This window comes from Pseudomonas putida, from assembly GCF_001976065.1.
GTDB classification, from domain to species: Bacteria; Pseudomonadota; Gammaproteobacteria; order Pseudomonadales; family Pseudomonadaceae; genus Aquipseudomonas; species Aquipseudomonas serbica.
Window position 1 is genome coordinate 1 of sequence record NZ_MNAH01000007.1, and the last position, 227,223, is coordinate 227,223.

Below are 227,223 nucleotides of genomic sequence, written 5' to 3' on the forward strand. Positions count from 1 at the left end.
GGATGAGGCCCGACGAAAATGCCGCCAGCCCCCAGTAAACCGGTAGCCGCTGGCTTGCCAGCCATGAGGCCGACACCGCCAACATTTCCAACGCAGTACCCCCGCCCTATGCCGGCAAGCCGGTTCCTACMGAGGATTAGGCCAGRCGCAAATTCCGGCAACCTGTAGGAGCTGGCTTGCCAGCGATGAGGYCGGCACAGCCAACATCTCCATCGCCTGACACACCGCCTTCGCCGGCAAGCCGGCTCCTACAGAGGATTAGGCCAGACGCAAATTCCGGCAACCTGTAGGAGCTGGCTTGCCAGCGAAGAGGTCGGCACCGCCAACATCTCCATCGCCTGACCCACCGCCTTCGCCGGCAAGCCGGCTCCTACAGAGGATTAGGCCAGACGCAAATTCCGGCAACCTGTAGGAGCTGGCTTGCCAGCGATGAGGCCGGCACAGCCAACATCTCCATCGCCTGACCCACCGCCTTCGCCGGCAAGCCGGCTCCTACAGAGGATTAGGCCAGACGCAAATTCCGCCAGCGCCCAGTAAACCTGTAGGAGCTGGCTTGCCAGCGAAGAGGTCGGCACCGCCAACATCTCCATCGCCTGACCCACCGCCTTCGCCGGCAAGCCGGCTCCTACAGTGGATTAGGCCAGACGCAAATTCCGCCAGCGCCCAGTAAACCTGTAGGCGCTGGCTTGCCAGCGATGAGGCCGACACAGCCAACATCTCCATCGCCTGACCCACCGCCTTTGCCGGCAAGCCGGCTCCTACAGWGGATTAGGCCAGRCGCAAATTCCGGCAACCTGTAGGAGCTGGCTTGCCAGCGATGAGGCCGGCACAGCCAACATCTCCATCGCCTGACCCACCGCCTTCGCCGGCAAGCCGGCTCCTACAGAGGATTAGGCCAGACGCAAATTCCGCCAGCGACCAGTAAACCTGTAGGCGCTGGCTTGCCAGCGATGAGGCCGGCACAGCCAACATCTCCATCGCCTGACCCACCGCCTTCGCCGGCAAGCCGGCTCCTACAGAGGATTAGGCCAGACGCAAATTCCGGCAACCTGTAGGAGCTGGCTTGCCAGCGATGAGGYCGGCACAGCCAACATCTCCATCGCCTGACMCACCKCCTTCGCCGGCAAGCCGGCTCCTACAGAGGATTAGGCCAGACGCAAATTCCGCCAGCGCCCAGTAAACCTGTAGGAGCTGGCTTGCCAGCGAAGAGGTCGGCACCGCCAACATCTCCATCGCCTGACCCACCGCCTTCGCCGGCAAGCCGGCTCCTACAGTGGATTAGGCCAGACGCAAATTCCGCCAGCGCCCAGTAAACCTGTAGGCGCTGGCTTGCCAGCGATGAGGCCGACACAGCCAACATCTCCATCGCCTGACCCACCGCCTTTGCCGGCAAGCCGGCTCCTACAGTGGATTAGGCCAGGCGCAAATTCCGGCAACCTGTAGGAGCTGGCTTGCCAGCGATGAGGCCGGCACAGCCAACATCTCCATCGCCTGACACACCGCCTTCGCCGGCAAGCCGGCTCCTACAGAGGATTAGGCCAGACGCAAATTCCGCCAGCGACCAGTAAACCTGTAGGCGCTGGCTTGCCAGCGATAAGGCCGACACAGCCAGCATCTCCCTCGCCTGACACACCGCCAAGTTCGGGGGTGGGTTAAAGCGTGGCGCGTCTGGCGGCCCACGGGTGAGCCTGCTCAAGCTGGCTGGCCAGGCGCAGCAGGACGTCTTCGCCGCCCAGGCGCGCGGTGAACATCATGCCCACCGGCAGGCCGTCGTCGCTCTGGCCCAGGGGTAGCGAGATGGCCGGCTGGCCGCTGACGTTGGCTATCACGGTGAAACCGGCGCTGCCCATGGCCTGGTGGGCGTAGCTGTCCCAGGGCTGGTCAAGCGACAACAGACCCAGCTTCGGGGTCAGGCTGCTCGTGACCGGGGACAGGATCACGTCGTAACGTTCGAAGTGCTGCTCCATCGTCGCGCCAATACTCTCGAACGCTTGACGCGCGCGGTAGAGGTCTTCGCCGCTGGTCGCTTTCGAGCGTTCGAGATTGACCAAGGTGATCTTCTCCAGATCCTCAACCGTGGCAGCCCGCCCCAGCACCTGCTCGCGGTCACGGATCTGCACACGCAACGCCATGCCGAGCGCAGTGCCATGGGCACCGAACAACTGGCGCGGATCGATGCCCAGCGTCAATTCGTCGAGTTGATGCCCTAGGCCCAACAGTTGCTGGATGGTCTGTTCCAGCGTGGCGGCAATCGCCGGGTCCAACGGGGCGCCGGTCAGCGATTGGCGTACCACGGCCACGCGCAATTTGCCCGGATCACGTTGCAACTCTTCCACATAAGGCCGAATCAACGGTGGGCACCAATAGGCACTGCCCGCCTCATGACCCTGGCCGGCATCGAGGAACAGCGCGGTATCGCGCACCGTGCGCGACACCACATTGGCTGCGCTGGCGCCAAAAGAACCTTCGAAATGCAGTGGCCCACTGGGGGTGCGATAGCGCGTCGGCTTGAGCCCGACCACGCCGCAGTACGAAGAGGGAATGCGGATCGAACCGCCGCCATCCGTGGCATGGGCCACCGGAACGATCCCCGCCGCCACCGCAGCGGCCGAGCCACCGGAAGAACCGCCTGCGCTCATGGCCAGGTTCCACGGATTACGAGTCTGGCCCCAGGCCAGGGATTCGGTGGTGGTGGTCAGGCCGAACTCGGGAGATGAGGTCTTGCCGAACGGCACCGCACCGGCCTGCTCGTAGCGGGCGATCAGGGTACTGGTGCGGGCAGCGGGCGGTGAATCCTTGAACATCCGGCTACCGTTACTGGTGATCGTACCTTGTAGCGTGGTGTTCAGGTCCTTGAACAGCAGCGGCACACCGGCCAGGGTGCCCTGGTTGTAGGTGCCGGCGGCGCGGCGCTGGGTGAGCAAGGTCCGCGCGTAGGTTTCATGCAGCATGTTCACCGCATTGACCCTGGGGTTGACCTCGTTGTAGCGGGCCAGCGCCGCCGCCAACAGGTCCTCGGCACTCAGTTCGCCGCTGCGGATCGCCTGGCTCATGGCCCAGGCGTCCATGGCCTGATAGTCGCTGGCCGACAGTCCCGCCGCGCGAGCGTCGGCAAAACGCCCCAGAAGCCCGACGCCGACCGCCACGGCACCGGCCTTGAGCACGCTGCGGCGCGGCCAGCCGGTGGTGGAGTTGAGTGGTGCGTTTTCGTGGTTATCCATGGTAGTGATCGCGCCCTGTTTGTGGGTTTTTAAAGTGTTCAGGTCTTACGCCCTGTGGGAGCGAGCCTGCTCGCGAAAGCGATGGATCAGTCAACATTGATGTTGATTGTGGTGACCTCATCGCGAGCAGGCTCGCTCCCACAGTGAATGCGGTGTCTTTTCAAGCAACATTGAAACGTGCCGACAACTGATCCAGAGCCCGCGCCAGTTGCTCCAGGTCCGCGGCGGCCACCGCGCTGCGCCCGGCATTGGCCGACAGCGCACCGGTACCGCTGGAAACGCTCTCGACCCTGATGACCATTTCCCGTGTAACCCGCACCTGTTCGGTGATCACCGTAGCGATGGTGTCCACACTGCGGATCACATCATCGGTGCCGCTGCGAATCTGCGCCATCGAATCGCCGGCCTCATGGGCCAGGTTGACGCCGTCACGCACCCGGCTGACCACCCGCCCCATGCCGTCGACCACCGCCAGCGTGCCTTCCTGGATGCGTTGCACGGTGAGGTCGATTTCGCCAATCGAGCTGGCGGTGCGCTGGGCCAACAGGCGAACCTCGTCGGCGACCACGGCGAACCCACGTCCCGCCTCCCCTGCCCGCGCAGCCTCGATGGCGGCGTTCAGCGCCAGCAGGTTGGTCTGCTCGGCAATGCTGCGGATCACCTTGAGCACATGACTGATCTCTCCGGAGAATCCTTCAAGCTGGCGGATATGCACGGCAGTGTCGCTGATCACATCGCTGATGCGGTTCATCTCCTGGGCCATGTCGCGAATAAATTCCTCGCTCTTGCCCGAGCGCCGCGCCGAATGCTGGGTGATGTCGCGGGACACGCCGACATGATTTTCCACTTCGCTGATCGACCCCGACAGGTCCTCCACCGCCCGGGAAATCCCGCGCACCGCGTCCGCCTGCTGTTGGGTGGCCGTGGAAGCCGACTCCGCCGATTCGGCCATGTGCGCCGCTTCGCGGCTGACCCGCTGCACCAGTCCGCGCATTTGCGAAATGAGCCCGTGCAAACCGTCACGCATCAACGCAATGTCACGCAGCATCAGCGCGAATTCGTCGCCGCCCTTGATCTCGATTGGCTGCGCCAGATCGCCACTGGCGATGGCCCGCACGCAGGCACCGGCCTGGGCGAAGGCACGCTTGAGCCGGCGCAGAGTGGAAAACGCAGTCAGGCTGCCCACCAGCCCGCCCACCACCGCCAGCGCCAGGTAAGCCAGCAACGTCGAGCGATAGCGATACTGCGCCGATTCGTAGGCCTGCGCTGCGCGAACCTTCTGCAGTGCCTGCAGCTTGCTCAGCTCAGCCACGGCGGCATCGCCCTGAGGCTCAGCCATGCGCAGAAAGGACAAGATGCCCGGCAGGCGAAAATCGCCGACGCGAAAGGATTCCAGAAGAATACCCAGCTCGTCCTGCCACGCCTGGTAATGCCGCTCGAACGCATCAGCCGCCTGCTGCTCTTCCCCCCTCAATGAGCGTTGACGATAGCTCGCCCAGATCTGCGCCAGTGCCACATTGTTACTTTCGATGGCACTCAGGGTGGCTTCCACCGGACGGTCGAACGCCGCCACCAGCGGGCCTTCCGGGTCTTGCTGGATCGCCAGCAAAACCTGGCGACGACTTTCACCGAGGCGATGTTCGATGTCACCAAACATCAGCAAAGTCGCCAAGTTGTCCTCGTTGATGGCCCGCAGGCTGTCGCGCGCCTGCTGCAGACCATAAGCGCCCAACAGCACCGCCAGGGCAAACAACAAAGTGGCCAACAGCGCCCAGAGCCAGAGGCGTTGGGCGATAGTAATTGCCTTGAACATGATCAATGGCCTGTCTCATGCAGCGGATGGGGCGCGAGGCACCCCACGCTGGATTTAGTCGCGAGTGACCCCGGCCAGCATCGCCGCCAGATAGTGCTCGCCATAAGGTGGCAACAGGCCCCATTCACGGCGCGGGTCGTGGGCCGAGGCCTTGAACACCGTGCGCAGGTGACTGAATTCGAGAAAGCCTTCGCGGCCATGGTAATGGCCCATGCCCGAGGCCCCGATACCACCGAACGGCGCATCGTGCAGGGCGGCATGCATCATCACATCGTTGAGGGTGACCCCGCCGGACAGCGTGTGCTCCAGTACATGACGCTGCTCCTGCGCATCCTCGCCGAAGTAGTAAAGCGCCAGCGGACGTGGCCCCGCGTTGATCTGCGCGATGACCTGATCAAGGTCGTCATAGCCCAGCACGACCATGGCCGGACCGAAGATTTCCTCGTGCATGATCAGGCTGTCCGGCGCCGGATCGACCACCACCCGCAACGGACGACGACGGTCCTGGGCATCCACGGCCTGGGGTTCGGGCAGGCACTCGATGCGCGCACCGCGCAATTGCGCGTCCTCGACCAGGCCCTCGACCCGCTCAAGATGGCGTTGGTTGACCACTGCCACCACATCCGGGTTGCCGGCCACCGTCGGGTTGAGGTCACGATAGGCACTGCGCAGCGCATCGAGGAAGGATTCGAGACGGGCCTTTGGAACATACACAAGGTCCGGGGTGATACAAATCTGCCCGCCATTGCCGGCCTTGCCTACGGCGATGCTGAAGGCGGCCTTGTTCAGGTCAGCGCTGGACGAGACGATCACTGGCGATTTGCCGCCCAGCTCCAGGGTCACCGGCACCAGGTTCTTCGCGGCATTGCCCATCACCCGCCGGCCAATCGCCGTGCTGCCGGTGAATACCAGGTGATCAAAAGGCTGGCTGCTGAACGCCTCGCCCAGCTCCGGGCCGCCATTGACCACCGCCACCACCAGCGGGTCGAGGTGTTCGGCGCACAGGCGCGCTACACATTCAGCGGTGCGCGGCACCACTTCCGACGGTTTGAGGATGGCCCGGTTGCCCGCCGCGAGCGCAGAGGCCAGGGGGCTGAACAACGTGTACAGCGGCGCGTTCCAGGTGCCCAGGATGCCTACCGTACCTTTGGGCTGGTGCATGACCCAGGCCCTGGCGCCAAGCTGGTCATAGGGGGCAAACATCTCGCGCGGTTCGTCCTGCATCCACCCTTGCAGATGGTCGCGGGCATATTTGAGCGAAGCCAGGGCGCCGAGCACGTCATTCATCAGGGAAAAGCCGGCAGGCCGTCCGCCAAAGTCCTGGTCGATCGCCGTGGTCAATGCTTCATGGTTGTCGACCAACAGGTCGATCACTTGCTGCAGGCGCTGGCGACGGGTGTCGGCGCTGACTCCGCCGGCACCGGCAAAGGCTTCTTTCTGGCGTGCCAGCAGGCTGGAAAGGTCGCGGACCGAAGACGTGGCTGAACTCATTGTTATCCCCTTTGCAGGTTGGCTCGATGGCCGGTGAGCGCCCGATGCGCCTGGCGCCACCCTAGCCTCGCGAACGCCCGTGCCGCCTCGTCCAATCGGACGAGGCCGTGCATTAGCGTTAGTCCGTTGAGACGATGTTCAAGGCCTGCAAACGCCCAATACTGGCCATACGAAAACCTCCACCCCATGAGGCCAGTCATGGCAACGCAAAATATCAGCTTCGATCCCCAGGCATTCCGCGCCGCACTCGGCACGTTCACTACCGGGGTGACGATCATCACCACCCAGACCGAAGACGGCTCGCCCGTGGGCATCACCGCCAACAGCTTCAACTCGGTGTCGCTCAACCCGCCGCTGGTGCTCTGGAGCCTGTCCAAGCAAGCGCGCAGCCTGCCGGTGTTCAGCAGTGGCAAGCACTGGAACGTGCACGTACTGTCCACGGAGCAGGAGACCCTGTCAGGGCGTTTCGCCACCCAGGGCGAGGACAAGTTCGCCGAGATCGAACTGGACAATGGCATCAGCGAGGCACCGCTGCTGCAGGATTGCACGGCGCGCTTCCAGTGCCGCACCGCGTTCCAGTACGAAGGCGGCGACCATGTGATTTTCGTCGGCGAAGTCCTCGCCTTCGATCACAGCGACCGCGCACCGCTGGCGTTCCAGAGCGGCCAATATGCCCTGGCCACGCGCAAACCCCGTAGCGAGCTGCGCCTGGCCACCACGCCGCCGCCACCCGAGTGCAGCTACACCGAGGACTTGCTCGGCTACCTGCTGGGGCGTGGCCATTACCAGGCACTCAATGCCCTGCGCCAACTGCTGAACAGCCAGCAGCTGGACGAACAGACGTTCTTCGTGTTGTCGATCCTGTGTATTCGGGACAACATGACACTCGAGGAAATCAACACCTTCGTCACCTACACCGGCCGCGAAGTGACGCTGGCCAGCATGCGTTTTCTCGAACGCCAGCGCCTGGTGGCCTTCGAGGGTCCGGCACAAGCACCACGATTTGTCCTCACGGCTCAAGGTCGCGAAGTTTCATTGCATCAACTGGCGCTGGCCAAGGCCGTGGAAGAAGACCTGTCGGCCAAGCTCGGCGCTGCCGATGCACAAGCCTTGAAGGTGTTGCTCAAGCGTCTGATTCACGTGAGCGACCCGGGCTTGCCCGACCTGTGGGCTCCGCGATGACCGCTCGCGCGGGTGCGTTGCCGGCGGCCACGGTCGGCTGGGGCAGCCATGGCCTGCTATTGCTGCTGGCCATGGTGTTTGCCGATAACTTCGTCGGGCGCCAGATACTCGCGGTCATGGTCGAACCGATCAAGGCCGAATTCGGTGTCAGCGACACGGCCATCGGCTTGATCTCGGGCCTGGCGTTCGCGGCCGTCTATGCCCTCATGGGCCTGCCCGCCGGGCGACTGGTGGATCGCATGCCGCGTATCCGCCTGCTGGCGATGTCTTGCCTGCTCTGGGCCGTGGCCACCATGGCGTGCGGGCTGGCGGGCAGTTTCCTGGCGCTGGCCATTGCACGAATGCTGGTGGCCATCAGCGAATCACCGACCACTTCGGCCTCGCTGTCGCTGATCGCTGACCTGTATCCACCCCAACGACGCTCATTCGCCATCAGTTGTTTTACCGCGGCGCCGACCTTTTCCTCAATCATCGGCTTGAGTATCGGCGCCTGGGTGGTCGAGCAGTATGGCTGGCGCAGTGCGTTCATCGCGCTGGGTTTGCCGGCCCTGGTGTTTTGCACCCTGCTGGCCTTTTTCGTGCGCGAGCCGCAACGCGGACGCTGGGACCTCACGCCCCACTCCCACACACCGCCTGCGCTGCTTGGCATGGGCGCCGAAGCCCGCAAGCTCTGGGCGCTGCCGGCCTACCGGTGCCTGATCCTCGCGGGCGGCCTGACCACGCTCAGCTCCTATGCCATTGCCATGTGGAACACCAGTTTCCTGGTGCGCTCCCACGGCTTGTCACTGCAACACGCCGGCTTGCTGGCGGGGGTGATCTGCGGGACCTCGGCCGGGATCGGTGGCTTGTTCAGTGGCTGGTTGAGTGATCGCCTGTGCCGCCGCAATCCGCATTGGCAGGTGTCCATTCCCATCGTCGGACACCTGGCGGCGACTTGCGCGCTGGTCCCCTACCTGCTGTGGTCCGACGCCCTGCTGATGCGACTCGGCGATGTGCCGATCCCGAGCGCCATGCTCTGGTGTGCGCTCTATTCCTTCTTCGCCGTATGGTGGGTCGCGCCCTCCTACAACCTCGTCACGCAACTGGTGCCTGCGGGAAGACGCGGTACCGCCATGGCGCTGCAAACTATCGTCAGCACGCTGCTCGGGATTGGTGTCGGCCCATTGTTGACCGGCTTGTGCAGTGACATGTTGCTACCGCTGTTTGGCCAGGAGTCATTGCGCTATGCATTGCTGCTGGTGAATCTGCCGGTGATTTGCGCGGTGCTGCTGCTGATGCGCACGGCGCACCATGCGCGCAGGACAGATTATCGCCACGCGGGATAGATCTATTTTTCCAGTCGACGGGACCTCCCATGCCAAGCAACAGCGCATCAGCCAATCCAGTACACAGCGCCCGCGATCGACTGCTCGACGCGGCGCTCGAACTCTTCGCCACGCATGGCTACCAGGCCATCGGCTTGCGAGACCTGGCGAGCTACCTGGGGCTGCATGCCGGATCGCTCTATCACCACATCGAAAACAAGCAGGCCCTGCTGTTTGAGCTCATCGAGTCGGCCTTGTCGGACCTGCTGCTGGACACGCAGCGACGATTGAAAGGCGCACGCAACCCACGCGGACGTCTTCGCCTGTTCATCCAGGCCTTCGTCGCTTTCAACGCCGATGAAAAATACAAACTGACCCTGGTCACCCGTGAATTCACCAATCTGAACGAAGAACAGAAGCAGCAGGTTGTCCAGCTGAAAAATCGCTACGCCGCGCTTTTGAACGCCATCATTACTGACCGCTACGGCGAGAAAGGCGCCCTCAGTGGCGACATGTGCCCGACCACCAGTGCGGTCATTGCCATGCTGTTTGGCCAGTCACAGTGGTACAGCCTCCAGACCAGCGCATCACAGCTGACAGAAACACTGACAGACATCGTGACATGCATTATCGCCAACCACCTGCAGGCCAAGGCACCTGCGACGCGGCCAATTACGCAGCGCGCTGTCAATTTTCCCCACCCACCGCCTGATTCGCTTTATCCTTGACGCAAACCGATGACAAGCCTGTAGAGGGCTACTGACTGTTCCCCCATGCGCAAACTTTTGTACCTGACGTTCTCCATGGCGCTGATCGCCGCCCTTACGACCTACGCAATGTGGGCCGCGGATCGCCCGACGGGGCTTTACCTTTCCGATCTGCGGATCGATGTCGCCGTCGATCAGGGCACGCCCGCGGACCGCGGCAATTTGCTGGGTATCCAGCCCGAGCTGTTCCCCACCGACTACCAAAGCCCCGGGCGCTTGCACCGCAAGCTCGCCGCCTACCTGCAGAAAGCCCGGGACCAAGGGCTGCTGAATGAAAAAACCATCGTCGTCTTGCCGGAGCATGTGGGCACCTGGTTGATGGTCAGCGGCGAAAAGGACGAGTTGTACCAGGCCACCACTTTCAAGGAAGCCATGAACTGGCTGGCCGTGAGCAACCCCCTGAAGTTCGTCCGCGCGCTGATTGGCGCCGAGGGCGAGAGCCGTGTCGACGACGCGCACCTGCGCATGAAAGCCAAGGCCATGGCCAAGGATTACCAGGCGTTGTTCGGGGGGCTGGCCAAGGAATTCCATGTCACCCTGGTGGCGGGCACCATCGTGCTGCCTGAACCAAGCGTCATCGACGGCACGCTGAAAATCGGCCGTGGCCCGCTGTTCAACAGCAGCGTGGTGTTCGGCCGCGATGGCCTGCCCATCGGCCAGCCCCAGCGCCAGATGTATCCAGTGTTTGAACAGCAGGAGGCGATCAAGGCCAACGGCGAGCACACCCTCAACGTCGTCGACACCCCGGCCGGGCGCCTGGGCGTGCTGATCGGCAGTGACAGTTGGTACCCGGACAACTACCGCAAACTCGATACCCAACAGGTCCAGCTGGTCGCCGTTCCGGCGTTTGTTGCCGGCCGCGGTACCTGGGACCAGCCGTGGCGCGGTTACAAGGACTCGTCGATACCCCGCTCCGCCAGCCTCAAGGCCGGGGAAGTCAGCGAAGGCCAGGCTTGGCAGCGGCTGAACCTGAGCACCCAAGTTCCCGCCAGCCGGGCCATCGCCGGCATGAGCGTATTCCTGCGCGGACAGTTCTGGGATCAGGGCAGCGCCGGGCAGAGCTTTCTCAGCAGCAACGGTCAGCATTTCGTCGATGGCAAGGCCCGCGGTGCGCGCCTGCTGAACCTTTGGCTGTAGGCCATGAAACCCACGCCCATGCGCCTGGGAGATCTGTCGGTGGGCTTCGTTCACAGCCTGGCCGACGCCGTGCGTAGCCACGGCTCAGACCCGTTGCCACTGCTCGAGCAATACGGCCTTGACGCCGCCCGACTGGGTGAAGCCGGTGCTCGTCTCTCCATCCCGCGCTACATGCGCCTGGGCCACGCAGCCATCCAGTTGACCGGCAACCCGGCGCTCGGGTTACAGATGGGCCAGCTCAGCCGCCTGAGTCAGGCCGGCCTGGCCGGCGTCACTGCCGCCCAGGCACCGACGGTGCGGGAGGCAGCGCGCTGCCTGATTCGATTCGAAGCCTTGTATGGCTCCAACTATCGCGGTCAATCGAGTTTCCACGAGGATGCTCAGGGTGCCTGGCTGCGCTTCTACTCCATCAGCCCCTACAACGGTTACAACCGTTTCGTGGTGGATTCGATCATCGGCGGCTGGTTGCACCAATTGTCCAGTCTCAGCCCCGCCCCGTTGCGCGCCGAACGCATCGACATCGAGTTCGAAGATCCCGGTTACCGCGCAGCCTACGCCGTGCTCGGCGACTGCCCGATACAATTTGGCGCCGAACACAATCAGTTGCGCCTGAGCCTGACCAGCCTTGCCCAGCGCAACCCTGAGCATTGCCCCAGCACCTGGCGTCACTTGTTGAAGTTGTGTGAGCGGGAGCTGGAGCAACTGACACGCACCCGCAGCCTGGGTGAACGCATCACCCGGTTGCTGGGGCCGTTGCTCAGTGGTGGCCGGGAACCCGACCTGGAAGAAGTGGCGGCACGCCTAAAGCTGCCCGTGTGGACCTTGCGCCGCAAGCTCGCCGAGGAAGGCACGCAATTTCGCGCGATCCTCAACGACACCCGTCGCGATCTGGCCATGACCTACATTCGCGATACGGAACTGGTGTTTGGAGAAATCGCCTATCTGTTGGGTTTTGCCTCAGCCGAAGCCTTTCAACGGGCCTTCAAGCGCTGGACCGGGCAGACACCCGGCGAGTTTCGCCGGAGTCGCAGAGAGGCAGCCATAAGCAGCAAATTGTAAGCTGCAAGCTAAAGCTCGGTCGCGTCTTCGGCCGGTTCCAGTGGGTCCAGTTCAAACGCCTGATACTCGAGCAGTTCTTCTTGATAATCGTCCATTTTCGAATCCCCCACAGCTCATTGAAAAAACGTCTGAATAAATGACCAGCGCCTTGAGCCTAAAGTGCCCGCGTGAAAGAAAAATGACGCGGACATGACAGTTCGTCGCCTACAGATAAAACGTAGCAGGCAGAAAGGAATTTATCACAGGATTTTTTTGCTGCAGACCGCAGGACGGCGGTCTGTTTGACGCGGATCAAGTTTTTCCGCGGTGACGGGGCCGGTGCGATATCGCCTGGCCCCGTGGCGCCATCACTGGCCCGAGATGGGCATCGCCGGGATCGGTTCCGAAGGTGGCGCCATGTCGCTCGGGTTGGCCGGGGGCGTGATCGCTTCTGCGAAAGGCGCTGGCTCAGTGCTTGGGGTCGAGCTAATCGGTGCGGCCTCAGGCGGCGGAGCCACTGGCTCGGAAGCGGCTGGAGCAACCTCGGCCGCCTTGGCTGCCTCTGGTGCGGGGGCAGGCTCTGCCGACGATTCCGGGGTCAACGGTGCCGGCGCCGCCTTGGGCTCGGGCACCCCCAGGTCGGTTTTCGGCTTGTCGGGGATGTGCGCCGCGGCTTTCACTTCCTTGGGCAGGAACAGTTCGACCAGGGCGAAGAAACGCTCGTAGAACTTGGCCGATGTAACGGTTTCGCTCGCGACCTTGACCATCGAGTCGTCCGAGGAGCCGATCGGCATCGATACCGAGCCCAGCACGCCAACACCGAGACTGGCCGAGTTGTTGGTTTTCTTCAGCGCGTACTTGTCCTGCAGGGCGTTGGCGAACACGGTGGCATGGTGCGCCGTAGTGCCGTCTTCGGTGCAGACCACGCTGAAACTGATTTCCATGTGGTTTTCGCCGGTCTGCTGGAAGCTCTTGTGCCCACTGACCAGCTTCGGATCGCTGCTGGTGATGATATAGCCCTGGCTCAGCAAGGCTCGACGAGCCGCTTCACAGGAAGCCGAATCGGTCACCGGATAGTTGCGGGAAAACGTTCCGGAATCATCGAAGTTCTCATGCTCGTAGATGGCGGCTTTCTTCGACGAACAACCGGCAGCAGTGGCCAGCACCAAGGCCAGCCCGACAACCCGCATGGGAATAGATTTAAACATTGAACATCCTGAGAGAAACGGTTCGGGGCGTATTGTGCAACAGATCGATGCTTAGCGGCGTACCGATTGTGTCTTAAAACAGTTACAGGGGTGTTGACCCGATGGTCGGGAGAAAATTGCCGCCATTTCGCAATGAAGACGAAAAAAAACCCCGGCCTTGCGGCCGGGGTCTTCATTTCACGCAGAAAACACGGACAGGGATCAGAATCGCTTGATCTCGGCCTGGCTTTCCAGCTGCTTGCGGTAAGCCGCGAAGTCTTGCTGGCCAACGCGCGAAGCGAGGAAGCGACGGTATTGAGCCTTCTCTTCTTCGGTCGGCGTTGCGGCCTCGTTCACGCCGTTCAGGCGCACGATCATCAGGCTGCCATCAGGCAAGGTGACGCTGCTGAAAGTCGGCTTGTCCTTGGCCGCAGGCTTGGGCATGCGGAACAGCGCCTGCAGCACAGTCGGGTCTATGCCTTCCTGAGCGCGGGTCGCGGCTTCGGTAATCTTCCAGCTCTGACCGTCGACCGGCTTGTCCAGAGGGGTCTTGCCATCGCGCAGGCCGGCAATCAGCTCGTCAGCGCGGGTCTTGGCGGCAGCACTGGCGTGCTCCTTGGCCAATTGCAGGCGGATCGGGCCTTCGACCTTTTCCAGTGGCAGTTGCGCTGGCTTGAGGTGTTCTTTGGCACGCAATACGACCACAGTATCGGGGTCGAGCTCGATGGCGGTGCTGTTGGCACTCTCATCCAGCACTTCCGGACTGAACGCTGCGGTGATCACGGCACGGTTGGCCGCGATGCCTTCGCCCCCTTCACGGCCGAATGGCGCGGAAGTATGAACGGTCAGATTCAGGTCTTGCGCCGGCTGGACCAGATCGGACGCTTCGAACGCGGCGTCTTCCAGTTGCTTGGTCGCTTCGACGAAACGCTGCTCGACCTGCTGGGCCTTCAAATCGCGGGTCAGCTTGTCTTTCAGGCTGGCCAACGTCGGCACTTCAGGCGCTTCCACGCCCAACAGCTTGATCAGGTGGAAACCGAAGTCGGTGCGAATCGGCTCGGAAACCTGATCCTGGGCCAATGCATACAGGGCTTTCTCGAACGCCGGGTCATAGACGCCAGGACCTGCGTAGCCCAGGTCGCCGCCATTGTTCGCCGAACCCGGGTCCTGGGAGAACTCCTTGGCCAGGGCATCGAACTTCTCACCCTTGTCCAGGCGGGCCTGGATCTCTTCGATCTTGGCCTTGGCCTGTGCTTCGGTGGTCTTGTCGTTCACTTCGATCAGAATGTGCGCAGCCCGGCGTTGTTCGGCCAGGTTCGCGGTTTCTTTCTGATACGCCGCTTGCAGGTCCTCGTCCTTGACGCTGACCTGATCAAAGAAGGAGGCCTTCTTCAACTCCAGATAATCGATGACCACCTGGTCCGGCGTCATGAATTCCTTGGCGTGCTCGTCGTAATAGGCCTTGACCTCTTCGTCGGTCACCTTCACGGATGACGGGTCGACCTTGATGTTCAGGGAAGCGAAATCGCGGGTCTGTTTTTCCAGACGGGCAAAAGCCAGGACCTGTGCATCGGTGACGAAACCGCTACCCGCCAAACCGGCGCGCAGTTGTCCGATCAGCATTTCCTGGGCCAGCATCTGGCGGAACTGCATGCGGCTGTAGCCGAGTTGACGAATCACCTGATCGAAGCGCTCAGGGCTGAACTTGCCATCCACCTGGAATTCGGGTGTTTGCAGGATGACCTGGTCCAGCGCCGCTTCGGAGAAAGCGAATTTGGAGTTTTCTGCGCCTTGCAGCAGCAGCTTGCGGTCGATCAGGCCTTTGAGGGCCGATTCGCGCAGCATTTTTTCGTCGAGCAAGGAGGCATCGAAATCCTTGCCCAGCTGTTGCATGAGTTGACGGCGTTGCATATCGACCGCCTGGCTCAGCTCGTTCTGGCTGATTTCTTCACCATTGACCTTCGCCGCTTCGTTCTTGCTCGTCGTGGCCTGGAAAATGGCGTCGAAACCGGTCAAGGCCATCAGTGCAACGATGACCCCGATAATGGTCTTGGCAATCCAGCCTTGTGAATTGTCCCTGATATTTTGCAGCATGCGTCCCCCATAAACGGTTGAACTTCAAATTAGGCAACCGTGGAGCGTGGGTAGAATCCGGATAGAAGAAAGGCGCATCCGAGGATGCGCCTTCTCGTAACTGGCGGAGCGGACCGATGACTCGACTGTGCGAGCCTCGGCGTCTCGGACCGGCAAACTGCCGACTGGACTACCGCTCCGCTGCCAGGTCAGGCATGACCCCGACCCGGATAGGCAAAAACCTGAATGGAACTTAGTTGACAGCTTCTTTCAGTGCTTTACCGGCTTTGAAACCTGGTTTTTTGGCAGCTGCGATTTCCAGCGTCTTGCCGGTCTGTGGGTTACGACCGATGCGAGCTGGACGATCAGTTACGGAGAAAGTACCGAAACCAACCAGAACCACGGAGTCGCCGGCCTTGAGAGCGCCAGTGACGGATTCGATTACAGCGTCCAGCGCACGGCCAGCAGCAGCTTTCGGGATATCAGCGGATGCAGCGATAGCATCAATCAGTTCCGACTTGTTCACTCTAAGTCCCCTTATATCTATTTGAGTATGATTCTAAGTTTTTTTGGTGAAAGCAAAAACGAGTGCTGAATGGCCTACAGACACTTAAGAGCCGCTTTATAACAAGGGCTCTAAAAAGCTGTCAAGGAAGCCCCCCAGGCAAATACGTACTAATGCGTGCTAATTCTTTCCTTAGAATCTGCGTCACGTTTCTCATCCTTCGCGACTATCTCCGGAGCCACATCCGGTAAGGGCTCCGGGGCGTATTGCAGCGCAATTTGCAGGACCTCGTCAATCCATTTAACTGGTTTAATCTGAAGATCTTGCTTGATATTGTCCGGAATTTCCTTCAAATCGCGAACATTCTCTTCAGGAATGATCACGGTCTTGATTCCGCCACGATGCGCAGCAAGCAGTTTTTCCTTCAAGCCACCAATCGCCAATACCTGGCCACGCAGGGTAATTTCCCCCGTCATGGCGACATCCGCACGCACAGGGATGCCGGTCAATGCCGAGACCAATGCCGTGCACATGCCCACGCCAGCGCTAGGGCCGTCCTTGGGGGTCGCCCCTTCCGGCATGTGGATGTGCGTGTCGCGCTTCTCGTGGAAGTCCAGGGGAATGCCCAGGCTCTTCGCCCGGCTGCGCACAACGGTCAGGGCCGCGGTGATCGATTCGACCATCACGTCACCCAGGGAACCGGTCTTGATCAACTGGCCTTTGCCCGGAACGACAGCGGCTTCGATGGTCAGCAATTCACCGCCCACCTGGGTCCACGCCAAGCCGGTAACCTGACCGATCTGGTCCTGTTGCTCTGCCAGGCCGTAGCGGAATTTACGCACGCCCAGGAAGTGTTCCAGATCGTCCGCAGTGACCTTGACGGAGAAGCGTTTTTCCAGCGCATGCTCTTTGACCGCCTTGCGGCAAACCTTGGCAATCTGGCGTTCCAGGCCCCGTACACCGGCTTCGCGAGTGTAATAGCGGATGATATCGCGGATCGCTTCGGCGTCGAATTCCAGCTCGCCTTTCTTCAGGCCGTTGGCCGTGATCTGCTTGGGCGAGAGGTACTTGACGGCGATGTTGATCTTCTCGTCTTCGGTGTAGCCGGGCAGACGAATCACTTCCATCCGGTCCAGCAGCGCCGGTGGAATGTTCATGGAGTTGGAGGTGCACAGGAACATCACATCTGACAGGTCGTAATCGACTTCCAGATAGTGATCGTTGAAGTTGTGGTTTTGCTCGGGATCGAGCACTTCCAGCAACGCCGACGCTGGATCGCCACGCATGTCGCTGCCCATCTTGTCGATTTCATCGAGCAGGAACAGCGGGTTGCGCACGCCCACTTTTGTCATTTTTTGAATCAATCTTCCCGGCATCGAACCGATATAAGTACGGCGATGACCACGAATTTCCGCTTCATCGCGCACGCCACCGAGGGCCATTCGCACGAATTTACGGTTGGTGGCGTGTGCAATGGACTCCGCCAGCGAGGTTTTACCCACCCCTGGAGGACCTACCAGGCACAAGACCGGACCACGAATCTTCTTCACGCGCTTCTGCACGGCGAGGTATTCGAGAATGCGTTCCTTGACCTCTTCGAGGCCATAGTGATCGGCGTCGAGAATGTCTTCTGCGCGGGCCAGATCAAGGCGTACCTTGCTCTGGGCCTTCCACGGCACCTGGACCAGCCAGTCGATGTAGGAACGAACCACTGTCGCTTCGGCAGACATCGGCGACATCTGCTTGAGCTTGTTCAGCTCGGCAGTGGCCTTGGCGAGCGCGTCTTTCGGCAGGCCGGCGGCATCGATGCGCTTTTTCAGCTCTTCGACTTCGTTATGCCCTTCGTCGCTGTCACCGAGTTCTTTCTGAATGGCCTTCATCTGCTCATTCAGGTAGTACTCGCGCTGACTGCGCTCCATTTGCTTTTTGACACGACCGCGAATGCGCTTTTCGACCTGCAGCAGATCGATCTCGGCATCCAGCAGGGCCAGGACGTGCTCAACACGGGCCGACAGGTCGATGATTTCGAGAATTTCCTGCTTCTGCTCGATTTTCAGCGCCATGTGCGCGGCCATGGTGTCGACCAGGCGACCTGGTTCGTCGATGCTGTTGAGCGACGACAGGACCTCAGCCGGGACTTTCTTGCCCAACTGCACATATTGTTCGAACTGCGACAGCAGGCTGCGAACGAACACTTCCGATTCGCGCTCCGGCGCATCGACCTCGTCGATCAACGACACTTCGGCACGGCAGTGGCCGTCCACTTCGCTGAAGCGCTCCACGGCGCCGCGCTGCTCGCCTTCGACCAGAACCTTGACCGTGCCGTCAGGCAGCTTGAGCAGCTGCAGAACGGTCGCAATCGTACCTACACGGTAAAGTGCGTCTTCGCCGGGATCGTCGTCTGCAGGGTTTCTCTGGGCCAGCAGAAGGATCTGCTTGTCGCCCGTCATCGCGGCCTCGAGGGCTTCGATGGATTTCTCGCGCCCCACGAACAGCGGGATAACCATGTGCGGATAAACCACGACATCACGCAATGGCAGGAGAGGCAATTCGATGGTTGTCTTCATGATTTCGCCTCTACGGCGGCCATAAGGCCGGAAACAGATGGATGTAAGCTTGAAACCAAGATGGGGGCTGCCTTCAAAAAAAACAAGCACTAAGACAGTGTTAAAAAGCGCAAAAAGCAAAGGGGCCCGAAGGCCCCTTCTTTGTACCGGCGGCGTGACGCTTAGGCGTCTGGCGCGGCCTTGGCAGCAGGCTCACTGTTTTCGTAGATATACAGTGGCTTGGACTTGCCTTCTATAACGCTTTCATCGATCACTACTTTACTCACCTCGGACTGCGAGGGGATTTCATACATAGTGTCGAGCAACACACCTTCAAGAATCGACCGCAGTCCACGAGCGCCGGTCTTGCGTTCCAGCGCGCGTTTTGCGACCGATTTCAGTGCGTCGGCCCGGAATTCCAGGTCCACGCCTTCCATCTCGAACAGCTTGGCGTATTGCTTGGTGAGCGCATTTTTCGGCTCGGTGAGGATCTGCATCAGCGCAGCCTCATCAAGCTCGTCCAGCGTGGCCAGGACCGGCAGACGTCCGACGAATTCCGGGATCAGACCGAACTTGACCAGATCGTCAGGCTCGACTTCACGCAGGGATTCACCGACTTTCTTGCCTTCTTCCTTGCTGCGCACTTCCGCGCCGAAACCGATGCCGCCCTTGGTGGAACGGTTTTGAATAACCTTTTCCAGACCGGAGAACGCACCACCGCAGATGAACAGGATGTTACGGGTGTCGACCTGAAGGAATTCCTGCTGCGGATGCTTGCGACCACCTTGAGGAGGAACGCTAGCGACCGTGCCTTCGATCAGTTTGAGCAAGGCCTGCTGCACGCCTTCACCGGAAACGTCCCGGGTGATCGACGGGTTGTCGGATTTACGCGAGATCTTGTCGATCTCATCGATGTAGACAATGCCCATCTGGGCCTTTTCCACGTCGTAATCGCACTTCTGCAACAGCTTCTGAATGATGTTCTCGACATCTTCACCCACGTAACCCGCCTCGGTGAGGGTGGTTGCGTCGGCAATCGTGAACGGAACGTTCAGCAAGCGCGCCAATGTTTCGGCAAGCAGGGTTTTACCCGAGCCTGTCGGGCCGATCAGCAAGATGTTGCTCTTGCCGAGTTCGACATCGTCGCTCTTTTTGTCACGCTGGTTAAGACGCTTGTAGTGGTTGTACACCGCTACGGCCAGAACCTTTTTCGCACGCTCCTGACCAATCACATACTGATCAAGGATGCCGCTGATTTCTTTGGGCGAAGGCAATTTATGCGCGCTGCTCTCGGCCTGGGCTTCCTGCACCTCCTCACGGATGATGTCATTGCACAGGTCGACGCACTCGTCGCAGATAAAGACCGAGGGGCCGGCAATCAATTTGCGTACTTCATGCTGGCTTTTGCCACAGAAGGAGCAATAGAGCAGCTTGCCGTTGTCCTCGCCGTTGCGGGTGTCAGTCATTCGTTCGATCCAAATCCGATAGGCTTGCAACACAAGATGAAGGCTATTGCGGGCTTTTTCAAGCCCGCTGGTGATCGGACCCGCCGACCACCCCTATTTTGAGCTGCTTATTTTACGCGGGGCGTTGGTTGATCACTTCGTCGATCAAGCCATATTCCTTCGCAGCTTCTGCACTCATGAAGTTGTCGCGGTTGGTATCGCGCTCGATTTCTTCAAGGGTACGGCCGCTGTGCTTGGCCATCAGCGTGTTGAGACGCTCGCGAATGAAGAGAATTTCCTTGGCATGGATTTCGATATCCGAAGCCTGGCCCTGGAAACCGCCCAGCGGCTGGTGAATCATCACGCGCGAGTTCGGCAGGCAGAAACGCTTGCCTGGGGCGCCGGCCGTCAGCAAAAACGCGCCCATGCTGCACGCCTGACCAATACAGGTGGTGGACACATTGGGTTTGATGAACTGCATGGTGTCGTAGATCGACATGCCCGCCGTCACCGAACCGCCCGGGGAGTTGATATAGAGATGGATGTCCTTGTCCGGGTTTTCCGCTTCAAGGAACAGCAGTTGCGCACAGATCAGGTTGGCCATGTAGTCCTCTACCGGACCCACCAGAAAGATCACTCGCTCCTTGAGGAGACGCGAGTAGATGTCGTAGGCGCGCTCGCCGCGAGCGGACTGCTCGACAACCATCGGGACCAGGCCGCCTGCGGCCTGGATATCAGAGTTCTGCTGAATATACGAATTACGGAACATGCTCTGCAGTCACTCCCAAATAGTTATGTCTTGAATACGCATAAGCCAGCTCGAGAGCTGGCTTATGGTGTGTGCTTCTTAGCGCAAAAATGATCAGTCGGCTTGTGGAGCTTCTACCGGCTTGACCGCTTCTTCGTAAGAGACCGATTTGTCGGTCACGCTAGCTTTCTGCAGAACAGTATCCACAACTTGCTCTTCCAGCACAACAGAACGAACTTCGTTCAGTTGCTGGTCGTTCTTGTAGTACCAGGACACAACTTGCTCAGGCTCCTGGTAGGCCGAAGCCATTTCCTGAATCATCTCGCGAACGCGGGCTTCGTCAGGCTTCAGGTCGAATTGCTTGACCACTTCAGCCACGATCAGGCCCAGGACAACACGGCGCTTGGCTTGCTCTTCGAACAGCTCGGCCGGCAGTTGGTCTGGCTTGATGTTGCCGCCAAACTGTTGAACAGCCTGCACGCGCAGACGGTCAACTTCGTTGGACAGCAGGGCCTTTGGCACTTCGATCGGGTTGGTAGCCAGCAGACCGTCCATGACCTGGTTCTTGACCTTGGATTTGATCGCCTGACGCAGTTCGCGCTCCATGTTCTTGCGAACTTCGGTGCGGAAACCGTCGATGCCGCTTTCCTTGATGCCGAATTGAGCGAAGAACTCTTCGTTCAGCTCTGGCAGTTTTGGCTCGGAAACGGTGTTGACGGTCACGGTGAACTCGGCGGTTTTGCCAGCCAGGTCCAGGTTCTGATAGTCCTCAGGGAAGGTCAGGTTCAGAACGCGCTCTTCGCCAGCTTTAGCGCCAACCAGGCCGTCTTCGAAGCCAGGGATCATGCGGCCGGAGCCCAGTACCAGCTGGGTGCCCTTGGCGGAACCGCCAGCGAACACTTCACCGTCGACCTTGCCAACGAAATCAATGTTCAGCTGGTCTTCGTTCTGGGCAGCACGTTCGGCCACTTCGAAACGGGTGTTCTGCTTGCGCAGGATGTCCAGCATCTTGTCCAGGTCGGCATCTGCCACGTCAGCGCTCAGGCGCTCTACGGTGATACCTTCGAAACCGGCAACGGTGAACTCAGGGAACACTTCGAATACGGCTACGTATTCCAGGTCCTTGCCCGCTTCCAGGGACTTTGGCTCGATCGACGGCGAACCCGCCGGGTTCAGCTTCTGCTCAACCACAGCTTCGTAGAAAGAAGACTGGATGACGTCGCCTACCGCTTCCTGGCGAGCTTCAGCGCCGAAACGACGCTTGATTTCGCTCATTGGCACTTTGCCTGGACGGAAGCCAGCAATCTTGGCCTTTTGGGCAGTCTGCTGCAGACGCTTGTTGACCTGAGTCTCGATGCGCTCAGCCGGCACGGTGATGCTCATGCGGCGCTCAAGAGCAGAAGTATTTTCAACAGAAACTTGCATGGATATTCCTCGTTGCACAGACGTTAGCCGGCCGTTTCCGACCCCAGAATCAAGGGCATGCATTCTAGTGGGTCAAACTCAAGAAGTCACCCTACTGAAAACGGGTAAAAACGCAGCAGGCAATTTATAGGTGCGAATGCACGAGTGCACCTCGCCCCGGTGGCAAATACAGCCAATCACGCCAAGGCTCTGCGCCAACCCTTCCTTATATAGAAGAGGTTGCCGATCATCTCCCTGACAGCCGATCTTGCAAGCAAGGCCGGCGGGCAGCACGGCATCATCGCGAAACATAAATACGACGAAACGCCCTGCCCCTGCGACCCAGAACCTGCAGCCGCTGAAATCGCTGAAACAAAAAAAGGCGCCAGACTATTAATCTGGCGCCTTTTCGAAATATGGGGTGGACGATGGGGATCGAACCCACGACAACGGGAGTCACAATCCCGTGCTCTACCAACTGAGCTACGCCCACCATATTGCGTAACAAAGAAGCCAAATCACTTCTTTGTCGAACTCCAACCAGGCCAGGCGGCATGGCTGAAGTCTTGTTTGGTGCGGATGAAGAGACTCGAACTCTTACGCCTCGCGGCGCTGGAACCTAAATCCAGTGTGTCTACCAATTCCACCACATCCGCGGGATGAAGCCTTTAAAGCAAAGGCGCCAGACTGTTAATCTGGCGCCCTTCGAAATATGGGGTGGACGATGGGGATCGAACCCACGACAACGGGAGTCACAATCCCGTGCTCTACCAACTGAGCTACGCCCACCATATCGCGTTACTTGTGCCAAAGCTGCCTAATGGCGCACCCGGCAGGACTCGAACCTGCGACCATCCGCTTAGAAGGCGGATGCTCTATCCAGCTGAGCTACGGGCGCCTTGTTAATCTGTACTCTTGGAGGACTACAAACTAAGTGCTTTTCAGTCTTGCAGAACCGTAATCCCGCTTAACCTTCTCAACCAGTGCTAGGCTGTGCCCGACAAGTGCGACGAATAGTATAGAGCCCCCCGCAGGTCGTCAAATCCTTTTTAAAAAAAATTCATTTAATTAAAGGGGTTAGCGGAATTTGCAGACCAAGCGCCTTTGCCCTCACCGCATGACATGCGAGAATACGCTCTCTTTTTTTCCCCTCTCGATGGTTAATCACGCGCAATGACTGCACAACTTATCGACGGCAAATCGATCGCCGCCAGCCTGCGCCAGCAGATCGCCCAACGCGTCAACGAGCGTCGCCAGCAAGGTCTGCGCACGCCGGGCCTCGCGGTGATCCTGGTCGGCAGCGATCCTGCCTCTCAGGTTTATGTCTCGCACAAGCGTAAAGACTGTGAAGAGGTCGGCTTCCTGTCCCAGGCCTATGACCTGCCTTCCGACACCACTCAACAAGCGCTGGCCGATCTGATCGATCGCCTCAATGACGATCCGGCGATTGACGGCGTCCTGCTTCAGCTTCCTCTTCCGGAACATCTGGATGCCTCGAAATTGCTGGAACGCATTCGTCCAGATAAAGACGTCGATGGCTTCCATCCTTATAACGTCGGGCGCCTGGCTCAACGCATCCCGTTGCTGCGCCCCTGCACACCGAAAGGCATCATGACCCTGCTGGAAAGCACCGGCGCCGATCTCTACGGGATGAACGCGGTGGTGGTCGGCGCTTCCAACATCGTCGGACGCCCGATGGCGATGGAACTGTTGCTGGCCGGTTGCACCGTGACCGTCACCCACCGTTTCACCAAGGACCTGGCCGGTCACGTCGGACGCGCCGACCTGGTGGTCGTCGCCGCTGGCAAGCCGGGCCTGGTAAAAGGCGAGTGGATCAAGGAAGGCGCGATCGTGATCGACGTCGGCATCAACCGCCAGGAAGACGGCAAGCTGGTGGGTGACGTGATCTACGAAACCGCCCTGCCCCGTGCCGGCTGGATCACGCCAGTGCCGGGTGGCGTTGGACCGATGACCCGTGCCTGCCTGCTGGAAAACACCCTGTACGCCGCTGAAACCCTGCACAGCTGAGGCTGAAGGCAAAGGTAGTCAGCGACACAAGGAACCCCGCCCATGGCGGGGTTCTTTTTTGCCTGTAGAACAGGATGACCATCCGCCGGAAAATGACGTTTTTTTTATCTTTCGAAGGTCTTTCGCACTGCCCTCGAACAACCATCGACAGTTATTCAGCCATACTCCAGAATGTCGCGCTTTTTGGGAAATAGCCCGTTACAAAACGGCTTATCAACACTTTATTGAGTCTGCCAGCGTGAAAATCCGTCTTTCCATCCTGAGCCTATTTTTTGCAGTTACAGGGACTTTCATCACGCCCATTGCCAACGCTGGCGAAACCACCGCAGCGCCTCGCGATACTTCGCAACTCAAGCTTGCTTCCGGCAGCTCCTTGCTACTGGATATGCAGACCAACAAAGTCATCTTTGCCAGCAATCCGGACGTCGTCGTCCCCATCGCTTCGGTCAGCAAACTGATGACCGGGCTGGTCGTGGTTGAAGCCCGGCAGAACATGGACGAATTCATCAACATCGACATCAGCGACACGCCAGAAATGAAAGGCGTGTACTCCCGGGTAAAACTCAGGAGCGAACTGCCACGCCGGGAAATGCTGCTGATTGCCCTGATGTCCTCGGAAAATCGCGCCGCCGCCAGCCTCGCCCACCACTATCCAGGCGGCTATGCCGCGTTCATTGCTGCAATGAACGCCAAGGCCAGGGCCCTGGGCATGACCAATACGCATTTCGTCGAACCGACCGGTCTGTCCGCGCGAAACGTATCGACCGCGCGTGACCTGAGCAAACTGTTGATCGCCGCGCACAAATACCCGTTGCTGACCGAGCTGAGCACCACCAAAGAGAAAACCGTCACCTTCCGCAAACCCGTCTACAGCCTGGGTTTTCGCAATACCGACCATTTGGTTCGCAAGCCGGACTGGGACATCCAGCTGACCAAGACCGGTTTCACCAACGCAGCTGGGCACTGCCTGGTACTGGTGACCCGGATGAGCAACCGTCCGGTTGCCCTGGTGCTGCTTGACGCTTATGGCAAATATACCCACTTTGCCGATGCCGCGCGTATTCGCAACTGGGTCGAAACCGGCAAGAGCGCCGCCGTGGCTTCCGCCGCCTTGCAGTACAAATCGGACAAGAACCTCAAGCAGCGCCAGAGCGGCGTGTTAGAAGCTTCGAAGTAAGCAGAACCGCTGCAACAGGCAAGAGCCCCGATTATCCGGGGCTTTTTTTTGTCAGTGGTTAATCGTTCGGCAGCGGCATCTGGTCATCATCGGGAATGCCATCGCCTTTGCTTGGGTCGTGCCAGCCCTTGGGATGCTCGGTGGGCACCACCGTGGGCCGCGCCAGTGGATCGCGCATCGGACTGTCCGGATCCATCACCGGGTCCGTGTCCTGCTCGGGCGTGGTCGGTACGGTTTCCGGACGTTTGTCGTTGAAACTCGAATCGGTAGACATGCGCACCTCCATGGGAGCTAGGGTTTGAGATCGCCCAGTGGATCGTAGGGTTTCGCCGGAGCCTTGGAATCGTCATCCGGCTTCACATCCCTGGGTGCCTTGGCCGGCCCGATAGGATCGACCGCAGGGTCAGAAAGGTCCGGGGAGTCGGGATCGAACCCCAGCTCATCGCCAGACGAATGCTCGGACGAGTGAGGGCCGTCGGGGGTATTGGAATGGGCCATGGCGCCTCCTGGGGGGCCGGGAAAATCCGCGCCCTTTCATATAAGAGGCTGGCGATGAGCACAGGTGCCGGGCGGGTGACGAACGGGCTTACTGCGCACCCAGCGCTTTCTTCGCCTTGGCGGCAGCCTGTTCCTGGCCTGACTGGGCGAGATCGTTAGCTGCCTTCAGCCAACGTTGCTGATCGACCTGAGCGGGCAACTGGGTCGGGTTCTGGATCAACACCGCCCATCCACCGGCGTCCTTGAACGCCGACTCGAACGAGCCGAAGCTCATCATCAAGCGCTGATCCATGCCCGCGCGCAGCAAAACAGTCTGCTTCTGCCGGTTGTAGCCGGTCAGGATCGCGTAACGCGGCTCGGACCACAGCGCCGAGCCTTCGGTGAAGCGCACCATAACCGGGTAGCCGGCCGCGACCTGGGTCAGCAAGGCGGGCAGATTGCTGTCGAGGGGATAGACCACCATGCCGTATTCGCGGGCGAGGTTTTGCATGTTCTGTTGCAATTGGGCTTCGGCGCCCGGCAAACGCAACGGTTTGTCGAGGAGCCCCGGGGTAATCACGATGCCCTGCTGCGATAGCATGCTCGCCAGGACCTGCGGCCCGCTTTGATTCGCTACGCCCTTGTAGAACCGACCGCTGAGTTCGACCCGTTCCGGCAGGCGCTTGATCTGCGGCGATACGCTCCCCGCGCAGCCCGCCAGACTGGCGACGCACCCCACGATCAGCGCCGCCGATAGAATTCGAGACATTACTCGTACCATCATCACTCTCATGTTCAGTTGCCAGGCAATCGCATTCCCGGCTTGGCCGTCGATAATAGGACGCCGCGCCGCGGCGGTATAGCCTTAACCGGCAGTCGTTTGCATTCGATAGAGCAAACTGGTTGATGACAGGCGACCTTTGGTCAATAGCTTGAAACACGCCAGCGGCTAGACTGTCACTTGAATAGCGTGTGTGCCCGCTGCAGGGCAAAGAGGAGGCCTCGATGAGCCTGGCTATGACAATCGTAATGCTGATTTCCGGCTGGCTGGCGGTAGCCGCCGCCATGCTGTGGGGCGTCCTGCGCATTACCCGCCGGCACCATCACCCTGCCCAGCCGGCCCCCCTGGCGAAAACCGACAAAGGCGCTGCTCAACACGCAAACGCCCACTGAACGAACGCTTTGGGTCATGCATAAAAAAACGGCCGCCTGGACTCCAGGCGGCCGTTTCGTTTCAGCGAGGATCAAGCTTCAGCAGCAACCCGCTTCTGCCTTGCCCGCCGGGACATCATGTTCAACACCTCGATCGCTGCCGAGAACGCCATCGCGGCATAAACGTAGCCCTTCGGTACGTGGGCGCCAAACCCTTCGGCGATCAGCGTCATGCCGATCATGATCAGGAAGCCCAGGGCCAACATCACGACCGTCGGGTTGTCATTGATGAACTTGGCCAGGGGATCCGCCGCCAGCAACATCACCAGCACCGACACCACCACGGCAATGATCATGATCGGCAAATGTTCGGTCATGCCGACAGCAGTAATGATGCTGTCGATGGAGAACACCATGTCCAGCATCAGGATCTGGCCGATCGCCGCGGCAAAGCCCAGGGTCACGGTCGAAGTCGCCGACTTCGGATCTTCCGGCGCCGGATCCATGCTGTGATGGATCTCGGTGGTGGCTTTCCATAACAGGAACAGGCCGCCGGCGACCAGGATCATGTCCTTCCAGGAAAACGCATGGCCAAGAATCTCGATCACCGGCGCCGTCAACTGAACGATGAACGCGATGGTGCTGAGCAAGCCCAAGCGCAGGATCAGCGCCATGCCGATACCGATGCGCCGCGCCTTCTGCCGATGCTGCTCGGGCAGTTTGTTGGTCAGGATCGAAATGAAGATGAGGTTATCGATGCCGAGCACGATTTCCATCACTACCAGGGTGGCCAGGGCGACCCAGGCGGTGGGGCTGGCGGCTAGCTGTAAAAGGTATTCCATGGGTCAGTCCTGACTCGCTGTAAGACGGTTTAGATTTCCTGGGAGGAAGATGCGGATTTTTCCGCCTCTTTTTCCGATGATTCTTTTTTGCTGATCAGTCCGCCGGTGGCATCGCTGAGCGCTTGCTCGGCGGCTTTGTGAGTGTCGTCGATTGCCTGCTTCGCGCTTTCGGCCGCCTTGCCCATCAACTGCTGGGCGCTTTTTTCGGCCTGGTCACAACCGGCCAGAATCAGTAAAGACGTGATCAGCAGTGCCGTCGCTTTAAGCTTCATGTGATTTTCCTCGATATAACAAACGCGGCCGAAACGATGGCCCGTTGATAGCGAGGGATTCTAGGGAAATGAACACTTCAGGAAAATTCGTTTTTTTAGCGGTTATACTTCGGTTTTAACGAACTGTTGATTCCCATGCTCAACTATCGACAATTGCATTACTTCTGGGTGGTGGCCAAGACAGGCAGCATCGTGCGCGCCTGCGAGCAACTGAACCTGACACCCCAAACCATCAGCGGGCAGATATCGCTGCTCGAACAAACCTATGGCATTGAGTTGTTCCGCCGGGTTGGCCGGCAGCTTGAGCTGACGGAGGCCGGGCGGCAAACACTGCCCTACGCCGAGCAAATGTTTCAGTTGGGAGGTGAACTGGAATTGATGTTGCGGGCTCAGCCCAACGAACAACAGATCCTCTTTCGCGTAGGCGTGGCCGACGTGGTGCCCAAGTCCATCGTCTATCGCCTGATCGCGCCGACCATGGAATTGAATGAGCCACTGCGCATCACCTGCCGCGAAGACAAGCTTGAGCGGTTGCTGGCCGACCTGGCCATCCAGCGTCTGGACCTGGTGATATCCGACAGCCCGATGCCCTCGCACCTGGACATCAAGGGCTATAGCCAGAAACTCGGCGAATGCGGGATCAGTTTCTTTGCCACCGCCGAACTTGCCGAGCGTTACGGCCAGGACTTTCCCCGCAGCCTGCACGGCGCACCCTTGCTGATTCCCGGACCGGAGACCGTGGTGCGTAGCCGTCTGCAACGCTGGTTCGCCGAGCAGCAGATCCAGCCGCAGATCGTCGGTGAATTCGACGACAGCGCCTTGATGCAGGCTTTCGGCCAATCCGGCAGCGGGATTTTCATCGGCCCGAGCGTGATCGCCGACGAAGTGAAACGCCAATACGGCGTGCAAGTGATTGGCCAGACCGACGCGGTGAGCGAGTCGTTCTACGCCATTTCGGTGGAGCGCAAGGTCAAGCACCCTGGCATTGTCGCCATTACCGAAGGTGCCCGACGCGAGTTGTTTACCGAACTGTGAAGCCTCAGGCGCAGATTTCCCGGGGCTTGAACGTCATCAGGGCAATCGCCAGCAGGACCGAGGCGAGGATAAGCGCGGCCGCCGCGAAGCCAAGACCCTGCAGCCCTACGCTGTCGATCACCGAACCGCCGATCATCGCACCCAGGCCAATACCCAGGTTGGCGCCGGCAATGTTCAGCGAAGCGGCGAACGCTGGCGCTTCCGGCGCGGCTTTCATCAAGCGCACGTGACTGACCAGGAACATCGCCGCCTGGGTCACGCCCCAGATGCCCATCGCCGCCGCCAGGCCGAGGGGCGAGTGGATGTTTGGCACCAGGGCCACCAGTCCGGCAATCATCAACGCACAGAACATCATTGACGCCATCAGCGGGTGACGATCCACCGCACGCCCGCCCAGCGAGTTGCCGATCAAGCCGACCGCACCGAAGCCCATCAGGCACCAGCCGACCACGGTGCCGTTGAACCCGGCCAGGCGCTCGAGGATGTCGGCCAGGTAGGTGTAGGCCGTGAACATGCCGCTGAACACCACCACCGACAGCAGCACATGCCCCAGCATCAGCGGGCTGCGCAGGATCTTGAACTGCGAAAGGAAGCTCACTTGATGCTGGTGCAGGTTGGTTTTCGGCAGGTAGATAAACAGCAGCAGCGCCTTGGCAAAGGCAATGACCGCCAGGATGGCGAACGCACTGCGCCAGCCGAACGCGTCGGAAATCAACGTACCCACGGGAATGCCGAACACCGTGGCACAGACAATGCCGAAGCCGATCTTGGCGATGGCGCGGCCGGCGTACTCCGGCCCGACGATGTCCACTGCGGTCTCGCTGGCCAGCGCCCAGAACACCGGCAACCCCAGCGCCGGGATCAACCGGGCAAACGCCATCACCCAGATGTTCGGCGCCAGCGCCGCCAGGGTATTGGCCAGGCCGAACAGGATCAGTACCGAGATAAACAGCTTGCGTCGCTCGAAGCGGGCGAAATACGCCGTGAGGAACGGCCCGAAGGCGGCAACGGTGAAGGCGAACAGGGTAACCAGCAGGCCGGCTTGCGGGATGCTGACGTCCAGATCACGGGCGATGGCCGGCAACAGGCCGACGATGACGAATTCCGTGGTCAGCACCGTGAACCCGGCGGCAGACAACAGAAGAATGGGCAACAGCATGCACAACTCCAGAAAACGACGACGCCAGCGATAGCCCGAAGGCCCACTGGCAGACATGAAAATGAGGATGACGAATATTAACAGAGTGATAACGGATGCGGTTGCACGAACCTGCATATCGGGTTGAACAGCCGGGCGGCAGTTCGTCACAGGCCTGAAGGATCCTGCCTACGCTGTGATAAAGTCCGCGCCCTGAAAAATGTACACCCAATTGCTCGACAAGACTTGCCCTCCCGGTTTCCCGACTGCAGCCTGCCTCGCTTGTTGCTGCAACCGGGAATCCATGCACTTATAAAAATCCGAGATGCCGTTTTATGACTGCTTCATCCCCTTCTCTCTTGCAACGCCTGAAACGCCTGAGCCTGGTCACGCAAATCGTGATCGGCCTGATTGCCGGTATTGCCCTGGCCTTGATCGCGCCTGAAACTGCCAAGTCCACGGCGTTTATCGGCAAAGTCTTCGTCAGCGCCCTGAAAGCAGTGGCGCCGATCCTCGTGTTCGTGCTGGTCATGGCATCGATCGCCAACCACAAGCACGGCCAGGAAACCCACATCCGGCCGATTCTGTTCCTGTACCTGCTAGGGACTTTCGCTGCTGCCGTGGTCGCTGTGGTTGCCAGCATGATGTTCCCGTCCAGCCTGGTGCTGTCGACCCAGGACGTGGCGGTGACCGCACCGGGCGGTATCGGTGAAGTGCTGCAAAGCCTGCTGCTGAGCGTGGTCGACAACCCGGTCAGCGCACTGATGAACGCCAACTTCATCGGCATCCTGGCGTGGGCCATCGGCATGGGTATCGCCATTCGCCATGCCGGCAATACCACCCGCGAAGTGCTGGGCGACCTGTCCAATGGCGTGACCGTGATCGTGCGGCTGGTGATCAGCTTCGCGCCGCTGGGGATCTTTGGCCTGGTGGCCTCGACCCTGGCCACCTCCGGCTTCGGCGCCTTGATCGGCTATGCGCATCTGCTGGCCGTGCTGCTGGGCTGCATGCTGTTCGTCGCGCTGGTGATGAACCCACTCATCGTGTTCTGGAAACTGCGCCGCAATCCGTATCCACTGGTACTGACCTGCCTGCGCGAGAGCGGCATCACCGCGTTCTTCACCCGCAGTTCGGCGGCGAACATTCCGGTCAACCTGGAACTGAGCAAGCGTCTGGGCCTGCACGAAGACACCTACTCGGTGTCGATCCCGCTGGGTGCCACCATCAACATGGCCGGTGCGGCGATCACCATCACCGTGCTGACCCTGGCGGCCGTTCACACCCTGGGCATCGCCGTGGACATTCCGACCGCCATTCTGCTGAGCGTCGTTGCTGCCATCTGCGCCTGTGGCGCTTCGGGCGTGGCCGGTGGTTCGCTGTTGCTGATCCCGCTGGCGTGCAGCCTGTTCGGCATTCCGAGCGAAATCGCCATGCAGGTGGTGGCGGTCGGTTTCATCATCGGCGTGTTGCAGGACTCGGCGGAAACCGCGCTGAATTCGTCCACCGATGTGCTGTTCACCGCGGCGGCTTGCCTGGGTGAAGAAGAAAAAGCAGCACGATTGGCCTAATCCAAATCCCCTGTGGGAGCGAGCCTGCTCGCTCCCACAGGGGGCCGCGGTGAAAATGAAAAATGCGTACATATGAAAAAGCCTCCGCAACCCAAGGCTGCGGAGGCTTTTTTGTACCTGGACGGTTTAGAACGCGCCCATGTAGTCGCGCTTGCCCACTTCCACGCCGTTGTGACGCAGCAGCGCGTAGGCGGTGGTGACGTGGAAGAAGAACTGCGGCAGGCCGTAGGTCAGCAGGTAAGCCTGGCCGGAGAAGCGCTTCTCTTTCGGCGTGCCTGGACGGGTCACGATCTCGATGCCTTCCTTGCCGTTGATCTGTTCTGGGGTGAACTCGCCGATGTAGGCCAAAACCTTGGCGATCAGCGCTTGCAACTCGGCGAAGGTGGTTTCGGTGTCGTCGTATTTCGGCAATTCAACTTCAGCCAGGCGGGAAGTAACGCCCTTGGCGAAATCAACGGCGATCTGCACCTGGCGCACCAGCGGGAACATGTCCGGGTACAGGCGCGCTTGCAGGAAAGCGTTCGGGTCGATGTTTTTCTCGGTGGCGTGGGCCTCAGCCTTTTTCAGCACACCGCTCAGGGCGTTGAGCATTTGCTGGAAAACAGGCACGGAAGCGTCGTACAGGGAAATAGTCATGGCAGTCTCGTGTGATGACAGGAGGAAAACGTCGGCCGATTATAGCCGTGCGCAGCCCTCCCGGGACCGCTCTTTTTTATCGGCTCCAACGCGGTTCCCTGGGCATGCCCAAGGCACGCTCGGCGATGATGTTGCGCTGGATTTCGTTGCTGCCGCCGTAGAGGGTGTCGGCGCGGCTGAACAGGTACAGCGACTGCAGGCGGGTCAGTTGATAAGGCGCGGCGTCGAGCAATTCCGCCTCGGCGCCGAGCACGTCCATCGCCAACTTGCCGAGGCTGGCATGCCAGGTCGACCAGAACAGCTTGTAGATGGTCGCCTCCTTGCGCAGCGAACCGTCCTGGCTCCCCGAGAGCATGCGCAGCGAGTTGTAGCGCATGATCCGCAGCCCGCTCCAGGCCTCGGCCAGGCGTTGGCGCAGGATCGGATCGCGGGCGGCGCCATTGGCCTTGGCGATGGCGATGATTTCGTTGAGTTCGTTCTGGAATTGCATCTGCTGGCCGAGGGTCGACACGCCCCGCTCGAAACCCAGCAGCGCCATGGCGATCTTCCAGCCTTCGCCTGGCGCACCGATGATGTTGGAGGCGTCGGTGCGGGCATCGTCAAAGAACACTTCGTTGAATTCCGAGGTGCCAGTGAGTTGCTCGATGGGCCGTACGGTTATTTCTGTCTGCGCCATGGGCACCAGCAGGAACGACAAACCGCGATGGCCGACGCTGCCCGGTTCGGTGCGAGCGATCACAAAGCACCAGTCCGACTCATGGGCCAGCGAGGTCCAGACTTTCTGGCCGTTGATCACCCAACTGCCGCTGGCTTCGTCCAACGTCGCGCGGGTCTTGACGTTGGCCAGGTCGGAACCGGCGCCCGGCTCGGAATAGCCCTGGCACCAGAAACTCGTGCCACTGACGATCCCCGGCAGAAAACGCTGTTGCTGCTCAAGCGTGCCAAATGCGGCGATGGTCGGCCCGGCGAGGCCTTCGCCGATATGCCCCATACGCCCAGGGCCACCGGCGCGGGCGTATTCTTCGTTGAAGATCACCTGTTGGGTGATCGACAGGCCGCGCCCGCCATGCTGCGGCGCCCAGCCGACGCAGGTCCAGCCGCCTTCGGCGAGCTTGCGCTCCCAGGCTTTGCGCTCTTCGGGAAACATGTGCTCATCGCCCGGGCCACCGCGAAAACGCAGCGGCTCGAATTCCCCGCACAGGTTGTTGCTCATCCAGTCGGCGACTTCCTGGCGAAAGCGCTCGTCCTGCTCGCTGAAACTGATTTTCATGGCTGCTCTCCGAGGATCACCGAAGCAATGCGCTCGCGATGCCAGGCCGGTAGCCCGAGGAAGCTCTCGCTGGCACGGGCGCGCTTGAAGTAGAGGTGCGGGTCGTATTCCCAGGTGAAACCGACACCGCCGTGCAACTGGATCGATTCGGATGCACAGTGGAAAAAGGTTTCCGAGCACTGCGCCTTGGCCAACGCTGCCGCCAGTGGCAGTTCGGACGCGACCTGCGGATCGCCCTGCGGATCGAGGACTTCCTGGGCCACGCACGCCGCGTAATAGCTGGCGGACCGCGCGCATTCGACTTGCAGCATCATGTCGGCGGCGCAGTGCTTGAGTGCCTGGAAACTGGCAATGGGGCGGCCGAACTGCTGACGCTCCTGCATGTAGGCCACGCTGAGGTCGAGCACCTGCTGCGCGCCGCCGGTCTGCTCGGCTGCCAGGCCGATGCAGGCCAGTTGCAGGACCCGCTCCAGGTGCCGCCAGCCGTTGCCGAGTTCTCCCAGCAGGCAGTCGGCTTCGAGGTACAGGCCCTTGAGTTCGATGCGTGCCTGGCGCCGGGTCTGGTCCATGGTCGCCAGCAGGTGCCGCTTGATACCTGCCCGCACGGCATCAACGGCGAACAGGCTGATGCCCGCTTCGCCGGCCGTTCCGGGCTGCCGTGCGGCAATGATCAACAGGTCGGCGCCGTGCCCATCGAGTACATGCTTGAGGGTGCCGTCGAGGATAAAGCCATCGCCTTCGACCACTACCGTTGCCTGTACATCGTCGGCTGACCAGCCGTTGGCGCTGCTGAAGCCCAGGGTCGCGGTCACGCTGCCGTCGGCGATCGACGGCAGCCAGCGCTGCTTCTGCTCATCATTGGCGGCCAGCAACAGTGCAGGCGTGGCCATGCAGGTGGTGGCGAAAAAAGGCGAGCACAGCAAACGCCGGCCCATCTGTTCCAGCAAGATTGCCAGCTCGACAAAGCCGAGGCCCAAGCCTCCATAGGTTTCGGGAATATGAATGGCCGGCCAGTACATTTCCTGGCACAGACGCTGCCAGAGGGCCTCATCGAACCCCCGTTCGCTGACCATTGCCGCGCGCACGGCGGCCGAATCCGATACATCGGCGAGGAAACCCTCGGCCGACTCGCGGATCATTTCCTGTTCGTCGCTGAATGCAAACTCCATCGCGGCGCCTTCTGCTCGTTTGGCGGGGCGCGCGTGGCGCAACACCCCTTTGAGCATGAAGTTTGGCGCCGCCCGGACGCGACTGAATCGTCAGCCTTGCCTAGTCCGAACGGGCGATGTCAAAGTGCACCTACGCAAGTGAAAAACATGAATCGGCTAAGGATGCAGAACCATGAGCACTGAGCAAGAGACGACTTTCGACGAGCCGCGGCTCAACAGTACGGAAATCCGCATTCTGGGTTCGTTGATCGAGAAACAGGCCACCAGCCCGGAAACCTATCCCCTGACCCTCAATGCCCTGGTGATTGCCTGCAACCAGAAAACCAGCCGCGAGCCGGTAATGAACCTCACCCAGGGCCAGGTCGGCCAAAGCCTGCGCGCCCTCGAAGGACGCGGATTCACCCGACTGGTGATGGGCAGCCGTGCCGATCGCTGGGAGCACAAGGTCGACAAGGCACTGGAACTGGTGCCCGCGCAGGTGATCCTGACCGGCCTGTTGTTTTTAAGGGGACCGCAGACGGTCAACGAACTGCTGACCCGCAGCGGGCGCATGCATGATTTCGAGGATGCCGAGCAGGTGGTGCATCAGCTCGAACGCCTGATTGCCCGCGGCCTGGCAGTGCTGATTGCGCGCCAGTCCGGCCAGCGTGAAGATCGTTATACCCACGCGCTGGGTGATCCGGCGGATATCGAAGCGATTCTCGCTGCCCGTCAGAATGCGCCGGAGCGTGGTGCTGGCGGCGCGGTGTCGGTTGAGCGAATCGAAGAGCTGGAAGCCCGGATTGCCGCGTTGGAAGAGCGCTTGGCGCGTCTCGAATAAAAGCCGGGCGGCCTTTGCATCAGTAGACAAGGCTGCTGCGAGCAAACTCCACGGCCTTTTGAAACTGCTCATCGGTCGGGCGCACGCCGGTATAGAGCACAAACTGCTCCAGTGCCTGGATCGCGATCACTTCGAGCCCGGTGATGACATGTTTGCCCTCGGCACGAGCGCGCAGGATCAGCGGGGTTTCCGAAGGAACCGCGACCACATCGAAGACGATATCCGCAGCCTCGATGGCTTTGGCGTCGAACGCCAGCTGGTCGGCTTGCGGACCGGTCATGCCGATGGGCGTGACGTTGATGAGCATTTGCGGGCGCCGGTCGCCCAGCTCGGCTTGCCAGGAGTAGCCCAGTGACTTGGCCAACGCCTGGCCGGTTCGCTCGTTGCGGGCCACGATCAGGCCGTTGTGGTATCCGCCGTCGCGCAAGGCGCTGGCCACGGCCTTGGCCATGCCGCCACTGCCAAGCAGGGCAAACGTGGTGTCACTGGACACCTGGTGGGTCTGCAGCAACTGGGCAATGGCAATGTAGTCGGTGTTGAACGCCTTGAGATGCCCGTCGGTATTGACGATGGTGTTGATCGACTGAATGGCCGCGGCGGAAGGGTCCAGCTCATCGACCAAGGCAATGCAGGCTTCCTTGAACGGCATCGATACGCCGCAACCGCGAATACCCAGGGCGCGGATGCCGCCGACGGCCCCCGGCAAATCCTGGCTGGAAAACGCCTTGTAGTAGAAATTCAGCCCCAGTTGCTCATACAGATGATTGTGAAATCGCAGGCCAAAGTTCCCGGGCCGTCCGGAGAGGGACATGCACAGCTGGGTGTCTCTGTTGGGGTTCATCTGCATGTGAATCTCCTTGTATTGCATTTTCGGATGGACGGGATTAGCCGGTCCATCGAGTTCTGATCAATCATGGTCGCATGCCTTGGTCGACGCCGCGCGAGCGTAAGTTCGCCGACACAGACCTTACACAAAATTTACCTGGTGGCTGTGCTGATTTTCAAAAAAAAGCTGTCTTAGGAGTATCCCCGCGACATTCCTTGAGTCTATTGCAGACGCAAGCGCCGGGGCGAAGAACCGAGGAGTCATCATGATCCGTAGAATCCCCACAGTGGCCTTGCTGATCGGCGCCCTGGCTGTCGCAGGGCAAGCAGAGGCACATGGCGGCGGTGGCGGCTGGGAAGGTCCGGCGGTATTTGGCGCAATCGTCGGCTCGGCCATCGTTGGCTCGGCAATCATCAACAGTAACCGTCCCGTGTATGTGACGCCGCAACCGGTCTACGCCCAGCCGGTTTACGCCCAACCGCAGCCGGTATACATGGCGCCACCGCCACCGGTTTACTACCAGCCAGCACCGGTGTATGTGGGCCAACCCATCTACTATCGCCCGGCGCCGGTCTATTACGGCCCACCCCGTGGCTACTACGGCCCGCCTCGCGGCTATTACGGCCCTCCCCACGGACACGGCCGCTGGTAATCGAAGATTCGCAGGCGCTCGTTCGCGCCTGCGAACTGCCGTTCGTCGTCGCAGGTCTGGAAAAATCCTGTCAGTGTCGCTATCGGGACAGTGTCGACTGTCGATGTTGGCAAGATTAAGTGCGGACCTGTCCAACAACAGCAGGTCGATAACAACAAGGACGAGCTTATGCCCACGCAAAACCCGCATCGCATCAATGGCCTGTGCACTTCCAGCAAGGTCTACAACGCCCTGACCGAACTCAAGCACCTGGAAGGCCATCGCAGCGCCAAGTTCCTTTCGCTGCTGGCGCAGAACCTGGTGCGCAAAGGCCTGCTCAACGAGCAGGAAGTGGTCCATATGCTCGATCAGGTGGTCGACTGAGCGCCAGCCGGCCCGCTGACCTCACTGGCATCAATGACCACTATTGAAAGCGTTGATTGTTCCTCGAAGCGCCCGGACCGTAAGGTGACTCCACAGATTGATGGAGGTCCTTATGATGTCTCAAGTACAAATCATGTCCGTTATCGGCAGCGCCGTTCCCGCACCGCTCAGGGCGCTTGGCTTGCTCGCCTGCTGGTACCTGGTCCAGGACGGCGAACAGATCAGCGGCCCGCTCACCTCGCTTCCCGACGCCCAGGCGCTGTCCCAGCGACTCGGCATGGGACAGGCTGGCAAGCTCAGCGCCTAAGGCAGCTGGACCCGCGGCTTGGTCTCGATGAAAATGGCCCAGCTCGACATGAACAGGGCCGCGATCAACGGGCCGATGACAAAACCGTTGAGCCCGAACATCGCCAGGCCACCCAGAGTCGAGATCAGGATCATGTAGTCCGGCATCTTCGTGTCCTTGCCCACCAGGATCGGTCGCAGCACGTTATCCACCAGGCCTATCACGAATATCCCGAACAACCCCAGTACCACGCCCTGCCAGATAGCGCCGGTGAGCAGGAAAAATGCCGCTACGGGCGCCCAGACAATTCCCGCCCCGACCGCCGGCAACAGCGACAGAAACGCCATCAACACCGCCCAGACCAGTGCGCTGGGAATGTCCAGGAACCAGAAGATCAAACCGCCTAATGCACCCTGGGTCATCGCCACGAGCAGATTGCCCTTCACCGTGGCCCGCACCACGCGGTTGAACTTGAGCTGCAGACGGCGCTTCTGGTGTTCCTCCAGCGGCACGGCCATGCGCACCTTGCGCGCCAGTTCGGCTCCGTCGCGCAGGAAGAAAAACAGCAGGTAGAGCATGATGAAAAAGCTGACGACGAACTCGAACGTGCCCTGGCCAAGAATGAACACCCGATTCGTCACCTCGCCACCCGCCATCGCGCTCTTGACGATCTTCTCCCGTAGCCCATTCAGCTCACCCACGCCGAACCGGTCGAGCAAATGCTGGAAATACGGCGGCAGGCTGTGCTTGAACTGCGTCACATAGCCGGCAATGTCCAGCTCACCGCTTTCGACGCTCTTGTACAGCGCCGCGCCTTCCTGAACCAGCAGCATGCTGATGATGATCACGGGCAGGATCGCGATCACCAGGCAGATGCTCAAGGTACACAGCGAAGTCAGGTTGCGCTGCCAGCCGAACTTGAGTTGCAACCGGCGCTGCATCGGCGCAAAGACAATCCCCAGGATCACCGCCCAGAACACCGCACCGTAGAACGGCAGCAGGATCCAGATGAACGCAATGCTCACCAACACCAGCAAAACCGCCAGCGATTTATCTTTCAGCGTCTCTTCGTTCATGTCCGATCCAGGTCAGTCCACCGGCACGCAACGTTGCGCCCTGATGGTTAGGCCACTACGGCGCGCGCGAGTGCCGTGCGCTTGGTGAAAAAGCATGGCAAGGGAGGTGTCGAAGAGATCAGTCGTCAAATTCCAGGCAAAAAAAAGGGGAGCACATGCCCCCCCGAGGTTTAAAGCGTTGTATCGCGGCTGTTAACTCAGCCTTCGATCTCGATCAGGATCTCGCCCGGGTTCACCCGGTCGCCCTTGGCCACGTGGATGGCGGTGACTTTGCCGGCGATGGCCGCCTGGACTTCGGTTTCCATCTTCATCGCTTCGGTGATCAACACAGCCTGGCCCGCCTTGACGGTGTCGCCCTCCTTGACCAGCACATCAACGATGTTGCCTGGCATGGTGGTGCTGACGTGGCCCGGGGCCGACGCCTGCTTGCGTTTGCTGCTGCCACCGCCGACGAATTCATTGAGCGGTTCGAACACCACTTCTTCCGGCATGCCGTCGATGGACAGGTAGAAGTGACGCTTGCCTTCGGCCTTGACGCCGACACCGGTGATGTCGACGCGGTAGGTTTCGCCGTGGACGTCGATGACGAACTCGGTTGGCACGCCTTCACCGCCGGCCGAGGCGACGCCACCGGCTTCAGGAATCGGCAACAGCACTTCAGGGGTCAAGGTGCCCGCTGCGCGCTCTTCGAGGAACTTGCGCCCGATGTCCGGGAACATGGCGTAGGTCAGCACGTCTTCTTCAGACTTGGCCAGGGCACCGATATCGGCACGCAGCTTGGCCATTTCCGGCTTGAGCAGGTCGGCTGGACGAACGTCGATCACTTCTTCGCTGCCAATGGCCTGGCGACGCAGTTGCTCGTTCACAGGCGCCGGCGCCTTGCCGTAGCCGCCTTGCAGGTACAGCTTCACTTCGTTGGTGATGGTCTTGTAGCGCTCGCCGGCCAACACGTTGAAGAACGCCTGGGTGCCGACGATCTGCGAAGTCGGGGTCACCAGTGGCGGGAAACCGAGGTCTTCGCGAACGCGCGGAATCTCTGCCAGCACTTCGCTCATGCGGTTCAGGGCGCCCTGCTCTTTCAACTGGTTGGCCAGGTTGGAAATCATCCCGCCCGGTACCTGGTTGACTTGAACACGGGTGTCGACGGCGGTGAATTCGCTTTCGAACTGGTGGTACTTCTTGCGCACGGCGTAGAAGTACAGGCCGATCTCTTGCAGCAGTTCCAGGTTCAGGCCAGTGTCGAACTCGGTGCCCTTGAGCGCAGCAACCATCGACTCGGTGCCCGGGTGGCTGGTGCCCGAGGCGAAGCTGGAGATCGCGGTGTCGATGTGGTCGGCGCCGTTTTCGATAGCCTTGAGCTGGCACATGGTGGCCAGACCGGCGGTGTCATGGGAGTGAATGAACACAGGCAGCGACTGTTCGGCTTTCAACGCCCGCACCAGTTCGCCGGTGGCGTACGGGGTCAACAGGCCGGCCATGTCCTTGATCGCCACCGAGTCGCAACCCATGGCTTCCATTTGCTTGGCTTGGGCCACGAACGCGTCGATGGTGTGCACCGGGCTGGTGGTGTAGGCGATGGTGCCCTGGGCATGCTTGCCGGCAGCTTTCACCGCTTCGATGGCCACGCGCAGGTTACGCACGTCGTTCATGGCGTCGAAGATGCGGAACACGTCGATGCCGTTGACCGCTGCCTTGGCGACAAAGGCCTTGACCACGTCGTCGCTGTAGTGGCGGTAGCCCAGCAGGTTCTGGCCGCGCAGGAGCATTTGCAGGCGTGTGTTAGGCAGTGCGGCGCGCAGTTGGCGCAGACGCTCCCACGGGTCTTCCTTGAGGAAACGTACGCAGGCGTCGAACGTCGCGCCGCCCCAGCATTCCAGCGACCAGTAGCCAACCTTGTCGAGCTTGTCGCAGATCGGCAGCATGTCTTCGGTGCGCATGCGGGTCGCGAGCAGCGATTGGTGGGCGTCGCGCAGGATGGTGTCGGTTACATGAATCTTCTTGCTCATTGTTCTATTCCTCACAGGCCTGCGTGGGCGGCGATGGCGGCGGCGATGGCCAGGGCCAGCTCTTCGGGTTTGCGCTTGATCGAGTAGTTGGTCAGTTCAGGGTGGCTTTCGACGAAGCTGGTGTTGAACTGGCCGCTACGGAATTCCGGGTTACGCAGGATTTCCTGGTAGTACGCGGCAGTGGTCTTGACGCCTTGCACACGCATGTCGTCCAGTGCGCGCAAGCCACGGTCCATCGCTTCTTCCCAGGTCAGCGCCCAGACCACCAGTTTCAGGCACATGGAGTCGTAGAACGGTGGAATGGTGTAGCCGGTGTAGATCGCCGTGTCGGTCCGCACGCCCGGACCGCCGGGTGCGTAGTAACGGGTGATCTTGCCAAAGCTGGGCAGGAAGTTGTTTTTCGGGTCTTCGGCGTTGATCCGGAATTGCAGCGCGAAACCGCGGTGCTGGATGTCTTCCTGCTTCACCGAGAGCGGCAGGCCGGACGCAATGCGGATCTGCTCGCGGACGATGTCGATGCCGGTGATTTCCTCGGTGATGGTGTGTTCCACCTGCACCCGGGTGTTCATTTCCATGAAGTACACCTCGCCCTCGGCGAGCAGGAACTCCACGGTACCGGCGTTCTCGTAACCCACGGCCTTGGCTGCACGCACCGACAGGTCGCCGATGTAGGCGCGCTGTTCCGGGGTCAGTTGCGGGCTCGGGGCGATTTCGATGAGCTTCTGGTTGCGGCGCTGGATCGAGCAATCACGCTCGAACAGGTGCACCACGTTGCCAAAGCTGTCACCGAGGATCTGCGCTTCGATGTGCTTGGGGTTGACGATGCACTTTTCCAGGAACACTTCCGCGGAACCGAACGCCTTGGTGGCTTCGGAAATGACGCGCGGGAATGCCTGTTCAAGTTCTTCACGGCTGTTGCAGCGACGGATACCGCGACCGCCACCACCGGAAGTGGCCTTGAGCATGACCGGGTAACCAATGCGGTCGCCTTCGGTCAGCGCTTCTTCGATACCGGCGACGTTGCCTTCGGTTCCCGGGGTGACCGGAACACCTGCCTTGATCATGCTGCGGCGGGCTTCGGTCTTGTCGCCCATGCGGCGAATGACTTCAGCCGATGGACCGATGAATTTGATCCCGCGTTCGGCGCAGATATCTGCCAGTTCGGCGTTTTCCGACAGGAAACCGTAGCCTGGGTGCAAGGCATCGCAACCGGTTTCCACAGCCAGGTTCACCAGCTTGCGCGGGTTCAGGTAACCGGCCAGTGGCTCGGCACCAATACTGTGGGCCTCATCCGCACGCTTGACATGCAGGGCATGGCGATCGGCGTCGGAATAGATCGCGACCGAGCGAATGCCCATTTCGGCACAAGCGCGTACGATTCGTACGGCAATCTCACCACGGTTGGCGATCAGGATCTTTTTTATCACTTGGAGTTTCCCTTGATCCGGTGGTACCCACGACCTGCTTGACAGGTCGACGCGTGACCAAATGTTTCAGTTTGGTCGCAACGCCACACTAGCGCTCACAAGGGATTAACAAAAATGAATAATTATTGGGTCGTGCATAAGTAAAGACTTATAGTTGACGCATCAGCCCGTGGCCAGAGTGTCCAGAAAATGCGTAAGTCCTTGATGCGTATGACATTGCGTCAATTGCAAATCTTCAACGAAGTCTGCGACCTGAGGTCCTACAGCCGCGCAGCCGACGAAATGTCTCTCACGCAACCGGCCGTCAGCCTACAGATTCGTCAACTTGAGGAGCTGGTGGGCCAGCCACTGTTCGATTATGTCGGCAAGAAACTCTACATGACCGAAGCGGCGGAAGCCCTGCAACGCGCGAGCCGGGACATCTTCGGACGGTTGGAAAACCTCGACATGCAGCTGTCGGACATGCAGGGCTCACTGCAGGGCCAACTGAAACTGGCGGTGGAATCCAGCGCCAAGTATTTCGTACCGCATCTATTTGCCGCCTTCAAGCGCCAGCATCCGGAAGTCAACCTGCAACTGACGGTGGTCAATCGCGCCCAGGTGATTCGGCGACTGTCGGACAACCGCGATGACCTGGTGATCATGTCCATGGTGCCCCAGGACATGGGGCTGGAGTTCCTGCCGTTCCTGAACAATCCGATCGTTGCGGTCGCACCGCCCGACCACCCGCTGTGCCATGTGGGACCATTGCGCCTGCAGGATCTTGAGCCCTACACCTTGCTGATGCGCGAGGTGGGGTCGGGAACGCGTCTGGCCTGCGAAGAGTACTTCAAGGAAAAGCGCGTGCACTTCAACCAGACCCAGGAGGTCTCTTCGGCCGAAGCCCAACGTGAATGCGTGCTGGCGGGTCTGGGCGTAGCACTGTTGACGCGCCACGCCCTGAACCTTGAATTGGCCACCGGCGGTTTGATCGAGTTGCCGATCGACGAACTGCCGCTCTACCGCAGCTGGTGTCTGGTACAGGCCAAGGCCAAACGCCTGTCACCGGTGGCTCACGCCTTCCTTGCGTTCATTCGTAGCGAAAGAATTCAGATCAGCGCGCTGGTTGAGCGCTTCGACGGGAAGCTGTCGGCGCCGCCTGCCAGTAATTGAGTTCCAGGTCGCCAGTAAAATCGGCAATCTCGGCGAGAAGCTGGCGTTGTTCGCAGCGATCTTCGATTGCACGACGAAACGCCATGCGGCGCTGGTCTTCCTGCTGACGACGGGTTTTGACGGCGCTGTTGCGTTCTTCGTAGGGCTGGGCCATTTCGAGTCTCCCAAGTCGAGTACGGGAGTTTCAAGATAAGCGCGGGGGATGACGGTTTGGCGGCGGGTCAGTTACAGACAGATGAACCCTGCAGGAGCTGGCTTGCCAGCGAGGCGCCCGAAAGACAAACGCATGCCTCAAGGACGCCTTCGCCGGCAAGCCGGGCGCCTACAAATCAGTCGTCCAGGGCTTTTACCGATTTTGGCGACAAACGCAAGCTGCGCAGGCTGCGCTTGACGCTCTTGAGGTGGTTGACCAGGCTCGGCCCGCGGGCCATGGCCACGCCCATGGCCAACACATCGATGACCACCAGGTGGGCGATACGCGAGGTCAGCGGCGTGTAGATTTCGGTGTCTTCGTGAACGTCGATGGCCAGGTTGACGGTCGACAGCTCGGCCAGAGGCGTCTGGCTCGGGCACAAGGTGATCAAGGAGGCGCCGCTCTCACGCACCAGGTTGGCGGTAATCAGCAAATCCTTGGAGCGACCGGACTGCGAGATGCAGATCGCCACGTCACTCGGCTTCAGGGTGACCGCCGACATCGCCTGCATATGCGGATCGGAATACGCCGCCGCCGTGAGCAGCAAACGGAAGAATTTGTGTTGCGCATCCGCCGCCACCGCTCCGGAAGCGCCGAAACCATAGAACTCCACGCGCTGGGCCTGGGACATGAGCGTCACCGCCCGCTGCAATTCCAGCGGATCGAGCTTTTCGCGGACCTCCATCAGCGTGTGCAGCGTGGTATCGAAAATCTTCAGGCTGTAGTCGGCGACCGAATCGTCCTCATGGATCGCGAACTGCCCAAAACTGGCCCCTGCCGCCAGGCTCTGGGCCAGCTTGAGCTTCAAGTCCTGGAAACCCGAGCAACCGATGGCGCGGCAAAAGCGCACGATGGTCGGCTCACTGATACCCACGCTGTGGGCCAGGTCGGCCATGGAACTGTGCATCACGGCCGCAGGATCAAGCAGAACGTGATCGGCAACCTTGAGTTCCGACTTGCGTAACAGGTGGCGAGACTGGGCGATGTGTTGCAGCAGATTCAAAGGGCTGGACTCTTTTTTATTTGGCAGGCGCCGGGGATGTAGCACGCTTGTAGTTATACTACATGAATCGTCTTTTTGCCTGCTGAATAAGTAACTGAATTGTCTTTGTCACACCCTGTTTTAGCGGTATGAGCCTTATGTAGCAGTAAATCCGGCCTTTGCCGCCAAGGATTTTTCGCGAAAAAAAAGCCCGCAGTGTGAGCGGGCGAAAGACCAAAGAAGCTATATGCGCAGTCGCTTCATTGATGAGCAAGCCGCTTGGGGGATCAGCTTCCTCGGTACGTTGAATAGCTGTAGGGCGAAATCAACAGCGGAACATGGTAGTGATCCTGCTCGGCAGAGATGCCAAAACGCAGCACCACTACATCCAGGAACGCAGGCGTAGGCAACTGCACGCCACGTGCGCGGTAGTAATCGCCTGCATGAAACTGCACCTGATAGACCCCGGTGCGGTAGTCATCGCCCTGCAGCAGCGGTGCATCGACACGGCCATCGCTGTTGGTTATCGCGCTGGCGACCAATTCCAGCTGCGAGCCTTCAACGCGGTACAACTCGACCTTGATCGAGCTGCCCGGGCAACCGTGTGCAGCGTCCAAAACGTGTGTAGTCAAACGTCCCATTGATTCTGCGCGCCTGCCTGCATGGAAGCAGCCAGACCTCGCGCCTCCCGAAGTCAGTTGAAAAGGAGACCGCACCGATTCGGAGCACGAAAAGCTGCGGCGAGCGACTGATTAAGACATTTTTCAAAAAAATTGTACACAATAAAAACGACATTTCGTCCGACACCGCCAACCCACAGGCTTTTGCCGTCGATTTTCCAGCGATCCTTGCGCTTGCGCTGCTTTCAAGCCGTTAGTTGACCAATCAGGCAAATTTCTTGCACGGGACGGGTAAGAGCAAGGAAACCGCAAGTCAGATGACCGCTGATGAAAAATGCAAAAAATCAGGCTTACAAAATCAATATAAAGTTGTATACAATCACTCCATCGCTGTGACGCCACCCTGCCATTGCACCCTCGGGCGCGCCACACCACCTGTCAACACGAACAAGAAGGAAGACTGCAGTGAGCGCTGACTACCCTCGCGACCTGATCGGTTACGGCAGTAACCCTCCGCACCCACACTGGCCGGGCAATGCCCGCATCGCCCTGTCTTTCGTACTCAATTACGAAGAAGGCGGCGAGCGCAACATCCTGCACGGCGACAAAGAGTCTGAAGCGTTCCTTTCGGAAATGGTCTCGGCGCAACCGCTGCAAGGCGCGCGCAACATGAGCATGGAATCGCTTTACGAGTATGGCAGCCGCGCTGGCGTCTGGCGGATCCTGAAACTGTTCAAGGAATTCGACATTCCGCTGACCGTTTTCGCCGTGGCCATGGCCGCCCAGCGTCACCCGGATGTGATCCACGCCATGGTCGAGGCCGGCCACGAGATCTGCAGCCACGGCTACCGCTGGATCGACTACCAGTACATGGACGAAGCCCAGGAACGCGAGCACATGCTCGAGGCGATCCGCATCCTCACCGAAATCACCGGCGAACGCCCGTTGGGCTGGTACACCGGCCGTACGGGTCCGAACACGCGCAAGCTGGTGATGGAAGAAGGCGGTTTCCTCTACGACAGCGACACCTACGACGACGACCTGCCCTACTGGGAACCGAACAACCCGACCGGCAAGCCGCACCTGGTGATCCCGTACACCCTGGACACCAACGACATGCGCTTCACCCAGGTCCAGGGTTTCAACAAGGGCGACGACTTCTTCGAATACCTCAAGGATGCGTTCGACGTGCTGTACGCTGAAGGCGCCGAAGCACCAAAGATGCTGTCTATCGGCCTGCACTGCCGGCTGATTGGCCGTCCGGCGCGCCTGGCTTCGCTCAAGCGCTTTATCGAATACGCTAAAAGTCATGAACAGGTGTGGTTCAGCCGTCGCGTCGACATCGCGCGCCACTGGCAGGAAACCCACCCGTACCAAGGGGCCGCGAAATGAGCGCCTTTCAAACCTTGAAACCCTCGACCTTGAGCCGCGACGCTTTCGTCAAAGCCTTCGCCGACATCTACGAACATTCGCCATGGGTGGCCGAAAAGGCCTTCGACCTGGGCCAGGACGCTTCGATCGACCAGATCGAAACCCTGCACCAGCGCATGAGCGACATCCTGTTGAGCGCCGATCACGCCAGCCAGCTGGCTTTGATCAACGCTCACCCGGACCTGGCCGGCAAAGCCGCCGTCCAGGGCCAACTCACCGAAGCCAGCACCCATGAACAGGCTGGCGCCGGTATTCACCAATGCACGGCCGAAGAGTTCCAGCGCTTCACCGAGCTGAACGACGCCTACAAGGCCAAGTTCAAGTTTCCCTTCATCATGGCGGTAAAAGGCAGCAACCGGCATCAGATCCTCGCGGCGTTCGAAACGCGCATCCACAACCCGCAAGATACCGAGTTCAAGTGCGCGCTGGCGGAGATCAACAAGATCGCCCTGTTCCGATTACTGACCCTATAAGCAAGCCTGGCCCGGGTGCTGTTAAACGCGAAAAGTACCCTGGGCCCTGCAAGCATCCCAAGCCAACTTATTAAAGGCAGACAAGAAGAATGAAAGCTTACGCCGTACCTTTCGAGAAGTTCGTCAACCTGGCCGACGCCCGCCTGGGCACCAAAATCATCTCGGTCACCGATGACTGGTTCGCAGACGCCAACCGTCTGTTCCAACCGACCCCGGCCGTGTGGAAGGAGGGCGTGTTCGATGACAACGGCAAGTGGATGGACGGCTGGGAGTCGCGCCGCAAGCGCTTCGAAGGCTACGACAGCGCGGTGATCCGCCTGGGTGTGCCTGGCTCGATCAAGGGCGTGGACATCGATACTTCATTCTTCACCGGCAACTTCCCACCGTCGGCCTCCCTGGAAGCCTGCTTCCTGGCCTCGGGCGAGCCGGATGCAAACACCCAGTGGACTGAAGTACTGTCCGCCGTCGAGCTGCAAGGCAACAGCCACCACTACCACGAAATCAGCAACGACCAGGCCTTCAGCCATCTGCGCTTCAACATCTACCCGGACGGCGGTGTAGCCCGCCTGCGCGTCTACGGCATTCCGTTCCGCGACTGGTCGGCTGTGGGCGACAACGAGCAAGTCGACCTGGCCGCAGCCCTCAACGGTGGCCGCGCCCTCGCCTGCTCCGACGAACACTTCGGCCGCATGAGCAACATCCTCAACCCGGGCCGTGGCATCAACATGGGCGACGGCTGGGAAACCGCGCGTCGTCGCACACCGGGCAATGACTGGGTGATCGTCGCCCTGGGTCACCCGGGCGAGATCGAGAAAATCATCGTCGATACCCTGCACTTCAAGGGCAACTACCCGGACAGCTGCTCGATCCAGGGCGCGTTCGTGAAAGGCGGTACCGACAGCCAGATCGAAACCCAGTCGCTGTTCTGGCGCGAACTGCTGCCAAGCCAGAAGCTGGAAATGCACGCCGAACACACCTTCGCCGAGCAGATCAAGGCCCTGGGCCCGATCACCCACATCCGCTTGAACGTGTTCCCGGACGGTGGCGTGAGCCGCCTGCGCGTTCTCGGCAAGGTTGCGAAGTAACACCCGATCGTTCCCACGCTCTGCGTGGGAATGCATACCGTGACGCTCCGCGTCACAGTGGACGCGGAGCGTCCATGGCGGCGTTCCCACGCAGAGCGTGGGAACGATCAAACACAGAATTCGGATAAGAACAGCATGCGCACACTGACGATTGAACCGCTGACCAAAGAAGCCTTCGCCCCTTTCGGTGACGTGATCGAAACCGACGGCAGCGATCACTTCATGATCAACAACGGTTCGACCATGCGCTTTCACAAACTGGCGACGGTGGAAACCGCAACGCCAGAGGACAAGGCGATCATCAGCATTTTCCGCGCCGACGCGCAGGACATGCCGCTGACCGTCTGCATGCTGGAGCGTCATCCGCTGGGCAGCCAGGCTTTCATTCCGCTGCTCGGCAACCCCTTTCTGATCGTGGTCGCGCCACTTGGCGATGAACCTGTATCAGGCTTGGTCCGCGCCTTCGTCACCAACGGCAGGCAGGGCATCAATTACCATCGCGGCGTCTGGCACCACCCGGTGCTGACGATCGAAAAGCGGGATGACTTCCTGGTGGTTGATCGCAGTGGCACAGGCAATAACTGCGATGAGCATTTTTTCAAAGAGGATGAGCGTTTGATCCTCGCCCCCCACCAATAAGAGAAGGTCTGATCACTCGACAACAAGAGTGACAGGCGAGAGGTAAAGACTGTGGAAGCACATCTGTTGGAATGGCTGAACCTGAGCGTGCGCTGGGTTCACATGATTACCGGCGTGGCCTGGATCGGCGCATCGTTCTACTTCGTCTGGCTGGAAAACAACCTCAATCGGGTCAACCCGAAAAGCGGTCTGGCCGGTGATCTGTGGGCGATCCACGGCGGCGGTATCTATCACCTGGAAAAATACAAACTGGCTCCGCCGACCATGCCGGACAACCTGCACTGGTTCAAATGGGAAGCCTACTTCACCTGGCTGTCGGGTATCGCGCTGCTGTGCGTGGTGTTCTACTCCAATCCGACGCTCTACCTGCTGGCTCCGGGCAGCACCCTGAGCGGCCCTGAAGGCGTGGCCATCGGTATCGGCTCGCTGTTCATCGGCTGGTTCGTCTACTCCTTCCTCTGCGACTCGGCCCTGGGCAAGCGCCCTGCCCTGCTCGGTTTCATCCTGTTCGTGCTGATCATCGGCGCGGCCTATGGCTTCAGCAAGGTGTTCAGCGGTCGTGGTGCGTACCTGCACGTCGGCGCGATCATCGGCACCATCATGGTCGGCAACGTGTTCCGCATCATCATGCCGGCGCAACGCGCACTGGTGGCGGCGATTGCCGAGAACCGCACGCCGGATCCGGCGCTGCCGGCCAAAGGCCTGCTGCGTTCGCGTCACAACAACTACTTCACCTTGCCGGTGCTGTTCATCATGATCAGCAACCACTTCCCGAGCACCTATGGCAGCCAGTACAACTGGTTGATCCTGGCCGGGATCGCGGTGCTGGCGGTGTTGGTGCGTCACTACTTCAACACCCGCCACGACAGCCACAAGTTTGCCTGGACCCTGCCAGTGGCAGCGGTGGGCATGATTTGCCTGGCCTACGTGTCCGGGCCGAAGCCGATGTCCAGCGCCCCTGAAGTGGCCAAGGCACCTGCTGCGATCGAGTACCAGCCACTGCCGGAAACAGCAGTGGGCGGTGGCTTGAAACCGGCCGAAGCCAAACCTGCACAAGCGCCTGCCGCCGCCCCGGCGCAAGCGTCCAATGCCGGTCCTGGTTTCGACAAGGTCCACAGCGTGATTCAGGAACGCTGCACGGTTTGCCACTCGTCCAAACCGACCAGCCCGCTGTTCAGCGCAGCCCCGGCCGGCGTGATGCTCGACACCCCCGAGCAGATCCGCCAGAACGCCGCGCGGATCCAGGCTCAAGCCGTCGCCAGCCAGATCATGCCACTGGGCAACATCACCCAGATGACCCAGCAGGAACGTGACCTGATCGGCGCCTGGATTGTTCAGGGTGCTCCGACCAATTAATCGTTGAAAAGCTTCGCTGGCAAGCCAGCTCCTACAGGGTTTCGCATGACCTGTAGGAGCTGGCTTGCCAGCGATTGGCCGCGACGCGGTCCACCTGATGCACAAAATCACAAGAATAAAAATGATCCGAGGTGTTGCATGTCCGAGCTCTCCCAAGCACGCATCCCCGACGCACCCGCCATTCAGCGTTTGCCTCTCTTGCAACTGATCCTGGTCGGTTTGCAACATGTTCTGCTGATGTACGGTGGCGCCATCGCGGTGCCGCTGATCATCGGACAGGCCGCTGGCCTGAGTCGTGAAGAAATCGCCTTCCTGATCAATGCCGACCTGCTGGTCGCCGGCATCGCCACCATCGTCCAGTCACTCGGCATCGGCCCCATGGGCATTCGCATGCCGGTGATGATGGGCGCCAGTTTCGCCGCCGTCGGCAGCATGGTCGCCATGGCCGGCATGCCCGGTATCGGCCTGCAGGGGATCTTCGGCGCGACAATCGCCGCCGGGTTCTTCGGCATGCTCATCGCGCCGTTCATGTCCAAGGTCGTGCGCTTCTTCCCCCCTCTGGTGACCGGCACGGTCATCACCTCGATCGGTCTTTCGCTGTTCCCCGTGGCCGTGAACTGGGCCGGCGGCGGCGCGGCTGCCGCTCAATTCGGTTCGCCGATCTACCTGACCATCGCCGCGCTGGTACTGGGCACCATCCTGCTGGTGCATCGCTTCATGCGCGGTTTCTGGGTCAATATTTCGGTGCTGATCGGCATGTGCCTGGGCTACGTGCTCTGCGGCGTGCTCGGCATGGTTGACCTCAGCGGCATGGCTCAGGCGCCATGGCTGCAGTTCGTCACCCCGCTGCATTTCGGCATGCCGAAATTCGAGCTCGCGCCAATCCTCTCGATGTGCCTGGTGGTGGTGATCATTTTCGTCGAATCCACCGGCATGTTCCTCGCCCTGGGCAAGATCACCGGCCAGGAAGTCTGCCCGCGAATGCTGCGCCGTGGCCTGCTGTGTGACGCCGGCGCTTCATTCTTCGCCGGTTTCTTCAACACCTTCACCCACTCCTCCTTCGCGCAGAACATCGGCCTGGTGCAGATGACCGGCGTGCGCTGCCGTTCGGTGACCATTGTCGCCGGTGGCTTGCTGATCGTCCTGAGCCTGCTGCCCAAGGCCGCATTCCTCGTGGCCTCGATTCCCCCGGCGGTGCTGGGCGGCGCGGCGATTGCGATGTTCGGCATGGTCGCCGCCACCGGGATCAAGATCCTGCAGGAAGCCGACATCGGCGACCGGCGCAATCAGTTGCTGGTGGCGGTGAGCATCGGCATGGGCCTGATCCCGGTGGTGCGTCCGGAGTTTTTCGCCCACCTGCCCCTGTGGATGAGCCCGATCACCCACAGCGGTATCGCGATGGCCACGCTCAGTGCGCTAACGCTGAACCTGCTGTTCAACATCCTTGGCGGCGCTGAACGCGCGGCCATCAACGACTGCCACGCCCACACCCACTAAGTCAGAAGCACACACCCCCTGCAGGAGCCGGTTTGCCGGCGAAAGCGGAGTATCAGGCGAGATTGATTCTGGATCTGCTGGCCTCTTCGCTGGCAAGCCAGCTCCTACAGGGGGTAGGGGTTTCCTGCGCCTTGAAAATAAGAAAAAGAGGGAGCAACAGATGATTCGTACACAGACAAACCTGTTGTTGGCAGGCGGTCTTTTGGCCGCCACTCAAGCCATGGCCGGCGATTTGCTGCTGTGGCAAACCAACAGCCTGAGCTACCTGTACGGCAAGGATTTCGCGGTCAACCCGTCGATCCAGCAGACGGTAACCTTCGAGCACGCCGATCGCTGGAAGTACGGCGACAACTTCATGTTCATCGACAGCACCTACTACAACGGCGAGAAAGACCGCAACAAGGGTGTTCACGCCTATTACGGCGAGTTCAGCCCGCGCCTCTCCCTGGGCAAGATCCTCGACCGCCGTTTCGAATTCGGCCCGATCAAGGACGTGCTGCTGGCCATGACCTACGAGAACGGCGAAGACGACACCGAGGCCTACCTGATCGGCCCCGGTTTCGACCTTGCCATACCAGGCTTCAACTATTTCACCTTGAACTTCTATAACCGCCAGACAGAAGGCTCGCGTCCCGGCGATGATGTCTGGCAGGTCAGCCCGGCCTGGTCCTACACCGTTCCACTGGGCAACTCGAGCGTGCTGATCGACGGCTACCTGGACTGGGTGGTGGACAACGACCAGAACTCCCACGGCACCTATCACGCCAACGTGCACTTCAACCCGCAGATCAAGTACGACTTGGGCAAAACCCTTGGCTGGCGGGAAAAACAGGTGTACGTCGGCGTCGAATACAGCTACTGGAAAGACAAGTACGGCATCGAAAACAACGGCAATCTCGACACCAATGAAAACACCACCAGCCTGCTGGTGAAGGTGCATTTCTAAGATGACCCGCAACCGTGCCCCACACCTGCCGTCGGTGCGCTGTTGCGGGGCACTTGAGACCTGGCCAAGGAGTCAGTATTCTCCGCGGCCGCCTGAATCCGCTTTAAAAAAAAGCCCGGATTTAATTCCTGACCAGAAAGCCAACTTATCCCGGCTCTGGACGGTACCAAGGCGTCCCCAAACCACTCTCAATCGACTGTTTTTGAGCAGCCGAGCGGGAGTTTTTTTGTTTTCTGAAAGCCTTGGCGCAGCTCTTGCTTACAGCACTAAAGCTGACCGATTGGATGACTTTTTGCAGCTACGGAAAAGACGCCACACCAGAGCGTCGACCTTAAAAAAATAACGTGAAACCACTACTTTTTGGGAGCAACCGAATGAAACGTACGTGCACTAGCCTGATGCTGGCGGGATCATTGCTGGCGGGGGGTCAGGCCATGGCCGGCGACTTGCTGCAATGGCAGAACAACAGCCTGACCTACCTGTATGGCAAGGACTTCCAGGTCAACCCGCGCATCCAGCAGACCGTGACCTTCGAACACGCCGACGGCTGGAAATACGGCGACAACTTCTTCTTCATCGACAAGATCTTCTACAACGGCAAGGAAGACTCTTTCGCGGGTGAAAACACTCACTACGGCGAATTCAGCCCGCGCCTGTCGTTCAACAAGATCTTCGATCAGAAGCTGGAGTTCGGCCCGATCAAGGACGTGCTGCTGGCCATGACCTACGAGTTCGGCGAAGACGACACCGAGTCGTACCTGATTGGTCCGGGCTTCGACCTGGCCATCCCCGGCTTCGACTACTTCCAGCTGAACTTCTACAACCGTCACACCGAAGGCGACCGCCCGGGTGACGATGTCTGGCAGATCACTCCGGCATGGTCCTACACCATCCCGGTGGGCGACTCGGACGTGCTGATCGACGGCTTCATGGACTGGGTAGTCGACAACGACGTCAACGACAAAGGCGAATACCACGCCAACCTGCACTTCAACCCGCAGGTCAAGTACGACCTGGGCAAGGCGCTGAACCTGGGTGCCAAGCAACTGTACGTCGGTGTCGAGTATGACTACTGGAAAAACAAGTACGGTATCGAAGACAGCCAGGGCTTCAAGACGGATCAGAGCGTGACCAGCTTCCTGGTCAAGGTTCACTTCTGATTTAAAACTTCGCAAGCAGGCTCGCTCCCACACGCGATCAACTGTGGGAGCGAGCCTGCTCGCGATGGCTTCACCTCCGATCTCAGGCCGGATCCACCGGCTGCGCCACCCCCAAAAACCGGCACAACTCATCGCGCTTGGCCAACGCATCCCGCCGCCCCAGATCGATCAACTCGCTGCAATACCCCGCCTCGAACAGCAGATAACTCAACACCCCTGCCCCGCTGGTCTTGGTCGCCCCCGGTCCACGCAAGAACAGGCGCAGCGCCGCCGGCAGCTCCTGACGGTGCCTTGCGGCAATCTCGTCGATCGGTTGACTCGGTGAAATCACCAGCACTTCCACCGGTGCCACGCCCAGCGTTCGGACCGGGGTGCCATCGGGCATTAGGTGACTGAACTGATTCAAGCGCTGCAACAGCTCGATATCGCTTTCGAGGCTGTCGATGAACGTACTGTTGAGCATGTGCCCGCCAATCTGCGCCAGGGTCGGTTGTTGCCCGGAATAGGCGCGCTGCAGCGGCTGCTCGGGATCGATGCCGCGCGGGTTGCCACTGACACCCACCACCAGCACTCGACTGGCGCCCAGGTGCAACGCCGGGCTGATGGGCGCCGATTGGCGCACCGCGCCATCGCCGAAATATTCCTCGCCGATTTTCACCGGAGCGAACAGCAGCGGAATGGCGGAGCTGGCGAGCAAATGGTCAACGGACAATAGCGTGGGAATGCCGATCCGGCGATGGCGCAACCAGGCGTCGATGGTGCCGCCGCTCTGATAGAAGGTGACCGCCTGGCCGGACTCATAACCGAAGGCGGTGACGGCGACCGCGTGCAACTGCCTTTGGGCGATGGCGTCGGCGATGCCGCTCATCTGTAGTTTGTCATCGAGCAACCCGCGCAACGGCGAGCTGTCGAGCAACGCCACCGGCACCTGCGCGCCGAGGCCCAGCAAGCTGTGACTGACGAACCGGGTGGCCTGGCTGATCACCCCCGGCCAGTCGCTGCGCAACACCAGGTGACTGCGAAAGCCCTGCCAGAACGCCGTCAGGCGCTCGATGGCCGCGCGAAAATCCATTGCCCCGCTGGCCAGGCTGACCGCATTGATCGCCCCGGCGGACGTGCCCACAATCACCGGAAAAGGATTGTCCGCGCCCAAGGGCAGCAACTCGGCAATCGCCGCCAGCACGCCCACCTGATACGCTGCCCGAGCCCCGCCGCCGGAAAGAATCAACCCTGTGACCGGTTCAGCAGGACTCATCGCAACGCTCCATGGTGCATGTCGGGATCGGCCGTTCAGCCGCGTTTTGCGTACAGCTTCGGCTCACCGGGCGGGCGGCTCTTGAAGCGGCGATGGGCCCAGAGGTATTGCTCTGGACAGTCACGCAACACGCCTTCGATCCACTGGTTGATGCGCAAGCAGTCGGCTTCCTCGGTTTCACCGGGAAAGCCTTCGAGCGGCGCGTGGATCACCAGGCGATAACCACTGCCGTCCGCGAGGCGCTCCTGGGTGAACGGCACCACCAGCGCCTTGCCCAGCCTGGCGAATTTGCTGGTGGCGGTGACGGTGGCGGCCTGGATGCCGAACAACGGCACGAAAATGCTTTGCTTGGCGCCATAATCCTGGTCCGGTGCATACCAGATCGCCCGGCCGGCCCGCAGCAACTTGAGCATGCCGCGCACGTCCTCGCGCTCGATCGCCAGGGAATCGAGGTTGTGCCGCTCCCGCCCGCGACGCTGTACATAGTCGAACAACGGGTTCTTGTGTTCGCGGTACATACCGTCGATGGTGTGCTGCTGGCCGAGCAGCGCGGCACCAATTTCCAGCGTGGTGAAGTGGACAGCCATCAGGATCACGCCCTTGCCGTCACGCTGGGCATTCTTCAGGTGCTCCAGACCCTCGACATGGGCCAGTTTCGCCAGCCGTTCGCGCGACCACCACCAGCTCATGGCCATTTCAAAGAAGGCGATTCCGGTGGAAGCGAAGTTTTCCTTGAGCAGTCGCTTGCGCTCGGCCGCGGATTTTTCCGGGAAGCACAGCTCGAGATTGCGCTTGGCAATGCGCCGCCGGTCGGCCGCCGCTCGATACATCACGGCACCCAGGACCCGACCGATCCACAGCAACGCCGGATACGGCAGCTGGACAATCAGCCATAACAGCCCCAGGCCGCACCAGAGCGGCCAGAAACGTGGCATCAGAAAAGTTGTTCGAAAACGCGGGCGATCCATTAATGGTTCCGAAAAGACGATGGCCGCGCATTCTACATCGTTCGACCCGGCTTGCGGCTTGCGGGCGTTCTCGTTATAAGTCTGGGCACTTTTAGTGACAAGTCGTTGTATGCCGAACATGAGCCAAACCGAACCGCTAGACCAAGATCCCGTGTTCCAGCTGAAGGGCAGCATGCTCGCCATAACGGTGCTGGAACTGGCCCGTAATGACCTTGAAAGCCTCGATCGGCAACTGGCTGCCAAGGTCGCCCAGGCGCCGAATTTCTTCAGCAACGCGCCGCTGGTACTGGCCCTGGACAAACTCCCGGCCAACGGTGGCGCAGTCGATCTGCCCGGCCTGATGCGCGTTTGCCGCCAGCACGGCCTGCGTACCCTGGCTATCCGCGCCAGCCGTATCGAAGACATCGCGGCCGCCATCGCGGTCGACCTGCCGGTGCTGCCGCCGTCCGGTGCCCGTGAGCGAGCGCTGGACCTGAACGAAGGGGTCGTTGCGAAAAAGCCGGAAAAACCAGCGGAACCGACGATCAAGCCAACGAAAATCATCACCTCGCCAGTACGTGGTGGCCAGCAGATCTATGCCCAGGGCAGCGATCTGGTTGTGATCTCCTCGGTAAGCCCGGGGGCGGAACTTCTCGCCGATGGGAACATCCATGTATACGGCCCGATGCGCGGTCGTGTGCTGGCGGGCGTCAAAGGCGATACCAAGGCACGGATTTTCTGCCAGCAAATGAGCGCTGAACTGATCTCCATCGCCGGTCATTACAAGGTTTCCGAAGATCTGCGCCGCGACCCGTTGTGGGGCTCGGGCGTCCAGGTCAGCCTGTCAGGCGACGTGTTGAACATCATTCGGCTTTAACGGATACTGCCGCATTTTCCAAGCATCTCTAAAACGTAGCGAAAACGGCTCAAACGAAGTAGGAAACAGGCTACAGACAGTGTTTACCGGGGGTAAATGCCGTCTGCGGCCACATTCCAGCCAAGGCTGTCCAACTGCTGTAGTTTTCAAGAGATGTTTTTCAGGGGCTAAAAGTCCTTTTTCCTTAGGGGTGAAACACCTTGGCCAAGATTCTCGTGGTTACATCCGGCAAGGGTGGTGTGGGTAAGACCACCACCAGCGCCGCTATCGGTACCGGCCTCGCTCTGCGCGGTCACAAAACAGTCATCGTCGACTTCGACGTCGGTTTGCGTAACCTCGACCTGATCATGGGTTGCGAGCGCCGCGTGGTATATGACTTCGTCAACGTGGTCAACGGCGAAGCCAACCTGCAGCAGGCCCTGATCAAAGACAAGCGCCTGGAAAACCTCTACGTGCTGGCGGCCAGCCAGACCCGCGACAAAGACGCGCTGACGGTCGAAGGCGTGGAAAAAGTCCTGATGCAACTCAAGGAAGACTTTGAGTTCGTGGTCTGCGACTCCCCGGCGGGTATCGAAAAAGGCGCTCACCTGGCCATGTACTTCGCTGACGAAGCGATCGTCGTGACCAACCCGGAAGTGTCCTCGGTACGTGACTCCGACCGCATGCTCGGCCTGCTGGCCAGCAAGTCGCGCCGCGCCGAACGCGGCGAAGACCCGATCAAGGAACACCTGCTGATTACCCGTTACCATCCAGAGCGCGTGAGCAAGGGCGAAATGCTCGGCGTCGAAGACGTCAAGGAAATCCTCTCGGTGACCCTGCTCGGCGTGATCCCTGAATCCCAGGCGGTGCTCAAGGCATCCAACCAGGGCGTTCCGGTGATTCTCGACGACCAGAGCGATGCCGGGCAGGCCTACAGCGACACCGTCGACCGCCTGCTGGGCAAAACCGTGGAACATCGTTTCCTCGATGTACAGAAGAAGGGATTCTTCGAGCGCCTGTTTGGAGGCAATTAAACAATGAACCTTTTTGACTTCTTTCGTGCCAACAAAAAGCAAAGCACCGCGTCGGTAGCGAAAGAGCGTCTACAGATCATCGTGGCGCACGAACGCGGCCAACGCAGTACCCCGGACTACCTGCCAGCCTTGCAGAAGGAATTGGTCGAGGTGATTCGCAAGTACGTCAATATCGGGTCCGATGATGTGCACGTCGCACTGGAAAGCCAGGGCAGCTGCTCGATTCTGGAACTCAATATCACCCTGCCAGATCGCTGAGTCGATCCGGCTGGAGCCACGGCGGCTCAGAACCCTCGCTCCTTTACTAGGGACCGAGGGTTCTGAGTCGCCGTTGGCGTTTGTTACGAGGCTGTTTTATGCCGCTGTCCAATATCCACATCATCCATGAGGACGCCGCTGTCCTGGTGGTCAACAAACCCACCCTGTTGCTCTCCGTGCCCGGTCGGGCCGACGATAACAAGGACTGCCTGATCACCCGCCTGCAGGAAAACGGTTACCCGGAAGCGCGAATCGTCCATCGCCTGGATTGGGAAACATCCGGCATCATCCTGCTGGCCCGGGATCCCGACACGCACCGCGAACTGTCCCGACAGTTTCACGACCGCGAAACGGAAAAAGCCTACACCGCCCTGTGCTGGGGCCAGCCCGAGCTCGACAGTGGCAGCATCGACCTGCCGCTGCGCTACGACCCGCCAACCAAGCCGCGCCACGTGGTGGACCATGAATTCGGCAAACACGCCCTGACCTTCTGGCGTGTACTGGAGCGCTGTGGCGACTGGTGCCGCGTCGAACTCACGCCGATCACCGGACGCTCGCACCAATTGCGCGTGCACATGCTGTCGATCGGTCACCCACTGCTGGGCGACGGACTCTACGCCCATGAGCAAGCCCTGGCCGCCTGGCCACGACTCTGCCTGCATGCCAGCATGCTCAGCTTCACGCACCCACAAAGCGGTGAGCGACTGCGCTTCGAGTGCCCTGCACCTTTTTGAGCCAGTGACCGCGCAAGCCCTAGAAAACGCCCTTGCACTCAAGGGCGCTCTTCATTTCTTGTTACAACATGTCAAACAGCCGTGCACCTGCATTGCCCCAGGCCAATACGGTAAACTTGCGCCTCTGTCGCCTGGAGCTACCTATGCGCGAAGCGCTGCCCCCCCTGGAAAAAACACCGCATCAGTTGCTCTACCTCATTTATGGCAACCAGGATGTTTACCGGCGCGAAGCCAAGTTCAGCATGCTCACCGCCCTGGCACAGCTCAAACGGGGTGAGTCGCTGTGTATCAGGGTCATGACCGATCGCCCCCAGGATTATGCTGGCTGGCCGGTCGACACCATCGCCCTGAGCGAGCAGACCCTGACCCAATGGCAGGGCGAAAACGGCTATCACCACCGACGCAAGGCCTGCGCCATCGCCCAGGGGCTGAAGCTTGCGCACAAGACCCTGTTCGTCGACACCGATACGCTGTTTCTCGAATCACCCCATCGCGTCTTCGAAAAGATCGGTCCCGGGCGCTATGTCATGGACCGCTTCGAGTACGACTGGAGCTACGTCTGTGAACGCCCGGACTACGTCAAGCTCGGGCGTTGCCTGCAAGCCCACGGCATCTCGTCCAACAACAGTTTCAAGCTGTATAACAGCGGCCTGTGCGGTGTCACCGACGGCGATACGCCCCTGCTCGAAGAGTCGATCCGCCTGATCGATGAATGGACCCAGGGCTCATTCGACATCCACACCATCGAGCAGATCGCCCTGTCGTTCGCGATGCGCAACCAGCCCGTCCAGCAAGCGAAGAAGTTCGTTTATCACTACTTCGCTGAAAAACGCTTCTTCCACGCCATGCAGAAGCATTTTTTCAGCCGTCATGGCGAGCCGTTCCGCCCCGAGCTGCCGACCCTGTGCACCGAAGTCCCACGCTGCAAACCCGTGCCTTCGCCGTGGCAGCGCCTGCGCATCAAGTGGAAACTGCGCAACAAGCACAAGAGCGTGAAAAAGGTCGGTCGCGACTTGCTGTATGGCAGCGCGGCGCCGGATCATCCGTATTACGAAGTGTGCCGCCATGAGTGGTGGGAGTCCGCCTCCCGGGAAATCCTGCGCTGGGAAGAAGACAAACAGAAAAGGTTCTTCGGCACGGACAAGGGTCGCTGGCCAAAACACCTGCCCCGGCCGGCGAAATCCTCGGACGAGCAAACCATTATCGCTTATCTGCGCGAGCGGATGGCCGATTGACCGCCTGGCAAGCCCTGCGCTGAAAGCTCTTGCCCAATGCGCCGGGCCAATACGTTAAACTGGCGCCATTGCTGTCTGGAGCTACTTATGCGCGAAGAGTTGAACCAAGGCCTGATTGATTTTCTCAAGGCCTCCCCTACCCCGTTCCACGCCACCGCCAGCCTTGTTCAGCGACTGGAAGCGGCCGGGTTCCAACGCCTGGACGAACGCGAGCCGTGGAACACCGAAGCCAACGGTCGCTACTACGTTACCCGTAACGACTCCTCGATCGTCGCGATCAAGATGGGCCGGCACTCGCCGCTGCACGGTGGCATTCGCCTGGTTGGCGCCCATACCGACAGCCCGTGCCTGCGGGTAAAGCCTCAGCCAGAATTGCAGCGCCAGGGTTTCTGGCAATTGGGCGTCGAAGTCTATGGCGGCGCCCTGCTGGCCCCCTGGTTCGACCGCGACCTGTCCCTCGCCGGCCGCGTCACCTTCCGACGTGACGGCAAGGTCGAAAGCCAGTTGATCGACTTCAAGGCGCCGATCGCGATCATTCCCAACCTGGCCATTCACCTTAATCGTGAAGCCAACATGGGCTGGGCCATCAATGCCCAGACCGAGCTGCCACCCGTACTTGCGCAATTCGCCGGTGACGAGCGCGTGGACTTCCGTGCGGTGCTCACCGACCAGTTGGCCCGCGAACACGGCCTGAACGCCGATGTCGTGCTGGATTACGAACTGAGCTTCTATGACACCCAAAGCGCCGCCGTCATTGGTCTGCATGGGGACTTCATCGCCGGTGCGCGCCTGGACAACCTGCTGTCCTGTTACGCCGGCCTGCAAGCGTTGCTGACCACCGACACCGACGAAACCTGCGTATTGGTGTGCAATGACCACGAGGAAGTCGGCTCCTGCTCGGCCTGTGGCGCCGACGGCCCGATGCTGGAACAGACGTTGCGCCGCCTGCTGCCGGAAGGTGACGAGTTCGTGCGCACCATCCAGAAATCCCTGCTGGTCTCGGCGGACAACGCCCACGGCGTGCACCCCAACTACGCCGACAAGCACGACGCCAATCACGGCCCGAAACTCAACGCCGGCCCCGTGATCAAGGTCAACAGCAACCAGCGCTACGCCACCAACAGCGAAACCGCCGGGTTCTTCCGCCACCTGTGCATGGCCGAAGAAGTACCGGTCCAGAGCTTCGTGGTGCGTAGCGACATGGGTTGCGGCTCGACCATCGGGCCGATCACCGCCAGCCACCTGGGCGTGCGCACCGTGGACATCGGCCTGCCGACCTTCGCCATGCATTCGATCCGTGAACTGTGCGGCAGCCATGACCTGGCGCACCTGGTGAAGGTACTCAGCGCGTTTTACGCCTGCCGCGAATTACCGTAATACTCTCGGTTGCCGGCAAACCAGGCGACGCGGTGTGTCAATCACACCGCTTTCGCTGGCAAGTCGGATCGCCGCACCGCAGCGCCTACAAGGTTTTACTCAAAAGCCACCTAGACTTAAATTATCCCTTTCGACAAGGCAGTCGCCATGATCACGATGTCCTCGTTCCACGCCATGCTGATCCCTATTCTTATCGGAATGATCATGCTGGCAGTCGGTTTCAACTTTCGCGACAAGAACGCTGGCGTGCTTGCCATGTGGCTCGGCATGTTGCTGATCCTGGCCACGGTGATCTACAAGATCCTCGCCAAACTCAACGAATAAATCCCCGCCTCGGCTCGCATTGGTTTTGACGGGCTCGTACACTCGGTCGATCTGCCCATTTCGAGGTTGACCGCCTAGTGTTCGCTCGTCTATTTGCCCTGCCGTGTCTTTTTCTTATCTGCCTGATGACGCTGATGCCGTCAGCGCCCGCCCAGGCCGTCGGGCTGCCGAGCCTGCTTGGCAGCCAGGCAAAACCCCAACCCGAAGCGCAGGAACCCCTCGGGCAATCCCTTGATGAAGTGATCAAGTCGCTGGAGAACGATCAGCAGCGCAGCAAGCTGCTGGCGGATCTGAAGAAGCTGCGCGACGCCACAAAAAAAGCCCAACCGGTCGCCGAGGAAGGTGTTCTGGGCCTGATTGGCGGAACACTGGCCAGTTTCGAAAAGCAGTTTTCCGGCGCCGACAGCCCGATCACTCGCTGGTCCAACGAGTTCGACCTGGCCAAGGATGAATTGACGGCGCTGGTGCTGCCGGCCAACGAGTGGCTGCCGATCATCTTCGCCTTTGCGATGATCCTGATGGTCTGGAGCCTGCTGGCGGCGGCGCTGATATGGGTCAGTCACCGGGTGCGCATGCGCTTCGGCCTGACCGAAGAACTGCCGCAACACCCCAGGGCCCTGGACATGCTGCGTTTCGCCCTGCGCAAGCTGGGCCCGTGGCTGATTGCCCTGGTCATCACGGTCTACATGAGCTACGCCCTGCCGTCGTCACTCGGCAAAAGCCTGGCCATGGTGCTGGCGTATGCGCTGGTGGTCGGCACCTGCTTCTCGGCGATTTGCGTGATTGCCTTTTCCCTGCTCGACGGCCCGCACCGCCACCGGGCCTTGTACATCCTGCGGCACCAGGCCTTCCGCCCGCTGTGGTTGATTGGCAGTTTCGCCGCTTTCGGTGAAGCCCTGAGCGACCCACGCCTGATTGAAAGCCTTGGCGTGCACCTGGCGCATACCGCGGCGACGGTGGCCAACGTGCTGGCAGCACTGTCCACAGGGTTGTTCATCCTGCGTTTCCGTCGCCCGATTGCCCACTTGATCCGCAACCAGCCACTGTCCCGGCGCCTGACCCGCCGCGCCCTCAGTGACACCATCGATATTCTCGGCACTTTCTGGTACGTACCGGCGTTGGTGCTGGTGGGGATCTCCCTGTTCGCCACCTTCGTCTCGGCCGGCGACACCAGCACCGCGCTGCGCCAGTCGCTGATCTGCACCGTGCTGCTGGTGTTGTGCATGGTCATCAATGGCCTGGTGCGCCGTCATGCCCTAAAGCCGCAACGCGGGGCAAAGCGTCACGCACTGTATTCGGAACGCCTGAAAAACTTCTTCTATACCCTGGCCCATCTGTTGGTATGGCTGGCCTTCATTGAACTGGGCCTGCGGGTCTGGGGCATGTCGCTGATCGGCTTCACGGAAGGCGAAGGCCATGAGGTCAGCGTCAAGCTGTTCAGCCTGGTCGGCACGCTGATCTTTGCCTGGCTGATCTGGATTCTCAGCGACACCGCCGTGCACCATGCCCTCACCCGCTCGCGCAAAGGCCTGGCCAACGCCCGCGCGCAGACCATGATGCCGCTGATCCGCAACGTGCTGTTCGTGGCGATTTTCATCGTCGCGCTGATTGTCGCCCTGGCGAACATGGGCATGAACGTCACGCCACTGCTGGCGGGTGCCGGTGTGATCGGCCTGGCCATCGGTTTTGGCGCACAATCGCTGGTGGCCGACCTGATCACCGGGCTGTTCATCATCATCGAAGACTCCCTGGCCATCGACGACTACGTGGACGTCGGCGGGCATCTGGGCACCGTCGAGGGCCTGACCATTCGTACCGTGCGCCTGCGGGACATCGACGGCATCGTCCACACCATTCCGTTCAGCGAAATCAAGAGCATCAAGAACTATTCCCGGGAGTTCGGCTACGCGATCTTCCGTGTCGCGGTGCCTGCCAACATGGACATCGACAACGCGATCAAGCTGATGCGCGACGTCGGCCAGAAAATGCGCACTGACCCGCTTCAACGGCGCAATATCTGGTCGCCGCTGGAGTTTCAGGGCGTGGAAAGCTTCGAGTCCGGCAATGCGATCCTTCGGGCCCGGTTCAAGACAGCCCCGATCAAGCAGTGGGAAGTTTCACGGGCATTCAACCTGTCGCTCAAACGACATCTGGACGAAGCCGGGCTGGACCTGGCAACACCGCGCATGAGCATCCAGGTGGTGACGGCGGGCGGCGGCGAAGAAAAGGGCTAAACCCCTAAACGCAGAACAAAAAAAATCCCCGAACCAGTCGGGGATTTTTTATGTTCGATCAATCAGCCCGGGGGCGGATCAATCTTCGCGGTAGCGACGCAGCTTCAACTGCTTACCGGCAACGCGAGTGTCCTTCAGCTTGGTCAGCAGCTTCTCCAGACCATCTTCCGGCAGCTCGACGAGGCTGAAGCTGTCACGCACCTGGATGCGACCGATGGCTTCACGCGCCAGGCCACCCTCATTGAGGATAGCGCCCAGCAGGTTCTTGGCAGCGATACCATCACGCGCACCCAGCGCGGTACGGCAACGAGCACGGCCTTCGCCCAGCGGCATTGGTGCGCGACGCTCGCGATCACCACGCTCTGGACGATCACCGGAACGCTCTGGACGATCGCCACGCGGTGCGTTGTTCGGCACCAGTGGACGTTCTTTCTCGATAGCGGCCAGGTTCAGCGCTTGACCGTTGGTAGCCTTGCGCAGCAGGGCTGCGGCCAGGGCACGCGGGCTGCAACCGATGTCGGCGGTCAGGCGATCGAGCAGATCACCGTGGGTCGATTCGGCTTCAGCCACCAGCGGCGACAGACTGTTGGTCAGTTTCTTGATGCGCGCATCCAGAACGGCTTGAGCGTCCGGCAGGCGAACTTCAGCAACCTTTTGACCGGTTACACGCTCGATCACTTGCAGCATGCGGCGCTCACGCGGAGTCACCAGCAACAGCGCACGACCTTCGCGACCGGCACGGCCGGTACGGCCGATACGGTGAACGTAGGACTCCGGATCGTACGGCATGTCAACGTTGAACACGTGAGTGATGCGCGGAACGTCCAGGCCACGAGCAGCAACGTCGGTCGCCACAACGATGTCCAGACGGCCATCCTTGAGGGAGTCGATCACGCGCTCACGCTGGTTCTGGGCGATGTCACCGTTCAGCGCAGCGGCTTTGTAGCCTTTGGCTTCCAGGGCACTGGCCAGGTCCAGGGTCGCTTGCTTGGTACGCACGAACATGATCAGGGCGTCGAAGTCTTCCACTTCCAGCAAGCTGAGAACGGCAGAAGTCTTCTGGTCAGCGTGAACCAGCAGGTGGGCCTGCTCGATCGCGGTAACGGTCTGGGTCTTGCTCTGGATCTTCACGTGCTTCGGATCGCGCAGGTGGCGCTCAGCGATGGCACGGATCGACTGCGGCAAGGTGGCCGAGAACAATACGGTCTGACGGGTTTCCGGCATGGCCTTGAAGATGACTTCCAGGTCGTCCATGAAGCCCAGCTTGAGCATTTCGTCGGCTTCGTCGAGAACCAGGTGGTTCACGGTCGCCAATACTTTTTCGTCGCGACGCAGGTGGTCGCACAGACGGCCCGGAGTGGCGACAACGATCTGTGCGCCATTACGGATTGCTTTCAATTGTGGGCCCATCGGCGCGCCGCCGTAGACAGCCACAACAGTTACGCCCGGCATTTGCTTGGCGTAGGTTTCGAAAGCGGTTGCAACTTGTAGCGCCAACTCACGAGTTGGGGCCAGGATCAGAGCTTGCGGCTCGCGCTTGGACGGATCAATGCGGTGCAGGATAGGCAGGGCAAAGGCAGCGGTTTTACCGGTACCGGTTTGCGCCTGGCCAATCATATCGTGACCGGCGAGAATGATCGGGATCGACTGCTGCTGAATGGCCGAAGGCTCTTCATAGCCGGTAGCGACTACTGCAGCGACAATATTAGGGTGAAGTTCAAGAGCGGCGAAGCCGCCGATTTCCTGGGTCATGGGTCTGCCTCTAAGTGCATCCGCAAAGACCCATGCTCCAAAGCTGCGCATGCCGTGTTGAGACTCAAGAGTCGCCCTGGCAGCTTTGTCGGCGGGGATTTGCGAAAACGAATGAATGAAAGAATCGTTTAGGAAGAGTTCGCTGGGCGAACGTGCAACCGAATATGACTTCGGGGAATTGCGCCACCTAAACGCGGCCCGGCTAAAGGCCGGCGCGCACTATACCGGAATTTGCTGAAAAAGGGAGCTTTTTTTATCGCAAAACTGCCGCGTACGGCGTTCTGTCACAGGCTTTGCAGAGAATCGCACGAGCGACTACTTTTCAAAGGCCCCGTCCCGCGGGCGTTAGCGCTAAAACGGTTCACCCATCCGCCACGGACCTTGGGTCTGCGCGCCCTCTCCCGCTCGAGGAAATGTTGCATGAAAGAGCTCAATACCAGCCGCGTGAGCCGTGAAAAGCACGGTCATGTCCTGATGATCGGACTGGACCGGGTCGCCAAGCGCAACGCCTTTGATCTGCACCTGCTCAATGAATTGAGCCTGGCCTACGGTGAGTTCGAGGCCGACAGCGAAGCACGGGTGGCCGTGGTCTTCGGTCATGGCGAACATTTCACCGCCGGCCTGGACCTGGTCAATGCCAGCGCGGCACTGAGCGAAGGCTGGCAAGCCCCGCCCGGCGGCTGCGACCCGTGGGGAGTGTTTGCCGGGCCCCGGGTCAGCAAGCCGGTGATCGTCGCCGCCCAGGGTTACTGCCTCACCATCGGTATCGAGTTGATGTTGGCCGCCGATATCAACCTGTGCGCCAGCAACACCCGCTTCGCGCAAATGGAAGTGCAGCGCGGCATCTTCCCCTTCGGTGGCGCCACATTGCGCCTGCATCAAGTGGCCGGCTGGGGTAACGCGATGCGCTGGATGCTCACCGGCGACGAGTTCGATGCCCATGACGCCCTGCACCTGGGGCTGGTCCAGGAAGTCATGGCCAGCGAGGATCTGATGCCGCGGGCGATTGAACTGGCCGAACGGATAGCTCGACAGGCGCCGCTGGGAGTGCAGGCAACGCTGCTATCTGCCCGGCAGGCCCGCTACGAGGGCGAAACCGCCGCTGCGCAGGGGTTGCCGGCGCTGGTGAAGAAGTTGTTGGCCAGCGAGGATGCGCAGGAAGGGGTGAGATCGCTGGTTGAGCGGCGGCCCGGGGTTTTCAAGGGGCTTTAATTTTGTGTTGTCCTTGATGGACTCTTCGCGGGCAAGCCCGCTGCCACAGTGACCGGAGTTGCCCACAAATCTTGTGTGCAAACTCAATACCTGTGGGAGCGGGCTTGCCCGCGAAGAGGCCGGGACAGTCAGCGCAGTTACGTCGCCGGACGAATGCAGTTGATCAACGACTGCAACGAATACCCCAACCGTGGCGCCAATGCTTCGGCCCGGGCGGTCAGGCCCTCCATGTCCAGTACCTGATCCAGTTCCGACGGCACGATCAGGATCACGTTGCCTTCCTTCACCGGCAGCTCCCAGTAATGCCGATGATAAAGCCCGCGCAGCAAAGCCGCGCCCAGCGGCTTGCCATCGTCGGTGGCCCATTGGTTGATCACCAGCCAGCCCCCCGGATTCAGGCGTTTCTGGCAGTTTTCCAGGAACGACCAGGCCAGGTGCCCGACACCCGGACCGACGTCGGTATACAGGTCGACGAAAATCAGGTCGGCAGGTTCAGCGGTGTCGAGCAGCTCCAGGGCATCGCCCACGCGGATATACAGGCGCGGATCATCGTCCAGCCCCAGGTATTCGATCGCCAGGCGCGGCACATCCGGGCGCAGCTCGATGGCTTCGACATCTTCCAGCGGCAGGAACTTGAGGCAGGCCTGGGTCAGCGTACCGGCACCAAGCCCCAGGAACAGCGCGCTTTCCGGTTGTTCATGGCACAGCGCGCCAATCAGCATCGCCCGGGTATAGTCATACTCGAGCCAGCTCGGATCGGCCGTGAACACGCAACTTTGCTCGATGGCATCGCCGAATTCGAGAAAACGGTAATCGGCCACTTCCAGCACGCGAATCACGCCAAACTCGTCCTGCACCTCGGCGAGCAGATGCTCGACGCGCTCCTCAGTCATTTCGTCTCCTGATCGTTGCCGGGCCTTCTTGGGCAATCCGCAACGCGATAAACCGCAGCATGAAGCGGCAAAAGCGCGATTGTCCGCGAAGCGACGGGAACAGGTCACGCACTAATTGCTGATAACATGGACGCCCGAGCGTAAAACACTAGAGATCATGATGAGCCAACCCTGGAGCCCTGACAGCTGGCGCGCCCTGCCGATCCAGCAACAACCCCAATACCCCGACGCCGCTCATCTGCAGCACGTCGAGCAAACCCTGGCCAGCTACCCGCCGCTGGTGTTTGCCGGGGAAGCCCGGGAATTGCGCCGTCAGTTTGCCGAAGTGACCCAGGGGCGCGCGTTTTTGCTGCAGGGTGGCGATTGCGCCGAAAGTTTCGCCGAGTTTTCCGCCGCGAAAATCCGCGACACCTTCAAGGTGCTACTGCAAATGGCCATTGTCATGACGTTCGCGGCCGGTTGCCCGGTGGTGAAGGTCGGACGCATGGCCGGACAATTCGCCAAACCTCGCTCGGCCAACGACGAGACCATCGATGGCGTGACACTGCCGGCCTACCGCGGCGATATCGTCAACGGTATCGGTTTCGATGAGAAAAGCCGCGTACCGGATCCGGAACGCCTCCTGCAGTCGTACCACCAGTCCACCGCGACGCTCAACCTGCTGCGCGCATTCGCCCAGGGCGGGTTTGCCGACCTGCACCAGGTGCACAAGTGGAACCTCGATTTCATCGCCAACTCGGCCCTGGCGGAAAAGTACAGCCATCTGGCCGACCGCATCGATGAAACCCTGGCATTCATGCGCGCCTGTGGCATGGACAGCTCGCCGCAACTGCGCGAAACCAGTTTTTTCACCGCCCACGAAGCGCTGCTGCTCAATTATGAGGAAGCCTTCGTTCGTCGTGACAGCCTGACCAACGACTATTACGACTGTTCGGCGCACATGCTGTGGATCGGCGACCGCACCCGGCAACTCGATGGCGCACATGTCGAATTCCTGCGCGGGGTGAACAATCCGATCGGGGTCAAGGTCGGCCCGAGCATGAACCCCGAGGACCTGATCCGCCTGATCGACGTACTCAACCCCGAAAACGATCCGGGTCGCCTGAACCTGATCGCACGGATGGGCGCGAACAAGGTCGGTGATCATTTGCCACAGCTGATCCGCGCCGTGCAGCGAGAAGGCAGGCAAGTGCTGTGGAGCTCCGATCCGATGCACGGCAACACCATCAAGGCCAGCAGTGGCTACAAGACGCGCGACTTCGCGCAGATCCTTGGCGAAGTGAAGCAGTTCTTCCAGGTCCACGAAGCCGAAGGCAGTTACGCCGGCGGCATCCATATCGAGATGACCGGGCAGAACGTCACCGAGTGCATAGGCGGTGCGCGGCCGATTACCGAAGACGGATTGTCGGATCGCTATCACACCCATTGCGACCCGCGCATGAATGCCGACCAGTCGTTGGAGCTGGCGTTCCTGATTGCCGAGACCCTCAAGCAAGTCAGGCGGTGAGCCAGTAACCTTTTTGCTGCCTGAAAGGCCGCCTTCGTCGGATCGCTTGCCCCGGGCGGCGATCCGACGAAGGCGGCCTTTCAGGCACCACCGACCTGAGCCAATGCCACACGCAACCTGTCCGCACTCGCCCGTGGACAATTCAACTGAACCTGCGCCAGTCCTAGCCAATCCGCCATACGTCGCAGATTAATAGCCAACGCCAGCATCCCCTCGTCATCCAGCCCCGTCTCTTCCTCATGCACCGCATGCACGGCCAACCGCCCGGTAGCCCGTTCGGCGCGCAGGTCGACACGCGCGGCAATCCGTTCGTTGTGCAGGAACGGCAGCACGTAGTAGCCATAAACACGCTTGTCCGGCGGCGTGTAGATCTCCAGCCGGTAGCGAAAATCGAACAGGCGCTCGGTACGGCTGCGCTCCCAGACCAGCGAATCAAAAGGTGAAAGCAGCGCGCTGGCCTCAGCCTTGCGCGGCACCCTGGGCTCGGGCAGGCAATAGGCCGGTTGCTTCCAGCCCTGGACTTCGCAGATGAGCAACTCGCCCGCCTCGACCAACTCAGCCAGCCGCGGACGACTGTCGCCAGGATTCAGACGGAAGTAGTCGCGTAAATCCTTCTCGGTACCCACGCCCAAGGCTGACGCGGCATGCAGCAGCAAACCACGCTGGGCCTCGGCTTCATTGAGCAGCGGCTGCGTCAGAACCTGCGAAGGGATGACCCGCTCCGGCAGGTCATAGAGCCGTTCGAAGCCACGCCTGGCGGCCACTGTCACTTCACCGGCGGCGAACAGCCATTCCAGTGCATGCTTTTCCGCGCTCCAGTCCCACCAGGGCCCTGCCCGTTCCTGGCGAGTCGACAGGCTGCCGGCACCCAACGCACCCCGCTCTTGAACGCAGGCCAGCACCCGGCGAACCGTGTCTTGCTGCTCTCGACCGAAATGCGCCAGTTGCTGATAGATGTCTTCGCCGCGGCTTGCCCGCCGCATCCGCCAGCGCATCAACGGGTAAAGCGACAGGGGCAGCAAGGATGCTTCATGACCCCAGTATTCGAACAGGGTACGGTGTCGCCCCTGGCTCCAGGCAGCCTGATCAAGCAAGTCGGCCGAATAATGGCCAAGCCTTGAAAAAAGCGGCAGGTAGTGTGAACGCACCAATGCATTGACCGAGTCGATCTGCAAAATGCCCAGGCGCTCGATCAATCGATTGATCCCGGCAGGCCTGACTGGCGCTGGCGAAGGGCGCCCGGTAAAACCCTGGGCGGTCAGCGCCAGACGCCTGGCTTGCTTCAAGGAAAAAGACAGGGATGCAGGCATCTGGCGGCTCATCGGCAAGGGTCTCCCCACCTTAGCGTCAGGCAGGAAAAACGCCAATGCCTATGCCTCATCGCTTGAGCGGATCATCCCAGAAGGAGCGGGTTGACTCCCGTCGGACATCGGCTCGACTCAAGCCAATATCGCGCAAGCAGTCATCGCTCAGTCGCGCCAGCTCGGTGCGATCCCTGCTCAGTTGGCGCCAGCGCTGCAGTTGCATGACCGCCGCCAAAACCGGCTGTCGAAACCTGTGCAGTGCATCGCGCACGCCATGCCTCGCGCCCCTTCCTTCAATGCCTCGTCGTTCCATGACACCACTCCTCAATGTTGGGGGAGAGGATCTTCTGTCAGTGCGCAAACGGGTTCCAGCAAAGCTCCATGACCAGCTGTTTCGGGCACACGCCTACCCCATCAGCCCGGGCTTCTGCTGGGATGACGGGGTAGTGACAGGACATTTCCATAGGACATCAAGCTACTTTCCATTGCCCATCGGGTCTTGCCAGAAGTGCAGTTCCGCTTCGTGGGCGACGTCGGCACGACTCAAGCCGATGTCCTTCAGTGCTTCGTCACTCATGCTCGCCAGCATTTCGCGCTCACGGTGCAACTCGTACCAGCGGCTGACCTTGTGCAACAGATCAGATATCAAGTGGATCGAATGTTTTTCAGCGCCATGAAACTCATGTTGACCTTTCATCTTGTTGCCCTCCGTTTGGATGGCTCAAGTCTCTGCCCGGGACTAAGATCAATCCAACGAATGTTTCTGATGGTAACCATCTCGGAGATTGATGCATGTCGGCCTACCCGAGTATCGATACCGAAGTGCTGCGCACTTTCGTCGCCATTGCCGACCAGGGTGGCTTTACCCGCGCCGGTGAGTTGGTCCATCGCACCCAGTCAGCTGTCAGCATGCAGATGAAGCGCCTGGAAGAAGACGTGCTGCAGCGCCAGTTGTTCCAGCGTGATGGACGCCAGGTACGGCTCACGGCCGAAGGCCAGGTTCTGCTGGGTTATGCACGGCGAATCCTCAAGCTGCACAGCGAGGTGTTCAACACCTTGCGAGAGCCGCACATGGTCGGCACGGTGCGCATCGGCACACCGGATGACTACGTGATGCGTTTCCTGCCGGGGATCCTGCGCCAGTTTGCACAGTCCTACCCGCTTATCCAGATCGAAGTGCATTGCGAATCGTCAAAACAACTGCTGATGCGCCAGGACCTGGACCTGTCCATTGTTACCCGTGAGCCGGGCAGTGAAATCGGCCAGTTGTTGCGCAAGGAACGTTTTGTCTGGGCCGAGGCGCAGTGCTACAGCGCCCACGAGCAGACGCCGTTGCCCCTGGCGATGTTCAACAGCGATTGTTTCTGTCGGATCTGGGCCTGCAATGCCCTTGATGCCCAAGGGCGCGATTATCGAGTGGCGTACAACAGCGACAGCCTGTCGGCAATCATGGCGGTGGTCAGTGCTGGCCTGGCGGTCACTGCGCAACTGGAAAGCCTGATCACCGCGGACATGCGCATCCTCGGTGAAGCCGAGGATCTGCCGGTACTGCCAGAGGCCAGCATCATGCTGGTGCGCAACCTGCATAATCCGTCACCGATCACCGAGTGCCTGGCCGAACATATCGTCGAAGGCTTCATGCTTTGAAGGCAAGCATGACTGCACAGAAAAGCAGAAAGCCGCAAAACAAGGCGCGCAGCAAACGTTCCGGCAGGCTGTGGGCGATCTTCACGCCCCAACTGATGCTCATCAATCCGCCGATTGCCAGTGGCACGCCGATCATCCAGTTCACCTGGTGATGCAACCCATAGGTGATCAGCGTAACGCCAGTGCTCGGCAGTGCCAATGCCAGTGACAAGCCCTGGGCAACGACCTGGGTGGTGCCGAATACGCTGGTCAATACCGGTGTCGCCACCACGGCCCCACCCACGCCAAACAAACCGCCCATGGTGCCGGAGGCGGCACCGAGCACGCCCAGCCATGGCCATGAATAGTTCATCTGCGCAGACGGCGATGTACTGGCCATGAACATCCGCGCCAGGTTGTAGGCACACAGCGCGATCAAAAACACGACAAATCCGATACGCATGGTCTGCGCATCGACCCCCACCGCCCAGATCGATCCAAGCCAGGCGAAGCAGAATCCCATCACGGCAAGCGGCAGCGCGTGGCGTAATTCGATCCTGTTGCGCTGATGGTAGCGCCACAGCGCCAGCATCACGTTCGGCACCACCATCACCAAAGCGGTGCCTTGGGCAATCTGTTGATCGAGACCGCACAGTACGCCCAGCAACGGAATGGCGATCAATCCCCCGCCGATGCCGAACAGGCCGCCAAGGGTCCCCAGGGCCGCACCGAAAACCAGGTACATCAGAAACTCGAGCACAGCGTATCTCTCCCATAACCAGGCGATTCATCCTACGCAACTGGCTCTAGCGTGGAAACGCACAGCCACGCACAATGGCTATGCCAAACTCGCACAAGCATCGAGCCTTCCATGAATCCCAATCTACTGACCGAGCAACTGGGCCTGTTTCTCGACGTATTGGAAACCGGCAGCTTCTCCGCAGCGTCCCGCCGTCATCCACTGACGCCTTCGGCGGTGGCGCGGCGCATCGACAGCCTGGAGAGCGCCGTTGGCAGCCAGTTGTTCATTCGCAGCACTCATGCGGTGCGCGCTACGCCGGCAGGGCTGGCATTCGCCGAACGCGCACGGAGAATTGTCGCCGAATTGCGCCTGGCCCGGGCAGAAGCGGTGTCCCTGAGCAGTGCGCCGGAAGGCCTGATTCGCATTGATGCTCCGGCCGCCTTCGGACGGCGCCACCTGGCACCGGTGATTGCCGATTTTCTGCTGCTCTATCCCGGCCTCGACGTGCAACTGCAACTGATCGACAGCTTCGTCGATATGCAGGGCCTGAACCTGGGCAAGGTCGATCTGGTATTGCGTGCCGGGCAGTTGGCCGATACCCGGTTGGTGGCCACGCCGCTGGCGAGCATGGTGCGCATTGCCTGCGCCAGCCCCGACTACTTGCAGCGCCGCGGCGTGCCGAATGATCCGGCGCAACTGGTCGAGCATGACGGTCTCGACTGGGCGGGCCTGGCCCCACCTTTCGCGTGGCGCTTCGAACGGGATGGCCAGATGCAATTGCATCGGCCAACGCGCGTACGCATGAGCGCCAACAATGCCGAAGCGCTGATCTGCAGCGCACTGGCCGGCCTGGGCATCGCCCACCTGCCGACCTGGCTCGTCAGTGAATACCTGTTACGTGGCGAACTGCTGCCTTTGTTCTGCGAGAACGGCCTGCCGAAACCGGAAAGCTCCGGGATCTACGCGTTGCGCCTGCAGCAGCAGCCGAACTCCCGCAGTCGCCTGCTGCTGGAATACCTGAAAACCCGGTTCAGCCCCATTCCGCCATGGGACCTGGTACTGCAAACCAAACTGGGCCGGCACTAGTCAAGAATTATCTGGCGCGTTAAAGATTTGCCCGCTAGATTCATGAAGATCACTGATCAAGGCTTCCAAATGACCACCAAGCGCGACACACCGGATAACTGCGACGCCCTGCTGCTGGACAATCAGGCCTGCTTCGCCCTGCACTCCACTTCGCTGATGATGACCAAGGTCTACAAACCCCTGCTGCAGGCGTTGGGCCTGACCTACCCGCAATACCTGGCGATGATGGTGCTGTGGGAACAGGACGGCTTGACCGTAGGTGAAATCAGCGCTCGCCTGTTGACCGACCCTGGCTCGCTAACGCCGCTGCTCAAGCGCCTGGAGGCCGAAGGTGTGCTCAGCCGCACCCGCAGCCGTGAGGACGAGCGCGTGGTGATCGTCGAACTCACGGAACAGGGCCGAGCCTTGCGTGACAAGGCCCGGAACATCCCTCAATGCATCCTCGGCGCCAGCGGGATGACCCTGGAGCGACTGCAAAAGCTTCAGGCGGAGCTGCAAGAACTGAGGCGTCATCTACAAGAAAACCTCTGATTTTCAAACCCCCGAAAGCCCCCTGCGGGAGCGAGCCTGCTCGCGATGGCAGTGTCACATTCAACAGACATGTTGACTGACGCACCGCCATCGCGAGCAGGCTCGCTCCCACAGTTGTTCTGCGCTTGGATTGAAAATTCAAATGATCCGCTTTTTTTCAGAAATTTATCTTGCGCACTAAACATTAGCGCGATACATTCATCTCGCACTTACTTAGCGCGCAAACATTTAGCGCAAAAACACACAACCCGAACGAGGCTTTCACCATGCAGACTCTCTACACCGCAATCGCAACTTCCACCGGTGGCCGTGACGGTCGTGCGATCTCCAGCGACAACATTCTCGACGTCAAGCTCGCCACCCCTAAAGAGCTCGGCGGTGCTGGCGGAGCGGCGACCAACCCGGAGCAACTGTTCGCCGCCGGCTACTCCGCCTGCTTTATCGGCGCATTGAAATTCGTCGCCAGCCAGACCAAGCGCAAGATCCCCGACGACGCGTCGATCACCGCCCACGTCGGCATCGGCCAGATCCCTGGCGGCTTTGGCCTGGATATCGACCTGCACATCAGCCTGCCAGGCCTTGAGCTTGCCGACGCGCAAACCCTGGTCGAGGCGGCCCATCAGGTCTGCCCGTACTCCAACGCCACCCGTGGCAACGTTGATGTACGGCTGCACGTCACCGTCTAACCCCGGTACGCTACAACGCCTCAACGTGCTGAGCCTGGTACTGGAAATTGTGTTCGTTCGATAATTTGCGGATGTACAGAATCCCCTGTGGGAGCTGCCGCAGGCTGCGATCTTTTGATCTTGCAGGCACAAAAAAGCCCGACTCGATGGTCGGGCTTTTTCATTCCTCAAGCAGTGCTTATTTAGCACGGCCTTTGTAGGAACCGCCTTCGCGGGTATCGATCTCGATCATGTCGCCGATTTCGATGAAGTCAGCAACCGACAGTTCGGTACCGTTCTTCAGTTTGGCAGGCTTCATCACCTTGCCGGAAGTGTCACCACGAGCGGACCCTTCGGTGTAGTCAACCTGACGCACGATGGTGGTCGGCAGCTCTACGGAAACCAGACGGCCTTCGAAGAACACGGCTTCGCAAACGTCGGTCATGCCTTCTTCGATGAACGGCAGAACGCTTTCGATGTCTTCGGCGTTCAGTTCGTACATGGTGTAGTCGGTGGTGTCCATGAACGTGTAGCTGTCACCGCTGATGAAGGACAGGGTCGCTTCTTTGCGGTCCAGGATCACGTCGTCCAGCTTGTCGTCGGCGCTGTAGACGGTTTCGGTCTTGTAACCGGTCAGCAGGTTTTTCAGCTTGGTCTTCATGATCGCGCTGTTACGGCCCGACTTGGTGAATTCAGCTTTCTGAACCAGCCAAGGATCGTTGTCGATACGGATCACGGTACCGGGTTTGAGTTCTTTACCAGTTTTCATTGCGAATATCCGAATTTGGATGGGATTTACAAAAATCTAGGCCGCGTATCATATCCAATTTACATAAAACTGTACCAGCGCTGCGGCAAGATCGGTATGCGAGGCCTGTTCCAGACACCACGACTCGGCATGTTTTTGCAGCTGTGGCCAGTGTTTGCGAGTCAATTGCCAGTGGTCGGTCATTGTCTCACCGGCATTCCAGGCCCGCCAGAGACCGCTGATCGCTTCGCCAGCCGCAGCTGGAAGGTCCTTGACGTAAAGCGCAAGGAAGGCCTCGAGCTTGTCCAGGTGAACGTCCTCCTCCTGCTGGTAGATGTGCCACAGCAAAGGTCGACCTGCCCACTGCGCTCGCACAAAGGAATCTTCGCCGCGTACGGCGTTGAAATCACAGCACCACAGCAACGGGTCGTACTGGTCCTGTCGGACGAACGGCAATACCTGCACGGTCAAGGCATCGCGCACATGCAGCGCCCCGGCCTGCAGGCCCTGTACATTCAGCCAACGTTCGACGTCTCCCAGGATCCGTCCTTGCGGCACCAGCAAATGAGTGGGTGTCGAATCGCTGGCCAAGGTGTCCAGCCAACTGGCCAGCCCGGCATTTTCATAGGCAAACAGTGAAATCAGCAGTGCACCGGGTGCGCGGTCGACTCCCAGGCCTGCCAGGAAGGTGCGCTGCGCCTCGGGACTCTGCTGGAACTGCCGACGCCGTTCGAGCAATCCGCTTTCACGCAGCAGGCCACCGGTACCTTTGTGGAACCCCGGGAAGAAAAAGTGCTTCTGTACGTGTTTGTATTTTACCGACGGCAAGCCGTGGCAGCCGATCACCCAGTCCTCGGCGCTCAGGTAGTCGAGGTTCATCCACAGCGGTGTCTTATCCCGCAGGGCCATGGCGTCCATATAGGCGCCTGGCAACTGACAGGCGAACGCGGCGATCACCACATCCGCCGCCTCTACCGGTTGCCACTCAGCAGACCAGTGACATACCTCGACACCCTGCTGCCATTGCCGGCCAGCTTGAGTGTCGATCTCTGGGCACAGGCGCTCGAAGGCACGCAGATCGTCGACCCACAAACGCACCGCTACCCCATGCTCGGCCACCAGTTGCCGCGACAATCGCCAGGTCACGCCGATGTCGCCAAAGTTGTCGACCACGGTGCAAAAAATATCCCAGCGGGTTTTCAAATCAGGCATTCCAGGCTCCCGTTGGCAAAGGCACCGATTGTCCGCATAAATCAACCCGCGCAGAAGAGCCGACGACGATAATTCTTCGTGCGACAATCGTCACTCGCCCGCGACCCCTTCGCCAGGAGGCAACCATGCCCTATCGCCCTACCCCGCGCCGATCCGTTTCGATTCAACTCAATGCCCTGCAACTGACCGGCAGTATCGCCCTTGGCATGTGGCTGGGGTTCATGGCCATTGTGTTGACCGCCTGGCTGGTGTCCCGGCTGTTCTTCAACGAACAGCTGGCACCGGTCGCGACAGCGCTGGAGCAACTGGCCAAACCACCGGCGGCGGCTCGACCGGTGCCGGACATTCCACCACAGAGCCCGTTGTTCGAGCAGTATGAAGAAAACCTGCGCAAGAACGAGCAGGCCCAACGACTCGATCAGGCACGCAGCAGCAATCGCAACCTGTCGAACCCCAAATGCCAGTTCTGGTTGCAACAGGACCAGACGGCACCGAGCGAAAAAAGCCGCGCCAATGTCCTGCAATTCTGCGATTGATCATGAATAAAAACACGGTACACCAACTGATTCTCGACAAGCTGCGGATCGATCTCGACATTGCCGAGCGTGCCGCGCAAACCGCTTACGAAACCGCGACCCACGAAGAAAACATCGCCGAAAACAAGTACGACACACTGGGTCTGGAGGCCTCCTACCTGGCCGCCGGGCAGGCCAGGCGGGTCGAAGAGATTCGCCAGTCACTGGCGCTTTGCCAGAACCTGGCATTGCGCCCGTACGACGAGCGACGGGGCATCGAGGTAGGGGCACTGCTCGGCCTGGAAGACGAAAAGGGCCGCGAGCAGTGGCTATTCCTGGCGCCGGATGCGGCGGGCCTGAAGGTTGACCTGGTGGGGCAACTGATTACCGTTATCACCCCCCGCTCACCGCTGGGCAAGAGCCTGCTGGGCAAGTTCGAAGGCGACGAGGTGGAGATTCTGGTGGCGGGCGCTCGGCAACAGTTTGCTGTCACCGAGGTGGTTTGACCGGCTGTCCTGCCTGCGAGGCAGGACGCGTTATCAGTGAACGGGCAGTTCGACGCCGTCGAACAGCTCTTCCAGCTCCTGCTTGTTGTGGCACTGGATGGCCTTGGCCATGACTTCGCGGGTCAGGTGCGGGGCGAACTTCTCGATGAAGTCGCACATGAAGCCGCGCAGGAAGGTGCCACGACGGAAACCGATCTTGGTCACGCTGGACTCGAACAATTCGCTGGCATCGAGCACCACCAGGTCGCTGTCGAGCTTGGTATCGACCGCCATCTTCGCCACGATGCCAACACCCAGGCCCAGGCGCACGTAGGTCTTGATCACATCGGCGTCAGCGGCGGTGAACACCACCTTGGGCGTCAGGCCGCGATGGCTGAAGGCTTCGTCGAGCTTGGAACGGCCGGTGAAACCGAAGACGTAGGTCACGATAGGGTATTCAGCCAGGGCTTCGAGGGTCAGCTTCGAGAGCTTGGTCAGCGGGTGCCCCTGAGGCACGACCACGCAACGGTTCCAGCGATAGCAAGGCATCATCACCAGGTCGCCGAACAGTTCGAGGGCTTCGGTGGCAATGGCGAAATCCACGGTGCCATCGGCGGCCATCTCGGCGATCTGCATCGGCGATCCCTGGTGCATGTGCAGGGCAACATCCGGGTACTGCTTGATGAAATTGCTGATCACCGGCGGCAAGGCGTAGCGCGCCTGGGTGTGGGTGGTGGCGATCGACAGGGTGCCTTTCTTCTCGTTGGAGAACTCCTGGGCGATCTGCTTGATGCTTTCGACCTTGCGCAGGATCTCGCCAGCGGTGGTGATGATGCGCTCACCGGCTGGCGTGACGCGGGTCAGGTGCTTGCCGCTGCGGGCGAACACTTCGACGCCCAATTCGTCTTCCAGCAAGCGGATCTGTTTACTGATGCCCGGCTGAGAGGTGTAGAGACTTTGGGCTGTAGCGGAAACGTTGAGGTCGTGGTGCGCCACTTCCCAGATGTAGCGCAATTGTTGAAGCTTCATATGAATCCCTCAAAGCTGGTAGACGCCACGGGCATCAGCGACGGTATATAACTATATTAATGGTTTGAAGAATAAATCTAGAACTTTTTATCAAAATGCCATTATTCGCTCGCGCTCTAGCGATCCCCTTGACGACGACGTTGCACCAGCGGCACCAGGTAGACCGGTACCTTGGCCAGTTGCAACACCCGCGCTGCGGTCCGGCCCAACGGTGTTTCAGCACCCGCACCATGGCTGTGGCTGCCTACGATCAGCAAATCCACCGAGAGTTTCTGCGCCTGGTCGAGAATCACCTGCGACGGATCTCCCTGCAGCACCCGTACCGCCTTGATCCGCTTGAGGTCCTGCTCCCCCTCGTCCCCCAGCTCTTCGCGAAAATTGTCGAGCACCCGCTGCTCGATGCTGGCAATCACTGTGTTAAGACCCTGGCTATGAAATTCGTTCAACGCCTGCTCATCGAGATAACTTTGCAGCACCGATTCGGCGAACAGCCCCATGGGTTCGACGGCGTGCACAACATACAGGTCGGCATTGAATGTTCGCGCCAATTCCAAGGCATGCTGCATCACCACAGGCGCGTACAACCCGAGGTCAGTGGCGTACAGCATCGAATGAATCATAGGACCTCCTCGCGTGCCAATATGGCGGAGATTGATTCAGCTTAGCAGTGCCTTGGCGAGTACGACGTCCGGCGTAACACGTTGAACCGCGGGCTTAAACCTTTTGCTCGTTGCTTATGCCATGTGGCACATGGCCGGTGGCGACCACTTCACGGGCCAGCTCGCAATGGCCGGCCTGATCGTCGAAAAACACGTCCGCGGCAAAGGCTTCAAGGAAGGCAGACTTGGTAAGGCCTCCGAGGAACAGCGACTCATCCAGGCGAATATCCCACTCGCGCAACGTGCGAATCACTCGCTCATGGGCCGGCGCCGAGCGCGCCGTGACCAGTGCCGTGCGAATCGGACAAGCGTCATCCGGGAACTCGCGCTGCAGCAGATTGAGGGCGGCGAGGAAGCCCTTGAACGGCCCACCACGCAAGGGCTCGCGTGCCGCTTCGCGCTCGCTGGCCTGAAACGCTTCCAGGCCTCCTGCCTGATAAACGCGCTCGGACTCGTCGGAAAACAGCACGGCATCGCCGTCAAAGGCAATGCGCAGTTCATCGCTGGCCGCACGGCTGGCGCCACCGGACAGAATGGTCGCCGCGGCGAACCCGGCATCCAGCGCACTGCGAACGTCTTCGGCGTGGGTCGAAAGAAACAGATCGCAGCCAAAGGCCTTGAGGTAGGGATACGGACTGCGCCCACCGACAAACGCCGCACGGGAAATCGCCAGGCCATAGTGGTGGATCGAGTTGAACACGCGCAGGCCGGTGTCGGCGCTGTTACGCGACACCAGGATGACCTCGACCCGGGCGCGGCCAAGGTGGGCGTTGAGGTTGAGGAGTTTCTGCACCAGCGGGAAAGCGTCACCGGGCTCGAGGATTTCGTCTTCGTGTTCGATCTGATATTGCCGGTAAGCCTCGACGCCACTCGACAGGTAGACCTTGTGGCTTTCGCTCAGGTCGAACAACGCCCGCGAAGAAATCGCCAGCACCAGCTTGTCGTCTATGGACTTCGGCATCCGCTTCCCCCTCCGATTGATCGACTCAGGTATTACGTCGATCGATGAAACTCAAACTGCGATACATCGCCTCGATGCGTGGCATTTCACAACCGCCAGCCTTCGCCGCAGCCAGTGGCCGGGCGTAGATGGCCTCCAGCTCCAGCGGCCGCTTGTGCAGAAAGTCGTGGTACATGCTGGGCCAGTAGTCGGGCATCCGCTGCGTCACCTGCAAGAGCTGCTCGGCATAGCTGGCTGGGACGTCGTGACCGCAAGCGTTCGCGCCCTCGATCACTTCAGCCATCAGTGACCTGATCAACTCGTGGCTGTCGGCATCAGCCATCAGCGGTGTAGTACTGGCTCCGAGCAAAACCGACAGGCCGTTGTACGGGATATTCCAGACCAGTTTCTGCCAGCGCGCCTGGTGAAGGTTCGCCATCGCCTGGGCGTCGATCCCGGCCTCACGGAACAGCCCGACCCCCTCCTCGACTATGGCCGCACGCGCAGGCTGATCGGACGTCGGCCCGCTGTGATAGCCGACATGCACCGCCCCCAGCGCCTGGTGGGTAATGACCCCGGGGCCCTGGCGATGGACGCAGATATAGCAGAGCCCGCCCAGCACATGCAGGGCGTCGGGAAGAACCTCACGCAGACTGTCTTCGACGTCCAGGCCATTTTGCAATAGCAAGACCCTGGCATTCGGTGCGGCCGCTTGCACGATAGCGGGCGCGAGATCGCGGTTACTGGTGGTTTTGGCGCCGACCAGCAACCAGTCGCAGGGCGGCATGTCTTCGGCTGCCGAATAGGCCTGCACCGGATTCAGCGTCAGCGCACCATGGACCGCGCTGTGGAGCTGCAAACCACGCTCGGCCACCGCGCTAAACTCGCTGCGCAACAGAAAATGCACATCGAAACCGGCCTGCGCCAGCATCATCCCGTAGAACCCGCCGATCGCGCCGGTTCCGATAATGCCGATTCTCGGCTTGGCAACTGCATCCGTCATGGCAACTCCTCTGCTGTTCTATTTAGCGCCAGCCCCAAGGCCGTGTTGAGTTCGGCGCGAGTCAGGCGCGATCTCAGTGCCCCGAAGAATTCGCCGTCGCGTACGACAAACAGCGCCGGCAAGTGAAAGACCTGATAGCGCTCGACCACCCCGCCATTGTTGCCGGCATCGATCCAGCACAATCGATCGACATCCAGATCGAGCGCAGGCAACTGCTCGCGGGCAAAACGGCAACTGGCGCAGCCGACACTGGTGAAAACAACCAGCGAAACACCGCTCATCCCCAGCAGCCGTTGGTCGGCGTCAAAATCGGTCAGTTCCAATTCGACCACTATACTGGGGGAAACAATGTCAGATGGCCGACACATGGAGTCCGTGCTCATGGGACGTTTTCTTCCTCATCCTGACGATATACCTGTCGAGTTGACGTTGCTCAAACCAGAGTGCATTTCGCGCCAACAGCTGCACACTATCAGCCTCGGGGGCATGGCTTGCAATTATCACCGCGCCTGGCGCCACGGTACGGCGCTGAAAGTGCGCATGCCGAGCCTCAACCCGGACTTGTGCTTCCTAGGTTACGTGGCGTGGTGCCTGCGACGAAAGCGAGGCTACCTGGTCGGCATTGCCTTCGTCGACGAACAGACGCTTTTCAGTGCCCGCATGGGCGAGCAGGTGTGCCAGATCGAGCGATACTGTCGCCAGCATGATGCCCACAACGACCTGCAGGGTATTCAGGCCCTGGCGCTTGAGTGGGTCCAGCAACATGCCGACGAGTTCTCCCACGACACGGTTCGCAAGGCTTTTGCACAGGCAGTGCTGGATTAAACCGGGCCAGCCCATTGTCGAGCCACGGTGTAACGCGCTAAGGTTCCGCTCCCCGACGCGCTTAATTTGCTGTGCTCCGCCGCGCGGGTTCGCTGGCGGCCGGCACCCGTGACCTGACGAGTAAACGATGGCTGATTTACCGATCAACGACCTAAACGTCGCCTCCAACGAGACGCTGATCACTCCCGACCAGCTCAAGCGTGATATTCCCCTGAGTGATGCCGCCCTGCGCACCGTCACCAAGGGCCGCGAAGTCATTCGCAACATTCTGGATGGCAACGACCATCGCCTGTTCGTGGTCATCGGGCCTTGCTCGATCCACGACATCAAGGCGGCCCACGAGTACGCCGAGCGCCTGAAGGTTCTCGCGGCGGAAGTGTCCGATACCCTGTATCTGGTCATGCGCGTGTATTTCGAGAAGCCACGCACCACCGTTGGCTGGAAAGGCTTGATCAACGACCCGTACCTGGACGACTCGTTCAAGATCCAGGATGGCTTGCACATCGGTCGCCAGCTGTTGCTGGACCTGGCTGAAATGGGCTTGCCAACCGCTACCGAGGCGCTCGACCCGATCTCCCCGCAATACCTGCAGGACCTGATCAGCTGGTCGGCCATCGGCGCGCGCACCACCGAATCCCAGACTCACCGGGAAATGGCCTCCGGCCTGTCCTCGGCCGTCGGCTTCAAGAACGGTACCGATGGCGGCCTGACCGTAGCGATCAACGCCCTGCAATCGGTTTCCAGCCCACACCGCTTCCTGGGCATCAACCAGGAAGGTGGCGTGTCGATCGTCACCACCAAGGGCAATGCCTACGGTCACGTCGTATTGCGCGGCGGTAACGGCAAGCCGAACTACGATTCGGTCAGCGTCGCTCTGTGCGAGCAGGCACTGAACAAGGCGAAGATCAAGCCAAACATCATGGTCGATTGCAGCCACGCCAACTCCAACAAGGACCCGGCCCTGCAACCGCTGGTGATGGAGAACGTCGCCAACCAGATCCTCGAAGGCAACCAGTCGATTATCGGCCTGATGGTCGAAAGCCACCTGAACTGGGGCTGCCAGGCCATCCCGAAAGACCTCGCCGACCTGCAATACGGCGTGTCGATCACCGATGCCTGCATCGACTGGACGGCGACCGAGACCACCTTGCGCAGCATGCATGCCAAGCTCAAGGACGTGCTGCCGAAACGCGAGCGCACCTGATCGGCGTTTGCCGCAGACAAAAAAACGCCGGGCTCAACCCGGCGTTTTTTTATGCATCCGTTTCGTTGCAGGTCACTGGCTCAGCTTGGCATGGCGCTGGTGACGCTCCATGTAGCGCTCGACATAGGAGCACGAGGGAATGACGGTATAGCCCATTTCCTCGGCGTACTGCAGCGCCTGTTCGGTCAGGGCCGCGGCGATGCCGCGACCGCGCAATGCGTTGGGCACAAACGTGCGATAGATATCCAGGGTCTGTTTCCCCAGATCCATATAGGTCAGGTAGGCACGATGACCGTCCACATTGGTCTCGAATTGATGACCAGCCTGGTCATGGTGGATGGACAACGCCTCGCTCATCACTACTCCTCGCGGGTCTGGATTTCTGACCCCTACCTTACCGATGTTTTTCCGGCGAAGGAACAACTACGCCACCCCGTGCCTGAATCGACACCGAGAAAAGCCACACCGATCTCGCGCAACCGAGCACGTACAAATAGTAGGCGCCATTGGCAGAAATGCTCAAGGTTCTCTCGTCATCATGCTGGGTTGGCGGGTGCCGCTGTGGATAACGCAGGAACAGCTCGACCAAGGGTCTTGCAGCGGTCGCTAGCCTGAACATTGCCGGATGTTGAGACATAAGACGAACGCCGTCCGTTAAAGTCACCTGAACATGGAGAAAGATATGAGAAAGGCCGCGCAAATCCCGAACAGAAGTGTAGACAAATCCATCTAGACGGACTTTAGCCAAGACAGCGAAAAGAGCCTTGGGCGTGGGGAACTTTTCTTTGGCGGCTCGCTCATCTCGGGCCTTCTAGCTGGATATTTTTTATACAACGCAGTTAAAAGTTGCTCGAAAAAGAATCAACGCCTACAATTTTTTTTGCTTCTTGCTTCACGTCAGTTTACTTACGACAAGTAATGGGTAGTATGTACGCCGGCTATTTCCTCAATCGGAGGAGACAGCCACTTAATAGAAAGTCCTTGAAGGGGAACACGATGAACAACGTTCTGAAATTCTCTGCTCTGGCTCTGGCCGCAGTTCTGGCTACCGGTTGCAGCAGCGCATCGAAAGAAACCGAAGCACGTCTGACCGCTACTGAAGACGCAGCAGCTCGCTCCCAGGCTCGTGCAGACGAAGCTTACCGTAAAGCTGATGAAGCTCTGGCTGCTGCTCAAAAAGCACAACAGACTGCTGACGAAGCTAACGAGCGTGCTCTGCGCATGCTGGAAAAAGCTAGCCGCAAGTAATAGTCCTTCGGGATTATTATCAAGCCGACCCATTTTTTGGGTCGGCTTTTTTATTGCCTGCTGTTTCCTGCAGCCAATAAAAAACCCGCCGATGCAGCCTGCATCGGCGGGTTTCTTCAAGCATTACTGCAGCGGGTCGATCGGTGCACTCGACACCATCGGTGCGGTCGTGTTCGGCACGCCGATTTCCACCGGCAGGCCATCTTCGGCCGCGACTACATCACGCACCACATCCCAGTTCATGCGCAGGTTGTTGGTAATGTCTTCACGCTTGAGCATCGCGTTGATCACGGCGGTGTGCTTGTCGACCACCGAAGGGTTGCCTTTGTCATCCAGAGGCGTGTGCGCTTCCAGATAAACCTTGCCACCGCTCACGCCGAACTTGTAGGAGTCGTTGATGATCCGCACGGACGTGCCGACCGGCACCATGCCCGCCATTTCCAGTACGTTATTGTTGAACATGCGGAAGCAGCCGTGGCTGGTGCGCATGCCAATGCCGAACTTCTTGTTCGAGCCGTGGATCAGGTAGCCCGGAGTTCCCAGCGTGAATTTGAACGGCCCCAGAGGGTTGTCCGGGCCGGCCGGCACCACGTTGGGCAGCGGATCACCATCGGCGGCGTGCTCGGCCTTGATCGACGCTGGAGGCGTCCAGGTCGGGTTCGGCGTCTTGGCGATGATGCTGGTGTGGGCAATCGGCGAGCCCCAGCCTTCACGACCGATACCCAGCGGGAAGGTATAGACCACGTTCCGGCCTTTCGGGAAGTAGTAGAGGCGGTATTCGGCCAGGTTGATAACGATGCCTTCACGCGGGCCAGGCGGCAGGATGAAGCGGGTTGGCAACACGATTTCAGTTCCGGCGCCAGGCAGCCATGGATCGACGCCAGGGTTGGCCGCCACCATTTCCGAATAGCCCAGATCGTAGGTCGTGCCCAAGTCGGCGAAGGTATCTTCGTACTTGGCCTTGATCACCTGTACCTGACCGACGATGTCTTCACCAGGCGGTGGCAGGGGTAGCTCCAATGCTGCGACGGGACCCGCTACGAAGAGAGCGGCAAGTGTCAGGCAGCGGGTGACGGCGGGAAAGCGCGGCAACATCCGGAAAATCCTTTGCATGATCGACAGAGGGTATAAGAACGCGATTGTACACCGCTGGCCGTTATTTCGGGGAGGTCGCGGGTCGTGCAGGCGATGCAAGGCATTTCCTGTCGGCCGCTCTTACAGCGGATCACTCTGAAGAGCGGAACGCCGCCAGGGGGCAAGAAAATCAAAAGCCAAAGCGAGGCAGCCTACGGGCCGACCTGATCGAGAGTTCGTGCACAATTCACTTTGTAGGAGCTGGCTTGCCAGCGAAGCTATTGATCTTGCCGTTGCTTTGGCTCTGGCTTTTGATCTTGCCGTTGCTTTGGCTCTGGCTTTTGATCTTGCCGTTGCTTTGGCTCTGGCTTTTGATCTTGATCTACCTGCCCCATTTCCAAAGGCCGAACGCAGGCGTTGCGCAGTGGGCATCCCGGCATGGATGCCGGGATAGCCGCCCTCGGCCATGGATGGCCGATGGCGGCGGGCCCACGGAGCAATGCCGGAGTGAGGGCATGCCGAGCCTCAGCGAGGCACCGAATGGTGGGGCAAGCCTTTTTGGTTCCTTTTGTGGTGTTTGACAAAAGGGACTCGCCGTAAGGGCGAAACCATAAGTGGCCGTTACCGCAGGAATGGATATGTACTCCATCAACAAATACTAGGTCGGCTATAAGGCCGCCTTCGCCGGCAAGCCGGCTCCTACAGTTCGATCGGAGTACATCTGTGGGAGATGGGTCGGCTATAAGGCCGCCTTCGCCGGCAAGCCGGCTCCTACAGTTCGATCGGAGTACATCTGTGGGAGATGGGTCGGTTATCAGGACGCCATCGCTGGCAAGCCAGCTCCCACAGGATTTTCACCCGACATCCAAGCCGACCGTTACCGCGGAAGGGATCAAAGCTCGAAGCGCAGCTCCGGCCAGATCGGCGACGTGCCGCGCTTCTGCGATTCAAGAATGGCCCGGCACAACGAGCACAGCCGCTGGTCCTGGAATACTCGCCGATCGACGTTCGACCAGCGTGGCTGGGCCGGCAGCAGGCTGCCGCACAGGGTCCGGTCCGCCGAGCCACCCAGCTCCAGTTGTCGGGTCACCAGGTGTACCCGCACTTCCTGGCAGGCGAACAGATCCAGCTGTTCGTCAGGCTCGATCAGTTGATAGGCATAAAGTGACCAGGCAGAACGCGGCATCGGGGGCTCCAAATCGGGGGCGCCACCTTAGCCGAAAGCCTGCTCCTAGAAAAGTGTCATAACAGCGGTTTTAGCGTAGGCCAGACATTTTCCAGCAACTTGTCCTGGGCCCCGGCTGTCGGGTGTATGCCATCGGCCTGCATCAAGTCCGGATGACCGCCCACACCGTCGAGGAAAAATGGCACCAACGGGATCTTTTTCTCGTCAGCCAGGTTGCTGTAGACCTCAGTGAAGGCCTTGGTATATCGAGCGCCGTAATTGGGCGGCAATTGCATGCCCAGCAGCAGCACCTTGGCGCCCGCCTGCTGCGACTGCTGAATCATCGACGCAAGATTTTGTTGCAATTGTGATGGAAGCAATCCGCGCAGGCCGTCATTGCCGCCCAATTCGAGGATCACCAGGTCAGGCTTATGCTCTGCAAGCAGCGCCGGCAGGCGTGCCTGGCCTCCGGCACTGGTGTCGCCGCTGATGGACGCGTTGACCACCTTATCGTCGAAACCTTCGTGCTTGAGCCGCTGTTCAAGCAGCGACACCCACCCTGACCGGGTATCCAGCCCGAAACCGGCGCTGATACTATCGCCAACGATCAGGACTGTACCCGCCGCTGCGTTCTGGGCCATGCACATCAAGGCCAGGGCAGCACTCAAAAACCACACACGCATCGGATTCTCCATGGGCGCAAGCATACTCACCGCGAAGAACCTCAGCAAAGTGGTCCCCAGCGCGGAAGGTGAACTGACTATCCTGCACGAACTCAGCCTGGAACTGAACAAGGGCGACAGCCTGGCCATCGTCGGCGCCTCCGGTTCAGGCAAATCCACCCTCCTCGGCCTGCTCGCCGGGCTTGACCTGCCGAGCAGCGGTGAAGTCACCCTGGCAGGACAAGGCCTGAGCAACCTGGACGAAGACCAGCGCGCACGCATCCGTGCCGAACACGTGGGCTTCGTCTTCCAGTCGTTCCAGCTGCTCGACAGCCTCAACGCCCTGGAAAACGTCATGCTGCCGCTGGAGCTCGATGGCCGCCAGGATGCCCGGGCCCGCGCCACCGAGCTGTTGCAGCGGGTCGGTCTTGGGCAACGCCTGACCCACTCGCCGCGCCAACTCTCCGGCGGTGAACAGCAGCGCGTGGCGATTGCCCGGGCGTTTGCTGCCGAACCCGATGTGCTGTTCGCCGACGAGCCCACCGGCAACCTCGACAGCCACACCGGCGAGCGCATCAGCGACCTGCTGTTCGAACTCAACCAGGAGCGCGGCACGACCCTGGTGCTGGTGACCCATGATGAACGCCTGGCACACCGCTGCCGGCGCCTGATCCGTCTTGAAGCCGGCCTGCTGGTCGCCCCCCTGGAGCCTTGATGGCACGTTTGCCGCTGTTGCGCCTGTTCAGTCTCGCCGTCCGCCAGTTGCTGCGCGATGCCCGCGCCGGTGAACTGCGCGTGCTGTTCTTCGCCCTGGTCGTGGCCGTGGCGGCGAGTACCGCCATCGGTTACTTCGGCGCCCGCCTCAATGGCGCGATGATGCTGCGTGCCACCGAGTTTCTCGGCGCCGATTTGCTGCTCGAAGGCAGTTCGCCGGCGCGATCCGAACAGATCAGGAGCGGCACCGAGCTGGGTCTGCAGCATGCGCAAGTGGTGGAGTTCTCCAGCGTCATCGCCACCGACAACGGCATCCAGCTCTCCAGCATCAAGGCGGCCGACGACGTCTACCCCCTGCGCGGCGAGCTGAAAAGCGCCCCCGCGCCTTTCGCCCCGGAAGAATCTGGTGGCGGGCCGAAACCCGGTGAAGCCTGGGTCGAGGCACGGCTGTTGACGGCGCTGGACCTGAAGATCGGCGACAGCATCGACGTCGGCATGAAAACCCTGAAGCTGGCGCGAGTGCTGACCTACGAGCCCGACCGCGCCGGCAACTTCTACAGCCTGACGCCGCGGGTGTTGATCAACCTCAGCGACCTGCAGGAAACGGGCGTGGTGCAACCCGGCAGTCGGGTCAGCTACCGCGAACTCTGGCGCGGCGATGCCTCGGCACTGGAAACCTATCGCCAACTGATCAAGCCCGGCCTGGCGGCCAACCAGCGTATCCAGGATGCCCGCGATGGCAACCGGCAGATTGGCGGCGCCCTGGGCAAGGCCGAGCGTTACCTGAACATGGCCAGCCTGGTGGCGGTATTGCTGGCCGGGGTGGCCGTGGCGTTGTCGGCGACTCGCTTCGCCACCCGCCGCTTCGATGCCAGTGCGCTGTTGCGATGCCTTGGCCTGTCCCGTCGGGAAACCATGATCCTGTTCAGCCTGCAACTGGCAGTGCTCGGTCTGCTTGCCAGCCTCAGTGGCGCCGTCATCGGCTGGCTGGCGCAATTGGGGCTGTTTGCCCTGCTGCATGACTTGCTACCGACCGATGTTCCACCCGGAGGCCTGTTCCCGGCCATCGCCGGAATCGGCACCGGACTGGTGGCCCTGGCCGGGTTCGCCCTGCCGCCACTGGCCGCACTGGGGCGGGTTCCACCCTTGCGCGTGCTGCGCCGGGACCTGCTGCCGATTCCCTCCAGCACCTGGATGGTCTACGGCGCCGCATTGGGCGCCCTCGGCCTGATCATGTGGCGCCTGAGCCTGGACCTGGTACTGACCTTCGCCCTGCTCGGCGGCGGCGTGGTCGCGGCACTGGTACTGGGCGGCCTGCTGTTGCTGCTGTTGAAAAGCCTGCGACGCCTGCTGGCCCGTGCCTCCCTGCCCTGGCGCCTGGGGCTGGGCCAATTGCTGCGCCATCCGCTGGCAGCCGCAGGGCAGGCCCTGGCATTTGGCCTGATCCTGCTGTCGATGGCATTGATCGCCCTGCTTCGCGGCGAGTTGCTGGACACCTGGCAGAACCAGCTGCCGAAGAACGCACCGAACTATTTTGCCCTGAACATCCTGCCCGCGGACAAACAGGCGTTCACCGATCGCCTGATCTCGTTGTCGGCGAAATCGGCGCCTCTGTATCCGGTGGTCCCGGGGCGGCTGATCAGCATCAATGGCGAACCGGTGCAGCAGATCGTCACCAAGGAATCGGCGGGTGACCGGGCGATCCAGCGTGACCTGAGCCTGACCTGGGCGGCCAACCTGCCCGAGGGCAACAAGATCACCGCCGGCAACTGGTGGCCGCAGCAACCGCCGGATGAAATCCCCGGCGTGTCGGTGGAAGGCAAGGTTGCCGAAAGCCTGAAGCTCAAGCTCGGCGACCATCTGGTGTTTACCGTGGGCGGGGCCAATCGCGAGGCGAAAGTCACCAGCCTGCGGGAGATCAACTGGGACAACTTCCAACCGAACTTCTTCATGATCTTCCAGCCCGGCACCTTGAAGGATCTGCCGGCCACCTACCTGACCAGCTTCTATCTGGCGGCGGGGCATGACCAGCAGATCGTCGACCTGTCGCGCAGTTTTCCGGCGGTGACCATCCTGCAAGTCGAGGCGTTGCTGGCGCAACTGCGCAGCATCCTCGCCCAGGTCACCCTGGCGGTGGAATACGTATTGCTGTTCGTGTTGGCGGCAGGCATGGCGGTACTGTTCTCCGGCCTGCAAGCGACCCTGGACGAACGCATCCGCCAAGGCGCATTGCTGCGGGCACTGGGGGCCGAGCGGCAATTGCTGGTGAAGGCACGACGAATCGAATTCGGCTTGCTGGGTGCGGTCAGCGGCTTGCTGGCGGCGCTGGGTTCGGAAGTCGTCAGCCTGGTGCTCTACCGTTACGCCTTTGACCTGCCCTGGCACCCGCATCCGTGGCTGCTGGTGTTGCCATTGATCGGCGCCGTGCTGATCGGCGGCGCCGGCGTGTTCGGCACCCGGCGCGCCTTGAACGCCAGCCCCCTGACAGTCCTGCGCGAGGGTTGATAGACTCAAGCGCTCCTGATTCGAAGAAAAGTTGCCATGAGCCGTTATCGCCCTCCCCGTTCTGCCGGCACCGCGCTGATCACCCCCGAAGGTGAGGCGCGGATGCGCGCCGAGTTTCATGAACTGTGGCACGTACGCCGCCCCCAAGTAACGCAGGCAGTCAGCGAAGCGGCAGCCCAGGGCGATCGCTCGGAAAACGCCGAGTACACCTACGGCAAAAAGATGCTCCGCGAGATCGACAGCCGCGTGCGCTTTCTTACCAAGCGCCTGGAGGCGCTCAAGGTCGTCAGTGAAAAGCCCAGCGACCCGAACAAGGTTTATTTCGGCGCCTGGGTCACGATCGAGGACGAGGATGGCAAGGAGTCGCGCTACCGCATTGTCGGGCCGGACGAGTTGGACCTGAAACAGGGCCTGATCAGCATCGACTCGCCATTGGCCCGCGCGCTCATTGGCAAGGCACTGGACGCCGAAGTACGGGTCCAGACACCAACGGGTGAGCAGTGTGTGTATATCGTGGCGGTCGACTATCCATAAGCCGTTGCGCCATGGGTCTCAGCGACGGGTAATCAGCCCTTGCCGGGCAACGCGGGTCAGTTGCCGGATCATTTCAGGGGCGTCTTCGACGCTTGGCGATTGAATCACCGCCAGATCGAAACTGTCCGCGGCAAAGCGCGCCAGGGACTCGCCGTCTTCGACGAACTGGATCAGGAACGCTGCGGGCCCACCGGTACGCCGCGGCCAGCCATCGAGGTAACGCAGGAGCGTCGGCTGATGTTTGCCGCCAAGCAGGATTTTTGGATTGCGCTGGGTGAGATGTGCCGTGATCGGCGCAGGACGTACAACGGGGTTTAGTGCATTCATCGAGTCGTGTCTCTGCCTCAAAAAGTCTGCATGGCAGGTGAGAGGCAACACCGAACCAGCGCTTTAGCGGTATTTCGAAGCCTGTTTCAAGCTTCTGTCGGCAACTGGATGAGTCACCTGGCGCCCCGCAAGTAGCTGTTTAAATCGGCGCATGGGCAGCATCCTAGAGAAGCTGACCGGACAGTGTCAAGAATGACGCCCAACAAAAAAGGCTCGTCCAATCCAGCGACGAGCCTCGTTCCAAACCAGCCTTGCCCCTGACAGGGCCTGCATCAGAGGCGATCGCGAGCGATCCCGCTGCGAATTCGCAGGATATCGGCGAGCACTGCCAAGGCGATTTCCGCCGGCGTCTTGCTGCCCAGGTTCAGCCCGATGGGCGCATGGATCCGCGCCAGTTCCGCCTCCCCCAATCCACCAATGCGCCGCAACCGCTCGAAGCGTTTTTGCGAGGTCTGCAGGGAACCCATCACGCCGATGTAGAACGCGTCGGTGCGCACCGCCTCCATCATCGCCAGGTCATCGATGCGCGGGTCGTGGGTCAGCGCCACCACCGCCGTGTCGCTGTGGCAGCCGCCGTCGGCGATGAACACCGACGGCAGTTGACGACGAATCTCAACGTCCTCCAGCACCACGCCTTCCAGCACTTCATCCCGCGGGTCGCAAAGAATCACCTCGAAACCCAGGCCCACGGCAAACTCCGCGCAGGCCTGGGCCACACTGGAATACCCGGCCAGCAACAGGCGCTGCGCGGCGCCGATACGCAGCCTGACGCGATCGATCTCGCGCTCGACGCGCACACCTTGCTCGCGATCATCCAGCAGACTTCGCGCGCCGCTGGCCAGGTCGACCTCTCGGATCAGCCGACGCCGACCCAACAGCGCCGATTCCAGCTCTCGCAGATGCGCCTGCACCTCACAGACGGGCTCCAGCTTCTCCACCAGCACCTCAAGCACGCCGCCGCAGGGCAGGCTGACTCGCGAGCGCGGGTCATCGCCTTCGCCGTAGCGCACGACGCTGACCGCTTGCTCGAAAGCACCTTCGGCGACGCGCTCGAGGAAGTCCTCCTCGACACAGCCTCCGGATAGCGAGCCGATCCACTGCCCTTCTGCATTCACCGCCAGCAACGAACCCGGCGCACGAGGCGCCGAGCCATAAGTGGCAAGCACGGTGCACAGCCAGACACGCCGCCCGCCCATCGACCACGCCAGCGCCCGCCGCACCACCTGCAGATCCAGATGCTGCATGTCAGTGTGCCTTGTGCTCGAGCGGCGCATCGGCACGCAGCTTCTGCACATCGCTCAAGGCCAGGTCACCCGGTTGACCGCCCCAGCCCTGGCGCAGGTAATTCAGCAGATCGGTCAGCTGCTCGTCGCCAAGTTTCTGCGCGAAACCCGGCATGGGTTGCATGTGCTCGAAGCCTGCGAACTTCTGCTCGCCGATGCCATCGTCGATCACCCGCACCAGGTTGCGCGGGTCTTCCAGGCGCAAGGTGGTGTTGCCACGCATGGCCACGGCGATGTGCGGCTTGCCTTCGCCCCCTGGCGCGTGGCAACCGGCACACACGTTCAGGTAGTCCTGACGGCCGCGCTGGGCACTGGCACTGAGCTGGTCCATTGGCACGTCGGTCAATACTTTCGCCGCCGGTGGCTGATCACCGAGCAGGAAGGTTGCCATTGCCGCCAGATCAGGGTCGTTGAGGCCTTGGGTGCTGTTATGGAACACCGGGAACATCTCGTTGAACATGGTGCCCTGGGCACTCATGCCGTGCTTGAGGAACGAACTCAGGTCCTGCTGATTCCAGCCGCGCGCTGCCAGGTCAGTGGCCAGCAGGCTCGGGGCCAGATAGCCGTTGAGAATGCCACCGGTCATGCGCTTGTCCTGCTGCATCGCGCCAGGCAAACCGCGCGGGGTGTGGCATTCGCCGCAGTGGCCGAGCACGTCGACCATGTACTGGCCACGCTTCCAGGCTTCGCTCTTGCCTTCAGCCGATTCCAGCTTCACGTCCTTGCCGTACATCATGTTCCAGCCCATCAGGCCCAGGCGCACGTTGAACGGAAAGCTGAGGCTGGTGACCGGCGCGGCACGTTCGATCGGCGCGACGGTTTTCAGGTAGGCGTGAATCGCGTCGGAATCCTCACGCGGCATCAGGTGATACGAGGTGTACGGCATCGCCGGATACAGGTTGGCGCCGTCACGCCGCTTGCCTTCGGTGAGCGCCGCGAAGAATTCGTCATCGTTGTACAGGCCGATGCCGTGCTCTTTGCTCGGGGTGATGTTGGTGCCGTAGATCGTGCCGAACGGCGAGACGATCGGCAGGCCGCCGGCATAGGGCGCGCCACCCGGTGCGGTGTGGCAGGCCATGCAGTCGGCGGCGCGGGCCAGGTAAGCCCCGCGAACCACTTGATCGTCCGCCTGCGCCAGCAACACAGGCGCGGCCAGGCCCACCGCCAGCGTCAGACGGGTCAGTAGATGCTTCATGCTCAACCCTCCTTGACCAGGCCGAGATCAGTCAGCACGTTGCGCGTGGCGCTGTAGTAGCGCACGTATCCGGTGCAACGGCAGATGTGATGACCGAGGCTGTCCTCAATGACCTTTTCCAGCTGGCTCTTGACGATCGGCTGACGCTGCAGCTTTTCCACCAGCACCGTCGCGGCATTCACGAAACCCGGTGCGCAATAGCTGCACTGGAAGGCGAATTCGTCGACGAAGCGCTGCTGGATCGGGTTCAGCTCGGTGACCTTGCCCTGCTCGTCGCGGCTTGCATGACCTTCGATGGTCCGCACTTTCTTGCCCTCGAAATAGTGAGCGCCAGTGATGCAGGTGCGCACTTCCTCGCTGGTGCCGTCGGGGTTGTCGACGATCACCACGCAGGCATGGCAGATGCCCTGGCCGCAGCCCAGGCGCGAACCGGTGAGGTTCTTGTATTCGTGCAGATAGTCGATCATCGGCAGGTCATCAGGGATGTCCACCGGGCCGACGGATTGACCGTTGAGGGTCAGTTGAAGCGGACGGTTAGCCATTGAGGGCCTCCTTGATGCGTGCAGAAGTGATAGGCAGGTCGCGAACGCGCTTGCCGATGGCGTGGGCCACGGCGTTGCCGATGGCGCCGACCACCGGGATCATCACCACCTCGGCGATGCCCTTGGACGGGTCGCTTGGCGACAGCGGCGGGAGGATTTCCGCGGTCTGTTTCCACACCGCCACGTGCCGCGCCATCGGCAGGCGGTAACGGTTGAAGTTCCAGTCGCCCTCCCCCGGCCCACCTTCGTACAGCGGCATTTCTTCCATCAAGGCATGCCCGATGCCCATGGCGATGCCGCCTTCAACCTGGCCCTTGACCAGTTCCGGCACCAGCACCCGGCCGCACTCGACCCACGAGTGGTGATTGAGCACCGACACTTCGTTGGAACCTTTGTTGACCTTCACTTCCACCAGCGTCGCCACCGGGCTGTAGTAGGTCACCGCCGCGTTGTTCAACTGGGTCGCCGGGTAGGCGATGTTCTGCCGATCCAGCAGCTGGAAACCGGCGCTGCTCATCTGCGCTTTCTTCGCCTTCGGCGCACCGTCGCCGTATTTGACCGCCAGGCCATCGAGCGGCAGGCGTTCACGCACGCCATCGATGCTGAACTCGGCCTCGGCCCAGCTCCAGCGGTTGAAGCCGTGCACCGTGGCACCGGTGACCAGGCCGCGCTCGTGGGCACGTTTGGCCAACACTTCGAAGGGCAGCGGTTCCATGCCGTTGGCGGTAAGTTTGCCGTCGACCCAATGAGCGTCTTCACGGCGCACCACGTATGGGTTGGCCTGGCCGCCGTACGGGCCTTGTCGCCAGATCTCCAGCGCCGCCGGCCACAGGCCGTGGTTGAACAGCACGCGCGCCGCTTCACGGGTGGCGTGGCTGAAGTAGTAGGCGGAGTTGGTCGCCGACGAGGCCGACGCGACCTTGCCGACCCAGCGCGGGTTGCGCAGGAAGTTATCCTGCTCGGCCTGGCTCATGATGTACGGGTTGCCACCGCTGATCAGTTGCAGCTCATTCCATTCGGTTTCGCCGGTCTTCACTTCGTGCGCCGGGCTGCCGAGGAAATCGGCCACCACCATCGCCTGGGAGGTGGACATGCCGGTACCGATTTCGATACCGATGTGGCGCAGGGTGATGCGACCGTCAACGGTGTATTCGATGCTGGCCATCGGCGCTTCGGAACCGGTGCCGAAGTCTTTCTGGCAAATGGCGAAACCGACGCCGTACCAGTTATCAGGGTCGGCAGCCTCGCGCTGTTGCTTGATCGCGTTGCGGTTTTTCCAGACTTCGTGAACCGCGGCTTTGTCGAGAATTTCGTGCAGGCGCAAGGCACCGGCCGGCACCGCGCCCTGGGTGTTTTTCATGCCCGAACGCAGGGCGTTCTTGCGGCGCAATTCGATGGCATCGACGCCCAGGCGATTGGCGATTTCATCGACCATCATCTCGGTCGACGCCATGCTCTGCAGGGTGCCGTAGCCACGCATCGACCCGGCTTCCACCGCGCGCGAATGGTAGGCGGTGACCTGCAGGTCGTTCTGCGGCATGTAGTAGATCGACTGCGCCGCCGTGGCGCCTACTGCCGCCACGGACGGGCTGTAGTTGACCCGGCCGCCACCGTCGACGCTCATCTCGGCGCGGAAGATCTTGAAGCTGTGATCGGTCTTGTCCACGGCCAGTTGATAACGGATATCGAACGGGTGACGCTTGATGCCGCTCTGGAACTGCTCGTAGCGATCGTTGGCCAGGCGCACCGGCACACCGGCGCCATACAACGCCGCCAAGGCTGCGTAGTAGACGAAAATGTTGTGGTCTTTCGAGCCGTAACCGACGGTGTAACCCGGGTGCATGTTCAAGTTGGCCAAGCCGAAACGCGACGGCGCGATCATCTTCGCAGTCTCGGTCGCGGTTTCCAGCGGGCACTGTGTCGCCACGACAAAGTGTAGGGTCTTGGTCGCCGGGTCGTACCAGCCGTTGCCGTTGTCCGGTTCCATCGCAGCCGGCTCGATCGACGGGGTCTTGTAGCGCTCGTCGAACACCAGCCAGTTGTCCGGCGGCGTATCGATTTGCTGCTTCATGCGGTCGGCATAGAACAGGCCACGCTCGGTCAGGTTGCCGTGCAGGTTCGGCTGGGAATTCCACACCGGGCGACGGTTTTTCAGCATCGGAAACAGGATCGAGTCCTTGAGGCTGGCGAATTCGTCTTCGTCCGCCGAGGTCGGCCCGCCCACGCGCACATAGCGGAAGCTGCCGTAGGGATCGCCTTCGTAGTACGGCACTTGGGCACCGTAACGAATCGCCTTGTCATTGAACTTGAGCTGGGCCTTGGCCTGGCGGAAACGCTCGAAGTCGTTCCAGATCAGGATTGCCACCGGATGACCGATGAACATCGGTACCTTGCCCTCTGGCAACAGCGGATCCGGCGCGTGCTCTTCCGGGAAGACGATGCCGTCTTTCTCCAGGTCGGCGGCGGTGACGATGCGGTCAGGCTGCAATTGGGCGCCGAGCCACGACAGGTCATAGCCTGCGTAGATGCGGTCGGCCTTGATGGTTTTCAGCAGCATGGCGTGACCTTGCTGCTGCGGCCACCCCGGCATGTCCTTGGCACGGATGTCGCGGGCAAAGACCTTGCTGCCGCAGACCTTGGACAAGGCATCGTTACGGGCGCGCGCCTTGCCGTTGTTGCCGAGCCACTGCTCGGACGGCACGGTCACACTGTTTTCCATCAAGGCTGCCAGCGCCTGGCTGCTGAGCGGTGTAAGCGTCACGCTCACACCCGCCACCAGCCCGCCCTGGAGGAACGAGCGCCGGGATATTTCACGGTTGGACATGGATCATCCTATGGGCGGTCATGGGGTCCGCCCTTCTGGTTATGTACTGGAAATCTCGAGTCTTGCAGAAGCCCTCTTTGACGAAGCAAAGGGCTGTGATGACAGTGCAAAGCTGACCGAAAGGTTAACTTTAAAGGTTTATGCGCTCGCGGAAAACAAAAAACTGACCAGAAAATCAAAAAACCGCGGCTTTTCGACGCAGCAGATTGATGAACAGGCCCAACTCCCGACTGATGTGTTCGCCCTTGCGCAACAACAATCCGAAAGGCGCCAATTGCACATCCAGCTCAACCGGCAACGCCACCACCAAACCCATTTTAAGGTAGTCACGCAATGCGGTTTCCGACAGGACCATGATCGCATCGGTCAGTTGAATCAATTGCTGCATCGAATACACCGAGCTGCATTCGATGATGTCCGCCGGCAGCGGCAAGGCCAGGCGCTGCAAGGCCTGATCCAGGCCAATGCGCGCTGGGCTGGTTTCCGGCTGCAGGATCCACGGCCAGCCATTGACCAGTTCGGCCATCTCCAGTGTCTCGCGCCGGGCCAGCGGGTGGCCGGCGTGCACCACAACCAGCAGGCGCTCGTTGCCCAGTTGTTCGAATTCGTAGTGCTCGCTGTCGGTGGCGGCATTGCGTCGGGCGATGGCCAGGTCGATGCGGCCCTGCTCCAGCAACTGGATCACCTGGTCACTGGTGTCGCCCATGATGCGAATCCGCAGCTGCGGGTTGAGCGCCTTGATCTCGGCAATAGAATCCATCACCAGGTCCGGCGCCGCGCCCATGATGGTGCCGATCGAGAGATAACCGTAACCGCCCTGTTGCCGCGCTATCAGGTCCTCGGCACAGCGGTCGAGGCCACTGATGGCCGACTCGGCAAAGCGAATCAGCTCCTGGCCCAGCGCCGTCGGTCGCATGCCCCGGGGTAAACGCTCGAACAGGTCGCAGCCAAACATGTCTTCGATTTCATGGAGCATGCGGGTGGCGGCCGGCTGCGACATGTTCAGGCTTTGCGAAGCGCGGTGCAGGTTCTGGCTCGAATTGAGCGTCACCAGCATGTGCAGATGCTTGTAGCGCAGGCGGTTGAGCAGGCTGCGGGAGATAATGGGCGTGGTCATGGCGGGCCTTGTTATCGATACCCTGAAGGTATCAGTTGTTAGCTAGATTCGATTTGTAACGCATCGATCAGCGGCCGTACAGTCTTCCCCATAAGAACAAATGCCCTACCAAAGGAAAACCGCGATGAAGACTCTACCCGCGCCCCTGCTCGCCAAGATTTCCTGGCGGCTGCTCCCGTTTCTCCTGCTGATGTACATCATGGCCTTCCTCGACCGCGCCAACGTCGGGTTCGCCAAGCAAGCCTTCCAGGCCGACACCAATATCAGCGATGCCGCCTTCGCCTTCGGCGCCGGGGTGTTCTTCGTCGGCTACGCGCTGCTCGAAGTGCCGAGCAACCTGATCCTGCACCGCGTCGGCGCGCGTCTGTGGATGTGCCGGATCATGGTCACCTGGGGCCTGGTCTCTGCGGCCATGGTGTTCGCCCACACCGAAACCAGCTTCTACATCCTGCGCTTTCTGCTGGGCGTGGCCGAAGCCGGATTTTTCCCCGGCGTGATCCTTTACCTCACCTACTGGTTCCCCAGCGCCGTGCGCGGCAAGGCGATGGGTTTCTTCTACTTCGGCGCGCCGCTGGCGTTCATCTTCGGCAGCCCGTTGTCCGGCCTGCTGCTGGAGCTGGATGGTTTTGTCGGCTTTCACGGCTGGCAGTGGCTGTTCGCCGTTGAAGGCCTGATGGCCACGGCGGTAGGCATCTGGGCTTACTTCTACCTGGACAACCGCCCGGCCGATGCCAAGTGGCTGACCGTCGAAGAGCGCCAGCAAGTGCAAAGCCTGCTCGACCAGGAAGACAGCCACAAACAGAACCACGGTCGCAGCCTGCTCAACGTGATCTGCCAGCCCTCGGTGCTGTACCTGTGCCTGATCTACCTGTTGATCCAGGCCAGCGTCTACGGCGTGGTGTTCTACCTGCCCACCCAGGTCGGCGGTTTGCTGGGCACCAAGGTCGGGCTGATGGTCGGGCTGGTCACGGCGATCCCATGGATTTGCGCGCTGGTGGCCGCTTATCTGATTCCCGGCTACAGCGACGGCACCGGCGAACGCCGCCGCACCGCCAGCCTGACCCTGCTGATGGCCGCCGCCGGTATAGCCTGCTCGGTGACCTTTAGCAGTCCGTTCCTGGGCATCGTCGCCCTGTGCTTCGCCGCATCCGGCTTCATCGCCGTGCAACCGGTGTTCTGGACCTTCCCTTCCAGCTACCTGGCCGGCAGCGCCGCGGCAGCCGGTATTGCCCTGATCAATTCGTTCGGCGCCCTCGGCGGCTTTATCGCCCCGGTACTGAAGAACTGGGCCGAAGGCGCCTTCCATTCTCCGGCAGCCGGCCTGTACCTACTGTCCGCCACCACTGTCATCGCCGCGTTGCTGATCCTGGGCGTCCGCGCTCCCGGGCAAAAAGCTTCGAACAAACCGGCTACCGTTTAAACCTGACCGCCGTTAAAAAAAGGAATCACACCATGGGCATTCCAACCATCAAGCACGTCCGCGCCTTTACCCTGCGAGGCGGCGGCGCGGATTATCACGACCAGGCGGACGGCCACTGGATCGACGATCACATTGCCACGCCGATGAGCAAATACCCGGAGTACCGCCAGAGCCGCCGCACCTTCGGCATCAACGTGCTGGGCACGCTGGTGGTGGAGATCGAAGCCAGTGACGGCACTATCGGCTTCGCCGTGACCACGGGCGGCGAGCCGGCGGCCTACATCGTCGAGAAACACCTGGCACGGTTCCTCGAAGGCGCGAAAGTCACCGACATCGAAAAGATCTGGGACCAGATGTATCAATCGACCCTGTATTACGGGCGCAAAGGCATCGTGATCAACACGATTTCCGGGGTCGACCTGGCGCTGTGGGACTTGCTCGGCAAGATCCGCCAGGAACCGGTGCACCAGTTGCTCGGCGGCGCCGTGCGTGATGAATTGCAGTTCTACGCCACCGGCGCCCGCCCGGACCTGGCACAGAAAATGGGTTTCATCGGCGGCAAGATGCCGTTGCACCATGGCCCGGCTGAGGGCGAGGAAGGCCTGCGCAAGAATCTCGAAGAACTGGCGACCATGCGCGAGCGTGTCGGCCCGGATTTCTGGCTGATGCTCGATTGCTGGATGAGCCTGGACCTCAACTACGCCACCAAACTGGCGATCGGCGCCCACGAACATGGCTTGAAGTGGATCGAAGAAGCCCTGCCACCGGACGATTACTGGGGCTACGCGGCGCTTCGCAACAACGTACCCAAAGGCATGCTGGTGACCACCGGCGAACACGAAGCCACCCGCTGGGGCTTCCGCATGCTGCTGGAAATGGGCTGCTGCGACATCATCCAGCCGGATGTCGGCTGGTGCGGCGGCCTCACCGAACTGGTGAAGATCTCGGCCCTGGCCGACGCCCACAACGCCCTGGTCATTCCCCACGGCTCGTCGGTGTACAGCTATCACTTCGTGGCCACCCGGCATAACAGCCCGTTCGCCGAATTCCTGATGATGGCGCCGAAGGCCGACGAAGTGGTGCCGATGTTCCACCCGCAATTGCTCGGTGAACCAGTACCGGTCAACGGCCGCATGCGCTTGTCGGCACTCGACCAGCCGGGATTCGGCGTGACCCTCAACCCGGAATGCCAACTGCATCGGCCCTATAGCCGCTGAGCCAGGAGTTCGTGATGAACATGCCGCACAACGTTTTCAAGGCCGCCCTGAAAAAACCCGCGCCGCAATACGGCATATGGGCCGGGTTCGCCACCGGCTACGCCGCCGAGATCGTCGCCACCACCGGTTATGACTGGATGCTGATCGACGGTGAACACGCGCCAAACACCGTACCTGGCGTACTCGCGCAATTGCAGGCCGTGGCGCCCTACCCCACCGCACCCATCGTGCGCGCCGTGAATGGCGACGCCAATCTGATCAAGCAGCTGCTGGACATCGGCGCGCAGACACTGATGATCCCCATGGTCGAAACCGCCGAACAGGCCCAGGCCCTGGTGCGCGCCATGCGTTACCCACCCCACGGCATCCGTGGCGTCGGTGGCGGCCTGACCCGCGCCACACGCTGGGACGGGGTGGCGGATTATCTGGACACCGCCCATGAACAGCTGTGTCTGATCGTGCAGGTGGAATCGCGGCTCGGCGTCGAAAACGTCGCAGCGATCGCCGCCGTCGAAGGCGTCGATGCGGTGTTTATCGGACCTGCGGATCTGTCCATCGGCCTGGGCCATGCCGGCAACCCCGGTCACCCGCAAGTTCAGGAAAAAATTCAATACGCAGTCAATGCAACGCTGGCGGCCGGTAAGGCCTGCGGCATCCTCGCACCGAATGAAGAAGACGCGCGGCGTTATCAGGGCTGGGGCTGTCAGTTCATCGCAGTGGCGATCGATATCAGTCTGTTGCGCCAGAGCGCCATGGCCACCCTCGCCCGCTACCGTACACCGGCCACCGAACAAGCGCCGTCGCGCACCTACTGATCAGTCCAGGAGTCGTTCCATGTCATCCGTGCCTGTTTACGAAAACTTCATCAACGGCCAGTTCGTGGCCAGCGCTGACCATCTCGACGTGATCAACCCGGCCACCGGCGCCCTGCTGTCGAAGGTGCCGGCATCGAATCCCGAAGACGTTGATCGGGCCCTCGCCGCTGCGCGCACCGCACAAAAGGATTGGGCGCGCAAACCGGCGAATGATCGCGCCGGCTACCTGCGCAGGATCGCTGCCAAACTCCGCGAAAACGTTGCGCACCTGGCGCGCACCATCACCCTGGAACAAGGCAAGGTCAGCAGCCTGGCCGCGGTCGAAGTCAATTTCACCGCCGACTACCTCGACTACATGGCCGAGTGGGCGCGGCGCATCGAAGGTGAAATCATCACCAGCGACCGCCAGGACGAAAACATCTTCCTGTTCCGCAAACCGCTGGGCGTGGTGGCCGGGATCCTGCCGTGGAATTTCCCGTTCTTCCTGATCGCCCGCAAAATGGCCCCGGCACTGCTGACCGGCAACACCATCGTCATCAAGCCCAGCGAAGAAACGCCGAACAACTGCTTCGAGTTCGCCCGACTGGTCGCGGAAACCGACCTGCCGCCCGGCGTGTTCAACGTGGTCTGCGGTGACGGCCGCGTCGGTGCGGCGTTGAGTGCGCACAAGGGCGTGGACATGATCAGCTTCACCGGCAGCGTCGCCACGGGCTCACGGATCATGGCCGCCGCCGCGCCGAACATCACCAAACTCAATCTGGAACTCGGTGGCAAGGCGCCGGCCATCGTGCTGGCAGATGCCGACCTGGACCTGGCGGTGAAGGCCATTCGCGATTCGCGGATCATCAATAGCGGCCAGGTGTGTAACTGCGCCGAGCGGGTGTATGTCGAACGCAAGGTGGCGGATCAATTCATCGAGCGTATCGCGGCCGCGATGACGGCTACGCGCTACGGCGATCCTATCGCCCAACCGGATGTGGAGATGGGCCCGCTGATCAATCGCCAAGGCCTGGACAGCGTCAATCAAAAGGTCCGCACGGCATTGAGCCAGGGCGCAAGCCTGATCAGCGGCGGGCAAATTGCCGACCTGCCAAACGGCTTCCATTTTCAGCCCACCGTCCTGGCCGGCTGCCGCGCCGACATGGAGATCATGCGCGAGGAGATCTTCGGTCCCGTGCTGCCGATCCAGATCATCGATGACCTGGATGAAGCCATCGCCCTGGCCAACGACTGCGACTATGGACTGACCTCGTCGATCTATACCCGCGACCTCAGCAAGACCCTGCACGCCATGCGCGAGCTGGATTTTGGCGAAACCTACGTCAACCGCGAGAACTTCGAAGCGATGCAGGGGTTCCATGCCGGGGTGCGTAAATCGGGAATTGGCGGGGCGGATGGCAAGCATGGGTTGTATGAGTACACCCATACCCATGCGGTGTATCTGCAGGGCTGAGTGTTGCGGTATTGCTGATGCCGCCGTCGCGGCGGCACTCAGTGCTTCATGCAGCGGATGCGTAGGAAGAGTTGACGGCAAGCGTCATCGAGGAGAAAAAAGCCAAAATCCAGATACAAAAAACCCCGGTCTTTCGACCAGGGTCTTTGCTATCGACTCGAAGTAGCCAGTGGCTTTCTTCGTAGCTCCAAGGCGTTCAGTGGGCCTCGGGGCAGATATGGCGCAGCGGACGGGACTCGAACCCGCGACCCCCGGCGTGACAGGCCGGTATTCTAACCGACTGAACTACCGCTGCGTATCGCTGTGGACTTGCGTCCAGGTAACTCGTCTGATTGAAAACTCAGTAGCTTTTCAATCTCGAACCAGATGAATCTGACTCGGAAAATATGGCGCAGCGGACGGGACTCGAACCCGCGACCCCCGGCGTGACAGGCCGGTATTCTAACCGACTGAACTACCGCTGCGCGTCGGTGGAGGCATTTCAGCCTACCTCTTGCTTTCGCAAGTATCTCGGGAGTGGTGGGTGATGACGGGATCGAACCGCCGACATTCTGCTTGTAAGGCAGACGCTCTCCCAGCTGAGCTAATCACCCGTTTGCATCTCCGAGGCCGCGAAATTTACGCAGGTAGCGAACCTAAGTCAATAGCAGGATTGAAGTTTTTCTGAAAAAGACAAAATCGAGTCAATCGCATCAGCATCAGCGACAGCCAAACCGCTTTCGCGAGCAAGCCCGCTCCCACAGTGGATCGCATTTCAATGTGGGAGCGGGCTTGCTCGCGAAGACGGCGGTGCATTCAATATCAACGCCTGAGGAAAGAACCGATCTACTCGCTGTAGATCATCTTCTTGGTCATGCCACCATCAACCACGAACTCCTGCCCCGTGACAAACCCGGCGTTCCTCGACAACAGCCAGGCCACCATCGCGGCGACGTCCTCGACCGTCCCTACCCTGCCCGCCGGATGCTGGGCATGATCGGCATCGGTCAGCGGTTCGGCACGACGTACCGAAGGGTCGCGCGCGTCGATCCAGCCAGGACTGACGGCATTGACCCGAATTTCCGGGCCAAGGCTGATGGCCAATGCGTGAGTCAGGGCCAACAGACCGCCCTTGCTCGCCGCATAGGCCTCGGTGTCGGGTTCCGACTGCGCGGCGCGGGTCGAGGCCAGGTTGACGATGGCCCCGCTGTGAGCCCGCAGGTAAGGCGCACAGTGCTTGGCCAACAACATCGGTCCACTGAGGTTCACCGCCAGCACCCGATTCCAGTACGCCAGGTCGAGGCTTTCCAGAGTGATGTTGTGCGGATCGGCAACCGCCGCGTTGCACACCAGCGCATCAAGGCGCCCGAACTGTCCCAGCACCTCAGCAACACCCAAGGCCACCTGCCCTTCGTTCGAGACGTCCATGGCGATGAACCAGGCGTTGTCGCCGAGCACCTTCGCCACCTTCGAACCACGCTCGCGATCCAGGTCCGTCAGCACCACTTGCCAGCCTTCGCTGATCAACCAGGCCGCAATACCCAGGCCAATGCCCCGCGCCGCACCGGTCACCAGTGCAACGCGGCCATTGGAGCCCGGTGGAGTGGACAACTCGATCACAAGGCAGCCAACCCGCGCGCCAGGTCGGCTTGCAGGTCTGCCACGTCTTCCAGGCCGATGGCAATGCGGATCAGGCTGTCGCGAATGCCCGCAGCTTCACGCTCCGCCGGCGCCAGACGGCCGTGGGAGGTGGTGCTTGGGTGGGTGATGGTGGTCTTGCTGTCGCCCAGGTTCGCCGTGATGGAAATCAGGCGGGTTGCATCGATAAAGCGCCAGGCGCCTTCTTTGCCGCCCTTGACCTCGAAACTCACCACGGCACCGAAGCCCTTCTGCTGCCGCCGGGCCAGTTCGTGCTGCGGATGGCTCTTGAGACCGGCGTAGTGGACTTTCTCGATGCCGTCCTGCTGCTCCAGCCACTCGGCCAGCTCCTGGGCGTTGGCGCAATGGGCCTTCATCCGCAGGTTGAGGGTTTCCAGGCCCTTGAGGAAGATCCACGCGTTGAATGGGCTCAGGGTTGGCCCGGCGGTGCGCAGGAAGCCGACCACTTCTTTCATCTGCTCACTGCGCCCAGCCACGACACCGCCCATGCAACGACCCTGGCCGTCGATGAACTTGGTCGCCGAGTGCACGACGATGTCCGCGCCGAGTTTCAGCGGCTGTTGCAGCGCCGGCGTACAGAAGCAGTTGTCGACCACCAGCATCGCGCCCTTGGCGTGAGCGATGTTTGCCAGCTCGGCGATATCGACCAATTCCGCCAGCGGGTTGGACGGCGATTCGACGAACAGCAGCTTGGTATTAGCCTTGATAGCCGTATCCCAGCCGGACAAGTCCGCCAGGGGCACGTAGTCGACTTCGACGCCGAAGCGCTTGAAGTACTTCTCGAACAGGCTGATGGTCGAGCCGAATACGCTGCGCGACACCAGCACGTGGTCGCCGGCACTGCACAGGCTCATCACCACCGCCATGATCGCCGCCATGCCGGTGGCGGTGGCCACGGCTTGCTCGGCGCTTTCCAGGGCGGCAATGCGCTCTTCGAAGGCGCGTACGGTGGGGTTGGTGTAGCGCGAGTAGACGTTGCCAGGCACTTCACCGGAAAAACGCGCGGCGGCGTCGCCGGCAGTGCGGAATACGTAGCTGGAAGTGAAGAACATCGGATCACCGTGTTCGCCTTCCGGCGTACGGTGCTGACCGGCACGTACGGCCAGGGTATCGAACGCTACGCCTTCGAGGTCGCTGTCCAACCGACCGGCATCCCAATCCTGACTCATGCTGTCACTCCTTGCCCTGTTCTCGTAAATTAATTATCAGATACAAAACCGGCCCCTCAGGGCCGGTAGTCAATCAATTGTTGTACAGATCGATGATCGCGCTGACCGCCTGGGTCTTGACCTTGGAGGCATCGTTGCGTGCCTGCTCGATCTTGTTCAGGTATGCCTCGTCGACGTCGCCGGTGACGTACTGGCCGTCGAACACCGCGCAATCGAACTTGTCGATCTTGATCTTGCCGCCACCGACCGCTTCGATCAAGTCAGGCAGGTCCTGATAGATCAGCCAGTCGGCACCGATCAGGTCCGCAACGTCCTGGGTCGAACGGTTGTGGGCGATCAGCTCGTGGGCGCTCGGCATGTCGATGCCATAGACGTTCGGGAAGCGCACGGCCGGGGCTGCGGAGCAGAAATAGACGTTCTTGGCGCCCGCTTCGCGAGCCATCTGGATGATCTGCTTGCAGGTGGTGCCGCGCACGATCGAGTCGTCCACCAGCATCACGTTCTTGCCGCGGAATTCCAGCTCGATGGCATTGAGCTTCTGGCGTACGGATTTTTTCCGCGCAGCCTGGCCCGGCATGATGAAGGTCCGGCCGATGTAGCGGTTCTTCACGAAACCTTCGCGGAACTTCACGCCCAGGTGGTTCGCCAGCTCCAGGGCCGCGGTGCGGCTGGTGTCCGGGATCGGGATGACCACGTCGATGTCGTGATCCGGACGCTCGCGCAGGATCTTCTCGGCGAGCTTCTCGCCCATGCGCAGGCGGGCCTTGTACACAGACACGCCGTCGATGATCGAGTCCGGACGCGCCAGGTAGACGTGCTCGAAGATGCACGGGGTCAGCGACGGGTTGGTCGCGCACTGGCGGGTGTGCAGCTTGCCGTCTTCAGTGATGTAGACCGCTTCGCCCGGTGCCAGGTCGCGGATCAGGGTGAACCCGAGCACGTCCAGGGACACGCTCTCGGAGGCGATCATGTACTCGACGCCTTCGTCGGTGTGACGCTGGCCGAACACGATCGGGCGGATGCCGTGCGGGTCACGGAAACCAACGATGCCGTAGCCGGTCACCATGGCCACCACCGCGTAGCCACCGACGCAACGGTTGTGCACGTCGGTGACGGCAGCGAACACGTCTTCTTCGGTCGGCTGCAGCTTGCCGCGCTGGGCCAGCTCGTGCGCGAACACGTTGAGCAGCACTTCCGAATCGGAGCTGGTGTTGACGTGGCGCAGGTCAGATTCGTAAATCTCCTTGGCCAGTTGTTCAACGTTGGTCAGGTTTCCGTTGTGCGCCAGGGTGATGCCGTAAGGCGAGTTGACGTAAAACGGTTGAGCTTCGGCCGAGGTCGAGCTGCCCGCGGTCGGGTAGCGCACATGGCCAATGCCCATGTGGCCGACCAGGCGCTGCATGTGACGCTGATGGAACACGTCACGCACCAGGCCGTTGTCCTTGCGCAGGAATAACCGGCCATCATGGCTGGTCACGATACCGGCAGCGTCCTGGCCGCGGTGCTGGAGGACGGTTAGCGCGTCATACAGCGCCTGATTGACGTTCGACTTACCGACGATACCGACGATGCCACACATGCGACGCAACCCCTACTTAATGGATCTGAACTGAACAACACTCACTGAGGCGTTTTGGCCATCGGCAAGAGCTGCTCCTTGAACGGTATATCAGCGGGTACGCTGATACCGCTGGCAAGCCACTGACTGCTCCACCCGAGAATCAGGTTCTTGGACCAATCGGCGACCAATAAAAATTTTGGCACGAGCTGGGACTCTTTCCACCACCCGTCCTGCTGTACCGGCCCCAGACTTAATAGCCCGACCGCCACGACCACCAGCAACACGCCACGCGCTGCGCCGAAAGCCATGCCGAGGAATCGATCGGTCCCGGACAACCCGGTGACACGAACCAATTCGCCGATGAGATAATTGATCATTGCGCCTACGATCAGCGTGGCGACAAACATGATGGCACAGCCCGTGATTATACGGGCCGATGGGGTCTGGATGTATCCGGCGAGGTACTCGGACAATGAGCCACCAAACATCCAGGCAACGGCTCCTGCGATGATCCAGGTCACGAGCGACAGTGCTTCCTTGACGAAGCCGCGGCTCAGACTGATCAATGCGGAGATGGCGACGATTGCAACGATCGCCCAGTCAACCCAGGTAAATGGCACAGTGCAGCCTACAGACGGATAAGGCGGCGCATTTTAGCAGAGCCCATGCTTATCGGTAAGCTGCGATTGTCAGTGCATTTCATATCGGGGCGATAGTTTTAGCCACGCTCCGGCTGAAAGCGCACGACAAACCCCTTGAGGTTCTGCTGGCGGTTCAGCAAGTCGCGCAGGCGATCGGCCTCTGCACGCTCGATCAGTGGTCCGACGAACACCCGATTCTTGCCGTCGGCCGTACGAATGTAGGCATTGTAACCCTGGCTGCGCAGGGTTTTCTGCAGCTTTTCAGCGCTTTCACGATTGGCCAGGCTGGCCAGTTGCACCGACCAGCTGACCGACAGGCCATTGGCGTCGACACGGCTTTGCGTGGTGTCCGGCTTGCCCGGTGCGGCGCTGATCGGTTGCGACGGCGCCGTGGCAGGCTTGGCAGCCAGTGCCGGGACGGGGGCCGGTGCAGGGGGCGGCGTGACCGGCTTGGTGGCAGGTGCCGGAGCGACAGGCGCAACGGGCGCAACAGGCGCTTCCTGTTGGGCGATTTCTTCGTCGCTCGGCACGGGCTCCTGCGGCAGGGCCTGGGGTTCAGGCACCACCACGGGCTCCACCTGCACCTGCGGCATCGCTGGCGCTTGCGGCGCGGCCGGTGCCTGGACCGTCACTTGGCGCTGTTCATCCTGGCGGGAAAACAGCATCGGCAGGAAAATCACAGCCAGCGCGACCAGAACCAGGGCGCCGACCATGCGTTGCTTGTAAGCCTTATCCAGCAATGCCATTTGCCGCTTCCTCCGTGGAGCGCCGGGCCAGCCACTCAAGGGCCTCGGCAACACAATAGAATGATCCGAACAACACAATCTCGTCGTCGCTCGTCGCCTGCCCACACTGCCCTTCCAGGGCGGCGGCCACGCTGTCATAGGACGTCACCGAAGCACCGCGCTTTTGCAGCGCCTCGCGCAAGTCGGCCACCGGTCGCGCCCGAGGCGAATCCAGCGGCGCGACGGCCCAGTGCTCGACACTAGCACTCAATTCGCCAATAACACCATCCAGATCCTTGTCCGACAGCAATCCGAAGACCGCCAGGCGCTTGCCGGCGGGTGGCTGGCTGGCCAGGCGACGGGCCAGATACTCGGCGGCGTGGGGGTTATGCCCCACATCCAGCAACAGGTTGAGGCGCCTGCCCTGCCAATCGACCTGCCGGCGATCGAGACGACCGACCATCCGCGTCGCTTGCAGCGCCTGGACAATCTGCGCTTCTACCCAAGGTAAACCGAGCAACAGATAGGCCTGCAACGCCAGCGCGGCGTTTTCCATCGGCAGATCGAGCAACGGCAGGTCGCGCAACTCGACCACTTGTCCCCTGGCATCGACACCGCGCCACTGCCAGTGCTGATCGGTGACGCCCAGGTCGAAATCGCGTCCACGCAGGAGAAACCGGCAATTGAGCTCGCGCGCCTTGTCCAGCAGGGGCTGCGGGGGATTCAAGTCACCGCAGAGCGCGGGTGCGCCCTGGCGGAAGATCTCGGCCTTCTCGAAGGCCACGGACTCCCGGGTATCGCCCAGGTAATCCGCATGATCGACGCCAATGCTGGTGACCAGCGCCATGTCGGCGTCCACCACGTTGACCGTGTCCAGGCGCCCGCCCAGGCCGACTTCCAGCACCACGGCGTCGAGCCCGGCCTGCTGAAACAACCAGAACGCCGCCAGGGTGCCCATCTCGAAGTACGTCAGGGACGTGTCACCACGACCGGCCTCGACCGCCGCGAAAGCTTGGCAGAGCTCGGCGTCAGTGGCTTGGACGCCATTGACCTGCACCCGCTCGTTGTAACGCAGCAGGTGCGGAGAACTGTAGACACCGACGTTCAGGCCCTGCGCTCGCAGCAATGACGCCACGAAGGCACAGGTCGAGCCTTTGCCATTGGTGCCGGTGACCGTGATCACCCGAGGCGCCGGCTTGCCCAGTCCCATGCGGGACGCTACCTGCTGCGAGCGCTCAAGGCCCATGTCGATGGCCGAAGGGTGCAACTGCTCAAGGTAGGCGAGCCACTCGCCAAGGGTACGTTCGGTCATAGGTTGGCAGGTACCGGTGGAACCACGATTGGCTCGATTGGCGCAGCGACGAATTTTGGCGTCGGCAGGCCCATCATTTGCGCGAGCAGGTTACCCAGGCGCGGGCGCAGTTCCTGACGGTGAATGATCATGTCGATCGCGCCGTGCTCCAGCAAGAACTCGCTGCGCTGGAAGCCTTCCGGCAGTTTTTCTCGCACGGTCTGCTCGATAACGCGCGGACCGGCAAAGCCGATCAGGGCTTTCGGCTCGCCGACGATCACGTCACCCAGCATCGCCAGACTGGCGGAAACACCACCGTAGACCGGGTCGGTCAGCACGGAGATGAACGGAATGCCTTCTTCACGCAGACGCGCCAGCACCGCGGAGGTCTTGGCCATTTGCATCAGGGAGATCAGCGCTTCCTGCATCCGCGCACCACCGGAGGCGGAGAAGCAGATCATCGGGCAGCGCTTTTCCAGTGCGTAGTTGGCGGCGCGCACGAAGCGCTCACCGACGATGGCGCCCATCGAACCACCCATGAAGGAGAATTCGAACGCCGACACCACTACCGGCATGCCCAGCAGGGTACCGCTCATGGAGATCAGCGCGTCTTTTTCGCCGGTCTGCTTCTGCGCCGCAGTCAGGCGGTCCTTGTACTTCTTGCCGTCGCGGAATTTCAGGCGGTCAACCGGCTCCAGGTCGGCACCCAGCTCGGTACGACCTTCGGCATCGAGGAAAATGTCGATGCGCGCGCGTGCGCCGATACGCATGTGGTGGTTGCACTTGGGGCAAACGTCCAGGGTTTTTTCCAGCTCTGGACGATACAGCACAGCCTCGCAAGACGGGCATTTGTGCCAAAGACCTTCAGGCACCGAGCTCTTCTTGACCTCGGAACGCATGATCGAAGGGATCAGTTTGTCTACTAACCAGTTGCTCATGCTTTCTTTCTCCAGTACCGGCGGCCCGAACGCTCTGGTTCGCAGCCCCGCGTATGCCCTTGAGCTAAATTCATGTGTGCGGCGATGTTCGATGGGGGCCGGGTCAGTGAAGCGTGACCTGCGTACAACCCATCAATCCTCAGCCGTTTTGTACAGTGCAGTGGACGGCGGCAGTCTGCCAGCCGTCACATCAGGCTGCCACGGACTGCCTTGATGAACGCCTGAACCTTTGCATGATCCTTGATGCCCTTGCTCGCCTCCACCCCGCCGCTGACATCCACGGCATAGGGTCGAACCCGCGCCACCGCTTCGGCGACGTTATCCGGGGTCAGGCCGCCCGCCAGGATGATCGGCTTGCTCAAGCCTTGCGGTATCAATGACCAGTCGAACGCCTGACCGGTTCCACCGGGAACACCTTCGACGTAGGCATCGAGCAAAATGCCACTGGCACTCGGGTAGGCGTCGCAAGCCGCCGCGATATCGTCCCCGGCCTTGACCCGCAGCGCCTTGATGTACGGGCGATGCCAGCCTTCGCAGTCCGCAGCACTTTCATCACCATGGAACTGCAGCAGGTCGAGCGGCACCGCGTCGAGGATTTCTCCCAGCTCGCAACGGCTGGCGTTGACGAACAGGCCCACAGTGGTGACGAACGGCGGCAATGCCTTGATGATCGCGCGCGCCTGCTGGACCGTCACGCCCCGCGGGCTCTTGGCGTAGAACACAAAGCCGATGGCATCGGCCCCGGCTTCGACCGCCGCCAGCGCATCTTCTATGCGGGTAATCCCGCAAATCTTGCTGCGAACGGCTGACATGTCGATATATCCCCACGGCAAATCCGAGAAAGTCCCGGATGGTAACAAAAGCGTTCGAAGGCGTCAGCCGTCAAGTTCGCTGAATCCGGTGAGGAAATGTGGGCCGATGTAACGCTCAGGCAACTGGAACTCGTCGCGGTACTCGACCTGCACCAGATACAGTCCGAACGGATGTGCCGTCACCCCGCCGGAACGGCGAATGCGGCTCTCCAACACTTCCTTCATCCATTCAACCGGACGCTCACCGGCGCCGATGGTCATCAGCACACCGGCAATATTGCGCACCATGTGGTGCAGGAAGGCGCTGGCGCGGATATCCAGCACGATCATCTTGCCGTGGCGCGTGACGCGCAGGTGATGGAGCTCCTTGATCGGCGACTTGGCCTGGCACTGGCCGGCACGGAAGGCGCTGAAATCATGGGTGCCCACCAGGTACCGGGCCGCTTCGGCCATGCGCTCGACATCCAGCGGGCGGTGGTTCCAGGTGATTTCTTCGTTCAGGTGCGCCGGACGGATCTGGTCGTTATAGATCACGTAGCGATAGCGCCGGGCAATGGCCTTGAACCGCGCATGGAAATGTGCGGGCATGACCTTGGCCCAACTGACGCTGACATCGTGGGGCAAATTGATATTAGCGCCCATGACCCAGGCCTTCATCGAACGCTCGACCTGGGTGTCGAAGTGCACCACCTGGCCACAGGCGTGCACGCCGGCATCGGTGCGCCCGGCGCACAGCAGCGAAACGGGAGAGTCGGCCACCTTGGACAAGGCATTCTCGAGGGTTTCCTGCACCGTGAGCACGCCGGAGGCCTGGCGCTGCCAGCCGCGATAACGCGAGCCCTTGTATTCAACGCCCAATGCGATCCGGAAAAAGCCGTCGGCCGCCATTTCGGCGGCCGGGTTATCTATGTTTGCCAAGGAGTGACAGCCTGCTGATGTACGCAAAGGGGGGCATTATAAGGCCGCAGGACGAGGACGCCAGTACAACAGACGGTACCGCGGCGAATGGGATGCCCCCTTCGCGAGCAAGCCCGCTCCCACACGGGACCGCGTTTATTCAGGCACAACGCGGTCCCGTGTGGGAGCGGGCTTGCTCGCGAAGGCGTCCTGATAGCCACCATTGCATCCCCCGCAAACAAAAACGGCAGCCTCACCGGGCTGCCGCTTTATCTACCACCGCTCAATCACTCAAACCAGACGCGCCAGCATCTCCCGGGCTTCGCTCTTCTGGCCGTCGTCGCCTTCGGTCACCACCTCGTTGAGGATGTCGCGGGCACCATCGTTGTCGCCCATGTCGATGTAGGCCTGGGCCAGGTCGAGCTTGGTGGCGACTTCATCGGTACCGGACAGGAAATCGAATTCCGGCTCGTCATCCACGGTTGCCAGGGCATCATCCACCGTGAAGCTTGGCTCGCTGATGCTCCGGGACAGGTCGTCCAGTTCAGCGCTGACGTCATCCAACTCAGTGGTAAACGCCTGCGCAGGCGCCGTTTCGTCCATTTCATCGGCCAGCGACAAATCGAAGTCGGCCGGCAAGTCCAGATCGTCCAGCGTCACTTGTGGCACGTCCGGCACTGGCGTGGCCGGCTGGTCCTTGACGTCTTCATCCAGGCTCAGCAGGAAATCGTCCTCGGCCAGGATCGCCGGCGAAGGTTCGCCGCCGAGGTCCATGTCCAGGTCGAACTCCGACAGGTCATCGAGGTTTTCCTTGATTTCTGTCTGTTGCTGCAACACCGACTCGAAACTCAGGTCATCGTCGAGCGGAAAATCTTCCAGATCGGCCAGGGTTGCTTCCGGCTCAGGCTCAGGCGCTGGTACTGGTGTTGGCGCTACCGTTACCGGCGTGACATTTTCCAGGTCATCCAGGCTCAGGTCGAAAGCGCTGTCGAAATCGTCATCGGCCGCAGCCGGCGCTTGTGGCTCGTCCAGCAAAAGGTCCTTGACGTATTGTGCGTCCAGTTCGGCGGCAGCGGCGGCAGCGGCAATACCGCTGACAGCAACCAGCGCCATGGCCGGGAAGCGGCTCTTGAGTTTTTCGACCTGGGCATAGTTGTCGCCGTTGGCCACCAACTGCCGCTCCTGGACCACGAACGCATCGCGATCACCTTGCAAACCGTAGACTTCCATCAGCTTGAGGCGCAAATCGCTGCGTTGCGGCTCCTGCTTGACGCCCTCCTCCAACAGCGCGGCAGCCTGATTCAGGCGGCCGCCGTTGATGTGCGACTGCGCTCGACCCAACACGTCGTCGGAATGCTCGGCGGCGGGCGATACCAGCGGCGCGGCAATCGGCGGCGTGACCACGACCGGGGCAATAACCGGGGCAGGTGCGGGTGCGGGTGCGGGTGCTGGAGCAGGTGCCGTGGCCAGCTTCGGGGTTGGCGGCTCGACGTCCAGGTCCTCGAAGATCCCTTTTGACAGGTCAAGCTCGCTGGAAAATTCCTGTTCTTCGGCCAGGGCACGGGCCATGCGCAGATGTTTCTCGGCTTCCTGCTGGGCTTTGCGGCGACGGGCCAACAACAGCAGCAGCAAAAGCACCACCACTGCCCCGCCACCCACCAGACCCAAGAGCAGCGGATTGGTCAGCAGCTCATTGAATTTCTGATCGTTGGAGACCGCAGGTATCGGTTCGACCGGCGTTTCGGCTGGAGCTGGAGTCGCTTCAGGTGCCGCGGGTGCGGACGCTGTCGCTTCGGCCGGGGTTTGGGCTGGCGCCGGCGTTTCGACAGGGGTTGCCGCAGGATCGGTCGGCAGCTCTGCCGGAATCGCCGCAGCGGTCGCAGTCTCCGTTGGGGTTCCCGCCGCACCATCGGCCTGCAATTTGGCCAGCTGGTTGTTCTTCAGCTCAATGAGGCGCTGCAGCTTGTCCATCTGGCTTTGCAGATCGGTCATGCGGCTTTTCAGTTCAGCGCTGTCACGGCGCTTGGTATCGAGGCTTTCCTGGGTCACCGCCAGTTGGTTGTTCAAAGCCTTGGCATCGCCTGCAGGGCCCTTGCCCCCAGCCTTGCCAGTTTCGGCGGATACCAGGCTCAGCTTGTCCTGTGCGGCTTGCGCAGAAGGTGCATCACCGCGACCACGATTGGTCGCATCGAGCTGCTGCTGGCCTGTACCCGGCTTGGCGACATAACGACGCCCCTGGCGCCAGGCGGTGTTTTGCGCAGCCACTTCGGCAATGGCCTTGGCTTGCGGCAGGCTGGTTGTCTGTGCCTGATCCGGCAGGCGCAACACCTGGCCGGTCTTGAGCCGGTTGATGTTGCCATCGATGAAGGCATCCGGGTTCAACGCCTGGATGGCCAGCATGGTTTGTTGAATCGAACCGCCATTACGCGCCTTCGCGGCGATTTCCCACAGGGTATCGCGCCGCGTGGTGGTGTATTCGGACGGCTTGGTCGCACCAGTGACGGGCGTGGTACCGGTTTGAACAGGTGCAGATTGCGCAGCCGCGTCAGCGGTTTGCGGCGAGAATTTGGATGGATCGAGCAGCACGCTGTAATCGCGCAACAGACGACCATTGGGCCACATCACCTGAACCAGGAATTTCACCATCGGTTCGCTCAGGGGCTTGCTGGAGGTCACGCGCAGGATGCTTTTACCGCTGGCGTTGAGCACGGGGGTAAAGGTCAGGTCGTTGAGAAACGCCTGGCGGTCGACACCGGCCTTGGCGAAATCTTCAGGTGAAGCCAGGCTCGGCACCACTTCGGCAGCGGTGAGTTCCTTGACGTCGAGCAACTCGATTTCCGCCACCAGCGGCTGGTTCAGCGTCGATTTCAGGGTCAGTTCCCCGAGCCCGAGGGCATGCGCCATACCGGAGGACAGCGCCGAGGCGGCCGCTATTGCTAACACCAGTTTGCGAACTTGAACCATAGCTTATCCTTAGTTTTTACATTCCTCGGCCAGCGAGGTAGATAGCCGCTGCCGTAAGGCATTGCACGCGGGCGAAGGTCGCCGCGCGCGATCGTTTCATGCATGCCCTGCAGGGTGGCTCGCCTTCAGCGATTGCGGCCAGGCATGGCGCTCGCCCGGACCCCTTCGATATTGTTGCCAAGTATCTTTTACAGCAGGTCTTTTATCAACAACTCGGCCAGTTGCACTGCGTTGAGGGCCGCACCTTTGCGTACGTTATCTGACGTCAGCCACAAATTAAGTTCCGACGGTTCGTCGATACCCAGACGTACCCGACCAACGTAGACCACATCCTGCCCCACCGCATCCCCGACCGCTGTCGGGTAGTCGCCGGCTTCCACCAACTCGATGCCGGGCGCGTCTTCAAGCGCGGCGTTGACCTTGGCCAGGTCGATGTCGCTCGCGGACTGCAAGGTCACGCTATAGCTATCGCCAAAAAACACCGGGGCTTGAATGCAAGTGACGGAAATCTTCAGCGAAGGCAGTGCCATGACTTGACGCAGCTCGCGTACCAGGCGCTTTTCCAGCAGTGTATGGCCCTGCTCGTCCGGCTTGCCGACCTGGGCCAGCAGGTTGAATGCCATCTGCCGGTCAAAGAAAGTTGGCTCCAGTGGGCGCACATTCAGCAGTTCGGCGGTTTGCCGGGCCAGCTCGGTCACCGCTTCGCGGCCCTGGGCCGACACCGCCAGGCTGGCGGTCAGGTTGATGCGCTGCAAATCGAGCAAACCCAGCAAGGGTGCGAGCACCACCGCCAGGGTGGTGGCCGACGGGCTCGGGCTGCTGATCTGGAATGGCTTTTTCAGGCCGGTCAGTACTTGCGCATTCGCCTCCGGGACCACTTGTGGTGCCTGGTCGGCCGACAAGGCACCGGAAAGGTCGATCAGCGAGCACCCGGCGGCGGTGGCACGGGCGCAGTAGCTCAATGTCACGGCGGGACCGGCGGCAAAGAACACCAGCTGGACCTTGCTGAAATCGAACTCATCGACTTCACGCACCCGCACGTTCTTGCCGCGATACGGCACCGAACTGCCAGCGGATTCGCTGCTGGCCAGCAAATGCAGGGTACCGATCGGGAAATCGCGCTCTTCGAGAATCTGCACCAGCGTTTCGCCGACAGTACCGGTGGCGCCGATCACGGCAATATCAATGGTCTGGCTCATGGGTTTTACCTCTGGCGAAACGGGGGGGAGCGGCACTTTACCGGGTGGTGGATGTACAGGCAATTCGGGCGGGATCTTCGGCGCCTGTTATGGACCCTTCGCTGCGATGGGGCCAGACCAGACGACCGAGAACCCCAGGGATAAAAAAACCCGCGCCTCTCGCAAGGCGCGGGTTTTTCAGTGCATCAACCGATCAACGCTCGAGCAGGATCCGCAGCATGCGACGCAGCGGTTCGGCCGCGCCCCACAGCAACTGGTCGCCGACGGTGAACGCACCGACGAACTGCGAGCCCATGTTCAGTTTGCGCAGACGGCCAACCGGGATGTTCAGGGTGCCGGTGACCTTGTTCGGGCTCAGCTCCTGAATGCTGGTTTCGCGGCTGTTCGGCACCAGCTTGACCCAAGGGTTGTGCTGGCTGATCAGCCCTTCGATATCGGCGATCGGCACGTCCTTGTTCAATTTGATGGTCAGCGCCTGGCTGTGGCAGCGCATGGCGCCGATGCGCACGCAGATGCCATCCACCGGGATCGGGCTCTTGAAGCGACCGAGGATCTTGTTGGTTTCGGCCTGGGCCTTCCACTCTTCACGGCTCTGACCGTTCGGCAGTTCCTTGTCGATCCACGGGATCAGGCTGCCGGCCAACGGTACGCCGAAGTTTTCGGTCGGGTACGCGTCGCTGCGCATGGCTTCGGCCACACGACGGTCGATGTCGAGGATGGCGCTGGCCGGGTCAGCCAGTTGATCGGCGACAGCGGCATGGGTCGCGCCCATCTGCTTGATCAGTTCACGCATGTTCTGCGCGCCGGCACCGGAAGCCGCCTGATAGGTCATGGCGCTCATCCACTCCACCAGGCCGGCCTCGAACAGGCCACCCAGGCCCATCAGCATCAGGCTGACGGTGCAGTTGCCGCCGATGTAGTTCTTGGTGCCCGCGTCCAGCTGCTGGTCGATGACCTTGCGGTTGACCGGGTCCAGCACGATGACCGCGTCATCCTGCATACGCAGGCTGGAAGCGGCGTCGATCCAGTAACCCTGCCAGCCGGCTTCGCGCAGCTTCGGGAACACTTCGCTGGTGTAGTCGCCACCCTGGCAGGTCAGGATCACGTCGAGGGTTTTCAGCTCTTCAATGCTGTAAGCGTCCTTGAGCGGAGCAATGTCCTTGCCCACGGACGGGCCTTGGCCACCGACATTGGAAGTGGTGAAAAACACCGGCTCGATAAGATCGAAATCCTGCTCTTCCAGCATCCGCTGCATGAGCACGGAACCGACCATACCGCGCCAACCGATCAGACCTACACGTTTCATCGCAACTACACCTTCTTGAAAAGTGGACCGCTGCTTACGGGGGTAAAAGTGGCAGCGGGCCCGAGAGATTACAGATTCCGCAGCGCGGCGACTACTGCGTCGCCCATTTCCTGCGTACCGACTTTAGTGCAACCGGTCGACCAGATGTCACCGGTGCGCAAGCCCTGATCCAGCACCAGGCTGACGGCTTTCTCGATGGCATCGGCGGCAGCCTGCTGATTGAAGCTGTAACGCAGCATCATCGAGACCGACAAAATGGTCGCCAACGGGTTGGCAATGCCCTTGCCCGCGATGTCCGGCGCCGAACCGTGGCAAGGCTCGTACATGCCCTTGTTGTTGGTGTCCAGGGACGCCGACGGCAGCATGCCGATAGAACCGGTGAGCATCGATGCCTGGTCGGACAGGATATCGCCGAACATGTTGTCGGTGACGATCACGTCGAACTGCTTCGGTGCCCGTACCAGTTGCATGGCGGCGTTGTCGACGTACATGTGGCTCAGTTCGACCTGCGGGTAGTCCTTGGCCACTTCCTCGACGATTTCACGCCACAGCTGGCTGGAGGCCAGTACGTTGGCCTTGTCCACCGAGCAGAGCTTCTTGCCGCGAACCATGGCCATGTCGAAACCGACACGGGCGATACGACGGATTTCGCTTTCGCTGTATGGCAGGGTGTCGTAGGACTGACGCTCGCCGTTTTCCAATGTGCGGGTGCCGCGTGGTGCGCCGAAGTAGATACCGCCGGTCAGCTCACGAACGATCAGGATGTCCAGGCCGGCAACGATTTCCGGCTTCAGGCTGGAGGCCTCGGCCAGTTGCGGGTACAGGATCGCCGGGCGCAGGTTGCCGAACAAGCCGAGTTGTGCACGAATTTTCAACAGGCCGCGCTCAGGGCGGATATCACGCTCGATGGTGTCCCATTTCGGGCCGCCGACGGCGCCCAGCAGCACGGCATCGGCTGCGCGGGCACGTTCCAGGGTTTCATCGGCCAAAGGCACGCCGTGCTTGTCGATGGCGGCGCCACCGATCACGTCGTGGCTCAGTTCGAAGCCCAGGGAGAACTTGTCACTGGCCAATTCCAGCACCTTGACCGCTTCGGCCATGATTTCCGGGCCAATACCGTCACCTGGGAGAATCAGAATCTGCTTGCTCATGCGTTCCTCATGTCATCAGTCGGTGCGCCTCTTGGGCACACCCGGAAAAATTCTATCGCTCAGCCATCAGAACCAGTACATCGGTACTGAACGAGCCATCAGCCTCAATCTCAAAATATTCGCGCACTTCGTTACCCATCGACTGCTGCAACTCGCGGATCGCCGCGCGCATCACCTCTGGCGTGCGCATGCGCTCGACCCAGGAGGTGTATTCCAGACGCAGCCGCTGGCGAGTGGTGCTGCGGGTATGCAGCCCGGCCTCGCTGACCTGGCGCAGCCACTCGCCGGCGCTATAGTCGCGCACATGGCTGGTGTCGCGCAGCACTTCGACGCTTTGCAGGTAAGTGTCGAGCAATGGACTGCCCGGTGACAACACATCGATGAACACCGCGACACCGCCCGGCTTCAACAACCGACGCACTTCGCGCAGTGCCAGGCCGAGATCGCTCCAGTGATGCGCCGAATAACGGCTGAAGACGAAATCGAACTCGCCATCGACGAACGGCAGCCGCTCGGCGGCACCGTTGACCGTGGTGACATTGCTCAGGCCCCGATCGGCAGCGGCAGCGGCCACCACATCAAGCATCTGTTGCGACAGGTCGTAGGCGACCACTTGCTTGACCAGCGATGCCACCTGAAAACTCACGTGACCGGCGCCACAGCCCAGGTCCAGGACCCGGGCCTCGCCCTGCCCTGCCAGTTCGTCCTGTAGCAGCGCGAATTCGGTGCCTTGAGCGTGTACGGCGCTGCTCAGGTAGGCCGCAGCCTGTTCACCGAACTGCTTCTGGACGACCTGGCTGTGCTGGGCGGTGCTGGTCATGGGGGCTTCCTTTTTCAGGGTTTGGTCTTGTGATGCTTATGCGGGCCTCTTCGCTGGCAAGCCAGTTCCTACAGGTATTGCGCTGCCCTTGTAGGAGCTGGCTTGCCAGCGAAGGCGGCATCACGCCTTAGACAAAATCACGCGTCGCGAAACAACCACGGTTGGCTAGCCCGATGCTTGGCTTCAAACGCCGCAATCGCATCGCCGTCCTGCAAGGTCAGGCCGATATCGTCCAGGCCGTTGAGCAGGCAGTGCTTGCGGAAAGCATCGATTTCAAAGTTCAAGACCTTGCCGTCCGGGCGGGTCACGGTCTGTGCCTGCAGGTCGATCTGCAACTGGTAGCCCGGATTGGCCTCGACCTGCTGGAACAACTCATCGACTTCGGCATCGCTCAAGATGATCGGCAGCAAGCCGTTCTTGAAGCTGTTGTTGAAGAAGATGTCGGCATAACTCGGCGCGATGATGCTGCGGAAACCGTATTCTTCCAGCGCCCACGGCGCGTGTTCACGGCTGGAGCCGCAACCGAAGTTCTCGCGGGCCAGCAACACGCTGGCGCCTTGGTAACGCTCAGCGTTGAGGACGAAGTCCTGGTTCAGCGGACGCTTGGAGTTGTCTTGATACGGCTGGCCCACATCCAGGTAGCGCCACTCATCGAACAGATTCGGACCGAAACCGGTGCGCTTGATCGACTTCAAGAATTGCTTCGGGATGATCTGGTCGGTGTCGACGTTGGCACGATCCAGAGGCGCGACAAGTCCAGTGTGCTGGGTAAAAGCTTTCATGCTGCGCTCCTTTAGATCAATTCACGGACGTCGACGAAACGACCGTTCACAGCGGCGGCCGCGGCCATGGCCGGGCTGACGAGGTGGGTACGGCCACCGGCGCCCTGACGGCCTTCGAAGTTGCGGTTGGACGTGGATGCGCAATGCTCGCCGGACTCCAAACGGTCCGGGTTCATCGCCAGGCACATCGAGCAACCCGGCTCACGCCATTCGAATCCGGCCTCGAGGAAAATCTTGTCCAGGCCTTCCGATTCAGCCTGCGCCTTCACCAGGCCCGAACCCGGCACCACGATCGCCTGCTTGATGGTCGAGGCCACTTTGCGACCCTTGGCGATCACCGCCGCAGCGCGCAAATCTTCGATCCGCGAGTTGGTGCAGGAACCGATGAATACGCGGTCCAGCTGAATGTCGGTGATCGCCTGATTGGCGGTCAAACCCATGTACTTCAAGGCGCGCTCGATGGAACCGCGCTTGACCAGGTCCATCTCCTTGGCCGGATCCGGCACGTTCTGATCCACCGCCAGCACCATCTCGGGCGAAGTGCCCCAGCTGACTTGCGGCTTGATCTGGGTCGCGTCGAGTTCAACGATGGTGTCGAACTTGGCGTCTTTATCGGAAACCAGGTCTTTCCAGGCTTCGACAGCCAGGTCCCATTCCGCGCCTTTCGGGGCAAATGGACGGCCCTTGACGTAAGCCACGGTTTTTTCGTCAGCGGCGACCAGGCCAACGCGGGCACCGGCCTCGATGGACATGTTGCAGATGGTCATGCGGCCTTCGACGGACAGGTCACGAATCGCGCTGCCGGCGAACTCGATGGCGTGGCCGTTACCGCCGGCGGTGCCGATCTTGCCGATCACGGCGAGCACGATGTCCTTGGCGGTCACGCCGAACGGCAGTTGGCCTTCGACGGAAACCAGCATGTTCTTCATTTTCTTGGCGACCAGGCACTGGGTGGCGAGCACGTGCTCGACCTCGGAAGTGCCGATACCGTGGGCCAGGGCACCGAACGCGCCGTGGGTCGAGGTATGGGAGTCGCCGCAGACCACGGTCATGCCCGGCAAGGTGGCGCCCTGCTCCGGGCCAATGACGTGGACGATGCCTTGGCGGACGTCATTCATCTTGAATTCGACGATGCCGTATTCATCGCAGTTATCGTCGAGGGTCTGGACCTGCAAACGCGAAACCTCGTCGGCAATGGCCGCGATGCCGCCCTTGCGCTCAGGGGTGGTCGGTACGTTGTGGTCCGGGGTCGCGATGTTGGCATCGATGCGCCATGGCTTGCGCCCGGCCAGACGCAAGCCTTCGAAGGCTTGTGGCGAGGTCACTTCATGGATGATGTGACGATCGATGTAGATCAGCGCCGAACCATCGTCGCGCTGCTTGACCAAATGCGAATCCCAGAGCTTGTCGTAGAGCGTTTTGCCGGCCATCAGACGGTTTCCTCATCAGCTTGTTTCTATGCCCCGGGCTTTGAGATTTTCAATAACCCTTTGGCTTGTGAGGCTGATCCTATGGGGTTACATTAAATAACTCAAATTCATATTTTTTATGCTTTGGATAACCAACTGGAATACAGACATGGACCTGGCCAACCTGAATGCTTTTATTGCCATCGCCGAGACGGGAAGCTTCTCCGGCGCGGGCGAACGGTTGCACCTGACCCAGCCCGCAATCAGCAAGCGCATCGCCGGGCTGGAGCAGCAACTGAAGGTGCGGCTGTTCGATCGACTGGGTCGCGAGGTCGGCCTGACCGAGGCCGGCCGCGCCCTGCTGCCGCGGGCTTATCAGATTCTGAACGTCCTCGATGATACGCGCCGCGCCTTGACCAACCTCACCGGAGAGGTGACCGGCCGTCTGACCCTGGCCACCAGTCACCACATCGGCCTGCACCGTTTGCCGCCTCTATTAAGAGAGTTCACCCGGCGTTATCCCGAGGTGGCGCTGGATATCCAGTTTCTCGATTCGGAAGTGGCCTACGAAGAAATCCTCCATGGCCGGGCGGAACTCGCGGTCATCACCCTGGCCCCGGAACCCCACGCCCTGGTCAAGGCCACGCCGGTGTGGGACGACCCGCTGGACTTCGTGGTCGCCCCCGAGCATTCGCTGATCAACAATGGCAAGGTCAGCCTCGCGGACATCGCCCGCCACCCGGCGGTGTTCCCCGGCGGCAATACCTTTACCCACCACATCGTCCAGCGCCTGTTCGAAGCCCAGGGCCTGACGCCGAATATCGCCATGAGTACCAACTACCTGGAAACCATCAAGATGATGGTGTCGATCGGCCTGGCCTGGAGTGTCCTGCCACGCACCATGCTCGATGACCAGGTTGCGCGGATACCTTTACCGGGCATACAACTGACTCGCCAGCTAGGCTATATCCTGCACACTGAAAGGACGCTATCGAACGCAGCACGGGCCTTCATGGCCTTGCTGGATGCCCAGATCGATCTGCCAGGGACTCAAGGCTAACTTGTGCTACTCCTATAGAGCCGCGAATTCCTGTACCCGAGACCCAATTCAGCCCAAGGCTTGCCAATGCCGAAATCTGTTGACCGTATTCCGCCGATGCCGCGCATCCAGGCGCTCGACCCCAAAAGCTCCGAACAGAGCTGGGAGAGTGCCTCGCAACTGCTGGCCGCGCTCAACGGCGCGCGCCTGGGTGCCTGGTATTGGGACATCGAGCGCGGGCAGATCAGTTGGTCCCGGGGCACCCAGGCGCTGTTTGGTTTCGATCCCCGGCAACCGTTGCCGGCCGACCTGGAATACCTTGACTTGCTGCCTGTGGAAGATCGGGCCAAGACCCTTCGCGCCTTCCATGCCGTGATCGGCGGTGCGCCGCTGGAACAAGCGATGCACCACCGCGTGCGCTGGCCCGACGGCAGCCTGCATTGGCTGGAGATCAGCGGCAGCCTGCTGCCGGACAAGCACGGCCGTCCACGCATGATTGGCGTGATCCGCGAAATCACCCACCAACGCCAGCGCGAACAGGCGCTGAGCAGCTCGGAGAAACGCTTCGCCACGCTGTTTCACCTGTGCCCGAACATGGTCCTGCTGACGCGCCAGGAAGACGGCCTGATCACCGAAGCCAACCAGTATTTCGAAAGCCTGTTCGGCTGGCCGGTCCAGGATGCGATCGGCCGCACCACACTGGAACTGGGCCTGTGGGTGCACCCCGAACAACGCGCGCAACTGGTCAAGGCCACCAAGGCCAAAGGCGAGCTGACCAGCATGGAAGTGCAGTTTCGCGCCAGCAACGGGCAGATCCACGATGGCATCCTCAGCGCGCAAAAGGTCGAACTCGAAGGCCAGCCCTTCCTGCTGAGCACCTTTCTCGACACCACTGAACGCAAGGCCGCCGAGCACGCCCTCAAGGACAGCCAGGAGCGCCTCGACCTGGCCCTGGACTCGGCGCAACTGGGCACCTGGGACTGGCACATTCCCAGCGGCATGTTGTATGGCTCGGCCCGCGCCGCGCAGTTGCACGGCATGGAGGCCATGCCTTTTCATGAATCCTTCGACGAGTTTTTCGAAGGCGTGCCCGGCGAAGAGCGCGACACCATGCGCGATGCCTACCGCAGCCTGCGCGAAGGCCCGGCCGGCAACTATCAGCTGACCTATCGGGTGCAGATGCCGGATGGCAGCTCACGCTACCTGGAAAGCCGCGCGCGCCTCTACCGCGATGAAAACGGCGTGCCCTTGCGCATGGCCGGTACCCTGCTCGACATCACCGACCAGGTCGAGCGCGAACAACGCCTGGTGGCCTCCGAAGAGAAATTCGCCACCCTGTTCCAGGTCAGCCCGGACCCGATCTGCGTGACGCGCCAGGACACCGGGCAGTTCATCGAGATCAACTCCAGCTTCACCCAGACCTTCGGCTGGAGCGCCGCCGATGTGATCGGGCGCAGCGCCGACGAAATCGGCCTGTGGGACGCCTCGGCAAAAAGCCTGCAGCGAATCGAACAGGTGATCCGCGAGCAAGGCCTGAACAATGTCGCGATCCTCGTCCAGCACAAGGACGGGCAGTCGCTGACTTGCGTGATTTCCAGCCGCCAGATCAGCGTCAGCGAGCAGCCGTGCGTCGTCACCACCTTGCGCGACATCACCCAGCAGCAACGCTCGGAAGCGGCGCTCAAGGCCAGCGAAGAGAAATTCGCCAAGGCCTTCCACTCAAGCCCCGACGCCATCACCATCACTGAACGCGATACCGGGCGTTACCTGGAGGTCAACGACGGTTTCTGCCGCCTGACCGGCTACCGCGCCGACGAAGTGATCGGTCGTACCGTGTACCAGGTGGGGATCTGGGCCGAAGAAAAACAACGCTCGACCTTGCTCGCCGAGCTGCAGATCAAGGGCCGGGTGCATCACCAGGAAATGCTCGGGCGCAACAAGCGCGGCGAGTTGCTGACGGTAGAGGTCTCGGTAGAACCGATCACCCTCAACGAAACCGCGTGCCTGCTGCTGACCGCCCGGGACGTCAGCCTGCTGAAGAACGCCGAGGCGCAGATCCGTCACCTGGCCTACCACGACCCGCTGACCAACCTGCCCAACCGCGCGCTGCTGATGGATCGCCTGAGCCAGCAGATCGCCCTGCTCAAGCGCCATAACCTGCGCGGCGCGTTGATGTTCCTCGACCTCGACCACTTCAAGCACATCAACGATTCCCTCGGTCATCCGGTGGGCGATACGGTGCTGAAGATCATCACCGCGCGCCTGGAAGCCAGCGTGCGCATGGAAGACACCGTCGCGCGCCTGGGCGGTGATGAATTCGTGGTGTTGCTCAGTGGCCTCGAAGGCTCGCGCAACGAGGTCAGCGATCAGGTCCGCGAGCTGGCCGATACCATTCGTGAGCTGCTGTCCGAACCGATGTTCCTCGACGGTCAACGCCTGCAAGTAACGCCGAGTATCGGCATCGCTTTGATTCCCGACCACGGCTCGACGCCAACCGACTTGCTCAAGCGCGCCGACATCGCCCTTTATCGCGCCAAGGATTCGGGACGCAATACCGCGCAGATGTACCACAACACCATGCAGAAGGCCGCGAGCGAGCGCCTGCGCATGGAAACCGACCTGCGCCTGGCACTTTCGCGCGGTGAGTTTCGCGTGCATTACCAACCCCAGGTGGACGCCCGGGATAACCGCATCGTCGGCGCCGAAGCGCTGGTGCGCTGGAATCATCCGGAGCTCGGCGCGCAGTCGCCCACCGAGTTCATCAAGGTCCTGGAAGACAGCGGGCTGATCCTGGAGGTCGGCACCTGGATCGTCGACGAAGCCTGCCAGGCCTTCAGGCAACTGATCGCCGATGGCCTGGTGGACCCCGCGCAATTCAGCCTGTGCGTCAACATCAGCCCACGCCAGTTCCGCCAGAACGACTTCGTCGAGCGCATCGAAAACAGCCTCGCCACCTATGGCCTGCCCTTCTCGCTGCTGAAACTGGAAATCACCGAAGGCATCGTCATCCAGAACCTGGAAGACACCATCAACAAGATGCTGCGCCTGAAAAAGCTGGGCGTGAGCTTTGCCATGGACGATTTCGGCACCGGTTACTCCTCGCTGACCTACCTCAAGCGCCTGCCGGTCGACACCCTGAAAATCGACCAGTCGTTCATTCGCGACGCCACCACCGACCCCAACGACGCCGAGATCATCCGCGCCATCGTCGCCATGGCCCGCAGCCTGGAACTGAAGATCATCGCCGAAGGAGTGGAGACCTCGGAGCAACTGGAGTTCCTGCAAGGCCTGGGCTGCCATCTCTATCAGGGCTACCTGCATAGCCGGCCGCTGCCGGTGGAGGATCTGCAGAAGCTCCTGTAGGAACGAACTTACTGGTTGAATACCACTTTCATACGCGCATTCCGGAAACGTCCGATTTACGCCTGACCGCCCCATATAGAACCCTTGCGCTGCACTTTGCCCTGCCTCCAATCCTTCGGAGGCAGGCGCAATTTGATCATCAACAGACAAGGAGTTGCAGCCATGGCCAAGGGATATTTCATTCGCAAGGGCGAGAAGACCAGTTGCGGTGGCGAGGTGCTCGAGGCCGATACCCGCGTGATGATGTTTGGCATCGCCCACGCTCGCGCAGGGGATCGGGTTTCCTGTGGCAAAAACGACGAAACCTACCAAATCGTCGGTGGCATCTCGTACATGGACAGTCACGGCAGACTGGTATCTGGCTCGCTGGATAGCCGCAGCAGCTGCCCCTGCAAGGCCAGTCTCCTCCACTCCTTCACCAACGCCACCTATGAGTCCAAACAAGGTGGTGCGCCGCAATCCGTGAGGAGTGTCCCTCAACAGGAAGCGGCGCTAGTTGCGCCCAGCAACCCGGTCGCCCCGCGACAGTCCGGCTCCACTTCAGCGCGGGCGCCCACACCCACGCTCAGCGAACGGCCAGGGACAGTCTGTGAAAACCTTTGGCGTGATTACCAGCTTCGGGTCGAGAACGTCGCGGCACCGGGCGGCAAACTGATCGCCGATCCGAAGACACGCAACAAGGCAATCAATGCGGCCTTCGCCTCGAAACAGGTGGGTTGTGGACTACTGCACGCGGCCGACACGCTTGAGAAGATGCAGGCGGAAGAGCAGGCGATACAGCAACTGAGGGACAGTGCCAGACGAGGACTGGGTGGTTTGTTCAGCAGCAGCGAGCGGGAAAAACGCGCAAAAATTCGCGAGTTCGAGCAGCGCCAGCACGAGTACGAACAGGCCAACCGTGACAACCCGGTGTGGGGCTTCACTCACTGGGGTGCCGACATGCCCTTGTCGTACTCGCAACGGATGTACCGGTTTGTTTACGAGATGCTGGCGATGGGCAATACCACGCTGTTTTTGGATGTGTATCCGTTGCATGTGTTCTACAGGGAGCGTGGGTTGGAGGCGCTTAAAGATTGCCTGCCTGCACGGAAAAACATCTATGGGAGTGGGCAGTATCCGGTGCTGTGGCCGGTCGGGCAGGAAAAGCTGAGATTCGGGACTGACCATAAAGAAGTCCTGCAAGCCTTTGAGGCAATTGAGGCGGGTAACATCGCCGAGAGTGTCGCGTTTCTTGCAACGCACGAACAAGTCAACATCCTGCAGCCAGCGATGTACAACGAAAAAGGCCTGCAATGGTTGCTGCACGGTAACCATGCCTCCTACGTCATCGGTTTTCCGTCAGGTGTCGCTGAGGCAGTCGAACTGACCCTGGCCAGTCAGTGCCGCCGTATCGATGATGGACGCACCATTGGTTTCAGCAACAACCCCGTTGCCGACCTCTCCGAGGTCAACCAACGTATGGCCTTCGTTTTAAGGGCAGCGGAGCAGTTTGATGATCTGCTGCACAGCGACCAACGCAAGCAGCTGGAGGAATCGATTCGGGATATCGCCTGGGGTGGAGGCGTGCGATGAGCCTCATGCGGCGCATGGGCTGGCGACGGGGCATGCTGACACTGGCTGTCGCGGCCCTCCTGACATTAGCCGCTATTCAAGTGGTGTCGGAAGAGCCGGAAATCGCCCTGTTGATTGGCGAGCCGCACGAGGCTATGCGCCAGCGCTCCAGTGCTGCCATCGATCCGGCCATTCAAGGACATGTCTCATTTAGTATCCCGAAGTCCGATGCTCGCCTGCGCTTCATAGATCCCGAGTACAGCTTCGTGACTCCACAAGCCCGATTCTTCGCGATTATTTACGACAAAGACTTGATCAACAGTGTCCGCATGTCCCCACAAATCGAGCCGCTTTTGCTCGACGACACCCTCAAGGTCGTGCTGGATTTGCAAGACCAATTGCGCAAGGCCGGTTGGACGCCCATCCGCATCAAGGAAGATCCACCGTTCGCCGACACACCAGAATGGCGGGCCCGATTGCGCGACGTGAACAAGGGCGGCACTTCCTATTGGCATGCGGGCGACAAGTACCAGGTGATGCTGGTGGTTGGGCGTTTCAGGGACGAGAAGCGTCCCACAGAGGAGCGCTACCTCATCACCCTGTCACTGGCCACGCCATGGACGAATCCCTGACTTTTCTTCATCGCGACAAGACCACGCTTTCAGCATTAAACCCACACACCAGGCGCCGTCGCCAAATCCATCCCAAGATGCCATCTACACTCAGTAACCATATCGCCTCCCCCGAGACCTCATCAACGTGCCCAGCATCTACCAGATCAAACCCGCCTTCCAAAACCTCCTGCGCCCCCTGGTCCAGCGCCTGTTCGACAAGGGCACCACTGCCAACCAGGTCACCCTGATCGCAGGCATCGGCTCAATCCTGGTGGGCGTAGTGATCGCAAGCTTCGTGCATCACCCCTGGGTCTTTGCACTGGTACCGATCTGGATGATCGTGCGCATGGCGCTCAACGCCATCGACGGCATGTTGGCTCGGGAATTCAACCAGCAGTCGCGCCTGGGGGCCTATCTCAATGAGCTGTGCGACATCACCGCCGACTGCGCCCTGATCCTGCCCTTTGCCCTGCTGCCCGGTGTCAGCCTGTGGCTGGTGCTGCTGGTGGCCCTGCTCGCCTTGTTCAGCGAGTACAGCGGCGTGCTGGGGCCGATGGTCGGCGCTTCGCGGCGCTATGACGGGCCCATGGGCAAAAGTGACCGGGCTTTTGTCCTGGGGATCGTGGCCGCTGGCATCGTACCGGGCTGGATCAGCCCCTTCTGGGTCAACACGGTGTTCGCGATCATCGTGATGCTACTGGTCTACACCCTGGTCAACCGGGTCCGCCAGGGCCTCAGGGAAGCACAAATCGACAGCTCTTCAGCCGAAGGAAATGGCAATGCGTGAAGCACAACAACAGACATTCACCACCCACGACGACGTGCAACTGTTCTATCGACACTGGCCCGGCACCACAGAACCTGGGGAACCGCGCAAGGCCGTGCTGCTGTTTCACCGCGGCCACGAACACTCCGGACGCATTGCCCATCTGGTGGATGAACTGGACCTGCCCGGTTTTGACTTCTTTGCCTGGGATGCCCGGGGCCATGGCCTCTCGCCAGGCGCCCGCGGCGACAGCCCCGGCTTCGCCACCAGCGTGCGGGACGTGCAGACCTTTTGCGAGCACCTGAGCGCGACCTACCAGATCGACGAACAGAATATCGCGGTGATCGCGCAAAGCGTCGGCGCGGTGATCGTCGCCACCTGGGCCCACGATTACGCGCCGCGCATCCGTGCGCTGGTGCTGGCGTCCCCGGCGTTCAAGGTCAAGCTCTATGTGCCCTTCGCCCGCCAGGGGTTGGCGCTGATGCGCCGGTGGCGCGGCAACTTTTTCGTCAACAGCTACGTCAAGGCGCGCTTTCTCAGCCACGACCCGCAGCGCGTCGCCAGCTACGACAGCGATCCGCTGATCACCAAGGCCATTTCAGTGAATGTCCTGCTCGGTCTCTACGAGGCCGCCGAACGGGTCGTGGCCGATGCCCAGGCCATCACGATACCCACCCAGTTATTGATCTCCGGTGCCGACTTCGTCGTGCATCGCCAGCCCCAGGAACACTTCTTCGAGCGCCTGGGCAGCCTGCGCAAGGAAAAACATGTGCTGCCGGGGTTCTTTCACGACACCCTGGGCGAAAAGAACCGCGGGCACGCCGTCGCCAGCGCACGTCGCTTCATCCTGCAGAACTTCGCACAACCCGGCGAACGTCCCAGCCTGCTGGACGCCGATCGCCTGGGCCTGACCTGCGCCGAATCCGAATCACTGGCCGCGCCGCTGCCGCACAACTCCCTGCGCGACCTGTATTGGCGTATGACCCGTGCCAGCATGCGCCTGGGCAGCCGACTGTCGTCCGGGATCAAGCTGGGGTTCGACACCGGGTTCGACTCCGGGAGCACCCTGGACTACGTCTATCGCAACACCCCCACGGGCAAGTCGGGCGTCGGCCGCCTGATCGACCGCAATTACCTCGACTCCATCGGCTGGCGCGGCATTCGCCAACGCAAGCTGCACGTCGAAGAACTGCTGCGCCTGGCGATGCAGCAACTACGCGACCAAGGCCGCGAAGTGCGCATCGTCGACATCGCCGCCGGCCACGGACGCTACATTCTTGAAGCCCTGCAGGGTGTCAGCCCGTTACCCGAGTCGATCCTGTTGCGCGACTACAGTGACATCAACGTGCGCGACGGCAGCGCGCTGATCCGCGAAAAAGGCCTGGAAGGGATCGCACAATTCGTCAAGGGCGACGCCTTCGACCGTGCCGACCTGGCCGCGCTGGAACCCAAGCCGACCCTGGCGGTGGTCTCCGGTTTGTACGAGCTGTTCGCCAACAACCAAATGGTCGCGGGTTCCCTCGCCGGCCTGGCCGAAGCCGTGGAGCCTGGCGGTTATCTGGTCTACACCGGTCAACCCTGGCACCCGCAGCTGGAACTGATCGCCCGCGCCTTGACCAGCCACCGTGAAGGCCAGGCCTGGGTCATGCGCCGGCGCACCCAGGTGGAAATGGACCAATTGGTGGAGGCCGCTGGCTTTCGCAAAGTCAGCATGCGCGTCGACGAGTGGGGTATTTTCAGCGTGGCTCTCGCGCAACGGGTGTCTTGATGCTGCGCAACACAACGACGGCGCGCGAGCCCGGTTTGCTCAAACCGGCGGTGCTCTGGTTGCTGCTGCTGGCGCCGTTGTTCTTCGGCACCTACGGCTTCGCCACCTGGTACACCACCCAGCGCGACGATGTCGGCAGCCTGGTGTTCGACTGGGAAAACCACATGCCGTTCTCGGCCTGGACCATCGTCCCCTACTGGTCCATCGACTTGCTGTACGGGTTGTCCCTGCTGCTACCCGACAGTCGCCAGGAACTCAAGCGCCACGCTTTGCGCCTGCTGACCGCGCAACTCATCGCAGTCAGTTGTTTCCTGATCTGGCCGTTGCGTTTCACCTTCGCCCGCCCGGAACTGGACGGCGTATTCGGCTGGCTGTTCGATGTCCTGGCGGGCTTCGACAAGCCGTTCAATCAGGCGCCATCGCTGCACATTGCGTTGCTGGTGATCTTGTGGACTTGCTATCACAGGCATTTGCAGGGCCTCTGGCGCGGATTGATGCATGCCTGGTTTGCCCTGATCGGGATTTCGGTACTGACTACCTATCAGCACCACTTCATCGATCTGCCGACCGGAGTACTGCTTGGCTGGCTATGTGTCTGGCTGTGGCCGCTGGAGGGGCCCAGCCCGCTGCAGGGTGCCAGGCTGGCAAGCGGAAAAAAACGCTGGCAATTGGGGCTGTATTACCTGGTGGGCGCTGCTGCTTTCGCGGGTCCGGCCTTTTGCTTCGGCGGCACCTGGCTGTGGCTGACCTGGCCGGCAGCGGCCATGCTGCTGGTGGCGCTCAATTACGCGGTGCTGGGCGCAGGCGGTTTTCAGAAGCGCGCCGATGGACGCTTGTCCCCTGCCGCTCGCTGGCTGCTGGCGCCCTACCTGGCGGCTGCCTGGCTCAACTCGCGCCTGTGGACGCGCAACAATCCGCTGCCGGACGAGGTACTCGATGACGTCTTGCTCGGGCGCATACCGACTGGCCGGGAACTCGAGGGCAGCCCTTTCAGCGCCGTGTTCGACCTGTGTGCCGAACTGTCGATCGATCCCGGCAGCGTCGCGTATCGCACGCTGCCGGTGCTGGACCTGACCGCCCCTACCCCCTCGCAATGCCAGGAAGCCGCGCTGGCCATCGAAAGCCTACGCCAGCACGGGCCGCTACTGGTCTGCTGCGCCTTGGGTTATTCGCGCAGCGCCACTGCCGTCGCCGCCTGGCTGTTGCACACCGGGCGGGCCAACAGCGTCGCCGAAGCCTTTTTGGTGATCCAGCGCGCACGCCCGGGGATTGTTTTGGGACTTCTGCATCGAGAGGCTCTGGAGCCACTGGCGATTAACAGGGAGGAGAGCGATGTCCATTGATATGCAATTGCAGGCGACCGCCAACCTGTTGCGCCGTGGCGACTCACTGGATCGACTGTCCACCGGTCTGACCCTGCTCGGCGCCTTGCTCGGCCTGAGCCAGTACCTGGTGCCCGGCACGGGACTGTGGAGCCTGGTCTGCAGCGGCGGGTTGCTGGTGCTCGGTCTGTGGCAAAAGTATTGGGCACTGCGGGTAGGCTTCGACGCCGATCTGTTCCGCCATCTGGCCGACCGTGCCGAAGACTTGCCCCAGCGCACCCAAGACCTGGACCAGGCGCTGACGGCCCTGGGCATGCAACCTGCCGAACGCGGCGGCCGCCCCTGGAGCGAACGTATCACCGGCGCCCTGAAGCTGTTACGCCGCCAGGCGCTGCTGGTGGTGGCGCAGGTGCTATTGACCCTGTTTTTCATCCTGGCCAGCCCTTGGCTGAACGTTGCCGGATAAGGAGTTCTCATGCTGGAACCCGTAGTTGCCACCCTCATCACCTCGGCCGCGCGCCTGCTCACCGGGGCGCGCAGCCTTTGGCTCGGTTGTGCGCCACAACCGGTACAGCGCATCTATTTCGCCAACCACAGCAGTCATGGCGATTTCGTGCTGTTGTGGGCCTCCCTGCCGCCGAGCTTGCGCCGTATCACGCGACCCGTTGCTGGCGCGGATTATTGGCTCAAGAGTCCCCTGCGCCGCTACATCATCAACCGCGTGTTCAACGGCGTGCTGATCGATCGCGAGCGCAATGAAAGCACCGACAATCCCTTGCAGCCGATGCTCGACGCCCTGGAGCGCGGCGATTCGCTGATCCTCTTTCCCGAAGGCACCCGCAATCCCGAAGACGGCCTGCTGCCCTTCAAGAGCGGGTTGTATCACCTGGCAAAACAATATCCCCAGGCGCAGGTGATCCCGGTGTGGATCGCCAACCTCAACCGCGTGATGCCCAAGGGGCGCGTGCTGCCGCTGCCGCTGTTATGCACTATCAGCTTTGGTGCCGCGCTGGCCATCGACGAAGACGAAAGCAAGGCGCAGTTCCTCGAACGCAGCCGCGAAGCGCTGCTGAGCCTGGCCGGGGAGCATGCCTGACATGGACAGACAGACCTTGATGTTGTTTGCCGGGATTGGCGCGTTCCTGCTGCTGGCCTCGATCATCGGCCTGGTGCTCAAGCGCCGCACCCACGGCACCCCCAACCCGGTGATCGACAACCTCAACGCGCGGATCAACGCCTGGTGGGTGATGGTGCTGGTGATCGGGATCGCCTTCTGGCTTGGCACCGGCGCGGTGATCCTGCTCTTCTACACCGTGTCGTTCTATGCGCTGCGCGAATTCCTCACCCTCACGCCCACCCGCCGCAGCGACTACCCGGCCTTGGTCGCGGCCTTCTACCTGGCGCTGCCGCTGCAATACCTGTTGATCTATTACGACTGGTACGGGCTGTTTTCGATCTTCATTCCGGTCTACGTGTTCCTGCTCCTGCCCATCCTGGCGTCCCTGGGCGGCGACAGCACGCACTTCCTCGAGCGCGCCTCGAAAGTCCAATGGGGCCTGATGATCGCGGTGTTCTGCGTCTCCCATGTCCCCGCCCTGCTGACCCTGGACATCGCAGGTTATGAGGGGCGAAACCTGCTGTTGATCGCCTACCTGGTGATCGTGGTGCAGATGTCGGATGTGCTGCAGTACGTGTGCGGCAAACTGTTCGGTAAACGCAAGATCGCGCCGAACCTGTCGCCCTCCAAGACCCTGGAAGGCTTTATCGGAGGCATTGTGCTGGCCTCGCTGATCGGCTGTGCCTTGTGGTGGATCACCCCGTTCAGCGTCTGGCAGTCACTGCTCATTGCCCTGCTGATCAACTTGCTGGGGTTCGCTGGCGGCATCGTCATGTCGGCGATCAAGCGCGACCGTGGTGTAAAGGACTGGGGGCACATGATTGAAGGCCACGGCGGCATGCTCGATCGACTGGACTCGGTGTGCTTCGCCGCGCCGATCTTCTTTCATCTGGTGCGTTACGGCTGGACTTGATTCCGCCTGACCTCACCCATAAAAAAGGGCGCCGGATGGCGCCCTTTTTCTGCTCTGGCTTAGTGTTGCAGAGCCGGTTTTTGCGTCCCGTTGATCGGGATGCGCTTGGCTTTCGCCTCTTCCGGAACCACCCGCAACAGGTCGATGCTCAACAGCCCGTTGCGCAGGTCCGCGGCCTTGATCTCGATATGATCGGCCAGGCGGAACGACAGCTTGAACGCACGCTGGGCGATGCCCTGGTGCAGGAAGGTCACGCCTTCATTGGCGTCGCGTTTGCCACCACTGATGGTCAGCACCCCCTTCTCGACTTGCAGATCCAGGTCTTCTTCCTGGAAGCCGGCCGCCGCCACGACGATACGGTATTGATCGTCGCCGTGTTTTTCAACGTTGTAGGGTGGGTAGGTGCTGCCCGGCTCGTTGCGCAGCGCGGTTTCGAAAAGGTCATTGAAACGGTCGAAACCAACAGAGGAACGGAACAGTGGAGCCAGGGAAAATGCAGTACTCATGGTTCAAATCTCCTGAAAACAATCAGCAAGGTTTTTTGTCTCCGCGACCCGAATTCGGCATCGCGTAACCCTTAGATAGGGACCGCTGATTGCTTTTCAAGAGCTTTTTTTCAAGATTTTTTTCAGGCCGCTTCAGCCACCGGCAAGCCCAACAGATGTGAAACCTGATCCAGTTCGGTCTCGCGACGCAGCACGCTGAACAGCTCGACCGCCTCGGGATAATTGCGGGTCAACATCGCCAGCCACTGCTTCAAGCGGCCCGGCGATTGACGTGCGGTCATCTGCGCCTTGGCTTGTAGCCAGAAATCCTGGATCAGCGGCAGCAGCTCGGCCCAGGTCATCTCGACGACCTCTTCGCCAGCCTTGGCCGCGACAATTTGCCGGGCCAGGTCGGGACGCGATACCAGCCCGCGACCAAGCATGATGTCTTCCACACCACTGATCTCCCGGCAACGGCGCCAGTCTTCGACGCTCCAGATATCGCCATTGGCGAACACCGGCACCTTGACCACTTCCTGGACGCGCGGGATCCACTCCCAGTGCGCCGGCGGCTTGTAGCCATCGACCTTGGTCCGGGCATGCACCACGATATGCTCGGCGCCGCCCTCGGCCAGCGCCGTGGCGCAGACCAGCGAACCGTCCGGGCTGTCGAAGCCCAGGCGCATCTTGGCGGTCACCGGAATGTGCGCGGGCACGGCGCGACGCACGTGCTCGACGATCTGGTTGAGCAGCTCTGGCTCCTTGAGCAACACCGCGCCGCCACGGGACTTGTTCACGGTCTTGGCCGGGCAGCCGAAGTTCAGGTCGATCACTTCAGAGCCCAGTTCGCAGGCCAGCGCGGCGTTTTCCGCCAGGCACACCGGATCGGAACCCAACAGCTGCACGCGCAAAGGCACGCCGGAAGCTGTCCGGGCACCGTTGAGCAATTCCGGACCGAACTTGTGGAAATAGGCCGGCGTGAGCAACTGGTCGTTGACCCGAATGAACTCGGTCACGCACCAGTCGATGCCACCCACTCGGGTCAATACGTCGCGCAGGATGTCGTCGACCAGCCCCTCCATGGGCGCCAGGGCAATTTGCATGGGGAAAACACTACTCAAGGAAAAAACGTGCGGCAGTTTACTGGGTTTCGGAGGAATCTGCAGAACATCGCAGATCCATTGTGGGAGCGGGCTTGCTCGTGAAGGCGGTGCCTCAGCGAAATGAATGTTGAATGACACGACGCCTTCGCGAGCAAGCCCGCTCCCACATTAGATTCCCGCAGGTTCTGATCTCTGGATGGCGGGGCCATAGCCTTCGATGAACTCCGCCGGCATGCGCTTGGGTTTGCCGGTGGACAGCTCGATGCAGACGAAGGTGGTCTGGGCGCGCAACAAGGTGGCGTTGTCGCTGGGGCGCTTCAACTGGAAATGACGGGTCATTCTCAGGCGCTGGTCCCAATCGACGATCCAGGTCGCCAATTGCAACTCGTCGCCTTCATAGGCGGCCGCCAGGTAATCAATCTCGTGCCGCACCACCGCCATCGCCCGGTCCAGGCGCCGATACTCGACAAGATCCAGCCCCAAGCGTTGGGAGTGGCGCCACGCGCAGCGTTCAAGCCAGGTCACGTACACCGCGTTATTGGCGTGCCCCAACCCGTCGATGTCCTCGGCGCCCACTTGCAGATCAATGATAAACGGCGTTGCCCGATCCCAGCCCATGCCCCACTCCCCGGTCAGATTGATTCGACCGGGGCAGTGTAACGGATGCTCAGGCCGATTGGCGCGATTGCAGGCTGCGACCGGCCAGCAGTGATAACACGCCATCAATCACCCGCGGGTCGGCCAGCACCCGCTGATGGCCGCCTTCCTGCAGGCGCAGCAGACGACTGTCGAACCAGGCTTCGTGAATCAGTTGCGACTCCTTGACCGGGACATGGGTGTCGTCTTCGGCATGCACGATCAGGCCAGGCATGTCGAGCTGGTAGTGCGCGACATCCAGCATCGCAGCGCGCATGCCGACGTCGTTCTCGACCTGACGAATGAACGCCGAACGGGCTTTCGGCGGCAACCCTACATAGCGGGCGAAACCGCGTAGCACGCCGAGGATCCGCGCCGGGGCGGCAATGCTGACCAGGGTTTCGGTGCGCAGGCCCAGTTGCACGGCAAGCATCGCACTGGCGCCGCCCATGGAGTGGCCGATGACGGCTTGCAGCGGGGGCAACTCGGCGGCGGCTTCGAGCATGGCACGGGCGAACAGCACTACATTCGCCTCGCGCCCGGGTGAGCGACCATGGGCCGGGCCGTCCAGGGCGACAACCGAATAACCAGCATCGACCAGCGCCGAGATCAGGCTGGCGAACTGCGTGGGCCGACCTTCCCAGCCGTGCATCAGCAATACCGCCGGACCCTGCCCCCAGCGCAGTGCCGAGAGGCCGAAGCGCAAGGTGATGCGTTCCGATTTTGCCAACAGTGGCAGCTCCCAGTCACGGGGCGGGAAGTCGCGCGGCGTCATGAACGCCAGGCGCATCTTGCTCGCCACCAGCTTTGGGGCGAACCAGCCCAAGGTGCCATTAACGCCACGAACCCACTTCAACGTGCTCATCGCATTCTCCCCAGGCCGCAGGCCTTCAGGTCAACGCACCGCCGACTTGGCCGCGCGCAGCAATCGATCGGATAAATCACCCGGGCCCAGTGCCCGTGCCAGCGCCAGGCCGCCCACCATCAAGGCAAGGTCGGCCAGGGCTTTGTCGGTGTCTTCAGGACTGGCCGCCAACTGCGCGACCATCAGCTCCATGTGTTCATTCAGTGCGATCCGAAACGCCTCGGGCAGGCGTCCGAGTTCCCCGATCGAAGCCGGGATCGGACACGCCGACTCGCTGGAATCTCGGTGTTTGCGTGACAGATAAAACGCGGCGACCAGGGCGCGACGCTCTTCACCCGTCAATTGGGCATCCATGTCGGCAATCAGGTCACGGCGGTGACCCAGCAATTGCTTGAACGCTTCGAGCATCATGGCGTCCTTGCTTTCGAAGTGCGCATAAAAACCTCCGACCGTCAGGCCGGCTGCGCCCATCACTTCGCCAACGCTCGGCTCGGCCGGACCACGCTGGATCAGCGCGGCGCTGGCAGCCTTGAGGATGCGTTCGCGGGTTTGAGCTTTTTTATCGTTCATCGTTGCCTCCGAATATTACGACTAGAATATTATTCTCATAATAATATTCTGCAAGTCATGAATGTGACCGCTGGTCTGAAGAACAGTTTGAGAGAAAGAGGGAGATTTGGCCAAACGCCAGACAAACAAAAGGGCCATTCAATAATTGAATGACCCTTATAAAATCCCGCAGAGCGGGTAATCGTGGCGTCCCCTAGGGGACTCGAACCCCTGTTACCGCCGTGAAAGGGCGGTGTCCTAGGCCACTAGACGAAGGGGACACAAACCCTTCTATACAACTGATCAGTGCTGAGAGCTGATCGATTCAAGGCCGGTGTGGCCAGACCTTGAACTTGTAAAATTGGTGGAGCTAAGCGGGATCGAACCGCTGACCTCCTGCATGCCATGCAGGCGCTCTCCCAGCTGAGCTATAGCCCCGGATTTTTCGCCTCGCGGCGGAACGACATCTTGCAACATCGTTTCTGTAAAACTGGCGTCCCCTAGGGGACTCGAACCCCTGTTACCGCCGTGAAAGGGCGGTGTCCTAGGCCACTAGACGAAGGGGACGCAAACCCTTCTATACAACAGATCAACGCTGAGTGTTGATCGCTTCAAGGCCGGTGTGGCCAGACCTCGAAGTGTAAATTGGTGGAGCTAGACGGGATCGAACCGTCGACCTCTTGCATGCCATGCAAGCGCTCTCCCAGCTGAGCTATAGCCCCTCATCGTTGATGTCATCGCTGAGGACGGGGCGAATCTTAAGGGCGTATCGAAAGTCTGTCAAACTTATTTTTCAAAAAAATTAAAATTTTTTGCCGACATAACAACCACTTACCGCCCTCGCCCCGAAAAATCGGGGGTCTGAGGACCACTGCGCGCCCATCAACGGGCACACACAATGGCCATCAGCCCTTCATCAAGCGTGTCAGGCGATCGCGCCCAACAGCTTTTCCCACTCCTTGTTTTCTTTCTTCGACACGCCGCCCAGCAGGTCGATCGCCTGGCGCAGACGGAAACGGGTCAGGTCCGGCCCGAGGATTTCCATCGCATCGAGCACCGACACAGAACTGGCTTGTCCTGTGATCGCGGCGAACATCAGCGGCATGGCGTCACGCAGCTTCAGTTCCAGGGATTCAACCACCGCCTGGATGGTCGCGGTAATGCTGTCCTTTTCCCACTGGCGCAGGCTCTCGAGTTTCCACAGGATCAACTGCATCAGCTGGCGAACCTGATCACCCGACAGCTTCTTCGATTCGAACAGCTTGGCATCGGGGTTCACGCCACCGGCAAAGAAGAACCCGGCCAGGGGGGCAACCTGGCTGAAAGTCTCGACGCGGCCCTGCACGTGCGGCGCGATCTTCATCATGTATTCGGAATTGAACGCCCACTTCTGCACGCGCGCAGCGAACTCTTCCACCGGCAGGTCGCGCAGCCACTGGCCGTTGAGCCACGACAGCTTCTCGATGTCAAAAATCGGCCCGCCGAGGGAAACACGACTGAGGTCGAAGTTGTCGACCATTTCCTGCAGCGAAAACTTCTCGCGCTCGTCCGGCATCGACCAGCCCATGCGGCCCAGGTAATTGAGCATGGCTTCGGGCATGAAGCCCATGCGCTCGTAGAAGGTCACCGACGTCGGGTTCTTGCGCTTGGACAACTTGCTCTTGTCCGGGTTACGCAGCAGCGGCATGTAGCACAGCTCGGGTTGTTCCCAGCCGAAATATTCGTACAGGAGGATCAGTTTCGGTGCCGACGGCAGCCACTCTTCGCCGCGCAATACGTGAGTGATGCCCATCAGGTGGTCGTCGACCACGTTGGCCAGGAAGTACGTCGGCAGCCCGTCGGTCTTCATCAGGACTTGCATGTCCATGCGGTCCCATGGGATTTCCACGTCGCCACGGAGCATGTCCGGCACCACGCAGACGCCTTCGCTCGGCACCTTCATGCGGATCACGTGCGGTTCGCCAGCGGCCAGGCGGCGCGCCACTTCTTCCTTGGACAGCAACAGGGCACGACCATCGTAACGCGGGGTTTCGCCACGAGCCATTTGCTCGGCGCGCATCTGGTCCAGCTCTTCGGCGGTACAGAAGCACGGGAAGGCATGGCCCATTTCAACCAGCTGCTGGCAATACTTCTGGTAGATATCGCCGCGCTCGCTTTGCCGGTACGGACCGTGTGGGCCGCCAACGTCCGGGCCTTCGCTCCAGTCGATGCCCAGCCAGCGCAGGGCGTCGAAAATCTGCTGCTCCGACTCGCGGGTCGAGCGCAGCTGGTCGGTGTCTTCGATCCGCAGGATGAACTCACCGCCGTGCTGCTTGGCAAAGCAGTAGTTGAACAATGCGATGTAAGCGGTACCTACGTGGGGGTCCCCGGTAGGCGATGGCGCGATGCGCGTGCGGACGGTGGTCATGGCGAGTCTCGAAAAGAATAAAAGCGAAGATCAAGGTGAACTTCAAACAAGAGCCGAATGGTAACAGGCGACGTACGCCATGCTCCAGTGAACAGGGCATTTAAGCCAAGGTTGCGCCTACAACGCCCGCATGGCGTGGTGAATGGCCGAATATCAGCCACCGGCATTTACCGCTTATCGGCTGTATGACAGATTCACCTGCTGATAACTTTCCTTACATATTCTCGACTACAGTTTGCCCATGCCTGCACAACTCAAGCGTCGCCTATCCATCTTCCTGTTGATTGTCCTGCTGATCGCCGGGGGCTTCTTTGCCCATTGGTTTCTCACCGGGCGCTTCTATGAAAGCACCGATAACGCCTATGTCCAGGGCGAGATCACCCGCGTGTCGAGCCAGTTGGGTGCGCGCATCGACCAGGTGCTGGTGCAGGACAACCAGCACGTCGAGAAAGGCCAGTTGCTGATCAGGCTCGAAGGCGACGATTTCCGCCTCGCCGTCGACCGCGCCAACGCGACCCTCGCCACCCGCCAGGCCGAACGCCTGCAAGCCCAGAGCAAACTGACCCAGCAGGCCAGCCTGATTGCCGCCAGCGACGCGCAAGTGGCGTCCAGCCAGGCGAGCCTGGGCCGCTCGCAGATTGACCTGAACCGCGCCGAAACCTTGCGCAAGCCCGGTTATGTCTCCGAAGAGCGCGTGACCACCCTTTCCGCCGACAACCACATTGCCCGCTCGCAACTGACCAAGGCTCAGGCGGATGCCCAGGGACAACGCCAGCAAGTCAACGCATTGACCGCTGAAATCAAACGCCTCGACGCGCAGATCGCCAATGCCAGGGCTGATTTGGCCCAGGCCGAGCTGAACCTAACCCGCAGTGAAATCCACGCACCGATTAGCGGCCTGATCGGTCAGCGCGCCGCCCGAGAAGGCCAGTATGTGCAGGCCGGCGCCTACCTGCTGTCGGTGGTGCCCGATGAAGACATCTGGATCCAGGCCAACTTCAAGGAAACCCAGATTGGCCACATGCAGCCCGGTCAGAAGGCCGAGCTGACCTTCGATGCCTACGGCGACACCCCCATTGAAGCGCGGGTCGACAGCCTGTTCGCCGCCTCGGGCGCGCAGTTCAGCCTATTGCCGCCGGACAATGCCACCGGCAACTTCACCAAGGTCGTGCAACGCATTCCGGTGAAATTGACTTTCGCCGCCGACAACCCGCTGCGCGGCAAAATCCGCCCGGGCATGTCAGTCACCGCCAAAGTGAATATCAAGGACGCACCGGAAAACGTCAGCGCCAGATTGAGCAGCAAAGACGCCGCTGACGATGGCCGGTGACCAACTGATCCGCCCGGTCGGCGAGCCGACCCGGCGGGACTGGATCGCGGTGATGAGCGTGATGCTCGGCGCCTTCATGGCGGTGCTCGACATCCAGATCACCAACTCCTCGCTCAAGGACATCCAGGGCGCGCTGTCGGCAACCCTGGAAGAAGGCTCGTGGATCTCCACCTCGTACCTGGTGGCGGAAATCATCATGATCCCGCTCACCGCGTGGCTGGTGCAACTGCTGTCGGCACGTCGGCTGGCTGTCTGGGTGTCACTGGGGTTTCTCGTCGCTTCGCTGCTGTGTTCCATGGCCTGGAGCCTGGAAAGCATGATTGTCTTTCGCGCCCTCCAGGGTTTTACCGGCGGCGCGCTGATTCCGCTGGCGTTCACCCTGACCCTGATCAAACTCCCTGAGCATCACCGCGCCAAAGGCATGGCCATGTTTGCCATGACCGCCACCTTCGCGCCTTCCATCGGCCCGACGCTGGGCGGCTGGCTGACTGAAAACTGGGGCTGGGAATACATCTTCTACATCAACATTCCGCCCGGCCTGATCATGATCGCCGGCCTGATGTACGGTCTGGAGAAGAAAGAAGCGCACTGGGAACTGCTGAAGAGCACCGATTATGCCGGCATTGTAACCCTGGGCGTGGGCCTGGGTTGCTTGCAGGTGTTTCTCGAAGAAGGCCATCGCAAGGACTGGCTGGAGTCGAATCTGATCGTGACCCTGGGCAGCATCGCCCTGATCAGCCTGATCACCTTCGTGATTGTACAGTTCTCCAAACCCAATCCGCTGATCAACCTCGGCATCCTGGGTAATCGCAACTTCGGTCTGTCGAGCATTTCCAGCATCGGGATGGGGGTTGGCCTGTACGGCTCGATCTACTTGTTACCGTTGTACCTGGCGCAGATCCAGAACTACAACGCCCTGCAGATCGGCGAAGTGATCATGTGGATGGGCGTGCCGCAGCTGTTCCTGATTCCGCTGGTCCCCAAGCTGATGAAGTATGTCTCGCCGAAATGGCTGTGCACGGTCGGTTTCGGACTGTTCGGGTTGGCGAGTTTTTCTTCGGGCGTACTGAACCCGGACTTCGCCGGGCCGCAGTTCAATCAGATCCAGATCATTCGCGCCCTGGGCCAGCCGTTGATCATGGTCACCATTTCCCTGATCGCCACGGCATACATCCTGCCTCAGGACGCGGGGTCGGCGTCGAGCCTGTTCAACATCCTGCGCAACCTCGGCGGTGCCATCGGTATCGCCCTGCTCGCCACGCTGCTGGATGCGCGGACCAAGACTTACTACGATTATTTGCGCGAAGCGATCGTGCCGACCAACCCCCAGGTGGCGGAGCGGATGGCGTCACTGGCGGATCGCTTTGGCAGTGAAAACGCAGCCCTGGGCAAACTCAGCGAGATCGCCCACCAGCAGGCGTCGATCATGGCCTACAACGATGCCTTTCATTTTGTCGGGATAGCGCTGGGGATCAGCATGCTGGCGGTGTTGCTGACCCGGAAATTACCGGCTGGACTCAAGGCTGGTGAAGCTCACTAAGACGCTGCAATCCCTGTAGGAGCTGGCTTGCCAGCGAAGGCGGCATCAGGGCCACCATCGATTCGCTGGCAAGCCAGCTCCTACAGGTCAACGTTGCCCCCTGCTCTTTCAGACGGTGATCAAGCGCTCGCGCAACTTGGCAATCTCGTCGCGCATCTGCGCCGCCGCTTCGAACTCCAGGTCACGTGCCAGCTGGTACATCTTCTCTTCCAGCGCCTTGATGCGCTTGGCGATCTCGCCCGGTGAGCGCAATTCGGCTTCGTATTTGGCGTTTTCCTCGGCCGCCTTGGCCATGCCTTTACGCTTCTTGCTGCGCGAACCCGGCACGGTAGCGCCTTCCATGATGTCGGCAACGTCCTTGAACACGCCCTTGGGCGTGATGCCGTTGGCCAGGTTGAAGGCGATCTGCTTGTCGCGGCGACGCTCGGTCTCGCCGATCGCCCGCTCCATGGAGCCGGTGATCCGGTCGGCATACAAAATCGCCCGACCATTGAGGTTACGCGCCGCCCGGCCGATGGTCTGGATCAGCGAACGCTCGGAACGCAGGAATCCTTCCTTGTCGGCATCGAGGATCGCCACCAGCGACACTTCCGGCATGTCCAGGCCCTCGCGCAGCAGGTTGATCCCCACCAGCACATCGAAGGTGCCCAGGCGCAAATCGCGGATGATTTCCACCCGTTCCACGGTGTCGATGTCCGAGTGCAGGTAGCGTACGCGCACGCCGTGGTCGGCCAAATAATCGGTCAAGTCTTCTGCCATGCGCTTGGTCAGCGTCGTGACCAACACTCGCTCTTCCAGCGCGACGCGCTTGGTGATTTCCGACAGCAAGTCGTCGACCTGGGTCAGTGCCGGGCGAATCTCGATTTGCGGGTCCACCAGCCCGGTCGGACGCACCACCATGTCAATGACGCGCCCGGCGTGCTCGGCTTCATAGTTGCCCGGTGTCGCCGAGACGAAAATCGTCTGCGGGCTGATGCTTTCCCACTCGTCGAAACGCATCGGCCGGTTGTCCAGCGCCGACGGCAGGCGGAAGCCATATTCCACCAGCGTTTCCTTGCGCGAACGGTCGCCCTTGTACATCGCCCCAACTTGCGGAACGCTGACGTGGGATTCGTCGATTACCAGCAAGGCGTCGGCCGGCAGGTAATCGTACAGGGTAGGAGGCGGCGCCCCGGCTTCGCGGCCGGACAGGTAGCGCGAGTAGTTCTCGATGCCGTTGCAATAGCCCAGCTCAAGAATCATCTCCAGGTCAAACCGGGTGCGCTGCTCCAGACGCTGGGCTTCCACCAGCTTGTTGTTGGAACGCAGGTATTCCAGGCGCTCCTGCAACTCGACCTTGATCCCTTCGACGGCACCCATCAGGGTTTCCCGGGGCGTCACGTAGTGGCTTTTCGGGTAGAATGTGAAGCGCGGTAGCTTGCGGAGCACTTCACCGGTCAGTGGATCGAACGCCGACAGACTTTCCACTTCATCATCGAAGAGTTCGATGCGGATCGCTTCGAAATCCGATTCCGCCGGGTGGATATCAATCACGTCGCCGCGCACACGGAAGGTCGCACGGGCGAACTCCATGTCATTGCGGGTGTATTGCAGGTCGGCCAGGCGCCTCAGCAATTCACGCTGGTCGAGCTTGTCGCCGCGATCCACGTGCAGAACCATCTTCAGATAGGTTTCCGGACTGCCCAGACCGTAGATGCACGACACTGTGGTGACGATGATCGCGTCCTTGCGCTCGAGCAATGCCTTGGTCGCAGAAAGGCGCATCTGTTCGATGTGGTCGTTGATCGAGGCGTCTTTCTCGATGAAGGTGTCCGAGGACGGCACGTAGGCTTCGGGCTGGTAGTAGTCGTAGTAGGAAACGAAATATTCCACGGCGTTGTTCGGGAAGAACGCCTTGAACTCGCCGTACAACTGCGCGGCCAGGGTCTTGTTCGGCGCCAGCACCAGGGTCGGACGCTGCACCTGGGCAATCACGTTGGCGATGCTGAAGGTCTTGCCCGAGCCGGTTACACCGAGCAACGTCTGGTGCGCAAGCCCGGCTTCGATGCCCTCGACCATCAGGCGGATGGCTTCCGGTTGATCGCCGGCGGGCTCGAAACGGGTGACTAGCTGGAATTCAGACATGAACTACCTCTCGGTTCTCGGAGCAGGGATATCGCACCTGCACGGTAAAATCGGCAGAAACGAGAAAGGCCGCAAACGACGCAGGTCGCCCGAAGAAAATACTGGATTGTGCTCAATGTGGAGCCGATTGCCCGCGCTTTCAAGGCAAACGTCCTACATCCCTTGAAGTCTTTGACGCAGGCATTCGACTAACGGTCGAAAAATAATCGGAAAAACTTACCGTAAAAGCCGATTCGTCTGTCGCCATCACTCGCGGATGGCCTCTATACTAGCTCCCCGTTTGTGCACCGCTCTAGTGCATTCGGCTGGAGCGCGACACGTCCCTCCACTCTCCATTCAGAGCCGCCGCAAAAATGAGCCTGTTCTCCGCTGTCGAAATGGCACCACGCGATCCAATCCTGGGCCTCAACGAAGCATTCAACGCCGATACCCGTACCAACAAGGTCAACCTGGGCGTCGGTGTTTATTGCAACGAGGAGGGGAAAATCCCACTCCTGCGCGCCGTTGTCGAAGCCGAAACCATTCGCGTCGCTCAACACGCTTCCCGTGGCTACCTGCCAATCGACGGCATCGCCGCCTACGACCAGGCCGTGCAAAAACTGCTGTTCGGCAATGATTCGCCGCTGATCGCCGCTGGCCGCGTCATTACTACCCAGGCCGTTGGTGGCACGGGTGCACTGAAAATCGGTGCCGACTTCCTCAAGCAACTGCTGCCAAACGCCGTCGTGGCGATCAGCGACCCGAGCTGGGAAAACCACCGCGCGCTGTTCGAAACCGCCGGTTTCCCAGTGCAGAACTATCGCTACTACGATGCCGCCACCCATGACGTGAACCGCGTCGGCCTGCTGGAAGACCTGAACGCCTTGCCGTCCGGCTCGATCATTGTCCTGCACGCCTGCTGCCACAACCCGACCGGCGTGGACCTTAGCCCGGCGGACTGGAACAACGTCCTGGACGTGGTGAAAGCCAAAGGGCACGTGCCGTTCCTCGACATGGCCTATCAAGGTTTCGGCGATGGCATCGACGAAGACGCCGCTGCCGTGCGCCTGTTCGCCGAATCGGGCCTGACCTTCTTCGTCTCCAGCTCGTTCTCCAAGTCGTTCTCGCTGTACGGCGAGCGCGTAGGCGCCCTGTCGATCGTCAGCGAATCGAAAGAAGAAAGCGCGCGCGTACTGTCGCAAGTCAAACGCGTCATCCGCACCAACTACTCCAACCCGCCGACCCACGGCGCAAGCATCGTCGCTGCCGTGCTCAACAGCCCGGAATTGCGCGCCCAGTGGGAAGCCGAGCTGGCTGAAATGCGCCTGCGCATTCGTGGCATGCGCACCCAGATGGTCGACACCCTGGCGAAAAACGCGCCGCAACGCGATTTCAGCTTCGTCGGCCGTCAGCGCGGCATGTTCTCCTACTCCGGCCTGTCCGTTGAACAAGTGCATCGCCTGCGTAACGAGTTCGGCATCTACGCCCTGGACACCGGCCGTATCTGCGTGGCGGCGTTGAACCAGAGCAACATCAAGGTTGTGACGAATGCGATTGTCCAGGTGATCTGACGTTCGCGTGGTACGAAAAACGGGAAGCCTTTGGGCTTCCCGTTTTTTATTTGTCGCAGATAATTCTCAAAGCCTAGACCTACCCCTCTAAACTGCACACATCTATCCACTGTGGGAGCGAGCCTGCTCGCGATAGCGATTGTCCTGCCAACAACAATGTTGAATGTGATGCCCTCATCGCGAGCAGGCTCGCTCCCACAGGTTTCGTGTACACCCGGGATTTTTTATGAGAGCCGATATGAAAAACGATAACCTGCGCGCCGACCGCGACGACCTGGATGACTTCATCCCCCGCGCCCCGGCCAAACAACGCGGCAACAACCTGGTGATGCAAGTCGCTGCCGGCGTGTTTCTCGGCGGCCTGGCCCTGTGGCTGGTGCAGCTGGGTGCTACGGCGCTCTACGCCAAACTGATGCTTGGCACCATCACTTTCGGCGGTTAGGCCAGTTCGGTCGCGCGCTGGCTGGCAGCGTCGTCATAGGCGACATACAGCGATTCAGCGACCTGGCTCTTGATCGCCTTGGTACTTTCCAGGCCGAGGACAAAACCTTCGGCCTTACCCCCCGCGCGATTCAACTCATCAGCGTTGCTGGCCTGCGTGATTGCATCGAACAGTTTTTCGGCGTGCGGGCCGACACCCTTGGGCAGGCTGATTTGCGCGATGCTCATGGGAACACCCCACTGTGTCGGGATTTTGTGGCGGTCAAGCAAGTCATGGCACGTACCTTATCGGCGAATGGCCGGCAGCGCGTGGAACCACTTCCGGGCAGCCATGTTAGCCCCCGCCAGCGATTCCGGTAACCGCCAATCACCGATAAACCACCGTCCGTCCCGAGAAAACCCTCCCGTCATTATCAAATGCTTGACTTCTCTTTTTGAATCAGTAACATAGGCGCCATTCCGCGATAGCTCAGTTGGTAGAGCAAGTGACTGTTAATCACTGGGTCCCTGGTTCGAGTCCAGGTCGTGGAGCCAGACAGCAATATCGAAAAGCCCCTGAATCGAAAGATTCAGGGGCTTTTTTGTGGCCGATGGAAAAGCAAAAAGATCGCAGCCTGCGGCATGTAGAAGCTGCCGCAGACTGCGATCTTTTGACCTTAGGCTTTCAAATCGTCAGACATGCTCACTGCTTTTGGCATGCACCGCGCGTGGCTCGCCATGCCCGTGATCCACCTCAATCACCGGAATCTCCTTGCCATCACAGTCGTGCAACTTGCCGTCGCTGAAGTAATCCCCTTCACGCAACGCCGCCAGGTCCTGGTAGCGCAACACCCGCTCGGTACCGGCCGCAAACACCGATTGCTGGTCGGAATTACCGGCGGTGAGGTGGTTGAAGGTCAGGTTGAGCACGATCGCCATGATCGCGGAAGAACTGATGCCCGAATGGAAGATCGTCGCGAACCAGCTTGGGAAGTGATCGTAGAAGTTCGGCGCGGCAATCGGGATCATGCCGAAACCGATGGAGGTCGCGACAATGATCAGGTTGACGTTGTTGCGATAGTCGACCTTGGACAGCGTACGAATGCCGCTGGCCGCGACGGTGCCGAACAGTACGATACCGGCCCCGCCGAGGACGGAGGTCGGCACGGCGGCGATGACGCGCCCCATGAACGGCAGCAGGCCGAGGATTACCAGGAACAGGCCGCCGGTGGCTACCACATAGCGGCTCTTGATGCCGGTCACCGCCACCAGCCCGACGTTCTGGGCGAAGGCGCTTTGGGTGAAGGAACCGAAGATCGGCGCGATCATGCTCGACAGCATGTCCGCACGCAGACCATTGCCCAGACGCTTGGAATCGACCTTGGTGTCGATGATCTCACCCACGGCCAGGATATCGGCCGACGTCTCCACCAACGTCACCATGACCACGATGCACATCGACAGGATCGCCGCGAAGTGGAAGGTCGGCATGCCGAAATGGAACGGGGTCGGGAAACCAAACATCGGCCCCTGGCCGACGGACGAGAAATCCGCCATGCCAAGGAACACCGCGACGACTGTACCGATGACCATCGCCAACAGGATCGACAACCGGGAGATGGTGGCGCTGCCGATCTTGCTCAACAACAGCACCAGCACCAGTGTCATCGCTGCGAGGCCGATATTGGCCATGCTGCCAAAGTCAGGGGCGTGACTGTTGCCACCCATGGCCCAGCGTGCCGCCACCGGCATCAGCGTCAGGCCGATGGTGGTGATTACGATTCCCGTGACCAGCGGCGGGAAGAACTTGGTGATTCGCGAGAACACCGGCGTAATCAGCAACCCGATCAGGGACGCGGCTATCACCGCCCCGAGGATCGACTGGAACCCGCCCTCGCCTCCACTGCTGACAATCGCCACCATGGTCGCGACGCCGGAAAACGACACACCCTGCACCAGCGGCAACTGACAACCGAAAAACGGTAGACCCAGGGTTTGCAGCAACGTGGCCAACCCCCCCGCAAACAATGAAGCAGCAATCAACAATCCGATGTCCGCCGGCGAGAGGCCGGCCGCCTGGCCAATGATCAAAGGCACCGCGACGATGCCACCGTACATGGTCAGAACATGTTGCAGGCCGTAAGCCATATTCGCGCCGATCCCGAGATTTTCATCTTCAGGCCGTTGGTGTGAAACATGGGGCGTTTTCATGTTAGGGGGTTCCCTGGTTTTTGTTATGCGTACACTGTATTCAATACTCAGGACAAATGTCCATAGAGTTGTATACAACTTGCCAGTCAAATTATGAACGGTCGTTCATGCAGACTGTGTGCCACTGCGCGCCTTCTCGCACAAAACCTTGAAATACATCCTTGCGACCCATTCTCCTGCGCCCACTGGTCTTTTGAGTTCATGGCGACCATCGGTAGTGATCGCCGCCTTCCATATACATATAAAGTATGCATAAATAAGCCATTCGAAATTCAGTATCACAAGGCGAAGAACGCAGCCAACAAAGTATCTGGAGGCTTGACCCATGAAAGACGAGTACGACTTCAGCCATGCCAGTCGTGGGGCAGTCGCCCCCGGCAAAGGCAAGACCCGTATCACCATCATGCTCGACGACGTCGTCATCGAGGCGGCACGTGCGCTCGCGGAAAGCGAGGGGTATGGCTACCAGACCGCGATCAACAACACGCTGCGCCGGGCGTTGCTGAGCGAGCATGGCAAGACCGAGACCAGTGCTTGCAGGCACCTGAAAAAAGGCATCAGCGCCTCTGACCTGAAAGGCCTGGAAAAAAAGCTAGCGCAGGCCCTTAGCGAAATTCAGCGGGTGATGGAGCCCGAAGCCCGGCCGTAAGGCCACAGGCACGAAAAAAGGGCAGTTTGATCCAATCCGCCCCTTTTTTGTGTGCACGATGAGCCACCTATTGCGGCGCTATCAAACGCTCAAGTGTGCGCATCAATGTCGCGTGGGTCGGCACACGAATCTCGAACTCACCTTCCAGTATGTCGATCAACGCCTGCACATCGGCCACTTGCCGACGTTCGCTGTCATGCCCGATGCGATGGATCGCAAAGCTGCCGTTATTGAGGGTACGGCGCCAACCCTCCCCCGTGCGCGCCACCATCAATTGCCGGGCGAAGGATGATTCGGGGTGGGTCGAGACATACCAGTTGCCGACGGCGTAATCGATATCCTCCTGGCGTTGCAGGTCGAAGATGTACATCGCGCGCCATTCATCCGCGACCTTGGCACGCAGGGTGTAGCCGTCGGCATGCTGCTCGAGGCGATAGGGCTCGTGAGGCGTCGACTGTTCATCACGGCTGTCGAGCAACAGCGGCGCGGTGGGCACCATGCCACCGAAGCCGACGTCGGTGATGTAGCGCACGCCGTCGAGCGTCACCAGGCTCAAGCGGTGCGTACGAGCGGTCCAGGCGCCCTCCGGCTGCCCCATCACCACACGCCCGCTGATGCCCCGCGCGTCGTAGCCAAGGGCCTGCAACAAGGCCAGGAACAGATAGTTGAGTTCGTAGCAGTAACCGCCGCGTCCATCCTGCAGGACCTTTTGCTCGATCGACGCCAGGTCGATGCGCACCGGCTCGCCCGCCAGTGTCGTGAGGTTTTCGAACGCAAAGGCGCCGGTGTGGCGCAATTGAAGCAGGCGCAGGGTTTCAAGAGTCGGCGCCGGGGAAGCGTCGAACCCCAATCGTTGCAGGTATGACGCAAGGTGTGTCAGACGTGGCTCGCTCATCGCTTGATCCTTATGCACGCAAGCTGCGGATCGCTCCGCCAGGGGAGGCTATGTATAAGGGATGAAGGGCGATCACCGACAATTGATTTAGCCAATCGGTCGGCTGGAAAAATCAACGACGCTTGCGCGAGCCCAATTGAATCCAGGTGGGCGCATGGTCACTGGCATGGGGTTCGTTGCGTACCCAGGCATCGACCCCGGCTTCCTCGAGGTAAGGACTCGCGGCCGGGTTGAGCAGCAGGTGATCGATGCGTAACCCGGAGTTCTTCTGCCAGTGCTGGCGAAAATAATCCCAGAAGGTATAGACCCTCTCCTGCGGATACAGGTGACGCACGGCATCGGTCCAGCCCTGGTCCAGCAAACGCTGATAACACTCGCGGCTCTCGGGTTGCAACAAGGCATCCTTGAGCCAGGAACGCGGGTTATAGATATCGAGGTCGGTGGGAACCACATTGTAGTCACCCGCCAGCACCACTGGATGCTCGCTGCCCTGCAGCGACTGCGCGTACTGGATCAGGCGCTCGAACCAGGCCAGCTTGTAATCGAACTTCGGCCCCGGTTGCGGATTGCCGTTGGGCAAGTACAGGCACCCCACCAGCACCCCATGGACGGCTGCTTCCAGATAACGGCTGTGGGTATCGTCGTCATCGCCGGGCAGGCCTCGGCGGCTTTCCAGCGGCTGCGCATCCCGGGCCAGAATCGCCACCCCGTTCCACGATGCTTGCCCCTGCCAGATCGCCCCGTAGCCGACAGCTTCCAACTGCGCGGCGGGAAACGCACTGTCGACCGACTTGAGTTCCTGCAGACAGGCGATGTCCGGCTGCTCGCGCTCAAGCCAGGCCAATAGATTCGGCAGGCGGGCCCGCATGCCGTTGACGTTGAACGTCGCGATTCGCAGCTTTTTCATGACCACCGTCCCGTTTGGCTGGGCCTATTGGGTGTGACCACACCGCCTGCCAGCTGTTCGGTCAATCACAACCTGTGCCGCTCGTCATCCAGTCGGCACCAAGCGCCCCGCCCTTCACACCAACTTCAGGTAACGACTCATTTTTTGGAGACGGACCATGATCAATACCAAACTCACTTCGCTGTTTCTCGCCGGTTTGCTCTGCGCGGCCCCCTTGGCCACCTTCGCGGCGTCCGGCGATGGCGCGGACGCGACGGGCACTAAATCCGGTGCAACCAGTGGCCCGGTCATGCCGCCCGACAACACCCCGAGTTCGCCCTCGGGCGGCAACGCCGGTGACGGTGGCGCCACCGGTTCTTCGAGTGGCAGTGCCGGTGGCAGCAGCAGTTCGGGTGCCGGAGGGGGCACCGGGGCCGGTGGCGGGACCGGTGGGGCTGGCGGCGGGACGGGCAGCTGAACGCGTAAAGGCAGCCGATGGTGATTCAGCCTCGGCTGCCTTCTGCCCCGTACCTACATCTGCCTGACCGCCGGCGGATTCCACTAGTCATTCAACGTCTCGGCCCCGGGAGCGGTAGAGCTACCGGAACGCTAGACGATCAATTACACAAGTTCCGAGAGGAGGACGGTCGGCCCCACATCAACGATCCGATCGCATCAGCGCTTGGGCTTCGCTCTCCATCGATAACACCGCCGAACGGTTCCTGCCCGAGTGCTTGGCCTGATACAGCGCAGCATCCGCGCGCTGGATGAACACTTCCATGCTGTCACGCCCCGTCGGCACGAACGAATAGCAACCCAGGCTGACGGTCACGAATCCGGTAGGCGAGCCCGTGTGGCTGATGTTCTTGCCCATGACGCTGTGGCGAATCTGTTCGGCGAGGGTCATGGCACCACGGATATCGGTATCGGGCAGCAACACCGCAAACTCTTCACCCCCGTAACGCACCGCCAGATCGGCCTTGCGGTGGCAGCAGCTTTTCACGGCCCGCGCCACTTCGGCCAAACAGTGATCACCCACCACGTGACCGTAGGTGTCGTTGTAGCGCTTGAAGAAATCGATATCGAGCATGATCAGGCTCAGCGGACTGTTTTTCCGGGCGCCGCGACCGAATTCGATATCGAGGGCCCGCTCGAACAGCCTTCGATTGGCCAGGCCGGTCAGGCTGTCGTGGGTGGCAATCAGTTCCAGCGCGTGTTGAGCCTTGCGCAAATCCGCCTCGACCTGCTCACCGACACGCACCTGACGAATGAACACCCAGCCGATCAGACCGACCCCCAGCATGACCAGCACGACGATTGCGCTGGAACGCACCGCCGTGTCGTACCACCCCGCCAGGATCGAGTCCCGGGAGGATGCCGCCGAGACCACCAGCGGGTAGGCCTCCAGCTGCCGATAGCCATACAGCCGGACAATGCCATCCACCTCGGATGCGAACATCGCGTTGCCGGAAGTCGCCCGCGGTAAAAGGTCCTGGAAGATTTCCCCCTTGGCCAACGATGTACCGATCTGCGCCTGCACATAGGGCCGGCGTGCCAATAGCGTGCCATCGGTCAACGCCAGAAACATCGTGCCGTTGTCGTCGATACTGAAGCTTTTGAAGAACTGCTCGAAGTACGACATCTTTATCCCGGCCAGCAGCACTCCCTGGAACTGGCCATTGCGATCATTGACCCGCTTGGAGACTGGAATGATCCATTCTCCGTTTTCCCGACTGCGGATTGCCGGGCCTATATGCGCCACGGACGAGATGTTCTGCTGGTGAAACTTGAAGTACTCGCGGTCTGCCACGCCGTTGCCGCGAGGCAGTGCTGCAAATGAGGTGACGACCCACTGGCCCTTTTGATCAAACAGCAGGATGCCGTGCAATTGATCGAGCACCTGCACCCGCCGGGCGAAGGTTTTCTGCAAGCGCGGACGCTGGGCAGGGCCGAATCCGTCGGTCTGGATCCAGTCCACCAGGCTGGTCAGCACCAGATCGGCCTGCATGAAAGTGTCTTCGGCCTGCTGTGCCATGGCCCGCGCCAGGTTCGACGACGCAATCTGGGCCTGGCTCAGGTCGTGGCGTCGGGATTGTTCCAGTTGCAAATAAAGCAGGCCGCACAGACACAGGCACACCGTGCCGATAAACAACACCGCAGCCTTGCGCAGTGGAATGCGTTTCAAGGCGACGCCGGGGGCGTGGTACAGGTCATCAAGGCGTGGTGGCAAAGAGCGCTCCCCTGAAAAGGCAAGGCATGAGCGACGCCCATGCCCCCTGATTTCGGCCGCCAAGTCTACGATGTTCCAAACGGGAAAAGGACAACAGATGCCAAATGGTTGCTTGTCCCGCCAGGAAACCCTCGGTGGCATGACCCAGGACAACAGCCACATCGCCGTCAAGGAGCTACGATGTGTCTTACACCACGTCAGGGAATTGAAAATGAGCAAGGCAGACGAGCTCGCGATAAAACTGAAACAGACCCGGCTTGCCAGCACGGATCAGGCGATCGACAGCTGGCCGGGCCAGGTCTATGCGCTGTATCAACGGATCGAGGCCTGGCTACAGCCCTTGACCGAGGCCGGCATGGTCCTGCGGCGCAACCCTACTCACGTGTACGAGAGTCACCCGCTGGGCGACACTTTCGACTATGCCATCGACCAATTGGTGATCAGCGCCAATCACCACAGCATCACCTTCGACCCTGTTGCGCGTTTTACGGCAGATGGCGAGGGGCGGGTCGAAATTCACAGTCAGGGCAATGAACTTGCCCTGGTGCGCACCGTGGACGAACACGGTGCAACACATTGGTGGCTGCAAGAGCTCGAGCAAGCCGCAACGCGGCCGGATGCGGTGGCGCTGACTGAAAACAATTTGCTGTCAGTGGTACAGGCAGGACTGGCGCTCGGATAATCAGCGCAACGCTGGAACCCGAATATCCCCGGCGCGGCATTGGCTTTTCACGCCTTTGCCGCACGAGGCAAACGCCAGGTCCTTGTCCATGCAGACGCGAACCTCCGACAACTGCGGCCCCTTGCAGATCACCACGACGCCATCCACCGGTATCCCCGGATTGCTCTGGCGGAACATCCGCGCAATGTCCGCAGCGGCAAAGTAATGCGTGCTGCTCAACGGTTGCAGCTGCTCGGGAATCCTCACCGCGCCCAAGGCCTTGTCGGAAGCCTCCAGGTAACCGTCGGCGCCGAGGCCGCTGCACGTGCCGTGCTTGGCCCATTCGTGCTCGAGCAATTTCCTCGACGGGTACAGCGTCAAGCCCTTGGCTCGCTCCTCTGCCGAGAGCTTTAGCCTCGGCGCGCAAGACTTCGGCCAGCCACCCCGGGTGTATTGCGGCCATAGGCCGTGCAGCACAAAACCGTAGCCTTGGCCGGAACATTGCGCGTCGTCAGCGTGGGTCAGGCAATACGTGGGTGACCAGGACAGCGCCAACAGGTAGTAATCGAACACCCCTGCCACGGATTCCGGTCCGCCATTTCGCGAATCCCGGGCGCTGCTCGTGCCGACGCTGGCGAGCGTCAACAGGATCAGCGCGACCACGGCATGAAGTCTGTTCATCGGCACGCTCCCGCAGGGTGGCTGACCGACGACGGGTCGATCAAAAGCCGCTACTTTGGCATAGCTACACGCGCTTTCGCACCACGAGAGTGAGTAGAAATGATTATGCAGTGTGATCAGTCAGAGCAAGCTGTCGAGCTCCTGCAGCGTCAACCGGGGGATTAGTCGCTGTGGTATTTTCGAGATATCGGACAGGTTGTGGACCTGAAAATCCTCATTCACCACCTGCTGCGACAGGATCTTGAAGGACGGCAGGATTCTCGTATGAAAATGCTCATCGAGCACGCAGGGCGAAAGGAACCGGCCCGGCTTTTCATAGAAGCGCCCCGCCGTCGGGTCCAGGTCGACGCCGACCAGGAACACCCGGGTAAATCCCAAGTGGTAGGCAAGCTGCAAAGCCAGGTAGGCAACGGTGCGGGCGTCAAAAAAACCGCGTTTCAGATTCTTGCTGAAGCCGAGAGTCTTGTTGCGGGCGCTGCCTAGCCTGCGGCCCCTGACAAAGTCCTTGTCTGTCCTGAAGAAATCGCTCCACGAAAGCCTGGGGGCCCGGGTCAGAAAGTACAGCTTGCCCTGGGGTTTTACCGACGTGTGCCAGATATGTTTTTCCCACAATGCAACCCGCTCGCTGATGCGCATCGCTTCGGTGAACAGCTCCGGTTGCTGCTCGGAAAAGCCCTGGTCCGTACAGACATAGAAATACGGCCTGATACCCGTCCCGATGAATTTCGAAATGGCACCGTTCATGGTGATCATCGGAACGCCAGCATACTTGTGCAATGGAAAGTCTTTTGCCGATGCGCCCGACGCCACGATGAACACCGGACCTGTTTGAGTGTTGCGGCACTCATCCAGATCATGCACCCGAAGCGAACCCGTGATGTGTGTCATTTTTTTATCGGCAACATCCATCCTCAACGGCCCCATCCCTGTTTATTGATCAACTGTGACCCGCTTCCATGTCGATAGTTTTCAACGGATGAACCTACAATTTGCTTCTGTGCAGGACATCAGGAGCTACGATTTATCTTGGCCTGTTACCACCAGTGGCGGTTCTGCACGCTGCAATTCAAGGGCGGGCAATTTGGACGGCTGGTTCAAGAGTCGCAGCACCGGCGAATCGTAACCGTAAACGTCGGGTTTGAACGTCACCCGTCCGTCGGTATTCAGGTCCACCGTCCAATAGGCCAACAGCACGGGCACCTTGACGGGAAGCTTGATGTTTTCGGTCCTGCCATTGGCCAGTTGTTTTTGTATACCCGCCGTATTCCAGCGCACAGGGTCGTTGAACAGCAATTCGACCAGTTGCAACGGATTCTCCACCCGGATACAGCCTGAGCTGGTGGCACGCATGGATTTGGCGAACAACTCGCGATGGGGCGTGTCGTGGAGGTAGATCGCATAGTCGTTGGGGAACCGGATGACCACCTGCCCGAGCGAGTTTTCCGGGCCGGCGTCCTGGCGCAGTGTGATGCCGCGTGCATTGGACCAGTCGACGCTCGACGGATCGAGTGTATTGCCTTCGCGGTCCAGGGCGCGTATCCGGTTGGCCGCGAGGTAGCCCGGATTCTGCTGGATCTTGGGCAGCATATCCTTGACCAGAATCGTCGGCGGAACAGTCCAGGTGGGGTTGAACGTGATGTAGGTGATTTCCGACTGGAACACCGGCGTACTGCGAAATGGTTTGCCAACCTGCACCCGGGAGCGCCAGATCGGCTTGCCGTCGCGGTACAGGGCGACCTTGTAGCCGGCGATATCGACGATGACAAAGGTGCCTTGCAGCTTATAGAGCAACCAGCGCGCCCGCTCCATGTTCACCCGCACCTGGTCGATTCGCGCCTCGACCGGCACATTCAGCGCCGCCAGCGTCGACGCCCCCGCCACGCCATCGGCGCCTAGGTATTGTTCGAGCTGAAATTTCTTCACCGCGGCAATGACACTGTCGTCGTAATCGGTGCGACTGGACTTGCGCGGGTCCAGGTACCCGGCCGCCACCAGGCGTGAGCGCAATTGCCGGACGGCGGCATTGTCCATGCCGGGCTTGAGCGACTGCCCCTCGGCGACTTTCGGCCAACCACCTGCGTCACGAATCCGGCGCAACTGCGCAAGGCTCTCGCGCAGGCTGCGATAAACCGCCTCCTGGGGTGGCGCCTGGGCGAACGCGCGAGCCACGTCATGATCGTCCAGGGCAGTAAAGAAGCTATTCATGTCCTCGCGGGGATCGATGCCCTCGGGTTCGAAGTTCCAGTGAAAATCCAGCCGCGCCGGATCCACCTTGCCACGGCGCAACTGCAGCAGCGCCGTGATGTAGGTACGGGTGGCCGCGATGTCGAAAGCCGCCGATTGCGCCGGTGTCGGCGCCGTGGCCTGCAGCGCCAGTTGCGCCTGGGCCAGCTCGCCAGCCCGGTAATCCTCGGGCACCAGGCCATCGGCCTGGGTGTCATCAAGCCCCTTGAGCAATTGGCTGACATCCTGACCGTTCGTCCAGGCCGCGCGGTAATTGCGATGCGAATAGAAATCCAGGACCACCCGGGCGACATCCACCCGTCGATGTTTTTGCGAGGTCAACAGTGGCGGGAATGAAGATTGCAAAGGTTCGAGCTGCGCCTGGATCGCCTGACCAACGACATCATCGGGTGCAGCACCGACCACAGTCACTGGCGTCGGAGATACCTGCACGATCGGCGAAGTTTCACCCATGGCAGTGCCGCTGATCAGAAAGACCATAAAAAATACACGGCTTATGACGAATAACCTTGTTAATTGACCCATGGATAATCCTTAATCACCTGTAATCAAAGGGCTAGCGTCCAACTCACTGCTAGACTCGAAATATTCCTGATGAGACATTTTTATGGCGCTACATCGCTTTGGCTTCCTGCCAGTCCTGTTGCTGACGTCGGCTTTTCTTCCATCAGCCTACGCCGATTCGCTCGAAGTCGCGCTGGCCAAAGCGGCTCCAAACGCCAATGCCAAGGTCATTGCCCTGGCGGTTCGCGCAACACAGTGTACCCGCACCCAAGGCGCAGCCCCGGCACAGAGACTAGCAGTGATCGATTATTCACTGCCTTCGACCGAACAACGCCTGTGGGTGTTCGATCTGAAAAAACGCAAGTTGCTCTTCCACGAACTCGTCGCCCATGGCCGCAACAGCGGCGAAAACATGACCACCCAGTTTTCCAACCAGAATGAAAGCTTCGCCACCAGCCTTGGCCTGTACCGTACCCAACAGAGCTACGTCGGCAAGAACGGCTATTCCCTGCGCATGGAAGGCCTGGAACCGGGCTTCAACGATAACGCCTTTGACCGGGCCATCGTCATCCACGGCGCGCCCTATGTCAGCCCGGTGCTGGCTCGCGCCAACGGCCGCATCGGCAGGAGTCTGGGCTGCCCGGCAGTCAGGCCGGCCATCGCCCACCGCCTGATCGACTCGATGAAGGATGGACAGCTGCTGTTTTCCTACTATCCGGACCAACGCTGGCTGAAATCGTCTTCGTACATCAATTGCGGCAGCGGCACGGTAGCCTCGTCGGACAAGGTCACTTCACGCCAGTAAACATCCCGCGCAAGCGGTCATCTGCCAAAAACGGGCACGACATCAGGGAAATTGCGTCGAACACACGCTTATAATCCGCTCGTTCGCCCGTATTCGAGACCGGTATGACCGCTATCCATATCAAGTTCCCCTCCCTGACCCTCAAGGCTGGCGCCCGGGCACTGGCACGCATTCGCCAGAACGGCTTGAGCGCCGCCGATGTCGGCACGCTACCCGGTGCCGCTGGGGGTCCCAAGGCCCTGGGGATTCAGGGGCTGGACCTGGCATTGTTCGGCGAATGGCTGCCGGCGGCGCCGCGCGAGCGCTCGTTGATCGGCGCGTCGGTGGGTTCCTGGCGTTTTGCCAGCGCCTGCCTGCCGGATGCCGCCGAAGGCCTGCGGCGCCTTGGCCACCTCTACACCGAACAGAACTTCAGCAAAGGCGTGACCATGGCGCAGGTCAGCCAAAGTTCCCGGCGCATGCTCGATGATCTGCTCGACGGGCGTGACGCGGCCCTGCTCGACAACCCTCATTACCGCTTGAACATCATGGTGGTCAAAAGCCACGGCCTGCTCGCGGACGACCATCGCGGCCGCCTGGGCCTGGGCCTGTCGTCGGTGATCGCCGACAACCTGCGCGGTCGTGCACGGCTGTCCCGGCACTTCGAGCGGCTGATCATCCACGACCCGCGCCTGGCACCGCCGGTCAACGCGCTGAACGACTTCCCCTCGCGCTTCGTCGCCCTGGACAGCGCCAATCTGCGCCAGGCCCTGCTCGCCTCGGGTTCGATCCCGATGGTGATGGAAGGCGTGCGTCATCTTCCTGGCGCCGGTGCGGGCACGTTCCGCGATGGCGGTCTGCTGGACTATCACCTGGACCTGCCCTACAGCGGCAACGACATCGTGCTTTATCCGCACTTCACCGATCGGGTGATTCCCGGCTGGTTCGACAAGACCCTGCCCTGGCGCCGCGCCTGCCCTGTGCGCTTGCAGGATGTCGTACTGCTGGCACCCTCGAAGGAGTACCTGGCGCGCCTGCCCTACGGCAAATTGCCAGACCGCAATGATTTCAAGCGCTTCATGGGCGATGCCCCGAGCCGCCAGAAATACTGGCGCACGACCATGGATGAAAGCCGCCGCCTGGGCGACGAGTTTCTCGAACTGGCGGCCAACGGTCGTCTCGCCGAACGCTTGCTGACCCTTTAGTCAGGACAAGCTGTTAAACTCGCCACCTGCCCACATCGCCGCGGCGATCGCCACCTGAACAGAGCTGAAACCACTGTGGAAATCTTCAAAGAATTTACCTTCGAATCCGCCCACCGCCTGCCCCACGTCCCGGACGGCCACAAGTGCGGCCGCCTGCACGGTCACTCGTTCAAAGTGGCGATTCACCTCAGTGGCGACCTCGATCCGCATACCGGCTGGATTCGTGACTTCTCGGAAATCAAGGCGATCTTCAAGCCGCTGTATGAGCGCCTGGACCACAACTATCTGAACGATATTCCTGGCCTGGAGAATCCGACCAGCGAAGTGCTGGCCAAATTCATATGGGCCGAACTCAAGCCGCTGCTGCCGGAATTGAGTGCGATCCGGATTCACGAGACCTGCACCAGCGGTTGCATCTATCGCGGCGAGTAAGCCCATCGATCAAAAAAACCACCGAGACCGGTGGTTTTTTTATGCCTATGCTTTTTGGCTCGCACCCGCCGAGAGGATACGCACATGACTGACTGGCCGCTGGCTCAGAGCTATCGCTTCAATGGGCATTCCGTTCGCTACGCCGTGCGTGGCGATGGCCCGCCGCTGGTGTTCGTGCATGGCACGCCCTTCTCTTCCTTTGTCTGGCACCGTATTGCACCGCATTTCATCACCACGCACCGGGTGCACTACTTCGACTTGCTGGGCTACGGGCAATCGGAAAAGGTCGATGGCGACGTCTCCCTGGGTGTGCAAAACCCGTTGATGGCGCAGTTGCTGGAACACTGGGGCCTGGATCGCCCGGACGTGGTGGCCCACGACTTCGGCGGGGCCACAGCCCTGCGCTGCCATTTGCTCAACGGCAAGGACTACCGCAGCCTGACGCTGATCGATCCGGTGGCGCTGACGCCCTGGGGTTCGCCGTTCGTGCAGCATGTGCGTCAACACCAAGCCGCTTTCAGCGGTGTGCCGGATTACATTCAGCGGGCCATAGTCCCCGCTTATATTCGCGGGGCAATCAAGCGCGACATCCCGGATGCCGAACTCGCCCCGTACGTGCAACCGTGGCTGGGCGATCCGGGACAAGCGGCGTTCTATCGGCAGATCGCGCAAATGGACGAACGCTACACCCGCGAGGTTGAGGGCCTGTACCCGACAATTCGCTGCCCGGTGCAGATTCTCTGGGGAGAGGACGACCAGTGGATTCCCATCGAACGCGGACGGGCCTTGCAGGGCATGATTCCGGGGGCGCAGTTTCATGCGGTGGCCAAGTCCGGGCACCTGGTGCAGGAAGATGCGCCGGAAGCCATCGTGGCGGCGTTGATGCGTTTTTTGCCGTTGGATATGACGGTTTGACGCGGCCGCCTTGAACATTGGGTTGGTCTTGAGGCCGCCATCGCTGGCAAGCCAGCTCCTACAGGGATCGTGTACATCCGCGAAAAGACCGCTGGCGACAGTTGCCGCTGCCGAGCTAACGTAGAGCTATCGTCCAAACGGTTCTCTGAAAGGATCTGCCTGATGCACATCATCAACGCCCGGCTGCGCAACCAGGAAGGCCTGCATGAGCTGCACCTGGAAAACGGCCTGATCAGCAACATCGCCCGGCAGACCGAAGCGCCGACCCTGGGCCCCGACGACCTGGACGCCGGTGGCAACCTGGTGGTACCGCCCTTCGTCGAACCGCACATCCACCTCGACGCCACCCTGACCGCTGGCGAGCCGCGCTGGAACATGAGCGGCACGCTGTTCGAAGGCATCGAATGCTGGGGCGAGCGCAAGGTCACCATCACCGAAGAAGACACCAAGGTGCGCGCCAGGAAAACCCTCCAGGCCCTCGCCGCCCATGGCATCCAGCACGTGCGCACCCACGTCGACGTCACCGACCCGCAGCTCACGGCGCTCAAGGCCATGCTCGAGGTGCGCGAAGAAAGTCGGCATCTGGTCGACATGCAGATCGTCGCCTTCCCCCAGGAAGGCATCGAGTCGTATCGCAATGGTCGCGAGCTGATGGAAGAAGCCATTCGCATGGGCGCCGATGTGGTGGGCGGCATTCCGCATTTCGAGTACACCCGAGACCAGGGCGTCAGCTCGATTAAGTTCCTCATGGACCTGGCCGAACGCACCGGTTGCCTGGTGGACGTGCATTGCGATGAAACCGACGACCCGCAGTCACGCTTCCTCGAAGTGCTGGCCGAAGAAGCCCGCAGCCGCGACATGGGCTCGCGGGTTACCGCCAGCCATACCACGGCCATGGGCTCGTATGACAACGCCTACTGCGCCAAGCTGTTTCGTCTGCTCGGGCACGCCGGGATCAGCTTCGTCTCCTGCCCCACCGAAAGCATTCACCTGCAAGGGCGTTTCGACAATTTTCCGAAACGCCGGGGCGTCACCCGGGTCAACGAGCTGCTGGAAGCCGGCATGAACGTGTGTTTCGGCCAGGACTCGATCGTCGACCCCTGGTACCCGCTGGGCAACGGCAACATTCTTCGGGTGCTCGAAGCCGGCCTGCATATCTGTCACATGCTCGGTTATCGCAACCTGCAAAACGCCCTGGACCTGGTCACCGTCAATAGCGCCAGGGCCATGGCGCTGGGTGAGCGCTACGGGCTTGAGCCCGGGCGGCCGGCGAACCTGTTGATCCTCTCGGCGGAGAACGATTACGAGGTTATCCGCAGCCAGGGCTTGCCGCTGTATTCGGTGCGCGGCGGCCAGGTGCTGATGAAGCGGACGATGCCGGTGGTGGAGCTTGCCGGCGGACAGGTCTGAAGGTTGTGGTGACTGGGGCTGGCCCCTTCGCGGGCAAGCCCGCTCCTACAGGTTTTGTGAACGAAAAAAACCATTGTAGGAGCAGGCTTGCCTGCGAAGGCGATTTGAAATTCAACCCATCAATCGAGCCGTACCAAACAGGCTGACCCGACGCAACTCCCCCTGCTCCTCTTCCAGCAAAATCGGCGCCGTACCACCGGGCATCGTCACCTTCACCTCGCCGGCCTCGACCCATCCTACCCGCCAAGCCGCACAAGCCACCGCCGTGGCGCTAGTGCCGGAAGACGCCGTCGGCCCTTCGCCGCGCTCAAACACCCGCGCGACGACTCGCTGCCCGGTTTCGTGCATCGCCCATTGCAAATTGATCCCCGCCGCACAAGGCCTCCCGCCCCCAATGGGCATGGCGAAAGCAATACGCGTCAGCCCTTCGCCCAACGTTGGCTCGCGCATCTGCTCATTGCTCGGCAAGGCCTCGGCGCTGTCCACCAGCGTCACGCAGTGGGGATTGCCGACCCGCGCGAACTGACTGCGCGACCAGGCGCCATTGAGCGCCGACAATTGCCGCACATGGCTGAGTTCACGGCCATTCAACCGGACTGTTTCAACGCCACCGGCACTGACCGCCGACGGCCCGAAGCCAGGCTGGCCGAGGTCGAGCCAGAAACCCTGCACGCCTTCCACTTGCGCAGCTTTCACGGCTGTCTGCCCCGGTGAAGGCGTATCGGATTTGTCGTGATGCACCCTGAGTACACAGGCTTCGTCGCCGGGGAAAAGCCCCTGGTCGCTCAATGCCTGGGAAAAAATCGTCAGCCCGTTGCCGCTGCGCTCGGCCAGGGTGCCGTCTGTGTTGACGATCAACAGATCAAAGGGCGGCGATGACTGAAAGGGTCCGACCAGCAAACCGTCACTGCGATGATCCTTGCTGCCCGGCGGTTGCGTGCCCGGCGCCCATGCACAGCACGCCTCGATGGCCGCCAGCGCCCAAGCCTTGCGGGTTTGCGCGGCGTGGCCGGCCTGATCGGGCACGTCGATGCCTATTTGGCGCAGCGCCTCTGGCGCCACCACCCCGTAGATATTGCCCCGTGCATCGTACATCCGCGCCATGGCGCCCTCCCTGCTGGATACTTTGCCTTCGGCACAACATATCGCGAAACACGCACTGGCTGTGCAAGGATGTCAGCCTGTGGGCGTGCAGGACGCCACGTCCGCTGAACGAACCCTCGGGGCAGGATCATTGTCCCTTGCAGACGCGACGTTTTTAGCCAAGGACTGATATGACCAACCTCAACACCCGGACCTCATTCGTGCCAGGGCGCCTGGAACAGATGTCCACGCGCATCGCCTTTTTCATCGCCGGTTTCGGCATCGCCGCCTGGGCACCGCTGGTGCCGTATGCCAAGGCGCGGGCCGGGCTGGATGAAGGCACCTTGGGTTTGCTCCTGCTGTGCCTGGGCGTCGGCTCGATACTGGCCATGCCCGTGGCCGGCATCCTGGCCTCACGCTTCGGTTGCCGCAAGGTGGCGACCGGCGGCACCCTGCTCATCTGTGCGGCGCTGCCGCTTTTGGCCACGGTATCGTCGATTCCGGCCTTGATTGGCGCCTTGTTCATGTTCGGCGCGGGCCTGGGTACCGTGGATTCGACGGTGAACCTGCAAGCAGTGATCGTCGAACGGGCCAGTGGCAAAAACATGATGTCGGGGTTTCACGGCCTGTTCAGTCTGGGCGGCATTGTCGGTGCGGCGGGCGTCAGTGCGCTGCTCGGCCTGGGACTTGCGCCGTTGGGCGCGATGCTGCTGGTCAATGTGTTGCTGCTGGTTGCACTGCTCAAGGCTGCACCGCACATGCTGCCCTATGGCAGCGAACGCTCTGGACCGGCGTTCGCCGTTCCCCACGGCATCGTGCTGTTTATCGGCGGGATGTGTTTCATCGTGTTCCTCGCCGAAGGTGCCGCCCTGGACTGGAGCGCGGTATTCCTGACGCAGGAACGAGGCATCGACAAGGCTTATGCGGGATTGGGCTACGCGGCCTTTGCCCTGACCATGACGGTGGGTCGCTTGACCGGTGATTCCATCGTGCGTCGCCTGGGCGCCACGCGGGTGATCGTCTTCGGCGGGGTGACGGCGGCGGCCGGACTGTGCCTGGCCACGTTCGCCCCCAGCTGGGAAGCGGCGTTGGCGGGCTATGCGTTGCTGGGCGCCGGCTGTTCGAACATCGTGCCGGTACTGTACACCGCGGTGGGCAAGCAAACCGTCATGCCGGAAAGCATTGCCGTACCGGCCATTACCACCCTGGGTTACGCGGGGATACTGGCGGGGCCTGCGCTGATCGGATTTGTCGCCCACGCCGCCAGTTTGAGTTTTGCCTTCGGGTTGATGGCGTTGTTGCTGCTGGCGGTGGCGATTGGCGGGAGGGTATTGAAGGTTTAAAAGCTTCGCTGGCAAGCCACTCCTGCAGGTTTGCGCCAACCTTGTAGGAGATGGCTTGCCAGCGAATGCAGGCACCTCGGTCTGTCAGAACCCGACGCTGGCCTGCACAAAGAACGTTCGCGGCGTGCCGACGTACATACCCGCGTTGTTGTCGCTGGAGCGGGTGAAGTACTGCTTGTCGAAGATGTTTTTCACCCCGGCCCCGAGCTTCAGGTTCGACACCTGCGGACCGAAATCGTAGCCCGCGCGCGCGTTCCAGGTGACGTAGCCCGGAATGTCGCCGTACTGCCCATCCGCCGTGCCTTCGGTGATGTAGTTGTTGCTGAAGCTGCCGTCGGCGTTCACCGCCACGCCCGGCGAGCGTTGTTTGGACTGGGCAAAGGCATCCAGGTTGTAGGTCCAGCGATTGATGTCGTAGCGCAGGCCGGCGGTCGCCACCTGGCGCGAGTAGAACGGCAGGTCCCGGCCCTTGAAGTCCGGAATCTCGCCTTCATAGACAGCGCGGGTATAGGTGTAGCCGGCGTTCGCGGTCAGGCCGGCAAGGCGCGGGTCCAGTGCCGCCATGTCGTAGTGCACCGACGCCTCGATCCCCCTGTGCGTGGTGGCGCCGAGGTTGGTCCAGCCCGCATCGTTACTGATGTATTGCAGCTCTTTATCGAAGTCAATGTAGAACAGCGTCACTTCACCGCCCCACACCTCGTCGTTGTAGCGAGTACCGAGTTCGTAGGTCTTGGCTTTTTCCGGCTCCAGGCCATTGGCGGTTTCGTCACCCGTCCCGCCCTGGCCCAGCTGGAAGTACTGCAGGCTGCCGAACGAGGTCTCGTAGTTGGCGAACAGTTTCCAGGCATCGGAGAGGTGATACATCACGCTCAGGGCCGGCAGCGGCTCATTGCTCTCGATACTGCGGCGCTTCTCCGGCACCGGCCGGCCGGCGGTGTCGAGCACAGGGCGGTCATGCCAATCGGTGCTAATGTGTTCGAAACGGATACCCGGGGTGACGGTCCAGTTGCCGACGTCGATCTTGTCGTCGATGTACACCGAGTTGGCTTCAGTACCACCCGTACGGTCCTGATAGACGTGGCCGTCCGAACCCGGCCGCACCACCGGCTCGTTGTTGACCAGCGCCAGGCGGCTGGCTTCTTCGTGCATGGCTTCTTTCAGGTAGCGGTAACCGACGCTGACTTCCTGGGTGCTCGGGCCGACATCGAACACATGGGAGACCCGTGGTTCGATGCCAAAGGTGTAGTAGGTGCGCGGGAACGAGCCGAGGGTTTTCTGATCGCGGGCGGCGATGTTGCTGCCACGAAAACTGTCGGTGTAGTAGGTCAGCACTTCGGCCTGGGTGCGGTCGTCGAGTTGCCGGACCCACTTGAACGACACGTCCTTGCGCCGACCGCTGAAGTTGTCGTGGTCGCGGTCGGACTGGAACGGATCGGCGTCATACTGCGCCTGGGTCAGGCCGCCGGGCATGTCGGCGCTGGCATCGTAATAATGGAAGTTGAGGCTGAAATCATCCACATCGGTCGGCGCCCAGTGAGTCTTGAGGATCACGTCGTCGATGTCATTGCCATTGTTGCTCTTGCGGTAACCGTTGCCGTTCACCGCGGAATACAACAGTGCCACGCCCAGGCCGTTGTCGGCGGTGCCGCCGGCGAACAGCGTATCGATGTGCTTCCAGCCACCGTGCTGGGAGGTTTCCAATGTGCTGCCGATTTCCGCCGAGGCTGTTTCCGGGATCGCCCGCGTCACGAAGTTGATCACCCCGCCGACGTTCTGTGGCCCATAACGCACGGAGCCGGCGCCGCGCACCACGTCGATGCTGTCAAGGTTGCCGGAGGAAATCGGCGCCATGGACAACTGCGGCTGGCCATAAGGGGCGAAGGCCGCCGGCACGCCATCGATCAACACGGTGGAGCGTGGTGACAGGCGCGAGGTCAGCCCGCGAACGCCGACGTTCAGCGAAATATCACTGCCACCGGTACCGTTGGCTTCCTGCACCTGCACACCCGGCACGCGCTTCAAGACGTCGCCGACGTTCATCGCACCCTGCTCGACCATGGCCTCGCGACGAATCACGGTACGGGCGCCGGGGTGGTTCTGCACCACCGCGGCATCGGCATCGCCAAGCCAGTCGCCCACCACCTTGATGTCCGTCACGCCAAGCTCCAGCGGGCCGTTTGCCGCAGCAGCCGGGGCTGGCAGCAACGTCACCGAGCCTTCGTCGATCTGGTATTGCAGGCCGCTTCCTTGCAGTAACTGGCGCAGCGCTTCTTCCGGCGCGATATTGCCTTCCACCGCCGGGGCCTGTTTGCCGGCCACCAGCTCAGGGCTGAAAAAAACCTGCAGCGAGGTCTGCTGGCCCAGCTGGCTCAGGGCCTGACCCAGGGGTTGCGCCGGGATACGGATAGCGTCGGCAGCAAAGGCCTGGGGCAGCACCAGGTTGACCGCCAGTGCGAGGGCCAGCGGCAACCAGGTGGACTTGTTGTTTTTAGCGGTGGTCTTTTTCACGTCGAACGTAATCCTGAAGATCGCAAGAGTGTGCGCTTGTTAATGCAAACCAGTTGCAGTTGAACAGGAAGACGATGAACTCGAAAAAAACCTGAATTTTATTTTGAAATTATTTCCTGGCTGCCGTCATCGAGGGTGCGCACCGCCACCGGAAGGATGCTCGGCAAGGCCTTGAGCAAGGCGTCGGTGTTGTCGGACTTGAACACGCTGGTCAGGCGCAGATTGCCCACGGCGGCATTGCCGACCTTGAGCGGCTTCTCCCGATAGCGCGAGACTTGCTCGGCCACATCGGCCAGGCTGGCGTCGTTGAATACCAGCTTGCCGCTGCGCCAGGCCGTCAGTTCGGCGGGATTGACCGCGTAGGCCGCAGCGACCTTGCCCGCGGCATCGACATGACTGCCCAGGCCGGCGGTCAGGCTGATGAACTCGTCGTCGGCGGCGTCGCGTCCCTGCACCTTGACCGTGCCCTGCTCTACCACCACCCGGGTGTCGATGCTGCCCCGGCGCACATCGAAGCGAGTGCCGGTGACGGTGACCTTGCCGCTCCCCGCCTCCACCACAAAGGGCCGACTGCTGTCGTGTTCGACGCTGAACAGCGCCTCGCCTTCGCTCAGCTCAATGGCGCGACGATCCTTTTCAAAGCGCACCTGGATGCGGCTGCGACTGTCCAGATCGACCGTCGAACCATCGGGCAAGGCCACCAGGCGACGCTCGCCCAGTGCCGTGGAAAACTCGGCCGTGTAGGGCGCCGGTGGCTGCAAGACACTGAACAGCCCCAGGCCGACGGCCATCGCCACCACACTGGCGGCCACCGCGTAGCGCACCAGCGGGCGTTGCCTGGTGCGACTCGGCGCTGGCTCGCACAACGCCTGCAAACGCGCCGCCGGCACCAGGTCGGCCGCTGTCCACAGGCCCTGGAGCCATTCGAATTCGTTGCGGTGTTGAGGGTGCTGGTTCAGCCAGCTGTCGAATTGGCGATACACCTCGACATCGACCGCGGGCTCCTGCAAACGCACAAACCACTGCGCCGCTTCATCGCGAACCGCTGTTTGCCCGCACGCACAATCACGGGTATCCATCATGGAAGTTCCTGTTTGTCCGGGGATGGGAACACGCTGCACTTCATGGATACAGTCCATCCAGGCGGTCGCGCAGATGCCGCAGCGTGCGGATCATATACTTTTCCACCATGTTCTTTGACAGTCCCAGGCGTTCGGCGATTTCAGCCTGGGTCAGGCCTTCGATTTTCTGCCAGACAAACACCTTGCGGCAGTTGAGCGGCAGCTCGGTGAGCGCCCGCTCGATGGACTCCGCCAACTGGATCGCCTGCATGAAATGCTCCGGGTCGCCGGATGATGACACACTGACATCGATCGCCTCCGACTCCAGGGCGCCTCGCCGATCCTCGCGCCGATACCCGTCCACCGCGATGTTGCGCGCCGTCTGGTGCAGGTAGGCCCGGGGTTGCTGCACCGCGGCCGAATCCGACTCGAGCACCCGCACGAAGGTATCGTGGGCCAGGTCCTCGGCCTGCTGACGGTTTCTCAGGCGACGGGTCCAGGTGCCAACCAACTCTTCGTAATGCTCGAGAAAGCCGTGTCTGCGGGGCAGCTTGGGGGTCATTGCGGTGTGCTGTGGGTGCGAGAGCGTGAATAGTAATGCTTCCTATTAACCTAAGGCAACGATTTGCGTCCGCACGGCCGATGTAGGCTTTCAAAAAAAATGACAAAAATGGCAAATAAATGATCCAGACAGAATCACTAACTAATTGTTTTCTTTGAAAAATATCAATGACTGCCAAAAAAAACGTGCGAAAGCATGCTCTCGCACCTTGTTTGAAAGGGGTGCCAACTCTACCGAAGGCCCACGAAAACTCCGCGCCTACGCTAAAAGATAAGTAGAGAGGTGTATGTGCAATGTGCAATGCACACTGCGTATCCACCTATCGATAAATACTTAATCAAAATATTCCCGACAGTTACTGATAAAACTCATCCCGTAAAAAAAATAAAACTAACCACCCTCAAAATAATTATTGTAATCGCCAATTTCATTGACTTAAGATTCGACCCTATCGGCGCGCCGACCTACTGCAGTACGTAGAAGCTTATACTTACGAGTTATCAGCGTTAGTTGCAGGCGCTAGAATACACTTACGTGTTAGCAGGTGATGAGATACTCGCCGAAATACACTTACTTGTTATTAGCTGAAGGACAGGCGCTTTGAGTTATACTTACGTGTTACCCATCAAAAGGAAATGCACAGAGTTTACGCTTACACGTTATCAAATCACCGAAAGGTGCAGGATATTATAACTACGTGTAAAAAATGGCTTGGCAAAAGACTCTGGCTTTGCCGGGGGGGGTTGTGAACCGTTCGTCATTAAAACGCAAAAAGCCAGAAATGAGTTTTAGACTCACTACCTGGCTTTAAAGAGGAGGTTCCAGAATGTAAAACGCGGCCAACCTTGAGGGGTTAAGACCGCGACGAAAAACAAGAAAAACTACTACGTGTGGTGCGTGTAGTTTCTTCCTTTTTTTCGTCGTCTGTCAACCCCCTCCCATAACTTCGATTTCAGCGAGGCCACTCGACAGGAAAGTGTTGCCTGTCGAAAGCCCCAAGTCCAATGCACTTGTCGAGCGTTGTGTAGACGCACGCTTGTGAGGGAGTTGCAGATGCCTGTACGAAAAGTCGTAACGCGAAGGTCCAACCATTTCAGGGGATTTCACCCGTCACGTAAGAATGGACTGCCTATTGCCTGGGAATCCCAGTTGGAAGCTAGCTTCCTTCGTTTCCTAGAGCTCTCCCCTGAAGTCCTGACATATGAAGTCCAGCCGTCATTGGAAGTATTTCCCATCGACGGCAAGGAAACCAAATACATACCAGATGTATGCGTCGATTTTGTCGATGGGACGACGGGGTGGTTTGAAGTTAAACCATCGATGCGCCTTCTCAACCATAAGGTGACGCTGAAAACCAAGGCGATACAAGCTCACTTCGCAAGTACGGAGCGTACATTTCATATCGCGACAGAAAAATTAATTCTCGCGATGCCAATGGCTGACAACCTTTTAACGCTGATGTACCACCGGCGCGGAGCGGACGTATCAGAAGCATACAGTGAAAGCTTGAGCTCTAAGTTCAACAGCGCGCCTCCTCAGACAATGGCTGACTTGATTGATCTGTTGGGTGCGCAAGAAGCATGGCGATTATTAGGTTTGGGTTACATAGGTATAGATCTGAGAAATCCTGTTTCCGCCTCGACTCCAATTTTCCTGACCGGTGGTCATCGCCATGAAAACCTTTTCGCTTAAACCCTCCCTTGTGATAATCCATGAAGATCGCGCTATGCGCTTTTTCGGAAAAAGTGTAAACCACAAACTAATCTTCAAGGACGAATATGGAGAACCTATTACTTTCTCCGAGAGAGAGTTTTACCAACTTTTTGATGAACGAAAGATCACTATCGATACAAATCAGCCTCACCTAGGCAAAATCCCTTACGTTCGTAATGTTGCGCCAGACTTAACGTGCTTTCCGAAAAATCACTCGGCCGAGGCGGTACGACGTAAACGCTATCTCGATGCTGCGCAAACGTTTGAAGGCAAACTCCCAAGCAGAAAAGACTTAAATAAACTGCTTCCGGATCTTGCTAAGCAGCTTGAAGACACGAAGGGAGCCCCCTCAGCGGTTACGTTTAGGCGATGGTATTACAAAGCGAAAGGCAACAGCATTGTTGCTTTAGTACCTCTGCACGCAAAAAAAGGTAGAGCCACGGTATACACTCCCGAGTTAGAGGACCTACTCCTAGATACTCTAAACACGATTTACTTTAAACCCGAATCGGCACCAATTACGCAAGTCTATGAAGAGTTTATTCGCCGCACACACGAATACAACAACGATAAATTGCCGTCTGCTCAACTGAAATATATTTCAGACTCTACTGTTCGACGCTACATCAACAAGCTCGACCCTTACGAGGTCGAAGTAAAAAAGAATGGACGGCATGCGGCGGAAAAAAAATACCCGAAAGCAGTTGGACAACTTACCGTCAGCAATATTCTAGATCGTTGGGAAATTGACCATACGCCTCTCGATGTCATGACCGTGGACCCAGTTACAGGTCGTATGATTGGACGCCCTTTCCTGACTGTCGTACTGGACCGCTATAGCAGGATGATCATGGCGTACTGGCTTCACTTTGCAGCACCCAATACAGAAAGTGTTCTGCGAGTGATAGAAAGAGCAATTAGTCCTAAAGCATCTTGGCTTGCGAAATTCCCTAAAGTTATAAATGAATGGCCAGCTCGCGGCCTCCCCTTGCGCATCGTTCCTGATAACGCTGCCGAATTTCACGCTGATAATCTGGTCATCGCATTTACGGAAATGGGTATCGAAATAATGTTTCCACGCTCCAGGGGCCCTCAAATGAAGGGTGCTGTCGAGCGTTTTTTTAGAACTCTAAATATGGGGCTCATTCATACGCTTCCAGGCACTACCTTTTCAAATGTCAAAGAACGCGGGGATTACATTCCTGAAAAGCACGCGTGCCTAACGTTGCAGGCCCTCGAGTCAGCCCTTATTAAATGGATAGTCGACATCTATCACCAAACGCCACACAAAGGACTTGACTCGAAAACACCCATGGCAGTCTGGAAAGCCATGGAGCCATCTCGTGTCATACAGATGCCGGCAGATCTTGACGCCCTGGAGACCGCGTTATCGCACAGGAAACTTTCGACTATACAAGCGTATGGCATCCAACTGTCCAACAACTTTTATCACTCTGATGAGCTCGCCAGCTTACGAATTAGATTGGGAGAAGAAAAAAAGGTACAGATTAGATATCGTGACGAACTCGGTCACATTTGGGTGCACGATCCTTTTCGCAACGTATTTTTTGAAGTTCCAGCAAAGGACAAGCGACTCGTAGGCATGAGCCGAGACTTATACAAAATTGCGACAAAAATAGCTAAATCCGAAAATGCAAACAGCATAGATCGAGAGGCCATTCAGCGCGCATATCATCAACTCCGTAAAGATATAGAAGAGGAACGTCGCTCCAACAAACTGCGTATTCGACGTGAGGCAGCGAAAACAGAAGCTGCGTTGAATAAAAACACTAGTAGCCAACCCACAGCAGCACCATCACCGAACTCGTATGAGTTTCCTTTTGTGGAAAATGATAGCGACGGAACACCGTCGATGTTCCCCATTCAATCATTTTCACCAATGGAGGTGTGACATGAACCTGACGCCGGCCACCGTAAAGACACCCAGGTTAAGCAACCATTTTATTACCACCCCTCAGATCGAGAGAACTTCGGCTCGAGTATATGAAGTTATCGATGATACAAGAGCCTCTGGAAAGTCGAAAGGACTTGTCATTTGCGGACCCAGCGGTGCTGGTAAAAGCACCATGATCAAAAAGATCATAAAGGATCGTCGCATTGAAATCGCTGACGGTCATGAGTTTAAGACCATTTACATGGACATACCCTCAAAGCCCACCACAAAATCGATGGGGGAAGCATTTCTGGAGGCTCTACAAGATCCTTTTGCGAGGAAGCATGGCCACTCGGCGGAGTTTAAATTACTTCGAATTGTGGGCTTAATCAAATCACTCGGTACTGAGCTAATAATTTTCGACGAAGTTCAGCACATCGTTGAGTATCGCCGAAACACTGAAGAAACAAGCAAATGGATCAAGTATTTAATGAACCACACCGGTGCTGCTGTGATCCTTATTGGCATGCGAGAAACTCAAGAAATCTTGAATAATGACCAACAATTGCGCAGGCGTTTTTCCGCCACTATTGATTTTGATAGATTCAAAATCAGCAGTCCATCCGCGAACAATTTTTCCTCGCTACTCAGAACCCTGGAGACCATTATCAAAGTTAAGTCCGTCAGCCTCACCACCAGCGAAATGCTGCAGAGATTCTACTACGCCTCTTACGGCCTCATAGACTATCTGACAAAGATACTTGATCGCGCAGCATTTATTGTTATAAAAAACAAACTAGAGGGAATTACCCTCGAGGTGCTTTTCCAGGCATTTGTCGACGAAGTTTGGAGTGACGCAAAGGACAACCGAAATCCTTTCTCCTCTCAGTTTAACTTCCGCTCCCTTATCGGGCGCAACGAACCTTTCTATAAAGTTGACAACGATCGACAATAACGAGGAGCGCGACCATGTTTTATAAAAGTGCTGAATACGTCGACCAACAATTAATTATATTGAGAGAACAAAATGAGGCCAGAAAACTTGCGGCGATGCATAGAATGCACGCCGCAAATGAGATGCCTGCACCACCCACCATCAATTTATTGATCAAAACCAAACTTTTTCCTTGGGAAAGCCTTGAAAGCTTACTCTTTCGAGTATCTACACTAAATCACCTTTCAGGCATTTCCATTCTGCAGCGTGCACTGATGCTTCCGGAGAATGGGGTGATGTCGATTCAGCGACACCTGCAGTTAGGCGTAGCGCTAGGCCAGGACCTGAGAGCACTATCTCCAACCATTCCAACCCTAATGAGCAAATCGACAATTAGGCTGCAGGGGCATCTGCTGCCGATCAAGCACCTCGCACTCAGTTCGTCCCGCGCGTGCCCTCATTGCGTGGAGGAACTTGGATACGGAAAGTCATACTGGTCGTTAGCCCCGTTTTCCGTCTGCGAGATGCATAAATGTATGCTGATCGACAGTTGCTCAGCATGTGAAAAGCCGTTATCAGCAACACGCCCCGCTTACGATCGTTGCTCGTGTGGCGCACGTTACTCAAAAACGACCTCAACTGACTGCTCTGAACAGATACAAGAAATGAGCAGCATCATTGCAGCCAAATTTACCAGGCAACCTATTGCTGATGGCAGTCGCTTTTATCCGGATGAAGTTCTTTCGATGGAGTTGCTGGACGTGCTGGAGTTGTTAGCATTTCTAGCTGCCCTGTCAGAAAACCCGGGTACGACGTACCTGGACTTAAACCGTAAAGTCGTGAGCCTGAAACTTTGTCATCGGCGCTGTAAAAAGGCGACCAACGCACTATTGGACTGGCCGAATGGTTTCCACAGGTTACTAGCCTCTACTCGAAGTTTTAGGCCATACAACGAGACGGCCGCCACTGTATACAACAGCATTTCTCACGTCATCGGCGCGATCCCTGCGGGGACGCAACGAAAGTGGTGCCCCTTTATTCTGTCCGGCGTGGAGAGCTTTTTGAGTAAGCGCGAATCGTGGAGCCATTCTTCTTATTAGAGGAGAGCGTACCGATGTTCGGCCTAACAGTTGACCTGAGTGTTATTCCTGGCGAAAGCCTAACGAATTTCCTGCAACGAGTAGCTGCTGCCAACTTTTTAAAGTTAACGGATCTCGTGGCACACCTTAGGGATTCTACACAGCCGAACATTTTTCCGAACTCACTGCTCCCAACAACGTGGAGATCAGCCTATGAGCACCTGACATCTCAAACCACAAACAAAACGTGGTCTTGTCTAAAGCCAAAAATTTGCACCTCCTGTTTTTCGGAGTATCAACAAATCAAGGAGCCCTGGGATCTGACACTTAACACTGTATGCGCTTCACATAACATTTTGCTTAGGGATCGATGCCACCACTGCGCAAGCCCTTTCAACCTTCAGACCATCGAATGCCAAAAATGCCTGCGTTGTGGTGCCTCAATCTTCAACTGCACAACAGCTCACCACATCGCCTCTAAAGAGGCGGTGTGGTTGTGTTGTGAATTTGAAAAACGACTGAGGGGCACCGACTCTGACGGCGGCTCCCCTATCGATCAATTGCATGCCCTGGATCTTCACTGCATTGCAATGTGGTTAGCAGACTTTGGATGCACTGCTGAAAATGCCTTTGCGAAGAGAACCAACAACCTGTGCAAGGTAGAGAACGCTTATCAAATGACCTCTATGGCCGGCCGACTTTTGTCAGACTGGCCAGCTAACTTTCATTGCTCACTTCAAAAACTGGATGCCCGCATTGCAACCTCCAAGAGGAATTCAGCGACGAGACATGCAGATCGTTTGAGAATGAACATCTATGAAGGACTTACGAGCCCCGCCTTTGATTTTGTTCGTTCTGAGCTTGAAGCGCATTCGTTGTATCCAGATTGCACCAGAGACAATTCGCATCTCGGCATCCATTTACCCAGTGAGCCAAGGCAGCTGGCTTCCTTGGAGGTCGCATCAAAGGCACTCAACCTTAACGTTCCGTTGCTGAAAAGGTTGATCGCCGAAGGCGAGCTTTACGGATACAGTGTAGTGGTCAACTAATCCCGGACACGACGTTAAGTTTTTTCTCGGCCTGAGCTGGGGCCAGTCCGTTATTGAATTGGTGCGGTCTAATCCAGTTGTACCGATGCATCAGGTAATGACTGATGTCGCGGTGCGCTTCTTGAGCTGTCATGTAGCCCACGGTCGGTATCCATTCAGTTTTCAAGCTGCGAAACACACGCTCCATCGGCGCATTATCCCAACAGTTTCCACGACGGCTCATGCTTTGGCGCATGCGGTAACGCCAGAGCCGTTGGCGAAACTGGCGACTGCCATATTGCGAGCCCTGATCCGAGTGAAACAGCAGCCCTTGAGGCCTGCCACGCTGTTCGTAAGCCATGTCCAACGCCTTGATGACCAGATCCGCATCCGGCTTGTTTGACAGCGCCCAACCCACAATTCGGYGTGCGTAGAGATCCAGAACGACAGCCAAGTAATGCCATTTCCCTTGAGCCCAGATGTAGGTGATGTCGCCACACCAGACTTGATTCGGCGCCGGCACATCAAACTCTCGATTCAAGATGTTCGGAATGTCAGGCCGCTCAACCGTCGTTTGTTTGTAGGCATGTGATCCAGGTTGTTTGCTAACCAACTCCAGCTCCCGCATCAGGCCACGCACCTTGAACCGCCCGATTTGCTCACCGTCTTCCTGCATCATCGACACGATGCTGCGGCTACCGGCGGCACTTCGACTTTGCGTAAACAGTTCGTTGACCCGACTGCGCAACCGAAGCCGCTCAACGTCCGGAGTTCGGCGCCTGAGGCGGTGGGCGTAGTAACACGAACGAGTGACATCAAAGACTGCGCAAAGCCAATCAACCGGCTCTTGGGGGCTCAGTTGATCAATCAGCGCGTGCGCTCGTGCTCTTCCGACATCAAGAGCGCGGTAGCCTWTTTTAAAATGGATTTCTCCCGCTCAAGGCGAGCGATTCGAGCTTCCAATTCCTGGATTTTCTGTTGCTCTGGCGTCAGCGCCTTGCTCTGCGGAGTCAAGCCGTTGCGCTCCTGCTGGAGTTGGTTAACCCAGCGACGCAACGCGGACTCGACCACCCCAAGCGAGCGGCTGGCTTCGATATGRCTATAGCCTTGATCGAGCACGAGGCCTGCGGCCTCGCGTTTGAATTCAGCGGAAAAGGAACGACGTTGTTTGGTCATCAGACACCTCTATCTGGCGAGCATTCTCGCCTAAATGGGTGTCCGGTTTCATTAGACCACTACAACCCTCAAAAGATAGAGAGACAATTCCAATCCTTCTGGTCAGCTCGAATGCAAACAAGTGGTCAGTGGGAATGCAAACGACTGGTCAAGTCGAATGCAAACGGGTGGGCAAGTCTGTGCAATTACCCATGTGCTTCGGAGCGTCGCAATTTGGCGCTGCACCGCGGAAATTCCTCTAGCAATGGCACCACGTCACGACATAAAACCTTTCACGCACGGCGCCCATACTGGCGTTTAAGGTTTCCGCGACACGGCTGGCTATGGTTGGCTGATTCCATTCTTAACGAAAAGAATTCCAATCGTAGTGAAAAACCATGCTGGTTCGCGTCCCCGGTCAGATACATGCCAGACGCTAGGGACGCTGCGCATTTTAATCAATAATCAGTCAGTTTTGATCATTGAATGCCAGCAGCGAGAGTTTTAGCTATCACCAACGTTGCGGTTCGTGTTGCAGCTCCCGGGCCGCCAATTCCAGACACCATTCCCTCGTTTCAACCTTCACGTTTATATTCTGGTGATTCCGTTTGACTGTCTGCTGAACGCCTACGGATTGCACGCCACGTTCGACCATCGTGGTTCTCGATTATAACTTGGCGTAATAGTCAGCATAAAAAGTAGAAAATTGACTAATCATAGCTTTGGGAAAATAGATCTCCACCAAAAGGGTGCCGTCAGAGCGCCGCAGATTTGCTGGCCGCATAAGCGAACCGAGTTGGCCGGTCCTACCGCCATCGGTTCAGGGTTGATTCAAGGTTTTGTCTGTTTTTGTTGGCAGTAAGAGAATCTACCAATTCACTACGTACCCACACTCTCTTAGCTCTTTGACGACCTCCCGTTTCCAAGCCCCTGAGGTATCAAAGTCGACGTAGACCACCCCGCTAATGTCATTGGGTGTTTCTATCTCGCCCTTGGACAACGCACACACGTTTTCTCTTCCAAGCTTGGCCATCAAGTAACCATGCTCGAAAACAACGTTTTGTCGGGCTCTGTTTCTTGCAGGTATCGTTCTCTCATGCGCCCCACGACCACGATCGCAGGGTGTATACAGAACCAGGGCGAAGTCAGCATCACCTGAGTAATGTTCGATTTTCTCAATGATCGTTCTGCCGCCACTTGCTTGCTCGTGCAGGATGATCGCTTTCAACCCGATGGACTCGATGAAGCGACTCACCTCCTGCTTGGCTTCGTTATCTCTGCCATGGACTATGAACACGTTTCGTTTGTTCCTAGCAACGACGGGGTCATTCCTCGGGGCTGTGGGAAGCCAAGGAGACATCGGGGACACTGCTGTGGAAGCAACCGAACTATTAGGAGCAGGAACGCTTGAACCGAATTCTAACGTATCAAGCAGCGGAGTAAATTGCTGTGATAGATAGGTCCTACGCTCCGCGTAACTGGGATACTTGTGCTTAATGAAGCTCCAAAAGGAGTCGAGATCTCTGTGCATCTTTAGCCACACTGGTAGCTGTTCAGAAACCTCCGCATCATTTAAAAGTTCGTGCCGAAGCTGTTCATATTCATAAGAATCCCCGCCATTTCCTGTAGCTCGAGCGATCAACAAGGTTTGCAAATAACCGACCTTGTCAAAACGGGTTTTCAAATATTCTAAGCTCATCGAACGTATTCCATATTCGGTGGCGCCTCTTGGCGACCTTGCTGGGCACAGAGTAGGAAAGCTACCGATTCGCCATCATTCTGTCTATCGGTCTTAGTCGTCCTTGCGATGCTGCAGCACCAGCTTTGCAAGGCCCTGCCGGATGTGCCCTTCGTTCTCGCCTATCGCTTGCAGGGCTCTGCGAACGTTCTCGCCGACCGCGGCGTGACCCTGCTGCTCGACCAACAGCGTCAGCTCCATGATCGCGGCTTCCAGCGCCAGTTGATTGTTGTAGATGCGTTCGAGGGTGGCAGGCAGAGAATATTCGGGTGCAGGCATGCCTTCGACTCCATTCGAGAAAACCGAAAGCGTAGCAGTGATGCGGGGGAAATGAATAAGGCGCCTGTGGAGAGCGTCCTAAGCTGTCGGTCCAGCAGCATGGCCTTGGGGATTTTACCCGGTTCGAGGGAAAAAGTAGCGCCTCCGTGGTCCAGCCTTGCATCCACAGATCCTGTACATCTACACCGTTAAGAATAGTCTGTGGCATCACCACATAGATATCCCAGCCTACAAAACTCGACTGTTGTTGCAGCTCCCGTGCGGCTGTTGATTGCGGGGCAGGGCCATACCTCATTCATCAACTTCGGCGCCTTCCTCGGTTTCACCGCGGTGAACCTGTGTGTCATCTGCTACTTCTACCGCACTTGCCGAACCCGGCGCCTCAGGCTGTTTGGCTATCTGCTGGCCCGCTGCTCGGTATGTGTGTGAACTTTACCTAGTCAGTCAGCTGAGTACGAACGTGAGCGCACCTGAGGCCTTGATCAAAAAACCTTGGCCTCGGAGTAGCGGAAGCCCTTGCGGTTCATTTTCATAGAGTACGTTTTCATTTTTAATGAATTCGATTTCATTTTTAATGAACTCGGGCGCCCAGGAACTCCAGCTGCTGGCACATCAGCAGGCGATTGGCCGCATGGTCGTCGACCACCAGCACATTCAAGGGAACTGTGGCGCAGTGGATGGCGGGCTCGGCTATTTGCTCCCTGGATTCGCGGGGCAGCGTGGGTAGTCGCAACGAAATTCTCACCCGGGTACCGACGCCTGACTGGCTGCTCAACTGCAGGCTGCCGTTCATCAATTCGCACAGGCTGCGACTGATCACCAGTCCAAGCCCGGCACCGCCCCTGGCCGACTGCCCGGTATGACCGGCTTGGGCGAAAGGTTCGAACAGCCGTTGCTGATCCTCATGGCTGATGCCCGGGCCGCTGTCTTCGACCAGCAACAGCATTTGAACCTGGTTGGGCTCGCTGGTCAGGTGCAGGGCCACGATAATCCTCACCTGACCCTGTTCGGTAAACTTGATGGCATTGCTGACCAGGTTCGACAACACCTGCTTGAAGCGCAGGGGATCGAGCAACACGTCGATCACCGGATTGGCCGGGTTGAATTCCAGTTGCAGCTCGAGCCCCTTCTGCCGGGCCAGCCCGTCGAAGATACGCGCCACCGACGCGACGATTTCCTGCGGATCGACCCGTTCAGGGTTCAGGCTCAGGTGCCCGGATTCGATGCGGGCGATATCGAGAATGTCACCGATCAGTTCCAGCAGGTCTTTCGCCGAGTGGTACGCCACATCAATGGCGGGGCGATCCGGATGGTGCTGTTCGATGCGCTTGAGGGTCAGTTCGAGCATGCCGATGACGGCATTCATCGGGGTACGGATTTCATGACTCATGGTTGCCAGGAATGTGCTCTTGGCCCGGTTGGCTTCATCGGCTCGCTCTTTGGCGCAGCGCAGGTCATCGAACAATTGCCGCCGTTCGCTGATGTCGATCCAGCCACCGATGATGCCTTGCACCTCACCGCTCGAGTCGCGGTAAGGGAGAATCCAGTGATAGATGGTCAACCGGCGGCCGCCAATGTGCAGCGCCCGGTCAAGGATCATCGGCGTACCCTCGGCCACAACACGCTGGTAATCGGCCTGGTACTCCTGCGCTTCGAAGGCATTGCTCATGGTGCCCTGGATCACGCTCTTGCCGATCACGTCTTCGCGTTTTGCGTTGAAGGCTTGCAGGTAACTGTCATTGCAACTTTGCAGCAGTCCTTGACGATCGCGCACATAAATCGGGTGAGGCGTGCCGTTGACCAATGAGCGCATGAATTCGAATTGATCGTTCAACGCTCGCTCGGCCGCCTTGCGTTGATTGATCTGGCGGCGCATGTACGCGTTCCAGGTCACGGAGATCAACAGCAGCAATCCGGCCCCGATGACGATCTGATAGAACACCCGCTGAAATTTGCGCCAGGTGTTTTGCGAGGAAGCCGAATAGCCGCGCCAACGACTGTTGATCACGCCCAGCTCCTGCGGTGCGATGCTCAACAGTGCCTTATTGAGGATGTCATTGAGTTCCTTGGCCTCGCGATCGGTTGCCAGGGAGAACGCCGCCTGCTGGGTGCCTAGGGTGGTGCTGATTTGCAATTGGGTTTCGAACAGTTGCGAGGCGATGAAGTAGTTGGCGATCACCAGCGAATTCACCGCCCCTTCCACCCGGCCTTCGGCGAGCATTTCTACCGCGCTGAAGGTGTCCGCTGTCTTGATCAACCGGATCTGCGGGTATTCGCTGCGCAGGTAGTCCATCAGGGGATTGCCACGGGCAATGGCCAGGCTCTTGCCCTGAAGCTGTGCAAGGTTTGTCGGACTGTCGTGCGCCTTGCGTGTCAGCAGGACGTAGGAGTTTTGCAGGTACGGGCGGGTAAATGTCAGCAAGCTATCCCGATGCGCGCTGGGGAGCAGTGCGGCGATCAGGTCGGCCTGACCGGTCTTGATTCGCTCGATCATGTCGCTGTCGCTGCGGCTGCGCTGAATGTCGAAGCGCAGGCCGGTGCGCAATCTGATCAGCTCCAGCAGATCCGCGGCAATCCCGCGGAAGTTGCCGGCACTGTCGAAAAACGTCAGCGGCGCATAGGCTTCATTGACGATCACCCGGACCACCGGATGTTGCGCCAGCCAACGCTCCTCACTGTAACTGAGCTCCAGTTTTTGATCGGTAAGCAGGATATCGCTCCCGGCACTCCAGCGTTTGGCGATGTTTTCCCGTTCGCTGGCGGGGATAGCCTTGAGCGTCGTATTGATGATGTCGAGCAGTTGTGGATTGTTCTTTTGCACGGCGAAGCTGAAACCGTGGGCTTCGTGTTTGCCGAAACTGGCCATGTGAATGTTGTTCAGGTAGCCCTTGTTGATCATGTAATGGGTTGAAATGGTGTCGCCGAGAAAAACATCTGCCTGGCCGAAGGCAACCGCATTGATTGCGTTCTGGTAGGACGGGTAGGACGTGATGATTGCCTTCGGGTAGAGGGCCTTGATCTCTTCCAGGGGCAAGTAGTGATACACCATGCTGAGTCGCAAACCGGTCAGGCCATCGTTGAGCGGACGGGTTTCGCCTTCACGTGTCACCAGGACCGGTTGATCTACCGCGTAGGGGGTGGAAAGCGCGATGTCCTCATTGCTCGCCTCAAATCCGTTGGCGGTGCCCAGCAGGTCGACCTCGCCGTTTTCGAGCGCTTCGATTGCAGCTCCCCGGGAGGCAAAACGCTGAACCTTGACGGGCAGGCCGAGGGCCTTGCCCAGTATGCCCGCGTAATCGGCAGTAAATCCTTCGTAGTCATGGCCGCTACTGGTGAGGTCGAAGGGGGGGTAGTCTGGTGCCGAGGTACCCAGGATCAGTTCGGTTTTACCCTCGATCCAGTGTCGTTGTGATGGGTCCAGCTGGACTTCAAGCGGGAGCGCTGAACGACTGAGCAAGGTGTATTGCTCATGCTCCTGCGCAGCGTGTAACGAAGTGCACAGGCATAAGCCTGTGGTCATGATCAGCAGATAGTCCTTCAAGCGGCTGTGCATTCTGTGTCTCACACCAATGCGTTACGTTTTGCCATCTCGATGAGTTCAACCAGGGATTTGGCCTTTAGTTTCTGCATGAGTCGTTTTTTATAAGTACTGACTGTCTTGTTACTCAGGAACATGCCTTTGGCAATTTCCTTGTTACTGCGACCTTGTGCAAAAAGTTGCAATACCATGAGCTCCCGGTCATTGACTGACTTGAATAGTTCAAGTTCGGCGCAGCGTGCATCGTCACCCCGGGCAGGGTTCAAGGCTTCACTTGGAAAATAGTTGTAACCAGACAGTACCGCTTTAATGGCACTTACCAGCTCACTCAAGTCTTCCTGTTTGCAAACATATCCCGAGGCGCCGGATTGCATGCAGCGTATACCAAACAGGGTGGGACTTTGAGCGGTCAATACCAGGATTCTCAGAGGCGTACTCATGGCGTTGAAACGGGCAAGTACTTCCAGACCATCCAGTTTGGGAATGCTGATATCGAGAATGACCAGGTCGGGCATGCATTCACGAACCATCTGCATGGCATCGACACCATTATCGGTTTCACCGACGACTTTGTAGCCTTCGTGTTCAAGCAACATACGAACGGCAAGCCGGATGACTGGGTGATCGTCGACAATAAAAACGGAGTTCATAATCAAATCCCATGCGAGCTCAGATAAAGCGCGCACCTTAGCTCAGATAGTTGAGTGGACGTATGAACTGACGGGTCTGTCGTGGCAATATAGGAATGTTCCTACGTGGGAAAAGGAATTGCCTTACGTGTCAATCGGTTTTTTTGGCGAAGTTACCACAATTAGTGTTGTGGTTTAGTTATAAAACTAGAGGCGGGGATGTTTGGTCTGCAGACTTTACAAGTCATTGCAGGTTTGCGGAATCAATGTCAATAACTGTCTCAGTTCGCACTGGTTCAATGGTTTTATCAAGTAACCAAGTAATGGCAGTCCCTTGAGGATTGCCAGGTTTTCAAGTTCAATCAATTCAATGGATGTCAGGCTGCTTAAAAGTATTGCCTGCTTGATCATTCCCCGATGACTGGCAATTTTTATCAGGTCAATCCCGGAAACTTCGGGCAGGCATTGGTCGCATAACAGAATATCGAAGGGCTGCTCGGCCTTGACCATGTGTTGCAATGCGCCTGTGGCACAGTCCGAGGTGGTCAACTGAGTGAAGCCGTAACTCTCAAGCAGGCATTGGGTGGCCCTGAGCTGAAACGGATGGTCTTCCACCAGCATGATGCGCAGATTGTCGTTGATCATATTGTTCACGCTTCTTCTTTCGGAACCGATAGGCGTGATTGTTTCCCGGCAGGACCGGGCATGCGATCAGTGCACTCGACATGTTCTGTAGGCAAATTCAGCATTGGTTGAATGTTTTTGGATTTTCAGGACTGATCGGCCATTACCAAGGGGGTAATGGCTGATCAACCGTTCATCGTCAGTGGCTGGATCGACCGGTCATTTCCAGGGCCATGTGACTGGCGTAGCTGTCAGTCATGCCGGCGATGAAATCGATCATGCGCAGGAACGAGTGGTGCAAAGGGCCATTCGGATCGGGTGCATTGTTGCCCAGCAGGTCGAGAACCCGTCGGCTCTTGAAGGACGGCGTTCGACCATTGTGTTGCTCCAGTGCGGCACCGCAGAAAGCGTTGAGCAGGATTTCCAGGGTGGTATAGGCGCCGATCTCATGCAGGGTCTTGCGCTTGTCCTGGAAGATCTTCTGTCGCGCCATGTCCTTGGCATTGAGCACGCAGCGTTTGGCCGGGCCGTGCATGTGTTCCACCAGGTCGCCAGCCAGGGTACCGGCCAACAGCGCGTCCTGTTGCTCGACAAAGGCGCGGGCTGCGGCATTGGTCAGGTGCTCGATGGCCTTGCCTCGCAGGATCGCCAGTTTGCGCCGGCGTGAATCCTGCGGGCCGAGCAGGCGATAGGTTTGCGGTAGATCGTCGCCCACCAGATCCAGTAACAGCGACTCGACTTCGGCGTACTCCAGCAATTCCATTTCCAGGCCGTCTTCCAGATCGATCAACGCATAGCAGATGTCATCGGCGGCCTCCATCAGGTACACCAGCGGATGGCGCGCCCAGCGCTGCTCCTCAAGCTGCGGCAGGCCAAGCTTAAGCGCGATCTGCTCCAGCAGCGGCAGCTCGGTCTGGTAGCAACCGAACTTGTGTTTCTTGTACCCCAGCGAGTCGGCGTGCCTGGCGGTCCATGGATACTTCAGGTAAGTGCCCAAGGTGGCATAGGTCAGCCGGGTGCCGCCGTCGAACTGGTGGTATTCAAGCTGGGTCAGTACCCGAAAGCCCTGGGCGTTACCTTCGAAGTTGAGGAAGTCATTGCGTTGCGCATCATTCATCGCGTCCAGCCAGCCCCGTCCGGCAGCTTGCTGGAACCAGTGCCGGATCGCGTCTTCGCCGGAATGGCCGAAAGGCGGATTGCCAATGTCATGGGCCAGGCAGGCCGATTGCACCACCATTCCCAGATCACTGGGTTCACACCAGTCGGGCAGGGCGCTGCGGATGGTTTCGCCGACGCGCATGCCCAGCGAGCGGCCGACGCAACTGACTTCCAGCGAATGGGTCAGGCGCGTGTGGATATGGTCGTTGCTGTGCACAGGATGAACTTGAGTCTTGCGTCCGAGACGGCGGAACGCCCCCGAGAAAATGATTCGGTCATGGTCTTTGTGAAAAGGACTGCGGCCCAGTTCTTCCGGGCTGTGCAAGGGCTTTCCGAGGCGTTCGCGGGTAAGCAGGGTAGGCCAATCCAAGGCTGGGTCGCTCCGTCAGGTGACTGATTGACTAGCTTCCCGGTTCGCAACGGTACCTGCAAGTGTCACTACAGGCCCACCGCATCGATATCGATGAGCAGCAGTCGTTCGCCGTTGTCGAAAAATTGCCCGGCGGTGAGGCAGTACTGATTGCTGGTGGCGTCGCGATAGGTATTGGAAAGGGTCAACAGGGGCTCATCCCAGCCTTGCGCCAGCAGGTGATAGAAATACGGACGCCAGGACCAGTTATGGCCCAGGTAGCGGTTGTCTGCGACCCAGCCGTTGTTGCGCCATTCCATGTTGGGCGTCAGCTGCGTGCCGTGACGGTCGCATTGATAGAAACGCAGCAGCCAGGGAAAGGCGTCCAGTTGTGGCAGGGCGCTCAAGGGGGCGCAAGTCTGCGCCCAGGCCTGCAGGATCGCCATCAGCTCGCCCAGTTGCTGGCGCATGATCATCAGGCGACCGCGCTCGGCCAGTTTTTGCTGCACATAGCGCTGACGCAGGTGCGCAAAGCGCTCGACAAAGGCGTCAGCGGCAAAAAAATCCACCTGTGCCCCGGCAAACAGGAACCCCTGGACGTAACGGGAGCCGCACTCCAGGGCGAAATTCAGTTGTGCTTCGGTTTCCACGCCTTCGGCAATGATCCAGCAACCGGTTTTTTCCGCCATTTGTGCCAGGGCCTTGACCACGTCGCTACTGGGCCCGCCCAGCGCCGCCGCCTGGAACAGGCGCATATCGAGTTTGAGGATGTCCGGTTGCAACGCCAGTACCCGATCGAGCTGAGAGTAGCCGGCGCCGAAATCATCGATGGCGATTCGTGCGCCGGCTTGCCGGTAACGCGCCACCACTTGTGCCAGGCGCTGGATGTCACCGCCCAGTTCAGTAATTTCGAAAACGATTCGCTGCGGGTCTATACCATGCTTTTGCAGCTGGCCCAGGCTCGGCAACGGTTGGTCCGGACGCAGGCGGCTGATCCACCGTGGGGAAATATTCAGGCTGAGAAACCAGTCGCCAGGCACCTCATGCAAACGGCTCAACGCGTTATCGCGCAGCTGACGGTCCAGGCGACGCAACGCAACGGCGTTTGTTCGGGGATCGGCGAACAGCGGTCCCACTGAAGCCAGTTGGCCGTCGGCTTGGCGCAGTCGGCCCAAGGCTTCCACACCGGCGATACGGCCGGTGGCGGTATCGATGAACGGCTGAAAGCAGGCGAGCGGTTGCCCGTCGATCACAAGGCCTCCTTGGATGGTTCTTGTTATTGGATAAAGCCTGGTCACCGGGTAGGCACGCAGGATTGACCCCCTCGATGAGGAGGTTCAATCCTGTGGGTATTGCAAGAATGTAGCCAGAAACTGACAGGGTCAGTGTTTACGTGTAGAGCCTTGCATGACCAGCTTGACCAGAGGCCCCAGGGTGGTGCCCAGTCGGATCAGGCGGGTCAGGCTGCCCAGGCCCGTGCCGCTGCGGGTGCCCTTGCCGGTCAGGAAGCCCAGCAGGGTGACGGCCGCCACGCCCCACAGCGGTGCATGCTTGATGCCGAACCCGTCGTGCAGGTTCTGGCTCATGCCGCGCAGCCGATGCAGGGGTTGCAGCAATTGCCCGGATTCGTGACGGATTTCCTGGCGATGCATTTCCATGCGCAGGCGGATCAGTGCCTTGCGCATTTCCGTGCGCGAGCTGTTTCGAGGCAGTTCAGGCAGGTTCATGGCAACAGGCGCTCCCGATCATTGGCCAGTTCTTCCAGGGTGCCATGGAAGGGCGAGGACTCATCGAAGATGGCCGCTCTCAGACGGATCCCGCAGAACACGCAGGCAAGGGTGTAGAACACGCAGAGCGAGATGATGGCGGGCAGGCGATAGGTGTCCCAAAACAGGATCAACACCAGTGTCGACAGCCCTACCAACAGCAATAACGCGAACACCAGCGCCAGGCCTGCAAACAGCAACAGGCTTACAGTACGGGCTTTTTGCTCCTGCAATTCGATGCCGAACAGTTCGACGTGACTGTGCAATAACCCAAGGACAGCGGCGCCCATGCGTCGCGATGAGGAACTTGCGCCCGTCTCGGACGCGCCGATTTCATCGATCGCCATGATCAGCGCCGGGTTGCCAGCAGGCCAATCAGGAAACCCACACCCGCGGCAATACCGACCGATTGCCATGGGTTGGCCTGGACATAGTCCTCGGTGGCGGTGACGGCAGCCTTGCCGCGCTCGCGCAGGGATTCTTCGGTCAGTTTCAGGGTTTCCCGTGCACGCAGCAGACTGTCGTGGATCTGGTCGCGCAATTCATCGGCCTGGTCACCCGCCAGGGAGGCGGTGTGTTCCAGCAACCGTTCGGTATCGCTGACCAGTGTCTGAAAATCGCTCATCAGGATTTCTTGAGCAGTCTTTGCCTTGATGCTGGCCATGGGTGATCTCCATAAGTGGCGTCTGAATCGTTCGAGTATGAGCCTTGTGCGAAGGTTCAGTACAAATGACTGGTACAACTTTTGCTGTGTCGTGGTGCGTCGGTTCACACCGTTGCGCTGTTGCTGGGCAAGATTCCAGTAAAACCTTAACTCAAACAATCAAAACCCGCGCAAATGTCCCGGTCGTGATTGGCCTTGATGAACCCTGTGCTTCAAAACGGTTCATCGGAAGAGACCTGTTCATTTCGACAAGGTCTCAACTTGGTGCATGGATTGCCCGCGCGAACTGCTTTGGTGCTTTTTTCAGCCTTAAGGTCTGCCAAATCCATGGAAAATCTGCAAAGCGCTGTGGACACGCTGGTCCATAGCTCCAACACATTGTTCATCCTCATCGGTGCGGTCATGGTGCTCGCCATGCACGCCGGCTTCGCCTTTCTGGAAGTCGGGACGGTCCGGCAAAAAAACCAGGTAAACGCCCTGTCGAAGATTCTCAGCGACTTTGCCGTTTCGACCCTTGCCTACTTCTTTATAGGCTATTGGATTTCCTACGGGGTCACTTTTATGCAACCGGCGGCCGTGATCAATGCCGATCACGGCTATGGCCTGGTGAAGTTTTTCTTCCTGCTGACCTTTGCCGCGGCGATCCCGGCGATCATTTCCGGCGGCATCGCCGAGCGTGCCCGGTTCATTCCGCAATTGTGCGCGACTGCGATGATCGTGGCGTTCATCTACCCCTTCTTCGAAGGCATGATCTGGAACGGCAACTTCGGATTGCAGGCCTGGCTGCTTGAGCGTTTTGGCGCCAGCTTTCATGATTTCGCCGGTTCCGTGGTGGTCCATGCCATGGGCGGTTGGCTGGCGCTGGCAGCGGTGCTGTTGCTTGGGCCACGCAACGGGCGTTATCGCGAAGGGCGGCTGGTGGCGTTCGCACCGTCGAGCATCCCGTTCCTGGCGTTGGGCTCGTGGATCCTCATTGTCGGCTGGTTCGGCTTCAACGTGATGAGTGCGCAGACCCTGCAGGGTGTCAGCGGGCTGGTTGCGGTGAACTCGCTCATGGCCATGGTCGGCGGCACGATGGCGGCGCTGATCGTCGGGCGCAATGACCCGGGCTTTCTGCACAATGGGCCGCTGGCGGGCCTGGTGGCGATCTGTGCCGGTTCCGACCTGATGCATCCAGTGGGTGCGCTGGTCACCGGTGCCATCGCCGGGGCGCTGTTTGTCTGGTGTTTTACGGCCGCGCAAGGCAAGTGGCACATCGATGACGTGTTGGGTGTCTGGCCGCTGCATGGTCTTTGTGGCGCCTGGGGCGGCATCGCCTGCGGTATCTTTGGCCAGACGGCCATGGGTGGGCTGGGTGGTGTGAGCATTGTCAGCCAGTTGATCGGCACGGCGCTGGGTGTGGTGGTGGCGCTGGCCGGTGGCTTCGCGGTGTATGGCGTGATCAAGGCGTTGCATGGCCTGCGCCTGAGTCAGGAAGAAGAGTATTACGGCGCGGATTTGTCGGTGCACAAGATCGGCGCCGTCAGCCAGGATTAGCCGTGGGCTCATTGGCTCGACGCCATTTCGGGGCAGGCCTAGAATAAGCACTCAATTTTTTGGTAGAGCGCTCATGCTTCCTGAATGTCAGCTGTTCGGCACTCTTGGGTGCCATCTCTGTGAAGTGGCCGAAGCCATGTTGATGGAGTTTGTCGAGCGAGGCCTGCTGGTGGAGCTGGTGGACATCGCCGACGACGAATCATGGTTCTCAGCCTACAGCCTGCGGATTCCGGTGCTGCGTCGGGTCGACACCGGCGCGGAACTGGGCTGGCCTTTCAGTGCCGACGAAGTGGTTGCCTTCTTGCGTTGAACGGTTTTGTGGGTGGACAGGTTCCGCCCGTCGAACTTTAGCAGCGATCCCCTTGGCTTAACCGACGCGATTCGGATACTGTATGCGTATACAGTTATCCGGATTGCTGCCTTGCTGTCGCCGATTCCAGGCATTGAGCGAGGCCGACCCGGGCGTGAGAGGGATGAGTCGTGGTCAATGTCGAACAATTGAAAAGCAGCGTTAACCGCATGTCGGTGGAGGTGATACGCGAAGCCGTCGCCGAACTGCGTCTGGACGGCTTGGTGACGGAGGGGAAAACGCCCTTCAACAAGCTGCATTTCAACACCTGTTTTGCCGAAATCGAAGCCTTGTTCCAGCGAGCGGGCTATCACCGGCAGCTGGATGTCGTGGGTTATCAGGGGTTGTTGTACGCACTTTATGACCCGGGTCGCTGGGAGGCGGTCGATGTGCTGCGCTGGCTCAAGGAGTACACCGAGGCGGCTGGCCGCGCGCAGATACCGGCGTGAGGATTCTGCGCTAGGTTCGTTGGCGCCGCTGTTGGATAATGCCGCTCTGCATTCCAGGTAAGAGCTTTTGTATGTCCACTTCTTCATTTTCTGCTGCACACAGCCAGGCCAGCACGTTGTACTTGCCGCCTGGCCCGTGGCAGACCGTTTTCGATTGCCTGTGCGAGCACTTCAGCGCCATCGGTCGTGAACAGTGGCTGGACAGAATCGCTCGTGGCCGCGTCCTTGATGGGCAGGGCGCACCCATTGCCCTCGATTTGCCTTACAAGGAAGGCTTGCGGATTCACTATTTTCGCGAAGTGCCGGACGAAAAACCGATCCCGGTGGTCGAGTCGATCCTGTACGCGGACGAACATCTGGTGGTGGCTGACAAGCCACATTTCCTGCCCGTGACCCCGGCGGGTGAATACGTCGAGCAGACCTTGCTGCGCCGCCTTATCCGTCGTCTGGATAACCCTCATCTGGTGCCGTTGCATCGCATTGACCGACACACGGCGGGACTGGTGCTGTTTTCCGCCAACCCGCAGAGCCGTTCGGCGTATCAGTCGCTGTTTCCAACGCGGCAGATCGAAAAGCGCTACGAAGCCATTGCCCCGGCACTGCCCGAGTTGAACTTTCCATTGGTCCATACAAGCCGATTGATCGATGGCGAGCCCTTCTTCCGCATGCAGGAAGGGCCGGGCGCCAGCAACACCGAGACGGCTGTGGAAGTTCGGGAAAAGAACGGCGACCTCTGGCGCTATGGGCTTTACCCGGTGACGGGCAAGAAGCATCAGTTGCGGGTGCACATGACCGCCCTGGGCGCCAGCATCTGCAACGACCCGTTTTATCCCGAGGTGCTCAAGGACGTGGCGGATGACTATGCCAATCCGCTGAAACTGCTGGCCCAGGGGTTGAAGTTCGTGGACCCGGTGACCGGAGAGGGCAGGGAGTTCGAGAGCGCAATCACGTTGCAATGGTGAGCGGTGCCTGTAGAAAAATCGAATTTATGCCCAGCTCTGCAGTCTTTTGATCAGGCGCCACGCCTGTGGCGTTCGATACCTCCCATGCAAGGAGATATTCATGAAACGCATTGTTTTCGCTGGAATGTTGATTTGCACCGCCATCCTGGCCTCTCCCGTATTCGCCGCAGACAATGACCTGTGCACCATCAAGCTCCAGGAGCTCAAGGACAAGGTCACCAGCCTGCCCGCCACGTCTGAAAACACCACCATGGAAATCAAGCGGATGCAGGCCAGCGCTGAAGCGGCCCGGGCCGCCAAGGATGACAAGAAATGCATCACCGAAGCCACGCAGGCACTGGCACGGGCGGATAAGCTGAACAATGAGCCGAACCCATAACTCGAGTTTTCCACAAGCAAAAAAATGCCCCGACAAGTCGGGGCATTTTCGTGTATCCGGTAGTCACCGCGAAGATTACAACTCTTTGACGGTACGAACCTGATCCTTGTTGATGCGGGTCTGCTTGCCATCCAGTTGTTCGAATTCGTAGAAGCCCGATTCGTCGTCGTAGTTTGGCGTGTCGACGGCCTGGATTTCGCGACCGTCATTCAAGGTGATCACGGTAGGCGATGCGCAACCGGCAAGGGTAGCGAGGCCCAATGCGAGCATGAAAGTGGCCAGGGTCCGTTGAGTCATGGAAGTGTCTCCGTAAATGAATTCTTTTGGTTACTGGGCTTGAGACGTAAACAGCGCGTGCAAGTTCCTTGGTATTCAGTCTGACACAGTGTCCGGCATGCTTAACAGTTCAGGCGTGTTGAGGTTGGCCAGGCGCGGATCGTTGTCGGGGCACTGCAATGCAGTAGCGCCCAGCTTGCGCATGAGTCGACCAGGGCTGCGTTCACCTTCCTTCCAGGCGGTTTCGAAATCAGCGCGCAGTGCCACTGGAATAATGCACAGTAACGGTTCCCAGTGGCCGTCATGGCGCAGCATCAAGGGTTTGTCGGGATGCTGGCTGGCGGCTTCGCGCATGCTGCTGAGCAGAGCCTGGTCTATGCGCGGGACATCACAAGGCAAGACTAGCAGATGAGTGTGACGGGCCGCGTTGAGACCGGCACGAATGCCCGCCAGTGGTCCGGGAAAGTCGCCTTCATCGTCATGGACCAATTGATCGGCGTAAGGCGCGTACTTTTCCAGGTTCCTGTTGCACGAGACGATCAGGTCATCGCTCAGCGCGCGTGTCTTGCGATGCAGATGGGCAATCAACGGTTCGCCATGCCATTCCAGCAATCCCTTGTCCTGGCCGCCCATGCGTTGGCCGCGGCCGCCTGCGAGGAGCAGAATGGAGCAGGGTGGCAACGCTGGGTTTGAAGTCATGGCAAGCCTCCATGGGGGCGGCGAAAAATGGGGTCGCTGTGATATAACACCGGGCTGTTTCTCCTACAACTGGACGAGCCTATGAAAGCCAAGGCTGATGTACCTTTCGCGCCGCTCAACATCGCGGTGCTGACGGTCAGCGACACCCGTACCCTGGAAACCGATACCTCAGGCCAGGTCTTCGTTGACCGCCTGACGGCTGCCGGACACAACCTGGCATGCCGGGTCTTGCTCAAAGATGATCTCTACAAGATTCGCGCACAAGTTGCCAACTGGATCGCCGACGAGGTCGTGCAGGTGGTGCTGATCACTGGCGGCACCGGTTTCACCGGTCGCGACAGTACTCCGGAGGCGGTGAGTTGCCTGCTCGACAAACAAGTCGATGGTTTTGGCGAATTGTTCCGTCAGATATCGGTGGCGGACATCGGCACATCGACTGTCCAGTCCCGCGCCTTGGCCGGCCTCGCCAACGGCACGCTGGTGTGCTGCCTGCCAGGGTCGACCAATGCCGTGCGAACCGGCTGGGACGGCATTCTTGGCGAGCAGCTGGATTCGCGCCATCGGCCGTGCAATTTCGTGACTCACCTGAAACAGGCGGCACCCTGTGAATCCCGCGGGTAAGCCGGGCAAGACCGGCAGCCTGATGCCGGTCGAGGTGGCCTTGGCGCGCTTGCTGGAAATGGCGGATGCCTCGCGGATCGTCGAGCGCGAGCGTTTGCCGTTGGCGCAGGTCCAAGGCCGGGTGCTGGCCGACGATCTGCTGTCCACCCTCGATCTGCCGCCCTGGCCCAATAGCGCGATGGATGGTTATGCCTTGCGCGTAGCTGACTGGAGCGCAGAGCCGCTGGTCGTCAGCCAGAAAGTGTTCGCCGGCCAGGCCCCTGCTGCGTTGACGCCAGGCACTTGTGCCCGAATCTTCACCGGCGCCCCTGTTCCGCCGGGTGCCGATTGCGTCGAGATGCAGGAGAACGCCGAAGTCCTGGCGGATGAACGTGTACGTTTCACCGAAAACCTGGTCATCGGGCAGAACATTCGTCCACAAGGACAGGAAACCACGGTTGGCGAACTGATCCTGCCGGCGGGCACACGGCTGGGGCCGATCGAACAAGGCCTGGCAGCCTCACTGGGATGTGCCGAGCTGGATGTGATCCGCAAGGTTCGCGTGGCGGTGCTGTCGACAGGGGATGAATTGATCGAACCGGGGCAGCCTCTGGGGCCGGGGCAGATCTACAACAGCAACAGAGTGTTGCTCTGCAGCTGGTTGCAGCGCCTGGGTTGCGAGGTGATCGACGCCGGAATTCTGCCGGATAACCTGGACACCACGCGCATGCGCCTGGGTGAGCTGGGGGATGTCGACCTGATCCTCTCGACGGGTGGCGTATCGGTGGGGGAGGCCGACTTCCTGGGCATGGCCCTGAGGGAGGAGGGCGAGCTGGCGCTGTGGAAGCTCGCCATCAAACCCGGTAAACCCCTGACCTTCGGCCACTTTCGTGGTGTGCCGGTGATCGGCTTGCCGGGCAATCCAGCCTCGACCCTGGTGACCTTTGCCTTGCTGGCAAGGCCTTATCTGCTGCGGCGCCTGGGTGTCCAGGAGGTGGAGCCGCTGAAGGTGCAAGTGCCGGCAGGGTTCGATTGGCCTAAGGCTGGTAATCGACGCGAGTACCTGCGCGGTCGCCTGGAAAGCGGCCAGGCCATCATCTACCACAATCAGAGTTCCGGTGTGCTGCGCAGCGCCGCCTGGGCCGATGGACTGGTCGAGGTCATGGAGGAGCGAACGCTGGTGGCAGGTGATAGTGTCTACTTCATCCCGCTGAGCGAAGTGTTGAGCTGATTCTGGCCGCCGCGCGTCAATGCAAGCCCGGTCGACTGAACCGGGTTTTGCATTCATGGCGCATCAGTGAGCCAGCAGGAGTGATACGACCTGGTCGAAACGGCTATTGGCGATCCAGCCCAGCAGCCCAAGGACAACGGCTGTACCGATCGCCGAATAGGCAAGCCTGTGCCTGATGGACCTGATGTCACTGCGAATCTTTTTCAGTTCGCCTCGCAGGGTTTCGAGGTGTGTCTCAAGCTCGTTGACGCGAGGTTGCATATCAACTTCTCCGCTGGATTGTGCTCTGCTGACGATTTCAGCTTGATGATTGGCCCGTTTCGTTGCGAGCGGCACCACCGGAATCACCGGTGACCTGATGTCATGGGGTTGCATTGCACATCCTTGTGTCTGTCCTGCTGATGACTGAAAACCGCTGACACAAAAGTGTACCAATCGCCTTTTCTGGTCAATTGAGCCAATTCCTCACGTTTTGTAAGAAAATTCTCCTTATTTGACTCCACTGTAAATAATTCAGTTTTTTGCGACTTTTCAGGAGCGTGGGAAGGTCACATATCCCATAGGCCATTCAATAATGGGAGTGACGACAATGAGCGAACGCAAGGCGCTGTTGATTTTGCATGGCAAGCAGGCGCTCAACGACGAGGTTCGGGCCGCCGTCGAGGGCAAGCGTGAACAAGGCTGGGAGCTGGCCGTTCGGTTGACCTGGGAAGCCGGGGATGCGCAACGGCTGGTGGGCGAAGCGCTGCAGGCGGGTTATCGGCAGATCATTGCCGGTGGTGGCGACGGCACCTTGCGTGATATTGCTGAAGCCATGGCCGGTCAGTCGCAGCAGGCCAGCCTGGTGCTGATGCCGCTGGGCACTGCCAACGATTTTGCCCGGGCTGCCGGCGTTCCACTGGAGCCGGATCAAGCACTGGCGCTTCTGGACGTTGCACCTAGCGCCATTGATCTAGGCGAAGTTGGCGGGCAGGTGTTCTTGAATATGGCTACCGGTGGTTTTGGCAGTCAGGTCACGGCCAATACCTCCGAAGAATTGAAGAAAGTCCTGGGTGGTGCGGCGTATCTGTTCACCGGCTTGTCGCGATTCAGTGAGTTGCATGCGGCATACGGAGAGTTGCAGGGGCCCGATTTCCACTGGAGTGGCGAGTTGCTGGCTTTGGGGATCGGTAACGGCCGGCAGGCTGGCGGTGGGCACGAGCTCTGCCCGCAGGCCCTGGCTGACGACGGGCTGCTCGACATCAGCATTCTGCCGGCCCCGCAGGAGCTGCTGGGCACCTTAAAGGACCTGCTGGCCGATGGCTTCGGAATCGACAACATGTTCGTTCGGGCGCGTCTGCCATGGGTTGAGATCAAAGCCTCGGAGGGCCTTTACATCAACCTCGATGGAGAACCGCTCGAGGGTGACAGCCTGCGTTTCTCGGCTCGTCCGGCAGCGCTGTGGGTGCATTTGCCCGAGCAGTCACCCTTGTTGAGCGGGACCGAGGCTGTCAGTCGTCAAGACTGATGATCTGTTCTCGTACGGCGAACAAGACCAGGCCGGCCACGTCAAAGATCTGCAAGCGCTTCATGACTTGCGATCGATGGGTTTCAACGGTCTTGACGCTCAGGCCCAGGCCGTTGGCGATTTCCCGGGTGGATTTGCCACGCACGATCAGCCGCAGGATTTCCAGCTGACGCGCAGTCAGGTTGTGCGAATCTGTCGGGTCCGCCTGGTGTTTCTGGGTTCGGGTCAATGCCTGGGTGATCACGGTATGGGCGATGGCCGGGCTCAGGTAGCGCTCATTGTTACGCAAGGCCTCCAGCGCGTGTTCCAGTTCGGTGGCCGTGGTGTCCTTGAGCAGATACCCATGGGCCCCCGATTCCAGGGCTTGCATGATGAGCGCCGGGTCGGTGTGCATCGACAGGATCAGGACCTTGCTCTGCGGGCGGACCCGCTTTAGCTGTTGCAAGGCTTCGAGGCCACCGGTCTGCTTCATGGAGATATCGAGCAGCACGATATCCGGGGACAGACGCTGGACCATTTCGAGCAGCTGCGAGCCATCGTTGGCCTCGCCGATTACCGCGTAGCCAGGAAGATCCAGCACCAGAGCGCGCACGCCAGCCCTGATCAGCGAGTGGTCATCCACCAGAAGCAAGTTACAAGTCAATGCATAACCTTATTCGTACTGGCCCGTTCGAACGCGCGAGGCGCCCATGGGAAGAGGGCTTCGATTTGGGTGCCTTTGCCGGGCTCGCTGGTCACGGTCAGCGTGCCGCCCAACTGCTTGATCCGTTCCGTCATCCCGGCCATGCCGCGTTGTCCTTCACGCCCCGGGTCGGTGGCGGGTACGAAACCCTGGCCATCGTCACTGATCATCAATGCCAGTCCCTGGGGCGTACGCTGCAGGGATACAAGCAGGTTTTGCGCTTCGGCATGGCGCAGTATGTTGGTGACGGCCTCCTGGGTGATGCGAAAGGCCGCCACTGCCATTTCTTCGGGAATGCCGGTCAGTCGTTGATGGCACTCCAGGCTCCAGTGCACCGGGGTGTTGCTCAGCGTCTTGAGCAGATGCGCCCGCAGGCTGGCTTCCAGCCCAAGGCTGGCCAGTTGTCGGGGGTTGAGGATGGCCGATACATCGCGAACCTTGGCGAGGGTCTCCTCCAGCGTGTCGCACAGCACCGAGCATTGCCCCTGGAGGTCTTCGGGCATCCTGCGCTTGAGCCAGTCACTTTGCAGTTTTGCCGCGGTCAGTAGCTGGCCAATGTCGTCGTGCAATTCTCGACTGAGGCGGTGACGTTCGTTTTCCTGGACTTGCAGCAACCGCTCGGCCAGCTCCTGAGGTTGGAACTTGATCGACTTGCGTGACAGGCGGTACTGCATCCAGACGCAGCCCAGGGCGGCAATATCCAGCACCAGCAGACCCAGCGGCAAAGGCGTGGACAGGCCATAGACCAACAGGCTGCCGAGTGTCGAGACGCCGCATAGCAACAACGTGAACCGGCGCGCGTTTTCCTGGGAGGGTGGCCACTGGGCGATTGACTTGAGGCTGGCGTACATAGCAGATGGAGCCAATGGATGTTCGCTGCGGGCTGATCGGTCATGTTCGCTGACAGATCAATGATTTTTTATGTCAGCTTCGACTTCAACGGTTTTTGTATAAGAAAAACCGGGGTCTTGTATAAGAAATCAAACCTGAAAATTGTTAGCTGAGTTGTATGCAATCGCGTTGTCGTTAATTGACGTCAACTAATCGGCGGCATAATACCACTTCGCAAACCATTGGTCGCGCCTGTGCTAAATGTCCGGAAGGTCAAGAAATAGCGGGCATGAACCTTAGATAACGGCGTCAAGGTTTCGATTATCCGCGTCGTTACAGTCAGAAAAAATCGGCTCAGGCAGGTGAACACGTTGTACAAGTCAAAGTAACTTGTATTGAGGTGTCGCTGGTAGATATGAAGTAGTCAATTGCGACAGGAATCTTGCGCGGCAGGCATATCCGCAGCTGACGTCTACTTGCGCAAAGTTAAGCCTGACGCTGCGAATAAGAAACGAGTGTGTACGGCCTGGAGTTAACCGGGGGGCGAAATTGACTCTGGCCGACCTGGAACGCGAAGGCTTCGATCAGGGAGGTCTGTTCAGTTTCATCGAGGCTCAGCTGACCGGTTTTCTGGTCAATCAGTTCAAGCTGCCAGGCGATCAGTGTCAGGCAGTTCTTGAGCGCATCCAGGGCCTCATCGTGCAGTGCCATGTGGATGTGGGCGTGACTGAGCAGGCCATGAATGTGTAATGAAAACTCTGACACGGCCGCGAGGGCAAGAGCATCCGCCTTGCAGGCCAGTTTGAGCAGGGTGCTGAGCATGCAGTCTATGGCGTCCGGGTCATTGCTGATCAATTGCAGATGACTCAGGCATTCTTCGGTCCTGGCCAGCAATGTTTCAGCCTCGACGAGAAACTCCGGAATACGCTGGGCCCACTCGTTACGATTGTTCGGCATGCTTATCTCCACAACGTCATGTCAAATGAGGAGGGTGTCATGTGTGTCGACGAGGACGATCCATACCTGTTGTCTTGAGTTCGTCTGTACGGCTCAAGGGTGGGCTGAACGCTTGAAAGGGCGTTGGGCCACTGGTTTGCAATCGCAGACAAATGCCCGACTCCATTCATGCAATGAGAATGGCATCACATTAATGGCTATTGGATAGTGCGAATATCAGGTTGCACCTGATTGTTGCTAGGGGAATCCCTTACGGTGGGGAACCAACTGCGCAAACTACGGTCGCGGCGAGAAGAATGCAGCGGATGAAATGACAAGGCCAGTAAAGCATGATGTTAATTTGACATCAATGCCCGGGCGTGGCATTTGCCAAGGGGTCAAGGTCCGGCAATAGCAGCCGATACCCCTCTATCCAGTGAATTCATCCGAACAAGCCCAGGAGTGATTGATGGCCGGCATTCTCGATACGGTAGACCAGCGTACGCAACTTGTGGGTGAGAATCGCCTGGAAATTCTCATGTTCCGCCTTGCCGGGCGGCAATTGTTCGCGATCAACGTGTTCAAAGTGCAGGAAGTCCTGCAACTGCCGAAGTTGACCCTGATGCCCCAGCGCCACCCCTTCGTGTGCGGCGTGGTCAATCTGCGCGGCCAGACCCTGCCGGTCATCGACCTGTCCCAGGCTATCGGCATGCGTGCGCTGGTGCCAGGCCCTGGCAGCACGATCATCGTCACCGAGTACAACCGCTCGGTCCAGGCCTTCCTGGTCGGGGGCGTGGACCGTATCGTCAACATGAACTGGGAGGCAATCCTGCCGCCGCCGAGCAGCGCCGGTCGGCAACATTACCTGACCGCTATCAGCAAGGTGGATGATCAGTTGGTGGAGATCATCGACGTCGAGAAAGTCCTCGCCGAAATCGTGCCTTACAACGCCAGGGTCTCCCGGGAAAAACTCGAAGATCCGGTGCTGGAACGCGCCCGTGGCCGCGAAGTGCTGCTGGTGGACGACTCAAATGTGGCCCTGGCGCAGTTGCGCGATACCCTGGGGCAACTGGGCGTGAAGATGCACATCGCCAGCGATGGCTTGAAGGCACTGAACATGCTCAAGGCCTGGGCGGACACAGGCGTCAACATGACCGACAAACTGCTGATGGTATTCACCGACGCGGAAATGCCGGAAATGGACGGCTATCGCCTGACCACCGAAATCCGCAACGATCCGCGGCTGCGTGGCCTTTATGTGGTGCTGCACACGTCCCTGTCCGGCAGCTTCAACGAGTCAATGGTGAAGAAGGTTGGCTGTGACGACTTTCTTTCCAAGTTTCAGCCGGACAAGTTGGTTGATGTGGTGCGTCAGCGTTTGGTGCGGGATGTGGTGCCGGCCTGACAGCTGGCCTCTGGACAACGCGGTTACTAAACAGCGCGCGTCATCGTTGACGTCCTTCGCTGGCAAGCCAGCTCCTACAGTGGATCGGGTATGGCCGCGATAGATGGGGCGGCTGTCGGGCCGCCATCGTGGCAATGCGGCGACCTTTGATTCGCTGATCAAGCTCGTATAGGGTGGCGTTTTTGTCCATCAGGGAGTTGGTCATGTTGCGTCTGAGCGCGCTGTATCGTTATCCGTTGAAATCCGGCAAAGGCGAGATCCTGCAGCAGGTCGGCCTCGACAAGCTGGGCCTGGACGGTGATCGACGCTGGATGCTGGTGGATGAAGCCAGTGGGCGTTTCCTGACTCAGCGCGCAGTGGCGCAGATGAGCCAGCTGTCGGCGTTGTGGAATGCCGAAGGTGGCTTGACCCTCAACGCCCCCGGCCATTCGCCGATCGAGGTCGCCTTGCCCGCCAGTGACGCTCAATTGCGTGGCGTGACCATCTGGCGTGACAGCTTGCGCGTACCCGATGCCGGCGACGCGGCGGGTGCCTGGGTCAGTCGGTTCATCGGCAAGCCGACGCGCCTGGTGCAGGTGCCGCTGGATCGTGCACGGATCACCGAATCGGGTTATGGCAGGGACGACGATCAGGTGGCCTTCGCCGACGGCTACCCGCTGTTGCTGATTGGCCAGGCGTCGCTGGAAGACCTGTCGCAACGCGTCGGCCGCCCGCTGGAAATGCTGCGTTTCCGGCCAAACCTGGTGATCGAGGGCTGCGAGGCGTATGCCGAGGATGGCTGGAAGCGCCTGCGCATTGGCGATGTCGAGTTCCGCGTGGTCAAGCCCTGTTCACGCTGCATCATGACTACCGTCGATCCGCAAACCGGCGAGCGTAGCGCTGACCGCGAACCCTTTGCCACCTTGCAGAAGTACCGTACCGAAGCCAATGGCGCGATGTTCGGGCAGAACCTGGTCAACGACGGTAATGGCTGGCTCGAAGTCGGCATGCCGGTTACCGTTCTCGAATAAACGCCCTTCAATGAAAAATGCCCGTGTCGATGGACACGGGCATTTTTTTCGCGGTAAACCCGGGGTTTTAGCCGCGGTATTCGCACAGGTAGGCCGTGTCGACGGCCACTTTGAGCTGGAACTTGCTGTTGGCAGGCACGTTGAACTGGCTGCCGGCAGCGAAGGTTTCCCAATCGGTGCTGTCCGGGAGCTTGACGGTCAGGGCGCCGGATACCACGTGCATGATTTCACGCTGGCTGGTGCCGAATTCGTATTCGCCCGGGGCCATGACGCCGATGGTCGCTGGACCTTCGGCAGTGCCAAAGGCGATCGACTTGACGGTGCCGTCGAAGTACTCGTTGACTTTAAACATGGGCGATTCCTCGAAAAGGGCTTAAAAGGGCCGGCCAGTATGCACAAGGCCCAAGGCCGAGTCACCTCTCTAGAGCGGCAGGACAAGGGGCAACAGGCGTGCGGTATTGCGCGCGTCTTCCAGCGCCCGGTGTTGCTGGCCGGTGAACTGCAGCCCCGCCAGCTGCAGGGCGCCGTTGAGCCCCAGCGGTCGTTCCAGGCGCCGGGCCTTGGCAAAGCGCTGTTTGAGGTTCATGTGCGGCACGTTGCTCAAAACGCTGTCGAAGGGCAGGCGCTGCCATTCCTGGAGCAACTGTTTGCGATCGTAGTCGCCCCAGCTGACCCAGCCTTCAAGCCGTGAGTGGTGCTGGCCCAACCAGCGTTCGAATAACGGCCAGACCTCGCCCAGGGGCTGTGCGGCATCGATGTTGGCCTGGGTGATGTGCGTCAGCTCCCGGCAAAACGGCGTCAACAGGGGGCGGCGCAACGGGCGCACGAAACGCTGGAAGTAATCCAGCTCGCGGCCTTTGCGATCCACCAGGGTGGCACCGATTTCGATGATTTCCATTTCCGTTATGGGCCAACCACCCTCATCTGTGGTGGCTTCCAGATCAATGACCAACCAGTGAGGCATCGCAGGGTTCCCGGTATCCGCGTGCTGATAGGGCTTGAGCGTAGCCAAACCCGATAGTTACGCCTAGCGACTTATTCGACCTCCAACAAAATCTGACGGTTTTTCACCTGATCGCCGATTTGTACCTGCAAGCGCTTGAGCACGCCGTCGATGCCTGCCTTGAGCGGGTGTTCCATTTTCATCGCCTCCAGCACCACCAGCAATTGGCCTTTGCTGACCTTGCTGCCTTCACTGACCAGCACGTCGATGACCGCACCGTCCATGGGCGCCTTGAGGGTGCCGCAGCTGACGTTGGCCTGGCTGCGAACCGGTGCTTGAGTGCGATCCACCAGTTGCAGGCTGCCGGGGCGGGTGAATAGCCAGAGTCGTCCAGTTTCGAGACGGTAGGCATGACGTTGGCGGATGCCGTCGATTTCCAGGGTGGCCCAGCGACCATCGCACTCGATGACGTTCAGGTTGAGCATCTGTGTGGCGACTTGAATCCGGTACGGTTGCCCTGGCACCGTGTTGAGTTGCACGGGCCAGTCCTGACCCTCCAGGCCGATGCGGTAGTGCAGCGGCACACTGGCGTTGTTGCGCCAACCGGCCAGCGCGGCCGGATGAGTCCGTGCCGACCCGTGATAGAACAGCGCCGCCGCAATCGCCAGCGTTTCGGCGCTGGGTACATGGGCCTGCAGGCAGGCATGGTCGGTGAAATGGGTCGTAATGAACCCGGTGCTGAATTCGCCACTGATGAACTGCGGATGTTGCAGCAGTCCGGCCAGCAACCGCTGATTGCTTGGCAGGCCCAACAGGACGCTGTCCTGCACCGCGCGCAGCAGCTTGCGTCGGGCTTCTTCACGGGTCGCGCCGTGGGCGATGATCTTGCCCAGCATCGAATCGTAGAACGGGCTGACGTGCTGCCCTTGCGTCAGCCCATGGTCGATGCGTACGCCGCTCTGCAGCGCCGGTTCCCAGGAGGCGATGCGCCCGGTTTGCGGAACAAAGCCCTGCGCCGGGTCTTCGGCGTACAAGCGCACTTCCATGGCGTGACCGCTGATTAGCACCTGCTCCTGGCGCAACGCAAGCGGCAGACCTTCGGCCACGTGCAGTTGCCAGGCCACCAGATCCAGCCCGGTGATCAGTTCGGTGACCGGGTGTTCCACCTGCAGCCGGGTGTTCATTTCCAGGAAATAGAACTGTCCGCGGGCATCGAGGAGGAATTCCACGGTACCGGCGCCGACGTAGTTCACCGCACGACCGGCCTTGAGCGCCGCTTCGCCCATGGCCTGGCGCAGCTCGGCGGTCATGATCGGGCAGGGCGCTTCCTCGATGACTTTCTGATGGCGGCGCTGGATGGAACAATCGCGTTCGCCCAGGTAGATGAGGTTGCCTTGGTGATCGCCGAACAGTTGCACCTCGACGTGACGCGGGTCGATCAATGCCTGTTCGAGGATCAGTTCATCGCTGCCGAATCCATGCAGGGCTTCGGAGCGTGCGGTGCGGATCTGCGCCAGCAACTCGCCGGCATCGTGCACCAGGCGCATGCCACGTCCACCGCCGCCGGCACTGGCCTTGATCATCAGCGGGTAGCCGATGCGTTCGGCTTCGCGGCTGAGCGTCGCGTCGTCCTGTTCGGCGCCCTGATAGCCGTTGATGCAGGGCACACCGGCGTCGAGCATGGCGAGTTTCGACAGCCGTTTGCTGCCCATCAGTTCGATGGCTTCGGGGCTGGGCCCGATGAAGGTGATGCCGGCGTCCTGGCAGGCGCGGGCGAAACCGGCATTTTCCGAGAGGAAACCGTAGCCCGGATGGATGGCGTCGGCCCCGGTACGTCGGGCCGCGTCGATGATCGCCGGGATGTTCAGGTAGGACTGTTGCACCGGGGCCGGGCCGATGTTTACCGCTTCGTCGGCCATGTGCACGTGCAGGGTGTCGGCGTCGGCATCGCTGAAGACGGCGACGGTGCGGTAGCCCAGGACCTGGGCGGTGCGCTGGATGCGGCAGGCGATTTCACCGCGGTTGGCGATCAGGATCTTGCTGAATCCGGGCATGTTCTATTCCCTGGGTTTTTGCGGTGAATGTGAGGGCCTCTTCGCTGGCAAGCCAGCTCCTACAGGGGATGAGTGGTCGACGCAGACCCTTGTAGGAGCTGGCTTGCCAGCGAAGCTTCAAGGGGCCCACCCCGGCTTGCGCTTTTGCACGAAGGCCAGGGTTCCCTCGACGCCTTCAGCCCCGGTCACCGCTTCGCTGAACCACTCGGCCGCCTGATCCAGCAGCTCATCCGACGGCTGGCCCACACTGGCCAGCAACAGTTTCTTGGTCGCCGCATTCGCCCCCGGCGCACAACACAACACATGGGCCAGCACCTCATCGAGCCGCTCGGCCAACGCCTGGGCATCGTGCTCGACAAAATGCACCAGCCCCATCCGCCGCGCCTGGATGCCGTCGAAACGTGCCGCCGTCAGGGCCAGCCGGCGTGCCTGGGTCAGGCCGATGCGCTGGACCACGAACGGCGCGATCTGCGCTGGCAACAGGCCGAGGCTGGTTTCCGGCAGGCCGAACTGCGCCTGGTGATCGGCCAGGGCAATGTCGCTGACACAAGCCAAACCGAAGCCACCGCCGAGCACCGCGCCTTGCAATACCGTGATCACCACTTGCGGCGCATGCTGCACTTCTTGCAGCAACGCACCGAACAGTCGATTCAGATCGCGGTGCGCGCCGGGGCCCTGGGCACGCGCATTGGCCATGTCCTTGATGTCGCCGCCGGCACAGAAGTGTCCGCCGGCACCGCCGATCACCAAGGCCCGAATTGCCCGGTCATCGTGCACCGCCGCCAGCACCGCACGCAGCTCGCTGACCATTTGCAAGCTCATGGCGTTGCGACTGTCGGGTCGATTGAGCGTGATGTGCAGCACAGCGTTGTGCAGTTCGAGCAGCAGGGTCTGGCAAATCGGCAGGGTACTCATTTCTTTTTCCCCGGCAGGATGCCCATGAGCTTGCAGATGATCCCCAGCATGATTTCGTCCGCGCCGCCGCCGATCGACACCAGGCGCACATCGCGGTAGGCGCGGGCCACCGGGTTGTCCCACATGAAGCCCATGCCGCCCCAATATTGCAGGCAGCTGTCGCTGACCTCGCGGCCCAGGCGACCGGCCTTGAGCTTGGCCATGGACGCCAGGCGCGTGACGTCCTGGCCCTTGATGTATTGCTCGGTGGCTTGATAGACCAGCGCCCGCAGGCATTCGATCTCGGTTTGCAGTTCGGCCAGGCGAAAGTGAATGACCTGGTTGTCGATCAACGCACTGCCGAAGGTCTTGCGCTCCTTGCAATATTCGATGGTGCTGTCGACGCAATACTCCAGTCCCTTGATCATGTTGGCCGCACCGAACAGGCGTTCCTCCTGGAACTGCAGCATCTGCATCATGAACCCCGCGCCTTCATGGCCGATGCGGTTGCGCTGTGGCACCCGTACATTGTCGAAAAACACCTGGGCGGTTTCCGAGCTGCGCATGCCCAGTTTGTCCAGGTGCGAGCTGAGGCTGATGCCGGGGCTGTTCATCGGCACCATGATCAGCGATTTGTTGATGTGCGGTTTGTCGTCCGAGGTGTTGGCCAGCAGGCAGATGAAGTCGGCGCTCGGCGAGTTGGTGATCCACATCTTGCTGCCGTTGATCACGTAATCGTCGCCGTCCTTGCGCGCGCTGGTTTTCAAGCCGGCCACGTCGGAGCCGGCGCCGACTTCGGAGACGCCGATACAGCCGACTTGCTCGCCGCTGATGGCCGGGCGCAGGAACTCATCGCGCAGCTCATCGGAGCCGAAGCGGGCAAGGGCCGGGGTGCACATGTCGGTCTGCACGCCGATCGACATGGGAATCCCGCCGCAATGAATGGTGCCGAACTCTTCGGCGGCGACGATCGAATAGCTGTAGTCCAGGCCCATGCCGCCGAACTTTTCCGGTTTGGAAATGCCCAGCAGGCCCAGGTCGCCGGCCTTGCGAAAGATCTCGTGGATCGGAAAACGCCCGGCCTTTTCCCATTCCTCTACGTGCGGATTGATCTCGTGGTCGACGAATTGGCGAACGGTGCGACGCAGTGCTTCGTGTTCCTGGGTGAAGATCATTTTTATTGTTCTCCTGACGAATCTGATCGCTGATCGGGACGCCGCGCGTCCCTGGCTGCGTTCCCACGCGGAGCGTGGGAACGATCACCGGGCTACACCAAAACTGTTGGCTTGCAGCGGCCGCACCTCGGCCTCCTGACAGATATCGAGTAAGTAACCGAGCAGGGTCCGGGTATCCCTTGGATCGATCAGCCCGTCGTCCCACAGATTGGCGCTGCCATAGAGCGCCGTGGACTGGCTGTCGAGTTTCTGTGCGGTGACCTGTTCGAGCATATCGAGCATTTTCGGGTCAGGCACCAGGCCGTCCTTGGCCTGCTTGGCCTCGGTGACGATGCGCAGCACTTTGCCCGCCTGGGCGCCGCCCATCACGGCGGTGCGGCTGTTGGGCCAGGCGAAGATGAAGCGCGGGTCCAGGCCACGGCCGCACATTGCGTAGTTGCCGGCGCCATAGGAGCCGCCCACGACGATGGTCAGTTTCGCCACCCGCGCATTGGCCACGGCCTGGATCATCTTGGCGCCGTGCTTGATCACCCCTTGCTGCTCCGATTCGGTGCCGACCATGAACCCCGTGGTGTTGTGGAAAAACAGCAGCGGCGTCTGGCTCTGGTCGCACAGCTGAATGAATTGCGCCGCCTTGCTCGCACCCTTGGGCGTGATCGGACCGTTGTTGCCGATGAACCCGCAGGCGTGCCCGTTGATTTTCAATTGACCGCAAATGGTCTGCTGATCGAACTCGGCCTTGAACTCCAGGAAGTTAGAGCCGTCGGCGATTCGGGCGATGATTTCGCGCACGTCGTAGGGCTTTTTCGGATCATCGGGGATCAAGCCGAGCAATTCGTCGATGGGGTACAGCGGCTCCTGCCATTGCCTGGCTGGCAACACCGGCAAGCGCGTGTTCCAGGGCAGCAGGCTGACGATCTCGCGCACTTGTCGAACGCCGTCGGCATCGTTCTCTGCCAGGTATTCGGCGGTGCCGGCGGTTTGCGCGTGCATTTCGGCGCCACCCAGTTCCTCGTCAGTGGCGACTTCACCGGTGGCCGCTTTCAACAGCGGCGGGCCGGCCAGGAACAGCTTGGCCTTGCCGCGTACCACCACCACATAGTCCGACAGTCCCGGCTGGTAGGCGCCGCCGGCCGTCGCCGAGCCATGGACCACGGTAATTTGCGGCAGGCCCATGGCCGACATCCGTGCCTGGTTGGCAAAGGTGCGCGCGCCTTCGACGAAAATCTCCGCCGCATAATTGAGGTTGGCGCCGCCGCTCTCGGCGAGGGTAATCACCGGCAGTTTGTTTTCCATGGCGATCTGTTGCAGGCGCAGGGACTTTTTCAGGCCCGAGGGGGAAATGGTGCCGCCCTTGATCGCACTGTTGTTCGCCACCACCAGCACCCGCACACCCGACACGTAGCCGATCCCGGCGATCAAGCCGCCGCCGGCCGAACTGCCGTCTTTGTCATCGTGCAGCTTGTAGCCGGCCAGGCTCGCCAGTTCGAGAAACGGTGCGCCAGGGTCGAGCAACAGGTTGAGGCGGTCACGGGGCAGCAATTGACCGCGTTTTTCGAACCTGGGCCTGGCGTCGGCGGCCTTGTCCAGCAGGTTCTGTTCAAGGTGGCGGACCTGCTCGACTGCGCCCAGCATGGCCGCGCGATGGCGGGCGTACTGTTCGCTGTGGGGATCGAGTTGCGACTGGATCACCGGCATGGCTTATTCCTTGTCCTTGAGCACATCGGGCAAGTACGCGCGGTGGAAGCCGTTGTACGACTCGCTGTGGGTCGCCTTGTGGATCGGCCACGCCCGCCCGCCGAGGCTGGCTGCACCGTCGATGCGCAGGGTGCTGCCGCTGATGAACGCCGCGGCCGGGCTGAGCAGGAAAACGATCGCCGCGCTGACTTCCGATTCGGTGCCGATGCGCTTGAGCGGAACGTGTTCACGCAAGGTCGGAATCACCGCCTTGAACGCACCTTCGTAGGTGTCCATGCCGCTGGACGCGATCCAGCCCGGTGCCACGGCGTTGACCCGGACCCCGGCGTGACCCCATTCGAAGGCCGCGGTCTTGGTCAGGTTGTCCATGCCCGAGCGCGCTGCGCCCGAGTGACCCATGCCGGGCATGCCGCCCCACATGTCGGCGAGCATGTTGACGATGGCGCCGCCGTGCTTGCTCATGGACTGGTTAAACACTTCCCGGGCCATCAGGAATCCGCCCAGCAGGTTGGTACGCATTACCGTTTCGAAACCTTTCTGGTTGATCGAGGCCAGTGGCGAGGGGTACTGGCCACCAGCGTTATTGACCAGGCCGTGAATCGGGCCGTACTTGCGGATCAGTTCGCTGACCAGGTGCGTGACCGCTTCTTCCTCACGGATATCGCAGGTGCTCCAGTCAGCCTTGCCGCCATCTTCGGCAATTTCGGCGGCAACGGCTTTCAGCTTGTCGGCCTTGCGCCCGACCAGCAGTACATGGGCACCGAGGGCCGCCAGTTCGTGAGCGGTGCAACGGCCGATGCCACTGCCACCCCCGGTGACGATGACGGTCTGGCCGGCAAACAGATCGGCTTTGAAAATCGAATCGTAGGCCATGGCGGCAATCCTCTAGTTGACCTGGTCGGCGATGCGCTGAGGCACCGGAATCTGGATTTCCAGCAACTGCTGGGCGAAGGCCTTGCCCTGCGGATCGATCCTCAGGCTGGCCACGCCACCGCCACCCAGGGCGTTTTCCAGGAGGAAATTCAGGCTGTGGGTGGCGGGCAAGTACCAACGCTCGACACGCCCGTGGATCGGGTCGAGGACGTGACTCATCCAGTCGACGATCACCTCCGGGGTCAGGGCCTCGGCGATCCACGGCAGGTACTGCGGGTCGCGGGCCATGACACCGATGTTGCTGTGGTTGCCCTTGTCGCCCGAGCGGGCGACCGCGAGCTTGACCAGGGCGACGCTGGCGTCGGCCGGGCCCGAAGGCCTGGGTGGCTCGACGGGCACCGGCAAGTCGGTGCTGTCGAGCACATCAAGGGTGGGCAGGGCGCAGGGGTGGCGCTGGCCCATGAGATCAATTTCCAGCGTACAGGCGGTTTTGTCGATCAGGAACGAAAACAAGCGGATCAGCGGATACACCGTTGGCCGGCCACCGACAATTCCGGTCAGCCCCGGCGCCATGCCGGTGGCGGCCTGGGCGATTTCCCGGGAGAACAGGATCAGGGCCTGTTTAAGCGGATGGCGCACCGCGAGCTTGATCACCACTTCGCGGCTGTCCTGGCGCTGGCCGTGGGGACCGTAGGTGGCTTCACTGCCGAGCAGTTCGATGTTCACTTCACTGTAGGGCGCCCAGCCACGCTGGCTGAACATCTGTGAGGTCTTGTTGATGATGGCTTGACTGACACGCCGGGCCTTGTCCACCGCATCGATGCCCGCGATCAGGCAACTGGCGGTGCAGCGGAAACCATCGGGGTAGGTGGCGCTGACCTTGTACTGGGCGGTGGGCGGCAAGCCTTTTGCGCCATGCACCCTGACCGCATTTTTGCCTTGTTGCACGAGTTTGACCTGAGTGAAATCGCAGATCACGTCGGGCAGCAGATAAGCCCGGGGGTCACCGATTTCATAGAGCATCTGTTCGCCCACGGTCAACGGAGTGACCAGTCCGCCGCTGCCTTCGGGCTTGCTGACGATGAACTGGCTGTCGGCACTGACTTCAACGATGGGAAAGCCAATGTGCTCGTAGTCGGGCACATCGCGCCAATCGGTGAAGTTGCCGCCGGTGCACTGGGCACCGCATTCAATGATGTGCCCGGCCAGCGCCGCCTGGGCCAGTTTGTCGTAGTCGTGCCACGACCAGCCGAACTCATGCACCAGCGCCGCACTGACCACGGCACTGTCGACCACGCGCCCGGTGATCACGATGTCCGCACCCAGGTGCAGGGCTTCGACGATGCCGGGCGCGCCAAGGTAGGCGTTGGTCGAGACACACATCGGTGGCAGGGGGGCGGCGCTGAACATTTCGTGAATGCCAAGGCTGCTCAGTTGCTTGAACTGCGATTGCAGGTCATCACCCGACAGGACGGCGATCTTCAATGCCACTCCGGCCTTGTCGCAGGCCGCTTGCAGGGCGGCGGCACAGGCTTGCGGATTGACGCCGCCAGCATTGCTGATGACACGAATTTTCTGTTCGGCGAGTTGGGGGAGGAGAGGGCCGAGGACTTCGACGAAGTCACTGGCGTACCCGGCCTGGGGATCTTTCAGCCGGGCACCGGCCATGATCGACAGGGTGATTTCGGCCAGGTAGTCGAAGACCAGATAGTCCAGGTGCCCGTCTTCCACCAGTTGCGCGGCGGCGGTCGAGGTGTCGCCCCAGAAGGCGCTGGCGCAACCGATGCGAATCGTTCTTGGCGCAGTCAACTCCATAACTACCTCCGGCAACAATGCTTGGAGACTACCAAGCAAGCGCTTGGTTTGTAAACGGCTGAACTATCTTCGACCCGAGCGCTTGCTTGGTTGTCGCCAGTTGCTTAAATTGCCAGCGCAACCCCAATGTTTTCGCGGGGAGGGCGGCATTGGATTGATCGACTGTAGGAGAGAACGGGTGGATGAGCAAAAAGCCTTGAGCGTCATGCGCGAGTTGGTCGACAACGGGCAATTGACCGACCCGGACAGCGCCCGTGGCAAGCTGCTGCAAGTGGCGGCCCACCTGTTTCGCAACAAGGGTTACGAGCGCACGACCGTGCGCGACCTGGCCGGTGCCGTGGGCATCCAGTCGGGCAGTATTTTTCATCACTTCAAGAGCAAGGACGAGATCCTGCGGGCGGTGATGGAGGAGACCATTCGCTACAACACCGCCTTGATGCGGGCGGCCATCGCCGAGGCGGGCGACGTGCGCGAGCGGGTCCTGGCGCTGATCCGCTGCGAATTGCAGTCGATCATGGGCGGCAGTGGCGAGGCCATGGCCGTGCTGGTCTACGAGTGGCGGTCGCTGTCCGAGGAGGGCCAGGCCCAGGTCCTGGCGTTGCGCGATATCTATGAAGATATCTGGCTGCAGGTGCTGGGTGAAGCCAAGAGCGCCGGTTTTATCCGCGGCGATGTGTTTATCACCCGGCGCTTCCTGACTGGGGCGCTGTCCTGGACCACCACCTGGTTTCGTGCCGGTGGCAGCATGAGCCTGGATCAACTGGCCGAGGAGGCCTTGATTCTGGTACTCGCGGGAAAATAAGGCGCGGGGCGGCAGGAAACTGGCTAACTGGGCGAAACCGCCTAGCTTCAATGCATTGATGCAGTATTTCGGGGAGTGGGTTGTTTTGATGTCTTCGCCAATTCGGACGGCTTCGCGGCTTTTACTGGCGGTGCTCGCGGCGTCATCGGTTCTGCCAACCCAGGCCGCACAACTGGTGCGTATCGGTGCCGCACATTTTCCGCCCTACACCGTGCGCCCGGAGTCCGGGGCCGATACCGGCCTGTTGCCGCAATTGGTCGAGGCTCTCAATAACCAGCAAAGCGACTACCGGTTCGTGTTGGTACCCACTTCCATTCCCCGCCGCTTTGGCGACTTCAAGCAAGGCCGGGTGGACATGGCCATCTTCGAAAACCCCAACTGGGGCTGGAAGGACATTCCCCACGCCAGCGTCGACATGGGCCTGGAAGATGCCGAAATCTTCGTCGCCCAGCGCCTGCCGGAACGCCAGCAAAGTTACTTCAGCGACCTCAGCGGCAAGCGCCTGGCGTTGTTCAGCGGCTACCACTACGAATTCGCCAACTTCAATGCCGACCCCAAGTACCTCGCCACTCACTACAACGCCACATCGACCTACTCCCATGACAGCAACCTGCTGATGGTGCTGCGTGGGCGCGCCGATGTCGCCCTGGTCACGCGGTCCTACCTGAGCGACTACTTTCTGCGCAACCAGCAGGTCGCCGCAGAGTTACTGGTGTCCGAGCGCGTCGACCAGATCTATCACCACTACGCCATCTTGCGCCCGGCCGCCCCGATCAGCGGCGAGGCCTTTGGCAAGTTGCTGCAAGGATTGCGCGACAATGGCCAGATGCTGAAGATTTTCGACCCCTATAAAATCGCGGTTTTGCCAGCGCCGGATCACTGAGCGGACACCGCAAGTCGCGTATTGGTTAAATTTCCCCGCCCGGCTCACGTCAACCGTTGACCTGTCGACGAATCGTGAGCCTGACCCATGTCCAATGCGAATGTCCTGCCTCTGCCAAACGGCAGCCGTCTTGTAGCCGATGAAACCGAAACCGGGCTGAGCCTGAGCCTTGAAGGCCAGCCGCTGATCCAGCTGCGCCTGACCCGTGAGCCCGAGTTGCAGTTGCAATTGCCCGAGGGCGCTGCACGCCTCGACAGCCGAGCCGCCTGGGCCACGTGTTACGGGTTGTTCGCCCGTGACCCTGGCTGCCAGCGACTGCTCTGGCAACTCGATGAAGCGCCGGCTGAAGCCATGCTCAGCGCCTTGCTGGTCCCTGCCGAAACGGCCGGCCAGTATCGTAGCGAACGCACACTGTTCTGGCAGTTACCGCAGCCTTGGCTGGGTCATTCGCCGATGGGTTGTTACCCGCAGCAGATGGTTGTCAGTGACGGCAAGCATCACCCGCTACGCCCGCCCAAGCCTAGGGGCGAGGTGTATCGGCGTTTCGATGCCCGGCTGGGGGCGTGGATTTCCCTGCGCACGGTGGACATCGACGAGGATCTTGGGCGTTTCAATCGCTGGCAGAACAGCCCGCGAGTGGCGAGTTTCTGGCAGGAGCAAGGCAGTCTCGAGCAGCATCGAGAGTACCTGAGCAAACTCCAGGACGATCCCCATACCCTGACCTTGATCGGCTGTTTCGACGATCAGCCGTTTGCCTACTTCGAAGCCTACTGGGCCAGGGAAGACCGCATCGCGCCGTTCTATGGGGCGGATGCCTACGACCGTGGCATTCATATGCTGGTGGGGGAAGAACAGCACCGGGGGCCGCACAAGGTAGCGAGTTGGCTGTCGGCGCTGGTGCACTACCTGTTTCTCGATGATCCACGTACCCAGCGGGTGGTCGCCGAGCCCCGTGCCGACAACACGAAGATGATCGGCTACATGCAGGGGCAGGGGTTTTATTGCCAGAAGGAATTCGACTTTCCGCACAAGCGTGCAGCATTGATGGCGCTGGAGCGCGAGCGGTTTTTTGATCGCTGTTCGTTGACCTGAACCGGGGCAACCGCAGAAAAATCGTCCGAACGCCATGGGCGGCTTCGGACGATTTCGCCGCTAGCGGTCCTGCGCTTCCTTGGCGTCCATTTCCGCATTGCGTTCGGCGACGCGCTTGCGCTGTTCATCGGTCAGCTCAACCTTGTGGGCGGTGTCGCGCAGCATCATCAGACCGCCAACGATAGAGCCAATGGCCACTACCAGAATCAACCAGGCATACCAGGGCATGGGACCTCCTTGAAAGCCGGTCGGCGGGAGAGGGCTTCGCCTGCCGAACGTGCATACCACTTTGAGCGATTGGATTTCGCAGTGGTTCCATTCTATGCCTGTTCTGCGTCGATCACCCCTGCGATGTTTCCTGCCCCCTTCGCGAGCAGGTATTTGCAGTGTCTGGCCGAACCCATTCCCTGTGGGAGCGAGCCTGCTCGCGAAGCGGCCAGCCAGGACAACACTGTAACCAAGGCGTAATCCCACTCTTTACGCCTTCTTTATGCCCCGCGCGCGCCCTCGGTCTCGTTCCTTTACAGCCTCCCTGCCGACAATACCTCCACACGCGGCAATACGCCGTAACACGGAGAACTTCCATGAGCGTTCTGGACGGAGTGTCACTGCTGCTGGCAGTGGGACTGTTCATTTATCTGTTGGTTGCGCTGTTGCGCGCGGACCGGAACTAGGAGCGGCTATGCACAGTTATGACTATTGGCTGATCCTGGCGTTTTTCGCCCTGGTATTGGTCCCGGCACCGTTCCTGGGTCGGTTCTACTACAGGGTCATGGAAGGCCAGCGCACCTGGCTGACGCCGATCCTGGGGCCCGTGGAGCGCGGTTGCTATCGCCTGGCCGGCGTCGATCCACAGGCCGAGCAGAGCTGGCAGAAGTACACCCTGGCCTTGCTCGCCTTCAACCTCGCCGGTTTCCTGTTGCTGTTCGCGATCCTGCTGTTCCAGGACCACTTGCCGCTGAACCCGCAAAACCTGCCGGGCCAGGAGTGGACGCTGGCGTTCAACACCGCCGTCAGCTTCATGACCAACACCAACTGGCAGGGCTACAGCGGCGAAGCATCGTTGAGCTACCTGAGCCAGATGGTCGGCCTCACCGTGCAGAACTTCGTCAGCGCGGCCACCGGCCTGGCAGTACTGGTTGCCCTCTGCCGCGGCATCGGTCGCAAGTCCTCGGCGTCGCTGGGTAACTTCTGGGTCGACATGACTCGCGCCACCCTCTACGGCCTGCTGCCACTGTGCCTGCTGCTGGCGCTGTTCCTGGTCTGGCAGGGCGTGCCGCAAACCTTCGCGCAGTATGTGAATGCGCTGACGATGCAGGGTGTCGATCAGGTGATCCCACTGGGTCCGGCCGCCAGCCAGATCGCGATCAAGCAACTGGGCACCAACGGCGGCGGCTTCTTCGGCGTCAACTCGGCGCATCCGTTCGAGAACCCGACAGCCTGGAGCAACCTGTTCGAAGTGGCGTCGATCATCCTGATTCCCGTCGCGCTGGTGTTCACCTTCGGCCATTACGTCAAGGACCTGCGGCAAAGCCGCGCGATCATCGCCTGCATGCTCGCGTTGTTCCTGATCGGCGGTGCGACCTCGCTATGGGCCGAGTACCAGCCCAACCCGAGCCTGGCCAACGTCGCCGTCGAACAGACCGCTCCGCTGGAGGGCAAGGAGGCGCGTTTCGGTACCACCGCGACGGTGCTGTGGTCGGTGACTACCACGGCGGCCTCGAACGGTTCGGTCAATGGCATGCATGACAGCCTCAATCCGCTCAGTGGCATGGTCGCGCTGGTGAACATGATGGTCGGCGAAGTGATCTTCGGCGGCGTCGGTGCCGGGCTCTACGGCATGTTGCTCAACGTGCTGATCGCGGTGTTCCTCGCCGGCCTGATGATCGGCCGGACCCCGGAATACCTCGGCAAGAAACTGCAGGCCCGAGAGGTGCAACTGTTGGTGGTGACCCTGCTGGTCATGCCGATCGGCGTGCTGGTGCTCAGTGCGCTGGCCGCCAGCCTGCCAGGGCCCGTGGCCGCGGTGAGCAATCCCGGCGCCCATGGTTTCAGCCAATTGCTCTATGCCTACACCTCGGCCAGTGCCAACAACGGTTCGGCGTTCGCGGGTTTCGGCGCCAACACCGCGTACCACAACCTGATGCTGGGCCTGGGCATGTTGATCGGTCGCTTCGGTTACATCCTGCCGGTACTGGCTTTGGCTGGCAGCCTGGCGATGAAGAAGACCGCACCGATTGGCCAGAACAGCTTCCCGACCCATGGTGCGCTGTTCGTGACCCTGCTGACCGTGACCATTTTGCTGGTGGGCGGCCTGACTTTCCTGCCGACCCTGGCGCTCGGCCCTATCGCTGAACATTTGAACATGGCTGCTTTTGGGTTAAAGAGCTGAGGAGCTGATGATGAATATGCCCGCAACAAAAGCCGCCGTTGTCAAGGCGCCTGAACAAGCAAAAACCGCGATCTCGGCCCTCTGGCGCCCGGCGCTGGTGCAAGCCTTCGTCAAGCTCGACCCGCGGCAATTGCAGCGTGCGCCGGTGATGCTGGTGGTCGAACTGACGGCGATCCTGACCACCGTCCTGTGCTTCATTCCCGACACGGCGGTGCCGACCTTCGTCGCCGCGCAAATTGCCCTGTGGCTGTGGTTCACCGTGCTGTTTGCCAACTTCGCCGAGGCCCTGGCCGAAGGTCGCGGCAAGGCCCGCGCGGACAGCCTCAAGGCCGGTAGCGAAGGCTTGAGCGCTCGGCGCAGAACCAGCAACGGTACCTTTGAGGTAGTGCCGGCCGCCAACCTGCGCAAAGGCGATGTGGTGCGCGTCGGAGCGGGGGAGATGATCCCCGGTGACGGCGAAGTGATCGAAGGCATCGCGGCGGTCAACGAAGCGGCGATCACCGGTGAATCGGCGCCGGTGATTCGTGAATCCGGGGGCGACCGCTCGGCCGTGACCGGCAACACTCGCCTGGTCTCGGACTGGCTGCTGGTGAAGATCACCGCCAATCCGGGCGAGTCGACCCTGGATCGCATGATCGCCCTGGTTGAAGGCGCCAAGCGCCAGAAAACCCCGAACGAAGTGGCGCTGGACATCCTGCTGATCGGCCTTACGCTGATCTTCCTGCTGGTGGTGGTCACCCTGCAGCCGTTCGCCCACTTCGCCAACGGCAGTCTGCCGCTGGTGTTCCTGGTGGCTTTATTGGTCACGCTGATCCCGACCACCATTGGTGGTTTGCTGTCGGCCATCGGTATCGCCGGCATGGACCGCCTGGTGCGCCTGAACGTGATTGCCAAGTCCGGTCGCGCCGTGGAGGCAGCGGGGGATGTGCACGTCCTGCTGCTGGACAAGACCGGCACCATCACCTTTGGCAACCGTCGTTGCTCGGCGGTGTATGCCGCGCCGGGTGTGAGCAGCAAGGAACTGGCCGAGGGTGCGCTGTTCGCGTCCCTGGCCGACGACACCGCCGAAGGCAAGTCCATCGTCGAGTACTTGCGCGGCCTTCATCCACAGCCCGAGCCGTCCGCCGAACTGCTGACAGCCGTACCGTTCAGCGCCGAAACCCGCCTGTCCGGTGTCGACTATCAGGGCCGCGTGTATCGCAAGGGGGCGGTGGATTCGTTGCTGGCGTTCGTGGGCCTCAAGCGCGCCGAGCTGGCGCCGGCGCTGTCCGCTGAAATCGACAGGATCGCCCAGAGCGGCGGCACGCCGTTACTGGTCTGTGTCGACGGTAAACTGCTCGGCGCGATCCACCTCAAGGACGTGGTCAAGCCGGGCATCCGCGAGCGTTTCGCCGAGCTGCGCAAACTGGGGATCCGCACGGTCATGGTCACCGGCGACAACCCGCTGACCGCGGCGGCGATTGCCGCTGAAGCGGGCGTGGACGACGTGCTGGCCGAAGCCACGCCGGAGAAAAAACTGGCGCGCATCCGCCACGAGCAAAACGACGGACGCCTGGTGGCCATGTGCGGCGACGGTGCCAACGACGCCCCGGCCCTGGCCCAGGCGGACGTGGGCATGGCGATGAACGACGGCACTCAGGCGGCGCGCGAGGCGGCGAACATGGTCGACCTCGACAGCGACCCGACCAAGCTGCTGGACGTGGTGCAGATCGGCAAGGAACTGCTGGTGACCCGCGGTGCGCTGACGACCTTTTCCATCGCCAACGACGTGGCCAAGTATTTCGCCATCCTGCCGGCCCTGTTCGCCGCGATCTACCCGCAACTGGGCGTGCTGAACGTGATGCAGCTGCACAGCCCGCAGAGCGCGATTCTCTCGGCGATCGTGTTCAACGCCCTGATCATCGTCGTGTTGATTCCGTTGGCGCTGCGGGGTGTGCGGGTGCAGGCGGCGAGTGCGGCAGCTTTGCTGCGGCGCAATCTGCTGATCTATGGCCTGGGCGGGATTCTGGTGCCGTTCGTGGGGATCAAGGCGATCGACATGCTGTTGACGGCGTTGCATCTGGTTTGACCTTCGCGGGGTGCCAGATGCACCGCTTTCGCGAGCAAGCCCGCTCCCACATTTGAAATGCATTCCCCCTGTGGGAGCGGGCTTGCTCGCGAAGAATGCAACACGGTCCACCTGACTGAATGCTGTAATTGTTTACCGAATTCGAGGATTTTGAAATGTCCACATTGATACGCCCGGCCCTGAGCCTGCTGGTCCTGATGACCCTGATCACTGGCGTCGCTTATCCCCTGGTGGTCACCGGCGTGGCCCAGGTCGCCTTCCCGGGTCAGGCCAATGGCAGCCTGGTGCGCGATGCCGATGGCAAGGTTCGCGGCTCGGCGCTGATCGCCCAGGATTTCGTCGGCGATGCCTGGTTCCACCCACGGCCATCGGCCGGTGCCTTTGCCACCGTGTCGAGCAGCGCCAGCAACCTGGCGCCGAGCAACCCGGCCCTGGCCACTCGGGTGATCGATGAGGCCAATAAGCTGCAGGTGGCAGGGCAGGGGCCGGTACCGCTGGCACTGCTCACCACCTCCGGTAGCGGCCTCGATCCGCACTTGCCACCGGCCGCGATTGCCTATCAACTGGCGCGTGTCGCGACGGCGCGTAATCTGCCGCTGGCGACACTGCAACAACTGCTGGATGCCCACATCGAGCAGCCATTGGTAGGCCCACCGGTGGTGAATGTGCTTGAGTTGAACCTGGCGCTGGAAAAGCTTTAGGTCCGTGACGCGGCCGTCCCCCTGTGGGAGCGAGCCTCTCGCGAAGACGGCCTCGCAATCAACCCATTAACCTCTGAAGAAAGAGACCCCCAAGCATGAGCGACTCCGGCCGCGCCGACGCGCTGTTAGCAGACCTGCCCCGCGATGGCCGTGGCCGGCTCAAGGTCTTTCTCGGTGCCGCGCCCGGCGTGGGCAAGACCTACGCCATGCTGCAAGCCGCCCACAGCCAACTGCGCCAAGGCGTGAAAGTCATCGCCGGCGTGGTCGAAACCCATGGCCGCTTCGAGACCGAAGCCTTGCTCAGCGGCTTGCCGCAATTGCCTTTGGTGCGCTCGTCATACCGTGGCGTGGAGCTTGAGGAAATGGACCTAGACGGTCTGCTCGCGGCCAAACCTAGGTTGGTGCTGGTGGACGAACTGGCCCATACCAACGCCCCCGGCAGCCGTCACGAAAAACGCTGGCAGGACATTCAGGAACTGCTCGCCGCAGGCATCGACGTGTACACCACGGTCAACGTCCAGCACCTGGAAAGCCTTAACGATCAGGTGCGCGGCATCACGGGCGTGCAGGTGCGCGAAACCCTGCCGGACTGGGTGCTGCAGGAAGCCTACGAACTGTTGTTGATCGACTTGCCGCCACGGGAGTTGCTCGAGCGCCTGCGCGACGGCAAGGTCTATGTGCCGGAGCAGGCACGGGCGGCGATCGATGCGTTTTTCTCCCAGACCAACCTGACCGCCCTGCGTGAGCTGGCGATGCAAACGGCCGCCGCCCAGGTCGATAACGACCTGACCCAGGGCTATCGCCAGATGGGGCAGGCGGCGCCCACGGTGCGCGGTCGCTTGTTGGTCGGTGTCGATGGCGATGCCCAGGCCGAGCGCCTGGTTCGTCACGCCAGTCGGGTCGCGCAGCGTCGGCATTTACCATGGAGCCTGGTGCATGTGGACAACGGCAGCGTGCGTGACGAGCAGTCGCGCCTGCGCCTGCAAAGTGCCCAGCAACTGGCCGAACGCCTCGGCGGTGAAGTGGTGCTGCTGCGGGCCGGCGAGGTGGCGAAAACCCTGATCCAGCACGCTGTCGAACGCCGCGCCAGCCTGATATTGGTCGCACAGTCCCGGCCGCGCCTGCGCCGTCGGTTGTTCGGTGGCGGCCTGGCGGCGCGCCTGCTGCGCAACGCCCGCGGGCTGGAAATCAACGTGCTCGACACCGAGCATGAACAGCACCCGCCACGCCAGCGATCAATGCAGTCGCTGGTATGGTTCGACTACGCCCTGGCCGTGGTGGCGACAGTGTTGGCCAGTGCCCTGGCCTGGGCGGTGGCGGGTATATTGCCGTTGCCGAACATCTCGCTGGTGTTCCTCGCCGCCGTGTTGCTGGTGGCAGTGCGAAGCAGTCTTGGCCCGGCACTGGCCTGTGCGGCGTTGTCGTTCCTGACCTACGATTTCCTGTTCATTCCGCCGAATTTCTCCTTCAGCATCCAGCGCGAAGAAGACGTCCTGACCTTGCTGTTCTTCCTGTTGATGGCGGCCCTCACCGGCAACCTTGCGGCACGCCAGCGCCGGCAATTGCAGGCCCTGCGCGACACCCAGGAAGAGACCAGCGAACTGCTCGACCTGTCGCGCAAACTCACCGCCGCCACCGATCGCCAGGCCGTGGTCAGCGCGGCAGCCCAGCACCTCAACGGCTGGAGTGATGTACAACTGTGCCTGCTCAACCGCGACGGACCGAACGGCTGGAAAGTCGAAACCGGTGGCCCGCTGGAATTCACCGAAGCCGAACGCGCCGCCGCCGATTGGGCCTGGCAACACGATCAGCCGGCGGGCGCAGGCACCGGGACTTTGCCGTTTGGCCGTTGGTGGTGGTGGCCTTTGTCGGTGGAGGACGGTCCACTGGCGCTGCTCGGTGTGTGTGCGAAAGAGGGCCAGGCCTTGAGCGGCCAGCGTCGCCGTCTGTTGACCGCATTGAGCCAGCCGCTGGCCCAGGCCCTGGCCCGCGCACAATTGGTCGATGACTTGGAAGCCGCGCGGCTGCACGGCGAAACCGAGCAACTGCGCAGTGCCTTGCTGGCGTCGGTGTCCCACGACCTGCGCACGCCCCTGACCTCCATGCGCGGCAGCATCGATAGCCTGCTGGCCCTCGGCGAGGCCATTCCACTGGAGGATCGCCGTGAACTGCTGGAAGGCACCCGCGATGAAGCCGAACGCCTGGATCGCTATATTCAAAACCTGCTGGACATGACCCGCCTCGGTCACGGCGCGTTGAAGCTGGCACGTGACTGGGTCTCACCGGCGGACATCGTCGGCAGTGCGCTCAATCGCCTGCGCGCGGTGCTGGCGCCGTTGCAGGTCAGCACTGAAGTGCCGGGGGAGCTGCCGTTGCTGTTCGTGCATGCGGCGCTGATCGAACAGGCGCTGATCAACGTGCTGGAAAACGCCGCGCGGTTTTCCCCTGCCCATGGACGCCTGCAACTGCGAGTCGGGGCAGACGACACCGAGCTGTTTTTCTCGGTGAGCGACGAAGGCCCAGGGATTCCGCTGGCCGATCGGGAGAAGATTTTCGACATGTTCTACACCGCCGCCCGTGGCGACCGTGGTGGGCAGGGTACCGGACTGGGGCTGGCAATCTGTCAGGGCATGGTCGGTGCCCATGGCGGGCGCATCAGTGTCGCCGACGGTATCGAGGGCCGCGGCACCTGCATCACTTTGCACTTGCCGTTGCAGGCGCAGCCGGCCTTTGAAAATTAAGGGCCGAAAGTGAAGCCTGATCGTGCTTGCGCTACTCTCTTGCCACTTCTTTGTGTTGATGTGAATTCATGAGCCAGACCGCGACCATTTTGGTCATCGACGACGAACCGCAGATCCGTAAATTCCTGCGCATCAGCCTTGTTTCCCAAGGTTACAAAGTACTGGAGGCTGGCACCGGCACCGAAGGCCTGGCGCAAGCGGCGCTGAACAAACCGGACTTGCTGGTGCTCGACCTCGGCTTGCCGGACATGGACGGCCAACAGGTGTTGCGCGAGTTTCGCGAGTGGTCGACGGTACCGGTGCTGGTGCTGTCGGTGCGAGCCGCTGAAGGGCAGAAAGTCGAGGCGCTGGATGGCGGCGCGAATGACTACGTGACCAAGCCATTCGGCATCCAGGAATTCCTGGCGCGGATACGTGCGCTATTGCGCCAGGCCCCGGTAGGCGAAGTCCAGCAAGCGGCGCTGACTTTCGGCCCGCTGACGGTGGACCTGGCCTACCGCCGGGTATTGCTCGAAGGCAGCGAAATAGCGCTGACCCGCAAGGAATACGCGGTGCTGGCGCAACTGGCACGGCATCCCGGACGGGTCATCACCCAGCAGCAACTGCTCAAGGACATCTGGGGGCCGACCCACACCGAAGACACGCATTACTTGCGGATCGTGGTCGGGCACCTGCGCCAGAAACTGGCCGATGACCCGACCCAGCCGCGGTTCATCGTGACCGAGGCGGGGGTGGGGTATCGGTTGTTGAGTGAGGGCAGCCTTTGAATTCGTGTTGTCTGATCCGGCCTCTTCGCTGGCAAGCCAGCTCCTACAGAGGACGCTGAGATCCCTGTAGGAGCTGGCTTGCCAGCAAAGAGGCCCTGACATTCACCCGAGAACCTCAGGAATCCCGCTCATTCTCATACCGGTCCAGGGTGTCGCGCGCGATCTCCCGCCCCAGCGCGATCAACTCCGGCGCCTTGTAGAACTCGAAAAACCGGCACACCCGCTTCGGCACGTTGATCAGGATGTCCGGCGGATACCCGGCAATCTTGTATTGCGCCAACGAGGTCTGCATCACCTCGAAACTCTGGTTGATCAAATCCAGCAGTGACGCCGGCCCCACATTGTCGATGATGAACGACCCGGTGGCGGACTTCGGTGCGCCGTCCTGTTCGGGCGCAGCCGCCGGTTGTTGCGAGTCAGGCTTGGCCGACTCGACCCAGGGGTTGATCTCCGCCGCCTCGGCCATCAACGCTTCCTTCTCCAGCAGCAGCAATTGTTCGGCCTGCTTGCGTCGGAACGGCATCTTCGAACCCAGGGAACTGATCAGGCTGTCGAAGCGGGTCTTGAACGCGGCCGGGCGCTGGATCACCGGCAACTGGTAATGACGCTGGTTGGTGGAGTTGAGGTTGACCGCGATGATCAGGTCGCAATGGCTCGACACCACCGGGACGATCGGCAACGGGTTGAGGATGCCGCCATCGACCAGCATGCGATTGCCCTGCATCACCGGTGTAAACAGACTGGGAATCGCCGCCGAGGCACGCATGGCCTGGTGCAGACAGCCTTCCTGGAACCAGATTTCCTGCTGGTTGGTCAGGTCGGTGGCCACCGCCGTATAGGGGATGCGCAGGTCTTCGATGTTGATTTCGCCAACGATCTTGCGGATCTGTCCGAAGACTTTTTCCCCGCGGATCGCCCCCAGGCGAAAACTGACGTCTACCAGGCGCAGCACGTCGAGGTAATCCAGGCTCTCGATCCAGTCGCGATAGTCATCGAGTTTGCCGGCGGCGTAGATCCCGCCGACCACCGCGCCCATGGAACAACCGGCGATACAGGCGATATCGTAGCCACGCCGTTCGATTTCCTGGATAACCCCGATATGGGCATAACCCCGGGCTCCACCCGAGCCCAACACCAGTGCGACACGCTTTTTCATTGATCGCCCTCGTTTGAATGGTTCAACAATGCACCCTTCAAGGGGCACGCTTCAATCGTCAGGTCGTTCGGCTGCGCGAATGGGTCGTTTTTTCGACACTCCATGGCGGCAGATGGTTATTCTCGCACTTCAGGATTTACGTTGGCGATGAACGGCACTTTTTGCCCGTCAGACCGTCCTACCTGCATGACTGTTTACCTATTTTGAGGTGTAAGAAATGAAAGCCTGGATCTGTGTGCCACTGATTGCCCTGGCACTGGCCGGTTGTGCCGGCAAAACCGCCTATCGCGACAGCTGCGGCAGCCAACTCGATGCCGCCTGGCATGAGCTGGACCTGGCCAAGGCCGAAGGCTTCGCCGGCACCGTCAGCTACTCCAAGGCGTTGTCGCTGCTGACCGCGGCCAAGACCCAGCAGCAGTTCGAAGGCTTCGAGGGCTGCGCGAAAAAGGCCGAAAAGGCACGTTTCTACATTCGTGAATCGCGCGCAGGGCGATAGAAGCAGCTACAAGTAATAAGCTGTCAGCTTGATGCTTGCAGCTCTTTACGGAGTAAATCCCATGATCAACCGGCTGGTGGCTCGCGTCCTGGGCCTGGAAGTACGTCTGCTGGCCTGTCAGGCACGCTTGATTGCTCACACCGACCCTGAAGCCTTGCACGACTTGCGCACCACGGTGCGCCGGTTGCGCAGCCTGTTGCGTCCCTTGCGTGGCCTTCCCGGCGTCGAGCAGCTGGAAGAGGCGGCTTCCGGGGTTGGCGACTTGACCACACCTTTGCGCGATCGCGAAGTCATGGCGGCCTACTTGCTTGAGCACGGTCAAACAGAAGCCGCACAGCGACGCATGGCGCAAATGGCCCAGGCTTATCCTGCGGTGGCAACCAGTACAGAGCTTGCGCAGCTACTGATGATCCTCGACGCCTTTCCACGATTCCTGCGCGCCGCCCAGCGCCAGGGGTTGCTCAAGGGGCTCGTCAAGCGCATTGAAAAACGCCTGGGCAAGCAGTGGAAGAAACTCGACACCGCCCTGCACGATCCCGCCCATGACCGTCATCGTTTGCGCCTGCTGATCAAGCGTGTTCGTTATGGCATCGACGCCTATCCCGAACTGGATCGCCTGCCCAAGGCCGCCATGCCCCGATTGAAAGCGGCGCAGGGGGCCTTGGGTGATTGGCACGACTGTATGCAATGGCTGGCCCTGGCTGAGCGAGAAGCTGATTTGAAGCCGTTTGTAGCCAGTTGGCAGACCGCCATGGCCAAGGCCGAACAACGTGCCGACCGAGTGCTGGACAAGCTCAGCGCCGACTGCTTCAAATCCTGAAGCCCACACGGACCCCCCGTAGGAGCGAGCTTGCTCCGGGGGGCGTTCCGACGAAAATCCTGAGAACGCCGCGGGGTATCAGGTTTCCCGCGATATCGTTGACGTTCATCGCGAGCAAACTCGCTCCTACAGCCGCACAGGCGGCTGATCCGTCAGTCAATTTGACCGGAATAGGCAGTGTACAGCCTCCGTGAGCTGGTTAAGATCTCGTCATCTTTTTCCTTTTCTTGAGGTCTTCATGCGCTTTTGCGATCTGCTCGATGCTGTCCGCTGTCAGCCATTTGAACTGTCTATCCCAGCCGGATGGGCGCAAGGGCGAGCCAGTTTCGGCGGCCTGGTGGCTGCCTTGCAATACGAAGCCATGCGCGCGAAGGTGCCGGCGGACCGACCGGTGCGCTCGCTGGCAATCACCTTTGTCGGCCCGGTCGAACCCGACGTGCCGGTCAATTTTGAAGTCGATGTATTGCGCGAGGGCAAGGCCGTCAGCCAGGTGCTGGGTCGCGCGATGCAGAAGGGCCAGGTAGTGACCCTGGTCCAGGGCAGCTTCGGCGCCTCGCGTGCGTCGCAAGTGAAGGTGCAGGCGGAGCCGGCGCCAGAGATGAAGCATTGGGACCAGTGCCAGGAACTGCCGTTCATCGAGGGCGTGGTTCCGCAATTCATGCAACATCTGGCGATGCGCTGGAGTGTTGGCGGGTTGCCGTTCACCGGCAATACATCCCGTCAGATGGGCGGCTGGGTGCGCTTGCGCGGTGATGTGAAGGAGGAGCCGGTTACCGAGGCACACATCCTGGCGCTGGTCGATGCCTGGCCACCGGCCCTGATGCCGTTCCTCAAGCAACCGGCGATGGGCAGCACGCTGACCTGGACCATCGAGTTCGTCCAGCCGTTACTGGCGCTGAGTACCCTGGACTGGTGCAAATACCTGGTTGAAACCGAACACGCCGCCGACGGCTACGGCCATGCCGCCGCGAAGCTGTGGGATGAGCAGGGGCGGCTGATTGCCATGAGCCGGCAGACGGTGACGGTCTTCGCCTGATCAGTTCGCCTGATCAATGCCGACGGTGGCGCTCCCGCCAGGCGCGCCACCAACCGCCGCTGAGGAAAAATCGCGGGAAGGTCAGGAACTGCTCGACCAGCAGGCGCGATACCGCATCCTTACGATCACTGAACGGCTCGGAGGCTTGCGCTTCCAGGGTATGGCCGTGACGTTGCAAACCCAGTGCGGCGATCACACCAATGATGCCGATGGCGAAGTTCGCCAGGTTCAGGCCGAACACCCCGCTGACGATCAGCAGGAACGCGACGATGAACAAAGGCACGGCAATCAGGTGCAGCACCAGGTTGGTCGGGTGCTGATGATTGTTCGGGTAGGCACGCCATTGCCAGGCGGGAAGGTTGGGGTGACGTTTACCCATGATGCTGATCCTCGATCCATGTTGAACTCATGAATCAAGGATAGGCCCGGTAAATGCAGGCGGCGAATCAAGCTTGGCTATCGAAGCGATAGCGATCATGGGCATTC

Annotated in this window: 214 protein-coding genes, 12 tRNA genes and 1 pseudogene; 102 read left to right on the forward strand and 125 right to left on the reverse strand. The window is 60.3% G+C overall.

Translation table 11 applies throughout. The features are described from left to right. Positions 1 to 1,652: 1,652 nt before the first annotated feature. From BKX96_RS21950 to BKX96_RS21960, 3 genes are all read right to left on the reverse strand, one after another. Positions 1,653 to 3,221 carry an amidase gene (locus tag BKX96_RS21950; protein ID WP_077185472.1) on the reverse strand — a complete coding sequence of 523 codons (1,569 nt, stop codon included), beginning with the start codon at positions 3,219 to 3,221 and terminating at the stop codon, positions 1,653 to 1,655. A gap of 160 nt (positions 3,222 to 3,381) precedes the next feature. Continuing rightward, positions 3,382 to 5,034, reverse strand: coding sequence for a methyl-accepting chemotaxis protein (locus tag BKX96_RS21955; RefSeq protein WP_046818012.1), 1,653 nt, complete (start codon positions 5,032 to 5,034; stop codon positions 3,382 to 3,384). A 54-nt stretch (positions 5,035 to 5,088) separates the two neighbouring features. Next, positions 5,089 to 6,585 (reverse strand): coniferyl aldehyde dehydrogenase, encoded by a 1,497-nt coding sequence (locus BKX96_RS21960; protein ID WP_256721585.1) that lies wholly within the window; start codon positions 6,583 to 6,585, stop codon positions 5,089 to 5,091. A 138-nt stretch (positions 6,586 to 6,723) separates the two neighbouring features. Between BKX96_RS21960 and BKX96_RS21970 the strand changes: the two genes are divergently transcribed. From BKX96_RS21970 to BKX96_RS21990, 5 genes are read left to right on the forward strand one after another with little or no spacing between them, the layout of a single operon-like run. Continuing rightward, a complete protein-coding gene (locus BKX96_RS21970) occupies positions 6,724 to 7,707 on the forward strand; it encodes a flavin reductase family protein (protein WP_046818004.1) in 984 nt (327 codons plus the stop codon). Then, complete coding sequence (locus BKX96_RS21975) at positions 7,704 to 9,032, forward strand: spinster family MFS transporter (protein ID WP_077185474.1); 1,329 nt, start codon at positions 7,704 to 7,706, stop codon at positions 9,030 to 9,032. Before BKX96_RS21970 ends, BKX96_RS21975 begins: the two co-directional genes overlap by 4 nt. Next, a complete protein-coding gene (locus BKX96_RS21980) occupies positions 8,963 to 9,739 on the forward strand; it encodes a TetR/AcrR family transcriptional regulator (RefSeq protein WP_316252131.1) in 777 nt (258 codons plus the stop codon). The genes BKX96_RS21975 and BKX96_RS21980 overlap by 70 nt, the downstream gene beginning before the upstream one ends. A gap of 45 nt (positions 9,740 to 9,784) precedes the next feature. Next, the gene (locus BKX96_RS21985; protein WP_077185476.1) at positions 9,785 to 10,915 is read left to right on the forward strand and encodes a carbon-nitrogen hydrolase family protein; all 1,131 of its coding nucleotides are present in this window, start codon (positions 9,785 to 9,787) and stop codon (positions 10,913 to 10,915) included. A gap of 3 nt (positions 10,916 to 10,918) precedes the next feature. Beyond that, complete coding sequence (locus BKX96_RS21990) at positions 10,919 to 11,974, forward strand: AraC family transcriptional regulator (RefSeq protein ID WP_077185477.1); 1,056 nt, start codon at positions 10,919 to 10,921, stop codon at positions 11,972 to 11,974. Positions 11,975 to 12,321: 347 nt separating this feature from the next. Here BKX96_RS21990 and BKX96_RS21995 read toward each other — a convergent pair whose 3' ends face one another. The 11 genes from BKX96_RS21995 to BKX96_RS22050 form a co-directional block, all read right to left on the reverse strand. Then, entirely contained in the window at positions 12,322 to 13,161 is an 840-nt protein-coding gene (locus BKX96_RS21995) for a DUF2242 domain-containing protein (RefSeq protein WP_077185478.1), read from the reverse strand. 201 nt (positions 13,162 to 13,362) lie between these two features. After that, entirely contained in the window at positions 13,363 to 15,234 is a 1,872-nt protein-coding gene (locus tag BKX96_RS22000; protein ID WP_077185479.1) for a SurA N-terminal domain-containing protein, read from the reverse strand. Positions 15,235 to 15,466: 232 nt separating this feature from the next. Continuing rightward, on the reverse strand, positions 15,467 to 15,739 hold the full coding sequence (locus BKX96_RS22010) for an HU family DNA-binding protein (protein ID WP_002552737.1): 273 nt from the start codon (positions 15,737 to 15,739) through the stop codon (positions 15,467 to 15,469). A 149-nt stretch (positions 15,740 to 15,888) separates the two neighbouring features. After that, complete coding sequence (lon, locus tag BKX96_RS22015) at positions 15,889 to 18,285, reverse strand: endopeptidase La (protein WP_046817997.1); 2,397 nt, start codon at positions 18,283 to 18,285, stop codon at positions 15,889 to 15,891. Positions 18,286 to 18,446: 161 nt separating this feature from the next. Further along, positions 18,447 to 19,730 (reverse strand): ATP-dependent Clp protease ATP-binding subunit ClpX, encoded by a 1,284-nt coding sequence (clpX, locus tag BKX96_RS22020; RefSeq protein ID WP_046817996.1) that lies wholly within the window; start codon positions 19,728 to 19,730, stop codon positions 18,447 to 18,449. A gap of 112 nt (positions 19,731 to 19,842) precedes the next feature. Continuing rightward, positions 19,843 to 20,478 carry an ATP-dependent Clp endopeptidase proteolytic subunit ClpP gene (gene clpP / locus BKX96_RS22025; RefSeq protein ID WP_007951559.1) on the reverse strand — a complete coding sequence of 212 codons (636 nt, stop codon included), beginning with the start codon at positions 20,476 to 20,478 and terminating at the stop codon, positions 19,843 to 19,845. Between the two features lie 93 nt (positions 20,479 to 20,571). After that, positions 20,572 to 21,882 carry a trigger factor gene (tig, locus tag BKX96_RS22030; protein ID WP_046817995.1) on the reverse strand — a complete coding sequence of 437 codons (1,311 nt, stop codon included), beginning with the start codon at positions 21,880 to 21,882 and terminating at the stop codon, positions 20,572 to 20,574. Between the two features lie 396 nt (positions 21,883 to 22,278). Next, a tRNA-His gene (locus tag BKX96_RS22035) sits at positions 22,279 to 22,354 on the reverse strand. Positions 22,355 to 22,432: 78 nt separating this feature from the next. Beyond that, positions 22,433 to 22,517: transfer RNA gene (locus BKX96_RS22040), tRNA-Leu, on the reverse strand. A 57-nt stretch (positions 22,518 to 22,574) separates the two neighbouring features. Further along, positions 22,575 to 22,650 (reverse strand) — tRNA-His (locus BKX96_RS22045). A gap of 32 nt (positions 22,651 to 22,682) precedes the next feature. After that, positions 22,683 to 22,759, reverse strand: a tRNA-Arg gene (locus BKX96_RS22050). A 275-nt stretch (positions 22,760 to 23,034) separates the two neighbouring features. On the opposite strand from BKX96_RS22050, the gene folD reads away from it, so the two are divergent. Beyond that, positions 23,035 to 23,889 (forward strand): bifunctional methylenetetrahydrofolate dehydrogenase/methenyltetrahydrofolate cyclohydrolase FolD, encoded by an 855-nt coding sequence (gene folD, locus BKX96_RS22055; protein WP_046817994.1) that lies wholly within the window; start codon positions 23,035 to 23,037, stop codon positions 23,887 to 23,889. Between the two features lie 238 nt (positions 23,890 to 24,127). Next, complete coding sequence (gene pbpG, locus BKX96_RS22060) at positions 24,128 to 25,066, forward strand: D-alanyl-D-alanine endopeptidase (RefSeq protein ID WP_046817993.1); 939 nt, start codon at positions 24,128 to 24,130, stop codon at positions 25,064 to 25,066. A 58-nt stretch (positions 25,067 to 25,124) separates the two neighbouring features. On the opposite strand, the gene BKX96_RS22065 is transcribed toward pbpG, so the two are convergent. The 3 genes from BKX96_RS22065 to BKX96_RS22075 all read right to left on the reverse strand — a co-directional run bounded on the left by BKX96_RS22065 (position 25,125) and on the right by BKX96_RS22075 (position 26,381). Further along, a complete protein-coding gene (locus tag BKX96_RS22065; protein WP_046817992.1) occupies positions 25,125 to 25,340 on the reverse strand; it encodes a hypothetical protein in 216 nt (71 codons plus the stop codon). A 17-nt stretch (positions 25,341 to 25,357) separates the two neighbouring features. After that, entirely contained in the window at positions 25,358 to 25,564 is a 207-nt protein-coding gene (locus BKX96_RS22070; RefSeq protein ID WP_046817991.1) for a DUF6021 family protein, read from the reverse strand. Between the two features lie 88 nt (positions 25,565 to 25,652). Then, entirely contained in the window at positions 25,653 to 26,381 is a 729-nt protein-coding gene (locus BKX96_RS22075; RefSeq protein ID WP_077185480.1) for a peptidase C39 family protein, read from the reverse strand. Positions 26,382 to 26,560: 179 nt separating this feature from the next. Between BKX96_RS22075 and BKX96_RS32905 the strand changes: the two genes are divergently transcribed. After that, a complete protein-coding gene (locus BKX96_RS32905; RefSeq protein WP_162488914.1) occupies positions 26,561 to 26,716 on the forward strand; it encodes a hypothetical protein in 156 nt (51 codons plus the stop codon). 71 nt (positions 26,717 to 26,787) lie between these two features. On the opposite strand, the gene BKX96_RS22085 is transcribed toward BKX96_RS32905, so the two are convergent. Together BKX96_RS22085 and BKX96_RS22090 are read right to left on the reverse strand one after the other, a co-directional pair. Continuing rightward, positions 26,788 to 27,537 carry a TerC family protein gene (locus BKX96_RS22085; protein WP_046817989.1) on the reverse strand — a complete coding sequence of 250 codons (750 nt, stop codon included), beginning with the start codon at positions 27,535 to 27,537 and terminating at the stop codon, positions 26,788 to 26,790. A gap of 29 nt (positions 27,538 to 27,566) precedes the next feature. Beyond that, entirely contained in the window at positions 27,567 to 27,809 is a 243-nt protein-coding gene (locus BKX96_RS22090; RefSeq protein ID WP_046817988.1) for a hypothetical protein, read from the reverse strand. A gap of 135 nt (positions 27,810 to 27,944) precedes the next feature. Here BKX96_RS22090 and nhaR point away from each other — a divergent pair, with 135 nt between their 5' ends. After that, the gene (nhaR, locus tag BKX96_RS22095) at positions 27,945 to 28,844 is read left to right on the forward strand and encodes a transcriptional activator NhaR (protein ID WP_077185482.1); all 900 of its coding nucleotides are present in this window, start codon (positions 27,945 to 27,947) and stop codon (positions 28,842 to 28,844) included. Positions 28,845 to 28,848: 4 nt separating this feature from the next. On the opposite strand, the gene BKX96_RS22100 is transcribed toward nhaR, so the two are convergent. Then, positions 28,849 to 30,003: an MFS transporter gene (locus BKX96_RS22100; RefSeq protein ID WP_046817986.1), complete on the reverse strand. Its 1,155-nt coding sequence runs from the start codon at positions 30,001 to 30,003 to the stop codon at positions 28,849 to 28,851. Between the two features lie 314 nt (positions 30,004 to 30,317). On the opposite strand from BKX96_RS22100, the gene sstT reads away from it, so the two are divergent. Next, positions 30,318 to 31,550, forward strand: coding sequence for a serine/threonine transporter SstT (gene sstT / locus BKX96_RS22105; RefSeq protein ID WP_046817985.1), 1,233 nt, complete (start codon positions 30,318 to 30,320; stop codon positions 31,548 to 31,550). 126 nt (positions 31,551 to 31,676) lie between these two features. On the opposite strand, the gene BKX96_RS22110 is transcribed toward sstT, so the two are convergent. From BKX96_RS22110 to BKX96_RS22120, 3 genes are all read right to left on the reverse strand, one after another. Next, on the reverse strand, positions 31,677 to 32,186 hold the full coding sequence (locus BKX96_RS22110) for a DUF1993 domain-containing protein (RefSeq protein WP_046817984.1): 510 nt from the start codon (positions 32,184 to 32,186) through the stop codon (positions 31,677 to 31,679). Positions 32,187 to 32,262: 76 nt separating this feature from the next. Continuing rightward, entirely contained in the window at positions 32,263 to 33,456 is a 1,194-nt protein-coding gene (locus tag BKX96_RS22115; RefSeq protein ID WP_077185483.1) for an acyl-CoA dehydrogenase family protein, read from the reverse strand. Next, complete coding sequence (locus BKX96_RS22120; protein WP_077185484.1) at positions 33,453 to 34,625, reverse strand: acyl-CoA dehydrogenase family protein; 1,173 nt, start codon at positions 34,623 to 34,625, stop codon at positions 33,453 to 33,455. The genes BKX96_RS22115 and BKX96_RS22120 overlap by 4 nt, the downstream gene beginning before the upstream one ends. Positions 34,626 to 34,797: 172 nt before the next feature. Between BKX96_RS22120 and BKX96_RS22125 the strand changes: the two genes are divergently transcribed. Continuing rightward, complete coding sequence (locus tag BKX96_RS22125) at positions 34,798 to 35,445, forward strand: YceH family protein (protein WP_077185485.1); 648 nt, start codon at positions 34,798 to 34,800, stop codon at positions 35,443 to 35,445. Positions 35,446 to 35,464: 19 nt separating this feature from the next. Here BKX96_RS22125 and BKX96_RS22130 read toward each other — a convergent pair whose 3' ends face one another. Then, entirely contained in the window at positions 35,465 to 36,292 is an 828-nt protein-coding gene (locus tag BKX96_RS22130; RefSeq protein WP_077185486.1) for a shikimate 5-dehydrogenase, read from the reverse strand. A 244-nt stretch (positions 36,293 to 36,536) separates the two neighbouring features. On the opposite strand from BKX96_RS22130, the gene BKX96_RS22135 reads away from it, so the two are divergent. From BKX96_RS22135 to BKX96_RS22145, 3 genes are all read left to right on the forward strand, one after another. Next, entirely contained in the window at positions 36,537 to 36,923 is a 387-nt protein-coding gene (locus BKX96_RS22135; protein ID WP_046817979.1) for a hypothetical protein, read from the forward strand. 168 nt (positions 36,924 to 37,091) lie between these two features. Further along, complete coding sequence (locus tag BKX96_RS22140; protein WP_046817978.1) at positions 37,092 to 37,286, forward strand: hypothetical protein; 195 nt, start codon at positions 37,092 to 37,094, stop codon at positions 37,284 to 37,286. Positions 37,287 to 37,401: 115 nt separating this feature from the next. Continuing rightward, on the forward strand, positions 37,402 to 37,593 hold the full coding sequence (locus BKX96_RS22145; protein WP_046818011.1) for a hypothetical protein: 192 nt from the start codon (positions 37,402 to 37,404) through the stop codon (positions 37,591 to 37,593). Here BKX96_RS22145 and BKX96_RS22150 read toward each other — a convergent pair. The 3 genes from BKX96_RS22150 to BKX96_RS22160 form a co-directional block, all read right to left on the reverse strand. Further along, positions 37,590 to 38,648 (reverse strand): AI-2E family transporter, encoded by a 1,059-nt coding sequence (locus BKX96_RS22150; protein WP_077185487.1) that lies wholly within the window; start codon positions 38,646 to 38,648, stop codon positions 37,590 to 37,592. The genes BKX96_RS22145 and BKX96_RS22150 overlap by 4 nt on opposite strands. A gap of 197 nt (positions 38,649 to 38,845) precedes the next feature. Continuing rightward, complete coding sequence (oadA, locus tag BKX96_RS22155; protein ID WP_046817976.1) at positions 38,846 to 40,654, reverse strand: sodium-extruding oxaloacetate decarboxylase subunit alpha; 1,809 nt, start codon at positions 40,652 to 40,654, stop codon at positions 38,846 to 38,848. A gap of 11 nt (positions 40,655 to 40,665) precedes the next feature. Beyond that, positions 40,666 to 42,081 carry an acetyl-CoA carboxylase biotin carboxylase subunit gene (locus BKX96_RS22160; RefSeq protein WP_046817975.1) on the reverse strand — a complete coding sequence of 472 codons (1,416 nt, stop codon included), beginning with the start codon at positions 42,079 to 42,081 and terminating at the stop codon, positions 40,666 to 40,668. A 189-nt stretch (positions 42,082 to 42,270) separates the two neighbouring features. On the opposite strand from BKX96_RS22160, the gene BKX96_RS22165 reads away from it, so the two are divergent. Continuing rightward, positions 42,271 to 43,233, forward strand: coding sequence for a LysR family transcriptional regulator (locus BKX96_RS22165; RefSeq protein WP_077185488.1), 963 nt, complete (start codon positions 42,271 to 42,273; stop codon positions 43,231 to 43,233). Here the strand turns inward: BKX96_RS22165 and BKX96_RS22170 are convergent. From BKX96_RS22170 to uraH, 3 genes are all read right to left on the reverse strand, one after another. Further along, positions 43,175 to 43,387, reverse strand: coding sequence for a PA3496 family putative envelope integrity protein (locus BKX96_RS22170; RefSeq protein WP_046817973.1), 213 nt, complete (start codon positions 43,385 to 43,387; stop codon positions 43,175 to 43,177). The genes BKX96_RS22165 and BKX96_RS22170 overlap by 59 nt on opposite strands. 175 nt (positions 43,388 to 43,562) lie before the next feature. Then, positions 43,563 to 44,429, reverse strand: a complete 867-nt coding sequence (hexR, locus tag BKX96_RS22175) for a transcriptional regulator HexR (RefSeq protein WP_008056956.1) — start codon at positions 44,427 to 44,429, stop codon at positions 43,563 to 43,565. Between the two features lie 266 nt (positions 44,430 to 44,695). Beyond that, complete coding sequence (gene uraH / locus BKX96_RS22180) at positions 44,696 to 45,049, reverse strand: hydroxyisourate hydrolase (protein WP_017339772.1); 354 nt, start codon at positions 45,047 to 45,049, stop codon at positions 44,696 to 44,698. A 444-nt stretch (positions 45,050 to 45,493) separates the two neighbouring features. On the opposite strand from uraH, the gene puuE reads away from it, so the two are divergent. The 8 genes from puuE (at position 45,494) to BKX96_RS22220 (ending at position 53,615) form a co-directional block, all read left to right on the forward strand. Beyond that, a complete protein-coding gene (puuE, locus tag BKX96_RS22185) occupies positions 45,494 to 46,420 on the forward strand; it encodes an allantoinase PuuE (protein ID WP_046817972.1) in 927 nt (308 codons plus the stop codon). Next, complete coding sequence (gene uraD, locus BKX96_RS22190; RefSeq protein WP_046817971.1) at positions 46,417 to 46,932, forward strand: 2-oxo-4-hydroxy-4-carboxy-5-ureidoimidazoline decarboxylase; 516 nt, start codon at positions 46,417 to 46,419, stop codon at positions 46,930 to 46,932. The genes puuE and uraD overlap by 4 nt, the downstream gene beginning before the upstream one ends. Before the next feature lie 89 nt (positions 46,933 to 47,021). Beyond that, a complete protein-coding gene (gene alc / locus BKX96_RS22195; RefSeq protein WP_046817970.1) occupies positions 47,022 to 48,017 on the forward strand; it encodes an allantoicase in 996 nt (331 codons plus the stop codon). 135 nt (positions 48,018 to 48,152) lie between these two features. After that, entirely contained in the window at positions 48,153 to 48,656 is a 504-nt protein-coding gene (locus BKX96_RS22200; protein ID WP_007898831.1) for an ureidoglycolate lyase, read from the forward strand. A 51-nt stretch (positions 48,657 to 48,707) separates the two neighbouring features. Beyond that, positions 48,708 to 50,012, forward strand: a complete 1,305-nt coding sequence (locus BKX96_RS22205; protein WP_077185489.1) for a urate hydroxylase PuuD — start codon at positions 48,708 to 48,710, stop codon at positions 50,010 to 50,012. A 138-nt stretch (positions 50,013 to 50,150) separates the two neighbouring features. Continuing rightward, positions 50,151 to 51,509 (forward strand): nucleobase:cation symporter-2 family protein, encoded by a 1,359-nt coding sequence (locus BKX96_RS22210; RefSeq protein ID WP_046817968.1) that lies wholly within the window; start codon positions 50,151 to 50,153, stop codon positions 51,507 to 51,509. A gap of 160 nt (positions 51,510 to 51,669) precedes the next feature. After that, complete coding sequence (locus BKX96_RS22215; RefSeq protein ID WP_046817967.1) at positions 51,670 to 52,455, forward strand: outer membrane protein OmpK; 786 nt, start codon at positions 51,670 to 51,672, stop codon at positions 52,453 to 52,455. Between the two features lie 374 nt (positions 52,456 to 52,829). Then, complete coding sequence (locus BKX96_RS22220; RefSeq protein ID WP_046817966.1) at positions 52,830 to 53,615, forward strand: outer membrane protein OmpK; 786 nt, start codon at positions 52,830 to 52,832, stop codon at positions 53,613 to 53,615. An 82-nt stretch (positions 53,616 to 53,697) separates the two neighbouring features. On the opposite strand, the gene BKX96_RS22225 is transcribed toward BKX96_RS22220, so the two are convergent. Then, the gene (locus tag BKX96_RS22225) at positions 53,698 to 54,870 is read right to left on the reverse strand and encodes a patatin-like phospholipase family protein (protein WP_077185490.1); all 1,173 of its coding nucleotides are present in this window, start codon (positions 54,868 to 54,870) and stop codon (positions 53,698 to 53,700) included. A 35-nt stretch (positions 54,871 to 54,905) separates the two neighbouring features. Next, the gene (locus BKX96_RS22230) at positions 54,906 to 55,838 is read right to left on the reverse strand and encodes a lipid A biosynthesis lauroyl acyltransferase (RefSeq protein ID WP_046817964.1); all 933 of its coding nucleotides are present in this window, start codon (positions 55,836 to 55,838) and stop codon (positions 54,906 to 54,908) included. A 118-nt stretch (positions 55,839 to 55,956) separates the two neighbouring features. Here BKX96_RS22230 and minC point away from each other — a divergent pair, with 118 nt between their 5' ends. The 8 genes from minC to BKX96_RS22265 all read left to right on the forward strand — a co-directional run bounded on the left by minC (position 55,957) and on the right by BKX96_RS22265 (position 63,869). Further along, positions 55,957 to 56,694 carry a septum site-determining protein MinC gene (gene minC / locus BKX96_RS22235; protein WP_046818010.1) on the forward strand — a complete coding sequence of 246 codons (738 nt, stop codon included), beginning with the start codon at positions 55,957 to 55,959 and terminating at the stop codon, positions 56,692 to 56,694. 200 nt (positions 56,695 to 56,894) lie between these two features. Then, the gene (minD, locus tag BKX96_RS22240) at positions 56,895 to 57,707 is read left to right on the forward strand and encodes a septum site-determining protein MinD (RefSeq protein WP_046817963.1); all 813 of its coding nucleotides are present in this window, start codon (positions 56,895 to 56,897) and stop codon (positions 57,705 to 57,707) included. Positions 57,708 to 57,710: 3 nt separating this feature from the next. After that, positions 57,711 to 57,965 (forward strand): cell division topological specificity factor MinE, encoded by a 255-nt coding sequence (gene minE / locus BKX96_RS22245; RefSeq protein WP_007974947.1) that lies wholly within the window; start codon positions 57,711 to 57,713, stop codon positions 57,963 to 57,965. A 98-nt stretch (positions 57,966 to 58,063) separates the two neighbouring features. Continuing rightward, entirely contained in the window at positions 58,064 to 58,699 is a 636-nt protein-coding gene (locus BKX96_RS22250) for an RluA family pseudouridine synthase (protein ID WP_020800410.1), read from the forward strand. Between the two features lie 143 nt (positions 58,700 to 58,842). Further along, positions 58,843 to 59,934, forward strand: a complete 1,092-nt coding sequence (locus BKX96_RS22255) for a hypothetical protein (RefSeq protein WP_077185491.1) — start codon at positions 58,843 to 58,845, stop codon at positions 59,932 to 59,934. A gap of 87 nt (positions 59,935 to 60,021) precedes the next feature. Then, the gene (locus BKX96_RS22260; protein ID WP_046817960.1) at positions 60,022 to 61,311 is read left to right on the forward strand and encodes a M18 family aminopeptidase; all 1,290 of its coding nucleotides are present in this window, start codon (positions 60,022 to 60,024) and stop codon (positions 61,309 to 61,311) included. 147 nt (positions 61,312 to 61,458) lie between these two features. Beyond that, the gene (locus tag BKX96_RS32910; RefSeq protein ID WP_162837837.1) at positions 61,459 to 61,635 is read left to right on the forward strand and encodes a hypothetical protein; all 177 of its coding nucleotides are present in this window, start codon (positions 61,459 to 61,461) and stop codon (positions 61,633 to 61,635) included. Positions 61,636 to 61,712: 77 nt separating this feature from the next. Beyond that, on the forward strand, positions 61,713 to 63,869 hold the full coding sequence (locus BKX96_RS22265) for a mechanosensitive ion channel family protein (RefSeq protein WP_077185492.1): 2,157 nt from the start codon (positions 61,713 to 61,715) through the stop codon (positions 63,867 to 63,869). 78 nt (positions 63,870 to 63,947) lie between these two features. On the opposite strand, the gene BKX96_RS22270 is transcribed toward BKX96_RS22265, so the two are convergent. Then, a complete protein-coding gene (locus BKX96_RS22270) occupies positions 63,948 to 65,621 on the reverse strand; it encodes a DEAD/DEAH box helicase (protein ID WP_007973525.1) in 1,674 nt (557 codons plus the stop codon). A 420-nt stretch (positions 65,622 to 66,041) separates the two neighbouring features. Here BKX96_RS22270 and BKX96_RS22275 point away from each other — a divergent pair, with 420 nt between their 5' ends. Then, complete coding sequence (locus tag BKX96_RS22275; RefSeq protein WP_046817958.1) at positions 66,042 to 66,833, forward strand: crotonase/enoyl-CoA hydratase family protein; 792 nt, start codon at positions 66,042 to 66,044, stop codon at positions 66,831 to 66,833. 137 nt (positions 66,834 to 66,970) lie between these two features. Here the strand turns inward: BKX96_RS22275 and BKX96_RS22280 are convergent, their stop codons facing one another. Beyond that, positions 66,971 to 67,726 carry a spermidine synthase gene (locus tag BKX96_RS22280; protein ID WP_077185493.1) on the reverse strand — a complete coding sequence of 252 codons (756 nt, stop codon included), beginning with the start codon at positions 67,724 to 67,726 and terminating at the stop codon, positions 66,971 to 66,973. A 160-nt stretch (positions 67,727 to 67,886) separates the two neighbouring features. Here BKX96_RS22280 and BKX96_RS22285 point away from each other — a divergent pair, with 160 nt between their 5' ends. Further along, positions 67,887 to 69,233, forward strand: coding sequence for a class II 3-deoxy-7-phosphoheptulonate synthase (locus BKX96_RS22285; RefSeq protein WP_046817956.1), 1,347 nt, complete (start codon positions 67,887 to 67,889; stop codon positions 69,231 to 69,233). 80 nt (positions 69,234 to 69,313) lie between these two features. Here BKX96_RS22285 and BKX96_RS22290 read toward each other — a convergent pair whose 3' ends face one another. The 3 genes from BKX96_RS22290 to BKX96_RS22300 all read right to left on the reverse strand — a co-directional run bounded on the left by BKX96_RS22290 (position 69,314) and on the right by BKX96_RS22300 (position 71,234). Next, the gene (locus tag BKX96_RS22290; RefSeq protein WP_077185494.1) at positions 69,314 to 70,543 is read right to left on the reverse strand and encodes a winged helix-turn-helix domain-containing protein; all 1,230 of its coding nucleotides are present in this window, start codon (positions 70,541 to 70,543) and stop codon (positions 69,314 to 69,316) included. A 67-nt stretch (positions 70,544 to 70,610) separates the two neighbouring features. Continuing rightward, positions 70,611 to 70,850 carry a DUF1127 domain-containing protein gene (locus tag BKX96_RS22295; RefSeq protein WP_077185495.1) on the reverse strand — a complete coding sequence of 80 codons (240 nt, stop codon included), beginning with the start codon at positions 70,848 to 70,850 and terminating at the stop codon, positions 70,611 to 70,613. 162 nt (positions 70,851 to 71,012) lie between these two features. Continuing rightward, positions 71,013 to 71,234 (reverse strand): DUF1127 domain-containing protein, encoded by a 222-nt coding sequence (locus tag BKX96_RS22300; RefSeq protein WP_046817953.1) that lies wholly within the window; start codon positions 71,232 to 71,234, stop codon positions 71,013 to 71,015. A 95-nt stretch (positions 71,235 to 71,329) separates the two neighbouring features. Here BKX96_RS22300 and BKX96_RS22305 point away from each other — a divergent pair, with 95 nt between their 5' ends. Next, a complete protein-coding gene (locus BKX96_RS22305; RefSeq protein WP_077185496.1) occupies positions 71,330 to 72,184 on the forward strand; it encodes a LysR substrate-binding domain-containing protein in 855 nt (284 codons plus the stop codon). On the opposite strand, the gene BKX96_RS22310 is transcribed toward BKX96_RS22305, so the two are convergent. Continuing rightward, the gene (locus tag BKX96_RS22310; protein WP_077185497.1) at positions 72,174 to 72,923 is read right to left on the reverse strand and encodes a sulfite exporter TauE/SafE family protein; all 750 of its coding nucleotides are present in this window, start codon (positions 72,921 to 72,923) and stop codon (positions 72,174 to 72,176) included. The genes BKX96_RS22305 and BKX96_RS22310 overlap by 11 nt on opposite strands. A gap of 111 nt (positions 72,924 to 73,034) precedes the next feature. Here BKX96_RS22310 and BKX96_RS22315 point away from each other — a divergent pair, with 111 nt between their 5' ends. From BKX96_RS22315 to BKX96_RS22325, 3 genes are all read left to right on the forward strand, one after another. After that, complete coding sequence (locus BKX96_RS22315; RefSeq protein ID WP_077185498.1) at positions 73,035 to 73,991, forward strand: LysR family transcriptional regulator; 957 nt, start codon at positions 73,035 to 73,037, stop codon at positions 73,989 to 73,991. A gap of 69 nt (positions 73,992 to 74,060) precedes the next feature. Beyond that, the gene (locus BKX96_RS22320) at positions 74,061 to 74,522 is read left to right on the forward strand and encodes a MarR family winged helix-turn-helix transcriptional regulator (protein WP_046818009.1); all 462 of its coding nucleotides are present in this window, start codon (positions 74,061 to 74,063) and stop codon (positions 74,520 to 74,522) included. A 266-nt stretch (positions 74,523 to 74,788) separates the two neighbouring features. Continuing rightward, on the forward strand, positions 74,789 to 75,208 hold the full coding sequence (locus BKX96_RS22325; protein WP_046817949.1) for an organic hydroperoxide resistance protein: 420 nt from the start codon (positions 74,789 to 74,791) through the stop codon (positions 75,206 to 75,208). A 178-nt stretch (positions 75,209 to 75,386) separates the two neighbouring features. On the opposite strand, the gene efp is transcribed toward BKX96_RS22325, so the two are convergent. Next, positions 75,387 to 75,956 carry an elongation factor P gene (gene efp / locus BKX96_RS22330; protein WP_008057003.1) on the reverse strand — a complete coding sequence of 190 codons (570 nt, stop codon included), beginning with the start codon at positions 75,954 to 75,956 and terminating at the stop codon, positions 75,387 to 75,389. Between the two features lie 48 nt (positions 75,957 to 76,004). Further along, the gene (gene earP / locus BKX96_RS22335) at positions 76,005 to 77,147 is read right to left on the reverse strand and encodes an elongation factor P maturation arginine rhamnosyltransferase EarP (protein WP_077185499.1); all 1,143 of its coding nucleotides are present in this window, start codon (positions 77,145 to 77,147) and stop codon (positions 76,005 to 76,007) included. 125 nt (positions 77,148 to 77,272) lie between these two features. Between earP and BKX96_RS22340 the strand changes: the two genes are divergently transcribed. Then, on the forward strand, positions 77,273 to 77,683 hold the full coding sequence (locus BKX96_RS22340) for a hypothetical protein (RefSeq protein WP_046817947.1): 411 nt from the start codon (positions 77,273 to 77,275) through the stop codon (positions 77,681 to 77,683). A 2-nt stretch (positions 77,684 to 77,685) separates the two neighbouring features. Further along, positions 77,686 to 78,168, forward strand: a complete 483-nt coding sequence (locus BKX96_RS22345; protein WP_046817946.1) for a GreA/GreB family elongation factor — start codon at positions 77,686 to 77,688, stop codon at positions 78,166 to 78,168. Between the two features lie 33 nt (positions 78,169 to 78,201). Here BKX96_RS22345 and cysB read toward each other — a convergent pair whose 3' ends face one another. The 5 genes from cysB to BKX96_RS22370 form a co-directional block, all read right to left on the reverse strand. Next, positions 78,202 to 79,176 carry an HTH-type transcriptional regulator CysB gene (gene cysB / locus BKX96_RS22350; protein WP_008049066.1) on the reverse strand — a complete coding sequence of 325 codons (975 nt, stop codon included), beginning with the start codon at positions 79,174 to 79,176 and terminating at the stop codon, positions 78,202 to 78,204. A 116-nt stretch (positions 79,177 to 79,292) separates the two neighbouring features. Further along, positions 79,293 to 79,796, reverse strand: a complete 504-nt coding sequence (locus BKX96_RS22355; protein ID WP_046817945.1) for a universal stress protein — start codon at positions 79,794 to 79,796, stop codon at positions 79,293 to 79,295. Positions 79,797 to 79,890: 94 nt separating this feature from the next. Continuing rightward, on the reverse strand, positions 79,891 to 80,796 hold the full coding sequence (locus BKX96_RS22360) for a 5'-nucleotidase (RefSeq protein ID WP_046817944.1): 906 nt from the start codon (positions 80,794 to 80,796) through the stop codon (positions 79,891 to 79,893). A 25-nt stretch (positions 80,797 to 80,821) separates the two neighbouring features. Next, positions 80,822 to 81,778 (reverse strand): putative 2-dehydropantoate 2-reductase, encoded by a 957-nt coding sequence (locus BKX96_RS22365; protein WP_077185500.1) that lies wholly within the window; start codon positions 81,776 to 81,778, stop codon positions 80,822 to 80,824. Further along, the gene (locus BKX96_RS22370) at positions 81,775 to 82,161 is read right to left on the reverse strand and encodes a YbbN family protein (protein WP_077185501.1); all 387 of its coding nucleotides are present in this window, start codon (positions 82,159 to 82,161) and stop codon (positions 81,775 to 81,777) included. Before BKX96_RS22370 ends, BKX96_RS22365 begins: the two co-directional genes overlap by 4 nt. On the opposite strand from BKX96_RS22370, the gene BKX96_RS22375 reads away from it, so the two are divergent. Further along, a complete protein-coding gene (locus tag BKX96_RS22375) occupies positions 82,160 to 82,603 on the forward strand; it encodes a PilZ domain-containing protein (RefSeq protein ID WP_046817941.1) in 444 nt (147 codons plus the stop codon). The genes BKX96_RS22370 and BKX96_RS22375 overlap by 2 nt on opposite strands. A 127-nt stretch (positions 82,604 to 82,730) precedes the next feature. Beyond that, positions 82,731 to 83,807, forward strand: a complete 1,077-nt coding sequence (locus BKX96_RS22380; protein ID WP_046817940.1) for a 3-deoxy-7-phosphoheptulonate synthase — start codon at positions 82,731 to 82,733, stop codon at positions 83,805 to 83,807. 72 nt (positions 83,808 to 83,879) lie between these two features. Here BKX96_RS22380 and BKX96_RS22385 read toward each other — a convergent pair whose 3' ends face one another. After that, entirely contained in the window at positions 83,880 to 84,164 is a 285-nt protein-coding gene (locus BKX96_RS22385; protein ID WP_046817939.1) for a GNAT family N-acetyltransferase, read from the reverse strand. Between the two features lie 639 nt (positions 84,165 to 84,803). On the opposite strand from BKX96_RS22385, the gene oprI reads away from it, so the two are divergent. Continuing rightward, entirely contained in the window at positions 84,804 to 85,055 is a 252-nt protein-coding gene (gene oprI, locus BKX96_RS22390; protein ID WP_003183784.1) for an outer membrane lipoprotei OprI, read from the forward strand. Positions 85,056 to 85,178: 123 nt separating this feature from the next. Here the strand turns inward: oprI and BKX96_RS22395 are convergent, their stop codons facing one another. Continuing rightward, positions 85,179 to 86,150: a L,D-transpeptidase family protein gene (locus BKX96_RS22395; protein ID WP_046817938.1), complete on the reverse strand. Its 972-nt coding sequence runs from the start codon at positions 86,148 to 86,150 to the stop codon at positions 85,179 to 85,181. Positions 86,151 to 86,367: 217 nt separating this feature from the next. On the opposite strand from BKX96_RS22395, the gene BKX96_RS32915 reads away from it, so the two are divergent. Continuing rightward, positions 86,368 to 86,583 carry a hypothetical protein gene (locus BKX96_RS32915; RefSeq protein WP_179092167.1) on the forward strand — a complete coding sequence of 72 codons (216 nt, stop codon included), beginning with the start codon at positions 86,368 to 86,370 and terminating at the stop codon, positions 86,581 to 86,583. Positions 86,584 to 87,021: 438 nt separating this feature from the next. On the opposite strand, the gene BKX96_RS22405 is transcribed toward BKX96_RS32915, so the two are convergent. Beyond that, a complete protein-coding gene (locus BKX96_RS22405; RefSeq protein WP_008055299.1) occupies positions 87,022 to 87,315 on the reverse strand; it encodes a hypothetical protein in 294 nt (97 codons plus the stop codon). Between the two features lie 56 nt (positions 87,316 to 87,371). Beyond that, positions 87,372 to 87,977, reverse strand: a complete 606-nt coding sequence (locus tag BKX96_RS22410; protein WP_046817937.1) for an arylesterase — start codon at positions 87,975 to 87,977, stop codon at positions 87,372 to 87,374. A gap of 10 nt (positions 87,978 to 87,987) precedes the next feature. On the opposite strand from BKX96_RS22410, the gene BKX96_RS22415 reads away from it, so the two are divergent. From BKX96_RS22415 to greB, 3 genes are read left to right on the forward strand one after another with little or no spacing between them, the layout of a single operon-like run. Beyond that, a complete protein-coding gene (locus BKX96_RS22415; protein ID WP_046817936.1) occupies positions 87,988 to 88,671 on the forward strand; it encodes an ABC transporter ATP-binding protein in 684 nt (227 codons plus the stop codon). Next, positions 88,671 to 91,175 (forward strand): ABC transporter permease, encoded by a 2,505-nt coding sequence (locus tag BKX96_RS22420; protein ID WP_077185502.1) that lies wholly within the window; start codon positions 88,671 to 88,673, stop codon positions 91,173 to 91,175. The genes BKX96_RS22415 and BKX96_RS22420 overlap by 1 nt, the downstream gene beginning before the upstream one ends. Before the next feature lie 36 nt (positions 91,176 to 91,211). Beyond that, positions 91,212 to 91,709, forward strand: coding sequence for a transcription elongation factor GreB (greB, locus tag BKX96_RS22425; protein WP_046817934.1), 498 nt, complete (start codon positions 91,212 to 91,214; stop codon positions 91,707 to 91,709). Between the two features lie 18 nt (positions 91,710 to 91,727). Here the strand turns inward: greB and BKX96_RS22430 are convergent, their stop codons facing one another. The 6 genes from BKX96_RS22430 to BKX96_RS22455 all read right to left on the reverse strand — a co-directional run bounded on the left by BKX96_RS22430 (position 91,728) and on the right by BKX96_RS22455 (position 98,997). Continuing rightward, a complete protein-coding gene (locus BKX96_RS22430) occupies positions 91,728 to 92,036 on the reverse strand; it encodes a hypothetical protein (protein WP_046817933.1) in 309 nt (102 codons plus the stop codon). Between the two features lie 272 nt (positions 92,037 to 92,308). After that, positions 92,309 to 93,280 (reverse strand): XdhC family protein, encoded by a 972-nt coding sequence (locus BKX96_RS22435; protein WP_077185503.1) that lies wholly within the window; start codon positions 93,278 to 93,280, stop codon positions 92,309 to 92,311. Position 93,281: 1 nt separating this feature from the next. Next, positions 93,282 to 94,514, reverse strand: a complete 1,233-nt coding sequence (locus BKX96_RS22440) for a c-type cytochrome (RefSeq protein ID WP_046817931.1) — start codon at positions 94,512 to 94,514, stop codon at positions 93,282 to 93,284. A 2-nt stretch (positions 94,515 to 94,516) separates the two neighbouring features. Next, entirely contained in the window at positions 94,517 to 95,056 is a 540-nt protein-coding gene (locus BKX96_RS22445) for a (2Fe-2S)-binding protein (protein WP_046817930.1), read from the reverse strand. Continuing rightward, entirely contained in the window at positions 95,049 to 97,880 is a 2,832-nt protein-coding gene (locus tag BKX96_RS22450; protein WP_077185504.1) for a xanthine dehydrogenase family protein molybdopterin-binding subunit, read from the reverse strand. The genes BKX96_RS22445 and BKX96_RS22450 overlap by 8 nt, the downstream gene beginning before the upstream one ends. 175 nt (positions 97,881 to 98,055) lie before the next feature. Beyond that, positions 98,056 to 98,997 carry a LysR family transcriptional regulator gene (locus BKX96_RS22455; protein WP_046817928.1) on the reverse strand — a complete coding sequence of 314 codons (942 nt, stop codon included), beginning with the start codon at positions 98,995 to 98,997 and terminating at the stop codon, positions 98,056 to 98,058. A 124-nt stretch (positions 98,998 to 99,121) separates the two neighbouring features. On the opposite strand from BKX96_RS22455, the gene BKX96_RS22460 reads away from it, so the two are divergent. Genes BKX96_RS22460 through aldA form a run of 4 tightly spaced genes read left to right on the forward strand, consistent with a single transcriptional unit; the run spans position 99,122 to position 103,902 of the window. Beyond that, positions 99,122 to 100,417, forward strand: coding sequence for an MFS transporter (locus BKX96_RS22460; protein WP_077185505.1), 1,296 nt, complete (start codon positions 99,122 to 99,124; stop codon positions 100,415 to 100,417). Positions 100,418 to 100,449: 32 nt separating this feature from the next. Beyond that, positions 100,450 to 101,634 carry an L-rhamnonate dehydratase gene (gene rhmD, locus BKX96_RS22465; RefSeq protein ID WP_077185506.1) on the forward strand — a complete coding sequence of 395 codons (1,185 nt, stop codon included), beginning with the start codon at positions 100,450 to 100,452 and terminating at the stop codon, positions 101,632 to 101,634. Between the two features lie 14 nt (positions 101,635 to 101,648). Continuing rightward, the gene (locus BKX96_RS22470) at positions 101,649 to 102,449 is read left to right on the forward strand and encodes an aldolase/citrate lyase family protein (protein ID WP_077185507.1); all 801 of its coding nucleotides are present in this window, start codon (positions 101,649 to 101,651) and stop codon (positions 102,447 to 102,449) included. A 19-nt stretch (positions 102,450 to 102,468) separates the two neighbouring features. Further along, positions 102,469 to 103,902: an aldehyde dehydrogenase gene (gene aldA, locus BKX96_RS22475; protein ID WP_077185508.1), complete on the forward strand. Its 1,434-nt coding sequence runs from the start codon at positions 102,469 to 102,471 to the stop codon at positions 103,900 to 103,902. A 218-nt stretch (positions 103,903 to 104,120) separates the two neighbouring features. On the opposite strand, the gene BKX96_RS22480 is transcribed toward aldA, so the two are convergent. The 19 genes from BKX96_RS22480 to leuC all read right to left on the reverse strand — a co-directional run bounded on the left by BKX96_RS22480 (position 104,121) and on the right by leuC (position 123,226). Next, positions 104,121 to 104,197 (reverse strand) — tRNA-Asp (locus tag BKX96_RS22480). A gap of 92 nt (positions 104,198 to 104,289) precedes the next feature. Continuing rightward, positions 104,290 to 104,366: transfer RNA gene (locus tag BKX96_RS22485), tRNA-Asp, on the reverse strand. A 53-nt stretch (positions 104,367 to 104,419) separates the two neighbouring features. Then, positions 104,420 to 104,495, reverse strand: a tRNA-Val gene (locus BKX96_RS22490). Positions 104,496 to 104,727: 232 nt separating this feature from the next. Beyond that, positions 104,728 to 105,501 carry an SDR family oxidoreductase gene (locus BKX96_RS22495; RefSeq protein WP_046817923.1) on the reverse strand — a complete coding sequence of 258 codons (774 nt, stop codon included), beginning with the start codon at positions 105,499 to 105,501 and terminating at the stop codon, positions 104,728 to 104,730. After that, on the reverse strand, positions 105,498 to 106,709 hold the full coding sequence (locus BKX96_RS22500) for an O-succinylhomoserine sulfhydrylase (RefSeq protein WP_077185509.1): 1,212 nt from the start codon (positions 106,707 to 106,709) through the stop codon (positions 105,498 to 105,500). The genes BKX96_RS22495 and BKX96_RS22500 overlap by 4 nt, the downstream gene beginning before the upstream one ends. 73 nt (positions 106,710 to 106,782) lie before the next feature. Then, complete coding sequence (purF, locus tag BKX96_RS22505) at positions 106,783 to 108,288, reverse strand: amidophosphoribosyltransferase (protein ID WP_020795479.1); 1,506 nt, start codon at positions 108,286 to 108,288, stop codon at positions 106,783 to 106,785. A gap of 41 nt (positions 108,289 to 108,329) precedes the next feature. After that, positions 108,330 to 108,890: a CvpA family protein gene (locus BKX96_RS22510; RefSeq protein ID WP_046817921.1), complete on the reverse strand. Its 561-nt coding sequence runs from the start codon at positions 108,888 to 108,890 to the stop codon at positions 108,330 to 108,332. Between the two features lie 98 nt (positions 108,891 to 108,988). After that, positions 108,989 to 109,657 carry an SPOR domain-containing protein gene (locus tag BKX96_RS22515; protein WP_077185510.1) on the reverse strand — a complete coding sequence of 223 codons (669 nt, stop codon included), beginning with the start codon at positions 109,655 to 109,657 and terminating at the stop codon, positions 108,989 to 108,991. Next, positions 109,641 to 110,948 (reverse strand): bifunctional tetrahydrofolate synthase/dihydrofolate synthase, encoded by a 1,308-nt coding sequence (folC, locus tag BKX96_RS22520; RefSeq protein WP_077185511.1) that lies wholly within the window; start codon positions 110,946 to 110,948, stop codon positions 109,641 to 109,643. The genes BKX96_RS22515 and folC overlap by 17 nt, the downstream gene beginning before the upstream one ends. After that, a complete protein-coding gene (gene accD, locus BKX96_RS22525; protein ID WP_046817918.1) occupies positions 110,945 to 111,865 on the reverse strand; it encodes an acetyl-CoA carboxylase, carboxyltransferase subunit beta in 921 nt (306 codons plus the stop codon). The genes folC and accD overlap by 4 nt, the downstream gene beginning before the upstream one ends. Positions 111,866 to 112,050: 185 nt before the next feature. Next, entirely contained in the window at positions 112,051 to 112,677 is a 627-nt protein-coding gene (locus BKX96_RS22530) for a phosphoribosylanthranilate isomerase (protein WP_046817917.1), read from the reverse strand. A gap of 63 nt (positions 112,678 to 112,740) precedes the next feature. Then, positions 112,741 to 113,565, reverse strand: coding sequence for a tRNA pseudouridine(38-40) synthase TruA (gene truA, locus BKX96_RS22535; RefSeq protein WP_033039317.1), 825 nt, complete (start codon positions 113,563 to 113,565; stop codon positions 112,741 to 112,743). Between the two features lie 300 nt (positions 113,566 to 113,865). After that, a complete protein-coding gene (locus BKX96_RS22540) occupies positions 113,866 to 116,538 on the reverse strand; it encodes a motility hub landmark protein FimV (RefSeq protein ID WP_077185512.1) in 2,673 nt (890 codons plus the stop codon). Positions 116,539 to 116,726: 188 nt separating this feature from the next. Then, positions 116,727 to 117,737, reverse strand: coding sequence for an aspartate-semialdehyde dehydrogenase (locus BKX96_RS22545; RefSeq protein ID WP_077185513.1), 1,011 nt, complete (start codon positions 117,735 to 117,737; stop codon positions 116,727 to 116,729). 193 nt (positions 117,738 to 117,930) lie between these two features. Further along, complete coding sequence (gene asd / locus BKX96_RS22550; RefSeq protein ID WP_007975660.1) at positions 117,931 to 119,043, reverse strand: aspartate-semialdehyde dehydrogenase; 1,113 nt, start codon at positions 119,041 to 119,043, stop codon at positions 117,931 to 117,933. A 68-nt stretch (positions 119,044 to 119,111) separates the two neighbouring features. Then, positions 119,112 to 120,194 carry a 3-isopropylmalate dehydrogenase gene (leuB, locus tag BKX96_RS22555; protein ID WP_077185514.1) on the reverse strand — a complete coding sequence of 361 codons (1,083 nt, stop codon included), beginning with the start codon at positions 120,192 to 120,194 and terminating at the stop codon, positions 119,112 to 119,114. 52 nt (positions 120,195 to 120,246) lie between these two features. Further along, positions 120,247 to 121,014, reverse strand: coding sequence for a class I SAM-dependent methyltransferase (locus BKX96_RS22560; protein ID WP_077185515.1), 768 nt, complete (start codon positions 121,012 to 121,014; stop codon positions 120,247 to 120,249). Between the two features lie 137 nt (positions 121,015 to 121,151). Then, entirely contained in the window at positions 121,152 to 121,796 is a 645-nt protein-coding gene (gene leuD / locus BKX96_RS22565) for a 3-isopropylmalate dehydratase small subunit (RefSeq protein WP_077185516.1), read from the reverse strand. Between the two features lie 11 nt (positions 121,797 to 121,807). After that, positions 121,808 to 123,226 carry a 3-isopropylmalate dehydratase large subunit gene (gene leuC / locus BKX96_RS22570; RefSeq protein WP_046817911.1) on the reverse strand — a complete coding sequence of 473 codons (1,419 nt, stop codon included), beginning with the start codon at positions 123,224 to 123,226 and terminating at the stop codon, positions 121,808 to 121,810. 148 nt (positions 123,227 to 123,374) lie between these two features. On the opposite strand from leuC, the gene BKX96_RS22575 reads away from it, so the two are divergent. The 10 genes from BKX96_RS22575 to BKX96_RS22620 all read left to right on the forward strand — a co-directional run bounded on the left by BKX96_RS22575 (position 123,375) and on the right by BKX96_RS22620 (position 135,658). Next, the gene (locus BKX96_RS22575) at positions 123,375 to 124,265 is read left to right on the forward strand and encodes a LysR family transcriptional regulator (protein ID WP_046817910.1); all 891 of its coding nucleotides are present in this window, start codon (positions 123,375 to 123,377) and stop codon (positions 124,263 to 124,265) included. 66 nt (positions 124,266 to 124,331) lie between these two features. Continuing rightward, complete coding sequence (locus BKX96_RS22580; RefSeq protein ID WP_046817909.1) at positions 124,332 to 127,607, forward strand: PAS domain S-box protein; 3,276 nt, start codon at positions 124,332 to 124,334, stop codon at positions 127,605 to 127,607. A 162-nt stretch (positions 127,608 to 127,769) separates the two neighbouring features. Continuing rightward, positions 127,770 to 129,179, forward strand: a complete 1,410-nt coding sequence (locus tag BKX96_RS22585; protein ID WP_077185517.1) for a PAAR domain-containing protein — start codon at positions 127,770 to 127,772, stop codon at positions 129,177 to 129,179. Continuing rightward, the gene (locus BKX96_RS22590) at positions 129,176 to 129,790 is read left to right on the forward strand and encodes a hypothetical protein (RefSeq protein WP_077185518.1); all 615 of its coding nucleotides are present in this window, start codon (positions 129,176 to 129,178) and stop codon (positions 129,788 to 129,790) included. The genes BKX96_RS22585 and BKX96_RS22590 overlap by 4 nt, the downstream gene beginning before the upstream one ends. Before the next feature lie 127 nt (positions 129,791 to 129,917). Beyond that, positions 129,918 to 130,559 (forward strand): CDP-alcohol phosphatidyltransferase family protein, encoded by a 642-nt coding sequence (locus BKX96_RS22595; protein ID WP_077185519.1) that lies wholly within the window; start codon positions 129,918 to 129,920, stop codon positions 130,557 to 130,559. Then, on the forward strand, positions 130,552 to 132,306 hold the full coding sequence (locus BKX96_RS22600; protein ID WP_046817895.1) for a bifunctional alpha/beta hydrolase/class I SAM-dependent methyltransferase: 1,755 nt from the start codon (positions 130,552 to 130,554) through the stop codon (positions 132,304 to 132,306). The genes BKX96_RS22595 and BKX96_RS22600 overlap by 8 nt, the downstream gene beginning before the upstream one ends. Further along, positions 132,306 to 133,649 (forward strand): phosphatase PAP2/dual specificity phosphatase family protein, encoded by a 1,344-nt coding sequence (locus BKX96_RS22605; protein WP_077185520.1) that lies wholly within the window; start codon positions 132,306 to 132,308, stop codon positions 133,647 to 133,649. Before BKX96_RS22600 ends, BKX96_RS22605 begins: the two co-directional genes overlap by 1 nt. Then, positions 133,639 to 134,094, forward strand: a complete 456-nt coding sequence (locus tag BKX96_RS22610; RefSeq protein WP_046817893.1) for a hypothetical protein — start codon at positions 133,639 to 133,641, stop codon at positions 134,092 to 134,094. The genes BKX96_RS22605 and BKX96_RS22610 overlap by 11 nt, the downstream gene beginning before the upstream one ends. A 9-nt stretch (positions 134,095 to 134,103) precedes the next feature. Further along, entirely contained in the window at positions 134,104 to 134,724 is a 621-nt protein-coding gene (locus BKX96_RS22615) for a lysophospholipid acyltransferase family protein (protein ID WP_046817892.1), read from the forward strand. A 1-nt stretch (position 134,725) separates the two neighbouring features. Next, a complete protein-coding gene (locus BKX96_RS22620; protein ID WP_077185521.1) occupies positions 134,726 to 135,658 on the forward strand; it encodes a phosphatidate cytidylyltransferase in 933 nt (310 codons plus the stop codon). A 59-nt stretch (positions 135,659 to 135,717) separates the two neighbouring features. Here BKX96_RS22620 and BKX96_RS22625 read toward each other — a convergent pair whose 3' ends face one another. From BKX96_RS22625 to gltX, 10 genes are all read right to left on the reverse strand, one after another. Then, positions 135,718 to 136,164, reverse strand: coding sequence for an Hsp20 family protein (locus tag BKX96_RS22625; RefSeq protein WP_046817890.1), 447 nt, complete (start codon positions 136,162 to 136,164; stop codon positions 135,718 to 135,720). 122 nt (positions 136,165 to 136,286) lie between these two features. After that, the gene (locus tag BKX96_RS22630) at positions 136,287 to 137,246 is read right to left on the reverse strand and encodes a tRNA dihydrouridine synthase (RefSeq protein ID WP_046817889.1); all 960 of its coding nucleotides are present in this window, start codon (positions 137,244 to 137,246) and stop codon (positions 136,287 to 136,289) included. Between the two features lie 168 nt (positions 137,247 to 137,414). Continuing rightward, positions 137,415 to 137,864 (reverse strand): acyl-CoA thioesterase, encoded by a 450-nt coding sequence (locus BKX96_RS22635; protein ID WP_046817888.1) that lies wholly within the window; start codon positions 137,862 to 137,864, stop codon positions 137,415 to 137,417. 49 nt (positions 137,865 to 137,913) lie between these two features. Next, positions 137,914 to 138,747, reverse strand: a complete 834-nt coding sequence (locus BKX96_RS22640) for an alpha/beta fold hydrolase (protein ID WP_046817887.1) — start codon at positions 138,745 to 138,747, stop codon at positions 137,914 to 137,916. Positions 138,748 to 138,777: 30 nt separating this feature from the next. Continuing rightward, positions 138,778 to 139,317, reverse strand: coding sequence for a TetR/AcrR family transcriptional regulator (locus BKX96_RS22645; protein WP_008056330.1), 540 nt, complete (start codon positions 139,315 to 139,317; stop codon positions 138,778 to 138,780). Positions 139,318 to 139,501: 184 nt separating this feature from the next. Then, positions 139,502 to 139,577, reverse strand: a tRNA-Glu gene (locus tag BKX96_RS22650). An 81-nt stretch (positions 139,578 to 139,658) separates the two neighbouring features. Beyond that, positions 139,659 to 139,734, reverse strand: a tRNA-Ala gene (locus BKX96_RS22655). Positions 139,735 to 139,787: 53 nt separating this feature from the next. Then, positions 139,788 to 139,863 (reverse strand) — tRNA-Glu (locus tag BKX96_RS22660). Positions 139,864 to 139,942: 79 nt separating this feature from the next. Beyond that, positions 139,943 to 140,018, reverse strand: a tRNA-Ala gene (locus tag BKX96_RS22665). Between the two features lie 203 nt (positions 140,019 to 140,221). Continuing rightward, positions 140,222 to 141,703: a glutamate--tRNA ligase gene (gltX, locus tag BKX96_RS22670; RefSeq protein WP_046817886.1), complete on the reverse strand. Its 1,482-nt coding sequence runs from the start codon at positions 141,701 to 141,703 to the stop codon at positions 140,222 to 140,224. 241 nt (positions 141,704 to 141,944) lie between these two features. On the opposite strand from gltX, the gene BKX96_RS22675 reads away from it, so the two are divergent. Both BKX96_RS22675 and BKX96_RS22680 read left to right on the forward strand, forming a co-directional pair. Continuing rightward, positions 141,945 to 143,033: an HlyD family secretion protein gene (locus BKX96_RS22675; RefSeq protein ID WP_077185522.1), complete on the forward strand. Its 1,089-nt coding sequence runs from the start codon at positions 141,945 to 141,947 to the stop codon at positions 143,031 to 143,033. After that, entirely contained in the window at positions 143,023 to 144,573 is a 1,551-nt protein-coding gene (locus tag BKX96_RS22680; RefSeq protein WP_046817884.1) for an MDR family MFS transporter, read from the forward strand. Before BKX96_RS22675 ends, BKX96_RS22680 begins: the two co-directional genes overlap by 11 nt. Positions 144,574 to 144,681: 108 nt before the next feature. Here the strand turns inward: BKX96_RS22680 and uvrB are convergent, their stop codons facing one another. After that, entirely contained in the window at positions 144,682 to 146,697 is a 2,016-nt protein-coding gene (uvrB, locus tag BKX96_RS22685; RefSeq protein ID WP_046817883.1) for an excinuclease ABC subunit UvrB, read from the reverse strand. A gap of 353 nt (positions 146,698 to 147,050) precedes the next feature. On the opposite strand from uvrB, the gene BKX96_RS22690 reads away from it, so the two are divergent. Together BKX96_RS22690 and BKX96_RS22695 are read left to right on the forward strand one after the other, a co-directional pair. Then, a complete protein-coding gene (locus tag BKX96_RS22690; protein ID WP_077185523.1) occupies positions 147,051 to 148,247 on the forward strand; it encodes an amino acid aminotransferase in 1,197 nt (398 codons plus the stop codon). 238 nt (positions 148,248 to 148,485) lie between these two features. Next, positions 148,486 to 148,689 (forward strand): hypothetical protein, encoded by a 204-nt coding sequence (locus BKX96_RS22695; RefSeq protein ID WP_046817881.1) that lies wholly within the window; start codon positions 148,486 to 148,488, stop codon positions 148,687 to 148,689. Here the strand turns inward: BKX96_RS22695 and BKX96_RS22700 are convergent. After that, positions 148,686 to 148,916: a hypothetical protein gene (locus BKX96_RS22700; protein WP_046817880.1), complete on the reverse strand. Its 231-nt coding sequence runs from the start codon at positions 148,914 to 148,916 to the stop codon at positions 148,686 to 148,688. The two genes, BKX96_RS22695 and BKX96_RS22700, sit on opposite strands and share 4 nt — an antisense overlap. A 230-nt stretch (positions 148,917 to 149,146) precedes the next feature. On the opposite strand from BKX96_RS22700, the gene BKX96_RS22705 reads away from it, so the two are divergent. Beyond that, a tRNA-Asn gene (locus tag BKX96_RS22705) sits at positions 149,147 to 149,222 on the forward strand. Between the two features lie 138 nt (positions 149,223 to 149,360). On the opposite strand, the gene BKX96_RS22710 is transcribed toward BKX96_RS22705, so the two are convergent. Further along, positions 149,361 to 150,878 (reverse strand): nucleobase:cation symporter-2 family protein, encoded by a 1,518-nt coding sequence (locus BKX96_RS22710; RefSeq protein ID WP_046817879.1) that lies wholly within the window; start codon positions 150,876 to 150,878, stop codon positions 149,361 to 149,363. Positions 150,879 to 151,203: 325 nt separating this feature from the next. Here BKX96_RS22710 and BKX96_RS22715 point away from each other — a divergent pair, with 325 nt between their 5' ends. Beyond that, positions 151,204 to 151,527, forward strand: coding sequence for a BrnA antitoxin family protein (locus tag BKX96_RS22715; RefSeq protein WP_046817878.1), 324 nt, complete (start codon positions 151,204 to 151,206; stop codon positions 151,525 to 151,527). 67 nt (positions 151,528 to 151,594) lie between these two features. Here BKX96_RS22715 and BKX96_RS22720 read toward each other — a convergent pair whose 3' ends face one another. Beyond that, on the reverse strand, positions 151,595 to 152,422 hold the full coding sequence (locus BKX96_RS22720) for an arylamine N-acetyltransferase family protein (RefSeq protein WP_046817877.1): 828 nt from the start codon (positions 152,420 to 152,422) through the stop codon (positions 151,595 to 151,597). A gap of 112 nt (positions 152,423 to 152,534) precedes the next feature. Continuing rightward, positions 152,535 to 153,329, reverse strand: coding sequence for an exodeoxyribonuclease III (locus BKX96_RS22725; RefSeq protein WP_046817876.1), 795 nt, complete (start codon positions 153,327 to 153,329; stop codon positions 152,535 to 152,537). Between the two features lie 157 nt (positions 153,330 to 153,486). Between BKX96_RS22725 and BKX96_RS22730 the strand changes: the two genes are divergently transcribed. Continuing rightward, positions 153,487 to 153,786, forward strand: a complete 300-nt coding sequence (locus BKX96_RS22730) for a hypothetical protein (protein ID WP_046817875.1) — start codon at positions 153,487 to 153,489, stop codon at positions 153,784 to 153,786. Positions 153,787 to 153,966: 180 nt separating this feature from the next. Here BKX96_RS22730 and BKX96_RS22735 read toward each other — a convergent pair whose 3' ends face one another. Continuing rightward, a complete protein-coding gene (locus BKX96_RS22735; RefSeq protein WP_077185524.1) occupies positions 153,967 to 155,538 on the reverse strand; it encodes a sensor domain-containing diguanylate cyclase in 1,572 nt (523 codons plus the stop codon). 211 nt (positions 155,539 to 155,749) lie between these two features. Here BKX96_RS22735 and BKX96_RS22740 point away from each other — a divergent pair, with 211 nt between their 5' ends. Further along, complete coding sequence (locus tag BKX96_RS22740; protein ID WP_046817873.1) at positions 155,750 to 156,220, forward strand: PH domain-containing protein; 471 nt, start codon at positions 155,750 to 155,752, stop codon at positions 156,218 to 156,220. Here BKX96_RS22740 and BKX96_RS22745 read toward each other — a convergent pair whose 3' ends face one another. The 3 genes from BKX96_RS22745 to BKX96_RS22755 form a co-directional block, all read right to left on the reverse strand. Next, positions 156,221 to 156,880: a ribonuclease T2 family protein gene (locus tag BKX96_RS22745; RefSeq protein ID WP_046817872.1), complete on the reverse strand. Its 660-nt coding sequence runs from the start codon at positions 156,878 to 156,880 to the stop codon at positions 156,221 to 156,223. Positions 156,881 to 157,000: 120 nt separating this feature from the next. Next, positions 157,001 to 157,789: a WaaZ-like lipopolysaccharide core biosynthesis protein gene (locus BKX96_RS22750; protein WP_077185603.1), complete on the reverse strand. Its 789-nt coding sequence runs from the start codon at positions 157,787 to 157,789 to the stop codon at positions 157,001 to 157,003. A gap of 105 nt (positions 157,790 to 157,894) precedes the next feature. After that, on the reverse strand, positions 157,895 to 159,649 hold the full coding sequence (locus BKX96_RS22755) for a L,D-transpeptidase family protein (RefSeq protein ID WP_077185525.1): 1,755 nt from the start codon (positions 159,647 to 159,649) through the stop codon (positions 157,895 to 157,897). Between the two features lie 82 nt (positions 159,650 to 159,731). Here BKX96_RS22755 and BKX96_RS22760 point away from each other — a divergent pair, with 82 nt between their 5' ends. The 5 genes from BKX96_RS22760 (at position 159,732) to codA (ending at position 164,374) form a co-directional block, all read left to right on the forward strand. Continuing rightward, positions 159,732 to 160,433 carry a murein L,D-transpeptidase catalytic domain family protein gene (locus BKX96_RS22760; RefSeq protein ID WP_046817870.1) on the forward strand — a complete coding sequence of 234 codons (702 nt, stop codon included), beginning with the start codon at positions 159,732 to 159,734 and terminating at the stop codon, positions 160,431 to 160,433. A gap of 104 nt (positions 160,434 to 160,537) precedes the next feature. Further along, entirely contained in the window at positions 160,538 to 161,617 is a 1,080-nt protein-coding gene (locus BKX96_RS22765) for a patatin-like phospholipase domain-containing protein (RefSeq protein WP_077185526.1), read from the forward strand. Between the two features lie 75 nt (positions 161,618 to 161,692). Next, positions 161,693 to 162,049 carry a 6-carboxytetrahydropterin synthase QueD gene (queD, locus tag BKX96_RS22770; protein WP_008056290.1) on the forward strand — a complete coding sequence of 119 codons (357 nt, stop codon included), beginning with the start codon at positions 161,693 to 161,695 and terminating at the stop codon, positions 162,047 to 162,049. Positions 162,050 to 162,133: 84 nt separating this feature from the next. Then, entirely contained in the window at positions 162,134 to 162,964 is an 831-nt protein-coding gene (locus BKX96_RS22775) for an alpha/beta fold hydrolase (RefSeq protein ID WP_077185528.1), read from the forward strand. 162 nt (positions 162,965 to 163,126) lie between these two features. Further along, positions 163,127 to 164,374, forward strand: a complete 1,248-nt coding sequence (codA, locus tag BKX96_RS22780; protein ID WP_046817867.1) for a cytosine deaminase — start codon at positions 163,127 to 163,129, stop codon at positions 164,372 to 164,374. 111 nt (positions 164,375 to 164,485) lie between these two features. On the opposite strand, the gene BKX96_RS22785 is transcribed toward codA, so the two are convergent. Continuing rightward, positions 164,486 to 165,478, reverse strand: a complete 993-nt coding sequence (locus tag BKX96_RS22785) for a hypothetical protein (protein WP_077185529.1) — start codon at positions 165,476 to 165,478, stop codon at positions 164,486 to 164,488. 170 nt (positions 165,479 to 165,648) lie between these two features. Here BKX96_RS22785 and BKX96_RS22790 point away from each other — a divergent pair, with 170 nt between their 5' ends. Continuing rightward, entirely contained in the window at positions 165,649 to 166,800 is a 1,152-nt protein-coding gene (locus BKX96_RS22790) for an MFS transporter (protein WP_077185530.1), read from the forward strand. An 84-nt stretch (positions 166,801 to 166,884) separates the two neighbouring features. Here BKX96_RS22790 and BKX96_RS22795 read toward each other — a convergent pair whose 3' ends face one another. The 3 genes from BKX96_RS22795 to BKX96_RS22805 form a co-directional block, all read right to left on the reverse strand. Further along, positions 166,885 to 169,308 (reverse strand): TonB-dependent siderophore receptor, encoded by a 2,424-nt coding sequence (locus BKX96_RS22795; protein ID WP_077185531.1) that lies wholly within the window; start codon positions 169,306 to 169,308, stop codon positions 166,885 to 166,887. Between the two features lie 98 nt (positions 169,309 to 169,406). Continuing rightward, positions 169,407 to 170,390, reverse strand: coding sequence for a FecR family protein (locus BKX96_RS22800; protein WP_077185532.1), 984 nt, complete (start codon positions 170,388 to 170,390; stop codon positions 169,407 to 169,409). Between the two features lie 40 nt (positions 170,391 to 170,430). Next, positions 170,431 to 170,931 (reverse strand): sigma-70 family RNA polymerase sigma factor, encoded by a 501-nt coding sequence (locus tag BKX96_RS22805; protein WP_077185533.1) that lies wholly within the window; start codon positions 170,929 to 170,931, stop codon positions 170,431 to 170,433. 1,053 nt (positions 170,932 to 171,984) lie between these two features. On the opposite strand from BKX96_RS22805, the gene BKX96_RS22810 reads away from it, so the two are divergent. Genes BKX96_RS22810 through BKX96_RS32495 form a run of 5 tightly spaced genes read left to right on the forward strand, consistent with a single transcriptional unit; the run spans position 171,985 to position 177,600 of the window. After that, positions 171,985 to 172,623, forward strand: coding sequence for a TnsA endonuclease N-terminal domain-containing protein (locus BKX96_RS22810; protein WP_077185534.1), 639 nt, complete (start codon positions 171,985 to 171,987; stop codon positions 172,621 to 172,623). Beyond that, positions 172,604 to 174,556: a TnsB C-terminal domain-containing protein gene (locus BKX96_RS22815; RefSeq protein WP_082240499.1), complete on the forward strand. Its 1,953-nt coding sequence runs from the start codon at positions 172,604 to 172,606 to the stop codon at positions 174,554 to 174,556. The genes BKX96_RS22810 and BKX96_RS22815 overlap by 20 nt, the downstream gene beginning before the upstream one ends. A 1-nt stretch (position 174,557) precedes the next feature. Then, positions 174,558 to 175,493: a TniB family NTP-binding protein gene (locus BKX96_RS22820; protein ID WP_077185536.1), complete on the forward strand. Its 936-nt coding sequence runs from the start codon at positions 174,558 to 174,560 to the stop codon at positions 175,491 to 175,493. A 14-nt stretch (positions 175,494 to 175,507) separates the two neighbouring features. After that, the gene (locus BKX96_RS22825; protein ID WP_077185537.1) at positions 175,508 to 176,572 is read left to right on the forward strand and encodes a TniQ family protein; all 1,065 of its coding nucleotides are present in this window, start codon (positions 175,508 to 175,510) and stop codon (positions 176,570 to 176,572) included. A 14-nt stretch (positions 176,573 to 176,586) separates the two neighbouring features. Further along, entirely contained in the window at positions 176,587 to 177,600 is a 1,014-nt protein-coding gene (locus BKX96_RS32495; protein WP_077185538.1) for a TniQ family protein, read from the forward strand. On the opposite strand, the gene BKX96_RS22835 is transcribed toward BKX96_RS32495, so the two are convergent. The 3 genes from BKX96_RS22835 to BKX96_RS22850 form a co-directional block, all read right to left on the reverse strand. Next, positions 177,593 to 178,755, reverse strand: a protein-coding gene (locus BKX96_RS22835; protein ID WP_143512461.1) for an IS3 family transposase whose coding sequence is annotated in 2 segments (ribosomal slippage) — positions 177,593 to 178,494 and positions 178,494 to 178,755 — 1,164 coding nt in all. Because the reading frame shifts where the segments join, the coding sequence is not laid out codon by codon here. The two genes, BKX96_RS32495 and BKX96_RS22835, sit on opposite strands and share 8 nt — an antisense overlap. 847 nt (positions 178,756 to 179,602) lie before the next feature. Further along, positions 179,603 to 180,433 carry a TIR domain-containing protein gene (locus tag BKX96_RS22845; protein ID WP_077185541.1) on the reverse strand — a complete coding sequence of 277 codons (831 nt, stop codon included), beginning with the start codon at positions 180,431 to 180,433 and terminating at the stop codon, positions 179,603 to 179,605. Positions 180,434 to 180,526: 93 nt separating this feature from the next. Then, positions 180,527 to 180,751 (reverse strand): hypothetical protein, encoded by a 225-nt coding sequence (locus BKX96_RS22850; RefSeq protein ID WP_077185542.1) that lies wholly within the window; start codon positions 180,749 to 180,751, stop codon positions 180,527 to 180,529. 258 nt (positions 180,752 to 181,009) lie between these two features. Here BKX96_RS22850 and BKX96_RS32920 point away from each other — a divergent pair, with 258 nt between their 5' ends. Then, on the forward strand, positions 181,010 to 181,180 hold the full coding sequence (locus tag BKX96_RS32920; RefSeq protein ID WP_179092168.1) for a hypothetical protein: 171 nt from the start codon (positions 181,010 to 181,012) through the stop codon (positions 181,178 to 181,180). A gap of 151 nt (positions 181,181 to 181,331) precedes the next feature. Here the strand turns inward: BKX96_RS32920 and BKX96_RS22855 are convergent. The 8 genes and pseudogenes from BKX96_RS22855 to BKX96_RS22890 form a co-directional block, all read right to left on the reverse strand. Continuing rightward, positions 181,332 to 184,304: pseudogene (locus BKX96_RS22855) on the reverse strand (transporter substrate-binding domain-containing protein); the annotation flags it as partial. An 8-nt stretch (positions 184,305 to 184,312) separates the two neighbouring features. Continuing rightward, positions 184,313 to 184,939: a response regulator transcription factor gene (locus BKX96_RS22860; protein ID WP_046816098.1), complete on the reverse strand. Its 627-nt coding sequence runs from the start codon at positions 184,937 to 184,939 to the stop codon at positions 184,313 to 184,315. A gap of 216 nt (positions 184,940 to 185,155) precedes the next feature. Then, a complete protein-coding gene (locus BKX96_RS22865) occupies positions 185,156 to 185,563 on the reverse strand; it encodes a response regulator (protein ID WP_046816099.1) in 408 nt (135 codons plus the stop codon). Positions 185,564 to 185,741: 178 nt separating this feature from the next. Continuing rightward, on the reverse strand, positions 185,742 to 187,070 hold the full coding sequence (locus BKX96_RS22870) for a deoxyguanosinetriphosphate triphosphohydrolase (protein WP_077185543.1): 1,329 nt from the start codon (positions 187,068 to 187,070) through the stop codon (positions 185,742 to 185,744). A gap of 68 nt (positions 187,071 to 187,138) precedes the next feature. Beyond that, on the reverse strand, positions 187,139 to 188,302 hold the full coding sequence (locus BKX96_RS22875; RefSeq protein ID WP_046816101.1) for an EAL domain-containing protein: 1,164 nt from the start codon (positions 188,300 to 188,302) through the stop codon (positions 187,139 to 187,141). Between the two features lie 129 nt (positions 188,303 to 188,431). Continuing rightward, positions 188,432 to 188,776 (reverse strand): hypothetical protein, encoded by a 345-nt coding sequence (locus BKX96_RS22880; protein ID WP_046816102.1) that lies wholly within the window; start codon positions 188,774 to 188,776, stop codon positions 188,432 to 188,434. Further along, positions 188,773 to 189,162, reverse strand: coding sequence for a phage holin family protein (locus BKX96_RS22885; protein WP_077185544.1), 390 nt, complete (start codon positions 189,160 to 189,162; stop codon positions 188,773 to 188,775). The genes BKX96_RS22880 and BKX96_RS22885 overlap by 4 nt, the downstream gene beginning before the upstream one ends. Before the next feature lie 2 nt (positions 189,163 to 189,164). Then, complete coding sequence (locus tag BKX96_RS22890; RefSeq protein ID WP_046816104.1) at positions 189,165 to 189,479, reverse strand: ElaB/YgaM/YqjD family protein; 315 nt, start codon at positions 189,477 to 189,479, stop codon at positions 189,165 to 189,167. Positions 189,480 to 189,806: 327 nt separating this feature from the next. Here BKX96_RS22890 and BKX96_RS22895 point away from each other — a divergent pair, with 327 nt between their 5' ends. The 5 genes from BKX96_RS22895 to BKX96_RS22915 all read left to right on the forward strand — a co-directional run bounded on the left by BKX96_RS22895 (position 189,807) and on the right by BKX96_RS22915 (position 193,154). After that, entirely contained in the window at positions 189,807 to 191,015 is a 1,209-nt protein-coding gene (locus BKX96_RS22895; protein ID WP_077185545.1) for an ammonium transporter, read from the forward strand. Positions 191,016 to 191,088: 73 nt separating this feature from the next. Beyond that, positions 191,089 to 191,325, forward strand: coding sequence for a glutaredoxin family protein (locus BKX96_RS22900; protein ID WP_046816106.1), 237 nt, complete (start codon positions 191,089 to 191,091; stop codon positions 191,323 to 191,325). A gap of 170 nt (positions 191,326 to 191,495) precedes the next feature. After that, entirely contained in the window at positions 191,496 to 191,813 is a 318-nt protein-coding gene (locus BKX96_RS22905) for a transcriptional regulator (RefSeq protein WP_046816107.1), read from the forward strand. Between the two features lie 71 nt (positions 191,814 to 191,884). Next, positions 191,885 to 192,775, forward strand: coding sequence for a pseudouridine synthase (locus tag BKX96_RS22910; RefSeq protein WP_077185546.1), 891 nt, complete (start codon positions 191,885 to 191,887; stop codon positions 192,773 to 192,775). Positions 192,776 to 192,875: 100 nt separating this feature from the next. Continuing rightward, the gene (locus BKX96_RS22915; protein ID WP_077185547.1) at positions 192,876 to 193,154 is read left to right on the forward strand and encodes a PA2433 domain-containing protein; all 279 of its coding nucleotides are present in this window, start codon (positions 192,876 to 192,878) and stop codon (positions 193,152 to 193,154) included. A 75-nt stretch (positions 193,155 to 193,229) separates the two neighbouring features. Here the strand turns inward: BKX96_RS22915 and BKX96_RS22920 are convergent, their stop codons facing one another. Both BKX96_RS22920 and mobA read right to left on the reverse strand, forming a co-directional pair. After that, a complete protein-coding gene (locus BKX96_RS22920) occupies positions 193,230 to 193,451 on the reverse strand; it encodes a YgdI/YgdR family lipoprotein (protein ID WP_046816110.1) in 222 nt (73 codons plus the stop codon). A gap of 75 nt (positions 193,452 to 193,526) precedes the next feature. Then, complete coding sequence (mobA, locus tag BKX96_RS22925) at positions 193,527 to 194,129, reverse strand: molybdenum cofactor guanylyltransferase MobA (RefSeq protein ID WP_046816111.1); 603 nt, start codon at positions 194,127 to 194,129, stop codon at positions 193,527 to 193,529. 81 nt (positions 194,130 to 194,210) lie between these two features. On the opposite strand from mobA, the gene moaB reads away from it, so the two are divergent. Both moaB and BKX96_RS22935 read left to right on the forward strand, forming a co-directional pair. Then, positions 194,211 to 194,750, forward strand: coding sequence for a molybdenum cofactor biosynthesis protein B (moaB, locus tag BKX96_RS22930; RefSeq protein ID WP_046816112.1), 540 nt, complete (start codon positions 194,211 to 194,213; stop codon positions 194,748 to 194,750). Continuing rightward, positions 194,734 to 195,960 (forward strand): molybdopterin molybdotransferase MoeA, encoded by a 1,227-nt coding sequence (locus tag BKX96_RS22935; RefSeq protein WP_046816113.1) that lies wholly within the window; start codon positions 194,734 to 194,736, stop codon positions 195,958 to 195,960. Before moaB ends, BKX96_RS22935 begins: the two co-directional genes overlap by 17 nt. A gap of 63 nt (positions 195,961 to 196,023) precedes the next feature. Here the strand turns inward: BKX96_RS22935 and BKX96_RS22940 are convergent, their stop codons facing one another. Then, positions 196,024 to 196,335 (reverse strand): hypothetical protein, encoded by a 312-nt coding sequence (locus tag BKX96_RS22940; protein ID WP_046816114.1) that lies wholly within the window; start codon positions 196,333 to 196,335, stop codon positions 196,024 to 196,026. Positions 196,336 to 196,549: 214 nt separating this feature from the next. Between BKX96_RS22940 and yegS the strand changes: the two genes are divergently transcribed. Continuing rightward, positions 196,550 to 197,467, forward strand: a complete 918-nt coding sequence (yegS, locus tag BKX96_RS22945; RefSeq protein WP_046816115.1) for a lipid kinase YegS — start codon at positions 196,550 to 196,552, stop codon at positions 197,465 to 197,467. On the opposite strand, the gene BKX96_RS22950 is transcribed toward yegS, so the two are convergent. The 3 genes from BKX96_RS22950 to BKX96_RS22960 form a co-directional block, all read right to left on the reverse strand. Further along, complete coding sequence (locus tag BKX96_RS22950; protein ID WP_046816116.1) at positions 197,451 to 198,110, reverse strand: response regulator; 660 nt, start codon at positions 198,108 to 198,110, stop codon at positions 197,451 to 197,453. The genes yegS and BKX96_RS22950 overlap by 17 nt on opposite strands. Continuing rightward, positions 198,107 to 199,000: a sensor histidine kinase gene (locus BKX96_RS22955; protein ID WP_077185548.1), complete on the reverse strand. Its 894-nt coding sequence runs from the start codon at positions 198,998 to 199,000 to the stop codon at positions 198,107 to 198,109. Before BKX96_RS22955 ends, BKX96_RS22950 begins: the two co-directional genes overlap by 4 nt. Positions 199,001 to 199,466: 466 nt before the next feature. Beyond that, on the reverse strand, positions 199,467 to 199,937 hold the full coding sequence (locus tag BKX96_RS22960; RefSeq protein WP_077185549.1) for a hypothetical protein: 471 nt from the start codon (positions 199,935 to 199,937) through the stop codon (positions 199,467 to 199,469). 448 nt (positions 199,938 to 200,385) lie between these two features. Here BKX96_RS22960 and BKX96_RS22965 point away from each other — a divergent pair, with 448 nt between their 5' ends. Further along, entirely contained in the window at positions 200,386 to 201,321 is a 936-nt protein-coding gene (locus BKX96_RS22965; RefSeq protein ID WP_046816119.1) for a chemotaxis protein CheV, read from the forward strand. 203 nt (positions 201,322 to 201,524) lie between these two features. Beyond that, positions 201,525 to 202,331, forward strand: coding sequence for an MOSC domain-containing protein (locus BKX96_RS22970; RefSeq protein ID WP_077185550.1), 807 nt, complete (start codon positions 201,525 to 201,527; stop codon positions 202,329 to 202,331). Between the two features lie 67 nt (positions 202,332 to 202,398). On the opposite strand, the gene ppnP is transcribed toward BKX96_RS22970, so the two are convergent. The 8 genes from ppnP to BKX96_RS23010 all read right to left on the reverse strand — a co-directional run bounded on the left by ppnP (position 202,399) and on the right by BKX96_RS23010 (position 211,783). Then, positions 202,399 to 202,683, reverse strand: a complete 285-nt coding sequence (ppnP, locus tag BKX96_RS22975) for a pyrimidine/purine nucleoside phosphorylase (protein ID WP_045058110.1) — start codon at positions 202,681 to 202,683, stop codon at positions 202,399 to 202,401. Between the two features lie 69 nt (positions 202,684 to 202,752). Beyond that, complete coding sequence (locus BKX96_RS22980; protein WP_077185551.1) at positions 202,753 to 203,295, reverse strand: 3'-5' exonuclease; 543 nt, start codon at positions 203,293 to 203,295, stop codon at positions 202,753 to 202,755. Positions 203,296 to 203,366: 71 nt separating this feature from the next. Then, a complete protein-coding gene (locus BKX96_RS22985; protein WP_077185552.1) occupies positions 203,367 to 205,328 on the reverse strand; it encodes an acetyl/propionyl/methylcrotonyl-CoA carboxylase subunit alpha in 1,962 nt (653 codons plus the stop codon). Positions 205,329 to 205,445: 117 nt separating this feature from the next. After that, positions 205,446 to 206,243, reverse strand: coding sequence for an enoyl-CoA hydratase/isomerase family protein (locus BKX96_RS22990; protein WP_077185553.1), 798 nt, complete (start codon positions 206,241 to 206,243; stop codon positions 205,446 to 205,448). Continuing rightward, on the reverse strand, positions 206,240 to 207,397 hold the full coding sequence (gene atuD / locus BKX96_RS22995) for a citronellyl-CoA dehydrogenase (protein ID WP_077185554.1): 1,158 nt from the start codon (positions 207,395 to 207,397) through the stop codon (positions 206,240 to 206,242). The genes BKX96_RS22990 and atuD overlap by 4 nt, the downstream gene beginning before the upstream one ends. Before the next feature lie 84 nt (positions 207,398 to 207,481). Then, positions 207,482 to 209,095, reverse strand: coding sequence for a geranyl-CoA carboxylase subunit beta (atuC, locus tag BKX96_RS23000; protein ID WP_077185555.1), 1,614 nt, complete (start codon positions 209,093 to 209,095; stop codon positions 207,482 to 207,484). 3 nt (positions 209,096 to 209,098) lie between these two features. After that, a complete protein-coding gene (locus tag BKX96_RS23005; RefSeq protein ID WP_046816126.1) occupies positions 209,099 to 209,968 on the reverse strand; it encodes an SDR family oxidoreductase in 870 nt (289 codons plus the stop codon). A gap of 12 nt (positions 209,969 to 209,980) precedes the next feature. Next, positions 209,981 to 211,783: an acyclic terpene utilization AtuA family protein gene (locus BKX96_RS23010; RefSeq protein WP_046816127.1), complete on the reverse strand. Its 1,803-nt coding sequence runs from the start codon at positions 211,781 to 211,783 to the stop codon at positions 209,981 to 209,983. Positions 211,784 to 211,961: 178 nt separating this feature from the next. Between BKX96_RS23010 and BKX96_RS23015 the strand changes: the two genes are divergently transcribed. The 3 genes from BKX96_RS23015 (at position 211,962) to BKX96_RS23025 (ending at position 214,560) form a co-directional block, all read left to right on the forward strand. Then, positions 211,962 to 212,585, forward strand: a complete 624-nt coding sequence (locus tag BKX96_RS23015; RefSeq protein WP_046816128.1) for a TetR/AcrR family transcriptional regulator — start codon at positions 211,962 to 211,964, stop codon at positions 212,583 to 212,585. An 88-nt stretch (positions 212,586 to 212,673) separates the two neighbouring features. Further along, positions 212,674 to 213,468, forward strand: a complete 795-nt coding sequence (locus BKX96_RS23020; RefSeq protein ID WP_178134213.1) for a substrate-binding periplasmic protein — start codon at positions 212,674 to 212,676, stop codon at positions 213,466 to 213,468. Between the two features lie 87 nt (positions 213,469 to 213,555). Beyond that, the gene (locus tag BKX96_RS23025) at positions 213,556 to 214,560 is read left to right on the forward strand and encodes a GNAT family N-acetyltransferase (protein WP_077185556.1); all 1,005 of its coding nucleotides are present in this window, start codon (positions 213,556 to 213,558) and stop codon (positions 214,558 to 214,560) included. A gap of 60 nt (positions 214,561 to 214,620) precedes the next feature. Here the strand turns inward: BKX96_RS23025 and BKX96_RS23030 are convergent, their stop codons facing one another. After that, the gene (locus BKX96_RS23030; RefSeq protein ID WP_020796133.1) at positions 214,621 to 214,788 is read right to left on the reverse strand and encodes a DUF2897 family protein; all 168 of its coding nucleotides are present in this window, start codon (positions 214,786 to 214,788) and stop codon (positions 214,621 to 214,623) included. Positions 214,789 to 215,144: 356 nt separating this feature from the next. Here BKX96_RS23030 and kdpF point away from each other — a divergent pair, with 356 nt between their 5' ends. From kdpF to BKX96_RS23060, 6 genes are all read left to right on the forward strand, one after another. Next, positions 215,145 to 215,234: a K(+)-transporting ATPase subunit F gene (gene kdpF / locus BKX96_RS23035; RefSeq protein ID WP_007899818.1), complete on the forward strand. Its 90-nt coding sequence runs from the start codon at positions 215,145 to 215,147 to the stop codon at positions 215,232 to 215,234. Between the two features lie 8 nt (positions 215,235 to 215,242). Next, positions 215,243 to 216,952: a potassium-transporting ATPase subunit KdpA gene (gene kdpA, locus BKX96_RS23040; RefSeq protein WP_046816130.1), complete on the forward strand. Its 1,710-nt coding sequence runs from the start codon at positions 215,243 to 215,245 to the stop codon at positions 216,950 to 216,952. A gap of 4 nt (positions 216,953 to 216,956) precedes the next feature. Beyond that, positions 216,957 to 219,020, forward strand: a complete 2,064-nt coding sequence (gene kdpB, locus BKX96_RS23045; RefSeq protein WP_410454546.1) for a potassium-transporting ATPase subunit KdpB — start codon at positions 216,957 to 216,959, stop codon at positions 219,018 to 219,020. Between the two features lie 155 nt (positions 219,021 to 219,175). Next, complete coding sequence (kdpC, locus tag BKX96_RS23050; protein WP_046816132.1) at positions 219,176 to 219,721, forward strand: potassium-transporting ATPase subunit KdpC; 546 nt, start codon at positions 219,176 to 219,178, stop codon at positions 219,719 to 219,721. A 95-nt stretch (positions 219,722 to 219,816) separates the two neighbouring features. Continuing rightward, positions 219,817 to 222,462, forward strand: a complete 2,646-nt coding sequence (locus BKX96_RS23055) for a DUF4118 domain-containing protein (protein WP_077185557.1) — start codon at positions 219,817 to 219,819, stop codon at positions 222,460 to 222,462. Between the two features lie 68 nt (positions 222,463 to 222,530). Next, on the forward strand, positions 222,531 to 223,229 hold the full coding sequence (locus tag BKX96_RS23060) for a response regulator (RefSeq protein WP_046816134.1): 699 nt from the start codon (positions 222,531 to 222,533) through the stop codon (positions 223,227 to 223,229). A 115-nt stretch (positions 223,230 to 223,344) separates the two neighbouring features. On the opposite strand, the gene BKX96_RS23065 is transcribed toward BKX96_RS23060, so the two are convergent. Then, complete coding sequence (locus tag BKX96_RS23065; RefSeq protein ID WP_046816135.1) at positions 223,345 to 224,385, reverse strand: patatin-like phospholipase family protein; 1,041 nt, start codon at positions 224,383 to 224,385, stop codon at positions 223,345 to 223,347. Between the two features lie 217 nt (positions 224,386 to 224,602). Here BKX96_RS23065 and BKX96_RS23070 point away from each other — a divergent pair, with 217 nt between their 5' ends. The 3 genes from BKX96_RS23070 (at position 224,603) to BKX96_RS23085 (ending at position 226,737) form a co-directional block, all read left to right on the forward strand. Beyond that, positions 224,603 to 224,881, forward strand: a complete 279-nt coding sequence (locus tag BKX96_RS23070; RefSeq protein WP_046816136.1) for a hypothetical protein — start codon at positions 224,603 to 224,605, stop codon at positions 224,879 to 224,881. 61 nt (positions 224,882 to 224,942) lie between these two features. Next, positions 224,943 to 225,701, forward strand: a complete 759-nt coding sequence (locus tag BKX96_RS23075) for a CHAD domain-containing protein (RefSeq protein ID WP_046816137.1) — start codon at positions 224,943 to 224,945, stop codon at positions 225,699 to 225,701. A gap of 238 nt (positions 225,702 to 225,939) precedes the next feature. Further along, a complete protein-coding gene (locus BKX96_RS23085; protein ID WP_046816138.1) occupies positions 225,940 to 226,737 on the forward strand; it encodes an acyl-CoA thioesterase in 798 nt (265 codons plus the stop codon). 13 nt (positions 226,738 to 226,750) lie between these two features. On the opposite strand, the gene BKX96_RS23090 is transcribed toward BKX96_RS23085, so the two are convergent. Further along, the gene (locus tag BKX96_RS23090; protein WP_046816139.1) at positions 226,751 to 227,116 is read right to left on the reverse strand and encodes a DUF962 domain-containing protein; all 366 of its coding nucleotides are present in this window, start codon (positions 227,114 to 227,116) and stop codon (positions 226,751 to 226,753) included. Positions 227,117 to 227,223 lie beyond the last annotated feature (107 nt).

Bases quoted from the DNA above. Each gene is read 5' to 3' on its own strand.
- BKX96_RS22845 (WP_077185541.1), bottom strand. From the start codon at position 180,433: ATGAGCTTAGAATATTTGAAAACCCGTTTTGACAAGGTCGGTTATTTG.
- BKX96_RS22285 (WP_046817956.1), top strand. From the start codon at position 67,887: ATGAGCCAACCCTGGAGCCCTGACAGCTGGCGCGCCCTGCCGATCCAG.
- BKX96_RS22580 (WP_046817909.1), top strand. From the start codon at position 124,332: ATGCCGAAATCTGTTGACCGTATTCCGCCGATGCCGCGCATCCAGGCG.
- leuB (WP_077185514.1), bottom strand. From the start codon at position 120,194: ATGAGCAAGCAGATTCTGATTCTCCCAGGTGACGGTATTGGCCCGGAA.
- atuC (WP_077185555.1), bottom strand. From the start codon at position 209,095: ATGCCGGTGATCCAGTCGCAACTCGATCCCCACAGCGAACAGTACGCC.
- BKX96_RS22910 (WP_077185546.1), top strand. From the start codon at position 191,885: ATGTCCACTTCTTCATTTTCTGCTGCACACAGCCAGGCCAGCACGTTG.
- leuC (WP_046817911.1), bottom strand. From the start codon at position 123,226: ATGGCCGGCAAAACGCTCTACGACAAGCTCTGGGATTCGCATTTGGTC.
- BKX96_RS21975 (WP_077185474.1), top strand. From the start codon at position 7,704: ATGACCGCTCGCGCGGGTGCGTTGCCGGCGGCCACGGTCGGCTGGGGC.
- BKX96_RS22980 (WP_077185551.1), bottom strand. From the start codon at position 203,295: ATGCCTCACTGGTTGGTCATTGATCTGGAAGCCACCACAGATGAGGGT.
- BKX96_RS22745 (WP_046817872.1), bottom strand. From the start codon at position 156,880: ATGAACAGACTTCATGCCGTGGTCGCGCTGATCCTGTTGACGCTCGCC.
- BKX96_RS22220 (WP_046817966.1), top strand. From the start codon at position 52,830: ATGAAACGTACGTGCACTAGCCTGATGCTGGCGGGATCATTGCTGGCG.
- BKX96_RS22680 (WP_046817884.1), top strand. From the start codon at position 143,023: ATGGCCGGTGACCAACTGATCCGCCCGGTCGGCGAGCCGACCCGGCGG.
- BKX96_RS22620 (WP_077185521.1), top strand. From the start codon at position 134,726: ATGGACAGACAGACCTTGATGTTGTTTGCCGGGATTGGCGCGTTCCTG.
- BKX96_RS22355 (WP_046817945.1), bottom strand. From the start codon at position 79,796: ATGATTCATTCGATGCTGTACGCCACTGACCTCGGGTTGTACGCGCCT.
- BKX96_RS23020 (WP_178134213.1), top strand. From the start codon at position 212,674: ATGTCTTCGCCAATTCGGACGGCTTCGCGGCTTTTACTGGCGGTGCTC.
- BKX96_RS22215 (WP_046817967.1), top strand. From the start codon at position 51,670: ATGATTCGTACACAGACAAACCTGTTGTTGGCAGGCGGTCTTTTGGCC.
- BKX96_RS23010 (WP_046816127.1), bottom strand. From the start codon at position 211,783: ATGGAGTTGACTGCGCCAAGAACGATTCGCATCGGTTGCGCCAGCGCC.
- BKX96_RS22560 (WP_077185515.1), bottom strand. From the start codon at position 121,014: ATGACCAGCACCGCCCAGCACAGCCAGGTCGTCCAGAAGCAGTTCGGT.
- BKX96_RS23085 (WP_046816138.1), top strand. From the start codon at position 225,940: ATGCGCTTTTGCGATCTGCTCGATGCTGTCCGCTGTCAGCCATTTGAA.
- minE (WP_007974947.1), top strand. From the start codon at position 57,711: ATGAACCTTTTTGACTTCTTTCGTGCCAACAAAAAGCAAAGCACCGCG.
- sstT (WP_046817985.1), top strand. From the start codon at position 30,318: ATGACTGCTTCATCCCCTTCTCTCTTGCAACGCCTGAAACGCCTGAGC.
- BKX96_RS22725 (WP_046817876.1), bottom strand. From the start codon at position 153,329: ATGAAAAAGCTGCGAATCGCGACGTTCAACGTCAACGGCATGCGGGCC.
- BKX96_RS22785 (WP_077185529.1), bottom strand. From the start codon at position 165,478: ATGGCGCGGATGTACGATGCACGGGGCAATATCTACGGGGTGGTGGCG.
- BKX96_RS22140 (WP_046817978.1), top strand. From the start codon at position 37,092: ATGCCCACGCAAAACCCGCATCGCATCAATGGCCTGTGCACTTCCAGC.
- BKX96_RS22065 (WP_046817992.1), bottom strand. From the start codon at position 25,340: ATGTCTACCGATTCGAGTTTCAACGACAAACGTCCGGAAACCGTACCG.
- BKX96_RS22610 (WP_046817893.1), top strand. From the start codon at position 133,639: ATGTCCATTGATATGCAATTGCAGGCGACCGCCAACCTGTTGCGCCGT.
- BKX96_RS22675 (WP_077185522.1), top strand. From the start codon at position 141,945: ATGCCTGCACAACTCAAGCGTCGCCTATCCATCTTCCTGTTGATTGTC.
- BKX96_RS22085 (WP_046817989.1), bottom strand. From the start codon at position 27,537: ATGGAATACCTTTTACAGCTAGCCGCCAGCCCCACCGCCTGGGTCGCC.
- BKX96_RS22315 (WP_077185498.1), top strand. From the start codon at position 73,035: ATGAATCCCAATCTACTGACCGAGCAACTGGGCCTGTTTCTCGACGTA.
- BKX96_RS22865 (WP_046816099.1), bottom strand. From the start codon at position 185,563: ATGATCAACGACAATCTGCGCATCATGCTGGTGGAAGACCATCCGTTT.
- BKX96_RS22915 (WP_077185547.1), top strand. From the start codon at position 192,876: ATGAAACGCATTGTTTTCGCTGGAATGTTGATTTGCACCGCCATCCTG.
- rhmD (WP_077185506.1), top strand. From the start codon at position 100,450: ATGGGCATTCCAACCATCAAGCACGTCCGCGCCTTTACCCTGCGAGGC.
- BKX96_RS22700 (WP_046817880.1), bottom strand. From the start codon at position 148,916: ATGAGCATCGCGCAAATCAGCCTGCCCAAGGGTGTCGGCCCGCACGCC.
- BKX96_RS21990 (WP_077185477.1), top strand. From the start codon at position 10,919: ATGAAACCCACGCCCATGCGCCTGGGAGATCTGTCGGTGGGCTTCGTT.
- BKX96_RS22810 (WP_077185534.1), top strand. From the start codon at position 171,985: ATGCCTGTACGAAAAGTCGTAACGCGAAGGTCCAACCATTTCAGGGGA.
- moaB (WP_046816112.1), top strand. From the start codon at position 194,211: ATGAAAGCCAAGGCTGATGTACCTTTCGCGCCGCTCAACATCGCGGTG.
- BKX96_RS22440 (WP_046817931.1), bottom strand. From the start codon at position 94,514: ATGAAGCATCTACTGACCCGTCTGACGCTGGCGGTGGGCCTGGCCGCG.
- BKX96_RS22715 (WP_046817878.1), top strand. From the start codon at position 151,204: ATGAAAGACGAGTACGACTTCAGCCATGCCAGTCGTGGGGCAGTCGCC.
- BKX96_RS32495 (WP_077185538.1), top strand. From the start codon at position 176,587: ATGTTCGGCCTAACAGTTGACCTGAGTGTTATTCCTGGCGAAAGCCTA.
- BKX96_RS23075 (WP_046816137.1), top strand. From the start codon at position 224,943: ATGATCAACCGGCTGGTGGCTCGCGTCCTGGGCCTGGAAGTACGTCTG.
- truA (WP_033039317.1), bottom strand. From the start codon at position 113,565: ATGGCGGCCGACGGCTTTTTCCGGATCGCATTGGGCGTTGAATACAAG.
- BKX96_RS22445 (WP_046817930.1), bottom strand. From the start codon at position 95,056: ATGGCTAACCGTCCGCTTCAACTGACCCTCAACGGTCAATCCGTCGGC.
- BKX96_RS22690 (WP_077185523.1), top strand. From the start codon at position 147,051: ATGAGCCTGTTCTCCGCTGTCGAAATGGCACCACGCGATCCAATCCTG.
- BKX96_RS22120 (WP_077185484.1), bottom strand. From the start codon at position 34,625: ATGGAGTTTGCATTCAGCGACGAACAGGAAATGATCCGCGAGTCGGCC.
- BKX96_RS22820 (WP_077185536.1), top strand. From the start codon at position 174,558: ATGAACCTGACGCCGGCCACCGTAAAGACACCCAGGTTAAGCAACCAT.
- BKX96_RS22880 (WP_046816102.1), bottom strand. From the start codon at position 188,776: ATGAACCTGCCTGAACTGCCTCGAAACAGCTCGCGCACGGAAATGCGC.
- asd (WP_007975660.1), bottom strand. From the start codon at position 119,043: ATGAAACGTGTAGGTCTGATCGGTTGGCGCGGTATGGTCGGTTCCGTG.
- BKX96_RS22280 (WP_077185493.1), bottom strand. From the start codon at position 67,726: ATGACTGAGGAGCGCGTCGAGCATCTGCTCGCCGAGGTGCAGGACGAG.
- BKX96_RS22270 (WP_007973525.1), bottom strand. From the start codon at position 65,621: ATGACCCAGGAAATCGGCGGCTTCGCCGCTCTTGAACTTCACCCTAAT.
- accD (WP_046817918.1), bottom strand. From the start codon at position 111,865: ATGAGCAACTGGTTAGTAGACAAACTGATCCCTTCGATCATGCGTTCC.
- BKX96_RS22960 (WP_077185549.1), bottom strand. From the start codon at position 199,937: ATGCCGAACAATCGTAACGAGTGGGCCCAGCGTATTCCGGAGTTTCTC.
- BKX96_RS22365 (WP_077185500.1), bottom strand. From the start codon at position 81,778: ATGACGGATGCAGTTGCCAAGCCGAGAATCGGCATTATCGGAACCGGC.
- BKX96_RS22375 (WP_046817941.1), top strand. From the start codon at position 82,160: ATGGGACGTTTTCTTCCTCATCCTGACGATATACCTGTCGAGTTGACG.
- BKX96_RS22255 (WP_077185491.1), top strand. From the start codon at position 58,843: ATGCGCGAAGCGCTGCCCCCCCTGGAAAAAACACCGCATCAGTTGCTC.
- BKX96_RS22815 (WP_082240499.1), top strand. From the start codon at position 172,604: ATGAAAACCTTTTCGCTTAAACCCTCCCTTGTGATAATCCATGAAGAT.
- BKX96_RS22625 (WP_046817890.1), bottom strand. From the start codon at position 136,164: ATGAGTACTGCATTTTCCCTGGCTCCACTGTTCCGTTCCTCTGTTGGT.
- mobA (WP_046816111.1), bottom strand. From the start codon at position 194,129: ATGACTTCAAACCCAGCGTTGCCACCCTGCTCCATTCTGCTCCTCGCA.
- BKX96_RS22320 (WP_046818009.1), top strand. From the start codon at position 74,061: ATGACCACCAAGCGCGACACACCGGATAACTGCGACGCCCTGCTGCTG.
- folC (WP_077185511.1), bottom strand. From the start codon at position 110,948: ATGACCGAACGTACCCTTGGCGAGTGGCTCGCCTACCTTGAGCAGTTG.
- BKX96_RS22530 (WP_046817917.1), bottom strand. From the start codon at position 112,677: ATGTCAGCCGTTCGCAGCAAGATTTGCGGGATTACCCGCATAGAAGAT.
- BKX96_RS22600 (WP_046817895.1), top strand. From the start codon at position 130,552: ATGCGTGAAGCACAACAACAGACATTCACCACCCACGACGACGTGCAA.
- BKX96_RS22955 (WP_077185548.1), bottom strand. From the start codon at position 199,000: ATGTACGCCAGCCTCAAGTCAATCGCCCAGTGGCCACCCTCCCAGGAA.
- BKX96_RS22150 (WP_077185487.1), bottom strand. From the start codon at position 38,648: ATGAACGAAGAGACGCTGAAAGATAAATCGCTGGCGGTTTTGCTGGTG.
- BKX96_RS22385 (WP_046817939.1), bottom strand. From the start codon at position 84,164: ATGAGCGAGGCGTTGTCCATCCACCATGACCAGGCTGGTCATCAATTC.
- BKX96_RS22895 (WP_077185545.1), top strand. From the start codon at position 189,807: ATGGAAAATCTGCAAAGCGCTGTGGACACGCTGGTCCATAGCTCCAAC.
- BKX96_RS21970 (WP_046818004.1), top strand. From the start codon at position 6,724: ATGGCAACGCAAAATATCAGCTTCGATCCCCAGGCATTCCGCGCCGCA.
- kdpC (WP_046816132.1), top strand. From the start codon at position 219,176: ATGTCCACATTGATACGCCCGGCCCTGAGCCTGCTGGTCCTGATGACC.
- BKX96_RS22605 (WP_077185520.1), top strand. From the start codon at position 132,306: ATGCTGCGCAACACAACGACGGCGCGCGAGCCCGGTTTGCTCAAACCG.
- BKX96_RS22305 (WP_077185496.1), top strand. From the start codon at position 71,330: ATGTCGGCCTACCCGAGTATCGATACCGAAGTGCTGCGCACTTTCGTC.
- BKX96_RS23090 (WP_046816139.1), bottom strand. From the start codon at position 227,116: ATGGGTAAACGTCACCCCAACCTTCCCGCCTGGCAATGGCGTGCCTAC.
- BKX96_RS22130 (WP_077185486.1), bottom strand. From the start codon at position 36,292: ATGCAGATGAACCCCAACAGAGACACCCAGCTGTGCATGTCCCTCTCC.
- BKX96_RS23055 (WP_077185557.1), top strand. From the start codon at position 219,817: ATGAGCGACTCCGGCCGCGCCGACGCGCTGTTAGCAGACCTGCCCCGC.
- uvrB (WP_046817883.1), bottom strand. From the start codon at position 146,697: ATGTCTGAATTCCAGCTAGTCACCCGTTTCGAGCCCGCCGGCGATCAA.
- uraH (WP_017339772.1), bottom strand. From the start codon at position 45,049: ATGGGACGTTTGACTACACACGTTTTGGACGCTGCACACGGTTGCCCG.
- BKX96_RS22790 (WP_077185530.1), top strand. From the start codon at position 165,649: ATGACCAACCTCAACACCCGGACCTCATTCGTGCCAGGGCGCCTGGAA.
- BKX96_RS22635 (WP_046817888.1), bottom strand. From the start codon at position 137,864: ATGGGCTGGGATCGGGCAACGCCGTTTATCATTGATCTGCAAGTGGGC.
- BKX96_RS22000 (WP_077185479.1), bottom strand. From the start codon at position 15,234: ATGCTGCAAAATATCAGGGACAATTCACAAGGCTGGATTGCCAAGACC.
- BKX96_RS22210 (WP_046817968.1), top strand. From the start codon at position 50,151: ATGTCCGAGCTCTCCCAAGCACGCATCCCCGACGCACCCGCCATTCAG.
- BKX96_RS22775 (WP_077185528.1), top strand. From the start codon at position 162,134: ATGACTGACTGGCCGCTGGCTCAGAGCTATCGCTTCAATGGGCATTCC.
- purF (WP_020795479.1), bottom strand. From the start codon at position 108,288: ATGTGTGGCATCGTCGGTATCGTCGGTAAGTCGAACGTCAATCAGGCG.
- BKX96_RS22420 (WP_077185502.1), top strand. From the start codon at position 88,671: ATGGCACGTTTGCCGCTGTTGCGCCTGTTCAGTCTCGCCGTCCGCCAG.
- BKX96_RS22455 (WP_046817928.1), bottom strand. From the start codon at position 98,997: ATGACCACGCCCATTATCTCCCGCAGCCTGCTCAACCGCCTGCGCTAC.
- efp (WP_008057003.1), bottom strand. From the start codon at position 75,956: ATGAAAACTGGTAAAGAACTCAAACCCGGTACCGTGATCCGTATCGAC.
- BKX96_RS22990 (WP_077185553.1), bottom strand. From the start codon at position 206,243: ATGAGTACCCTGCCGATTTGCCAGACCCTGCTGCTCGAACTGCACAAC.
- greB (WP_046817934.1), top strand. From the start codon at position 91,212: ATGAGCCGTTATCGCCCTCCCCGTTCTGCCGGCACCGCGCTGATCACC.
- BKX96_RS22540 (WP_077185512.1), bottom strand. From the start codon at position 116,538: ATGGTTCAAGTTCGCAAACTGGTGTTAGCAATAGCGGCCGCCTCGGCG.
- BKX96_RS22230 (WP_046817964.1), bottom strand. From the start codon at position 55,838: ATGGATCGCCCGCGTTTTCGAACAACTTTTCTGATGCCACGTTTCTGG.
- yegS (WP_046816115.1), top strand. From the start codon at position 196,550: ATGAGCGAACGCAAGGCGCTGTTGATTTTGCATGGCAAGCAGGCGCTC.
- BKX96_RS22370 (WP_077185501.1), bottom strand. From the start codon at position 82,161: ATGAGCACGGACTCCATGTGTCGGCCATCTGACATTGTTTCCCCCAGT.
- BKX96_RS22170 (WP_046817973.1), bottom strand. From the start codon at position 43,387: ATGGCCCAGCCCTACGAAGAACGCAACAGCGCCGTCAAAACCCGTCGT.
- BKX96_RS22110 (WP_046817984.1), bottom strand. From the start codon at position 32,186: ATGACTATTTCCCTGTACGACGCTTCCGTGCCTGTTTTCCAGCAAATG.
- BKX96_RS22225 (WP_077185490.1), bottom strand. From the start codon at position 54,870: ATGAGTCCTGCTGAACCGGTCACAGGGTTGATTCTTTCCGGCGGCGGG.
- BKX96_RS22970 (WP_077185550.1), top strand. From the start codon at position 201,525: ATGTTGCGTCTGAGCGCGCTGTATCGTTATCCGTTGAAATCCGGCAAA.
- BKX96_RS22645 (WP_008056330.1), bottom strand. From the start codon at position 139,317: ATGAACGATAAAAAAGCTCAAACCCGCGAACGCATCCTCAAGGCTGCC.
- BKX96_RS22740 (WP_046817873.1), top strand. From the start codon at position 155,750: ATGAGCAAGGCAGACGAGCTCGCGATAAAACTGAAACAGACCCGGCTT.
- BKX96_RS22640 (WP_046817887.1), bottom strand. From the start codon at position 138,747: ATGAGCACGTTGAAGTGGGTTCGTGGCGTTAATGGCACCTTGGGCTGG.
- nhaR (WP_077185482.1), top strand. From the start codon at position 27,945: ATGCTCAACTATCGACAATTGCATTACTTCTGGGTGGTGGCCAAGACA.
- BKX96_RS22900 (WP_046816106.1), top strand. From the start codon at position 191,089: ATGCTTCCTGAATGTCAGCTGTTCGGCACTCTTGGGTGCCATCTCTGT.
- BKX96_RS22340 (WP_046817947.1), top strand. From the start codon at position 77,273: ATGCCCTATCGCCCTACCCCGCGCCGATCCGTTTCGATTCAACTCAAT.
- BKX96_RS22965 (WP_046816119.1), top strand. From the start codon at position 200,386: ATGGCCGGCATTCTCGATACGGTAGACCAGCGTACGCAACTTGTGGGT.
- leuD (WP_077185516.1), bottom strand. From the start codon at position 121,796: ATGAAAGCTTTTACCCAGCACACTGGACTTGTCGCGCCTCTGGATCGT.
- BKX96_RS22460 (WP_077185505.1), top strand. From the start codon at position 99,122: ATGAAGACTCTACCCGCGCCCCTGCTCGCCAAGATTTCCTGGCGGCTG.
- BKX96_RS23030 (WP_020796133.1), bottom strand. From the start codon at position 214,788: ATGCCCTGGTATGCCTGGTTGATTCTGGTAGTGGCCATTGGCTCTATC.
- lon (WP_046817997.1), bottom strand. From the start codon at position 18,285: ATGAAGACAACCATCGAATTGCCTCTCCTGCCATTGCGTGATGTCGTG.
- BKX96_RS22290 (WP_077185494.1), bottom strand. From the start codon at position 70,543: ATGCCTGCATCCCTGTCTTTTTCCTTGAAGCAAGCCAGGCGTCTGGCG.
- BKX96_RS22630 (WP_046817889.1), bottom strand. From the start codon at position 137,246: ATGCAAATTGCCCTGGCGCCCATGGAGGGGCTGGTCGACGACATCCTG.
- earP (WP_077185499.1), bottom strand. From the start codon at position 77,147: ATGCCTGATTTGAAAACCCGCTGGGATATTTTTTGCACCGTGGTCGAC.
- folD (WP_046817994.1), top strand. From the start codon at position 23,035: ATGACTGCACAACTTATCGACGGCAAATCGATCGCCGCCAGCCTGCGC.
- atuD (WP_077185554.1), bottom strand. From the start codon at position 207,397: ATGATCTTCACCCAGGAACACGAAGCACTGCGTCGCACCGTTCGCCAA.
- ppnP (WP_045058110.1), bottom strand. From the start codon at position 202,683: ATGTTTAAAGTCAACGAGTACTTCGACGGCACCGTCAAGTCGATCGCC.
- BKX96_RS22145 (WP_046818011.1), top strand. From the start codon at position 37,402: ATGTCTCAAGTACAAATCATGTCCGTTATCGGCAGCGCCGTTCCCGCA.
- BKX96_RS32905 (WP_162488914.1), top strand. From the start codon at position 26,561: ATGACAATCGTAATGCTGATTTCCGGCTGGCTGGCGGTAGCCGCCGCC.
- BKX96_RS22415 (WP_046817936.1), top strand. From the start codon at position 87,988: ATGGGCGCAAGCATACTCACCGCGAAGAACCTCAGCAAAGTGGTCCCC.
- kdpF (WP_007899818.1), top strand. From the start codon at position 215,145: ATGAGCGTTCTGGACGGAGTGTCACTGCTGCTGGCAGTGGGACTGTTC.
- codA (WP_046817867.1), top strand. From the start codon at position 163,127: ATGCACATCATCAACGCCCGGCTGCGCAACCAGGAAGGCCTGCATGAG.
- BKX96_RS22430 (WP_046817933.1), bottom strand. From the start codon at position 92,036: ATGAATGCACTAAACCCCGTTGTACGTCCTGCGCCGATCACGGCACAT.
- BKX96_RS22860 (WP_046816098.1), bottom strand. From the start codon at position 184,939: ATGAACTCCGTTTTTATTGTCGACGATCACCCAGTCATCCGGCTTGCC.
- BKX96_RS22760 (WP_046817870.1), top strand. From the start codon at position 159,732: ATGGCGCTACATCGCTTTGGCTTCCTGCCAGTCCTGTTGCTGACGTCG.
- BKX96_RS22380 (WP_046817940.1), top strand. From the start codon at position 82,731: ATGGCTGATTTACCGATCAACGACCTAAACGTCGCCTCCAACGAGACG.
- BKX96_RS21950 (WP_077185472.1), bottom strand. From the start codon at position 3,221: ATGGATAACCACGAAAACGCACCACTCAACTCCACCACCGGCTGGCCG.
- BKX96_RS22515 (WP_077185510.1), bottom strand. From the start codon at position 109,657: ATGGCATTGCTGGATAAGGCTTACAAGCAACGCATGGTCGGCGCCCTG.
- minC (WP_046818010.1), top strand. From the start codon at position 55,957: ATGAGCCAAACCGAACCGCTAGACCAAGATCCCGTGTTCCAGCTGAAG.
- aldA (WP_077185508.1), top strand. From the start codon at position 102,469: ATGTCATCCGTGCCTGTTTACGAAAACTTCATCAACGGCCAGTTCGTG.
- BKX96_RS23065 (WP_046816135.1), bottom strand. From the start codon at position 224,385: ATGAAAAAGCGTGTCGCACTGGTGTTGGGCTCGGGTGGAGCCCGGGGT.
- BKX96_RS22850 (WP_077185542.1), bottom strand. From the start codon at position 180,751: ATGCCTGCACCCGAATATTCTCTGCCTGCCACCCTCGAACGCATCTAC.
- oprI (WP_003183784.1), top strand. From the start codon at position 84,804: ATGAACAACGTTCTGAAATTCTCTGCTCTGGCTCTGGCCGCAGTTCTG.
- BKX96_RS22410 (WP_046817937.1), bottom strand. From the start codon at position 87,977: ATGCGTGTGTGGTTTTTGAGTGCTGCCCTGGCCTTGATGTGCATGGCC.
- BKX96_RS22585 (WP_077185517.1), top strand. From the start codon at position 127,770: ATGGCCAAGGGATATTTCATTCGCAAGGGCGAGAAGACCAGTTGCGGT.
- oadA (WP_046817976.1), bottom strand. From the start codon at position 40,654: ATGAGCAAGAAGATTCATGTAACCGACACCATCCTGCGCGACGCCCAC.
- tig (WP_046817995.1), bottom strand. From the start codon at position 21,882: ATGCAAGTTTCTGTTGAAAATACTTCTGCTCTTGAGCGCCGCATGAGC.
- BKX96_RS22825 (WP_077185537.1), top strand. From the start codon at position 175,508: ATGTTTTATAAAAGTGCTGAATACGTCGACCAACAATTAATTATATTG.
- BKX96_RS22200 (WP_007898831.1), top strand. From the start codon at position 48,153: ATGCGCACACTGACGATTGAACCGCTGACCAAAGAAGCCTTCGCCCCT.
- BKX96_RS23025 (WP_077185556.1), top strand. From the start codon at position 213,556: ATGTCCAATGCGAATGTCCTGCCTCTGCCAAACGGCAGCCGTCTTGTA.
- BKX96_RS22070 (WP_046817991.1), bottom strand. From the start codon at position 25,564: ATGGCCCATTCCAATACCCCCGACGGCCCTCACTCGTCCGAGCATTCG.
- BKX96_RS32910 (WP_162837837.1), top strand. From the start codon at position 61,459: ATGATCACGATGTCCTCGTTCCACGCCATGCTGATCCCTATTCTTATC.
- BKX96_RS22730 (WP_046817875.1), top strand. From the start codon at position 153,487: ATGATCAATACCAAACTCACTTCGCTGTTTCTCGCCGGTTTGCTCTGC.
- BKX96_RS22395 (WP_046817938.1), bottom strand. From the start codon at position 86,150: ATGTTGCCGCGCTTTCCCGCCGTCACCCGCTGCCTGACACTTGCCGCT.
- BKX96_RS22295 (WP_077185495.1), bottom strand. From the start codon at position 70,850: ATGGAACGACGAGGCATTGAAGGAAGGGGCGCGAGGCATGGCGTGCGC.
- BKX96_RS22765 (WP_077185526.1), top strand. From the start codon at position 160,538: ATGACCGCTATCCATATCAAGTTCCCCTCCCTGACCCTCAAGGCTGGC.
- BKX96_RS22090 (WP_046817988.1), bottom strand. From the start codon at position 27,809: ATGAAGCTTAAAGCGACGGCACTGCTGATCACGTCTTTACTGATTCTG.
- BKX96_RS22750 (WP_077185603.1), bottom strand. From the start codon at position 157,789: ATGGATGTTGCCGATAAAAAAATGACACACATCACGGGTTCGCTTCGG.
- BKX96_RS22755 (WP_077185525.1), bottom strand. From the start codon at position 159,649: ATGGGTCAATTAACAAGGTTATTCGTCATAAGCCGTGTATTTTTTATG.
- BKX96_RS22710 (WP_046817879.1), bottom strand. From the start codon at position 150,878: ATGAAAACGCCCCATGTTTCACACCAACGGCCTGAAGATGAAAATCTC.
- clpP (WP_007951559.1), bottom strand. From the start codon at position 20,478: ATGTTCCGTAATTCGTATATTCAGCAGAACTCTGATATCCAGGCCGCA.
- BKX96_RS22345 (WP_046817946.1), top strand. From the start codon at position 77,686: ATGAATAAAAACACGGTACACCAACTGATTCTCGACAAGCTGCGGATC.
- BKX96_RS22575 (WP_046817910.1), top strand. From the start codon at position 123,375: ATGGACCTGGCCAACCTGAATGCTTTTATTGCCATCGCCGAGACGGGA.
- BKX96_RS23070 (WP_046816136.1), top strand. From the start codon at position 224,603: ATGAAAGCCTGGATCTGTGTGCCACTGATTGCCCTGGCACTGGCCGGT.
- BKX96_RS22115 (WP_077185483.1), bottom strand. From the start codon at position 33,456: ATGAAAATCAGTTTCAGCGAGCAGGACGAGCGCTTTCGCCAGGAAGTC.
- BKX96_RS22940 (WP_046816114.1), bottom strand. From the start codon at position 196,335: ATGCAACCCCATGACATCAGGTCACCGGTGATTCCGGTGGTGCCGCTC.
- BKX96_RS22135 (WP_046817979.1), top strand. From the start codon at position 36,537: ATGATCCGTAGAATCCCCACAGTGGCCTTGCTGATCGGCGCCCTGGCT.
- BKX96_RS23005 (WP_046816126.1), bottom strand. From the start codon at position 209,968: ATGGCCTACGATTCGATTTTCAAAGCCGATCTGTTTGCCGGCCAGACC.
- uraD (WP_046817971.1), top strand. From the start codon at position 46,417: ATGAGCGCCTTTCAAACCTTGAAACCCTCGACCTTGAGCCGCGACGCT.
- gltX (WP_046817886.1), bottom strand. From the start codon at position 141,703: ATGACCACCGTCCGCACGCGCATCGCGCCATCGCCTACCGGGGACCCC.
- BKX96_RS22500 (WP_077185509.1), bottom strand. From the start codon at position 106,709: ATGAGTCAGGATTGGGATGCCGGTCGGTTGGACAGCGACCTCGAAGGC.
- BKX96_RS22125 (WP_077185485.1), top strand. From the start codon at position 34,798: ATGAGCACTGAGCAAGAGACGACTTTCGACGAGCCGCGGCTCAACAGT.
- kdpA (WP_046816130.1), top strand. From the start codon at position 215,243: ATGCACAGTTATGACTATTGGCTGATCCTGGCGTTTTTCGCCCTGGTA.
- cysB (WP_008049066.1), bottom strand. From the start codon at position 79,176: ATGAAGCTTCAACAATTGCGCTACATCTGGGAAGTGGCGCACCACGAC.
- BKX96_RS22165 (WP_077185488.1), top strand. From the start codon at position 42,271: ATGCGTAAGTCCTTGATGCGTATGACATTGCGTCAATTGCAAATCTTC.
- BKX96_RS22890 (WP_046816104.1), bottom strand. From the start codon at position 189,479: ATGGCCAGCATCAAGGCAAAGACTGCTCAAGAAATCCTGATGAGCGAT.
- BKX96_RS22590 (WP_077185518.1), top strand. From the start codon at position 129,176: ATGAGCCTCATGCGGCGCATGGGCTGGCGACGGGGCATGCTGACACTG.
- BKX96_RS22615 (WP_046817892.1), top strand. From the start codon at position 134,104: ATGCTGGAACCCGTAGTTGCCACCCTCATCACCTCGGCCGCGCGCCTG.
- BKX96_RS22450 (WP_077185504.1), bottom strand. From the start codon at position 97,880: ATGTCCAACCGTGAAATATCCCGGCGCTCGTTCCTCCAGGGCGGGCTG.
- BKX96_RS22260 (WP_046817960.1), top strand. From the start codon at position 60,022: ATGCGCGAAGAGTTGAACCAAGGCCTGATTGATTTTCTCAAGGCCTCC.
- BKX96_RS22360 (WP_046817944.1), bottom strand. From the start codon at position 80,796: ATGCCGAAGTCCATAGACGACAAGCTGGTGCTGGCGATTTCTTCGCGG.
- BKX96_RS22405 (WP_008055299.1), bottom strand. From the start codon at position 87,315: ATGCCGCGTTCTGCCTGGTCACTTTATGCCTATCAACTGATCGAGCCT.
- BKX96_RS22435 (WP_077185503.1), bottom strand. From the start codon at position 93,280: ATGCAGCATCTGGATCTGCAGGTGGTGCGGCGGGCGCTGGCGTGGTCG.
- BKX96_RS21995 (WP_077185478.1), bottom strand. From the start codon at position 13,161: ATGTTTAAATCTATTCCCATGCGGGTTGTCGGGCTGGCCTTGGTGCTG.
- BKX96_RS22250 (WP_020800410.1), top strand. From the start codon at position 58,064: ATGCCGCTGTCCAATATCCACATCATCCATGAGGACGCCGCTGTCCTG.
- BKX96_RS22325 (WP_046817949.1), top strand. From the start codon at position 74,789: ATGCAGACTCTCTACACCGCAATCGCAACTTCCACCGGTGGCCGTGAC.
- BKX96_RS22920 (WP_046816110.1), bottom strand. From the start codon at position 193,451: ATGACTCAACGGACCCTGGCCACTTTCATGCTCGCATTGGGCCTCGCT.
- BKX96_RS22470 (WP_077185507.1), top strand. From the start codon at position 101,649: ATGAACATGCCGCACAACGTTTTCAAGGCCGCCCTGAAAAAACCCGCG.
- BKX96_RS23060 (WP_046816134.1), top strand. From the start codon at position 222,531: ATGAGCCAGACCGCGACCATTTTGGTCATCGACGACGAACCGCAGATC.
- BKX96_RS22800 (WP_077185532.1), bottom strand. From the start codon at position 170,390: ATGATGGATACCCGTGATTGTGCGTGCGGGCAAACAGCGGTTCGCGAT.
- BKX96_RS21985 (WP_077185476.1), top strand. From the start codon at position 9,785: ATGCGCAAACTTTTGTACCTGACGTTCTCCATGGCGCTGATCGCCGCC.
- BKX96_RS22885 (WP_077185544.1), bottom strand. From the start codon at position 189,162: ATGGCGATCGATGAAATCGGCGCGTCCGAGACGGGCGCAAGTTCCTCA.
- BKX96_RS21955 (WP_046818012.1), bottom strand. From the start codon at position 5,034: ATGTTCAAGGCAATTACTATCGCCCAACGCCTCTGGCTCTGGGCGCTG.
- BKX96_RS22805 (WP_077185533.1), bottom strand. From the start codon at position 170,931: ATGACCCCCAAGCTGCCCCGCAGACACGGCTTTCTCGAGCATTACGAA.
- BKX96_RS22695 (WP_046817881.1), top strand. From the start codon at position 148,486: ATGAAAAACGATAACCTGCGCGCCGACCGCGACGACCTGGATGACTTC.
- alc (WP_046817970.1), top strand. From the start codon at position 47,022: ATGAAAGCTTACGCCGTACCTTTCGAGAAGTTCGTCAACCTGGCCGAC.
- BKX96_RS22300 (WP_046817953.1), bottom strand. From the start codon at position 71,234: ATGAAAGGTCAACATGAGTTTCATGGCGCTGAAAAACATTCGATCCAC.
- BKX96_RS22720 (WP_046817877.1), bottom strand. From the start codon at position 152,422: ATGAGCGAGCCACGTCTGACACACCTTGCGTCATACCTGCAACGATTG.
- clpX (WP_046817996.1), bottom strand. From the start codon at position 19,730: ATGACTGACACCCGCAACGGCGAGGACAACGGCAAGCTGCTCTATTGC.
- BKX96_RS22985 (WP_077185552.1), bottom strand. From the start codon at position 205,328: ATGCCCGGATTCAGCAAGATCCTGATCGCCAACCGCGGTGAAATCGCC.
- BKX96_RS22275 (WP_046817958.1), top strand. From the start codon at position 66,042: ATGAAAGAGCTCAATACCAGCCGCGTGAGCCGTGAAAAGCACGGTCAT.
- BKX96_RS22100 (WP_046817986.1), bottom strand. From the start codon at position 30,003: ATGCTGTTGCCCATTCTTCTGTTGTCTGCCGCCGGGTTCACGGTGCTG.
- BKX96_RS22545 (WP_077185513.1), bottom strand. From the start codon at position 117,737: ATGAGCCAGACCATTGATATTGCCGTGATCGGCGCCACCGGTACTGTC.